This window comes from Actinoallomurus oryzae, assembly GCF_039541955.1.
In the GTDB taxonomy this organism is placed as follows: Bacteria; Actinomycetota; Actinomycetes; order Streptosporangiales; family Streptosporangiaceae; genus Actinoallomurus; species Actinoallomurus oryzae.
This window is the reverse complement of the sequence record NZ_BAABHF010000009.1, coordinates 168,715-339,174: the sequence shown is the minus strand read 5'-3', so window position 1 is coordinate 339,174 and position 170,460 is coordinate 168,715. Positions and strand designations below refer to the sequence as shown.

Here is a 170,460-nt window from a genome sequence, read left to right as displayed (position 1 = left end):
TTGCCGAGCCGGAGAAGTCCATTTGGGCAGCGTATGCCGCATCGGAGAAGCGGCCGCGGCGTGTCGGCGCTCTGGACGTCGAGCACACCCACGCCCTGAGACGCGTGATCGCGGTGCCCCCGATCGTCGCCCCGGTCCGGGAGAGCCGTGACGCGTACGTGCGGCGCGCCGAGGACGTGACCTACGTCTGCCCCTGGGAGACGCGGCTGCGCTCGTGGCTGGCCTTCGACCGGTTCCGCGCCGGGATGTCGGAGCAGCTCGCCGAGATGTTCGTGCCGCGGCGCGTGGCGGAGCAGGCCGAGGGGGCGTTCGACCGCTGGAAGCGGCAGGCCGGCACGCTCAGCCCGCACATCCTGTCGAGCACCTGGCAGGTACCGCTCGCCTGGTTCGTCCCTTTTGTCGCGAAGGAGCGCTGGCTCGTGCTCGGCGCGCACGACGACAACCTCGGCGGCGGCCCGACGACCGCCACGCCCGTGCGCACGCTGATCTACGTCACGCCGATGGCCCAGGCGCGCCGCCGCGTCGCCCGCGCGCTGGTCGCCGTACGGCGCCACGCCGGTGAGCACCTCGACGTCGGCGAGGTCGAGTCGGTGGGCCGCTGGCTGGAGGAGTTCCACCCGCACTCGCTGGTCGAACTCGACTACGGAGGGCTCGTGCACCTCCTCGACGACGCCGCTCTGCGCGCCGATGAGTCCGTGGCCGAGGTGGCCGCGGCGATCACGGGTATGGAGACCGGGCAGACCGAACTGGCGGTCGCGATGCACAAGCGTGTCGTCGCCCGCTGGCGCGTCGTACGAGCTCTTGAATCCGCGAACTGAGGACAATTACCTGAATCAGCGCGCGATGCGACGATACGTGTCGCTAGAATCACGCAGCGTGACTCAGCCACCAAAAATCGCAGAGTTGCTATCAGGGACTTGCCTGTTGCGCTGAGTGGTGGCATGGTTACGTCTTGTGATGTCAAAGTGGTTCATCCAGACCATAAGAGACATCAGTGGCACGCGCGAGGATCAAACGCTGGATCGCTGTCATCGGTCCACGGAGGAGAGGCCGCACAAATGTCAGCTCGTACGCCAGAGGCCGAGCCCCTGCTGACGCCGGCAGAGGTGGCGACGATGTTCCGCGTCGACCCCAAGACCGTCACCCGCTGGGCGAAGGCTGGGAAGTTGACGTCAATCCGGACGCTGGGAGGGCATCGGCGCTACCGCGAGGCCGAGGTCCGCGCTCTGCTGGGGGGGATCCCGCAGCAGCGGTCGGAGTAACCCGGAGACACCCCGATCCGTGATCGGCGAGCCAAGTGAGCGCCGGTCGCCGTCGCCACGGCGACGCATCCGGTCGGCCGCGTCTCTCCGTGGCCGGTCGCACTGCGTGAACCGCGATGTGGCGGAGCCACCGTCGCGTGCGGACGGTCGGGGGGCTTCCACGAGAAGTTCAATCGGCCCCGTCCCGAACGGGGCCGCGTAGGGGGGTTCTACGGACTCCGCGAGGGTCGTCTCCGGCCTGGAGGGGCCATCGTTCCCGAGAGGATCGACGGCCGCTTCGGACTGGAGACGACTCACGCTGAAGGTGCGGTCGTCCCGCCCAACAGCGGGCGGGACGGTCGTGCCGCCGCAAAGCCGCCCGGAACACCTGCGCAACGCAGGCCGGACGGCGGGACACGCGCAAAACCGCCGGGACACGCCCAAAGGGCTGAGACACGCCCGATTGATCGAAGGATCCCAACCGGACTGACGGCCGGCCCGCTCTCGTCCGCGCGAAAGGCGCGCGACGCGACCCGGCCCTCGGGGGGTGCCGGAGGGCCTTCGCAGGGGGAGATGGGCCGCAACCCCGCAGGCGATGAGAGGCGCCGTACGGCGTCCGCGTGCGGGAGGGCGGTCCATGATGGGCGTGCCCGCGTCGTGGACGATGGTGGCCCGTCTCAGGGCCGTCTGGGCGGGATGCTCGTGGGTCGGCTGCGGTCGATTGTGGGTGCTCGGGTGAGCGCCTCCGCCTCAGGAGCACCGATGACCCGTGGTTCGGGTCAGGCGGGTGTGTCGTCGGCGAGGCGTTCGAGCAGTGCGGCCACCTCGGGGTCGTGGCGGGCGGCGACGTCCAGGAGCACGACGTGGTGGTCGACGAGGAGGCGTTCGAGGTCGGCACGCGGCAGGTCGCGGTGTTCGAGCCAGTCGAGGCCCGCCGTCTCCACCGACGCCATCCACGAGCGCAGCGTGATGCGCAGCACCGGGCCCGGGTCCTTGACGCCGATCGCGGCGGTGATGTGGTGCATCACCAGGCTGCGGATGTTGTCCAGAACCTCGCCGACCTCGCCCGAGCGGTACGCCGGGCCGCCGCGCAGCAGGGCCACGAAGCCCGCCGCGTGATCTTCCACGTAGTCGAAGTAGCGGTGCAACGAGACCGCCAGGCGTTCGAGTGGCTTGCCCTCGGCCGGGGGTTCGAGCAGGTCGCTCAGCTGCTTGGCGGCGCTGTGCAGCGCGGCGAGGTAGAGCTCCTGCTTGCCGCCGAAGTAGTGATAGACGAGGGCTCGTGACGCGCCGGCGGTGTCGGCCACGTCGTCGATCGAGATGTCCTCCGGCTGCCGGTCGCTGAACAGCTCGAGGGCAGCGGCGATGAGCTCGTCGCGGCGCTCGTCGACGCTGAGCCGCCGCCTGCTCGGACGGCTGCCGGAGCCCACGACACGATCACCCACGCCTGGCAGCGTATCCGAGCCCGCGTCCAATAGACGGCCATCCGTGGCAGGTCAGCGCCGACACGACCCCCCAAACACCGTCTATCGACCATGACCGAAAGTCCTCTCCTGACCGCCCGTTACGCACTGTTACAGCAGTCAAGGGTCGTGTCGGGGCATCATGGCATCTCCTCCCTTGCGGCGGTCCGTCTGTTTCTGCCCGGATTCAGGTGGGGCGTCGGAGACACAGGAGACCGAAGTGGCAGCAGAGGATGAACGCCGGGAGAGGGTCGTGGCGGCGAAGCCCACCATCCGGAACGTCGCCGAACGAGCAGGCGTGTCCAAATCACTGGTCTCGCTCGTCATGCGCGGGTCGCCACACGTCAGCGAGCACCGCCGGCAGGCCGTGCTCAAGGCGGCGCGCGAGCTGGGATACCGGCCGAACGCGGTCGCGCGCAGCCTCGTCGAGGGCCGTACGCGCCTGATCGGAGCGCTGGTCGCCGACCTGCACAACCCCTTCTTCGCCGAGTTCCTCGACGGGTTGCAGGAGAGCCTGCACGGCGCGGGCCTGCGCATGCTCGTCGGCAGCGGCCGGTGGGACCCGCACTTCGAGGCCGAGGCGGTCGAGGCGTTCTTGGAGATGCGGGTCGACGGCCTCGTCCTGCTCAGCGTGGTGCCCGACTCGCTGAAGGAGGCCGCCAAGAGCGTCCCGGTCGTGGTCGTGGGCGAGCGCGACGTGGAGGGCGTCGACATCGTCGTCGACGACGACGAACTCGGCGCACGGCTGGCCGTCGACCACCTCGTCGGGCTCGGGCACGACCGGATCGCGCACATCGAGGGTGCGCCGTCGACGACCGCGCACTACCGCAGGGTCGGGTACGAATCGGCGATGAGAAGCCACCGGCTCGATGACCGGATCATCGTGGAGCCGGGCGACTTCACCGAGGACGGCGGCTACCGCGCGGCACGCAAGCTGCTGTCCCACGACCCGCGGCCGACCGCGATCTTCGCGCCGAACGACCTGGTCGCTACCGGTGTCCTGTCCGCCGCCGACGAACTCGGCCTGCACGTGCCCGAGGACATCTCGATCGTCGGGTACGACAACACGCATCTGGCCGCGATCCGGCACGTCTCCCTGACGAGCGTCGACCAGCCGCGCCGCGACATGGGGCGCGTCGCCGCCGAGCGCCTCTGCGCCCGCATCAACGACCCGCTGCGCGACACCCTGCAGACGCTCGTCGTGCCGCACCTGGTCATCCGGTCCACGACCGGCCGCGCCCCCGGCCACTGATCCCCCCGCGGCGCCGGGTACCCCGCGCGGGTCTTGTCACGGTAAGCGGCCGGTCAAGTCTGGCCGAAGCCGCCTGCCGTACGGCCGGGGCGCGGCCTTAATGGGTGAGCACACCAGCCGCTCGGCGGGCCGAGGGGGTGGCGTCGCCAGGCCCATCGGGGGATCGGCCGGCACGCCACCGCGGGACCCCGGGCGGCGGCCAGAGTGGATCATGTGGACCCGGGGGTAATCATGCGTGATCCGGAGTTGGTCTCCTGCGCCCAGCGCGCCGCGAGCGAACTGGAGCGCGCGTGGTCCCAGTGGCGGCGCGCGCGAGGCCTGATCGAAGAGGTCTCGGAGTCGGTCGCGAGCTACGTGGCCCATTCGATCGACCATCCCTGGGGCCGCCCGCGCGTGGTCCTGGGACTGGACGCGGATGAGGCCCGCGCTCTCGCGGCGCTGCTCGGCAAGGAGCACGCCTGCCTGTAGCCCGGTGACCCACCTGGCCGGACACCGGGCTGGAACCGTGCCCGGAACCGTCTAGGGCAGCCTCTCGGACGGTCGCCGGAAGCCCAGGCGTGACCGCCGTCGCCGCGAACTCAGCGCGGAGAGGGCGACGGCGGTCACTCAGCCCGGACGCCAGGGGTCGCCGGGGCGACGGCGTGCTGCTGAGAACCTGGATGCGCAGGTCAACGGGCGGATGACGGTTACCCGGCCCGCGGTTGGGCAGGGCTTTACCGTTAACCGGCCAAAGCTCTGCCCCGTCTTTGGCACACTGAGTCATGATGTCTGAGCTCATGACTCGTTCCGGACGTAAGGCCTTCGGCGCCCTGGCGATCGCGGCCGTGGCCGGGCTGGTCAGCGCCTGCGGTTCCGGCGGCGACTCCACCGCCTCGGCCGCGCCGCCGTCCGCCGCGCCCACCTCCGCCGCGGCGTCTTCGGCCGCGCCCACGCCGCAGGCGCCGCTCGCCGGAAAGACCATCGTGATCGACCCGGGCCACAACGGCGGCAACGCCTCCCACCCGGAGATCATCAACAAGAAGGTCAACGTCATCAACGCGACGAAGCCGTGCAACACCACCGGCACCGCGACGAACGACGACTACCCCGAGCACGCCTTCACCTGGGACGTCTCCCTCCGCCTGGCCAAGATCCTGCGCGCCAAGGGTGCCAAGGTCATCCTCACCCGCAAGAACGACAAGGGCGTCGGCCCCTGCGTCGACGAGCGGGCGAAGATCGCCAACCGGGCCCACGCCGACGCCAGCCTCGCCATCCACGGTGACGGCGCCCCGGCGAGCGGCCACGGGTTCCACATCATCGAGCCGGCGGTGCTCAAGGGGCACAACGACAAGGTCGTGCCCGAGTCCAAACGGCTCGGCATGGATCTGCGCAACGCCTTCCACCAGGGCACCGGCATCCCGTACTCCACCTACCTCGGCAAGCACGGCATCGACGTCCGCAGCGACCTGGGCGGGCTCAACGTCGCCACCGTCCCGGCCGTGTTCATCGAGGCGGGCAACATGCGCAACGCCGGCGACGCCGCCAAGATGAAGAGCCCCGCCGGACGGCAGAAGATGGCCGAGGCGCTGGCCCAGGGGTTCGTGAAGTTCCTGACCTGACGCCGCGACCAGGAGAATGGGGGCATGCCCCCGACCACAGCGGCCGAACGCGTACGTGACCTGTTCCACCAGGCCGGATACACCGTCGACGGCGTACGCGACCTGCTCGGGCCGGTCGCGGGTGCGGCCCTGGCCCGCGGCGAGATCGTTCCCCCGCTGCGCGCCTCGCGCGGAGGCACGCCCGTCGAGGCACTGCTCCGGCTCTTCTGGCTCCAGGTGCCGATACCCGCACGAGCCCTGCCCGCCGACGACCTGATCGCGCTCGGCCTGGCCGAACACGCCGACCGCGACACCGTACGGGCGCGCCTGCACGTCGAACCGGTCGAGGGCGATGCGCGTCACCTCGGCTACGTCGTCTCCGATCTGGTCGTACGGCCCGGTGCCGGCCGGCTCCGGCCCGACCACGTCGTCGGCCAGGGCGGCGCCTCGGCGAACCTGGCCCAGCTCGTTGTCCACAGGCCTGTGGACAACGTTCTCGATCTGGGGACGGGCTCCGGCGTCCAGGCCGTTCACCTGGCCCAACGTGCCCGGCGCATCACGGCCACCGACCTCGACCCGCGTGCCCTCGACCTGGCCGCGCTGAGCTTCGCCCTGTCCGGGGTGGAGGCCGAGCTCCTCGCCGGTGACCTGTTCGCGCCGGTCGAGGGCCGCACGTTCGACCTCATCGTGTCCAACCCGCCGTTCGTGATCTCGCCGGAGCGGCGGTTCGGCTACCGCGAGTCCGGCCTGCCCGGCGACGAGGTCTGCCGGCGGCTCGTACACGAGGCGCCGCGTCACCTCGCCGACGACGGCTGGTGCCACCTGCTCGCCAACTGGCTGCACGTCGAGGGCGAGGACTGGCACGATCGCGTCGCCGGCTGGATCGAGGGTGTGGACGGCTGGGTCGTGCAGCGCGACGTCCAGGACCCGGCGGAGTACGCCGAGCTGTGGCTGCGCGACTCCTGCGAGGCCGGCACGCCGGAGTACCGCGACCGGTACGACGCCTGGCTGGAGTCGTTCGAGAGCCGGAAGGTCACCGGCATCGGCTTCGGCTGGATCAGCCTGCACAGGAGCGGTGGCGAGGACGTCCGTGTCGAGGAGCTCCGGCACGCCGTCGACCAGCCGGTGGGCGCCTACGTGGACCGCGTCGTACGCGGCCGGCCGGCGATCACCGACGCGACGACGCTGCGTACCGCCGAGGGCGTCGTCCAGGAGCAGATCGGCCGGCCCGGCGCGGAGGATCCCGAGCGCATCGTGCTCCGCCAGACCCACGGCCTGCGCCGTGCCGCTCAGGTCGGCACGGTCGAGGCGGCGCTGGCGGGCGCCTGCGACGGCGACCTCCCGCTCGGTCCGCTGCTCGACGCGATCGCCCAGATCACCGAGACCGACCCCGGCGACGTACGCGCGGCGGCCCAGGACGTGATCCCGGATCTGGTCGCCGACGGATTCTTTGAGATCATCGACTGATGGTCCCGATCCGTACGCTCACACTCGGCGTGGCCGAGCCGCACCCGCTGACCGGTGACGTCATCGCCAAGTCCGCCGAGGCGCTGCGCCGCGCCGAGGCCGCCTGCCGCGCCGACGGCTACGAGGTGCAGACCCTGCGCCTGTCCGCCCGCCCCGTCTTCGGCGACCTGACCCCGACCGCCGCGTACGCCCGCGAACTGCAGGCGATGCTGGACGACGCGGGGCTCGTCTACCTCTCGCTCGGTCCCGTGACCGACGGCGTCGAGCTCGTCCCCGACCTGCTGATCGGCAATGACGCGCTCAACTGCACGGTACGGCTCGACGGCAACACCGCCGCCGCGCGCCCGGCCGCCGAGGCCATGCTCCGGCTCGCGAACGAGACCGAGGAGGGCTTCGGCAACTTCCGCTTCGCCGCGCTCGCGTGCGTGCCGCCGAACGGCCCGTTCTTCCCCGCCGCGTACCACGACGGCCCGGCCGACCTGACCGTCGGCCTGCAGGGCGCGAGCATCGCCGTGAAGGCGGCCGAGGGCGGCCTCGACGGGCTCACCGAGCGCGCCGCCGAGGCGTTCACCGCCGCGGCGAGCCCGGTCGTGCGGCTCGTGGAACGGATCGCCGGTGAGCTGGGCGTACGCTTCGGCGGCATCGACCTGTCCCCGGCGCCGAACGGCACCGACAGCGTCGGCGCCGCGTTCGAGGCCACGGTCGGCGCGTTCGGTGCGCCGGGCACCCTCGCCACCGCCGCCGCGCTGACCGCGGCGTTGCGCGGCACGAGCCTGCCGACGTGCGGATACAACGGGCTCATGCTGCCCGTGATGGAGGACGTCGTCCTGGCGCGCGCCTGGGAGGAGGGCCGGATCGGCCTGCACGACCTGCTGGCCTACTCCTCGGTCTGCGGTACGGGCCTGGACACCGTCCCGCTGCCGGGCGACAGCTCGCCCGACGACCTGGCGCGGCTGCTGCTGGACGTCACCGCGCTGGCCGTGAAGCTTCAAAAGCCGCTGTCGGCGCGGCTGTTCCCGGTGCCGGGCACGCGGTCCGGCGACCGCACCGCCTTCACCTCCGAGTACCTGACGAACACGATCGTCAGGTGGTGACCCGGGCGATCGCCTCCAGGCTCGCGGCGACGTAGGTCTCCGGGGCGGCGAGGAAGACGTCGTGGTCCTCCTCGATGGTGATCACCTCGGCGCCGAGAGCATCGGCCATCGCGCGCTGGTCGCGCGGCGGCACAGCGGAGTCCTTGGCCGTGACCATGACGACGGTCGGCACGTCCTTAAGCGAGGCGGTGTGCGGGCGGAAGTCGAAGTCGTACTCGGCCAGCATGACGTCCACCATCGTGCGCGGATGGCACAGCATGAGTTCGCGGCGCAGCCACTGCCACAGCAGCTTGGTCTCCGTGCTGCGGTTGCGGGTGTCGCCGAAGAACCGCAGCGACGCCGTACGCCCGAGCCCGAGTGCCGTGAGCGGCCGTACCGCGCGCAGGAGCGGCTTGGTCAGCTTGTCCATCCAGCTGTCGAACCGCAGCGCGGTGGCCTGGAGGACCAGCCCGGCGACACGGTCGGGATACCGGCGGGCGAGGTCGAGCCCGACCGGGCCGCCGAGCGAGTAGCCGAGCACGATCGCCTTGTCGATGCCGAGCGCGTCGAGCAGTGCGATCTGGTCGTCGGCGGCGCCCTCGATGGTGAACCGCTCCGCACGGGTCGGACCCCGGCCGTGCCCGTGGTGGTCCATCGCCACCAGGCCGCCGGGCAGGCGTGGCATGAGGTGGCAGAAGTTCACGTCGGCGGTGAGGGTCCAGCCGTGCAGGAGCAGAGCGGGGGTGTCCCCGTCGACGACCCGGACGGTGACCCGGCCACGGCCGGGCAGGTCGATCGCCCGGGCGGGCGGAAGGTCCGGCTCGATCACACTGGGGCCGACCCGGCCGAGCGGACGCATGAACCCCAGCCCCCGGCGAAGATCGGCCTGCGCACCCATGCCCAGAGCTTCGCACGACAAGCGAATCCAGCATATGAGACGGTTCTCACACCGATCTGGGGATTATCCGCAGGTACGGCGTGTGGCCTGGAGCAGCCGGTCGAGCCGGTCGGGAGCGTCCGTGGTCAGCACGGGGGTGTAGATCACCAGATGCAGGTCGGGCTGGTCCGAAGGCGCCAGGCGGTGGTGTTCCAGGTGGAGGTCGCCGACGACCGGGTGGTGGAACACCCGCTCGCGCGAGGCGAAGCCTTCGATGTCATGGCTCTTCCAGCCGGCGCGGAACTCATCGCTGGCATCGAGCAGGCGCTCGATCAGCTGCGCGTACGACGGGTCGCCCAGGCGGGGACCGGCCTCGGCCCGGAACTCGGCGAGGAACCGGCGGCTGGTGATCTCCCAGTCGGGCAGCAGCTCGCGTACGTACGGATCGGTGAACACCAGCCACAGCAGGTTGCGGTCCTCGGGCGGGACCGTGGCGACGTTCGGGTACAGCGCGGCGTACGCGGTGTTCCAGCCGGAGATGAACCAGTCCGGGGCGATCGCGTACGAGGGGAAGCCCTCGATCGCGTCGAGTAGCCGCTGTACGTGGGCGGGCGCGGTCCGTGGGATCGGCCGGACGTTCGGCTCCGGCGGGGAGTACCCGACCAGCGTCAGGAGGTAGGTGTGTTCGGCGACCGACAGCCGGAGCGTGCGCGCGATCGCGTCCAGCACCTGCCGTGACGGATGGATGTCGCGTCCCTGTTCGAGCCAGGTGTACCAGGTGACGCTGACGCCGGACAGGTACGCCACCTCCTCGCGCCGGAGCCCGGAGGTGCGTTTCCCGCCGATCGGCGGAAGCCCGAGGTCGGCGCGTACGAGCTGGTTGCGGCGTGCCCGGAGGAAGGCGCCGAGCTCGCCGCGCCGCTCGCGCTCGATGGTCACGGTTCGAATACTAGTAGTGCCACTACTAGAAGCCGCGCCGTCTTCAGCCGGGCCGGTCCGGCGGGGATCGTTGGGCGCATGCCAGAGCTGAGATCACGGACCGTAACGCACGGACGGAACATGGCCGGCGCCCGCGCCCTCCTGCGGGCCGCCGGAGTCGACCGGGAGGACTTCGGCAAGCCGATCGTCGCCGTCGCGAACAGCTTCACCGAGTTCGTCCCCGGTCACACGCACCTTCAGCCGGTCGGGCGGATCGTCTCCGCCGCGATCAAGGAGGCCGGCGGCGTCCCCCGGGAGTTCAACACCATCGCGGTCGACGACGGCATCGCCATGGGGCACGGCGGCATGCTCTACTCCCTGCCCTCGCGCGACCTCATCGCCGACTCCGTGGAGTACATGGTCAACGCGCACTGCGCCGACGCCCTGGTGTGCGTCTCCAACTGCGACAAGATCACCCCGGGCATGCTCATGGCCGCGCTGCGGCTCGACATCCCCACCGTCTTCGTCTCCGGCGGTCCCATGGAGGGCGGCGCCGCCACCCTGGCCGACGGCACGGTCCGCGACGGCCTGCACCTGGTCTCGGCCATGTCCGGCGCGGTCTCCGACGCCGTCACCGATGAGGACATCGCCCGTATCGAGGAGGCGGCGTGTCCCACCTGCGGCTCCTGCTCGGGGATGTACACGGCGAACTCGATGAACTGCCTGACCGAGGCGCTCGGCCTCGCCCTGCCCGGCAACGGCTCGACTCTGGCCACCCACACGGCGCGCCGGGCACTGTACGAGGACGCCGGACGTACGGTCGTCGACCTCGCCCACCGGTACTACGAGCAGGACGACGCGAGCGTGCTGCCGCGTGCCGTCGCCTCGCGCACCGCCTTCGACAACGCGATGTCGCTGGACATCGCCATGGGCGGCTCGACCAACACGATCCTGCATCTCCTGGCCGCCGCGCGGGAGGCCGAACTCGACTTCACCCTGCGCGACATCGAGGAGCGCTCCCGCGCCGTGCCCTGTCTCTGCAAGGTGGCCCCGAACGGCAGGTACCTGATGGAGGACGTCCACCGCGCCGGGGGCGTTCCCGCGATCATGGGCGAGCTGCATCGCGCCGGGCTCCTCCACGAGGAGGTGCACGCCGTCCACGCCGACTCGTTGGGCGAATGGCTGAAGACCTGGGACGTCCGCGGTGGATCACCGTCGCCGGAGGCCCTGGAGCTGTTCCACGCCGCTCCGGGGCGCGTCCGCTCCTCCGCCGCGTTCTCCCAGTCGGAGCGCTGGCGGGATCTGGACCTCGACGCCGCGAACGGCTGCGTCCGCGACGTCGGTCACGCCTACTCCTCCGACGGCGGGCTGGCGGTGCTGCGCGGCAACCTGTCCGAGGACGGGTGCGTGGTGAAGACCGCCGGTGTGGACGAGTCCATCCTGACCTTCACCGGCCCCGCCGTGGTGGTCGAGTCGCAGGAGGAGGCCGCCGAGGCGATCCTCGACGGGCGCGTCGAGGCGGGCGACGTCGTCGTGGTCCGCTATGAGGGCCCACGCGGCGGGCCGGGCATGCAGGAGATGCTGTACCCGACCGCGTACCTGAAGGGCCGTGGCCTCGGCAAGACCTGTGCCCTCGTCACCGACGGCCGCTTCTCCGGCGGCACCTCCGGCCTGTCGATCGGCCACGTCTCGCCGGAAGCGGCGGCCGGCGGCACCATCGCTCTCGTCGAGGACGGCGACACCATCGTCATCGACATCCCGAACCGCTCGATCCGGCTGGACGTCCCGGACCACGCGCTGGCCGAGCGCCGCGCCCGCCTGGAGGCGGCCGGCGGCTACCGGCCCCGGCACCGTGACCGGGCCGTGTCGACCGCGTTGCGCGCCTACGCCTCCATGGCCCTGTCCGCCGACAAGGGGGCCGTCCGCGAGGTGGACTGACCTACTGTGGAGCCTGATGGAGCGGATCCTGGTCAGTGCCTGCCTGCTGGGCCAGCCGGTGCGCTTCGACGGCACCGGCAGGCGCAGCGATGACGCGCTGTTCGAACGCTGGCGGCGGGAAGGGCGGCTCGTGCCGTTCTGCCCCGAGGTGCGCGGTGGGTTGCCGGTGCCGCGTCCGCCGGCCGAGATCAGCGGTGGGTCCGGTGCGGACGTCCTCGACGGCCGTGCCGCGATCCTCACGCCGGACGGCACCGACGTCACCCGGCACTTCGTCCTCGGCGCCCGGCAGGCGCTCGAACGCGCGCGGTCGTACGGGATCCGGCTCGCGATCCTCAAGGAGGGCAGTCCCTCCTGCGGCAGCGCCCGCATCCACGACGGGTCGTTCGCCGGGCGCAAGATCCCCGGCGAGGGCGTCACGACCGCCCTGCTCGAACGGCACGGTATCGCCGTCTTCGCCGAGGACGCCCTGGGAGACGCCGCCGCCCGGCTGGCCGAGCTCGAACAAGGCTGACCTCGTACGCTCTCGGGCAGTTGACCTCGACCAAGGTTGAGGTTGAACACTGCTTCCCACGTCAACGAGGGGCAGTGGTGATCATGCGAGTGATTCAGGTGGAGCGTTTCGGCGGGCCCGAGGTGCTGGTGCCGGCCGACGTGCCGGACCCGGTGGCCGGGCCGGGGCAGGCGGTGGTCCGGGTGGCCGCGGCGGACGTCGGGTTCGTCGAGACGCAGATCAGGTCGGGGGCCATGGGCGAGTACTTCAGCGTCGTCCTGCCGTACGTCCCCGGCCACGGCGTGACGGGCGAGGTCGCCGGCGTCGGCGACGGCGTGGACCGGGGCTGGGTCGGCCGGCGGGTGGCCGCCTACACGGGCGAGCGGGGCGGGCGCGGCGGGTACGCCGAGCGGGCGGTGGTCGAGGCCGCCGCGCTGGTTCCGGTGCCCGACGGGCTGGAGCTGCGCGACGCGGCGGCGCTGCTGCACGACGGCGTCACCGCGCTGCACCTCCTGGACGTGGTCGGCGTACGGGCCGGTGAGTGGGCGCTGGTCACGGCGGCGGGCGGCGGCATGGGCCTGCTGCTGGTCCAGCTCGCGCACGCGGCCGGCGCGCGTGTCATCGGAGCCGCTCGCGGCAGGCGGAAGCTCGACCTGGTCGACGATCAGGGTGCGGACGTCGTGGTGGACTACTCCGAGCCGGGCTGGACGGACCGGGTGCGCGAGGCGACCGGCGGCGCGGGAGCCGACGTGGTTTTCGACGGTGCGGGCGGCGCGATCGGACGGGCGGCGTTCGAGGTGACCGCGCGCGGTGGCCGGTTCTCGGCCCACGGGGCGCCTTCCGGCGGGTTCGCCGTGCTCGACCCCGCGGAGGCGGAGAAACGCGACGTCACCGTGAGCGGCATCGGCGACCTCCAGCTCTCCCCGGAGGAGATGCGGCAGGTGCTCGCCCGGGCGCTGGCCGGGGCGGCGGAGGGCCGGATGCGTCCGGTCATCGGCCAGACCTTCGCGCTGGAACGCGCCGCCGACGCCCACGCCGCGATCGAGACCCGCGACGTCGTCGGACGGACGCTACTGCTGCCCTGACCAGGGGGCCCGAGTCGGCGGTGCGAACCGGCGGCGCGGGCGGTGGCACGAGCCAGTGGCGCAGACCGGTGCGTCGGCGGGGGCTGTCGGCGGGGGCTGAACCTGCGCGTACGAGTTGGCGTCGCGGTTCGTGGCCCGAGTCGGTCACGGCTCGCGATATGTCTTGACCGTCGCCGTGAACGCGATATATCTTCTCTGCGAACGAGACATTCTGCCCTGCTCCCGGCCGAACGTCGTGTCTGCCTACGAACGGCGTTCTTTACACGATCGTAGTTCAACGACGCGCAGTTCAACGACGGAGCATTGTTCGTTACATCGGAGGAGACCCATGGCCACGTCGACCGAGCCCCTGGCGGGGCCCGAAGCGGCGCGCAAGCCGTACCCCGCGCGCTGGATCGCGTTGTTCGTCCTGCTGGCCGCCGAGGTCATGGACCTGCTCGACGCGCTGATCACGAATATCGCGGCTCCGTCCATCCGGGCCGACATCGGCGGTGGCGCGAGCACGATCCAGTGGCTCGGCGCCGCGTACACGCTGGCCATGGCGGTGGGCCTGATCACCGGCGGTCGGCTGGGCGACATCGTCGGCCGCCGGCGGATGTTCCTGATCGGCGCCCTCGGCTTCACCGCGGGTTCGCTCCTCTGCGCGGTGTCGCAGTCGCCCGAGATGCTGATCACGTGCCGAGGAATTCAGGGGCTCTTCGGCGCCGTGATGCTTCCCCAGGGCCTGGGACTGATCAAGGAGATGTTCTCCGAGCAGGAGATGGGAACGGCGTTCGGCATGTTCGGGCCGGTCATGGGCCTGTCCTCGGTCGGCGGTCCGGTGCTGGCCGGCTGGCTGATCGACGCCGACTACTTCGGCACGGGCTGGCGCATGATCTTTCTGATCAACCTGCCGCTCGGGCTGCTCGCGCTGCTCGGCGGCCTGCGGTTCCTGCCGGAGTCTCGGGCGGCGCGACCGCCGCGACTGGACCTGGTCGGCGTGGTGCTGGCCGGATTCGCCTCACTTCTGATCGTCTACCCGCTGGTCCAGGGACGCGAGCTCGGCTGGCCCGCGTGGACCTTCGTCTCGATGGCCGTCGCGGTCGCCCTCTTCGGATTCTTCGGCTGGTACGAGGCGCGCAAGCGCCGTATGGGCGGTGACCCGCTGGTCGAGCCCGGTCTGTTCCGCAAGCGCGGCTTCACCGGTGGCCTCATCGTCGGCATCGTGTTCTTCGCTGGAATGTCCGGGTTCTCGCTGGCCTTCAGCCTCTTCGCCCAGCTCGGCCTCGGCTACTCACCGCTCAAGGCGGGCCTCGCCGGCGTGCCGCTCTCGGTCGGCATGATCGGCGGGTTCGGCGTCGCCCAGGCCGTCCAGAAGTTCGGCCGTACGGTCATCCACGCCGGCATCGTCGTCATGGTCGTCGGAGTCGGGACCGTCATCGTCACGCTGCACCTGGCCGGCATCGACGTGACGCCCTGGCAGCTGATCCCCTCGCTCGCGCTGACCGGCCTGGGCATGGGCGTGCTGATGGCGCCCTTCTTCGACATCGTCCTCGCCGGGGTGGAGACGCACGAGACCGGCTCGGCCTCCGGCACGCTCACCGCCGTACAGCAACTCGGCAGCGCGCTGGGCGTCGCGGTGCTCGGCACGCTGTTCTTCGGCTTCCTCGGCGGTCACGTCGCGAGCGCCACCGACAAGGTCGCGCCGCGTGCCCTCGCCGCGGCCGGCGTCCAGGGACCGGCACGCGACCACCTGGTCACCGAGTTGCGCACCTGCGGTCACGACCGGGCCACCGCCAAGGACCAGGAGGAGGTGCCGCCCTCGTGCGTACGGTTGGAGGGCGACCTGCGCACCGCCGAGGCACCCGTACGGCTGGCGGCGGTGCGCGCCGCCGAGCAGTCGGCCAAGCACGGCTTCAGCGAGGCGATGAACCTCACGCTGTGGATCGAGGCCGGCCTGCTGGCACTGACGTTCGGCACGGCGTTCCTCCTGCCCCTGCGCGCCCGACCGGAGGAGTGACCAGCCGCAGAGGGACGGCTCTCTCGACTTGTGAGAGGGGGCCGTCTCACTTTTCGAGTCGCCGGCGCTCTTCCTGTTTCTGCTGCTTGCGTTCGAGCTTGCGGCGTTTGAGTTCGGCGTCCGTCGCCTTGCGTTCGACGCTGACGCCGCCCCAGAAGGCTACGCCGGTGACGACGATCCTTGGCGCGCCCGGTGCGCCGGGGCCGGTCGCACGTGTGTCGAAGCCGCCCATGATGCCGAGGCCGCCGACGTGCACCTCGGCGTCCTCCGGCACGAGGATCTGCACACCGCCCATCACGGCGTATGCGCGGACCGTGATCTGCGGACCGGAGAAGCGCGCCTCGCGCAGGTCTACCACCCCACCGCCGCAGAATGCCACGGCGTTGAACGTCTCGGGCGCCACCCATCCGCCCTTGCGCTCGAAGCCGCCGAGGATGGCGATGCCCATCGTCGACGTCGGTGTGCCGCCGAACCGGTCACGGGCCGGGACCCGCGGGGCGGAAGCGGGATGCGACTCCGACGGCAGGTCACGAGTGATGGGCTCGAGGTCACCATACGTCTTCGCGGCGTACACTGCGCTGAGTCGTTCGTCGAGTTCTTCCAGGTCAAGGCGGCCTTCCCCGGCGGCCTCGCGGAGGATCGCGGCGACGTCGTCCCGATCGGCGTCGGAGATGCGCATCTCGCGCCGCTCAGGAAGATTCGTCATGCAGACAGACTAAAGCGCCGGATCGCGAGTGCGTACCCCCGTTCGCAACGGCGCGCGTTTTGGAGGAGCGGTGAACTACAGGACGCTGGCGTCGCTCGCGCTGGCCGGGGGCACCGCGCTGGCGGCGCTCACGGCTCTGGGCCCCCCGGCCGCCGCCGCGCCGTTCGACCCGTGCTCGGCGATCTCCCAGGGCAAGCTGCGGTACCCCACCGGCAGCGCCCAGCACCTGGTCCTGGCGGTCTCGTCGGGTTACGCCTCGAATTACGTCGTCGTCACCGAATGCGCCAAGAAGGGGCGTTCGTGGACGAAGCTCACCGAGACGGAGGGGCGCGCGGGCGCGAACGGCTTCGCCCGGCCCGGCCAGAAGCGCGAGGGCGACGGTAAGAGCCCGACCGGCTCCTTCACGTTCACCGAGGCGTTCGGCAGGGGCAACCCCGGCACCCGGCTGCCGTACCGCACGCTGCGCGAGTCGGGCGACTGCTGGGGCGCCACGCCCGGAGAGAGCCACTACAACGACTACTACTCGGGCACCTGTCACCCGGCGGACGAGAACCTGTCCGCCATCATGCAGCTCGGGTCGTACCGACAGGCGGCCGTCATCGACTACAACCGGCCCAAGCCGGTCCCCGGGCGCGGTTCGGCCATCTTCTTCCACGTCGGCGGCAAGGCCCCGACCGCGGGCTGCATCGCGATCGACGAGTCCCGCCTGCGCGGCATCATGCGCACCCTCGCGCCCGGCGACCGGATCATCATGGGCCCGCGGTCGGAGCTGTTCCGCGGTTAGGTCTAGTGCCGTGTCAGTCAACGTTTGCCTCGTGGGTGAGGTGGAGTTGGCTGATCCTCGCGTGTTGGGCGAGCGACGTCCCCACGTCCGGTGGGGCGGGCCACGGCCGGCCGATGGACCCCTTTGACGGCGCCGTGATGGGGGCGTCGCCTGGGGTCACGCCGTGCTGGTCCGGCACCGGGGAGGTGCCATCCGGCTCGACGGTGCGTGATCACCACCGGAAACGGATTACTGGTGGTCGACCCGGCGCTCGACCGCCCACTCCACGACGGTCTTGGCGGCCTCATGCTGCGCCTGACGGACCCGCCGCTTGTGCCGGTTATCAAGCCTGCGTTGCCGGGCCCGGTACTTACGCCACCGCCGCGACCCGACCTGCCCCAGCTTGGGTGCGTGACGCGCCATCATCCGGCGCCGATGTTTGGTGTCCTTGAGGTGCAGATGGGACTCAGCACGAATCGCCCGCCCCGACACCACCAACCCTTCCCCGTCCGGGCCCGCCACCGCGAACGGATGGATCACCCCCGGATCCACCCCCGCGACTCGTTTTGGATCCGGCTCCCGGCCCGGCGGATGGGTCGCGACCGGTACCTCGGCGGTCACATCGACGAACAACCGGCCCCCATCACTGACCAGCGTCACCGACCGTACCTGCTCCAGCCACCAGCAGCCCGAAACACCGGCGCCGCTGCCCCGCAGTCAACCGCAGACCGACCCGGGCGGTCCGCATCACCACCCGACACCTACCATGCCGACGTTCAGCCACCAGACGATTACACTACGCACCTACGACAAAAACGCACCCCCACATGACGATCCCTGCCGCAGGCGAACATTGCTTGACGCGGCACTAGGACTTACGTCCGATGGCGCTCTCGTCCTTCGATGTGGGGAGATGGCGTTATGACCGACTCCTGGGTGGACGCCTACCTCGACCGGATCGGGGCTGAGCGCCCGGCCCGGCCCGATGGCGAGGCGCTGCGTGACCTGCACGTCCGGCATCTGCGCGCGGTGCCCTTCGAGAACCTGAGCATCCATCTCGGCGAGGACATCGTCCTGGAGCCCGAGGCACTCGTCGCCAAGGTCGTCGACCGACGGCGCGGGGGCTTCTGCTACGAGCTGGGAGGAGCGTTCGCGACGCTGCTCGCCGCGCTCGGCTTCGAGGTCGAGCTTCTCGCGGCCCGCGTGTTCGGCGGCGACCGGCTCGGCATGCCGTACGACCACCTGGCCCTGCGGGTCGGGCCGTGGCTCGCCGACGTCGGCTTCGGCGACCACGCGCACCACCCGCTGCGGCTGGACACGCGTGGCGACCAGCACGACCCCGGCGGCGTCTTCCGGATCGCCGAGACGCCCGAGGGCGACCTCGACGTCATCAAAGACGGCCGGCCGGAGTACCGCCTGGAGACCCGGCCGCGCGCGCTGGGTGACTTCGAGGTCGGCTGCTGGTGGCACCGCACCTCGCCAAAGTCGCACTTCACCCGCTCGCTCGTCTGCTCGATGCTCACCGAGTCAGGCCGCGTGACCCTGAGCGGACGCACCCTCATCCGTACGGGCGGCGGCGAGCGCGACGAACGGAAGCTCACCGGCGACGACGAGGTGCTCGCCGCCTACCGATCCTGCTTCGGCGTCGAACTGGACCGCGTCCCGGAAGTCGCCTGAGCGGCCGCCCGGTTCCTCACGCCCGGCTTCTCACCGGCCGGAGCGGCGGCGCAGGAGCACCTTGAGTCCGTTCGTCGTGCGCACCAGCCAGATCACCGCGACCACTCCGAAGATCGCGAAGAAGATCGTTTGCCGGGTGCCGGTGTCGTGGTCGAGCAGGCTCATGACGCTCCAGCCCAGACAGGCCAGCGAGGCGAACAGGCTCAGGTAACCGGTGGCGAGGTTCCTCGGCGTGAACCGGTACCACGGGTCGTCGGCGGGCCAGGGCTCCCTCTCCTGGGACATCATCGAAACCACCTTCTCTGTCTGCGTTCCCGTCCGGTCCCTTCGAATGCTGCCGGGGGACCGCCGCGGCCCGCCTCGGTCGCGGGTTCGGTCTTGGCACCGTCTCCTCCGACTTTCGGCCGACCCGGTTCGAACCCGCGGTCGATCCGGGTACCGGGGAGAGACGGCATCCTCGATGGCATGACCGGTGCGCGATCTGAGGGCGGCTCACCGCCGCGAACGGGCGGGACCGTCATCCGCCGTGGCCCGCTGGTCGCCGAGGTCGCCGCCTTGGTGCTGTGCGTGGTGGCCGACAGCGTGGCGGCCATCGCCGATGCCCCCGGGTCAGGCGGTCTCGCGGCCGGGCTGGCCACCGCGACGGCGACCGGGTTCGGGCCGGTGGCGGCCGTGCTGGCGGTGCTGCGCCGTCGCTTCACCGACTGGATCGGGCCGCTCGCCGGCGGTGTCGTCGCCGTCAGCCTGCTGGACACCGCGATCGCCGTCCTGGCGCACCCCTCCGCGACGGCGCCGGGTGTCACCGAGACGCTCGCGGTCGCCCTGCTCATCGGTGCCGGGTGCAGGCGGATCGGCCGCCGGGCGGCCGCGGGCCTCGCCGTCTGCGGCGGCGTCGCGATGACCGCGGCCCCGGTGCTGCGGTACGGCGTCGGCTCGCCCACAGCGCTGATCGCCGTACCCGCCGCGCTGCTGTGGGGCGGCTCGCTGGCCGTCGGCCTGATCCTGCGCGACGCCGACGACCGCCGCCGGGCCGCCCTCGCCGAGGCGCGTACGGCCGAACGGCTGCGCATGGCCCGCGAGTTGCACGACTTCGTCGCGTACCACGTCACCGGCATCGTCGTACGGGCCCAGGCCGCGCGCGTGCTCGCCGGCCGGTCGGCCGAGCCGGACGACGACGTCTTCCGCGAGATCGAGGAGGCCGGGTCGAACGCCCTGACCGCGATGCGGCGGCTCGTCGGCATGCTCCGGGAGGACACCGCGCCCGAGCCCGCTCCGCCCGCCTCCGGCATCCGCGCGGCCGTGCTCGACGCCGCCGCCGGTCACGACGGGGTCGCCACGGAGCTGCCCGGCGACCTGGACCGGCTCGACCCCGCGCCCGCACTGATCACGACGGTCCACCGGGTGGTGCTCGAGGCGCTGACCAACGTCCGCCGGCACGCGCCCGACGCGACGGACGTACGCGTGGCCGCGCGGGTGCAGCACGACCCGGTCGCCGACGTGCTCCACCTGGAGATCGTCAACGACGGCGCCGGCGAACCGTCCGGCGGGGGATCCGGCTACGGGCTGGTGGGCATGCGCGAACGGGTCACCGCCCTCGGCGGTACACTCCGCGCCGGTGCGGAGTCCGGGCGACGATGGCGGATCACCGTACGCCTCCCCCTCGACCGCGAGGAGCCTCGTTCATGACGATCCGCGTACTCGTCGCCGACGACCAGGCGATGGTCCGCACCGGGTTCCGGCTGATCCTCGACGCCGAACCCGACATCGACGTGGTCGGCGAGGCGCCCGACGGCGAGGCGGCGGTGAGCCTGGCCCGCGAGCTGCGTCCCGACGTGACGCTCATGGACATCCGGATGCCGCGCATCGACGGCATCCAGGCCACACGCCTGCTGGCCGGCCCGGAGGTGCCCGACCCGATGCGCGTCGTGGTCGTCACCACCTACGACGAGGACGAGAACGTCTACTCGGCGCTGCGCGCGGGCGCGTGCGGGTTCCTGCTCAAGGACGCCGGGCCACGGCTCCTCGTCGAGGCCGTGCGCGCGGCGTCGGAGGGAGAGTCGATGGTCTCCCCCTCGATCACGACGCGTCTGCTGGCGCGGTTCGCCCGGCCGGCCTCCGGCGCCGCCCGGCCCGCCGAACCCCTGACCGCCCGCGAACTGGAGGTCGTACGGGCCGTCGCCCGCGGCATGACCAACGCCGAGATCAGCGACGCGCTCGTCATCTCGCTGTCGACGGTCAAGACGCACCTGAACGGCGTCCAGCGCAAGCTCGGAGTCCGTAACCGTACCGAGGTCGCCATCTGGGCCTGGGAGAGCCGCCTGGTCGAATGACTCGTGCTCAGCCGCGGCGTACGACGAGAGTGCGCGCCACCATGTCGCCGAACCGCTGGTGACGCGGGCTGAACGCGATGGCGAGTGCCCCCACCAGGCCGAAGAAGTAGCCGTCCACGATCACCATGGCCCAGCGGATCAGGTACGCGCGCAGGCCGGGCGTCTCTCCGCGCTCGGTCACGACCCGCAGCCCGAGGAAGCGCATGCCCGGAGTGCCGCCGAGCCAGCGGTACGGCACCCACACCTCGATGAACCAGTTGCCGACCAGGACGACGAGGAGGAAGCCGGCCATCGTGAGGTACGCGGGTGTCATCCGGTCATCGCCCCGGGGGAGGTGCAGCGTCCAGCGCAGGCCGAGCACCAGCACGACGAGCGCCGGCACCGTCGTGACCAGCCGGTCGAGGACGAACTGGGCGTACCTGCGCAGGATCACTCCCGCCGGATCGGACACGCGCGTCATCATGCCATGCCGGTTCAGTGCCTCCACCGCGTGCGCGCGGCGATCTCCTCCGGCGACAGGCCGTCGAACAGCGCGATCTCGCCCCGGCGTACGACCGCGACGGTGTCGATCACCGCCTCGCCCAGTGACTCCCGCAGCGTGGCATCGGCCTCGAACGCCTCGACCGCGGCGCCCAGTGACGACGGCAGCGGCGGAACGCCGTCGAGGGACACCGGGTCGACCTCGACCGGCTCGGGGAGCGTGCCGCCCTCCGCCCGTCCCGTACGGCCCGCGGCCAGGAGCGCCGCCATGACGAGGTACGGGTTGGCGGCCGCGTCGAAGCACTTCACCTCCAGGTTGGCCGCGTGGGACCGGTCACCGGCCGCGCCGGTGACGAACCGCAGCGCCGCCTCCCGGTTCTCCAGCCCCCAGCAGGCGTACGCCCCGGCCCAGTGGGAGGGCACGAGCCGCAGGTAGCTGGCGACCGACGGCGCGCCGATCGCCAGCAGGGCCGGCAGCCGCGACAGGATGCCCGCCGCGAAGGCCTCGCCGTCACGCGTCAGCCCGAACCGGCCGTCGCCGCCGGCCATGAGGTTGACGCCCTCGCGCCACAGGCTCAGGTGAACGTGCGCGCCGTTGCCGACGCCGTCGGCGAGCACCTTGGGGGAGAACGTCGCGCGCAGGTCGTGGGCCAGGCTGACCGCCCGGATCGTCTCGCGGACCAGGACGAACGTGTCGGCCGCGGCGACCGGGTCAGCGGGCGCCACCGACACCTCGTACTGTCCCGCGGCGTACTCGGGGTGGATCTGCTCCACGGCGACCCCGGACGCCGACAGCGACTCGACCACGTCGCGCAGGTAGTCCGACTGCTCGGTCAGCCGGGTCATGCCGTACGCGGGACCGGCGCAGGCGGGGGTGAAGTCGTCGCCGTCGCCGAGCGAGACGGCCCACTCGACCTCGAACGCGGCCTTGACCGCCATGCCCTCGGCGGCCAGGCGCTCGGCCTCGCGCCGGGCCACGACGCGCGCGTCGAGCGGATGCGGCTCGCCCTCCTGGTCGTACCGGTCCGCGGGCGCCCACGCCCAGCCGGGCAGGGCGGCGAGCGCGGTGAGCCGGTTCAGGTCGGGGTGCAGCCGCAGGTCGCCGACCGGGCCGCCCGCGAACCGGCCGCTCGCGATCGAGTCGTCGATCAGGAACGCGTCGAACACGGGCGACATGCCGATCCCCCAGGCCGCCGCGTGCTCCAGACGCGAGAGCGGCACCGCCTTGACCCGCGTGACGCCGGTGGTGTCCACCCACGTGACCGCGATGCCGGTGACGTCTCTCGCGGCCAGGTCACCCGCCGCCTGCCGCGCGACCGCCGCCCGCCGCGCACGCTCCTGCTGGTCCATGACGCTCCCTCTCCCGTCCGCTGGGGGCTGCCCGGCACGTACCACCTTCTACGGCGTCATGGCCCTCCCGGCAAGGCCGCGAGGGCCCGTGAGCGAATGAACCGGAAGACACGCGGGTCTGGTCACTCACTCCCCCGACGTGAGGGAGAGCACGCCGTATCCGGCCGAAAGGCGGGTAACTGACGGGCAGTGATCCGTTCGAGGGAAGGGAGGAGTGACCGAGTGCCCTCGCCGTTGCCCTGTGTGGAGAGCCTCCGTCTCGTCGACCACCACTGCCACGGCGTGGCAGGCCGCGACCTCGACCGGAGCGCGTTCGAGTCCCTGCTCACCGAGGCGGAGGCCCCCGGCGGCCCGCTCGGTGGCACGCTCTTCGACTCCCAGATCGGGTTCGCCGTACGCCGCTGGTGCGCGCCGGTGCTCGACCTGCCGCCGCACGCGCCCGCCGACGACTACCTCGCGCGCCGCGCCGACCTGGGATTCGCCGAGGTGAACCGGCGCTTTCTGCGCGAGGCGCGGCTGGACGCCCTCTGCGTCGACACCGGATACCCGATGGACACGCTTCTCACGCCCGGCGAACTGGGCGCCCTCGCGGGAGCGACGGCACACGAGATCGTCCGGCTGGAACAGGTGGCCGAGGAGGTCGCGGCGGCCGGGCCGGGCGCGGAGGGCTTCGCCGACGCGTTCCGCGAACGGCTGGCCGGGCGCGCCGCCTCGGCGGCCGGGCTGAAGTCCATCGCGGCGTACCGGATCGGCCTCGACCTGCCCGCCGAACGCCCCGGGGACGCCGAGGTCGCGGCGGCGGCCGGACGCTGGCTCGCCGCGATCGAGGCCGGGGCGCCGGTACGGCTCGCCGACCCGACGCTCCAGGCGTTCCTGATCTGGTGCGGTGTGGACCTGCGGCTGCCGATCCAGTTCCACGTCGGGTACGGCGACGCGGACCTCGACCTGCACCGCTGCGACCCGCTGCTGCTCACCGGCCTGCTGCGCGCGATCGAGCCCACCGGCACACCGATCATGCTGCTGCACAACTATCCGTTCCACCGGCACGCCGGGTACCTCGCGCAGGTGTTCCCGAACGTCTTCGTCGACGTCGGGCTCGCCACGCACGGCGTGGGGCACCGGGCGCCGGCGTTGATCGCCGAGCTGCTGGAGCTCGCCCCGTTCGGCAAGTTCCTGTTCTCCTCCGATGCCTACGGCCTGCCCGAGCTGTACCACCTCGGCTCCCTGCTGTTCCGCCGGGGACTCTCGGACTTCCTGAGATCCGGGCTGGACGACGGGGTGTGGACGGAGGAGGACGCGGAGCGGATCGCGCGGCTGGCCGGCGGCGAGAACGCCCGCCGCGTGTACGGGCTGGAGGAGCGGCGCTGATGGACGAGCTGAACGAACTTCATCTCAAGCTGCGCGCGGCCGTCGCCGACGAGCTGCCGGCCGCGGTCGCGCTGCGCCACCGCCTGCACGCCGACCCGCGGCTCTCCGGCGACGAGGCCGACACGGCCGCCGAGGTCGTACGCGCGCTCGGCGCCGGACCCGGACGGCGCGTCGCCGGCACCGGGCGCACCGTACGGATCGGGGGCCGGGGCCCGGCGGTCGCCCTGCGGGCGGAGCTGGACGCCCTGCCGGTCACCGAACGCACCGGCGTGTCCTGGGCGTCGGCGAACGACGCCATGCACGCCTGCGGTCACGACGTCCACCTCGCCGCGCTGGTCGCGATCTGCCGCGCCGCCGAGCGCATCGGCGTGGACGTGCCGGTCCTCGCGGTCCTGCAACCGCGCGAGGAGACCTCGCCCTCGGGCGCCGAGGACATCGTCGGCTCCGGCGTCCTGACCGACCACGACGTACGCGCGATGGTGGCGGCCCACGTGCAGCCGCGCCTGGCCGACGGAGTCGTCGCGGTCACCCCGGGGCCGGTCAACGCCGCCACCGACGAGTTCGAGGTGACGGTCACCGGGCTCGGCGGCCACGCCGGGTACCCGCACGTCGCCCGTGACCCGGTGCTCGCCCTCTGCCAGATCGTCGTCAGCCTCCAGCACCTGGCCAGCCGGCGGTTCGACCCGGTCCTGGGCGCGGTCTGCTCGGTCGGCCGGATCGGCGGCGGCACGGCCGCCAACGTCGTGCCCGAGACCGCGTCGGCGCGCGGCACCGTACGCGTGATGCGCGACTCCGACCGCGCCGTCGCGGCGTCCCTGATCACCGAGATCGTCACCCACACGGCCGCCGCGCACGGCTGCGAGGGCCACGCGCGCTTCTTTCCCGGAGAGCCGGTGCTGGTCAACGACCCGGCCCTGGCCTCCGACGCCGCCGGCCGCCTCACCGACGACGGCGTGACCGTCGACGCGGGCTTCCGCTCGTACGGCGCGGACGACTTCTCTCACTACTGCGACGTGACGCGGGGCCTGATGATGTTCATCGGCACGGCGCCGCCGGACGCCACCGACGCGCCCGGCCTGCACACCGAGCGCTTCCTGCCGGGCGACCACATGGTCGGCCGCACCGCCGACGCATTGCTGGCGGGCTACCTCGCCGCGATCCGGACGGCCGTCGTTTGAGGAGTCGCCGTTCTGCGGCGCGTCGGGGCGCGTGTGGCGTTCAGGCGTCGCGCCGCCGGAGCAGGAGCCCGGCGATGAGGAGCGCCGCGGCCGCCCATGCGGCGAGGACGCCGAGGCCGGTCCAGGGGCCGATGGGCAGGGAGCGGAGGTCGGTGGTGGCTTGGCCGGCCATTCCGGCGGTCATGGGGGCGAGTTGTTGGAGGTGTCGTCGCAGCGGGTCGGCGACGGTCTGGGCGAGGATCGGGGGCAGGTAGAGCAGCGCGAGCACTGCTCCGACCGAGACGGCGGTGTCGCGGATGGCGGTGGCGACGCCGAGTGCGAGCAGGGCGATGAGAACGAGGTAGAGGACGCCGCCGGCGGCGGCGCGCAAGGTCGGGCCGTGGCTGATCGAGACGAGCGCGTAGCCGTGGGCGGGGTCGAGGCCGGCGCCGGGGAGCATCAGCCGCCCGACGAGCAGGCAGCCGGCGACGGTGAGCAAGCCGGCGAGGAGGGCCAGGCCGGCCAGGTTGACGGCCTTTGCGGCCAGGACGACCAGGCGGCGGGGCGTGGCGGTGAGGGTGAGGCGGATCATGCCGGTGCCGTACTCCTCGGCGATGACCAGCACGGCGAGGACCGCGATGACCGCCTGGCCGAGAGTGATGCCGGTCAGGGCGAGTTTTGTGGGGTCCTGGCCGCGGTCGGAGGATACGTGGGTGGCCGCGGCGACGCCGGCGCTGACCGCGACGGTCAGGGCGACGGTGCCGATGAGCAGCCAGACGGTGCCGGCCGAGGTGCGGAGTTTGGTCCATTCGGCTCGCAGCGCATCGGTCATGCATCCCTCCTGCGCAGCACGACGGTGGCGCCGCCGAGTGCGAGAGCAGCGTAGGCGCACAGCACCGCGAGGCCGGCCCACCAGGAGAGCGGGTAGTAGCCGTTCGCCATGGTGTAGGGGTAGGTGACCTGCGCGGACCTGGGGAGGGCGCCCAGGACGGAGAAGCCGGCGGCCGGTGTAAGGCGGAACAGCCATTCCTCGGCGCCGCCGGACATCGACGAGCCGACGATGTACGGCAGGACGAACACGACGATGCTCGCCGCGATGGCACCCGCGCTCTTCCTGACGATGGTGGCGACGGCGAGCACCGCGACGGCGGTGACGGCGACCAGCGCGCCGGCGCCCGCGACGATGCGCGTCATCGTGAGGGCGCCGGCCGGGAAGACGTAGGCGCCGTTCGCCTTGAGCAGGTGCTCGCCCAGCGGGACGGCGACCGCGGCGGCGAGTGTTCCGATCCCGAAGGCGACGGCGCCGATGACGACGGCCTTGGCCGCGAGCACGCGATGCCGGCGGGGCGTGGCGGTGAAGGTGGTGCGGATCAGGCCGCGGCGGTACTCGACGGTGATGAACATCGAGGCGATCACGATGATCGCGATCAGGCCGACGATGAGCCCGAACAGGATGGTGCTGGAGGGGGTGTTGGTGCCGAGGAGCCCTTGCACGACGGCGGGGGCGATGTCACCGGAGCCGCGCAGGACGAAGGAGCCGCCGGCGCGGTGGTAGCCGGCGCCCGGCAGCTTCGGGTAGAAGTCCTGAGCGCCGATGGTCTGCGCGCGCCAGGCGCCGCGGGTGTCGGGGCCGTCGACGGTGACGTGGTCGAAGGTGGCGGTGGCCTGGGTGGGGAATCCGGTACCGGAACGGTCGAACGACGCCGGTGAGGTGACGAACAGCCCGACGTGCACGGTGGAGGGAAGCCCGGCCAGGTGCGCGGTGCCGATCCTGGTCCAGGTCGTGCCGTCGGTGGACTCGTAGCCGGTGACGGTCTCACCGGCGCGGGCCAGCCGCAGCCAGCGTGGCGAGCTGCCGGAGACCGGCCGGCCGGCGTGGTCGTGCGTGTAGTCGTCCTGGAAGCGGACGCCGTGGGCGCCGGTGGCCATGACCGCGGCATAGGGCGAGCCCTGCTCGGTGCTCGGCCGCAGGAGGATCCCGGCCTTGGCCCAGCCCGCCAGGCCGGGGCGGGTATGGGCGAGTGAGGGGGCGGCGTCGACCGGGATCGTCGAGGTCAGCCCGGTGAGTGAGCCGACCTGAGCGGTGATCGTGCCGTTGCCGGTGAGCGGCCGTTCGACGAACTGGTAGCCGTCGGCGACCGCTTCGCCGTCCGGTCCGGTCGGCACGTAGGGATGGCCGGACCGGCAGGTCGAGCCGGTGCCGGTGCAGATGCCCGCGTGGGTGCCGTTGGCGACGAGGAAGGTGAACGTCACGCACAGCACGACGGTGACGCCCAAGGTGATCAGTCGGCCCCGGACCGTGCGGAACTTGGTCCACTCCGCCCGAAGCACCGGCCGCAGGCCTCTGGTGGCCGGGCGGTGCGACGTGGTGGTGGTCATCGTCGGGCCTCCCGGTTCGAAGCGGCCTGATACTCGGTCTCGCCGCTGGTGAGCTGGAGGTAGACGTCCTCGAGCGTTGCCCGGTGCGCGGTGACCTCGGAGAAGGGCACGCCCGCTCCGTTCAGGATCTCCACGACGCCTTGCGCTGCGACCCCGAGCACGGTGACGGTGTGGGCGTCGGTGACGGTCGCCGTGGCCGCGGCCCGGCCCAGCGCCGTGGCCGCGTCGGCCGGTGCCGATGTGCGCAGCCGGACCTGGTCGCGCGAGGCGCGGGTCACCAGCTCATCGACGCCGGCGTCGGCGAGTACCCGGCCGCGGCCGACCACCACGACACGGTCGGCGATGTCCTGCAACTCGCCCATCAGGTGGCTGGAGACGAGGACGGCGCGTCCCTCCGCGGCGAGGGAGCGCAGCAGCCCGCGCAACCAGATGATCCCTTCGGGGTCCATGCCGTTGAACGGCTCGTCCATGATGATCACCGGGGGATCGCCGAGCATGGCCGCGGCGATGCCGAGGCGTTGGCGCATGCCCAGCGAGTAGCCGCCGGCCTTACGCCGCGCCGCGCCGGCGAGGCCGACGCGCCCGATCGCGGCATCGACGCGCCCGGCGGCCATGCCCTGGGAGTGCGCCAGCCACAGCAGATGGTTCCGCCCGGTGCGGCCGGGCTGCAGGGCGGCGGCGTCGACCAGCGCACCGACGTGGCGCAGCGGGTGCGACAGCTGCCCGTACGGCTTGCCGCCGACCAGGGCGTGGCCCTCGTCGGGGGCGTCCAGGCCGAGTATCACCCGGATGGTGGTTGATTTGCCCGCACCGTTCGGGCCGACGAAGCCGGTCACCGTGCCGGGCGCGACCGTGAAGGTCATTCCGTCGAGGGCGACGGTCGGCCCGAACCGTTTACGCAGGCCGCTGACTTCGATCGTTGCGTCGTTCACGCGCTCGTCCGTCCTTGGTCGTGGGGATGGTCTCGGCCACCGGTTGTACGGCACGGCAGGTGTCAGCCCGGTGTCGGCGGCTGACACCTCGCTGACACCTTCGGCCTGCCATCGTGAAAGGCGGCGACGGTCTCTGCCCCCGAAGCGGACCTCGCCGCCGCCGGTAGGAAGCCGAATGGAGAACCGTCGTGAGAGTGCTCGTCGTCGAGGACTTCGAGGTGCTGGCGCGCTCGATCGGAACCGGCCTGCGCCGCGAGGGCATGGCGGTCGACGTCGTCCTCGACGGCGGCGACGCGCTCGACCATCTGGCCGTCACCCGGTACGACGTCGTGGTCCTCGACCGGGACCTGCCCGGCGTCCACGGCGACGACGTGTGCCGGCACATCGTCGCGGAACGCTCGGGCAGCCGCGTACTGATGCTCACCGCCGCCGGCACCGTCAAGGACCGCGTCGACGGCCTGGGGTTCGGCGCCGACGACTACCTGCCCAAGCCGTTCGACTTCTCCGAACTGGTGGCCCGCGTCCGCGCTCTCGGGCGGCGATCCGCGTCGGCGACACCACCGATACTCCGCGTCGGTGACGTCACGCTCGACTCCGGTCGCCGGGTCGCGTTCCGTGCCGGGCGGCGCCTGGAGCTGAGCCCGAAGGAGTTCGCGGTCCTCGAATGCCTCCTCGCCGTGGGCGACCGGGTGATCTCCACCGAAGAGATCCTCGAACGGGTCTGGGACGAGGCGGCCGACCCCTTCACCACCGCGGTCAAGACGACCATCCGGCGGCTGCGGGTCAAGCTCGGCGACCCGCCCTTCATCCACACCGTCCGCGAGGCCGGCTACCGGATCGGAGACCGGTGATGCGCCCACCCAGGAACGTCGTGTCCCTCCTGCGCCGCCGGCCCATCTTGCGGGTGCAGCTCACACTGCTCTACTCCGGCCTGGCTCTCGGCCTGCTGGCAGCGGTGCTGCTGGCCACCGACCTCCTCTACGGCCACACCGAGCAGAGAGCCCCGGCCGGCACCCCCACCGTCCCCGCGACCGGCGGCCACTCGTTCGACGTCGCCCCCGCCGTCATCGGCCTGAGCGCCGTGGCCATCGCCGTGGCCGGGGCCTGGTGGCTCGCCGGCAGGTTCCTCCGCCCCCTGCGCGCCATCACCACCACCGCCCAGGAGATCTCCGCAACCAACCTGGACCGACGGCTCGACCTCACCGGCCCGGCCGACGAGCTGTCCGACCTCACCAAGACCCTCAACGATCTCTTCGGACGGCTCCAGGCCTCCTTCGAAGCCCAGCACCACTTCGTGGCCAACGCCTCCCACGAACTGCGTACACCCCTCGCCGGCCAGCGCACGCTCCTCCAGATCGCTCTCACCGACCCCGACGCCGATACCGAGAGCCTGCGGGCCGCCTGCGAAGAGGCCCTGCAACTCGGAGACCAGCAAGAACGACTCATCGAGGCACTCCTCACCCTCGCGACCAGCGAGCGGGGAGTCGAACGCTGGGAGCCGATCGACCTCGCCGAGATCACCGAGGACGTCCTCTCGGTCCGCCGCCACGCGGCGGACCGCCGTGGCATCCACATCGACGCCGGCCTCGACCCGGCACCGGCGGTCGGTGACCCCCGGCTGGTCACCAGCCTGGTCGCGAACCTCGTCGACAACGCCGTCCGCCACAACCTGGCCGGAGGGCACGTCACCGTTTCGACCACGTCATCGGCGGAACAAGCGACCCTCACGATCAGCAACACCGGTCCGTCGGTTGACCACCAGGACATCGAACGCCTCTTCCAGCCCTTCCAAGCCGGCACGGAGCGGGTGCACCACGACGGACACGGCCTCGGCCTCGCCATCGTGCGGGCCATCGCCGAAGCACACGGCGCCGGACTCTCGCCGCGCCCCGGTACGGACGGAGGACTCACGGTCGAAGTGGGCTTCCGGCGACAGCCGAAGTCGCACTGAGGCCGACCCGCCGCCCTCGCCCCGGCCCCGCCGCCCTCGCCCCGGCCCCGCCGTCCTGCCGTCCGGCGACTGCGTGTCATGTCCTAACCTGCCGCCATGTACGTACGGGGCGCGGCAGACGGTGACCTGCGGGCGATCGCGAAGATCGCTCTGGCCAACGACGACGGCGACGGGGCCGATCCGCGTTACGTCGCCCACCTGCGCGCGCACGGGCGGTTCCTCGTCGCGGCGACGGACGGGACGGTGGAGGGATACGGCGCGGTCCGGCACCTCGGCGGGCTCACGCTGCTGTGCGACCTGTTCGTGGACCCGGCACGGCACGGCGGCGGCACCGGACGGCGCCTGCTGGACGCGGCGTTCGACGCCGACGGGGAGCGGTCGACGTTCGCCTCACGGGATCCACGGGCCATGTCGCTCTATGTCCGGTACGGCATGGTGCCGCGCTGGCCACTGCTCTACCTGGAGGGCCCGCCGTCCTTCGACGGCCCCGCGGGCGGAGGCGGGCAGGCCGAGGCCGTACCGGCCGCCGTGGCGGCCGCGGCCGAGCGGGAGCTGAACGGGCGCGACCGGTCGGCCGACTACGCCTTCTGGGCGGCGACGCCGGGCTCCACCGGGCTGCTCGTCCGGGACGGGCACGCGGTCGCCGCCGCCGGGATCGCCGGGTCGGACCGCCTGTTCCACCTGGTCACCGCCGACGGAGCCGACCCGGTGGCCACGCTCCGCGCCGCGCTCGCCACCTTCACCGCCGCACGTGTCCGTCTCTGCCTGCCCGGCCCGCACCCCGCCCTGCCGTCGCTCCTGGACGCCCGCTGGCGGATCGAGGACGCCGACCAGCACATGTCCAGCCGACCGGACCTGCTCAGGCCCACCGACGTGCTGTCGTCCTCTCTCGCCTGACCGGAGGTGTCGATGAGTGCGCTGCACGAGTTCTTCGCCGCCGAGGACGACCGGGCCGCGGCCGGGATCCTCACCGCCGCTTGGCCGCCGCCCGTCTTCCGCGACGAGGGGATTCCCCCGGACGCGCTCGCCGCCGCGCGCCCGTCGCACGGCACGCGGTGCGGAACGGGCACCGGATGTACTGCCTCTGGACGGTCTAGACCTACTCGCCGAGCGGCGTGGTGTCGTCGCCGTTGAAGAAGCGGTCGAGCCAGTCGAGCGAGCGGGTGCGCAGCACCTCGTCGGCCAGCTTCTTGCCGGACGGCGTCTGGAGCGCGGCGAGCGAGCTGTCGATCCAGAGCTGGATGTTCTGGTTGCCCTGTTCCCGGTACTCGATCGCCTGGATTAGGCACTCCAGCTTGTCCGCGTCCCGCGCGCAGCGCGCCTCCAGGCTCGTCTTGTCCTCGTACTCCGCGACGCTGCCGCAGATCATGTCGGCCACCGCGGGCGGCAGGCCGCGCGTCTGCTCGGCCGTGACCTGCTCGTTCGGCGCGCGCTTGACGTACGCCTTCGCGAGATAGGGGATGTCGGTCAGCCGCGTCTCCTGGCTGTCGTGGAACAGGCTGAGCAGCGCGGCGCGTTCCGGGTCGGCCCCCTCCAGTACGGCGACGATCGAGGCGAGGGCCGCGGCACGGAAGGAATGGTCCGCGATGCTCTCGGGGTCGCTGACTCCCGCGACGAGCCAGCCGGTGCGCTTGTAGCGCTTCAGCAGACCGATCTCGTACACGAAGCCCGTCAACTGTGCCAGCTCGTCATGCATGCCTGCCCCCTTCGACCGAGCGGCCGGGCGGCGTTAACCCGGCCGTAGAGGACTCCTTACCCGGCATCGGCGGTAACCACCGGCCGGACGTCAGTTGTGGACAACGGCGGTGGTCAGGTGCGGAGCCGCGCTGATCTCCGCTTCGGTGAAGCGTTCGGTGACCCACCGGCTGCTGAGACTGGAGCCGTCGTCCACCTCGGGATACCGTCTGTCGGCGCCGAGCGGGCCGGAGGGGCCGACGCGGTCGAAGCAGCCTTCCCGTCGGTGCAGCCGGGGATCGGGACCGAGGCGTAGCGCTGAGCGTCGGCCGGGCTGAGGGCCAGGGAGATGTGGCTGTTCTGTTTGCTCTTGAAGTGGTGACGTTCTCGATTCGGTGAGGCTCGAGTGATACGCGTGTGCTCCTGAGCTCGCGCGTTGGCGTCAGGAACGAAGGGTGCGCAGGCCGGTGCGGATTTCGCTGACCAGGATCTCGGGCTGTTCCAAGGCCGCGAAGTGCCCGCCCTTCTCGGCCTCGCCGTAGTGGATCAGATTGCTGTAGGTGTCTTCGATCCAGCTTCGTGGCAGGTGTGGGATGTCCCTCGGGAAGACGGTCACCGCGACCGGAAGCGTCAGCTTCGGGCCGGCGAAAGTGGCCGATTTGTTCTCCCAGTAGATGCGGCCGGACGACGCTGCGCTGTTGGTGAACCAGTAGAGGGATATCGCGTCGAGCATGTCGTCGATGCTGAGGGCGTCCTCGGCGAGCCCGTGGTTGTCGGTCTTGGACTGGAACTTTTCGTAGATCCAGGCTGCCTGACCAGCGGGAGAGTCCGCCAGGGCGAATCCGACAGTCTCCGGCTTCGTGCCCTGAAGGTGGTTCGACCCACCGAGTTCGCCGGTGTACAGGGCGAGGGTCTCCACGGCGTAGCGCTGTTCGGGCGACAAGGTGTCGGGTACTTGTGCGGGAAAGGCGTACTGGGTGTTCAGATGAATTCCGAGAAGCCCCTCAGGTCGCATGGCCCCGAGGGCGGTGGTGACGACGGCACCCCAGTCGCCGCCTTGCGCGGCCCATCTGGTGTAGCCGAGACGCTTCATCAGCTCCACCCACGTGCTTGCGATGCGCGATACGGTCCACCCGGTCTCCGTGGGCTTCTGGGAGAACCCGAACCCGGGGAGCGACGGGACGACGACGTCGAATGAATCGGCGGCGTCTCCTCCGAACGAAACCGGATCGGTCAGCGGGCCGATCAGCTTCAGGAACTCGACGATCGAGCCCGGCCATCCGTGGGTGAGTATCAGCGGCATCGCGTTGGGATTCTCGGACCTGACGTGGATGAAGTGGATGTCCAACCCATCAATCTCGGTCTGGAATTGGGGGAAGCGATTGAGCTCGGACTCCAAGCGCCGCCAGTCATAGCCGCGCTCCCAGTAGTCGACCAGCGATCTGGCGTTCTCTACGCGAACCCCTTGCGACCAGTCGCCCACCGTTTCCGGATCCGGCCACCGAGTTCTGGCCAGTCGCTGCTTCACGTCGTCGATCTCCGAATCCGAGATCGAGACGGTGAACGGGCGGACGAGGGCCGAGGTCAGCGGCGTCCATGCGGTCATTGCCTTCTTCTCCTGAGCTTCGAAGCACAGCACAACTCTCCGTTGCACACTGGTGTGCAGTCTAATTCGTTGCACACTGGTGTGCAGTGTGATTCATTGCACACTGGTGTGCAACAATGATGTCGTGCCCACCGAGTCCTCCCGTGTGCGCTCGATGAACGAGACACGCGATCGCATCCTCGACGTCGCCCTCGAGGTGCTGGGAGAGAATCCCGACGCTGGAATGGGCGACATCGCCTCCGCTGCCGGCGTCGTCCGTCGCACCGTCTATGGCCATTTCCCCTCGCGCCTCGACCTGATTCGGACACTCACGGAACGGGCCGTCACCGAGGTGACGGCCGTGCTCACCGAAGTCAACGCCTCCGACGCGGAAGCGGACGCGACGTGGGTCGAATTCATCGCCCGCGTCTGGCCGGTGGCGCACCGGTACCGAGTGCTGTTGGCGCTCCGCCGTGGCGAGTACGGCGAGGCGATCCACGGCCTGCTCGGGCCAGTCGATGAGCTCCTCGCCGACCTCGTGAAACGGGGCCAGGACAGCGACGTGTTCGCACAGCACCTGCCGGCAGGCATTCTGAGCCAGGTTGCCTACGGCGCGGTGTTCGCCATCGCGGACAGCGACCGGCCGAACGGGACCCTCGGCGCCCGAGCAGCGACGATCACGAGCCTGCTGATGCTGGGAGTTCCCGAGACGCGCGCGATCGCTCTCGTGGGCGACCAGCCCTGACCCGCAGCACTAGAGCGGAGCCGCAGATCGTCCTGCTCCGGACGCGAAATCGTCACCGCACCCCGCCAAGAATCCGGCCGCCGGCCGGTGCCAGCGGCCGGCGAGTCCCGCGTTACCGCGCCAGGGCGTCGTCGCTCAGACGGTCTCCGCCAGTACGGTGGCGGCATGGAGGTTCTCGCGAGCCGCGTGCTGCTGCGGCCGACCGACCTGGACCGCAGCCGCGCCTTCTACCGCGACACACTGAAACTGCCGATCTTCCGTGAGTTCGCGACGCCGGGCGGCATGGGCACCGTCTTCTTCATCGGCGGCGGATACCTGGAGGTCTCCGGGCACGCCGACGCGCCGTCCGCCGAGGGCATCGAGCTGTGGCTCCAGGTCCGCGACCTCGCGGCCACCCGGCGCGAGCTGGAGGGCGTGCGGGTGCTGCGCGAGCCGCGACGCGAACCGTGGGGCCTGATCGAGATGTGGATCGCCGACCCCGACGGCGTACGGATCTGCGTCGTCGAGGTGCCCGACGACCACCCGATGCGCCGCCGTGACTGAGCGCGTACGCGTGCCCGTGACAGACCCGGCGCGGATGGCGCAGGCGTTCGACGAACTGGCCGAGAGCTATGACGACGATCATCATGACGAGATCGCTCGTGCCCTCCTCGCGCTGGTCGGCACGCCTGCGGACGAGGACGAGATCGCCGACGTCGCCTGCGGGAGCGGCGCGGCGGCCCTGGCGATCGCCCGGACACGCTCCTCCGGGGCCACGCCGGTTCTGGCCGTGGATCTCTCGGCGGGAATGATCGCGGCCGGCCGGGCCCGCGCCGTACGGCTCGGCTGCGAACACGCGATCGACTGGCGGATCGGCCCGGCGGTCCCGCTGCCCGTGGCCGACGCCGCTCTCGACCTGGTCGTGTGCGCCTCGTCGCTCCACTTCCTGGGCCGGCCGGCCCTGTCCGACTGGCGACGTGCGCTCCGGCCCGGCGGGCGTGCGGGCTTCACCTTGCCGGTGGCGTCTCAGTTCCGTCCTTCCGGACCGTTCGCCGCCCTCGTCGCCGCCGACCTACCGCTGCCGCGTACGGCGGAAGAAGCGCTCGCGCTCGCGACGGCCGCCGGCTTCGTCGACGTCGACACGCGCCTCATCGCGGTCGGATCCCGGTCCGTCGTCCTCACCGTGGCGACGAATCCAGCGCCGTTGGGCTAGCGGTCGTACGGAACGCCCGGCGGTAGGCGCCCGGTGTCGTACCCAGGGTGTTGAGAAAACGTCTGCGCAGGTTGGTGGCCGACGACAGGCCGACGCGGCGGGCGATGGCGTCCACGGGGAGATCGGAGGACTCCAGCAGGTCCTGGGCCGTGGCGATGCGCTGGGCGAGCAGCCACTGCCCGGGGCTGGTGCCGAGCTGCTCGGCGAACCGCCGGGCGAGGGTACGCGCTGAGACGCCCGCGTGCGCGGCCATGCTCTCGATGGTCACCGGTTCGCCGAGTCTCCCGGTGACCCACTCCAGCAACGGCGCGAGCGTGCCGTCGATCTGCACGGGGTGCGGCGGCGCCGAGTACTGCAGCTGCCCGCCCTCGCGGTGGGGCGGCATGACCATGGTGCGGGCGATGTGCGCGGCGTACCGGGCGCCCTGGTCGGCGCGGACCAGGTGCATGCACAGGTCGATGCCGGCCCCGGCGCCGGCGCTGGTGGCCAGGTCGCCGTGGTCCACGTAGAGCACGTCCGGATCGACCTCGACGGCCGGGAAACGCGCGGCGAACTCGTTCACCAGCGCCCAGTGCGTGGTCGCCCGTCGGCCGTCCAGCAGGCCGGCGTACGCCAGCGCGAAGGCGCCGGAGCAGATGCTGACGATCCGCGCTCCGCGGCCGTGCGCGCGGTGCAGCGCCCGGACGACCGCGGGTGAGGGTGGCTTCTCGGTGGGCAGCCAGCCTGGGACGACCACGGTGTCCGCCCGGTCGAGCGCGTCCAGCCCGTCGGCCACGAGCATGTCGTACCCGGCGCGCGTCGCGACCGGGCCGGGACGCTCCGCGCACACGCCGAAGGCGTACCGCGTCGGGAGTTCCGGCCGCTCGATCCCGAACACCTGGGCCGCGCAGGCGAGCTCGAAGGTCGACTGCGGTGGTCGGACGAGCGCCACTACGCGATGCATGGCAGAAAAGTACCGGATAATGTCTTTCCTGACACTCGGCGGGGGCGGCGCTCGGCCGACAGGCTTGCCCCATGACGACAGGGTCTGACTACGTGTGGTCCGCCGCCCAGGACGCTCCGGCTCGCGAGCTCTTCCCCGGCATCCGGGCGCGGATGCTGTGGAGCGGAGAGAACGGCGCGAAGGCCGCTGTGCTGGAGATGGACGCGAACACCTGCTGGGAGGGGATCGACGTCCACGAACCGGGCCCGGAGGAGGTGTTCGTGGTCTCCGGCGTCTTCAACGACGGCGTCCGGGACTATCCGGCCGGCTCGTTCATCCACGCCGCCGCGGGCACCTCGCACGTCCCGCAGACGACGACGGGCTGCACGCTGTTCCTCTTCTATCCGGAAGGTTAGGGCCGCGTCAGTTCGGCAGCGCCAGGCCGCCCGTCGCCGGCTCGGTCGGGGCGGTGGCCGGGGCCTCGTGGGCGACCGCGATCAGCACGTCCGACAGGGCCCGTACGACCGGAACCGGCAGGAGGCCGTACGTGATGAGGTCCTCTACGGAGGCGAAGCCGCCCGTCACGCGGCGGCGGGCGACGATCTGCTGCGCCTGCGGCACGGTGACCCCGGGCAGCGCGGCGAGGACGTGTTCGGGCACGCCGTTGATGTCGACCAGGCCGCCGTCGTTGAACACCCGTGACAGGTCCGGCCGTCCGATCCGCAGCTCACGGGCGATCGGCGGGTAGTGGTCGAGCAGCGTGAGCGCCTGCTCGCGGCGGATCCGCAGCTCCAGCGACCGCAGCGTGTCGAGGTCGGGCGGAGCGTTCCGGAGGCGTGCGGACGTGCCGGTCACCAGTACTGCGACGTGCACCGCGCCGCCGACCGTCGCGAGCAGGAGCGCCAGCATCGCGACGTTGTCCCACGGTGACTCGCCGCTGTCGCTCATCGTGAAGACGAACACCCCCACGAGCAGGAAGTATCCGGCCGAGGCCAGCCCCAGTGCCCAGCTGCGGCGCCGCGCCGCGAAGAAGGCCAGCGCCGCCCAGCTCAGGGAGCCGAAGCTGAGCAGCGGCACGGCGATCGCCAGCGCCCGGAGCACCGGCGGCGGACGCCACACGGACGGCACGACGGCCATCGCGGCCGGAGCGGCCGGGACGAACGGCGGCGGTGGTGGTGCGTGCACAACCGGAGTGGCGGGGGCCGGCGCCGGCGGTGGTTCGCGGTACGGCGCGAGTGTGCGGTCGGAGCGCAGGATCGCCAGGTGCAACTGCCGCAGCCGCTCGCCCGGCTCGACCCCGAACTCTTCGGCGAGGAACTCCCGCGCGTTCTGGTACGCCGCCAGCGCCTCCGCCTGCCGGCCGCACCGGTAGAGCGCGAGGATCTGCAGGTAGCGCAGCTCCTCGCGTACGGGGAACTCCGCCACGAGCCGGCTCAGCTCCGGCACCAGGCGCGCGTGCTCGCCCAGGTCCAGCTCGATCCGTGCGCGTTCCTCGACCGCCGCCGCCCGGTCCTCGGCGAGCCGTTCGCGTGCCGCGTCGAAGTAGGGGCCGCGCAGCCCGGCCAGCGGCTCACCTTGCCACAGGGCGAGCGCGGCCCGCAGGTGCCCGGCGGCGTCGGCGGTGCGGCCCGCCGTCCGGGCGCGCGTGACGTGGTCGGTGAACACCTCGGCGTCGAGGCGGCCCGGCGGCACGACGAGCGTGTACCCGGCCTCGGTCAGCGTCAGGAGCTGCCCGGGGGAGCGGGGCGACCGGCCGGGTTCGAGGATGCGCCGCAGCCCTGCGACGTACTTCTGGACGACGTTGACACCGTTCTCGGGTGGTTCGTCCCCCCAGACGGCGTCGACGATCCGCGCCGTCGGCGTGGGCCGGTTCGCGTTGAGCAGGAGTACGGCGAGGACGGCGCGCTGTTTGCCCGGCCCGAGATCCAACTCGGTGTCCTCACGCCAGGCGCGCAGCGGGCCGAGGATCTCGAAGCGGACCGATGGGGTCTGTTCCGGCACGGTCACGAGGCCTCCTTCGCCGTGACCACGGTGCTGCGCCTGTCGTCTCCCCCGCCTCGCCCGGTCACAGTGTTCCTTTCCGCGCGGGCCGGAGTAACCCCCTGAGCTGGCCCGATACCGCGCGGCAGTCAGAGCGCCCGAGGGGCGGCAGTGAGAGCGCAGTGCGCTACAGCATAACGACAGAGATTCGGCACAGCGACGGCGAAAGCTGGCCGCAGCAGGTCCTCACCACTCAGGAAGGAACACGCAATGTCATTCCAAGCCCCCGCCACCGAGCCGGGCTGGTACGGCGCCGGCCCCGACGGCGGGGCTGGCCGCGACCACCGTCGCTCCACCAACGGCCTGGCCATCGCCTCGCTCATCCTCGGCATCGTCGGCTTCCTCGTGATCACCATTCCGGTGAACCTGATCGTCGGCCTCGTGGCGCTCGCGCGTACGCGCCGCCGGGGCGACAAGGGCACCGGGCTGGCCGTTTTCGGCCTCATCCTGTCGCTGCTGTGGGCCGCGGGAATCGGCGTCGGCGCGTACGCGCTGAGCAAGTGGCACGAGCCGAAGCGCGACGCGAACGGACAGATCAACTCCAAGCAGAAGGCCGCCCCGGACACACTGCGAGTCGGTGACTGCGTGAAGCCGGAGACCGGCGAGGTCACCGCCGTCCAGGCCCAGCCGTGCAGCACACCGGGCAGCAACAAGGTCTTCTCGATCTACTCGCTGCCTCAGGGCGCGTGGCCCGGTGAGACGAGCTCCAGCGCCGCCGCCGAGCGCGGCTGCACCAAGCGGTACGAGGCTTCGCACCGGACCGCGAAGAAGCAGATGTCGCTGTACTACTTCGCACCCACCAAGACGGAATGGTCACTGGGCGACCGCAAGGTCATCTGCCTCGTCGGCCCCGTCGCGTAGAACAGACGCCCATCCGGCCGGGCCCCTCCCCGGCCGGAGTACGTTCACCGGGCGCGAGGTCGCCAGACCCACCAGGCCCGCAGCGACCGTGGCAGCGCGGAGATGGCGCCGGCCGCGACCGGCGGGTTCACTGGAACAGGACGCTGATGCTCTCGCGGCGGTGGATGCGGCCGATGGCCTCGGCGAACAGCGGGGCGACCGACACCGTCTCCACCTTGGCCGACAGTTTGACCGGCTGGTTCTCCACGGTGTCGGTGACGTAGAGGCGTGAGATGGGGCTGTCGTCCAGGCGCTCCATCGACTTGCCGGTGAACACCCCGTGCGTGACCGCCGCGCGTACACTCCGGGCGCCGCGGACGATCAGGCACTCGGCGACCTCCGCGAGCGTGCCGGCGGTGATGGTGAAGTCGTCCACGATGACCGCGTCGCGGCCCTCCACGTCGCCGATGAGGTCGATCACGCGGGCCGCCTCGCTATGGTCGACGCGCTCTTTGTCGGCGATGGCGAGCGGTGCGCCGAGGCGCTTGGCGTACTTGCGTGCCTGCTTGGCGAAGCCCACGTCCGGGGAGACGACGACGAGGTCCTCGCCCGTGCCGATGGCCTCGGCGAGCAGGGGGAGGGCGTACAGGTCGTCGACGGGCAGGGTGAAGAAGCCCTGGATCTGCGGCGCGTGCAGGTCCATCGTGACCACCCGCGCCGCGCCCGCCGCCTCGATCGCCTGGGCGCACACCCGGGCGCGGATCGAGACGCGCGGCTCGTCCTTCTTGTCGGCCTTCCCGTACGAGAAGTACGGCATGAGCACGGTGACCGACGCGGCGCTCGCGCGCTTGAACGCGTCGATCCAGAACAGCAGCTCCATGAAGTTGTCGTTGGCCGGGAACACCGTCGACTGCACGATGTAGACGTGCCGGCCGCGGACGTTCTGGTTGGCCTTGACGAACAGGTTGCCGTCGGAGAACCGGATGACCTCGCCGTCGCCGGGCTCGACCCCCAGGTGCCGGCAGATCGCCGCGGTGAGGCGGCGACTGCCCGAGCCGCCGAAGACCAGAAGCTCTTCCATGATCACTCCAGCCGAGTACGACGCACGAGGCCCGGTGCAAGCATCGTGCCTGTGACCCTCAGCTGACAACGTCCTTGTTACGGAATCGGCGTACGGCCAGCGCGAGAAATATCACCGCGTACGACGCCGACAACACCATGCCCTTGACCATGCCGGTCCACACCAGGTCCGGCTGCAACGCGTCGGTCCAGGCGAACTGCCAGTGCGTGGGCAGGAACTCCCGCCAGTGCCCGAGCGCGGTTACCGCGTCGATGATGTTGCTCACGATCACCAGCCCCACCGCGCCGCCGACCGCGCCGAGCGGAGAGTCGGTGGTGACCGACAGCAGGAACGCCAGCGCCGCCACGACCAGCTCGGAGACGAGGATGTACCCGACGATGATGAGCAATCGGGTGAGTGCGGTGCCGTTCGGCAGGGCCGTATCGGTCGCGGGCAGCCGCAGGCGCGCCCAGCCGAAGACGTAGATGCCGGTGATCATGGCCATGACCGGCAGGCTGAGCACCGCGAGCGCCGACAGGGACAGGGCGACGATGAGCTTCTGCCGCAGCAGGCGCACGCGGGGCACGGGGGCGGCGAGCAGGTAGCGCAGGGACGCCCAGCCGGCCTCGCTGGCCACCGTGTCGCCGCAGAACAGTGCCACCGCGACGACGAGCAGGAAGCCCACCGACGCGAACAGGGTGAACGCGGTGAAGTTCAGCGCGCCGGTCGTGGCGACGGTGACGAGGCCGGGCGTGTTCGGGTTGTCGCCGGACGGCGAGCCACCGATCTTGAACGCGGCGGCCAGCACCCACGGCAGCAGGAGCAGCACCGCGAACGCGATCCACGTACGCCGCCGGCGCAGCTGCCGTGCGGCCTCCACACGCAGCGGCAGCGTACGGCGCGGGCGGTAGGTCGGATCGGCGCCCCGTCGCCCCGTCTCGTCACGCAGCGCCGTGTCACTCATGAGTCCTCCCCGATCAGGGCCAGGAACGCGTCCTCGAGACGGCGGTGTGGCGCGACGCGCTCGACCGCGACACCACCACCGACGAGAGCGGCGACGACGGCGGACGGCTGCGAGCCGTTGATCCGTACGAGCACGCCCGGTTCGTACGGCTCGGCGTTCTCGATGCCCTCCAGCGAGGTCAGCACGCTCAGGGCGCGGTCGACGTCCGGCGTGCCGATCACGACCGAGCCGTCGTTCCCGGTGATCTCGGCGACCGGACCGGCCGCGACGAGCCGGCCCTTGTGCATGACGACGACGTCGGTGCAGGTCTGTTCGACCTCGGCCAGCAGGTGGCTGGAGATGATGACCGTACGGCCCTCGGCGACGTACCGGACCAGCACCTCGCGCATCTCCGCGATCTGCGGCGGGTCCAGCCCGTTGGTCGGCTCGTCGAGGACGAGCAGGTCCGGCAGGCCCAGCATCGCCTGCGCGATGGCCAGCCGCTGCCGCATGCCCTGCGAGTAGGTGCGCACCGGACGGCGTACGGCGTCGCCCAGGCCGGCGATCTCCAGGGCGCGTTCCATGTGGGACTCGCCGCGCCCGGCGGCCTTCCAGTACAGCTCGAGGTTGTCGCGTCCGGACAGGTGCGGCAGGAAGCCGGGGCCCTCGACGAACGAGCCCAGCCGGGACAGCACGGGCGCGCCCGGCCGTACCGGCTCGCCGAAGATGCGGATCTCGCCGCCGTCGGGGTGGATCAGGCCCATGAGCATGCGCAGGGTCGTGGTCTTGCCGGCACCGTTCGGGCCGAGCAGCCCGCAGACCTGGCCGCGCTCGACGCGGAAGGACAGGTCGTCCACGGCGAGATAACCGTTCTTGTACCGCTTGGTCAGGCCGCTGATCTCCAGCGGCGTTCCGTCGTCCGCCTCGCCGGTCGTACGCGGGCGCCGCCGTCGCGACGTCGCCGCGATGACGACCCCGGCCACCACGGCGATGACCGGGAAGCCCCAGACCCACCACGGCAGCGGCGTGGGCGGTGTGCGCAGCGCCGGATCGACCGGCACGCTCAGCGGCGACTCGACCGAGACCTGGTAGGCGGCCGGGCGGGCCGGGGAGACGAAGCCCATGTCGGTGGTGCTGAACACCAGCCGGATCCGGTGACCCGCCGCGAACCGGTAGTCCATCGCCGGCAGCGTCACCTGCGCGGTGCCGTCGAGATGCAGCGGCGCGGCGATGCGGCGCGCCGGTGACGCCTGGCCGTCGGGGCCGACGTCGTACACCTTGGCGAACAGCGTCGGCGGCTCCGACGAGGGCTTCACCGCCTTCACGCGCAGGCGCACCTGGGCGGCGCCGGTCAGTTGCAGGGGCGCGTCGAGCGGCTCGGAGTCGAACGTCGCGGACTGGCCCGGGAGGTCGACGCCGAGCCCGCCCGTGGCCGGGGTGCTGGGCACGGCGCCGAGCAGGCCGAGGCCGGGCATCGAGGAGATCGAGGAGGGCGAGCCGCCGGCCGGGTTCTGCACCGTGAGCCGGTCGCCGCCGAGCGGGACGGACTGCCGCGTCGCCCCCGACAGCCCGGGGTAGCGGGGCGCCGAGGCCGCGCTGATCGTCACGCGCTGGGTGGAGGAGTCGATGCCGCCCGTACGGGTGACGATGAACCCGCCGTCGTCCGGCAGCGGGCCGCCCCTGAGGTAGTGGTCGAACCAGCCCGTGACCAGGCCGTTGATCCGCGAGGTCTCCGGGTCGCCGCCGTCGTGCCCGCCCTGGTACCAGACGGTCCGCACCGGCGCGCCGGTGATGGCGCGCGCGTTGCGGTCGGACTGGTCGAGGGGGAACAGCGAGTCGGTCTGGCCCTGCACGAGCAGGGTCGGCACGTGGATGCGGCCGGCCACCGAGGCGGGACTGTCGCGGCGGAGCGTCGCGATCGCCTCCGGCGTGGGCCGCCCGGTCTCGGCCACCTTCTGGTACATCGAGCACAGCGACGGCAGGAATCGTCCACAGGCTGTGGACGACGCGCCGCTCGTGAAGAAGATGCCGGCCCAGGCCTTCTTGAACACCCCGTTCGCCGGCCCCTTGCCGGTCGCGTCTGGGAACAGCGCGTCGGCCAGGTCGTACCAGGTGATCTGGGGTGCGATCGCGTCGATCCGCGAGTCGTAGGCGGCCGCCAGCAGCGAGATCGCGCCGCCGTAGGACTGACCGGCGACACCGACCCGCGGATCGCCGGGCTTGTCGAGGCGCACCTCGGGACGGCGCGCCAGCCAGTCGACGAGCTGCCGGACGTCCTTCACGTCGTAGTCCGGCGAGTCGAGCGTGATCTGGCCGCCGGACCCCCCGAAGCCGCGCGCCGACCAGGTGAGCACGGCGTACCCGTGCCGCGCGAGGTCCTCGGCCTGGGACCGCGTGTCGTCCTTGCTCCCCCCGAACCCGTGCGCGAGGAGCACGGCCGGGGCGCGCCCGCCGCGTACGGGCGCGAAGAAAGTCGTGTCGAGGGTGATGTGCTGGTCGTCTTTCGGGCCGTCGACGACCGTGATGCGCTGGTCCGTCGACTTCAACCGCGGCTCGTCGCCAACGGCCGCCCAGGTGAGAGCCCCGGCGAGCACGACCGCCACACCGGCGACCGCCGCCGCCCTTCCCCGTCTCATGGCAAGACTTTATTCGTCCCCGTTCGGCCGCGAAGCCGCCTCCGGCCGCCCGGCTCTCGTACGGCTCCTGGAACGCACGCGCCCGTGGTGCGATGATCCCAATGATGATCGCCACGTAACACGGCTCCGGCCGGATTCCCCTGTGACACGCGGCTCTTTCGGCTGAGCGGGTCAACCCGGACCGGACCGCAATCGTCCTCTTTGAGGACGGCAGAACGGAGGCCACGATGCGAGCCGCGCGGCGCCCCCACGCACGGCCTGGACTGATCGCGGTAGTGATCGCGCTCTGGGTGGTGATCGCGGCGATCGCCCTCACCGGGACGCTGATCGCCGCCTTCTCCCAGGAACACCCCGTGCGCTTCTCGGCGCCGCTGAAGATCTATCCGGTGACCCAGGAGATCCCCGGCGCGCAGTGCCCGCCGGGCGTACAGGGCGCGATCGGGCAGGGCACCACCGGCCCGATCTGCTACCAGCTCGCCGTCGGCATCACCATCAAGCGCGTCAACGACCTCCATGTGGAGCGGATGAAGGTCGGCGGATACGCCGTGTCACTCAGCCTCATCCCGGCCGACAGCCGCGCCCTGACCCGGCTGACCCGCGGCAACACGGGCCGCCCGTTCGCGCTGACCGTACGGGACCAGGTCGTGGCCGCGCCCCGGGTGGACGCGCCGATCACCAAGGGCCGCATCCTCATCAGCGGCAACCTCACCCGCGGCGACGCCAGCACCATCGTCAACCGCCTGAAGGGCCGCGCCGCCCAGGCGACCTGAGCCGGGGGTCAGATCGCGCGGAGCGCGGGCGCACCGGCCCGTGCCTCACGGGCCACGGTGTCCAGAGCCTCCTGCGACACGGGGTCGGCGGCGCGGTAGACGACCATCCGCAGGCTCTCGTCGCCCAGCGGGGTCAGCACGTCGAACTCGATGGACAGCGGACCGATGCGCGGATGCACCAGCGCCTTGGTCCCGTGCGCGTTCACCTTGACGTCGCGGCGTTCCCACAGCCGGGCGAACTCCTCGCTCTCGGAACGGAGCCGCTCGATCAGGTCCGCGAGTGCCGTGTCGTCGGGGTGCGCGGCCCAGGCCGCGCGCAGGTCGGCGATGCCCTCGCGGATGATGTCCTCCCGGTCGCGGTAGAAATCCGCGAACGCCGGATGCAGCACGCAGAGGTACATCGTGTTGCGCTGGTCGTCCGGCAGCTCGGGGAAGTCGAGCATCAGCCAGGCCATCTCCGGGTTCCACGCGACGATGTCGAAGCGGTGATCGACCACCATGGCCGGCAGCGGCGAAAGGGCACCCACCAGCGAGGACAGCCATCCCGCGTCGTCGCCGGACGTCCTGCGGCCCGCCGACCAGTGCCGCGTCAGGTCGAACAGGTACGCGCGTTCGTCGTCGCTCAGCCGCAGGGCGCCCGCGAGCGCGTCGAGGACCTCCGGTGAGGGCCGCAGCCCACGGCCCTGCTCCAGCCGGATGACGTAGTCGACGCTCACCGCGGCCAGTTCCGCGACCTCTTCCCGGCGCAGACCGGGGGTACGGCGCGTGCGCCGGCGCTGCGGCAGGCCGACGTCGTCGGGCGTGAGCCGCTCGCGCCGCGTCCGCAGGAAGACCCCCAGCTCATGTGCCACGTCGACCGTCTCGCTCATGAGTCCGAACTTACCTGGGAGCGCCGATCCCATGATGCCTCTTCCCTTACGTCCGCTTTCGCGTCCGGCGCAGGCTGTACGCGACGGCTCGGCCGACGGCCGGGCGAACGGACTTTCACGAAGGGGACACACCGTGTCTGGATCATTGGACACCTACCGCCTGCTCGGCCGTTCGGGCCTGCGGGTCTCACCGCTGGCACTGGGCACGATGACGTTCGGCTCCGACTGGGGCTGGGGCGCCGCGAAGGACGAGGCACGCCGCATCTTCGACACGTACGTCGACCGGGGCGGCAACTTCGTCGACACCGCGAACCAGTACACGAGCGGCACCGCCGAGCGGCTGGTCGGGGAGTTCGCCGAAGACCGCCGCGACAGCCTGGTGATCGCGACCAAGTACACCCTGACGTCGCGGCCCGGCGACCCGAACTCCGGCGGCAACCACCGGAAGAGCATGGTCCGCTCGGTGGAGGACAGCCTGCGCCGGCTGCGGACCGACTACATCGACCTGCTCTACCTGCACGCGTGGGACTTCACGACGCCGGTGGAGGAGATCCTGCGGGCCATGGACGACCTCGTACGGTCGGGCAAGGTCCTGTACGTCGGCATCTCCGACACACCGGCCTGGCAGGTCTCGCGCATGCAGACCATCGCCGACCTGCGCGGCTGGTCGCCGCTGATCGCGCTGCAGATCGAGTACAGCCTGATCGAGCGGACCGTCGAACGCGACCTGATCCCCATGGCCGGTGAGATGGGGCTCGGCGTCATCCCCTGGTCGCCGCTGGGCAGCGGCGTGCTGACCGGCAAGTACACCCGGGACGACCTGGACCACGGCGGCGGCTCGGCCTCCGCCGTGGGGACCCGCAAGAACGTCGCCGCCGCCAACGGCTCGCTGACCGAACGCGGGCTGGCCATCGCGGACGTGGCCGGGAAGGTGGCGAGCGATCTCGGGGTGACGGCCTCACAGGTCGCCCTCGCCTGGACCCTGCGCGACCGGCGGGTGACGGCGCCCATCATCGGCGCGCGGACGCTCGGCCAGCTGGAGGACAACCTCGGCGCGCTCGACGTGGACCTTCCCGGCACCGCCCTGGCCGAGCTGGACGAGGCCAGCGCGATCGAACTCGGCTTCCCGCACGAATTCCTCAACCGCCCGATGACCCGCAATGTCACCTTCGGCGACCTGAAGGTCGAGACGGCCGCACACCGATGACCTGCGGAGCGGCGGCAGCGTCGACGGCTCCCCGGGCCCGGGGAGCCGTGACGGTCGTCAGTCGATGCGCCAGGTGTCGCCGCTGCCGAGCAGGGCGGCGAGGTCGCCGGGGCCCTGCTGGGCGACCGCCTCGTCGAGCTGCTCGCGCATGAGCTGGTCGTACGTCGGGCGCTCGACCTGGCGGAAGATGCCGATCGGGGTGTGCTCGAACGCCGGCGAGTCGAGCCGGGACAGCGAGAACGCCAGCGACGGGTCCTCGGCCTTCGCGTCGTGCACGAGGATGTCCGGCGCGTCGGCGGAGACGACCTCGATCGCGCCCGATGGCGTGCGGCGCAGGGCCTTGTCGCGCTCGGCGCCGAACACGATCGGCTCGCCGTGCTCCAGCCGCACCGTCACGTCGTCGCGCCGCGACGGGTCCTTCAGCGGCAGGAAGGCGTCGTCGTTGAAGATGTTGCAGTTCTGGTAGATCTCCACCAGCGCCGTGCCGTTGTGCTGGGCCGCCGCGCGCAGCACCGACTGCAGGTGCTTGCGGTCGGAGTCGATCGTGCGGGCCACGAACGAGGCCTCGGCGCCGATCGCCAGCGAGATCGGGTTGAACGGGGCGTCCAGCGACCCCATCGGCGTCGACTTGGTGATCTTGCCGACCTCCGAGGTCGGGGAGTACTGGCCCTTGGTCAGCCCGTAGATCCGGTTGTTGAACAGCAGGATCTTGAGGTTGACGTTGCGGCGCAGCGCGTGGATCAGGTGGTTGCCGCCGATGGACAGCGAGTCGCCGTCACCGGTCACCACCCACACCGACAGGTCGGGCCGCGAGGAGGCGAGCCCGGTCGCGATCGCCGGCGCGCGGCCGTGGATCGAGTGGATCCCGTAGGTGTTCATGTAGTACGGGAACCGCGAGGAGCAGCCGATGCCGGAGACGAACACGACGTTCTCCCGGCGGAGCCCCAGCTCGGGCAGGAAGCCCTGGACGGCGGCGAGGATCGCGTAGTCACCGCACCCCGGGCACCAGCGGACCTCCTGGTCGGTCTTGAAGTCCTTGGCGGTCTGCCGCTCGGGGTCCTTGGGAACGAGGGCGAGGGGATCAATCATGAGTCGATCACATCCTGCAACGCTGTCTGGAGCTCTTCGGCCTTGAAGGGCAGGCCGCGTACGCGGTTGTAGCCGATCACATCGACGAGGTAGCGGCCGCGCAGCAGCAGTGCCAGCTGGCCGAGGTTGATCTCCGGGACCACGACCTTGTCGTAGGAGCGGAGCACTTCTTCGATGTTGGCCGGGAACGGGTTGAGGTGCCGCAGGTGGGCCTGGGCGATCCGGCCGCCGGCGGAGCGGACGCGGCGCACCGCCGCGGTGATCGCGCCGTACGTGCTGCCCCAGCCGAGCACCAGCACCCGCGCGTCGCCCGACGGGTCGTCGACGGCCAGCGGCGGGATGTCGCGGGCGATGCCGTCGACCTTCGCCTGGCGCAGCCGGACCATGAGGTCGTGGTTGGCCGGGTCGTAGGAGATGTTGCCGCTGCCGTCGGCCTTCTCGATGCCGCCGATGCGGTGTTCGAGGCCGGCGGTGCCGGGGATCGCCCACGGCCGGGCGAGCGTGTCGGGGTCGCGCTTGAAGGGCTGGAAGTCCTCGTCCTCCGCGGCCTCGGCGAAACCGGGCGTGATCTCGGGCAGGGAGTCGACGTCGGGGATCTGCCACGGCTCGGAGCCGTTCGCCAGGTAGCCGTCGGACAGCACGATGACCGGCGTGCGGTACTTCACCGCGATGCGCGCGGCCTCCAGCCCGATCGCGAAGCAGTCCGACGGCGTGCACGGCGCCACGACCGGCACCGGCGCCTCGCCGTTGCGGCCGTGCAGCGCCTGGAGCAGGTCGGCCTGCTCGGTCTTGGTCGGCATGCCGGTGGACGGGCCGGCCCGCTGCACGTCGATCACGATCAGCGGCAGCTCGGTGGCGACCGCCAGGCCGACCGTCTCGCTCTTGAGCGAGATGCCGGGCCCGGACGTGGTCGTGACGCCCAGTGACCCGCCGAAGGACGCGCCGAGCGCGGCGCCGACGGCCGCGATCTCGTCTTCGGCCTGGAACGTCCGGACGCCGAACCGCTTGTGCTTGGACAGCTCGTGCAGGATGTCGGACGCCGGCGTGATCGGGTACGAGCCGAGGAACAGCGGCAGCCCCGACCGGGCACCGGCGGCGACCAGGCCGTAGGCCAGCGCCATGTTGCCGGAGATGTTGCGGTAGAGCCCCGGCGGCAGCGTCGCCGGCTTGACCTCGTACGACACCGAGAAGGACTCGGTGGTCTCGCCGTAGCTCCAGCCCGCCTGGAAGGCCGCGATGTTGGCCTTCATGATCTCGGGCTTCTTGGCGAACTTCAGCTCCAGGAAGCGCACGGTCGCGTCCGTCGGCCGGTGGTAGAGCCAGGACAGCAGCCCGAGGGCGAACATGTTCTTGGCCCGCTCGGCGTCCTTCTTGGAGATGTCGAAGTCTTCGAGCGCCTTGACGGTCATCGACGTCAGCGGCAGCGAGTGCACGCGGTATTCGTCCAGCGACCCGTCTTCGAGCGGGCTCTCGGCGTACCCGACCTTGGTCAGCGCCCGCTTGGTGAACTCGTCGGTGTTGACGATGACGTCCGCGCCGCGCGGCAGGTCGGCGATGTTCGCCTTGAGAGCGGCCGGGTTCATCGCGACGAGCACGTTGGGCGCGTCGCCGGGGGTGACGATGTCGTGGTCGGCGAAGTGCAGCTGGAAGCTGGAGACACCGGGCAGGGTGCCGGCCGGCGCACGGATCTCGGCGGGGAAGTTGGGGAGCGTCGACAGGTCGTTGCCGAAGGCCGCCGTTTCCTGGGTGAACCGGTCGCCGGTCAGCTGCATTCCGTCGCCGGAGTCACCCGCGAAGCGGATGATGACGCGATCGAGTTGTTGGACCTGCTTGGTCACGGAGCAAGACCTCCTCGACGAGCAGCGCCTCTCCGGTGGGAGGGGTCCGTCTCCGAAGCGCTACTTAGGCTTACCTTCATGCTACGTCCCGGGTGCGATGGTCGGTCCCGTCTGCGCGGGCTGCCGGGCGCGGGCCAGGAGAGATCGTGCCCACCCTCGTAACTCCCGCCCCTTGCCCATCGAGTCGGTTCCCCGCCGCGGCGGGGCGCAAGCATGCCGGGCGCGGTTCTGGGGGATCCGAGGCGCGGAACAGGGGTCACGTGCGGAACTGTCACGTGCGGAACTATAGGTCGCGGCGCTGAAGTATCGCTTGAGCGGGCGCGGCCGGACGCGGGCCCATGCCCGTGCCCGGCCGCGAGCGGTCAGCCGCCCTGCTGCTCCTGCTGCAGCTTGGTGAGCAGCTCATTCACGTCGCTGCTGGAGTTCACCGTGGCGTCGAAGGTCGAGCTGGCGTGGATGGTGAACCGTCCGTTGTGTGACCGGTACCACGACGTCCACTTGCTGCCACTGGTGCGGCAGGTGATCGTCGTCTCGTGGCTCGGCTTCGTCGTGCCCGTGCCCTTGCACGTCGAGACGGTCGCGCCGGTGCCCCAGAACCTGGCGTTCATCGTGACGTGCACCGAGGCGTCGGAGGTGCCGGTCGAGGAGGGCATCACGCTGCCGTGCACGGTGCAGCCGGACTCGCCGCAGCTACCGAACTGGATCTTGCCCATCGGCAGCATGGTGATGGAGGGGTCGTAGACGTCCTTGAGGTTCTGGACGTCGCTGCGGAGCGCGGAGAAGACCGGCGACATCGCGGCCGAGCCCTCCAGCGGCTTGACGTCCAGGGTGTAGGCGTCGCTGCCCGCGGTGCCCTGGATGCGCAGCAGGCGGTGCGGGCTCTTCTTGGAGATGTAGTAGGTCGTCTCACCGACCGTCATCTTGATCGCCGGGGTGCTGCCGGCCGGGGTGTTGACGGCGTTCGGATCGTTCCCGGCCTGCTGGAGGACCTGCGACAGCTTGGCCGGCGAGAAGTCGGCCAGCTTCAGGTCCTCCGCGGAGTCGGGGGCCTTGGCCCACTTGCCGTCCGCCTTGTCGGCCTCGGACGAGGACTGGCCCTCGGCGCTCCAGAAGCTGGAGTCGGACTTGATGTAGGTCGTGTCGCCGATGTCGACGCGGGAGACCGGCGAGCCGTGGCTGTTGTAGCTGCCCCGGGCGCTGCCGGCCTTGGTCACCGAGAACGTCGCCTGGTTGCCGCCGTACGTGCCGGTGTAGGTCGCGCCGCCCGCCGAGCCGAGGGCGCGTCCGGCCTCCGCCGCCGCCTTGCCGGAGGTCTTCTTCGGGTCGTCGCCGGACCCGCCGCTGACGGCGACCACGACGACCACGATGACGATGAGGGCCAGCACGCCGGCGCCGATCGCCAGGAACACCCCGGCGCCGCCCTTCTTGGCCGGCGCGGGCGGCGGGCCGAAGCCGTACGGCTGCGCCGGGCCGCCCCACGGAGGCGGGCCGCCCGGGCCACCCGGGCCAGGTCCGACGGGACCGCCAGGGCCGCCAGGACCCACGGGGCCGCCAGGGTACGCGGGGCCGGCCGGGCCACCGGGGTAACCGCCGGGCATGCCGGGACCGCCCGGTCCGGGCGGGCCACCCGGGAAGCCGGGCCCCGAAGGACCGCCCGAACCACCGGGCCCGCTCGACGGCCAGCCGGGCGCTGGTGAGGAGTCGGGCTGCCACTCCTGCGTCTCCGGCGGCGGCCACGAGTCCGGCTGCCCGGGCTGTGCTCCCTGGCCGCCCTCTGGACCGTTGCTCATGGCTCCCCCTATATCAACGCCACTTGTCGCCGTGACCTTACGGTTTGCAGCTATGTCCGACAAGTGATGTCGCTGTTTCTGTTACCTGGCGGAGACCGCCCCGCAAAGGGGGACATCATAGGCGCCGCGCGCATTACGCTGATCGTATGCACGGCTACTTCGAGACGTACCTCAGCGTCGTCGTGTTGTTCCTGCTCGGCGGTCTGATCGTCGGAGGCGGGCTGCTGGCCAACCGGTCGCTACGCCCGCATCGGCCGACTCCGGAGAAGCTCACGACCTACGAGTGCGGCGTCGACCCGGTCGGCGAGGGGTGGGCGCAGTCCTACGTCCGCTACTACGTCTTCGCCTACCTCTACGTGATCTTCGCGGTCGACGCCGTGTTCCTGTTCCCGTGGTCGACCGTCTTCTCCGCCCGGGGCTACGGTTCGGTCACCCTGGGGGAGATGTTCGTCTTCCTCGCCTTCATCGCGGCGGGGCTCGCCTACGCGTGGAAGAAGGGCGTGCTCGGCTGGGTCTGAAAGAATGACCGATATGGGTGTCGTCGATCTGCCGGAGCCCCGCATCGGGGCCGCGAGCAAGCTCGCCCCGAAGCCGATCAAGTTCGTGCTGAACTGGGGGCGGCGATACTCCCTGTGGGTCTTCAACTTCGGCCTGGCCTGCTGCGCGATCGAGTTCATCGCGACCTCGATGTCGCGGCACGACTTCATCCGGCTCGGCGTCATCCCCTTCGCACCGGGGCCGCGGCAGGCCGACCTCATGGTCGTCTCGGGCACGGTGAGCGACAAGATGGCGCCGGCCGTCAAGCGCCTGTACGAGCAGATGCCCGAGCCCAAGTACGTCATCTCCTTCGGCGCCTGCTCCAACTGCGGCGGCCCGTACTGGGACTCCTACTGCGTGACCAAGGGCGTCGACCAGATCATCCCGGTCGACGTGTACGTCCCGGGCTGCCCGCCGCGGCCCGAGGCGCTGCTGCACGGCATCATCCGGCTCCAGGAGAAGATCGCCGCCGAGTCGCTGGGCAGCCGCTACGGCGGGCCGGGCGAGCCCGTCGCCCCGCCGCCGGAGGTCGCGCGCAAGCCGCCCACGCCCGCGGTCCTGCGCCGCCCGCTCGTGCTGCCGCCGATGCCCGAGCCGGAGGAGATCGAGGCGGCCGAGGAGCCGACGCAGAGCCTCGACCTGCCCGTGGCGGAGTGGGACGCTCTACAGACACAGGACCTGACGTCGCCCGGAGGGGAGTCGCAGGTGAACAAGCCCCCCGCCAAGGAGCTCCCGGCCGAGGAGCCCCCGGACGAGACGGCGTCCGCCGAGACCCAGCGGCTGTCCCCCGTTGAGGAGGTTCCGGAGGAGACCGCCTCCGCCGAGACGCAGCAGTTGCCCCCCGTCGAGGAGGCTCCGGACGAGACCGCATCGGCGAAGACCCAGCAGCTGCCTCCGGTGGAGGAGGCTCCGTCGGAGACGACCGAGCGGCTCCCGTCCGTCGAGGAACCCGGGCCCACGGCCGAAGCCGCGCCCGAGCCGGAGAGCGGCGGCACCGATCGGCTGCCTCCCGCCGAAGAGGTACGCCGCGAGGCGGCGGCCTTCGAGGAGACCCAGGAGTTCCTGCCCGGACAGGAATCGACGCGCCAGGACCCCCTGCCCGCGGTCGAACCCGAGGGCGGGGCCGCGTCGGCACCGGCGTCGGCCGAGGAGACGCGCCGGGACCTGCCGCCCGCCGAAGAGGTGCGCAAGGCCGCCGAGGTCAGACAGCGTGCCCGCTGGCGGGGCAGAAGGCTGCGGAAGTTCGCCGAACCCCCGCCGGTCGACGCCGTCGACGACCCCGACATCATCCCGGGACTGAGCGATGACGATTGAGCTGTCCGTGGCGTGGTCGCGGCGGTTCGGCGACGAGGTGCACAGCGAGGAGGCCTTCGGGCTGCTCACCGTGGACGTTCCGCCGGTGCTGTGGGCCGAGTCGCTGACCTTCGCCCGCGACGACCTGGGCTGCGCGTACTTCGACTGGCTGACCGCCGTGGACGAGCTGGAGGACGGGTTCGCGATCGTGGCGCACGTGTACTCCCTCGAGGAGGGCCACCACCTGCTCGTACGCACCCGGGTGCCGCGTGAGGACCCCCGCCTGGCCACCGCGACCGAGGTCTACCGCGGCGCGAACTGGCACGAGCGGGAGACCCACGAGATGTTCGGCGTGCTCTTCGACGGGCATCCGGGCCTGACGCCGCTGCTGCTGCCCGACGGCTTCGAGGGCCATCCGCTGCGCAAGGAGTTCGTGCTGGCCGCCCGGGTCGCCAAGCCGTGGCCGGGCGCCAAGGAGCCGGGCGAGTCCGGGCACGGCGCGCCGAGCCGCCGCCGCATGATGCCCCCGGGCGTCCCGGCCGACTGGGGCCCGAACGCCACCCCGGAGCGCGCGCCCACGAAACGCACGCCCAGAGAACGTCCGCCCAGAGAGCGCCCGGCCAAGGAGCCCTCGACTACCGAGAGCGCGGCCACCGAGGCCCCGGCCACCGAGAGCGCGGCCGCCGAGGCCCCGAGCACCGAGACCCCGACTGCTGAGGCTCCGTCCACCGAGAGCCCATCCACCGAGCGCGCGGCTGAGGAGCGTCCGCCGCGTCGGCGGCGCGAGCGCGGCATCGAGGGCGGCGACGATGTCTGACCTGGCGATCATCGCGATCAAGCTCGTGCTGGTCGTGGTGGCGTTCCTCGTGCTGCCGCTGGTCGTCGGGCAGGTCGAGCACAAGGCGATGGCCCACATGCAGGGCCGCCTCGGCCCGATGTACGCCGGGGGCTTCCACGGGTGGGCCCAGCTGGTCGCGGACGGCGTGAAGTTCGCCCAGAAGGAGGACGTCGTCCCGGCCGCGGCCGACCGCCGGATCTTCAGCCTCGCCCCGGCCGTGGCGCTCATCCCGTACCTGGTCGTGCTCATCGTGATCCCGGTCGGGCCGCACGGTCAGGTGGGCGTTTCCCTCGACCCGGGCCTGTTCTTCGCCCTGGCCATGATCGGCGTGGCGGTGCTCGGCGCGCTGATGGCGGGCTGGTCGAGCGCGAACAAGTACAGCCTCCTCGGCGGCATGCGGGTGGCCGCCCAGCTGCTGTCGTACGAGCTGCCGATGGTGCTGGCCGCCTCGTCGGTGGCGATGGCCGCGGGCACGCTGAACCTCTCGCGGATCGTCGACCACTGGGAGTGGTGGTGGCTGCCCTGGCAGGCGATCGGCGCGGTGGTGTTCTTCGTCGCCGGCCTCGCCGAGCTGCGCCGCCCGCCGTTCGACATGCCGGTGGCCGACAGCGAGATCATCTTCGGCCCGTACACCGAGTACACCGGCCTGCGTTTCGCGTTCTTCCTGCTGGCCGAGTACGCCGGGATCGTGGTGCTGTCGGCGCTGACGACCGTGCTGTTCCTCGGCGGCTGGAAGGGCCCGGTGATGAACACCGAGCTCGGCTGGCTGTGGACGCTGATCAAGGTGATGATCCTGGCGTTCGTCGTCATCTGGCTGCGCGTCAGCTACCCGCGCATGCGCGAGGACCAGCTGCAGAAGCTCGCCTGGGCCGGCCTGGTGCCGCTCGCCCTGGTGCAACTCGCCCTCACGGGCGTCATCAAGGTCGCGATCTCCTAGATCTTCAGATAGTGCAGGACGGCGAGGACCCGGCGGTGGTCGTCGCCGGACGGCGGCAGGTCGAGCTTGAGGAAGATGTTGGCGATGTGCTTCTCCACCGCGCGGTCGGAGACGACGAGGGTCTTGGCGATCGCCGCGTTGGTGCGGCCCTCGGCCATCAAGCCCAGCACCTCGCGTTCGCGCGGGGTCAGTGACCGTACGCCGCCGCGGCCGGCGTTCAGCAGGTGCCCGACCACCTCCGGGTCCAGGGCGGTGCCGCCGGAGGCCACGCGGTGCAGCGCGTCCACGAAGTCGTCGATGTCGCCGACCCGCTCCTTCAGCAGGTAGCCGACCCCGGCCGGCGACTCGGCGATCAGGTCGGCGGCGAACCGGGTCTCGATGTACTGGGAGAACAGCAGGATGCCCAGGTCCGGATGGTCGCGGCGCAGCGCGATCGCGGCGCGCAGGCCCTCGTCGGTGTGCGTGGGCGGCATGCGGATGTCGATGACCGCGGCGTCCGGGCCGTGCTCGGCGACCGCCGCGCGCAGCGCGTCGGCGTCGCCGACGCACGCGACGACCTCGTGGCCGCGTGCGGTCAGCAGGTGCGCCAGGCCGTCCCGGAGGATGGCGGCGTCGTCGGCGATCACAATGCGCATGGCGCCCTTCAGGCGTGCGAGGGGAGTTCGACGGTGACCACCGTAGGACCACCGGGCGGGCTCGAGACGTCGAGCCGCCCGTCCACCGTACGGACCCGGTCGAGCAGACCGGACAGCCCGGAGCCGCCGCCCGGGGAGCCGCCGAGGTCCGCCCCGCCGCGGCCGTCGTCGTGGACGCGCAGGCACAGCCGGTCGCCGTCCTGGGTGAGGGAGAGCCGGATCCGGCTCGCGCCGCTGTGCTTGGCGGCATTGGCGAGCAGTTCGGCGGCGCAGAAGTAGGCGATCGACTCGATCGCGGCGGTGGGCCGCACCGGCAGGGCGATCTCCGTCTCGACCGGCACCCCGGAACGCGCGGCCAGGGTGGTGAGGGCGGTGTCCAGGCCGTGGTCGAGCGCCGGCGGGTGGATGCCGCGGACGAGTTCGCGCAGCTCCTCGACGGCCTCCTTGGCGGTGGCCCGCGCGGTGTCCACGAGCGCGCGTGCGGCGTCGTCGGTGACCGCGTCGCGCACCATCGTGAGCTGCATGGTCAGCGCGATCAGCCGTACCTGGGCGCCGTCGTGCAGGTCGCGTTCGATCCGGCGCAGCATGGCCGCGGCGTCGTCGACGGCGCGGGCGCGCGTCTCCTCCAGGTCCCGTACGCGCTCCTCCAGGCCGCGCCGACCGAGCAGCCACCGCGCCAGCATCCGGTCGGGCACCGTGGCCACGTGCACGGCCCACGGCGCCAGGAACAGCAGCGCCACCCCGCCGACGCACATGAGCGCGCCGTTGTCGAACAGGGTGTGCGAGCCGGGAGCCTCCTGGTTGAGACCGAGGGCGTTCTGCAGGGGACGGGTGGCCGCGACCACGCCCCAGACCCAGGTGAGCGCGAGGACGTACACCTGGAGGGCGATGACGGGGAGTTTCAGCAGCAGGTAGGCCACGGTGCGCCAGCCGGCCGGGTCGCTGAGCCGCGTCTGCATCCGGCCGAGCGGCCCCGGCGTGGCCACCGGCCGTGCGGGCGCCTCGATCCGCTCGCCGAGGAACCGTCCGGCCAGCCGCCGGTGCAGGCCGCCGATCCGCCGCGCCCCCACCAGCCCGGCCGCCAGCAGCGGAAAGCCCGCAGCGGTGACGGACAGACCAGCGCCGAGCACCAGCATCACCACCACGTACGCGAAGCCGAGAGCGGCCAGCGGCGTGCTGACCAGCACGTACGCGAGTTCGACCCACGCCCGGCGGCTGACCGGCGCTCGCAGGACCAGCCGAAGAGTAGGAGTCATGGGCCGAGCAGGCGGACCCGCGCGTGGTTGAGGCCGCGCAGGATCCAGGGGGTCAGGTACAGGAAGGTCAGCCCGCCGAACACCGCGTGGAAGGCCCAGACGCCCGCGAAGGTCGGCCCGCCCCACGCGTCGTGGTACGAACCGCCCATGCCGATCAGCCAGCGGGCCGGATAGGCGACGTTGAGCGCCACGATCGACCACGCGTATCCGACGATCACCAATGCCGGCAGGTCGAGCGGCAGGGCGAGCAGGCCCCGCAGCCGCCTCATCAGGATGTCGGTGGTGGTGGTTAGCGGCAACTGACTGAGGCCAGGAAGGAGTTCGCGTGGCTGGCGGCGGGCTCCCAGACGGTGCAGCAACAGGCGTTGCGTGACTTCGCCCAAGCCATGGCGAATTTCTTCGCCGGGACGCATCGGCGGCCGACATGGCGTAAGGCAGGGGTGCATGAGGGGTTCCGGATCGTCGGGCGGCTCGGCAACCACTGGGACGTGCGCCGTCTGTCCCGCAAGGTGGGCGAAGTCAGGGTCCCCAAGGTCGGTTGGGTGCGGTTCCGCTGGTCCCGCGAGATCCCCGGCGAGGCGAAATCCTTCCGAGTGAAGCGGGACCGGGCAGGGCGCTGGCACGTGGCGTTCGCGGTACTTCCGCCACCGATCGAGGGTCCCGGTACGGGTGAGGTCGTCGGTGTCGACCGTGGCGTGATCGTGTCGGCCGCGCTGTCGACCGGAGAGCTGTTGTCGGCGCCTGGCCTGCGCGAGACCGAAGCCAAGCGTGTGTTGCGGCTGCGGCGCAGGCTGGCGCGGGCGAAGCCGGGGTCGAACCGACGGAAGCGGATCAAGACGGCGATCGGCCGGTTGAAGGGCCGTGAAACCGACCGGCGCAGGGATTGGGTGGAGAAGACCTCCACCCGGCTGGCCCGCCGCTTCGATCTCATACGCGTTGAAGATCTGCAGATTAAGGATATGGTCCGTTCCGCGCGTGGCACCCTCGCTGCGCCGGGGAGGCACGTGCGGGCCAAAGCCGGGCTCAACCGGGCCATCCACGCGGCCGGTTGGGGCCACTTGGTGACCCGCCTGGAGCAGAAGGCGCCGGGCCGGGTGAAGAAGACCGTTCCTGCGTACACATCCCAGATCTGTCATGCCTGTGGGCACTGTGCTGCGAAGAACCGCGAGAGCCAAGCGGTCTTTCGTTGTCGCGCCTGTGGGCATGTCGATCATGCGGATGTGAACGCGGCCAAGAACATCGCGGCAGGGCGTGCCGTGACTGCGCGGGGAGCCCTCCAGCCATTGGGCGGGGCTACGAACCGCGAACTTCAACCTGCGCTCTCCTCTGGGTAGGGACCTGGTTGGAATCCCCCGCCATCAGGCGAGGGAGGACGTCAAGTCCCCAATGCTCGCGAGTGGGCGCTCACCAGGTCGATCGTGCCAGTACGGGGAAACGGGGGTGGGGTCAGCCCCACCCTGCGGTCAGCGGATGAACAGGGCGTACTCGGCGATGTCGGATACGACGGACGGCGGCAGGTCGCATCGCACGGCGACCTCTTCGGCGGAGATGAACCCGCCGCCCTGGCTGCGGGACTGCATGATCCGGTCGACCATCTCGTACGTCAGGCCGGGCAGCCGGCTCAGCACCTCCGGCGGCACGTGGTTGACGTCGATCAGGCCGCCGTCGTCGAACTGCCGCAGCATCAGGTCGGGCCGGCCGATGCGCAGCTCACGCGCGAGGACGGGGTCCTCGGCGACGATCTTGCGTGCGGCCTCCCGCAGCGAACGCCGCTGCCGCGCCATGGCGACGACCTGCTCGTTCATCTGCCCGCGCACGTCGGGCCGCGGGTAGACCCGCGGGCGGGCGGACAGCGCGTGGGCCGCGCTGACCCACCAGGTGACGACGAACAGGAGCAGCCCCAGCAGGACGCCGGCGGCACTCCCGGAGCCGAACCCCAGGATCGTGCCGATCACTCCGGCGCCGTACCCGGCCGCCGCGACACCCAGGGTGGGCGACCGGCGGCGGACCGCGGCGTAGAGGAACGACACGGGAGAGCCGAAGCCGATCGTGACCAGTGGAATCAACGCCCACCCCAGCCCCTCTGTCGGCTGGGGGGCACGGGGCCCCACCGGCGGCCGCATCGGAGGCCGGGGCGACGGAGAAGGCCAGGCCATACTTCGATCGTACGGCGGGACCGGCCGGAAGTGACTCACACCCATTCTGACGGACGTAATGGACCTGAGGTTTCCACGGTCCGCGTGTGACGCGTCGCGCCCCGGAAACTCCCGTGGGGCCGAAGGAGCGCATGAGATGGGCTCCGGTTTGCCAATGGGCACGGATAAGCAATCATGGTGACTCGTGGCACGCCTTCCCGGATCCGGTCTGGCAAAGGGCCTCGCGGTCACGCTGCGTACGATGACGCGTCGTTCCGTCACGCGGCAGTACCCCGAGGTTCAGCCTGACCTGCCGCCACGCAGCCGCGGCGTCATCGCCCTCCTCGAGGAGAACTGCACCGTCTGCATGCTGTGCGCCCGGGAGTGCCCCGACTGGTGCATCTACATCGACTCCCACAAGGAGACGCTGCCCGCGCCCGAAGGCGGCCGGCCGCGGGCACGCAACGTCCTCGACCGGTTCGCCATCGACTTCGCGCTCTGCATGTACTGCGGCATCTGCATCGAGGCCTGCCCCTTCGACGCGCTGTTCTGGTCGCCGGAGTTCGAGTACGCCGAGTACGACATCACCGAGCTGACCCACGAACGCGAGCGGCTGCGCGAATGGATGTGGACGGTGCCTCCGCCGCCCGCCCACGACAAGGGCGCCGAACCACCCCGCGAGCTGCCCAAGGGGCCCAGGAGTCCCGCGGGCCCGGGCGGGGGCAGGGCCCGGTGACCGCCGCCGACATCGTCATCCTGGCGCTCGGCGTGGTCGCGATCGGCTCCGGCGTCATGGTCGTGAGCACCCGCCAGCTCGTGCACGCCGCGCTCTGGCTCGTCGTCTCCTTCGGCGCGCTGGCGGCCTCGTACGTCGTCCTCGCCGCGGAGTTCGTCGCCTGGGTGCAGGTACTGATCTACGTCGGCGCGGTCGTGGTGCTGCTGCTGTTCGGCATCATGCTGACCCGGGCGCCGATCGGCCGTTCGGAGGACCTCGACTCCGGCAACCGCGTCGTCGCGATCATCACCGCCGGCGCGACCGCCGTCGTCCTCGTCACCACCCTCGTACGGGGCTTCCGCGACGCCTACTTCCCGCTCAAGGCGAGGGTCGGCAGCGGCAGCTCCGGCGCCATCGGCGCCGCCCTCTTCCGCACCTGGGTGCTGCCCTTCGAGGCCCTGTCGGTGCTCCTACTCGCCGCGCTCATCGGTGCGATCGTGCTCTCCCGCTCCGACATCGGCCCCCAGCAGGCCGAACCCGAGCCCGAGCCGCCCCAGCGCCCCCGCCCCCGCACCCCCGGCCCGCTCGCACGCAGGAAGCCGCGGGGAGCCGACGACGAGGACACGATCGTGCTCGCCCGGATCGACGAGGAGGCCTGAGATGCACCTCGTCTATCCGGTGGTCATCGCGGCGGTGCTGTTCTCGGTGGGCGTGTACGGCGTGCTCGCCCGCCGCAACGCGATCCTCGTGCTCATGTCCGTCGAGCTCATGCTCAACGCGGTCAACCTCAACCTCGTCGTGTTCGACATGCGCTGGGCCGACCGGCTGCACGGCGGGCAGGTGCTCACGCTGTTCGTCATCGTGCTGGCCGCCGCCGAGGTCGGTCTCGGCCTCGCGCTCGTCCTGCTGATCTACCGCAACCGCCAGACGGTCGACGTCGACCGCCTGCGCACGCTCCACGAGGACAGAGAAGAAGGAGCACGCCAGTGATCGTCCTGGCGGCCGTCGCGGTTCTGCTGCCGTTCGCCGCCGCGTTCATCGGCATGATCTTCGGGCCGACCATCTCCCATCTGCTGACCCCGTTCGCCCGCCGCGTCCGCCGCGGCGTGTCGCCGGGTACGGAGCCGGGACGGGCGCGGATCCTCGCCCGGCGGCTGCCCGCCAACGGCCCGGCCCTGGTCGCGGTGCTGCCGGTCGCGGCCTCCACGGTCCTGACCGCGGTGGTCGCCGCCGTCCAGTGGCAGCACCCGCGGACCCGTACGGGCACGCTCGCCACCGTACGGACCGGCGGCATCCCGTTCGGCGTCTCCCTCGACGTCGACGGCACGGCGGCGGTCGTCGCCCTGCTGGTCTGCTGCGTCGCGCTGGCCGTGCAGATCTACTCGGTCGCCTACATGCGCGACGACCCGCGCTACTCCTCCTACGCCGCGTTCATCAGCCTGTTCACCGCCGCGATGCTCCTCGTCGTGCTGTCGGGCGACCTGCTGGCGCTGTACGTCGGCTGGGAGGTCATGGGCATCTGCTCCTACTTCCTGATCGGCCACTACTGGCACGACCGGGCGACCTCCCGGGCGGCGGTCAAGGCCTTCCTGGTGACCCGCCTCGGCGACGTCGGCTTCCTGTTCGGCATCTTCGTCCTCGGCCTGGCGGCGCACTCCTTCGAGATCCGTACGGTGCTGAGCCGTGTGCCCTCGATGTCGCACACCGCGCTCGTCGCGGGGACACTCCTGCTGCTCTGCGGCCTGGCGGGCAAGAGCGCCCAGTTCCCGCTGCACACCTGGCTGCCGGACGCCATGGCCGGTCCCACGCCGGTCAGCGCGCTGATCCACGCCGCCACGATGGTCGCCGCCGGGATCTACGTCGTCGCCCGCCTCTACCCGGCGTTCCTGTTCGCCCCGGCGTCGCTGGCCGTCCTCGGGGTCATCGCCGCGATCTCGATGCTCGGCGCCGCGCTGGCCGCCCTCGCCCAGGACGACCTGAAACGCGTCCTGGCCTACTCCACGATCAGCCAGCTCGCGTACATGGGCGGCGGCCTGGCCGTCGGCACCCGCGACGGCGCACTGTTCCACCTGCTGGCGCACGGAGCGTTCAAGGCGCTGCTGTTCCTGGGTGCCGGCTGCATCATCGTCGCGGTCGGCTCGAACATGCTGAGCGCCATGGGCGGCCTGCGGCACGCCATGCCCGTGACGTTCTGGTCGATGACGGTCGGCTTCGCCGCGCTGGCCGGCGTCCCGCCCGCCAGCGGCTTCTTCAGCAAGGACACCATCCTGTCCCAGGCCTGGCACGCGGCGCGGCAGCCCGGACCAAAGAGCGACTTCGGGTGGTTCGCCTACGCCCCGCTGAGAGCGGGCGACCATGCCGGTCCGGCCGTTCCGTCCTGGACCGGCTGGCTGGTCCTGGTCGCCGGGCTGCTCACCGTCGCCGTCACCGCCGCGTACGCCACCCGCACCTGGCTGGTCGCGTTCTTCGGCGAACGCCGGTCCCCCGGAGGCGCGCGTGAGGCGAGCGGGCTGATGCGCTGGCCCGTGGCGGTGCTCGCCGTCCCGGCGCTGATCCTCGGGTTCTTCGGGCTCGGCAGCGACAGGCTACGGCCCGAGCTGGGCATGTCGCTCGTGTCGCTGCTGTTCGTGGCCGCGGGCGCCGGCGCGGTCTTCCTGGTCTGGAACCGCGACCCGGCGCTCGACCCGGTGCGCCTGCTGGGCCCGGCCCGCCCGCTGCTGCGCGACGGGTTCCGCCTCGACGCCGTCTACGGCGTCCTGGTCGTACGGCCGGTCCTGGCACTCGCGGAGATGGTCGTGCACACCGACGAGCGGGCGGTGGACGCCGCCGTCGTGGGCACGGGCCGGGGCGCGCGGCGGCTCGGCGGCCTGCTGCGCCGGACCGAGAACGGCAACCCGCAGGCGTACGTTTCGGGGGTCATGGCGGGCGTGGTGCTCATCGTTCTCGCGGTGGTGGTGCTCACATGATCCTCACGGCGATGCTGGTCGTGCCGTTCGCAGGCGCCCTCCTGACGCTGTTCGCGCCCGGCGGGAGCCAGCCCCGGCTCACCCGGCTGGCCCGGCTGCACGGCCTGTTCTTCTCGGCGGTGACGCTGGTGCTGGCCGTCGTCGCGGCGGCGGTGTTCGACTACGGACGGCGCGGCCCGCAGCTCGGCTTCGACCACACGTGGGCGGCCTCCATCGGCCTGCGCTTCCACCTCGGCGTCGACGGCATCTCGCTGCCGCTCGTCGTGCTCACCGCGGCGCTGACCTTCCTGTGCATGGTCTACACCGCGCGGGTGCTGCCCGCGGCCGACGAGGGCACCGGCCCGGCGCGTGCGCTGATCGGGCTGATCCTGCTGCTCGAGGTCGGCATGCTCGGCACGTTCGTCTCCCTCGACCTCGTGCTGTTCTTCGTCTTCTTCGAGGTCGTCCTGATCCCGATGTACTTCGTCATCGCGCACTGGGGCGGATCGCCCGGGGCGCGCGAGCGGGCGCGGGCGGCGGCGAACAAGTTCATCCTCTACACCCTGCTCGGCTCCGGCTTCCTGCTCGTCGGCATCCTGCTGATCGCGGTGAACGCCCACACGCTCGACATGACGACGCTCGCCGCGCGCCACGGCGCGGGCCTGTCGCACAACGTGCAGCTCGCCGCGTTCGGCCTGGTCGCCATCGGGTTCGCGGTCAAGACGCCGATGTGGCCGCTGCACACCTGGCTGCCGGACGCGCACACCGAGGCGCCGACCGTCGGCTCGGTCCTGCTCGCCGGCGTCCTGCTGAAGATGGGCACGTACGGCTTCGTCCGCATCGCGGTGCCGGAGGTCCCCGAGGGCGCGCGGGTGCTGGCCCCGTGGCTCGGCCTCCTCGCGGTCATCGGGATCATCTACGGCGCGCTCGCGTGCCTGGCCCAGCGCGAGCTCAAGCGCATGATCGCCTACTCCTCGATCGGCCACATGGGCTTCGTGCTGCTCGGCATCGCGACGCTCACGCCGGTCGGCGTCAACGCCGCGCTGTTCGGCAACATCGCGCACGGGCTCATCACCGGCCTGCTGTTCTTCGTCGCGGGCGCGGTCAAGGAGCGGTACCGCACCGGCGACCTCGACACCCTCGGCGGCGGCATGCTCGCCAAGGCGCCCTACCTCGCCTCGATCCTCACGTTCGCGGCGGTGGCGAGCCTCGGGCTGCCGGGCCTGGCCGGGTTCTGGGGCGAGATGCTCGCGCTGCTCGGCGCGTACCAGCCGCACGCCGGGCTGCCGCGCGCGACGTACGTGACGTTCATGGCCCTGGGCGGTCTCGGCGCGGTCCTCACCGCCGCGTACTTCCTGCGCCTGCTCGCGCGGATCACCCACGGGCCGGTCGCCGAGCGCTGGGTCCGCACGCGGTTCGCCGACGTCCGCGCGCACGAGCTGCTCGCCTGGACCCCGCTCATCACGGCCACAGTGTTCATCGGCCTGTGGCCCAAGACGCTCCTCGACCTCACCGACGGCGCCGTACGCGTGCTCCTGGGCGGCCAATGATGATCCAGTCCATCGACTACCTCGCGATCCTGCCGACGCTGATCGTCGCGGTCGGCTCCGTCGTGGTGCTCATGGCCGACGCGTTCGGCACGCCCCGGCGCGTCACCGGCCTGCTGACGGTCCTCGCCCTCGCCGCCGCGGCCGTCGCGCTCGTGCCCGGCCACGGCCGTACGACGTTCTGCACCGGCCGGTCCTGCTCCTACGTCGCCGACGACTTCGCCACGCTCTTCCAGGTGATCGTGCTGCTGACGGCGCTCGTGGTCGTCCTGCTGTCGCACGGCGAGATCGGCCGCTCGGCGCTCCCGGCCGGGGAGTACCACTTCCTGCTGCTCGCGGCCGTCACCGGAGCGCTGCTGCTGGCCTCGGGCCGTGACCTGATCACGCTCGTCGTCGCGCTGGAGACGCTGTCGCTGCCGGTGTTCGCGCTGGTGGCCCTGCGCCGCTACGACGGGGTGGCGAGCGAGGCGGCGCTCAAGCTCTTCCTCGTGTCGGTCGTGTCGTCGGCGGTGACGCTGTTCGGCATCAGCCTGGTGTACGGCGTGACCGGCGCGATGCACCTCGACCGGGTCGCCGCCGGGCTGGCCCACGTGCCGGCGGACCTCAAGCCGGTCGCGGCGGTCGGCGTCGTCGCGGTGATCGCCGGGTTCGGCTTCAAGGTCGCGGCGGTCCCCTTCCACTTCTGGGCCCCGGACGTCTACCAGGGCGCGCCGCTGCCGGTCGCGGCGTTCCTGTCGGTCGTGTCGAAGGCGGGCGGGTTCGCCGGCCTGACGCTGGTCCTCACCGCCGGGTTCTGGCCGCTCGGCGGCACCTGGGGGCCGCTGCTCGGCGTGCTGTCGGCGGCCACGATGACGCTCGGCAACCTGCTCGCCCTGCGCCAGCGCGACGCCGTGCGCCTGCTCGCCTGGTCGTCGGTGGCCCAGTCGGGCTTCATGCTGGCGCCGCTGGCCGGCGGCACCCGCGTCCGGCCGCACGAGTCGATGACGGCGACGGCCGCGTACGTCGCCATGTACGCGATCATGAACATCGGCGCCTTCGCGGTGGTCACCGTCGTCGCCCGGCGCGGCCGGCGTGACCTCGGCGACTACCGCGGCCTGGCCCGCGCCAACCCGGGCGTCGCGATCGCCCTGGCGTTCTTCCTCGTCTGCCTGGCCGGCCTGCCGCCGGGCGTGATGGGCCTGTTCGCCAAGGTGGTCGTCTTCCGGGCGGCGATCGGCGGCGCCGCGACCTGGCTCGCGGTGATCATGGCCGTGAACACCGTGCTCGGGCTGTACTACTACCTGGGCTGGGCGGCGCGTCTCTTCGCCCCCGCCGAGCGGCCCGAGACGGTGCGCGTCGGCCGCACGGGCGGCATCGCCATCGCGGTCTCCCTGGCCGGCGCGCTCGTCGTGTCCGCGGCCCCTGAGCTGGTGCTCCACGCGGCGGCGCTGGCCGTCCCGTAACGGGGAACATTTCTCCTGGTCAGACCGTTTTACAAACGGGAGCCTGGGGAGGTTTTCAAGGTGCGGTTCAACGGCGTCCGTACGGCGGTCCTGCTCGGCGCGCTGTCGGCACTGATCGTGGTCGTCGGAGGCGCGCTCGGCGGACGCAACGGCCTTGCCATCGCGGTCGTGATCGCGCTGCTCACCAATGGTGTCGCCTATTTCGCGAGCGCCCGCATCGCGCTCTCGGCCATGCGCGCCCGGCAGGTCAGCGAGGTCGAACAGCCCGCGATGTACCGCATCGTCCGCGAGCTGTCCACGGCCGCCCGCGCGCCGATGCCCCGGCTCTACGTCTCACCGACCGTGGCGCCCAACGCCTTCGCGACGGGCCGCAATCCGCGCAACGCGGCGGTCTGCTGCACCCTGGGCATCCTGGAGATCCTCGACGAGCGTGAGCTGCGGGCCGTGCTCGCCCACGAGCTGTCGCACGTCTACAACCGCGACATCCTGATCTCCTCGGTCGCCGGCGCACTCGCCGCGGTCGTCACCTGGATCGCCAACCTCGCCTGGTTCCTGCCGCTCGGCGGCTCCGATGACGACGACGGCGGCGGCATCCTCGGCGCGCTGCTGCTGATGTTCCTCGGCCCGATCGCCGCGACCATCGTGCAGCTGGCCATCAGCCGCACCCGCGAGTACCAGGCCGACTCCTCCGGCGCCCGGCTCTGCGGCGACCCGCTGGCCCTCGCCTCGGCCCTGCGAAAGATCGAGCACGGCACGCGCCGACTCCCGCTGCCCGAGGACGGCCGCCTGGCCTCGGTCAGCCACCTGATGATCGCCAACCCGTTCCGCGGCGAGGGCATCGTCCGCCTGTTCTCCACCCACCCGCCGACGGCCGAGCGCATCGCCCGCCTGGAACAGATGGCCGGCTACCGCCGCTAGTTCCGATCGCGGCGATCAACGAGTGGGGATGACAGGGCCGGTGTGATCGCCAGGCCGCGCCAGCAGCTCGACCAGGTCGTGCGGACGTACGGCGACCGGGTGAGCCCCGACACGGACCCCGGCGCGTGCGCCCCATCCGGCGTGCACACCCTGTGCCCCCGCCGCGTCGGCGCAGCCGAGGTCGACTTCGGCGTCGCCCACGTATGCGGTCGCCTCGGCCGGAACTCCGAGCCGCCGCTCCGCCATCAACAGCCCGTCCGGCGCCGGCTTGGGCCGCTCCACCTCATCGCCGGCGACGACCACCTCGAACCGCATGTCGATTCCGGCGGCGGCGAGCATGCTCGTGGCCACTCGCCGTGTGGCCGCCGTGAATACGCCGAGCCGCAGGCCCGCGTCGGTGAGGTCGTCGAGCAGGGCCGGGATGCCGGGGAACGGGCGCAGCTCGGCGACGGCCGGGTCCAGGTGCGCGTGAAAGCGTTCGACCTCGGCGGGGCCGCACGCGCGGCCGAGAAAGTGTGCCAGAACCAGCTCCGTGTGGCCGACATGCCAGCCGGCGACCACCTCATCCGGCGTGACCGGCGGGCCGCCGAGCGATTGGATCGCGTCGGCGTATGCCCGGGACACCGTGGGGACACTGTCCAAGAGCGTCCCGTCCATATCGAAGACGACCGCGCGCATGGCTCAAGATCTTGACCGCCTGGTCCCGCTCGGCGCCAGGGCCACTTCGCGAAACTGGCTACGTCCGACTGGGTCGCCTCGCGGGTGGGACCATCCCACCGAACCGTCTCGGTGTTGTCTTGTGAGCGTCTCGAAAGCGGTCAGGAACCGACCTGATCGGTTTCTAGCGTGGCCACATGAGCATCACGCCCTTCCGCATCGACATCCCCCAAGCCGACCTGGACGACCTGAACGACCGGCTGGCGCGCACCCGCCTGCCCCGGTCGATGCCGCCCGGAGACGGATGGAGCCGCGGCGTTCCGGCCGACGTCCTCGCGGAGCTGGCCGACCACTGGCGTACCAGGTACGACTGGCGGAGACACGAGGCCGAGCTGAACCGGTTCCCGCAGTACACCACCGAGATCGACGGCCAGGACATCCACTTCCTCCACGTCCGTTCACCGGAGCCGGACGCCCTTCCACTGCTCCTCACCCACGGCTGGCCGAACTCGATCGTGGAGTTCGCCCGGCTCATCGGCCCGCTCACCGACCCGCGTGCCCACGGCCGTGACCAGGCGTTCCATGTGGTGGCGCCGTCGGTGCCGGGGTTCGGGTTCTCCGCTCCGCCGCGCGAGACGGGCTGGGATCCGTCGCGCGTGGCGCGGACCTGGGTGGAGCTGATGCGCCGCCTCGGCTATGACAGGTACGGCGCCGAGGGCGGCGACCTGGGCGCGTACGTCGCCCCGGAGGTCGCCAGGGCCGCTCCGGAGCACGTGGTCGGCGTCTACGTCATCAGCGGGCTCGGCTTCCCGGCCGAGGCCGACGTACCCGAGATGAACGACGAGGAGCGGGCCGCGTACGCGCGGATGATGGAGCAGGACTGGGTCAACGGCGTGGACCATCACGCGCTTCTGCGCGCCGCGCCGCAGACCTTCGCCTACGGGTGGCACGACTCACCGGTCGGGGCCCTGGCCTGGATGCTGCAGAAGTTCCATGAGTTCAACGCCGGCGCCGGGCCGCTCGAGGAGGCCATCGACCGCGACCTGTTCCTGACCAACCTGACCCTCTACTGGCTCACCGGGACGTTCGGAACCTCCGCGTGGCCCTACTACGACAGCGCCTCCTCGGCGTGGCCGGAGGGCCAGAAGCCGGTACCCACCGGGGTGTACAGCGGGCCTCCCGGGATCCGCCGGCTCGCCGAACGCGGCAACACCATCGTCCACTGGCCGGAGGACAACCCCGGCGGCCACCACTTCATCGCCATGGACCGCCCGGACGACCTCGCCGCCGACATCGGGAGGTTCTTCGCCAAGCTAGATTATCTACGTTGCCGGCGATCAGCGCGGCCAGCGCCAGCACCGCGGCGACCGCGGTGAGCCCGCGCAGCACGGAGAACCGCTGACCGAGGAACCCGATCAACGGCGGCCCGCCGAGAAAGGCGAAGTAGCCGATCGAGGCGATCACGCTGACGCGTGCGGGCGCCCGGGCCGGGTCGTCGGCCCCGGCGCTCATTCCGACCGGAAAGCCCAGCGAGGTGCCCGCACCCCAGAGGAGCGCTCCGGCGAAGGCGACCGGCGTGGACGGCCCGAAGACGAAGAGCAGCAGCCCGGCGACGGCCAGCGATGAGAGCGCCCGGATCACCACGACCCGCCCGTACCGGTCGAGCAGGCCGGGCCCGACCCACCGGCCGAGGGTCATCGCGGCGAGGAACGCCGCGAACCCCAGCGTGCCGAGGGTGGCGTCCGCGTGGTGGCCGTCGATGAGGGCGACGCTGATCCAGTCGTTCCCGGTGCCCTCGGCGAAGGCGAACGCGAGGACGAACAGCCCGATCAGCAGCGTACGGGGCTCGGCCCAGGCGTTACGGGAGCGGCCGGGCTCTTCGGCGGCGTCGTCGTCCTGGTCGGGCACGAACCGCTGGACCGCGAGCGGCACCACCGCCGCCACGGCGACCGCCACTCCCAGCAGGTGGGCGGTGACGGGCACGTGCAGCGCGACCATCCCGGCGCCGATGACCGCCCCGGCGACCGTACCCAGGCTGAACCCGGCGTGGAACCGGGACATGATCGAGCGGTTCAGGAGACGCTCGACGCGTGCGCCCTGGACGTTCATGGCGACGTCCCACGCGCCGTTGCCCAAGCCGATCAGGAACAGCCCGCAGACGACCGGCAGCACGCCGGCCAGGTAGCCGAAGGAGACGATCACCAGCCCGACCGAGAGGAGCAGGGCCATCGCGGCGACCATCCGGCGCGACCCGAGGCGGGCGAGCACCGGCCCGGACAGCGGCAGCGACAGGACCGAACCCGCCGCGAGGGCGAGCAGCACGAGCCCGAGCTCGGACGGCTGCAGGTGCAGCCGGTCCCGGACCTGGGGAATGCGCGCGGCCCAGCTGGCGAACGCGAGACCGGTTCCGATGAAGGCGACGTACGTGGCGCGGGTGGCGGCCCGTACCCGCGCAGGCGAAAGGGCGGTTTCGGACAGGATCAAAGCGCGTCCTCGAAGTGGGGGAAACGCCCTGGCAGGGGCGGAACTCACGGTACGCCCAACACCGTTCTGGCCGAGCCGGGAGGATCACCAGAACGGGTCCGGGTGAGCGCGCGTGCGGTTCCGTACGCGGTCGTAGATCGCGCGCAGCCACGGCTCGCGGACCTCACACGGCCGTCATTCCCACTTCGCCGACGCTGGGTCGACGCCATGAGCCTCGGCATTGGCGAAGATCGCGTCGCGCAGCCAGGCGGCCAGCCCCGGCGCGAGGGCGTCGTAGTGCGCGGCGAACCCGGGATCGGCGACGTACTTCCGCCCCAGGCACACGTGCATCGAGTGCGTGCAGTCGAAGTACGTCGCGATCGACGCGCGGTGCCGCTCCGCGAGGGCGTTCGCCTCGTCCGAGCCGGGCGCGACGCCGGCGCGCCTGGCGGAGGCGAGGTCGGCGTGCAGGGCCTCGGTCGCCGCCGCGACGTGCCGCCAGTCGTCCGCCGTCATCCAGGCCACGCGCTCGGCGTACTGCGTCCACTGCGCGGTGTCGCCCCAGCGGTCCTCGGCGTCCTCGACCCATGCGGGCTGCCAGTCGTCGCCGAAGATCTCACGCTGCTCCTCGGGAGACAGCCGTATGCCGGTGTTCAACGCCTCCATCATGTGATCGACGGCGTCGACCATCTTCTGCAGGCCGGAGATGCGCTCCACGAGCAGTGACCGCTGCCGGCTCAGGTGGTCGCGCGCGTCGGCGTCCGGGTCGTCGAGGACCCGGCCGATCTCGGCGAGGGGGAACCCGAGCTTCCGGTAGACCAGGACCCGGTGGATCCGGGCGACGTCGTCGCCGGAGTACAACCGGTACCCGGCCCAGGAACGCCCGCTCGGACGCACGAGACCGACCGTGTCCCAGTGGTGCAAGGTCTTCACGCTGACCCCGACCAGCGCGGCCGTCCGGCCGACGGTGAGACCGTCGGGACCGCCCGGTTCGGCGTTCTCTCCGGTGAAGATCGGCTCGTGTCCGCGGGCGTCACTGGGCATCCACCCAGTGTCGCCCACCTCGCCGACGGCGGATCTCCAGAGGCGGAGATCACCGGAGGTGGGCACGTCAGGCTTTCGGAGTCTCAGGTTCGGGGATCTTCAGGCCCACCGCCCGCAGAGCCTCCGCCCGCGCGCTCCGTGGATCGAGCGGCTGAGCGGCGGTCATGACGACCCGCGCGTTCTCCGGTGTGGTGACCGTCAACTCGATGGAGTTCCACGGCATCTCCCGCGGCCCGCTGGTGCATCCCGGCGCGAGTTCCTCGCAGCGGGCGGCGACCTCGTCGATCTGGCGGAGAACGCAGGCGAAGCTGATGCTCATCGCCGCGGCCTCGCCGACCCGTTCCCCGGGCACGAGGAGGACGTCCTGGAAGGCCCAGCGCCGCAGGTGGGTCACGCGATCCGGAATGGAGAACAGGTCGATGAACCCGAGCCCGCGGATCCAGAAGTCCTTCGAGGCCGCGAAGTCGTGGGTGGGAACGTTGACGAACATCGGCATGCCGTAGATCTCCCGATAGACCTCGGGCGCGGTCGCGTCGAATGCCGGCACGGGAACGGGACTGGTGTATTCGCTCACGGGACCTCCTTCGTCGGGAGAGAGACCGGGCGCGCGTGTTCATCGATTCGCTCGCTCCGCTCGCTCATGGGCCGATCGTGGAGCCTCCGGTCGCGTCAGGGTCAAGGCCGGGTCGTGAGGCCGCGGCGCGAAGAGCGCCGCGTACGGCCTCGTGCGAATCGCATGACTTGGGCGCCTGCCGGTACCGGTTCCGGCCATCACCGCCACTGGTCGGTAAGGATCTCTTACTATCGTCCGTCATGCGACGATCAACCGGATTGGCCCTGTTGCTCGCAGGAGGGGTGGTCGCCGGCTCCGGCGTCGCCGTTCCGGCCCAGGCCGCCGTCGGCTCAACCTCGACACGTGCGGTCGCTCCCGGCGATCTGAAGACCGACATCGACCAGATCCTGTCCGACAGCCGCCTGAGCGGCGCGACCGCCGGCGTGACCGTACGGAACGCCCGTACCGGCGCGGTCCTGTACTCCCACGACGCCGACACGCGCGTCGTTCCCGCCTCCAACAACAAGATCGAGACGTCCGCCGCGGCGTTCGGGATCCTCGGCACCGGCTACCGGTTCCGTACGAGCGTCTACACGCGCGGCGGCACCCTCTATCTCAAGGGCACCGGCGACCCCACGCTGGGCGCCGCCGCGTACGACCGGCTCGCCGCGGAGGTCGCGGCCGGCGGCGTCAAGACGGTCAAGGGCGACCTGGTCGCCGACGACAGCTGGTTCGAGGGCCCGCGGCTCGGGCCCGACTGGGACCCGACCGACTTCCCCTACTACTACGCCGCCGAGATCTCCGCGCTGACCGTCTCCCCGGACGACGTCTTCGACGTCGGCACGGTCGACGTGGTCGTCACGCCGACCACCCCTGGGCAGCCGCCGAAGGTCTCCCTCAGCCCCGAGACGGGCGTCGTCACGATCCAGAACAAGGCGACCACGGGCGCCGCCGGTTCGGCCTCGACGGTCTCGGTGGACCGTACGGTCGGCACCAACACGATCGTCATCAGCGGCTCCATCCCCGCGGACGCCACGTTCGACGACCTGGCCACCGTCCAGGACCCCGCGCTGTACGCCGCGGACGTCTTCCGGCGGGCGCTGAAGGCCCACGGCGTGACGGTCGAGGGCGACACGACGCACGGCACGACGCCGAAGGGCGCCCGGGTGGTCACGACCCGGCGGTCGATCCCCCTGTCCCGGATCGCGACGCCGTACCTGAAGCTGAGCAACAACATGATCGCCGAGACTCTCGTCAAGGAGATCGGCCGCAAGGTCACCGGGCACGGGAGCTGGACCGCCGGCCTGCCGGTGGTCGCGAAGTACCTCAAGACGCTCGGCGTGGACACCTCGCAGGTCAAGCAGACCGACGGCTCGGGGCTCGGCCACACGAACTACACGACGGCCACGCAGATCAGCAACGTGCTGCGGGCCGCGCAGCGCAAGAGCTGGTTCCCGGTCTTCTACAACGCGATCCCGATCGCCGGCCAGCCCGACCAGCTCGTGGGCGGCACGCTCCGCTCGCGCATGGTCGGCACCCCGGCGGCCGGCAACGTCCACGCCAAGACCGGCACGCTGACCGGCGTCAGCGCGCTGTCGGGGTACGTGAAGGACCCGGACGGCCAGCCGCTGATCTTCTCCATCATCTTCAACGGCTACAAGGGCGGCGCTCCGACCGACCTCCAGGACAAGATCGCCGTCCGGCTGGCCGGCGGCCCGTCCGCGGCGACCTCCGCCGTACGGTCCACCGCGCGCTCGTCGGCGCAGAACCTCGAGTGCTCCTGGACGCACTCCTGCTGACGCGGTATCCGAGAACCGCCCCGTCTCGTGCGGGGCGGTTTCTCATGATGTGAGCGTGTCGTATTCACCGCGTGAGGACCTCTGGACCGTCGGCGGTGATCGCGACGGTGTGCTCGAAGTGGGCGGCGCGGCTGCCGTCGGCGGTGGCCACCGACCAGCCGTCGGCGAGCGTACGGCCCTCGTCGCCGCCGCTCTCGATGAGCATCGGCTCGATCGCGATGACCAGGCCCTCGCGGAGCTTCATGCCGCGCCCGGGCCGGCCGGTGTTGGGGACGTCCGGGGCCTCGTGCATGGCGGTGCCGATGCCGTGGCCGCCGCAGCCTTCGAGCAGGCCGTACGGCCGGGCGGTGCTCTCCACCGCGTACGAGACGTCGCCGAGCCGCCCGCCGGGCACGGCCGCCGCGATCGCCGCCGTCAGGGCCTCGCGGGTGACCTTCATCAGGCGTTCGGCCGCATCGTCCACCTGGCCGACGGGCACGGTCACCGCGGCGTCGCCGTGGTAGCCGCGGACGATCGCGCCACAGTCGATCGACAGGATGTCGCCGTCCTTCAACCTCCGCTTGTCGGGGATACCGTGCACGATAACGTCGTTGACCGACAGGCAGAGCGTCGCCGGGTAGGGGGTGTCGGCCCACCGGGGGCGGTAGCCGAGGAATGAGGGCTCGGCACCGTGCTCCTTGATGCAGGCGGCGCCGATGGCTTCGAGCTCGGCCAGGCTGACGCCCGGCTCGGCCGCCTCGGCCACGCGCCGCAGGGTCGTGCCCACGACGTGCCCCGCCGCGCGCATCTGGTCCAGCTCCGTCTGGTTCTTCAGAGTCACCATGAGGGTAGATTTTAATACCAGCCTTATAATCTTTGTCCATGGTGCGCACCCCACTGACCGAAGACCAACGCGACCGCGGCCGTGCCCTGGGCCAGATCCTGCGCGCGGCCCGCGGCCCGCGCAGCGCGGCCTCCGTCGCCGCCGATGCCGGCATCTCGCTCGACACCCTGCGCAAGATCGAACGCGGCGCGATCGCCGTGCCGGCCTTCTTCACGGTCTCGGCGCTCGCCGCCACGCTCGGCCTCGACCTGACGGAGCTGGCCCGGCGGCTGGAGGTCACCGAGGGCTCCCGCCTGGCCGGCTGATGACCGACTCGCGGGAGGTGCTGACGCGGCCGGCGCCGCCTCCGGACCTGACACTGCGATACGGCCCGCTCCCGGACCACGTCATCGACGTCCGCCTGCCGTCTTCCGGAGCTGGGGCGCCGCTCGTGGTCGTCTTGCACGGGGGCTTCTGGCGGTCCGCGTACGACCGTACGCACACGGGTCCGATGGCCGGCGCCCTGGCCGCGGCCGGGTACGTGGTCGCGATTCCGGAGTACCGCCGTACGGGCCGGGAGGGCGGCTGGCCGGGCACGTTCGAGGACGTCGCCACGGCCCTGGACGCCGTACCGTCGCTGCTGGAGCCGTACGCGACGACGCCGCCGGTGGTGCTGGGCCATTCGGCGGGCGGCCACCTGGCGGTGTGGGCCGCGACCCGGCCGTCGGCGCGAATGCGGGCGGTGGTGTCACTGGCGGGCTGCCTCGACCTGGCGATGTGCGCCGACCTGCGCCTGGATGACGGCGCGACGGACCTGCTGCTGGGCGGCTCGCCCACCGAGGTGCCGGACCGGTACGCCGCCGCCGACCCCGCCCGGCTGCCCCTGCCCACGGCCCCGGTGAAGCTGTTGCACGGCACGTCCGACGACCGCGTCCCGATCGAGGTGAGCCGCTCCTACGCCGCGCGCCTGGGCGTACCGCTGCGGGAACTCCCCGGGGTCGGCCACTTCGCCTTGATCGATCCGCTGTCCCGCGCCTGGCCGGCCGTACTGGAGGCGCTGCCGCGCTGATGCGTTGCCGTGGGGGCGCCGGTAAGGGGCGGACCCCCGAGGCGAAAAGCCCAGGTCAAGCCTTCGTGTGGGCGTTTTCTGGTGATTTGCGTGGGGCAGACTGCGCGGTAGGTGACCATGTGCCGCCAGGGCACTGCGAGTCCCGGTCGTGCTCTTGGATTCTCCTCGCCGGCCCTCGGCTCCATCTCATGAGGAGGTAACCCGTGAGTATCAGGAAGCGCATGACGCTTACCGCGGCAGGGCTGGTCTTCGCGGCCGGCACCACACTCGTAGGAGGTCAGGCCGGCGCGACCACCTCAGCCGGCGCGACATCCGTGTCCCGGGGAGTGACCGGTGGTGAGTCGGCGACCACCGCCGCCGACAGCCTTCGACGTCCGAGATGTCGCCGGTACGTACGGGGCCATTTCGTGAGAAGGCGCGTGCGCGGAAGGCTCCGTCGGATCTGGATAGCGGGCCACTGGCTGCCCAGAGGCTGCAGGCGCCGGTAGCCCCGGCCGGGCGAGGGGGCGTCACGCCCCCTCCCTGCCTGCCCGCCATGGAGGACGGCGTCTGTCCGGACCGGCGAAGCGTTGCGTGATCGCTGATGACGGAGCCGCTTACGCGGCACATCGAGTCGTACTCACGGCAGAACCGACGAGCAGGCCCGTCGCATGCCTTCTTCATGGCTCAACGAGCTTCATGGCTCAACGAGCCCGACCCGATGCACCGCGCAGCCTTTGAGGCCGACGCCGGAGCCCGTTGCGGCTCTCGGGTGCGCTCCGTACAGATGGTGCCGTCCGTGTGGTGCCGTCCGTGCCGGCAGGCGAGTGCGTTAGCGGTAGTTCGTGAACTGCAGGGCGACGTCGAGGTCCTTCTCCTTGAGCAGGGCGATCACCGACTGGAGCTCGTCCTTCTTCTTGGAGCTGACCCGAAGCTCGTCCCCCTGAATCTGCGCCCGGACCCCCTTGGGCCCCTCATCCCGGATGATCTTGCCGATCTTCTTGGCGTCCTCCTGGGAGATCCCCTCCTTGAGGCCGACCGTGAGCTTGTAGAGCTTCCCGGACGCCTTGGGCTCCCCAGCGTCGATGGACTTGAGCGAAATCTTCCGCTTGACAAGCTTGTCCTTGAACACGTCGAGCGCGGCGTTCGCCCGCTCCTCACTGTTGGCCTGGACCTCGATGGTCTCCCCGGCCCACCGGATCCCCGCATCCACGTTCCGGAAGTCGAACCGCGTCGCGATCTCCTTGGCCGCCTGGTTCAGAGCGTTGTCCACCTCCTGCCGATCGATCTTGGACACGATGTCGAAAGAGCTGTCTGCCACTTTGCGTCCTCACAGAGAATGACGATCTCACCGACAGAGTAGTGAGACCGCGCCCCACAGGCCCCTCCGACGCCGCCACCACACCGGCCAGGAATCCGATGTCACCTTAGGGTTCAGAGTCCGCTATCCTTCAGAGCGTCGTTACGGACGACGTGACGGCGGGTTGCCCGAGTGGCCAATGGGAGCGGACTGTAAATCCGTCGGCTTAGCCTACCCAGGTTCGAATCCTGGACCCGCCACAGCAGCGCAAACAGCCCCCCACCTGCGATGACAGCGGTGAGGGGCTGCTTCGTTCCTGTCCGGCTACATCCAGCTCGCGGTGGCTGATTACGGCTGCCTGGGTTGAATACGGGTTGAGACTCCAAGGCGGCAGCGCTGACGGTGATCGGTAGGCGCTGGCGGACTAGTGAGGGGTCTGTCTGGTTTCCGACCTCTCGCCATGCTCTCTGTCGTCTCGGGTGCCCTCTTCTGCCCATGACGACTGGCGGGGCGATCGCCGACTCCGGATAGACGAGTTGCTGGCTGCACACTCGGCCGTAGGGGGAAGCGGTCGTGGTAGAAGATGGCGAACGTCGCAACTGAACTGGGCCTTGGTGCTCCGGCTTGCCGGCGAGTTCCAGGGGTTCGCGCGCCTTGGCCTCCTCCTCTTGGCCAGAGACGCACTTCGCGTAGACGCGGAGCAGAACATCGACGCTGTGGCCCGCCCATGCTGCGACTTGCGCGGGTGGGACTCCGGTACTGAGCAAGGTGGAGACGGCGGCGCGGCGGAGCGCGTACGGCGTCTCGGCGAGGGGCGAGGCAGCCTTCTCAGCGGTCAGAGCTTCGGCTGGGTACAGGGCGTGTCTCGCCGGGCGTGCGGTGCTTGAGGGGTTGTCGGTCTCGTGGCTTCCCGCTGTTGGTCCAGCGCGAGCCGCTGCGAGGTTCGGCGTGGGTGAGTCGCTCTCTCCCCATCCCTCCTCTGGTAGAGAGACGAGGTGTTCCGTTCAGAGGTCCACGGCTTCCTCGGGCCGTAGGGCGGCGTAGTACATGACGGCGAAGAACGCCACGATGCGCGGGCCTGGCTCGCCCTAGTGGCCAACTGCGGTCAGCAGCCGTGCGGCCTGCTCCGGGTTGACGACGACTCGCACGTCGAGCGCCTGAACGATACGGGGCTTGGTCCACCTGATGCGCTTGAGCGGATTGCCGGACAGGATTCGACGCTCACACGCATACTCCATCGCGTTGTTCAAGGTCATGCGCTTGCGGTTCGCCGTGCTCCCAGCGGCTGGCGTACCGTCCTGCTTCTTGCTCAGGCGGTCGAGCGCGGCACGCGCCAAGGTGGCTCCGTTCCGTTCGGGTCAAGCTCCGACATATCGGTGGTGTTGCGCTCCAACCAGCGCACGACCGGGATGAGACTCTCACCTGTAGCCGACGGTGGCTCGTGCTCGATAGTGTGCAACCAGGAGCAATACTCATTTCGAATAACTAACCACAAATTCGCCAATTCAAAGCAAGCGACAAGCCGCTAAAATATTGCGAGGACATGTTGGGTGATATCGACGAGAGCGGCCAGACGCCTGGCAAGAAATCGAAAGAGACCGAGTCGCTCTACGCATACACCTCAAATTATTTCTCTGATGCATATGCTCTCGTTCCCGAGATTGGTGAAGGTCAACGATGGTACGACTCTCCATATCGCATACTTGATAAAGTTGCACGCTCCCGTGCCCGCAGTTTAATCCCAGGTCCGGGGCGTAGAGTTCTTAGCAGGGCAATCAATCGGCTGGAATGTTACAATGAGTTCGACCGATACTTGGCCTGGAGTCGCGACGACACTTTTCATAACGTCAAAGTTCCAAACAGTGAACACGTAAAAATCCCAGCGTTGTGGGCCGTCGAGTTGTTCCCGCCTAGCCAGTTCGATCGCCTGCTCAAAGCGATAAATGAAAACTCGTGGGATCATAAACGCGCCCTATATGGACTTGGCGATGAGAGCCGTGAAATGCTCGAACGTTCACGAGCGGGTAATGGGTGGGCGTGGTGGCGCTTGGGTGATGTAGTCAATAGAGATTCAAAGCGTCATCTGCCCGACAGTCAGCGACAGAAGCTATCGTATTTCTTTGAATCCATTGAGCTAATTGCCATGCGGATAGGACCTGGCCTAACGGCGGTTTTGGCCTACTTTCAGCTCACCAAAATCGCGTCAGATCTGCTCGACGATTCTTGGCACGCTGATCACGGCCCTAGCCTCATTCATCAGCATGGAGTCCTTCGAGTAGAAGATCGCATGTGGTCTAAGTGCAGAAAGACCCAAGAGGCTCGGCTGTCTCTTCATATGGCCGCTCGCGAATGGCTATCGAATACCTGTCCGGGGGCCTTCTCTGAAGCTGGAAAACAGCAGCCTGTTATAGATCTCCTTCTACTCGAAGAACACGATCCCACATTGGGCGAACGCACTGACCGCGAACTCGGAGATGCACTGCGTGCAATAGGATTGACCGAATCTGCTACGGTGCATCGATCTTCCGAATACCTCCCGGGCCTGTTGTTGGAACCAGTAGACGAACGAATGTGCCCTGCGCTAGCAGGACGTCCCACATGGGCCCTGTGGGGACAGCGGACGAAGGTTGCAGTAAGCGCAATTCGAGACATTAGCGTTTACGGGCTAGAACAGGTTAACGCAATATCGTATATGGTTAATCAGATAGCTCGCAATTTTTTTGTTTCACTCGCGATCTCGGAATTGCTGAGGCTTTCAGAGGAGAGATACGCCGCGTTGCGCGATAGCGCGAAGACGCAACACGGACACTTCAAGGGTCGACATCTCGCACGCCTACGCGAAACCTTCCTTACACTCAGCCTCGACCTGACCAGCACCTACCGTGATATACAACACTTTAATACTTCCTCTAACGGCGAATACGACATTACTTTCACGATGACCGAGGCGCCTTGGATCACCAAAGAACGTGAGGCTGCCGGTGACACGGATCGTCGAGAAATTGACCTAGTGAAGAATATGAAGGAGAAGCAGATTGAGTCCGCCGAAAAGCTGGTTTCATCCGATAATGACTATCGAGATATCATGTCGACGGTTGCGTCACTCTGGGCTTCAAGTGATACTTTTAAGATTGGGCGACTAGCTCTATGGGTCTCCCTCACTTCTCTCTTGGTGGCATTGCTTGTCGCGGACTATAGTGGCGATCTGATCGTTGTGCATATTTGGAAGTGGCTAGTGCACATCTCGAGCCATCACCACGTTAAATAAGGACGCAAATTCTATAGAATCGGCATGCTATCGAACCAGCGAGACAATCCCCGCCCTTTGCCTAAATTGCTTAGTGCACCACAATTGGCTTCGGCGTCAGCCCATATTGGTAAGCATAAGGTGGTTACAGACTGTCGAATTCGTGGAGTACTGGGCAGAGGTCGAGACGCCGACCGCTCCGGGTCGGCTGGAGAGGCCGCATGTCCGGCCGGATGATGGCCAGCCGCTGAGGCCGCGCGTAGCGGGACACGTAAGAGGAAGGCAAATTGTCACCGGCCGACGCGGCTAGAGATTCACGTGTTGGATGGCAAGAAGCGCGATGAGCGCGGGGTCTGCTGGGCGTATGCGCTGGTCGGAGGCGTGGAACACGAGACTCGTTGACACGGGGCCGTGGCCGCGAGAAAGTCCCGTCAATGGAGATCCCCGACCTAACACGTTTTGAGCGCAAAGTATGGGATGCGTTCTCCTACGGCCGCGATGTCGAATTCTCCAGTCCCAGCGACGAAAAGACCGGGCAAGGCCACTCGTGGGGTCTCGGGCGCTTCGTGCGGGCCGAGGCCATCCGCAAGCTCCTCGTCAGGGGTCAGCCCCCCGATGGGGCATCACACGGCCATGTGCCATACGCCGTAGAGTAGCTATTCAGCCTGGGTGGGTGATCTGGTTCAGGCGGCTTGTGGTGGGAAGAGTGCGGGTGGGAGCCAGGGGCCGGTGCTGAACAACTGGCGGAGGGCGTCGAGTTTGTCGATGCTTCATTTGGTGGCGGTGGACAGGTAGGAGTGCACCAACGCGAACTCGGCCAGACCCTGCAGTGTCCGCCAGCAACCGCCTGAGCTGCGTATTTGTACTTTGACCGGGCGGATCGATCTCTCGGCTTGGTTGTTGGTGAACTCGACGGTGCCGGGGTTGGTGACGAACCGCAGGATCATGTCCTCGAAGTCGCGGAACCGGCGTGACAGGCGGACCGCGTCGGCGGCGGTGGGTGTCCGCCGATAGTAGTTGCCGGTGAATCCTTCGCCGGCCAGCGCCCGGTAGCGGGCGAGTAGGCCGACCAGAACGTCCTCACCCAGCACGGTCTGGCCGTCGGCGCGGGCGGCCTGGGCCTGCCGGTTGGCCTCGCACAACAGGCCCGCCATGTCGGCGGCCCATTGCTGGTGGGCGGGCTCGAACTCATACAGGTCCTTCAGCTCGCGCAGCAGGTGAGCCCCGCACCAGGCATGGGCGGCGTCGGACAGGTGGGAGTACCCGGCGTACCCGTCGCGGACGATGACACCGGTGTATCCGGGCAGGACACCGTCGGCGTCGATATCAGCCGCGGACCGCCCGCCGGTGTGCATGAGCGTCAGGTAGCGGGTGCAGGCCACGTGCACGTAGGCGAGTTTCCCGGCGGCGCGGGCCGGGGTCTCATCGGCGTGCACCGCCGGCGCCGAGCGCAGCAACTCCCGCACCCTGGCCACGAACCCACCCGCCTCCAACAGCACGGCCGCCTTGCCGCGCACCGACGCCGTCCACCCACTCGAGGCGTTCACGCCGGTCATCTGCATCAACCAACACCGTCGAGCGTTTCACCGGGACATGGTGACCGACCCGCAGATTCGCCGCCAGCGCGTGGGTATCGGGCCCGAACTGTGCGCGCCCGGTGACATGGCCGGCGCCACGCCGACGCTGGTGGTTCCGCACTGCCCGCACCGTTTGGCCTGTTCGGCGATCTCGGTCCGACCCTCTATACCTTGGTCGCTTCCGTGATCCGGCGCTTCGCCTCATCCTCTTGGCCAGCGACGCATTTGGCGTAGACGCGGAGCAGAACGTCGACACTGTGTCCGGCCCAGGCGGCGACCTGGGCAGGTGGGACTCCGGCGCTGAGCCAGGTGGAGACGGCGGCGTGGCGGAGCGCGTACGGTGTCTCGGCGAGAGGCGAGGCAGCCTCTTCGGCGGTGAGGGCCTCGGCCCGAGCCTTATGCCAGATGCCCAGGTACGTGCGATCGGTCATGATCCCGCCGCGCGGGCCGACGAAGAGCCGGGCGCCAGGTCGGATCTTGAACTGCTCGATGTGGTTGCGCAGGATCCGCACGAGTTCGGGATGTATGGGCACAGGGCGTGTCTCCCCAGGCGCGCGGTGCTTAAGGGGTTGCCGGTCTCGTGGCTTCCCGCTGTTGGTCCAGCGCGAGCCGCTGCGGGGCTCGGCGTGCGTGAGTCGCATCTCTCCCCATCCCTCGTCCGGCAGGGAGACGAGGTGTTCCGTTCGGAGGTCTACGGCTTCCTCGGGCCGTAGGGCGGCGTAGTACATGACGGCGAAGAACGCCACCATGCGTGGGCCTCGCTCGCCCTGGTGGCTGACCGCGGTCAGCAGCCGTGTGGCCTGTTCAGGGTTGACGACCACGCGCATGTCGAGTGCCTGGACGGTGCGAGGCTTGGTCCACTTGATGCGCTTGAGGGGGTTGCCGGACAGGATCCGACGTTCGCACGCGTACTCCATAGCGTTGTTGAACGTCATGCGCTTGCGGTTCGCGGTGCTCCCCGCAGCCGGCCGACCGTCCTGCTTCGTGCTCAGGCGATCGAGTACAGCGCGCGCCAGGGCGGGCCCGTTTCCTTCGGGATCAAGCTCGGACATGTCGATGGTGTTGCGCTCCAACCAGCGCACGACCGGGGCGAGGTCCTCGGGCGCCTGATCACCTCTCTGAAGGCGTCCGCTGTAGGCCCAACCGCGTAGGGCGGCGCGAAGTTGCTCCCTGGGCGGGGCGCCGTTCCTACTCATCAACATCACCTCAGTCGCGTCGGTGAGTGCCTCAGCGATGCCGCGTCGGTGATTCGGAGAGGCGTAGGGCCACTTGGCTGCGGCATAGTCGAGCGAGAAGGCGTACCAACTGATCGCGTTCTCTTCGCGTTGCCATGCGGCAGGTCGGCCCGTCTTCTGGCTGAACGCCTCACCGTTCTTCGCGGCCGTGATCAGCGCAGCGCGGAAGCTCTCCGACTGTGCCTTGTTGCGGAAGGGCGCGGACCAGCGTTTGGGACCGACCTTCCACCGCACGGTGTAGGTCGTGACCCTGGTGCCCTTGCGGACGTGCGTCTCGTGTACGCGGACGTCGTAGGTGGTGTCTTGCATCACACGGCGTCCTCTCGTGCGTCGAGCCAGCGGTCGAGTTCGGTTCGGCGGATGCGGAGGCTGCCGTTGGGCAGGGTGATGCAGCGTGGTGCCTTCTGCTTGGCGCGCCAGTCGTAGAAGGTCGAACGGGAGATGCCGAGTTCGGCGCAGACCTCGGCGAGGGTGAGCTTGTCGCGGGTGCGTTCGGCGGTCTTCACGGAGTGGTGTCCTCCAGCGTCGTGATCGGTTGGGATCGCGTGGCCGGCGGCGTGCTTGGTGGCTGTCCGCTGGTCACGGCTGGTTTCTCGCGGTGGGCGACGGAGGTGGGCGAGGGGGCTGAAGCAGGTAAGCGGAAATCAGCAGAATCGTTTGTGCTGCTTTTCGCTTACGCGCTTCAGGGCGTCGGGACGGCGTGGCCGGCTGGTGGCTCGGAGCCTGTGCGGTGGTCATCGGTTGGCCTCCAGCGCGGCGGGATGGACCTCGTACGTGGGTGCGGCTGGGCGTCCGCGTCCGGTCCTGGGTGGGGTGGGTAGGCGGCGTATCCAGCCGTGGGTTTCCAGGACGCGCAACGCGGGATCAAGGTCGGTGATCTTCTTGAAGCGGGCGCGGAGTGGGGGTTGGGCGTCGCGGGCGGCGAAGCGGGTCCGGCCGGTGTTGCGCGCCCAGTCCAGGAGGGCTTTGGCGTCGGCGGTTGCGGGGTCGGCGCCGATGGCGTCGTAGGCGGCCTTGGCGTGGGTGGTGAAGTACTCGCCGATGTCGGCCGCGTCGGCGAAGGTGTCGGCGGTGATGGGCTGGTTCCAGCCGTCGCGGAGGTGTTTGGCGAGGTGGAGGAGTCCGGCGATGCGGACGGTGGCGCCGACGAGTTTGCCGCCCCAGTCGGTCATGTGGGCCAGGTCGCCGTCTGGTCGGAACCGGGGTTCGGTGTCGGCGAGAAGTTGCGTGATCGCGTCGTGTGCGTCGGGTGTGAAGGTGAGTGTCGTCGGCTCGGCGAGGCGGGCGAGGGACAGTACGAGGGCTTTCATGCTGGTCCGGTAGGTCGCTTCCTGGTCGGCGGGCATGGGGTCGGGGCGGTTTTGCGGTGGCCGAGTAGGGAGTCGGGGAGGGCGTAGAGCAGGCGTCCGAGGAGTCCTTGGTCGCGGAACTGGGGTGTGTCGCCGAGTTCGGCTAGGACGCCGGGTTGGGTGCAGATGCCGAGGGTGACGGTGGCGGCGTCGATGTGTTCGGAGTCTCGTCCCATGCGGTCGACGCGCATCTCTTCGCCGGCGTGGCCTTTCTTCAGGACGGCGAAGTTGGGGGCGCCGGAGTAGCGGCCGGCGGCAATGGAGAAGATCTCGCCCTCGGGCGAGAGCACGGCCATCCGGCCGCCCTGTTCGCATAGCAGGGACGTCAGGACTTCCACGGTCGCGTCGTCGGAGTACAGCCTTGGCCGCGCTGGGACCGTGGCGGCGTCGAGGGCGAGTTTGGCTTCGGTGGCCTCGGTGAGCGCGAGCGCCCGTTGGGTGGGGTCGAGTGCGGCGGGGTTCTCGGCGGTTTTCGCCGTCTTGTCGGCGTACGCCTCGGCGACGCGGCGGGCGATGACGGCTTCGGCGATGGCGGGTTCGGCTTCGGTGATCAGGGTCTGTTCAGCGGCCTTGATCGGGGCGCACATCGCCCGGTAGACCTCGGACTTGCGGTTGCCGGGCGGCAGGATCACGACGACGAACAGGTTCGCCGGTTCCCGCCAAGCCGGCGCCTGGATCCACACCTTCCCTCCGGCCGCCACGGCGAGCACGGCCAGGGCCAGGCACCCGGCGAGGTCCGGTGGGGTCTGGGTGACCTCAGCGAGCGAAGCCGCGTACTCCCCGAGCCAATCCGGGAACGTCCACAGCGGGAAGCTCGGCAGGCCGGTCGTGGTCGATGTGAGCGGCGTGGGTTCGGACCAGCCCCTCGCGTCGGCTGAGGCTATGGCGGCGAACTCGGTGGCTACCGCGCCGCGCAGGTTGGTGGCGTCGTTGCCGGTGGCGGAGTAGCCGAGTTCGGTGAGGCGGTCGCCGGCGTCGATGACCTTCCGGGCGTAGGCGAGGTCGCGGACCATGCAGGCGTAGTAACCGGCGTTGGTGGTGGCCGGGACTTGGGCGATGAGGTTGTGCAGGTAGAGCGCGCCGCCGGTGGTGGCCAGGTCGCGTCCGAGTTCGGCGCCGACAGCGAGCGGGTCGAACGGGGCGCCACGGTCGGCCAGAGCGGTGATCGCTTCCCAGATCCGTAGGTGCGCCGGGCGGTAGAACTCGCTGCCGTCGAGGAGTTCGCGGACTTCGGTCAGCGCGGCGGGTGAGAGCATCGCCGCGCCGAGCACGACTTGTTCGGCGCCGACGTTGTGCGGCGACGTGCGGTCAAGGTCGGCCTCGGGCGTCTCGCCGCCGATGATGCGGAGCGGGTTTGGCTTGGCCACGGGTGCGGGTCCCTCTTTCGGGTTCGGCCGGTGCCCCGCCGCGCTGGGGCGGCGGGGCGTGAGCGGTCGTTTAGGCGGCGGGTCGGTCGGCGGTGACTTGGTCGGCGAGGGCGCGGGCGTTGCTGTGCGCCATGTGCAGGCGTTTGGCGATGGTGTTCGGCGTCCCGCCAACGGCGAGGATGAGCGCAGCCGCAATACGTCGCTCGCGTGGCGTGAGCGCGACGGGCCGGACTCCTCGGGCGGCCAGGTCGATCGCAACGGGATCGATGACGCCGTCTTCGGGTAGCAGCCAGGCCGTACGCCGCTGGGCCTTGTGGTGGCCGGTATCGCCGAGCTGGGTCATGATGGAGGTGCCTCCTTCGGTTACGTGATCGGTTGGGGGCGGCGGTCCGGCGTCGTGCTTGGTGGCTGTGCGCCGGACCGCTTTTGATGACCTTTACGGTTGTCCTAAAAAAACCGGTTCTTGACACGCGGACCAGGGTCGGGCAGCGTTCTTTTAGCCCATCCCACCTGTTCCAACAAATGGAGAGGTGTGGAAGGGTGCCGTTTCTGGTTGTGTCGTCTGACGGTCAGTGGGCTCGGACCGTCGAAATTTTGGTGCGCGGCTTCGTGCAGATGCTCGTCTTGTTGGTCGTCATCACCGCCTTCGTGCCGCTCGTGGCTGCGCTGTTGTTCTGGCCACTAATTGGTCGAGAGCGAGTGCGTGAGCTCCTTGAGCTGTTTCGGGGCTGGACGCTAGGCGTTCTCCAGACGAATGACGCAGACCAACAAACCAATCCACCGGAAACGATGGATTCTTCAGTACTCCGAACGGTTGACTCTGACGCGGGCTGACCTACGCTCAATGTGGCCTCCGAGTGGTGCGGCCGCGGTCGTGGGTGTGCTTGAGGTGGTTGTAGATGCGGCGGCCGAGGCGGAGCTTGGCGCCCGTGCCCGCGCAGTGCGGGCAGTGCCGCCAGGCGCGGCCGGTGGGTGAGAGGAGGCGGCCGGTGCCGCCGCAGTGGCGGCAGGCACAGAACGGCCAGATGACGCAGGCAGCGAGGTAGCCGGCGCCGAGCACGACAGCGAACACGAGCGCCGATGCGGTTGATGAGCCGGTCGCGGTTGCGGTAGCGGCGATGAGGGTCATGGGCGGCCTTTCGGAGCTGTTTTTGGGCGTGCGAGGTGGAAGCCGCTACCCGCGACCTGGGCTTATTGCCGCAGGTCGCGCGGGTTGCGGGCCGGGTAGCGTGCGCGCTACCGGTCGCGGGGCTGCCGCTACCGGTCGGCGCGGCGTTGGATGGCGGTGTTGATCGCGTCGGCTCGTGCGCCCTTGAGCGTTACGCCGTGGCGTTTCACATCGACGGACGGGACGCCGAACGCGCGTACCTGTGCCGAGATCGCATCAGCGGTCAGGTCGGCGTAGTGCTCGGGGTGAGCGTCGGCGAGCCGTGCGGCGATCTGCTGCCAGTGCAGGCCGCGCTCACCGGGCTTGTAGATCCCTCGTACGTCGGCGAGCACGTCGCGGACCTCGCGGGTCACCTCCTCGCCGGCGGCCATGCCGGTCAGGGTTCGGGCGCGTTGGCGGTAGGCGCGTGCGGCGGTCAGGATCTTCTCGGCGTCCTGGGCGTCGGCCAGGTGGGTTCGTACGGTCGGCGTGGCGTCGGAGGCGCCGCGCAGGATGCCGACGCCCTTGTAGTCCGGCAGGAGCGTTGAGGAGTCATAGCCCTCGGAGTAGGCGCCCGAGCCGAGCACGAGGTCAGAGACCTGCCAGGATCCGGTACGCAGTGAGAACCGGATCTGGTGGTTGTCACGGAAGGCGTTGAACTGCTGGGCGACCTGCCCGCTGCCGATGCCGCTCGGTTTCTGGGTGGCACCGAGCACGATGACCCCGGCCGCGGGTGCGACCTTGACCAGGAACACCAGGAGCGCGGCGACCTCCTTGGTCGCGTCGGGGTCGGGCAGGTCGAAGTACTCCTGGAACTCATCGATCACGACAAGCCGGACCGGCATCCGGTAGCGCGGGTCACGGGCGATCTCCCGCGTCAGCTTCCCTTCCGGGCACACATCGACGGGGAGCTCGGACAGCCGCTGGTAACGGTCCTGCACGTCGGCCTTGATCTCCCTGAGGGAGTCGATGAACAGCTCGACCGGATCGCCGTCGCGCGTCATGGCCAGACCGAACGCGCACCGGTCGGCGACCAGCCGGAACTTGCGCCAGTCCGGGGAGCCTTTCCCGTCGAAGACTGACAGCTTCACGTACGGATCGAGCGCCGCGTACAGCGCCAGGGCGCGGGCCGAGAACGTCTTGCCCTGCCGAGGCTGGGCGCCGACGAGGATGGAGTTCCACATCATCTCGACGGCGACGCGGTTGCCGCGCTCGTCGAGGCCGAACGGTGCCGGGGCCCAGATGTCGGTGGGCTTGCAGGCCAGCAGCGGCGTACGGCCGGCCGGGATGGCGAGCGGGTCACGGTCGGCGACCCACAGCACATGTCGGCGGTGCGAGGTCGGATCGCGGGTGATGAACACCTGCGACAGGGACACGTCCAGCCCCGAGGCGATCGCGGGCTTGGCCTTGATCGCATCGTCCAGGCCCTTGCCGTGCGGCAGATCGATCAGCACGCGCGAGCCGTTGCCATCGCGCGACATGGTCGAACCGAAGTGGACCTGTTGGCCGGGCTTGTCCGGGTCGCCGAGCTTGGCGGCGTAGTAGGCGCGCAACACGATGTCCGGGTTGAGCTTGCGGAACCTCGGCGTCACGACCGCCGGCGAGATGATGCGGCGATCACTCGGCCTCCCGACACGGGCCAGCGCGGGAGTGATCCCCGCCAGAACAGCGACCGTCAACCACGCCGGACCGGCGGCGACCTCTCCCGTGGCCACGGCAACGCCGAAGGCTTCGCCGAGGAGCACCAGGCCGCGCCACGCGCGGGTGGCCTTGACCTCCCGGTGGAGCTTCATCCACATCTCCGGGTCGTGACGGTCGGCGGCGCTCTGCCGTAGGCCGTACTGCTCGGTCACCCACCACCAGCGCAGGTGCCGCCCGATCAGCCGGAACACACCCACGCCCGCCCAGAAGCAGCCGAGCAGCGCGTAGCGGGGCGCGCGTACGGCGTGATAGCCGGTCTGGTGCGCCCACCGGCCCGCGGTGTGCTGGGTGGTCGCCTTGATGGTCGACCAGCCGCGCAGCTCGGCCGGGATGATCGGGTGCCGCTCGCCCACGGGCTCGGGCGCCTGGACGAGTACGGCGTCCGGCGCCGCTTCCTCATCGAGCGTGACCTCATAGTGGGTGTCCTGCTCGGGCTCAGTCCGCGCCGGACGGAGCGGGATTAGGTCCCCCATGGTGTCGCCGTCCTCAGCGGGTACGGCCTGGCGTGGGTTGGTCACTGGTCACCTTCCATCGGTGCCGTGGTGTCGTTCTCGTGCTTGAGGCGTGCCAGCAGGGCACCGACGCGTTCGTTGCCGGCGGTGGTGCCCTGCTGGCGGAGCCCGATGGCGAGTCGATCGCGGGTGAGCGGCTCGCTGCGTTCGTCCGCTTCGGCGGCGATGCGCCGTCCAGCGGGCATGAGGTCATCGACGTTCGGGACGGTCCGGCGCCTCGTCCTGGACCGCGTTCGCTTGCGCCGGGTGGACCGTCCGCGCGGTGGCGTGGTCGTGGTCCGGCTGGACGGCTCGGGCTCTCGTACGGGCTCGGGCATGTCGGCGGCGGGTGTCAGCTCACCGAGCTTGTACAGCGTCTTGATCCGGCGAGGCGCCTTCCAACGCCACGCGATCGGCCCGTACGTGTCCTTCAGATCGGTCAGCGCGAGGAGCCGATCACGTTCACGGACGAGCGCGGCGGGGTACGAACGCATCTCCCACAGCACCATCCGGCGCCACAGCCGTACGGTCTCAGAGGGCGCGAGGAGCCACCGGGACAACCGGATCGAATCTATGTGGGTACCGGCGGCCAGACCGGCGCGCGTACGGACGACATGCGCGGCCACCTCAACGGCGGCGACCCACAGCGCGGGCAAGGTCGCGTGCGCGACGATTCCGAACACCGACCTCTCACCGGCGACGTTCAGATAGACCGTGGCGCCGGTCAGCGACCACGGGATCAGCCGCAGCCACCGGAGCCGCATGTCGAGCCGGGCGAGCACGATGTCGAGCGCGGAGAACACCCCGATCCCGACATCGATGCCGACGGGCACCGTGAACGCCAGCTGCCCGAATGACGCGTGCGCAGCGGCGGCGACGCGGGCGAAGCTGTTGACGAACCCGAGCAGGCCCAGCGCGGCGACCAGGCCGCCGACTACCGCGATGGCGGTCTGCTCATGTTCGGTCAGCGTTCGCACCTCTGCGGGCGCGGGGCCGCGTACAGGCGCCAGATAGGGAGCGGTGTACGGCTCAGCCATGTCAGTGCCCCTCCTTCGGCTGCGTGATCGCGTCCGGCCTCGCGCACGGTGGCTGTAGGCCGGGGAGGGACGTGTTCGGGGTGCCGTTGGCGTGCATGACGGCCTCGGCGACGAGTTGGATGTTGCGGGAGTCCAGACCGCCGAGCATCGCTCGCAGGTTGACCGGTACTCCGGCCAGGCCGGCGGCGATGCGGAGTACGGCCGCCTCCCCGCGGGAGCAGGGCAGGCCTCCCGCGTCCAGGACACGTACCGCGTTACTCCAGTCGATGAGGGCCGCGACCTGATCGCCTTGTACGAAGGCGTCGGTTTCGACGGTGACGCACGTACGCGCGAAGTCGCTGCGGTGTAGCCAGGTGCCATGCTCGACCAGCAGGCCGACGGCGGCTTCATCGGAGTGGCAGCCCTTGGCACCGATGCGCAGTAGCGCGGCCAGTTCCGTGGCGGTGTAGGCCATGCTCACGCCACCTCCTCGAAGGCGATGTCGAACTGTTTGCGCTCGACGCGCAATGCGTGGAGCTGAGCGATCTCGTCGGCGGTAAGACCGGCCCAGACTCCGCTGGTCGGCTTGGTCCGGATCGCGTACTCAAGGCACGCGACCTGCACCGGACAGGTCGCGCAGATGTCCTTGGCGACGTCCTCGCGTGCGGCGCGGGCGTCCGGGTGCTCGAACCGGTCCTCAGGGTCCGGACCGTCGTGCAACTCGGCGTCGAAGAGGCACTCGGCCCCGTCGAGACACTCGTCTCGCAGGTCCGGTGTGCTGAGCCTGCTCGGGTGGTCGTTCATGTGGAACCTCCAGGTGAGCGGTGATCGGCTGGGAACGGCGGGTCCGGTGTGTGCTTGGTGGCTGTGCACCGGATCAGCCGACGTGCAGCGCGGAGGCGAACCGTGAGAGCGCCGTGGCGCCCTGCGAGATGAGTCCGCCGAGGTGGTTGACGAGCTGGGCGGCAGCGGCCGGGTTCTTGAACACGAAGACGACGACGATCGCGCCGACCACGTACCGGGGCCACTTCTTCGGCTGCGGGAACATCAGCGGCCCTCCTCCACTCGTTCGCTAGACAGGTAGCACATGTATAGGTAACGGCTCGGGGCGATCACCTGTCAAGTCCCTTCTCTCGGTGGTGTGTCGGCGTCCTCGGCCCGACACCCACCAGGTTGCTCGCCCCGCCGACCCGGCAGTAGATGACACGAGATGACAGAGGGTGACTGTCATCCCTTGGTCATGTCACCAGTAAGCGGCAGAATGGCAAGCCGGTAAACATGTGCGACCTGTTCGGTGAGGAGTGCCGGTGACCCCGTTGCGAGCCGCGCGGGAACGCCAAGGGTGGACCAAGACCCAACTCGACGTCCGCCTACGCCGCGCCGCCCAGGCGCGCCGCGAGGTGCTCCCAGGGCCCGAAAGTCTCTCCCGCCAAATCGCCCGATGGGAGAACGGACACGTCCCCGTCAAAAGCCCCCTCTACCAGGAACTCTTCTGCGAGGTATACGGCTGCTCACCGGTCGAGCTCGGCTTCGTAGAAGCACCCGTACCGCCCGAACAGGAGTCGTTAGAAGACCTCGCCGCCGAGCTGACCCGCGCCTCAGCGGTCGACGCCGAGGTCGCCAAGCTCCTCCAAGCCCAAACAGACGCCATCCGCCAGCTCGACGCCCTCCAAGGCGCCCAGCTCATCCGCGACCAGATGCGCACCCACATCGCCCACATCGAAGAGCTGAACCGCCACGCCGTACGCCCCGGCGTCCGACGCATGCTCGCCAAAGTCCTCGCCGACGCCTCAGCACTCGCCGGCTGGCAAGCCCTCGACGTCGGCACACCACGCGAATCATGGGAACACTTCGAACGCGCCAAATCCGCAGCCCGCGAAGCCGAAGACGCCTCCCTGCTGGCCTTCTCGACCGCGGAACAGGCCTACGTCCTACTCGACCTCGGAGACACCACACAAGCCAGCGAACTGGTGCAGTACGCACGATGCCAGGCCACAGGCGCTGTTCCCGCGCTCATGGAATCTTGGCTCGCGGCAGCACAAGCCGAAATGGCTACCGCCAGCAGAGATCCGGCTCCCGCGCGCGCAGCGCTTGATGAAGCAGCCGACCTCCTGCCCGCCGAACCAGACGGCTCTCTGCCGTACCTGGTGCTCACCGAACCCCATCTGGCACGTTGGCGCGGCAACTGCTTCGCACGTTTGGGCGACGAGAACGCCATCGGTGAGCTGACCAGAGGGCTCGCCGTAGTCACCGGCAAATATGCACGCGCGGAGGCTGGCGTCCGAATCGATCTCGCCACCGCGCTACTCGTCCACGGCGAACGCAGCTTGGCGGAGGAACACCTACGCGCCGCTCACATCCTCACCGGACGCACGGGATCACTACGGCAAAGGCGCCGGATAAAAACCCTTGCTGGGCAGATTCGAGCGGGAACCTCTGAATATCCGGAGTGAGAGAAATTTGATATTAGGTTCGTATCAGACCCATCAGCGCACCCGGGCAAGCGTCCTTCATGCCGGTTTTGCCGGTGTGGCATTTATCGCCAGTGCGGCTTGTGATCGATGAGTAATCCAGAATGGCTAGCCAGCCTTAGGAATGAGGTTTCTGATTCCGCGGGCAACGTGGTTCAGGCCCGCGACATTCGCGGTGACGTCCACATGCATCACGATTCGGGCAGAACGTTACCGATACCTCGGCAGTTGCCCGCCCACCCAGCGTCTTTCGTCGGTAGAGAGGCCGATATCGCCGCGCTGGACGCTCTTCTAGCCCAGAGCGGCGAAGCTCAAGCAGTGGTCATCTCGGCGATCGCGGGGAGTGGAGGCGTGGGAAAGACGACACTCGCGGTTCACTGGGCACACCAGGTCCGTGAGCGTTTCCCTGACGGAGACCTGTTCGTAAATTTGCGCGGCTACGATCCTGGGCAGCCAGTGACCCCCGAGCAGGCTCTTGATGGATTCTTGCGAGCGTTGGACGTGCCCGCTGAGAAAATTCCTTCCGAACTTGACGCGCAGGCCGCGCTGTTTCGCAGTTTGCTGGACGCCCGCCGGATGCTAGTGGTCTTGGACAATGCCGCCAGTGTGCAGCAAGTCCGGCCTTTGCTCCCCGGCGCAGCAGGCTGCCTAACCCTGATCACCAGCCGAAGCCAGTTGTCTGGTCTAGCCACCCGCGAAGGAGTGGGCCGTGTATCCATCGACGTTTTGTCTCCCGGACAAGCTCTGCGGTTGTTGCGCCAGGTCATCGGTAGCTCCCGTGTCGACGCAGAGCCGAGCAGGGCGGCCGAACTGGCCCGCTACTGCGGTTACCTACCCCTCGCGCTACGGATAGCTGCTGACAGGGCAGTCACTCACCCATATCTGACGCTGGCCGATCTTGTAGAGGAACTAATTGACGAGCACGACCGCCTCGACATGCTCGCCAGCGATGACGACGCAGCCACAGCCGTCCGTGCCGTCTTTTCATGGTCTTACAACAGACTGTCGCCGGACGCTGCGCGGGTTTTTCGACTTCTGGGCCTGAACACTGGCTCTGACCTGTCCGCCGAGGCCGCTGTAGCCCTCACCGGATTGACAAAGCGCCGAGCCTGCCGACTGCTAGACACACTCGCCGGCCAGCACCTTCTGCAACAGACTGGTCGAAGCCGCTACGGCTTCCATGACCTGCTGCGTGTCTATGCAGCCGAACGCGCAATGTCGGAAGAGTCCGAAGGCGAACGTTCCGTCGCCGTCGGCCGGATGCTCAACTGGTACCTGCACACGACTCTTGCGGCGCGGCGCATCGTCCATCCCATTGCCCACGAGACGCCAATCGACCCGCCGAACCCCGCGTACCCGCCGCTAACTTTCGCAAGTCATGATAGGGCGCTGGATTGGTGTGAGCAGGAGCGGGTAAATCTGGTAGCAGCAATTCAACAGGCTGCTGAAGATGGCCATGAAGCTATCGCCTGGAAGCTCGCCGATAACCTCGCATCTTTCTTCGCGTTGGCCTGGTATCCGGACGACTGGATAACCATCCTCCGGATCGGCCTAACCGCAGCCCGACATCTCGCCGATCAGAACGCACAAGCAATAATGCTGATGAGCATGGCCGACTTCTTCTATGAACTAAAGCGTTACGATGAAGCAATAGATAACTATCAACAGGCACTACTTTTGAGCCGAGAAACGGGTACGCGATGGATCGAGGGGTTTTGCCTAAACGGTCTCGGTATCTCCCGTGTAGGACTTCGTCAATTTGATGAAGCTGCCCACTACATCCAGCAGGCCCTAGCGATATTTCGTGAAACTGGCATGCGGCATCGTGAGGCTATCGCTTTAAATAGCCTCGGAAGCGCCTATCATGGTCTAGGGCGACCCAACGATGCGATCTCTTGCCATCTGCAAGCGATACCGACGTTCGAACAGTTCGGAGCTGACCGGCGGCAAGCGTACGCGCTGGGGAAGATTGGGGACACTTACTATGATCTTCGGCAGTTCCGCGATGCTGTTTATTATCACCGCAAGGCGCTACAGATTTTTCGCAAGAAGAAAGATCGCCGCTCTATCGCATTTGAGCTTTTCGATATCGGTAAGGCTTTGCACGCCGACCGCCAGACGGATGCCGCGCGCCGTTCCTGGGAGGAGGCGCTCGCCATCTTTAGCGACCTTGGCGACCCGCTAGCGGGAGAAATTCGAAGCTTCCTGGCGGACCTTGCCGACGACTCGGACGAACCCTAACATTTTCGATTCCCATACGTGGTGCTCACGGAAGCATTTGGCAAGGAGGCGGGGCAACTGCCTCGCATGCACTCGCGTGGCCCTGAAGAGGTTTCAGTCCACCGTTTTACCGAAACCGCTAAACCGGTGATGAACTTTCGGAAGCTTGACTGTCGGATCCGTACCAAGTTCGACGGCGTCCATAGCCGTCCCGGCTCGCATTCCTGACCCGCTGTGTCGTTCATGTCCGTCCGAGGTCGTTGTAGCGAGTCCGTTAGCAAGGCTTGTGGCACGCCCTTAAAGCGTGCGGCGCTGAGTTCGGGCGGCTCATGGCGCGAAGGCCTGTTCTGGTCGTGGTGTCAACATCTGGGCGGTGGTACGCGTCTTCTCCTTGCCTCGGTGTTCGGGGCGTTACGGGGCTGGGAGATGAGTCTGATGGGGTACCTGTACAACCCTCCGCCGAATTGGCCGCCTCCGCCCCCAGGGTGGTCGCCTCCGCCGGGATGGGTCCCGGATCCGTCGTGGCCGCCGCCTCCGGTCGGTTGGCAGCTGTGGGTTGCCGATCACGCTCTTGGAGCCGGGCCGTCTGGCCGCGGCAACGGCAGTGCACCTACCTATGCGTCTGCGCCTCCACCGCCATCCGTGGCCCCGCCTCCACCATCCATTCCGACGCATGGGCGCGAGCATAAGGCGGCCGTGAAGTCGGGCGAGGCGACCCGTCGCCATGGCGGGCTGTTCGGGAGCAAGAAGCAGGTCGAGGAGCTGGAATCCCAGAACGCTGTGCTGCTCGAGATGGTTCAGATGCTGAAGGGCATGGATGCGCTGGAGCTGTCGGCGCGGATCACCGAGTTGCGCGCACAGGCCGATGACCTGAAGCACGAGGTGGATGACAAGCAGCGGGAGCTGGCCGACCTACGGCTCCAGATCGTGAAGACCGAAGAAGTCGCGCTGCTTCAAGAGGCCGGCGTGTACGAGTACCAGCACCCGCTGTCCGATGCGATCGCCTACAAGGCTCAGCTCAGCCAGCTGAAGGACACGGTCAAGACGATGACCCGCGCCGGCAGCGCCGTATCGACCACAACGAGTTGCACGGTGAACGGGTCCGCGGCCGAAGGCCGCCGGATGGTCCGCGACTTCTCCAAGCTGCTGCTGCGGGCCTACAACGCCGAGGCCGACAACCTTGTGCGTACGATGCGCCCCTACAAGCTCGCCTCGGCGATCGAACGTCTGGGCAAGACCGCAGGCACGATCGCCCGCCTGGGCAAGACGATGGACATACGCATCAGCGCGCCGTACCACCAAGAACGAGTCCGCGAGCTCGAACTTACCGCCGACTACCTGGCCAAGGTCGAAGAGGAAAAGGAACGCGTACGCGCTGAGCGAGAACGTCAGCGTGAGGAAGACAAGGCCCGCAAGGAGTTCGAACGCGAGAAGGCCCGGCTGGTGAAGGAGCAAACCCACTACCAGACCGCCTTGGCCAAACTCGAAGATCGGCAAGATGAGGCCGCGGCCGCTACGATTCGCGTCAAGCTGGACGAGATCAGTACGGCCATCACCGGTGTGGAGGAACGTGCCGCCAACACGCGCGCCGGCTACGTGTATGTCATCTCCAACATCGGAGCCTTTGGCGAGCGCATGGTCAAGATCGGCATGACCCGTCGGCTCGACCCCTTGGACCGCGTCCGTGAACTCGGCGACGCCTCAGTCCCCTTCCGCTTCGACGTCCACGCCCTGATCTTCAGCGAAGACGCCGTCGGTCTCGAAGCCCGACTCCACAACGACCTCGCCGACCGGCGCGTCAACCGCGTCAACCTCCGACGCGAGTTCTTCTACGCCACCCCGACCGACGTGCGCCAACTCCTCGAACGCCTTACCGACCAACACATCCTCGAGTATCACGAGAACCCAGAAGCAACCGAATGGCGGGCAAGCATGGACGTCGGGAGCAAGGGCCCGGCCAACGAAACCCTTATCTCATGACCACCAAAGTGGCTGTTACGGCAGCTGCGGTTGGAGTTCGCCGTCACGGTGAGCTGCACTGTCCCAGCCCACAGGAGCTACGTGTGGTGAGCAACCTGGTCCTGGCTCTTTTCTGGTTGGCGGCCTTGCGCGATGATCCGTACTTCGATATTCACCTACGTCGCTTCTTAGGTGGTCACCGCCTCCATCCGATGGCGGCGGCACGAGCCCCGGGAGGATCTTGGTTTAGGAACTCAAGATCCTTTCGAGGCATACTCTTGCGACCATCACGCGAAGTTGGCAAGATGAGAAGTTCCAGATAGTTAGTGGGGGCAAAAGTATGGCGCAAAAGAATAACGATCAACGTCTACTTGACCGCATCCTGGAAGATAAGCGCTCCCGTCTCGCGCCTAGCCAGAGTCTCGAAGAGTTCTTCAATTACTTCGCCGCGAGCATCGCACTGCAAGACCTAGATTTGGACATCGACGAACTGCGAGACGGTATAGTTGACGGCTCGCACGATTGCGGAATCGACGGCATATGGGTACTAGTCGATGATCGCTATGTGTCTGCAGATGTTGAGCGTCATACTACGCTGCGAGCAAAGAAGATCGAGCTAGTAATTCTTCAGGCGAAGACGTCCACTGGCTATCAAGAAACCGCCTTCGAGAAGTTGCACTATCACCTGCCAATCCTGCTCAATATGGGTCGTGACGTTAACGAATTGGCAGCATCAACTAATGCGAAGCTGCTCGAACGAACAGGCAGATTTCTCCACATACTGGAGGCGCTTGCATCCTCATTTCCAGAGGTTCTTATCCGAGTCATTTATGCAACTCGTGCAGCGGATTCGCCGCATCCTAACGTGCGCGCGAAGGGGAATCGCCTTGCGCGCGAGCTAGCCAAAGTATCGTCTGGAACTAAGTGCGTGATCGAATACCTCGGCGCTGCCGAGCTCCGTGAGTTGTCTGCCCGCGGAGCGACGATAGTTGCTGAGCTAGTTTTTATGGACACTCCGATGAGCACATCTCTCGGAGAGGGCTATGTGTGTCTGTCGCGCCTGGACGAGTACTACAAATTCATTACTACGCCGAACGAAGCGCTTAGACTCGAATTGTTCGAGTCTAACGTAAGAGATTACGCCGGTAGAACGTCGGTCAATAGTGCGATCGCAGAAACTCTACAATCTAGTAAACGAGATGACTTCTGGTGGTTCAATAACGGGGTAACGATCGTAGCGGAAGAGGTTCGCATCGCGGGCAAGAAGATTGTGATGAAGGATCCGCAGATCGTTAACGGTCTCCAAACCAGCCATGAGATATACAGCTACTTCCGAGATTCCGGGCAACACCACGACCGTTCTCTTCTTGTAAGAATAATGGTCCCTCCGGCCTCCGGAAGATCGCGCGACGGCATAATCCGAGCAACAAATAGCCAAACGCAGTTGCCACCTGGCGCCCTCCGGGCCACCGAACAGATCCAGAAGGATCTTGAGGAGTCCCTGCAACGGGATGGATATTATTATGAAAGGCGTGCAAACTACTACAGTAACCTTGGCTTCCCGCTCGATCAGGTTGTAAGCATGTCGCGGCTCGCTCGAGAGTTTACCGCCTTCGTACTAGGTGAGCCTCATTCCGCCCTCATGTGTTCGGATAGCCGTCTGTTGGACGACAATCATTACTATAAGATTTTCTCCCGAGATCACGACCTTGACTTGTATCGACTAGTCCTAGACATCCATATCAGAATCAGTGAGTTTTTGGGTTCGTATATGGAGGATACTCCACTCCTTGGCGATACCACAGAGAATTGGCGTTACCATCTCGCCTATATTTCGTCGTTTACGCTCACGCGCCTACGTAAGCCAACCCACAAGGATCTACTGAACATCAACATTGGCCATCTTTCCGATAATTTGCTCGATGGCATGGTAAAGGTGCTCGACAAGGAATACCGTGCATCCATTCGAGGAAGTAGGGCTGAGGGAATCGACAGGATAGCCCGGAGCTCGTCTTTCACTAGCAAGATTCGCCAGGCTGTCATTGCGGTGCGTCGATTCAATATTGTTCGTTAGTGGCTAAGTCCACACGATCCACGTAGGGATCTCGATCGGTGACAGTCCCCTGCCGGCTCAAGGTGCGCTCAGGCTTTGTGGACTGGCTCAAACCTCTCTCGCGCGCTCAAGGACGACCCGTCCTTTGCCGTGGACTACTTCGATGAGGCCTCGGCCGTCGAGTTCGCCGAGTGCCGAGCGGATCGTGTTGCGTGATGCTTGGAACTGGTCGGCGAGTTGCGCCTCGCCGGGTAGTTGCGAGCCTGGCGGGTATTCGCCAGCTTCGATCGCTGCGATGAGTTGGGCGGCGATGCGCCGGTAGCGAGGGGTCTTGTCCGCCTGTTCCGTGGTACGTACGACTCTGCCGACGCCGGGCAGCGTGTCCACCAGACCGTCAGCCTCTAGCTGCTTGAGTGCCTCGCGGGCGGTGCCACGGGCGACGCCGAACTCTGCGGAGACGTTCGCTTCGGAGGGAAACTTGTCACCTGGTGCGAGGTCGCCAGCGCGGATGCGGTCGCGTAGGACAGCGGCGATCTTCAGGTAGACGGCGTCGCTGCTCTTGGGCCTGGCCACGAGTTTCCCTTCGGCGGTGTGAAGAACAGGGTAGAGGGCGGCATGCCCGACCGAGGTGGTGCTGGGCGCCTGTGATGAGATCGGCCCGCGGGCCAGATGCGTAAGCCCGCATCGGTTAACACCCGTGTGTTAACCACCAGGGCGAATCGGCCCTCCTGAGTGATGCTGAACCCGTGAGTTGGGAAGACGACGACACCTCCGAGATGACACCGCTCCGCCGGACGCGTGCCGAGTTCGGGTGGAAGGTGCCTCGCCTCATCGCAGCCCTCCGACGATGCGCTGCGCAGGTCGGCATGGGGCTCGGCAGCGACAAGAGCCTCAAGACCACGATCTCCCGGCACGAGAACGGGCACGTCATCCCGGGTGAGGATTGGCGAAGGCTCTACCGCCTCGCCTACGGCCGCACCGACGAAGAACTCGGTTTCCTCGACGAGGCCCCCACGGGATCGAGCCCGGCTGATGACCTCCGGCAGCACATCGCGACCGCGCGGAGAGTCGACATCGGGCTCGTACGGCAGATGCGGCAACAGGTCCACCACATTCGGCTACTCGACCGGCGCCTCGGCGCTCCATCGCTGCTCGAACAGACCCGTACGGTCATCTCGACACTCACTGATCTGGTGACCTACAGTCTCCAGCCGTCCGTACGAGCGGCGTTGTCGGCGGTCCTATCCGATGCCGGCGCTCTCGCCGCATGGCAGGCGCTCGACGTCGGCGCCGTGCAGCAGGCGTGGGGACACTGCGAGATCGCGAAGGCTGCCGCACGCGAAGCGGACTCGCCGGTACTGCTCGCGCACGCCATGGGCGAGCAGGTTTACGCTCTTCACGATCTCGGGCGGCTCACCGATGCTCTCACCCTCGTACGTGCAGCGAGGGCCCTGGTCGGCCGGGTCGGCCCGCGGCTGTTGCTGTGCTGGCTCGATGCCGTCGAGGCCGAGACACAGGCCGCCCTCGCTGACGAGCAGTGCCGCAGGACGCTTGACCGCTCGGCGGCCCTCCTGCCGGTGGACGCTCATGATCCCGCCCTGCCGTTCATCGCGCTGGACGAGGTCCATCATGCGCGCTGGCGCGGGAACTGCCTCGCCCAGATCGGTGATACCGACGCGATCGACTACCTGGCCGGCGCGCTTGAGCAGATGGACACCACGTTCGTACGGGCTACCGCCGGCCTCCGGTGCGACCTGGCCCAAGCGTTCGCCACCCGGGGCGAGCTGGAGGAGGCAAGGAAACACCTGACCAGCGCGCGTCTACTGGCTAATCAGGTGGGGTCGGTACGGCAGCGGCGGCGTATCGCGAGCATCGGGCTCGCAGCCTAAGCACCAGCCTTTTGGCCGCGCTGGGCGAGCAGGTACAGCAGGCCCACCAGCGAGCCCGAGCCGAGTACCTCACCCTTGCTAATGAGGTCGAAGACCCTGCTCATCGGTACCCACTCGATGCGCGCGGCCTCTTCCAGGTCGGTCGGCTCGCCGACCAGCTCTGCGCCTCGGCCGGTGTAGATCTCGTGGGGGGTGTCGACCATGCCGACCATGGGCTGGAAGCTGAGCACGTGGTCGAGTGGCGCCGGCTGCCAGCCGGTCTCCTCCCGAACCTCACGAGCGGCGGTCGCGGCGCCGTCTTCGCCCTTGTCGATGATCCCGCCGGGCAGTTCCCAGCCCCAGGAGTCGTCTACGAAGCGGTGGCGCCACATCATGAGCACCTCGTCCGCCTCGTTCAGGACGAGGGCGATGGCGACGCGCTGAAGCCGTACGACGTGGTACTCGAACCGGTTGCCGTCCGGCGGTTCGATGTCGACCAGGGTCAGCCGGACCCACGGGTTGTCGTAGATCGTGCGCTCGCCGAAGACCTTGGTCCGCAGCTCTTCCGGGCGCTCGTCAGTGCTCACTCTTGGACCGTACCGGGCTTGTGCTACATGTCCACCGTTGACCCGTCACGGCGTTCGTAGTACCGCCCCGTGTCGCGCCACTTGGCCAGGATCAGCGGGACCTCGGCCGTGCCGCGTGTTTCCTCCTGCTGGAAGCACTCCACCTTCAGCGAGCTGATCTGGTCCTCGGCGGCCGGCTCGGTGCCGACCAGGTCGCACAGCGCCTCATACCGGGCGCGGCTCAGGCCGCGGAAGCCGGGCATCGCCTTCAAGTCGCGTTCGAACTCCTTGCGCTGACGACGCTCCTCCGCCCGGATCGCCGCACCACGTTCGTCGGCCAGCCTCGTGGTGACGATCGTTTCCGCGTCGTAGTCGGGCGCCTGAAAACTCCTGTACTCCAGGCTCAGACACACGTTATCCGGCAGCCGGAGAACACCCACCTCGGCGCACGCCCGCTCGTACCGCTCCCGGGTGAACCCGGCTGGCCCGCGCGTGTCCGCTTCACGCACGCTGTCTCGGGCGCGGTCCATCGCGGCGCGGACGTTGAGGGTCGTCAAGCACGCCGTACGGGCCAGCTCGGGTGTCGGCTGGGCCCAGCCGAACCGCTCGGCCGGCTCGGTGGGGCGCTTGGCCTTGAAGCGGCCCTGGGCGTTCTCAACGATTTCGATGTCGTCCGGGAGTTCTCGATACGGCAGATCCACGAGTATGAAGCGTAGAAGCCTCAGACCTCGGCAAGGCGGGTTTCGTGGGCCCAGATTTCGGCGATCTCAGATCGGAGGTCGCGGTGCCCGTGGTCTGAGAACGGTCCGCCTGAGCAGGATCCTCCGCATCGCGCCGTAACTGCAGTCGAACTTCTCAGCGACTTGGCGGATGCTCCACCCCTGGGCGTACAGGCGGGCGGCGTCGATCTCAAGTTGTTCCCGCTCCGGGTCATGGACGGTCTTCCTGGTCATGGCGTCTCGGACGTCGGCCCAGCGGAAGCGGCGATGCCCACCAGGCGTCTTCACTGCGGTCGGCAGCTTTCCCTCACGAGCCCACGCCGCGAGCTGCGTGACTGAAACGCCGAGCAGGCGTGCCACTTCGTAGGGCTTAAGCAGACGGTCATCAGGGAGGTCGGAAGGGGAGAGAGGCATAGCGCCAACCTGTTCAGCGAAGAGGGGGAATACGACGAGGGGGTTCGTGAGGGGACGCCGCTCACCGGTGAGTCTTCGGCGTCCCCTCACCAGGAGCGCCCACGGGGGGAAGTCCGGGCGATCTCCTGCGCCGCCGCGGTCGCGGTCAGAGGCCGGGGGCGACCGGGCGGACGTTCAAACGATCTGCAACCGAATGAGTGCTTCGCGCTCCTCATCGGTCAGCTTCTCGCCGGTACGGGTGATCACGGCGTGCGCGGTCTTGCCGTGCTCTGAGGGGACGAACCACAGCAGACCCAGTTGGCCGACAATCGGCACACCACGGCCCGACAGCGACAGGTCATCGTCTCCGGGCTGTGTGGTCTGCGGGACGGTGGAGTCTGGGTCGGTGACGTACAGGTGTGTCCACCTCGGACGTACGACCAGCCGGACCGACAGCCGCCCCTCGCCGACCGCGTGGCAGATGGCGTTGGTGACGAGTTCTGAAACGGCCAGCACCACATCGTCAACGTGATCGGCGTCGATCCTGGCGACCTCGACGAGCACACTCTCCGCGTAACTGCGGGCTACCTTGACCGGGTTCGCCGACTCGGCCGGCAACGGCTGCCGGGCGGGGTCCTCCACCGAGCCGAGGACGAGTTTGCCGTCCTGCTCCGCTGCCTGGCCGACGTCCAAGCCGGTACGCGTCTCCGTCACGACGCTCACCCGAGGCAAAGGACCACAGCACGCGCGAGACGCCGCGGTCCTCGTTCGTAGGGGACGGTGACGGGCGAGTCTGATCCCATGGCGTACCTGCTCCCTGTGCCGATTCAGTGGACATGTGGTGCCGCGTTGGAGATAGAACCGGTTGGAAGACAGCGCGCGTAAGCCCGCATGGGTTAACACGCTCGAGTTGACTGATCGGACAAATCGGAGCCCCAGATAGCCCAGGGCCTGCTCGGTGCACCACAACGCTCGTTGACATGAGCGTCATCAGTCTCTCGGAGCAGCACGACGACGAAAGCACACGGGGCTATTCCGAGTCGCACAGCATGACCGGCCGTCCGCTGCACTCCCGCGCCGGATAGCCGCCTCGGCCGTAATCCGAGGCTCACCCAGCTTCCCTTATGAGGCGATCTACGAGATCCCTGATGTTGTTGAGCCAGGCGATGCGGTCGTCGTAGAGAGAAACCATCCCTACGCAGACACGATCAAGCGCAGAACTTATCCGGTAACCCTGCTCGGTAAGGTAATCTTGATTACCTGTTACGAGGGCGACGGCAAGGCGCTCTTTGGTCGGCCACTTCGGGGACGGGAAGCCGTGGTTGTGCTCCCTCGCCCAGCGGACATAGGCGGCCAAGCCGTGTGCGAAATCGACCTCAGTGCCGGTCACATGGACGATACTCATTGTCTCCTCCTAACCTGCTGCTGAGATATGACCGGCTGACAGGGACTCTGCATAAGCTCGCACCGGTTAACGCACCGATGTTGACCCATGGGAAGAGACCGGGCCCGGCCTATGCGGCTGACCGCGCGTGACGTGGGAAGACGCTTAATCGTTACCCATTCGTGTCACTGATCGTCGATGCACACCGATAGGGCAATGGTTTCCAGAAGTCTGGATCGGGCTTCGACCGGCCCGTGGACAGCCATAGTGCGGTGAGAAGCCTCTGCGCATGCTTCAAGGCGGCCCGACAAGCGGGCCGCACGGGCGGCCGAACAGGGGGCGGCCCAAGGGCCGCAGGCATTGGGATCGACGCGGCCTCGCCTGGCAGCCGGCCGCGCGACCCAGCCCGCCCGAAGCTCGCCCCCGCGGGCTCGCCCGGCAGCGGAAGATCGGGCCGCACGAAGATCACAGAATTGGCACAGGTCGGGGCCGCCGACCGGTTCCGATTTGCACGGGCCCTCTCGCGGGGCCTCGCGATGGGCCATCGCGGGCAGGCAGATGCCAGCCCGTCAGCCGACAAGGCTACGAGGCCCCCGCGCAAGTCCGGAACCGTCCAGCCCGCACGAAAGGTGCCGTCGGTTGTCGAGCCAGGAATCGCGGGGGAGCTGGAGGCAGGCCGGCCTAGCTCGACTCTCCCTCCGGGCCGCGCAACCCGAGGTGAATTTCGGCGGCCTCGCGCCGGTCCCCCTCGCTGAGCAGCCGAAGCTGTTCACCTATGCGCTTGAGCTCTTCGCTCATGTGCTTCGCGGCTTGCTCCTTGACCTTCTCGACTACAACCCGCCCCATGGCGTACTCGGGAGTCTCCCTAGGCTCCTTCTCGCCGCGCAGATAGCTAGCCAGACACTCGATGGCAAAGCCAATCGCGATGGTGTCAAGCGCTGTCAACGCCTCGGGATAGCCCAATTCCTCGAACATAGTCCGCACTGCGGGCTCGGTCATGATGTCGACAGTCAGGGCGACACGTGCTCGAAGATGCCGGTCGAGCAGCTGCTTTTGAAGGGCAGCGATCTCGCTGAGCTGGATCGTTTGCGTTGGCTTAAGCTCACTCAACGACTCGGCGTTCATGTCCGGCCCTCTGTACGCGATGAAGCCCGGTGGCGTTCGCGCCAGCTCGCTATCGTGTGTGAGTTGAAGAAGTTTCTCGATCAACTTCTCTGCCGCAGCCCGCGAATGTTTGCGCAGCTCATCCACACTCGTCCTGCGCTTGGTCAGGAAGTGCTGGAAGAACGCGCCGATGATGACTCCGGCGAACCCAGCGCAGGCACTGATCAGGGCAGTTTCCATGACACACCGTTCCTCCAGTGCTCTCGGCTATCGGCCAGCGCCAGATCAACCGCCAGACATAGACTGTGGAGTTACCCAGAGTAACAGACGGTCTTGGGCAGGGTGAGGGCAGAAGGTAGGCGACCAAGCCATTTCCGCTGGCCATAGGGATGCAGGGAAACCCGTTCCTAAAGCGTGTGCCGCAGGTTCGAATCCTACTCGCAGAAATACGCTGAGGGTGATGTCTGCGCAGTTCGGTGGCACGGCGGCCGGCCGGAGCGGCATCGCCGCAGTATTCCGCGGAATCACCGCGCAATCCCCACACGCGTAGCGCCTCTTGGCTGGTGGGTTCGTGGGCACGTCGATCGACGCGTGCAGGATTATCTGGCCGAAGTCAGCAATTCTCCGCTAGCCAGGTCTTCAGGTCGCTCAGCTTCGAGCACACCAAGGTATCGTAGCGCTCCCCGAGGCCTGCCGTTTTGGCCAGGTGGACCCATTGCTTTTCTGTCACTACGACGTCGCAGTAGGGAATGGCCACGGAGAGGGCCATGATGTCAGCGAAGTCGTGCTGAGTCCAGCGATGCTGTTGGTTCCGGTGGCGTAGACGCTTGAAATGATAGACGCAGGCGCGTGTAGGTATGTGCTCAATAAAAGCTTTCGTTGCCGCACGCCCCTTGGTAATCGGTAGGTTGTGAGGATCTAGATTGAATCGCTTACATACGATGTTGATGTCGTCTAGGAGGTCGATAATTTCCCCAGTGGCCACGATGTCGTCTAGATCGGCCCGGCTGGCGGGATGAGTTAGAGAGTCCATAACAGCCTGCTGATCCTCTGCCCACCGCTGTCCACGCCGATGCTGCGTGATGACGTCCAATCCATCCATGCGCATGGACTCTTCGAATCCCGCGAGGGACCACCATTGGTACGTCTTGTCTGGGATCAGTGCAAGGTCATCAAAGAAGGCTCGCGGCACATCCGCCGGCGGCCCATCCGGCGATGAGTCGGTCGCAACCGTCTCAACGAAACGTAGACGTCCAGTTGGGGAAGCGAAGGCGTGATTGACTCCGTAGCCAATTGCGCAGATGTCAGCAAACGGCCTACGTGGCATCGAGGTCAAATGTTCGAGGACAGCGGCCTCCACTTCGAGCCGCTGTAGCGTGTGAATTGGTGCGATCGCAGCGTAGCCGCTCAGGTCACGCATCAGTCCTGCGAGTCGGTGTCGAGATTCCCAGTCCGATCGATGCCACGTTTCGAGGTAGTGACTCGCTGAAAGCGGGCAGACGATCACCTCCCGCGAGATTGATTCGCTCAGAAGGCTAAGGGTTTCCCGTGCGGGGCTATCTCCCTTGGCACGCAAAAGCTCAATCCACTTGTTTTGATCCAGGTAGACGCGAAGCTTCCGGCGCATCCGCCCATCATGCTCGCCAGTAGCGGTGGAGCGCTACCGAAATTTCCTGGGGGCGGCGGTCGGCTCGCGCTGCGGCTGGACTGCCGATGGATCAGGCCCCAGTAAGCAACGTATCCGCAGGTCAGCAGCGTAGTAGTCGCAGTGGACGGCAAGGCCGCAGTATTCTGCATAGTCGCCGCGGAATCTCAAGGTCCCTCAAGCGGATGCGCCCGAGGTGGCGCCGAGACCGCCGTAATACTGCGGCGGTTCTGCGGAGTATTACGGATGATGGTCACGGACAGCCGGGTTACGCCGGTGATCTGCACAGACATCGCGGGCGCTGGGATTTGGCGGATTCTGCGGCGGTTCAAGCGGCCGGACCGAGCGTGACACGCAGGGCACCGGCGAGCGCAGCTACGTTGTCGGGGGATGTCACGTCTCCGACCTTGCCGGATGCACGGCTATGCGCTGTCTGAGCGTGGCACACACCCGACACGTTGAGACCCTGAGGGGGCTAACAGGCGGATAAACGCGGGTTGACCTGGTCCTCTAGGCCGTCTCCTCGAGGCTTTACGTGACTCTGAGCGCTTCGCGCTGCGGCGTGGCGCAACCGTGGGTAGCGCCGGGGTACGCCAGCTGTCCGAGCACAGGAGTCAGCAGGTCAGTGGCATGACGGCCCTTGCGTTCCCAAACCGTGTGCTGTGGGAGTGCAATACGATGTCGGCCGTCCATGAGCCAGTCGGCCAGGTCGTCGCTGAAATGAAAAAGGCGCGCGATCGCCGCACGAGCTGACTCGGCTCTGGACTCGGTATCGGCGTTGAGGCGTTCCAGAGCACGTCGTAGGTCGCCAAGATCCTGGGAGATCTGGAGCGCCCCGGGTTGGGTGGAGGCCACCACGCATTTGCTCGGTTTGATCCCATGAGGTATCAATCTGCGATGGGTATCGATCGAGCACTCCAAGCTGCGGTCACCGGCGTCGATCGGTGCGCTTCCCGTACCCGGCCGGGAAATGCCTGGGACGACCCCGAGCTTGCGGCGAGTCTGAGAAAGGTGCGGAAGGGCCGCTTCACGATGGCCTTGCGCCTGCTCGCCGAGGCCCGCACCGACTTCGAACGGCGGGCGCTTCGGGCGGAGACACTCGCCGCAGCGGCGGCATCGCACGTGGAGGCCCTGGCCGCCCAGACGGACTACGACAACCCAGACGCATGCCTACTGCTGGGTGCAGCCCGAATCAGCAACGCCTGGAAGATCCGAGGAGGCTCTTACGCCAGATATGTCGGATCTGACCGATTCCAACGATTCTGGGCGGAGCTGGAGTTGGCTCGTGAGCCGCTGCAACGCGCCGCGGTGCTGTTTCCCGAGGACCCGGTGCCTTGGAACCATCTGCAGTGGTATGGCCTCGGCATCCAGGTGGGCCGTCAGGAACTGGACCGTATGTGGGCTGAATTGCAGCAACGCGATCCCACCCTGTTTGCTGGACACCAAACCCGAATTCAGGTCATCGCTGGCAAATGGAAGGGATCTCCCCGAGAGGTTGCCGACTTCGCCGCCGAAATCATCGCCCAGGGCGTCACCGGCAACCCTTTGGTGGCGTTAGCAGCCACGGCGCATTTCGAGAACGTCTTCACGGGCAGCGACGAGGCCGGCACCGATGAACAGGCGCGCCAAGCGTTCTGCGTGCCAGAGGTGGCCGAGCAGATCCACCAGGCCGACAAACTGTGGGCCGACCATCCACGCCCTCACCCGTACGACCCGGAGGCACACCACCTGCTCGGCGCGGCGTTCTACTACATCGGGGACTATGCCAGAGCCCGCGATCACCTGGCACACACCGACCGGCGGATCCCGCGCATCCATCCGTGGATGGCGACGTCGGTCTTCCCCGGACTGACCTACCTGCGCGTCCGTAAGAAGGTCGCGCTGTAGACCGTCAGCAGGCTGGGCGCGTGCGGCTACGTCGGCGGCTCCAAACGCGCGTACAGCTACGACCCGTCCTGGGCACGTCAAGGACCATAAGAGCCGCTCTGAATGGCGCTGGAAATGCGCGGACTTGCCAAGGGCAGGGCGCCTGGGGCAGGTATCGATCAGATCTCTACCATCGCGGACATAGCAGTGTCGGCGATTACGGAATTCCCCCAGTGGGGAGGCATACGAGGGAACCTGCACAAACCGTAGCGGAATCGGTCCGCGCGGCTCTCTCCTCCACCCGTGCAGCTGGCCAAGCAAGCCGCTAAACCCCAGCCGGGTCGAATACGGGTCGAAATCGAGGGTGATGGCGACGAACACGCAGGTCAGGTGAGTCGCGCGGCGGTTCTGTAAATCCGTCGGCTTAGCCTACCCAGGTTCGAATCCTGGACCCGCCACCCACCTTGAACCGGCCCCCGACCTGCGACTATGCGGTCTGGGGCCGTTCTGTTTCTTGATCGCTAACAGGCAGCCAGAGGCCGCCGGATGCAGGCGTTTGTCACTGGTCCCGGAATATACGCGGAATACGTTCGGGCGCGTCTTCGCAGGTAGGCACGCGAAAAGCCGAAGGGCCCCGGCGTGAACCGGAGCCCTGACAGGGTATGTGCGATCACTCGCAGAGTGCGTCATCAATCCGCCTGTTCGCGCCGTCTTGTTGGCCCTCGATGCACTTGGCGTAGATCTGGAGCAGGACCTTGACGCTGTGCCCCGCACGCTCGGCGACCTCGGTTGCCGGAACACCGGAGTTCAGCCACAGCGAGACCCCCGCGTGACGCAGGTCGTACGGGCGGCGTGCCAGCGGCGAGGCGACCTGTCCGGGCGTGAGGGCCAGGGCGCGGGTCTGTGCCCACACGTCGCCGTAGGCGGTCGAGCCGACGATGCCGCCTCGTTCGGTCTGGAAGATCCGCCCGTCCTGTGCGGTGCCGAACTCCGTGAGGTGCTCGCGAAGGATCGTCACCAGGACCGGCGGGATGGGGACCGTCCTCACCTCGGTTACGGGTCGGAGCTTGAGGCCGCGTTTCGCGTGGGTGGTCCCCTCGTCGGTGAACCGCGATCCGGACTCGGGCAGGGAGCGTGAGAGCACGAGCTTTCCCCAGCCTGTGGATGGAAGCGTGCAGTCGTCCTTGTGGAGGGCCACCGCCTCAGCGGGACGAAGCGCGGCGTAGTACATGCAGGCGTACAGCGCTCGTAGTCGCCGGCCTCGGCCCCGTATGCCGACGTAGGTGACGGCGGTCAGGCATTCGCGCATCTGCCGCGGGCTGATCACGACCCGCCAGTCCACCTGTTCGGCCAGCTTGGGTGGTGTCCACTTCACCTTGCCGATCGGGTTGCGGTCGAACTCCTCCAGTTCGACGGCGTACTCGAAGGCGTTGTGCAGCACGGCGCGTTTGCGTGCCACGGTGGCGGCTGCCGCTGGCTTGCCGTCCAGACGCTGAGTGAGAGCGTTGAGGGCGGCTCGTACGTTGGCGGGCTTGGCGACGTCCGGCATCTCCAGCGAGGCTTTCTCCAGCCACGTGAGCGCCTCAGCGATGCGGAGAGGCCGCGGACGCTCACGGTCCTGGGGAGCCAGGTAGTACGCCCGCAGCGCTTCACGGAGTGTTTTCGCGTCAGGGGCGTCGGGAGCGTCATCCCGGACGAGCACAGGGGAAACCGTCGCGATGGTTTCTGTGAGGCCGTCGCGGCTGGTGGGTGCGGCATGCGGCCACTTCATGTCGATGTAGGCGACACCGAACTCCAGCCAGGTGCGGACTGGATTTTCCTCCGCCTCCGTCGGGAGCATCGATCGCGGCAGGCCGGAGTCGGTGTCGAACTCTTCGCCGTTCTTGGCCGCTTGTCGCAGGTCGGACAGGAAGTTGTTCGCCTGGGCCGAGCGCTGGAAGGTCTGCGACTTCTCACGCCCGCCGACCGTCCAGCGCACCGTGTAGGAGATGACCTTGGCCGGCTTTCCCGGCTTGGGCTTGGACTTGTTCGGGCGGATCTCCCAGAACTTCACCTTGTACGAGGTGTTCACGCCGCCTCCCGCAGGGTGCCGAGCCAGCGCATCAGCTCACTGCGCCAGATGCGAAGTTCGTTGTTGGGCAGCCGGATCGCTGCGGGAGCCTTCCCGATTTCACGCCACCGGTAGAACGTCCGCTCAGAGACCCCGCCGAGCTCTTCGAGGACCTGGGCGACGGTGAGGAGTTCATCGCGCCTGGTACTCATGCCGCCTCCTGAGTTGCCGAAAGATCCGCGGTCGCTGTGGCTTGGTCGAGTTGGCGGCGCATCTCCAGTCGTTCGGCGATGGCCGCCATGAGTCGTTGTTCGACGGGTGGCACGTCCGGGTGGTCGGGTGGTGCGAGTTCCCAGGCGTAGCGGCCGGGTTCGGTGGGGTGGCCGGTTGCCGAAACACCGGCCTCGGCCAGCCGCGCCAGCACCCAGTTCTTGCGGTCGGCCTTGTGGTCGGCCATGGTCTTGCCCGACCACTTGCGGGAGACGAGGACGCGTCGGCCGGCGTAGCCGAGGTGTTCGCGTCGGTGGGCTTTGCTCTTGCAGTAGCCCGGCGTCAGCCCCGGCTTCGGGTTCTTGGGCTGGATGCCGTAGCGGAGCCAGTTCGCGCAGGTGGGCGAGCACGGCTCATAGCGCAGCGCTTCCAGCAACCGGTCGGCGTGATCGGCCTGCGCGGCAGTCTCCGTCTCGTGGCATTCGGCGATGTCTTTCACCAGGTATTTGGTGATGTAGCCGATGCACCGGTCCGAGTCAGGAGAACCGGCCATGACGCCTTTAGCGTCGATCTGACGGCCGAACCGGCCCACGTGGAGAGGTTCGGCCTCTTCGTCGTCCAGCGCCCTCACTGCGGTCTCCCAGGATGTGAGGGGCTGGTTGGTGTCCGGATCGAGGTAGGCCCGCTGGTGGGGGTCCCAGTACGGCACCCGTGTCCCGTCGTAGACCACCGTGTCCGTCGAGGGCCACCACACCTGTGTGTAGGTGGCAGCCGCGACCTGCCGTAGTTCCGCGCGGGAGATGGTTCCACGTATCGCCATATGCAGGTGCGGGGCCAGGCGGCGTTGTGGTTCGACGGCGGCGAAGTACTGGACGTCATAGCCGACGAACCGCCGCAGGTTCTGTACGAACCGATCCACGAGCTTGGAGAAGTGCAGGGCATCCCGTGCGGCCCGCCGGTAGTCGTAGGTGGCCGGGTCGACCGGAGTGCCGTCCGATTTCACGCGCCCGTAGGAGTCGAGGGTGAGGGTGAGGAACAGGGACGGGCGGAAGGTCTTGCCGTCCGGTGCGGTGTAGACCTTGCCCACCGTCCGGGACGAGACCGGGCGGCGCGGCAGGTCCGGCACGTCCTGACGCCGCTTGGTCGACCGCTTCGGACGGTCCGGTTTCTCAGTGGGGATCTTGCCTACAACGCCGGTCCGGGTGAGTTCAGCGTTGATCTCCCCCAGCAGTTCCCGAAGCTGGGAGGCGTCGTCTTTCTCAGTGGGGATCTTGCCTACAACGCCGGTCCGGGTGAGTTCAGCGTTGATCTCCCCCAGCAGTTCCCGAAGCTGGGAGGCGTCGTCGCCCGCGGCTTCGGTCTGTTCGGCCTGGTGCTGGACCTCGGCGCGCTTTTCCATCCAAAAGCGCTGTTCTTCGTCCGGGTGGGCGCGGACGATGACGGGCTCTTCCTCCAGGTGCCAGCCCTCCCGGCATTGGGTCGCCCGAAGCTTGCGCTTCCGTTCCGCGCACGGCGGGCACACCGACGCCAGGGTGTGCCCGCACGGCATGTTGATGATCTGGCTCTCACCGGTCGTCAGGTCCGTGCGGCGCATCGCGACGGGGCGGATACAAACCCCGTGGTCGATGGCGACGGCTTTGACGAGGTCCCGCGCGAGTGGCGGACGGACCTTGCCCGGCGCGGACGAGGACCAGGACGATGCGGACGGGTTGGTCTGGTCGGTCACATGTCCTCCACAGAGTCGGTGACGAGGGCTCGTGTGGCGTCGCCGCATTCGGCGCAGACGGTGCCGACACCGTCGAAGGCCAGCAGCGCGTCGGACGTCTTACAGGCCGGGCAGGTCAGGCGTGTCACCCACGGCGCGGGCAGCACCGCCGGCCATGCAGCAGCGGGAGTCGGTGTGTGATCGGTCATCAGGCCGCCTCGGACAAGTAGGCGGCCATGGCGGCGATGTCGGCATCGGAGACCCAGCCCGCGCGGACCCGGACGGGATCCGGGGAGTCCTCCAGCCGGATGTAGCCCACCCCCGCGCCGACTTCGGGGAGGGGTGAGATCTGGTCGGCCAGCGCACCTCGGTCGTAGGCCCCGTCGCCGAGGACCATGTCGACCTGTTCGGACTCATCCAGGCGCAGCGCGATCCGGGTCGGGAACAGGTTCCGGATGTTGATGACGTCCTTACGCGGATCCTGCAACGCGCCGACGACGCAGACGCCGACCGACCGGCCCTGACTGGTCAGGGTCGACAGTGCTGCCAAGGCCCGGCGTTTTAGGTCCCGGTCGGGTGAGTAGGCGGTGAGGAAGGCCAGTTCATCGACCATGACGACGATGAACGGGTCCGCCACGGTGGGGATGAACGTCCGGGTGACCCCGCCGAAGCGTGCGGCGCGTTTGGACATCTCATCAACGGCGTCTTCGAGCAGGTCGACCATGCCGCCGCTCGTGTCGTCGCTGTAGCGGTTGAAGATGCCCCGCCCGAACGCCAGTTCCATGCGCTTGGGGTCGATCCCCCACACCTGCACGAGGCCCGCGCGGATGGCGGGAAGCATCGCCCGGACCAGGCTCCACAGCACCGATCCCTTGCCGGCCCCCGTCGCCCCTGCGATCAGCAGATGGGTACCGAGGAGGCGCACCAGCCACGGGGAGGAGTCCTCACGCCGCCCGACCGGCAACCGAGACAGATCCACCTGACTGGCAGGAAGCGCCGTGACCGACACCGGCTTGCTGAGTGCGTCGTCGCGGACGAGCTCCAGCCAGATGTGTCCGGGCCAGTCCTGCCCCGCACGGCCACGACCCCGCCAACGACGCGCAGGCCGCTTAGCGGTCCGGATCCGGCAGATGGCGGCCTCGAAGCCATGGGCGAGGTTCTCGACGTGGTCATGCCAGATCGACGGTGGTTGGCCGGACAGCATCTTGACCAGGACCCGGTCGGTGGTCTTGGTGACCTCCACCCGCACGATCGTGGGCAGGTACTCCCGCGCGTTGCGGTAGAAGGCCAGGCCGGACATGACCATGACGGGTCGCCAGTTCCGCCGGTACACGGTCAGGTACCGCCAGCGGGCACGAGCCGGCCGCAGCACCAGGGACAGGAACGTGGGCCAGCCGAACCACGCCCAGCACCCCAGCCCAAGGGACACCCAGCCCGCCAGCAGCGTCAGGAGCTGCCAGCCGCCAAGGTAGGTCAGCCAGCCCAACCCGGCGACCGTGAGCGTGGTGGGCCAATGACGCACCAGGACCAGGACCAGGCCGACGAGACCGCGCACCAGGTTGACCAGCAGGACCAGGACCGGAGGCATGTGCCAGACCGGCGGAGCCCACTTAGGCGACTCAAACGGATCCGAAGTCGCCGGAACCATCACGTTGTCCGACGGAGCCGAGCGACGAAACTCCCACCCCATCAGCGACCACCCCCACGGGGACGGGCCAGCCGCAGAGCCAGCCGCTTGGGGAACAGCACGGTTTGGGCCTGGCAGGCGCCAGGGCATTTGTCGCGGGTCGAGGTGTCGGGGAGGGTTGCGCGGCAGACCGTGCAGCGGCGCCGCGTCTTTCGGGTAGACATGGGTGAGGTCTCCTCAGGTAGTGCATGCATGGGGGTAGGCCGATAAGGGGCGGCCGGGAAGGTGAGAGCTTCCGGCCGCCCCGCTTGCCGTTACACGTCTTGGTCGGTTTGATCGGCCTGCTCGGCGTAGAGGCGGTCGAGTTCCCTGATGTAGGCGCTGACCGCCGCCATCAAACGACTGGCCGCCGCAATGTCACACCAGTCGACCGCGCAGGGAATATCGGGGTGGAGACGGATCTTGACGCGGCCGACCCGCATGATGAGCGCCGGTCCTCCGCTCACCTCGGCGACCTCGAACGCGGTTTCCTCATCGGGCCACATCGCGACCTCGACGTATGGGTCGCCACCAGAGAAGGTGACCGATACCGACGATTCCACGCTGGTCATGCCGCCCTCCCCCCAACACCGCTGTCGTGGTACAGCCGGGTGATCTCGGCGAGGTAGGTGTTCGCCGCCTCGGCCAGGTCCCGGGCGAAGCTCAGATCCGCCTCACCGATCACCGACCGTTCGGGCGGACTCACGGTGACCGAGACGTCGGCGTGACTGACCGTCAGAATCGGAGGGTGATCGGCGTAGGCCGAGCAGTAGACATGCGCGTCGTCGTCCGGGTGAACCGACACCGACACATCGCGCTGCCTACCGGACTGCATGTAGACCGTGACCTGCGTCGGTACCCTCACGCCGCCCTCCCCACCGAACCGCCGTTGCGGTAGAGCCGCTCGACCTCCACGGCGTAGGCCGCCGCCTGTTCGGCCAGGGACCGGGCGAACTCCACGTGCTCGGCCCGCAGCCGCTCCGGCAGCGTGAGCGAGACCAGCACCCGACCGGCGTTGAGCGTGAACACCGGAGTACGACGGGTGTAAGCCCGGAACTCCGCACCCGATCGCGACTCGATCGGCAGGGACAGCGCCGACATCCGACCGCCGGCCATCACGCAGCCGCCTTACCGGACGAGCCGCCCTGACCAGCAGGCGCAGCCTGAGCCTTGCCGCCCTTGGGGGCGACGATCGCCGTCGCCCGGAACGAGTAGGCCATCCGGCCCTTGTCGTTCGCGTACGGGGTCACCATCAGGTCTTCGAACTCCACCGGCGCGAACATGTCCCCCGACGGGGGAACCGGCTGAACGTCGGCGAGGATCTTGACCGCGACCTCACGAGAGCGGCCCTCCAGCTCCGGGTCAAGATCGATGACCCGGCAGGACCACACCCGCTGACCGGTGACCTTGTCCTTGGCCGGAGACCGCCGCCCCGTCCGCTCGTCGTAATCCTGAGCCTCGGTGATCGACCCCGGCACCAGCGCACAGCCGGCCGGGAACACCTCACCCATCGAGACCTTGAACCGCGTGCCGCCCGAAAGCGCCATGTGACACCACCTCCATCGAGTTGATCTGACTACTCAACAACTTGACTTGTCGAGCTACATCGAAAGTATGCCCGTCATCGACGACTTGACAAGTCGAGTTGTGATGGAAGTGCTGTGACCTAGGTCACATCAGAGGACGTAGCTGTCCGTCAGCTCGTGAAGGTCACCGGGAAGGACCAGCTCAGCCACCAACACCGCACGGTTGGCCGTGTCGAACACGGTCGAGATCACCCCGAGAACCGGCGCAGACTCGGTAATGCCCAGTTGCTTCGCCTCTTCGGCCGTGGGCCGGCGGGCAGTGAGGCGTTCGGAGACGTGCCCGAACCGGCGGCCGGTCGCGGACTGCACGAGCTGACGGACACTCGCGGTCAACGGCGCGTCCTGGTCCAGCCCCGCCGCCTCGGCCAGCTCGACGGGCAGCCACAAGGACACCAGCTCATACGGCGCATCGTCAGCGATCGTCAGCCGTCGCCGCAGCACCAGAGGCGCCGCCTCGGCCAGGCCCAACAGACCCGCGATAGCCGCAGGAGCTGCACAGCGCTCGACCGTGGTGGTCCAGCCGATCTCGTCAGCCTCGGCGCGATCCAGCACCGACCGCACCGGCCGTGGGGCATCCTCGGGCTGGGCCGGGGTGGCTTTGACGAAGGAACCGCGGCCGTGTTCGCGATCGATCTCCCCACGCAGCTTCAGCGCCTCCAGCGCCCGCACCACCGTAGGGCGGGAGACCCCGAACTCCTTGACCAGCTTCGATTCCGAGGGCAGCAGTGAACCGGGCGGGTAGGTGCCATCGGCGATACGCCGGCGGATGGCCGCAACGATCTGCGCGTACTTCGGCGGCTCGAACCCCGCACCATCATCGACCATGACGACCACCCAACAACTCGACAGGTCAACCAGCGTCGCACGAGCACTGCAGTCCTGTCACGACAACCCCCCACATCAGCACTCGGCCTCATCGCTCGCGGCGGCTGCGGTCCCTCAGCGCTGTCTGCTTCAGCAAGATTCGGCGCATCTGGCCGTAGCTGACACCGAACTCTTCCGCGACCCGACGGATCGACCAGCCCTGGTCGTACAGCCGGGCCGCGTCCTGCTCGAACTGCCGCCGCTCGGTGGTGTTGGCGGTCCGCAGGGCCAGGACCTCACCACGGCGGTAACGGCGATGACCACCGGGGGTGTGAACGGCAGGCTTGATCAGCCCATCCCGCGCCCAATGAGCAAGCGTGGAGGTCCGTACGCCCAGCAACACCGCCGCCTCCCGCGGCGTGAGCAGATCATCGAAGTCAGAACCGGGAGATGACATAGGGGAGCCAATCCAGCAGGACGTCAGAGGTGCGGAAGTAAGGGCGGCGGGTTGTTAGAAGCGCCGACCGTGGGTGCGAGTGCTGTAGTGCAGTTCGGCTTGGCGCATGCGGGTGATCAGCGCGTCGGGGGTTGGTTCGTCCAGCACGAGGGGAACCGGCGCGAAGTAACTGAAGGCCGTGAACGTCCGATGCCAGGTCGACCACATCACCAGCCACCCGCGGTGGACCGCCTGAATCCGCCGCGCCTGAGCGGAACGGGCGTGGTCAGCCGGACCACAGTGGAGCGGTACCGCCGGAGCCGGATGCGAACGCCGGACCGAGGCCACTGGCGCGGACCGGCTGCGCAGACGTCCCAGCGCCATTACGCCTCATCACGCGCAGCACCCAGCCGCGCCTTGACGTCTTCGGCAAGCTGGGCAGCCGCGCCCGCCGGGTCTTCGATCGGGTGCCGGTCTTCCGGCTTCCCCCACTCGAAGAACTCACCCGCGACATCGAGCGTGACGTACAGCGAGGACATGCCCTTGACCCAGATGACCACCGCCGGCCGCGCATCGCTCAGCCCGATGTTCAGCCCCAGCTTCGCCAGCTCCCGGCACAACAACGCAACTGCCTGATACTCCTCGTCACGGTCGAACACGACGCCACAACTCCAATCGCTCCTCGGAATTGGAAGCGGGACCGACGACGGAGATAGGGGATTCCGCAGGGGGTCAAACGGAGGCCATCGCCGGTCCCGCAGCTTTGATCAGGCCGCAGACCGATTCAGGCCCGAGCCCGCACAGAACGAGCAGGTTTCGCGGGTACGCGTCTGGGCCACCGGCTCACCAGGCCGCGCGAGGACCAGACCGCGACGAGGTGTTACGTACTTCCAGCGACGCCCATTGCAGGAGACACACGCATCGCCGCAAGGGATCTCTCGCTGATCCATAAAGGCCCGACTCCTCTGCCCGAGACTGAACGTGTCAGAGGACGTTAGAAGCAGATCGGGCCGACAACCCGAACTCTCAGTTCGGGTGACCTACAGGCTCGGGTTACTAAGCAGCGACAACGCCGATGCGCTTAGCCAAGGCGCGTACCTGCGGAGCTAGAGACGGACGAGCGCGCTTCAGCAGGCCACGGACGAGATCACGAGCGAGAAGGTTGTACCGCATGTCTTCCGGCCCACTGCCTTCTGCGCTCATGAGGTGAAGCAACACCGCGGCGTCGTCCCGACGCTGGTCATTCAGGCGAGCCAACTCCAGGTAGAACGTCGTCTGACGTTCGAGCGACGGGGAACGGGTCACGTCGATCCGGTCCGCGATACTCAGCCCCTCGCCCGTCTCGCCCGACTCCATCTCGACGCTCATCGCGTGAAGGTGCACGTTGGTCGGCCCGAAGACGGTCCACATCACGTTGCCCTCACCGGCAGCATTCGCAGCCGGCAACGCATGTTCACGAAGCCGGTCCCGTGCAGTCCATCCATCGCCCTGCCGCACCGATGCGACGACCGCGACGAGCCACAAGGCCCCGTACATCGCGACCCAGTCGCCACCCTCATCAAGCCGCGGCTTGAGGTCCTCGGCCGCGCGGATGGCAGTGTCCTCGGCCGCCTCCGCCTCATCTTGCGCCAGGAGGATGTGACCGAGGTTCCAGTGAGCCGCGGCCAGCCGTAGCGGGTCATCTGCTTCATGGGCAGCAGCGATGCCACGATCGGCAGCGAGCAACGACAGGTCCGTACGACCGATGCGCTTAGCGAACGTGCGCAGAAGGAAGTACATATCCGTCCCGAGCCGCGCAGCCTCCCGGCGCTCCGCAGCCTCTCCAGGAGCGCGAAAGGCTCGGGTCGCCTGCTGTATGTCGGTGATCAGGTCCGGCAGGACCGCCGCTCCCTCTGTGTAGCGGTTCGGCGAGCACTGCCAAATGTCCCAAGCCGCATCAACCCGTCCCCGCAGCTCCTCGAGATCGACAGGCGCGCCCGAAGCGCCGTACGACATCATCGCGCGATGCACCTCGGACGCGACCGGATGCACCGTCCCGTCCTGCTCGAACTCCGGTTCCCCCAGCAAGTCCGAGACCCGCACGCGGAGGATGCGCGCGAACTGGTGCAGCAGCGTGATCGTCGGAGTCTTCAACCCACGCTCGATCTGGGACAGGTAGTCCTCAGTCACACCAGCAAGACCAGCGACGGCAGCCTGAGTCTTGCCACGACCCTGCCGGTAGAAGCGCAGCCTCTCACCGATCCGAATCTCATCCGATGCGCTCACGCATGCTCCCTAGGAGAACGGGAATCAGGGCGGTCAGCCTCAGCGTAAGCAGTCAGCGAACCGTATGACAGCCTGACTCAGAGTGCCGGACGAGGTGGAGGGGCGTCCCAGTGACGACGAACAAGCTCATCTTGTGGGACATCGACCACACGCTGATCGAAACCGGCGGAGTCGGCAGCGAAGTCTTCCGCGACGCGTTCGAGCAGGTGACCGGTCGCAAGATCGAGAAGCTGGCCGACGTCACCGGCCGAACGGAACCGATCATCTTCCGCGAAACACTGGCGATGTATCGCATCGAGGACCCCGGCGACTACTTCCCCAAATTCATCCAGGCCCAGGCCGAGGGATACCGAAGCCGAGCAGAGGAGATGCGACGTCGCGGTCGAGTCCTGCCAGGAGCCCGCGAAGCACTCGAAAGCCTCGCAGCGATCCCCGATATCCACCAGACGATCTTGACCGGCAATCCGCGCGCCTCTGCGGAGGCAAAACTAAGCATCTTCGACTTGGCCACGTGGTTGAACGGCGACACTGGCGCGTACGGCGATGACGACGCAGTACGCGCCAACCTCATAGGCATCGCCAGGCAGCGAGCGCGTGAGCAGACGGGGATCACATTCACCGAAAAGACAACCGTCATCATTGGCGACAGCCCGAGCGACGTCGAAGCCGCCCTGAAAGGCGGCGCACAAGTAATCGCCGTTGCCTCCGGCAGCACGACCGTAAAAGAACTCAAGTCCGCCGGAGCGGCCACCGTTGTAGACGATCTTGCCGATACTGCTGCAATCAGGAGAGTGGTGGTCGATTTCTAACATCCACGGGTGTCGCCGCTTGACAGATAAAAGCGCTTCGTGACTATCAAGACCGCTAATGTTATGCGCGTCATTGGCTGTCGATCGGCATTCTGGTCGTACGCAAGACTCTCCGGTTGCGCTTATCGGTCCATTGTAGATGCCAGTTTCCGTTCAACAACGGAACGGACACGGTAAGAGAGATGGCCGCGTAGGGTAGACAGAATATCGATCACGTCTGGACCAGGCTGCGGTACCTGTTCGATTGTCGCCGCAATACTGGCCGGAACAAGTGTTCCGGGATCCTGAAGGCAGGAGCGGAGGCCCGCCGCAGCCGCAGCCCCACCTTTACCTGTTGCAACTGCGTGGGCGAGATGCGCGGCGGCCGTGGATCGGACGGTTACATCCGGGTCGAAACAAAAAGAGAGTAGCAGTCCGATGTCTTCGGGATTTCCGCGCAATCCGGCGATCCGCACGGCCCATCTACGCCGACCAATGTCTCCAGCCAGAGATCGAAGGATGTTTTCGGTAACGCTATCGTCGTTCAAGACCCCAAGTTTCAAAGCCAGTTCCACGGCTGGCTCTGCTGCGTCTACGGCGATCCCTTTGTACTTCGACGTTGGGGACCATTTTTCAGACACGGTTATTGCGATCGTTCCGAGGCGGCGTCTGATGCCTGTGCTGATGTTATCTACGCAACTAGCTAGGAGCTGGAACGCATGACGTTTGAGTTCGCCTATAACGGCAGCATCCTCCAGCAGCTGGAAAAGCGTTTCCCAATCCGCGACCGCTGGATGCCACACGTTCAGGAGGGCAAGTGTACGACCATGATCCTCGCCGCCATGGCCAAATTGCCCGCGGTGTGCATCAAGTATTTCTTGTCTAACGCGTTCCGCGTATACTCCAATGGTTTCGGCTGCGGCTGTTTCTGGCAGCTCTCGCACGTCATCGAGCGCTGCCAGAGCACTTGCCGATCCGTTGCGGGCCTCACTGATGAGCTGATCCCGAACCGTTAGATCGGACTTAGCCGCCAGGCGGAGGAGCGGGTAACGTAGTGCCCAATGATGCGTTGGAGCGAGTCGCGCAATGTGTCTAGCAGCGTCTTGGTCGAATTCTTGATCAGGTAGCGCCTCAACAATGCGGGCCCAGGATGTCGCCCTCGCTTGATCTTCTTGGGGATCAAGCGAGGAGATGCGATCGACGATCGCTCGCCTTGCCGCGATCGAAGCGGACGGTGCGACCTTGGCGATCGTGTCGAGCAGTCTTAGATCCACCACATAGGACGGGCTGGTTCTCGTGATGAATTCCTCGGAGGCGGCAAGAGTGGAAAGTAGCCAGCTGAGCGATCTATTTGCAGTTTGCTCGTCCAGGACATCGCCACCGTATTGAAGTAGCGTCAGATTCGTCCGCGCTGTCGTTTGTGTAGACGTGGCAAGATCCACCTCTTTAGCTATCCGAGTAACGACGACTGCTGGACCGTCATCTGTTACGCGTTTCACGGAAAGTTTCAGTTCATTCTCCGCGCCGGCAAGCCTGAGGGCGTCCAATCGGCTCGCTACCGAGTCAGGTTCGGAATCCCGGCCGAGAGTCATAAGGTCGACTTGCCCAAGAAGCGTAGAGAGGTTCCGCCACGCGCCGTGGTCGCCAAGATGATTCGCGGCAAGTGAAGCAGCGACTAGCTGGTTGTGTGAGGTCTCACCGCGGCCGAACGAGACAGATGTGTCTCGTGCCCAGGTCTTGAGAGTGCGGTCGACTAGTGCAGTGAGGCCGCGCGACACTGTCTGTGTGCGCCACCAGGCCACCGCATTATCAATGCCGGTAATTAGCTCGGCAAGATTCTCATCCCTCCAGGCTGCCGTTTCGAACAGCAGTGCCGCTGCAACGCCTGCGATAGCCGTTGCGGTAACGTCTTCTGAATGAGTCGCGCGAATCTGCTGGACATCGAACGCAATGCGTCGAGCCTCGTCCACGCGCCCTACCTCGGTAAGGGCGCGGGCGAGGTGGACCTTAAGCCAAGCGTCATCTACTGGCGTGGCTTCGTCCCGCGATGCCGCCTCCATAAGGCAGCGTAGTGCATCGTCTGCCTTTGCTTCTTGTAGAAGTCCAGCCGCATAAACTACGGTCGCTGCGACGCGGCCCTGAGTAGTAGGCGCTTCCTCAATCATGGGAAGCATTCCAACTATCTCGCCGCTGGTGACCCGGTGAGCAAACGCCGCTACAAACCTCCACTCCCATGTCGAGGACTCGGCCGCCTCTGATAGGGGGGGCACTTCTGCAAACGCCTTGGCAAAGCGTTCGAGCTCCAGAATTCTAGCTTGCGCCAACAGTGCTACAGCCTGTTCGGGAGTCAAGGGTCTCACCCGACCGGCGTTAGGGTGAGGGGCAACGAGTCTCGGAGCTATCAATGCATGACGCAAAAGATCGCGAGGCAAGACTGAAGCTGCGCCAGTCCATGCACTGCCTTCCCAGTCTGTTTTGGGTCGAAGGGCAGCCGCCACCTCCAGTAAGCTATTCCGATGTGCCTCATCAAGCGTATTGGCGGCGGGAATTAGTATCTTGGCGCCTTTGCCAGTAGACACCACGACGTCGTTAGTGACATGCTGCCAATAGGTTAGCCGCGTAGACAAGTCATGTAGGACGATCAAGTGTGGCAGGCCGTGGCGCAGCCAAGCGTCAATGTGTTCTCGGTTGTGGTCGCGAAACCACCAACCAATCAGCCCATCATTCGAATCGTGCTCGGGCTCACTGAACCAGCTTTCTCCGGCCTTTACCTGAACGCCTACGACCAGCCCCAAGTCAAAGAGCCTCTCATCTCGGGCCATCGCGAATAGGTCGGTTCCGAGATCGCTATCAGGGTTGGTGGCGACGCCCCAACCGAGTTCCTCGAACGCCCCCTTGACATAGCTCTCGCCAGCGTTGCCAGTCTGTTGCCGTCTTGCTCCCCGCATATCGACAGTTAAGCAGTGTTGATAGGAGATGACTATCTACGGGGGCAACAATCAACTCACAATCAGTACGTCTTCAGGTCGGCTGTCTTCGGCGCTCCGCACGCGCAGTGTGAGGGCGGACGGGCCGTAGCTTGACCACGGTGTGCTTCGGCGTTCGCGACCGTCGGCCACGGATCTGGATGCTCGTGATCTCGCCGCGGAGAGATGAGACGCTGCCGAATTATGCTCTATTGGATCAAGGCGGCGGCGCTGCGCGCCGCCGCGGGCCGCCCGCTCCGGCACGCCCTACGGGCGTGCGGCGTGGGCGCCGGTCCCTCCGGCCGCGCCGATCGGGCGGCCCCGCCGTACTAGGACTTCCGCAGAGGTTGTCAGCGCGGCGTTAGCTGCCCTCTTCGTCGGCGAGACCGACGGCGTACGCAAACGTCCCCAGGTACTCCCGATCAGAGGGATCGGTCTCAAGCGCCGCCAGCGACGCTAGTTCATCGATCAGGCGTTGCCTATCCGCGTCACTTAGCTGATTGAGCAGATAGCTGGCGTACTCCGTCTGCTTGATCGCAGTGTCGTCATCCAGCACGCCGTCATCGCAGGTATCGAAGAACCGGGTGTAGGCGACAACCGCCTTGAGAAGCTGCCTCACCACTTCTGGAGAATCGCTCATCGGGGCATTGTGCCCCGGTACGCCTCCGGCGGGGGCCTCAGGCTCCGGGATGACCGCGCCGACGGGGCCTGAGCTGGGTGGGTGGTTGAGGTGGAAGCCTGGTCATCCCGCCCGCCTCCGTCCCAGGACAAGCCGAGCAGACCAGGCCCCAGGGGCGCAAGGTCGTTCTTCCGCGGGGAGCTCCACCTTGCACCCCTGGGGCTTGGCCCGCTCCCCGGTGGGTGGGACGAAGGCGGACGGGATGACCAGGCCGGCGGGGACTGTGCGCGAAGCGCAGGCGCGGCGCTGGTCACTCCTCATCCGGGTAGCGCCACTCTTCGACGACCCACGGGTCCGACAGGGATGATCGCCAGGCCGCGTGGCCGGGTGGGAGGGATGCCGTGGTCCCGACGGTCTCGTCCCGGCGAGCGGTGGTGTCGCGGACGCAGGTCCGAAAACTGCCATACTTCGGCCGTGGTCCACGAACAGCACGAAGTCTTCCGCACCGTCCCGTTCCCATTCGCTGACGGCCGGTTCCCGCACAACCTCGGTGCGGTGATACAGCGGACCGTCGCCGAAGGCACCATGCCAGCGTTGACGGTCGTGCACGATAAGGACGGAGGCTGGATGGTGGGGGACGGCATCAACGATCCGAATCTCCCCGGAGCTTGCGGCGTGTACTGCATCGCCCACGTCGCCGAGGACGATCCGACCGTCCAAGAGACCGCTACGTTGCCGCCCGGCTATGCCGCCTACCGCGACGCTCCGGGGCAGTCCTGGTCCGTCGAACCGTTCACCTACGAGGACGAAGACACTCCAAGCGACTAAATCTGCCACCGCCGCTGACCAGGACCCCGCGGGATGCGGAGCAGGTGCATCAGCCAATGACAGCAACCGTGACAGCAACACGGGCAGACGCCGCCGGATGATCACGACTGCGCGCGGACAGCAGTCTGTCGCACACGCGGACAAGCGACCCGGAGCGGTAAGTGATGATGGCTCCCGGGAGCCACGGTGGGAGCCACCCGGACGAACGATCTTGGTCACAGACGTACGGATCCGGACGGCTTAAACGACGTTGGCCGAGCGTGCGAACTGATCCGAACGGCTCCGGAAGGCGTTTGGGTATCTACGGATTAGAAGGTCTTGCTGGCCGGCTGCGGCCTCGGCTCTCGGGCCATTAGCGGGCCATTAGGCAGGGTGATCAAGGGTCAGCAGCGGTCACTCGCGGGCACAGCCCGTGCAGGTGAGGGCCTGTATCGGCTGTGATCAGCATGATTTGCAAGCAGGAAGTCAGGAGTCTACGTAGCTCCTTCAAAAGCATCAGCCCGACGCCGGAGGCCCGCGGCGATGTCGTCCCAGTCGGGACCGTGCAGATAAAGACTGTCCGCCGCCTCACGCATCAGGGCCGGCTCGTCAGGCCGCTGCAGGAGGACGAGCCGGTAGGCCAGGTTGCGGATCCAGACCGGAAGGTGACCGTCGACCAGATGCGGAGACAGTTCACGGAGCATGGCCAGAATGGAGTCCGCGTCGGCGAAGGTTAGCTCCTGGACGAAGTAGTCCTCGCGGTGCTCAAGGTCGCACTTGGGCGTGGGCCGGTACTCATCGCCGTAGAGGCACCGAGCGTGCTCGGTGAGTGTGGCGTGCATGATCAGGAGCCTAGGACGCTCAGACCGCGTGTTTCCGAGAGCCACTGGACGATCTTGCGTGCCCCGGGTGGGAACCGAACGGCCAGAACTGGCAGCTGACCGGGTCCAGGCGTCTGTTTCAAGATCCGGAAAATACGCGGAATGCGGCGACGGCGTCGAGGGCGCCGACCGGGAGTCCGCCCAGGTCAGCGGGGAAGTGATGCCAGGATCCATGGCGCACTGTAAATCTGTCGGCTTAGCCTACCCATGTTCCGTCTCAGGACCCGCCACCACCTGATCAAAGGGCCCTAGCCTGGGGAGACACGTGTGGGCGGCCTTGCCGAACTCTTAGGTGTTGTGACCAGCCGGATCCGCCCCGCTGTGTTAGCGCTTACAGCTGTCGGACGCGCTCCAGATATCCGCGCTGCTCGTCGACCCAGCCGTCTGGCAGATTTACCGGTACGGCCATCGCTGTATGGGAGCCGCAGACATCTTCCACGGTGATCAAGGGGACCGAGAATTGGGTATTGAACTCGATGTTGATCTCAGGATTGCGCAGATCAGTCATCCAGCAGATGCTGTGCCCGGCGGCAAGGCTGTCCAATGCCTTCGACCAGTCATCAAGATCTTTTGACGGCAGGCAGAGTTCGAGCCGGCCATTACAGAACGAACTTGCTATGACTACCTCGGCATCCAGTCCCGCAAGCCCTCGAGCAGACCAAGCCTCAGGGGTGGACCGAAGGCAGACGGGATGACCAGGGCTGCGTGCGCATCGTGCGATGCCTTGGCAGTGGGCAAAGCGCCCCGCGGGCCGATCTTGCCGGGTTTTCAGGTGTTGTGACCATGCTGGCTACATAGCGCACCGTCCTGGCGTAAGGAGTTCGATGGCTACGGCGCTTATCGGTCTTGCCGGTGCCCTGTTGGGTGCCGTGACGGCACTGGTCGGCGCTGCTCTTTCTGACCGGCGGCAGCTCAACAACGAAGAGATGCGATGGCGTCGAGATCAGATGGGCACCGCGTACGAGACGACGCTTCGCTACCTCTTACGTGCTGCGAACCGGCGATCCGAACTTGACCCGGAGCTGGGCAGAGGCGTGCTGAGCAAGGAACACTAGAGGGAGTGGTACGACGATCTGGTCGAGGGACACTCCTGGCTACTCATCTTGATCAGCCGGTGCGGCACCGGCCAAGCACCGCCTCTACGGGACGCTTTCGATCTGCTCGACCGCCAGATCCAAGCACTAGGCGCATTAACGGGCCATTAGACCCGGTGATCAAGGGTCAACAGCGGTCACTCGCGAGCACGCCGGCTCCCGATTGTGTCACCTAGTCCCACCAGAAGTCCCAGGTGGGAGCGTCGATAAGTTCTGCTGCGTAGTCGTCAAGGTGGTCGCGGGCGACATTGTCGTTGTAGGCGAGGTGTTCGGCCGCCAGTAGGCGGGCGGTTTCCAAGGATCTGGGCGGCCACGCTACGGAGAGCGTCAGGGTGTCGATTCGCAGCGCGCACAGCCGTACGCCGAAACGCTGCTGCCAAGATCGCAGCAGGGCCGCGTCTTCGTGGATCTGGCCCCGCCGCGAGATCCAGCCGCTGAGCGCCAGTGCTGCCGCGCTGTTGGGGGCGGGGACCAACCCGAGGAAGGCATCGTCGCCCTTCAATAGGCTGGTGGACTCGATTTGGGCGGCGAACTGAGCGGGATCTGGACCGGCGGGTTCGGCCGGGGCGAGGCCACGCCAGCCTTGGCGTCCGAACTTTTGCCGCCACCACCGCTTTAGGAGAGTGGCGGGGTCCACTTGGTCGATCAGGGAGGGGTCGGTCGGCTCCTCCAGCTCACCGGAGTGCCAGGGCCGTCCGAGGTTCCGCTTGAGCCACTCCGGTGGGACGTTGATGTTCTGCCGGACGGTGGCCGGGGGCTGAAACCCCCGAAGCAGCAGCGGCTCCAGTGCCGGGTCGCCGAGGAAGGATCTCCATCGGGTGTAGACGTCCGGCAGGCATTCCCGTGAGACCCAGAGGCTGCCGGCCAACCTGCCCGGGGGAAGTCCTTCGGGCAATTCCCACTCATTCATCCAGCCTCCTGGCCTCCGAATCGCCGGCCAAACCTACTGCAGACCAGCGTTCATTCATGATCACGACGCCAAGCAAGTCGGCCCACGACGGCAAGATCTTTACGTTCCTTCGGCTCACGGCGCGCACTGTCATTCCGAGCATGGCTCCGGGAGCCACGGTGGGAGCCACCCAGGCGAACGAACTTGATCTCCGCCGTACGCATTCGGACGACCGAGACGACGACGGCCGAGCGTGCGAACTGATCCGAACGGCTCCGGAGAACACTTGGGTGCCTACGGATTAGAAGGTTCGGCTGGCCCGGTCCGCCCCTACCGGCCGCAAGCGGCAGTGCGGGCGCGCGGGATATACGCGGGATGAAGCTGCTGCGCATGGACCAGCTGGAGGATCGCCGACCCTCTGTAAATTCGTCGGCTTAGCCTACCCCGGTTCGAATCCTGGACCCGCCACCCTCAACGAACCGGCCCCCGACCTGCGACTACGCGGTCCGGGGCCGTTCTGTTTCTTGATCGTCAACAGGCGGCCAGAGGCCGCCGGATGCAGGCGTTTGTCACTGGTCCCGGAATATACGCGGAATACGTCCGGGCGCGTCTTTGCAGGTCGGCCTGCGAAAAACGGAAGGTCCCGGCGTGAACCGGGGCCCTGACAGGGTATGGGTGATCACTCGCCGAGTGCGTCATCGATCCGCCTGTTCGCGCCGTCTTGTTGGCTCTCGATGCACTTGGTGTAGATCTGGAGCAGGACCTTGCACGCTGTGCCCGGCACGTTCGGCGACCTCGGTTGCCGGCACGGCGGAGTTCAGCCACAGCGAGACCCCGCGTGGCGCAGGTCGTACGGGCGGTGTGCCAGCGGTGATGCGACCTGTCCGGGTGTGAGGGCCAGGGCGCGGGTCTGTGCCTGTGCCCCTACGTCGCCGTAGGCGGTCAAGGTGGCGGCGCAAGCGCCGCTGCAGCCCGCCCGCTCCGGCACGCCCCTGCGGGCGTGCGGCGTGGGCGCCGGTCCCTCCGGCCGCGCCGATCAGGCGGTCCCTCGACGTGTACGTCGACCCGACTACAGTCACGGCGGCGGTGTCGCCGCGTACCAAACGCCATACGTCGTTGGCGTAACCATCACGAGGCCCTCGCCGGCCAGCGCCTCCAACGCAGCAGAGAGCTCCAGCTCGGTGACAGGCTCCTCGCCGATGGACTCGGCGAATCGCCGGACTCGCCAGGCGTCGAAAATCAGCATCCGCGGTTCGGGGCCAAGGTCGACGTCCACCAAGGTTCCGTTCCGGTCCGTGATGCGGCAGCCGATCCCGTGCACGTCGTAGCGCAGGCCCCCGGGAAGCTCAGCACCACGGGGAACGAGTCGCCGGTTCACCGCCCTGACCAGCGCACCGATGCCACCACCATCGATGTCGTGGGCCGTCGCAGCGCTCACCGCGCCGGTCAAGCGCTCCATATCGCGGACGAACCTCAACACCACCTCGCGAGCGTCCATCCGCACATGCTGTCCGCCACCGACGTCCAGGCCAAGGCATTTCGCCTCTGGCGGGGGCCTCAGGCTCCGGGATGGCCGCGCCGCCGGGGTCGAGCTGGGTGGGTGGTTGAGGTGGAAGCCTGGTCATCCCGCCCGCCTTCGCCCCTGGGCAAGCCGAGCAGACCAGGCCACGGTGGCGAAGGTCGTTCCCTAAGGTCGGTTCTTGTCCGGGGGTGCCTCGGATGCCCGGGACGGCGGGGTGTGGCTGAAGGTCGTTTGCTGCCTGTTGCTTTGACTGAATGGCCGCCCCGTCGTCTCCCGGACGCCTCGGCCACTCATTGAGATCTGCGTGATCGTCGCTGGTTAGGGAACCGTTGGCGGGCCGTCCACGGGCTCAGAGTCGACGAAGGCAGGTGAGCCGGTGGCCGTGGACGGTGGCGTGTGGGTTGGCATCGATGCTGGCAAGTTCACGCATCATGCCGCCGCGGTCGATTCGCAGGGCCGGACCCTGTGGTCGGTGAAGGTGCATAACACCCAGGAGGCCGCCGAGCAGCTGGTGGGCCGGGCGGCGAAGTCCGGCGCTGTTGTTCGTTGGGCGGTGGACTTGACCTCCCCGGCGGCATCGTTGCTGCTGGCCGTACTGATCAGCGGCGGGCAGCAGGTGGTCTATGTGCCGGGCCGGGTGGTCAACCGGATGAGCGGGGCTTTTGCCGGTGAGGGCAAGACCGATGCCAAGGACGCGCGGGTCATCGCCGAGACCGCGCGGCTGCGGCGGGACCTGGCCGTGGTCAAGAACCCGGACGAGCTGATCGTGGAACTGTCACGGCTGGTTGCCCACCGTGCGGACCTGATGGCTGATTGGGTGCGGGGCATCAACCGGCTGCGTGACCTGCTCACGTCGGTCTTCCCTGGCCTGGAGCGAGCCTTTGACTACTCCAAACGCAGCCCGTTGATCCTGGTCGCTCGCTTTTGCACGCCGCACGACATCCGGGAGGCCGGCCGCGATGGGCTGAGCGCCTACCTGCGTGATCACAAAGCACACCGGCCTTCCATTCCCGCCATGGTGAGCAAGGCACTGGACGCCGCGGCCGGCCAGACTCTCCAGCTGCCTGGCCAGGCCACCACGGCGATGCTCATCACCACCCAAGCACGCAAACTGCTGGACCTGGACCGGGAGATCAAGGACCTGGACAAGCTCATCACCAGCAGATTCCGCACCCACACCCAAGCCGACATCATCGAGAGCCTCCCCGGCATGGGACCGATCCTCGGAGCTGAATTCCTCGCCGCGACCGCGGGTGACCTGGCCGCGTTCGCCAACTCAGGCCGGTTGGCCGCCTACGCGGGCCTGGTACCCGTCCCCGCCGACTCCGGACGGCGCACCGGGATCATGCACAGACCCAAGCGCTACCACCGGGGCCTACGACGCGTGTTCTACATGGCAGCCATGGCCAACCTCCGCATCGACGGCCCATCTCGCACCTACTACCAGCGCAAACGCACCGAACGAAAAGGCCACAACCAGGCCCTCATCGCCCTGGCCCGCCGCCTCGTCGACGTCCTATGGGCCCTACTCCGCGACAACAGGCCATTCGAGCTCACACCACCCAATGCCCTCGCCGCTTGACACGGTCATTGAGATTCAGTCGTGGAGTGCTCCACCTTCACCACGGTGGCCTGGCCCGCTTCCCCTACGGGTGGACGAAGGCAGACGGGATGACCAGGCAGGCGAGGGCTGCGCGCAGGTGCGCGTCAGTGCAATCGGCGAGAGGCTAGGTGGATGGGCGAGCCATCGAAGTGGTGGGAGCGACGGTGTGAGTGCGGGGAGCGCTATCCCGCTGCCCGCCGTGGCCAGGGCGGGTCATTCCATTTTCGGGTCATGCGAGTCACTCCGATGCCTTACGGGAAGGCCGCGTTGATGGGGCATTGGCGCTCGGGAGACTGGAACCCCGGCGAGCGGCTTGAGCTCCGCCGGCGAGACGGGCAGATACACCCGATCGGGGATGCGGAAATGATGTCGGCCGTCAACGAGGCGAGCGAGATCAGAGGACAACGGATTCTCCTCGTAGCCAATCACCCATCGCTCCAGCCTGAGAGCTGTATCTGGGCGCTCCTGTCAAGCGACGCGAGTGAATGACTCACCGCTGTGCGCGACGGACCGTCCGTGCCATTAGCCCCGGTGATAAAGGGTCAACACTCACGAGCACACTGACGCCCAGGTCAGCGGCCATGACGGCCGAGATCCCTATGCTTCCCAAGCTGGTTGTGCGGGATCGATTCTCGTCACTCGCTCAGTGTCTGCCGAGGGGCGACCTGCTCCGGTGTCAGACGCCGGTTTGTTGGAGGCCGGCCCGGTACCAGTCGGGCATGTACGCGTCGGCGCGTGGAAAGCGCCGCTGCTCGCGCTCGAAGTCCTCGGTAGTCGGCGGGCGCCGGAAGGGAGGTTCTCCCTGCCGTTCGTAGGAGATCGTGTAGGTCCCGGGAAGGACGACCGCGTACCGGCAGGAGAACCAGGTGCCCTCGCCGTCAACGTACATCCCGCTACGAAGAGAGGCCAGACGCTTCAGCGCCTCCGTGGGGACCTTCCAGCTCTCTCGGCTGCCGTCCGCTCTGGTCAGCCTGGTCGAGCACTGGTTGTGCCGACCGAGCATGTCGAGCAGCAGGACCAATTCCTGCCAGTCTTCCGGCATTGCCTCCACGAGGAGCTTGGTGACCTCCGCAAGAATGTCGGCCTGTTCGAGGGGGGTGAGCGGCGAGCGTGACATTGCGACATATTCCCATGGGTGATCAAGCGTCCGTGCCATAAGCGTGCCATGAGTCCCGGTAATCAGGGGTCGGCGACGGTCGTTCGCGACCAGACCACCGACGTGGTCAGCGCCCATGACGGCCGAGATCCGTATGCTTCCCGAGCTGGTAGTGCGGGATCGATTCCCGTAGCCGCTTCGAACGACGAAACCCCAGGCCAGAGCATGAGGGCGGGGTGCCGATTAAGAGTCTCGGTGACGCAGCGTGAGGATTTCGAGGTCCTTGGCGGAGGTACCCACTGGCGATGTTGGAAAATGTGCGAATTATGTGTGACTTATTCCTGTATTGACGGTTTGTGTTCATTTGTGCCTTAATGACGATCATTGCGCCGTGTGCCTCCGGGAGCCAGGCATGACCAGGGAGTTGGTGTCATGAGAACGGACCCTGAAACGGGCTCGGTACGGTCCGGCGCCACACCGGTCGTGCTCTCCCGGCGGGAGATACGAGCCGGTGACACACCGCGATTCGGCCCTGCCCCATCCGGCGGGCAGGTCATTCGCTTGGACTGCCGCTGACCGCCTATGTCCCCGCTCGGCGTGCGCGGTAGGCCCGTGTGCGTCAAGCGTCGAAGGCGCACCACTGCCGCACGGCACGGCGAGGCTACCGCGCTGCCGGGTTGTCTCCGGCGCTGAGCCGCACAGCCGGGGAGCACAGGGCCCGTCGCCGGCCGGCATGACTTCCACACGCCCGCGGACGCAAGAGAGCGGCTGATCAGAGGTCTTCCTCGCCCACTTCCGAGCCTGCCCGTTGCACCTGCTTCATGAGCAGCTGACTCACCTGCCGGTCGCCGCCGCAACTGACCGGCTGCGAGGGAATCCGACAAACACAGGAGGAACCGTCTTGACCCGACCCCCTCACCTGCTCTACCGACGATGGGCCGCTGTCCTGGCCGCCGTTCTGGCCCTCAGCACCTCGGCCGTGGCCGTGGCCACCGTGCCGGCGACGGCCGACACCGCCCCGGCCACCACCGCGATCGTCGACGTCGCTGGAGCCTCCAAGACGCCGCAAGATGTCTTCCAGGGCCTCGGCGCACTATCGGCCGGAGCGACCTCGCGGCTGCTCCAGGACTACCCTGCGAAACAGCGCAACCAGGTCCTCGACTACCTGTTCACCCCCCAGTACGGAGCCTCCCTCGACGTGCTCAAGGTCGAAATGGGCGGTGACACCGATTCGACCTCTGGCAGCGAGCCCAGCCACGAACGGGTCGAGGGGCAGGTCGACTGCAACCGCGGCTACGAGTGGTCGCTGATGGAGCAGGCGAAGAAGCGTAACCCTGACATCAAGCTCTGGGGACTCCAGTGGGGCGCCCCGTCCTGGGTCGGCACAACCGGCTACACCTCTAAGGACGTCGACTACCAGCTCAGCTGGCTGCGCTGCGCGCGCCGGCACCATCTGAACATCGACCTCGTCGGTGGCACCAACGAACGCTCGGCGGCCGAGCCCGTGCGGGCGGCGTACTACGAGGAACTGCGTCGGCGGATGGACGCCGCGGGGTTCGGCTCCACCGGCATTCTGATCGGTGACGAGGACGGCAACGGCAGCTGGACCTCGGCGACCGACGTGACGAACGACCCGCAGCTGCGCGCCTCCGTCAGCGCGCTCGGTGGGCACTACCCGTGCCGGGGCAACCCGAAGGGGACCACCTGCGCCAGCGGCCAGAACGCCGACTCCTCCGGCCCGGCGCGCTCCCTCGGGCTGCCGCTGTGGGCCAGCGAGATGGGTTCGGACAACTACGCCACGGGAGCTGCCGGGCTGGCCCGCGCCTACAACCGGCAGTACGTCGAGGGCGGGCTGACCGGGGCGATCAACTGGTCGCTCGCGGCGTGCTGGTACTCCGACGTCACCGCGTACGCCGGCGATGGGCTGCTCGACTGCGAGAGCCCGTGGAGCGGGCACTACGCCGTGGACAAGCAGCTGTGGGCGACCGCGCACACGACCCAGTTCACCCGGCCGGGCTGGGAGTACGACCGGGCCGCGAGCGGGGAGTCCCCGCTGCAGGGCGGCAGCTACGTGACGCTCAAGTCGCCCGACGGGAAGCAGTTCACGACCATTGCGGAGACCACGCTGTCCACAGCACCGCAGACGATGGAGCTGACCGGGCTGCAGGGACGCGCGGTGCACGCCTGGGACACCGACCTCACGTCCACGGACCCGAGCGCGTGGTTCCAGCAGCAGGCGAGCCCGGCGGTCTCCGGTGACAGCGTGACGCTGACCCTCCAGCCGGGACACCTCTACACCTTCACCAGCGAGGCCGATGGCAACCATGATGACGCGCAGTCCCCGGTGGACACCGGGATGAAGCTGCCCTACACCGAGAACTTCAACGGGTATGCGGAGGGCGGCACGCCGGCGTACCTCTCCGACCAGGAGGGCACGTGGGAGACCGCCAAGTGCCTCGACGGCGGCGACCCCGGCGCCAGGCGCGCAGGCAAATGCCTCGAGCAGACGATCACGAGTAAGCCGGTGCGCTGGAGGCCCGAGACGCTCTATCCGCTCACCGTGGTCGGGGATCCGCGCTGGGGCGGCGACTACACCGTCGGGGTGGATGCCCTGCTGGACCGGCCTGGCGCGGACGCCGAGCTGACCGGGCGGGCGACCGGTTTCGACCTGCTCGGCACCGGGCTGGCCGGCTACCACCTGCGGCTGGACCAGGACGGGACCTGGTCGCTGTTCCGGGAGACCACCGGCAACAAGTCCGGCAACCACGTCGACACCCCGCTCGCCTCGGGCACCGTCGACCTCGGCGGCCGGAGGTGGCACCGGATCGCGATCGCCTTCGACGGTGATCGGATCACCCCGATGGTCGACGGCCACGCGGTCTCCACTCCGGTCGTGGACGACACCTACGACCACGGCCAGGTCGGGCTACAGATCGGCGGCTACTACCGGGCACAGTTCGACGACCTGACGGTCACCCCGAACTGAACGCGGGCTGTGACCCCGGTCTTCGGACCGGGGTCGCAGCCGTGCGGCAGCGTCGGTGGACCGGCCACGCCCAGGCTCGATGGCGAACACCTTCATTTCAAACCCGTAACCCGATAACCGTCATTCGGCGGCGAATTTCGAGAGTTCCGTTCATGGTGCAATTCGGATTACGGGATGAAGCGTCCAACCCTAAGTGCGGCGGGGGACAGATCTACCGCCTTGGCCCAAGCCCAGTTCGGTGGACGACTTGGATTATCGTCGCCCGCCCAGATGGATATGGGGCGTCCTGCCAGTGATGACGTTTCCACGGATGACAGCGGAGCGCTCGGCGCGATCATCTTCGGGCCGCCTGTGCTGCTCCTCATCATTGTTCTGCTCGGGCTGGGCGTCGCAAGGGGAGCCACGCTGCGCGCGCATGCGACTGACCGTGCCGAGTGAACGAATCGCCGGTGGCCCTGGTCATGACTCCCGCCACCCCTGCGTGGCGCAGGTCGTACAGACGTCTCGCCAGTGGTGAGGCGACCTGTCCGGGCGTGAGCGCCAGGGCGCGGGTCTGGGCCCACACGTCGCCGCCCAACGGGTGGCTCGACCGCCAGCCGCTGTGTCGCTGTTTGAAACCATCCCGTTTGGAGGTGATGAGGTCGGCGCCGCCATCGTAGGGGTGATGAAGCCGTCGTAATTTCGTCGAGCGCTTTCCTGACTCTCTGCGAAGATGTGGCCGGTGGGATGGGAGGCACTCGAGCAGTGGGGTGACGACGTCGTTCGCATCGAGCCGCTCACTGGCGGAGTTGGCGTCAACGAGGTGTGGAGCGTGCGCGTCAACGGGCACCTCGCGGTCGGTCGTCTCGGCCAACGCAGCGACGCTGATCTCGCGTGGGAGACCGACCTGTTGCGGCACCTCGACCGTGAAGGGATGTCGGTGCCGGTGCCGATCCCGACCACGGACGGCCGGCACTTCGCCGACGGCCTGGTGGTGATGACCTACGTGGAGGGCAGATCGCCCGAGACCGAAGCCGACTGGCGTCGCGTCGCCGACACACTCCGCCAGCTGCATCGGTTCACGCACGGCTGGCCCCAACGCCCGGGCTGGCGATCGTCGACCGACCTTCTGCACGCCGAGACCGGGACGAAGGTCGACCTAGGCGCGATGCCGCCTGAGGGTGTCGTTCGATGCCGAGCAGCGTGGGCGCGACTCGCCGGTCGCACGACGTCCGTCGTCCACGGTGACCCCAACCCGGGCAACATCCGCATGACCGCGGATCGCGTCGCGATGATCGACTGGGACGAGTCGCACGTCGACGTCCCCGACCTCGACCTGGCACTGCCGCACAACGCCGCCGATCTCGACGACGACGCGTACGACATCGCCGCGCAAGCGCGGGCCGCATGGGAAGCCGCCGTCTGCTGGGACCCCAGCGGGACCGACCGGTTCGCGGTCAAGCGACTCGCCGAGGTTCGAGCGGTCTTGAGCAGCAGCGAATCGACAGAGCACGCCTAACGCTGCACGATCGCGCACGTTGATCTCTATCCCGCACTGCATGACGTTGATCAACGTCATGCGTTTGCGAGTCGCGGCGCTTGCCGCGGTGTCAACCGGGGCCCTGACGGGGGTATGTGATCCACTCGCCGAGTGCGTCATCGATCCGCCTTGCCGGATCAGCAACTCCGGGATGGCGGCGCCCTCGGCCGAGCCGGGTGGGTGGTTGAGGTGGAAGCCTGGTCATCCCGTCTGCCTCCGTCCCAGGACAAGCCGCTCCCCGCAGGGTGGGACGAAGGCAGACGGGATGGCCGGCCGGGGGCCTGTCGCTTGCGCGAATCGCTGCGAGGATTCGGTGCGTGTCCGACAGCGATCTCATTGCAAAACTCCGTCGACGTGCCTATGACCCGGCCAGGCGAGAGGACAAGGTGTACGTGCCATGTGAGTGGATCAGACAGCGGTACGGCGACGGGGCAGAACACGCGCTTTTCGTCTGGCGGGGGCACAACGTAGAGCTAGAAGCCGGGGCGCCTGAAGCGGTCGAGTATTTCAAGGACACTCCCCACGAGCCGCCCTATCCGCCCGTGACCGTTCCAGAACTACTCGCAGCAGAGCGGCGAATGGGTCGCCGACTGCCCGACTTGCTCCGACGCCTCTACACCGAGGTGGCCAACGGAGGCTTCGGGCCGACGTACGGGATCTTGGGGATCGTACGCAGCGGGCAGCATGATGAACGCGACATCATCGCCGTTGAGGAGTACGTGGCGCGTCCGGAGTTCAACGACCCGTTGGGTTTCCCGCTGGTCCAAGGCGGGTGCAGCGTGTGGTGGTACGTGTCGCTGACGCAGCCCGGGAATCCCGTCTATCTGTTCGATGGGGATGGCTGGGATTGGCCCGAGCAGGACCCGCCAACGGTTGCTGTGGAACAGACCTGGCCCAGCTTGGCCGAGTGGCTGGGGCAGTGGGCAGACGGATACGACGTGTGGGGTTCAGAACCCGTTCATCGCCGCTCCGTTGAGGGCGGCTGATCAACACGGCTAAGGGGCCGACAGGCCCACACGCTGCCCGGCCGGCGGACTTCGGGGTGGCAGCGACGTGCGCGATCCTGATCACGGTCTCGCGTGCCCGTTGCGTGCCCGTTGCGTGCCCGTCAGGGCGGACGATCACGGTCGCGTACGGTCACTCACGAGCAGATCGCGGAGAACGGGCGGGCCAGGGAAACCGCAGGTGGCCACGGTGGGCGGAAGCGACCTCCCAAGCTGGTAGTGCGGGTTCGACTCCCGTCGCGCTATCCACACGCTAAGCCCAGGTCAGGGCGGGAGTCCCAGGTTGGTTCTTACCGCGTGTGTTCGGTTTCGGCTTGCCCCTGACTGTGTATCGCCTCCATCAACGCCGACGGTAGGTGCCGTTGGGCGCCGAGGATTTCCAGGCCAAGAACGTGAGCGTCGCGATCAACGTCGAGATTGAACATGCCCTCGCGGGGGTCGAACGGCACGATCCGTTCCGAGGCACCGGACGTGACGGGATGTTCAAGGTAGATGTACGCCGCATCGGCATCGCTGTCGTAGGTAATCACCAGCGGAATGCGCGCTTCCCTATACATCTCATCAGATTGGCACAGCGCCGAAGCCGTCCGAGACCCGCGCTGCCGCACCCGGTGTGACGGATCGGCTGAGCACGCCCGAGCAGCGGAATATTCGCGGAACGACACCCACGTAGCAGGTTCACTGCAGTCCTCAACATCGCAGGTCAGGACCACAATTGCCGCGGAGCTCGCTGCCAGCATCCGGAGCCGGATGCGTGCCCACCAGGGTGTGTGTACTCATGCGTTGACAACGAGGTCGCTCGGGGGATTCCTAAAGCCACCGTTCGGTGCCCCGATGCCGACCGAGTCCCACGACGTCAAACTCGTCCTAACCGATGCGAGCACCCGTGACGCCCAAGCGCTGCAATGCCATCGAGATCGGACCACTGCCAGGCCGCCCCTCTTGCGCGAACACCAGGGCACCGTCCTGCCATATCCGCGCCGTCTGATCGCCTACCCCAGCGTGCATGTCACTAGTGGCATGGACGATCGGGCCGCGGGCCGACCGATCCTTGAACATCCCATCGAGACGGCGCTGGCATTCCCGCCAATACATCGGCGTGTCAGATCCGTCGCCTCGGATCAGTATTTCGATATTTTCCCTAGTCAGCGGTATCAATGCGAAGCCCTGGCCGAGCGGAGCGGCCTGGGCGGCGCGTACCGTGTGGGTCGTGATTGCGGACCGGCATCCTCGCTTGGCGGATGTCTTCCCCGACCTGGTGTCCGACATCGCCCAGGCGCTGAGCGTTGAAGGGCCGGACTCCTTTGTGGAGACCTTCAAGGATCTGCTGTTCTACGGCCCCTGCTCCGACCACGGGTCGCCCTGTCTCATGACCGCACCGCCCGGTACTCCATGCCCTGCCATTACCTATGTGGAAGTTGACGATGAACCGATCGCCATGCTTCGCCTCGACGTGGACGACGATTCAGGGGTAGCGACAGCGATTACCCACGTGGAGGTCCTCGACGGCCGTGACCTTGGCGACCGGCCCGACCCGGCGAACTGAGTAAAGACCAAGATCCGGAACATACGCGGAATGAGTCGACGGTGGCTGGAGAGCCCGTCAACCGCGCGGGTGCCTAGCGTCGTCGCTTGCCGTGCTGGGTGTGACCACTCGTAGAACAATGGTTCAGCCATCCAGGGCTCCTCTGACATGGTTCCTACGCTCTCCCCATGCTGGTCCGCGGCGAAGCTACGCCTGGCTCCCTCGCTAGCGCCTGTGATTCCGCGTTTTTCCGGATCTTGGGCTCCTGCTGGCCAAGCCGTCCAGCGTCGACCCTGCAATCGCGTCTCCTGAGACGATGGGTCGGTGTCCTACGACCTGTACTTCTGGAGATCTGCGGCAGGCGAACCTGACGAAATCTGCGATCGGCTGGCCGACGAGGATGTCGATGGAGTGGACCCAAGTCCAGAGGTCGAGCGCTTCAGGTCGGGGCTGCTAGGCCGTTGGCCAGACCTCGCGGATCGGATCGCTCCTTGGGCGCCCGATCTGGGTTGGCGCGAGCCATGGGGCCGCGATGATCTCGCCGCCTACTTCGTGACGCTGACCTTGTCCTACAGCACCGAACCGAGTGTCCTACGTGACATCGCGGCTTTGGCTCACGAGCACAGTTTGGTGACCCACGATCCTCAAACCGGCGAGACGCTCCGATGATCCAACCCGCGCTGTTCGGCCGATAGCGGGTCGGTCCCCGGCAGCATCCGCCTGGTCGTCTTCAGGATCTATGCCCGGCTGACGGGCACTAAGCACTCACCAGGATGACCTGGCTTCCACCTCAACCACTCTCCCAGCTCGGCCTGGTGGTGCGGCCATCCCGGAGACTGCCTCAGGGGTGGCCGTGATCGCCCTCGTGCAGTGCTAGGGAGGCGGCACGACCAAGGCCGACACCGCAATGGCGAGGTTGCCAGCAGGCCGTCGCCGTTTGCCACCCACGACGTAGACGCTGCCCGCGCCGGCGTGGCGATCCGGGACCCGAGTGTGTCAACGGAGGCCTTCCCGTCGGTGACGACGGCGATGTTGTCGAGCCGCGAACACAGCTTGACGGTGGCGCGGTCGGCCAGTTCCGCCCGCTCAGACAGGCGCGTCCCTCACTCCTCGGGACGGTGCGCCACCACGAGGAGGTAGCCGAGCTCCCAAACCTCGCTGAGGGCGCCAAGATCCAGCTGAAAGGCCGGGTCGTCCTTGTGCAGCGCCTCGATCTCCGCCGAGACCAGCTCCTTATGTCGCGCCGCCTCCTGCATGCTCCTCTTCATCACGTTCCCGCTGATATCGATGATCTCGTCGACCATCAGGCCCGCGTTCCGGATCAGCCCTGGGTAGTCGTCGATCGTGACGGTGGGGCCGAGCAGGGTCTCGCGGTAGTAGGCCTCCACGGGTTCCCTCTTGTGCTCCGGAATGGGAGCCCGTTCGAAGATGTCGGTCAGCAGCACCCGACCGCCCGGCCGGACGACACGCGCCATCTCGCTCAGGACCCGGGCGCGGTCCGGCACGTGGATGATGGATTCCAGCGCCCACGCGGCGTCGAAGGAGTCCGCCTCATAGGGCAGTTGCATGGCGTCCGCGCACTCGAAGCGCACGCGCTCGGCGAGGCCCGATTCCGCGGCCAGCTGATTGGCCAGCTTCACCTGCTCCTGGCTGACCGTCACGCCGGTGACGCGAGCCCCGGTGGCCTGGGCCAGACGTACGCCGGGGCCGCCGAGGCCGCAGCCCACGTCCAGCAGGTGCTCTCCCGCGCTGACCCGCGCCTTGCTGATCATCATCTCTGTCATTTGCACGGCCGCCTGACGCAATGTGGCGTCGTCGTCCGGCGAGTCCCAGTACCCGAAATGCATGTTGGCATTGGCCTCGGGGCCGGCCGTCACCGCCAGCTGCGCGAACCGGTCGTAGAAGAGACCGACGTCGGCCGGCTCTGGCACCTTGATCCCTCGCATTGCTGATGCTCCCTGACTCACGTGTGGCAACCTTCCTCGCCCTCCTCTGCTCGATACCGAGGCGGACGGCACGGTGATCGTGCTGGTCGAGCCGGCCGAAGCTCTTCCACCAAGCCATCCACGAGACCGGGCAGAGCCGCTTCCTCGCCCAGCCGGTTCAGCTCGGCGGGTGGGTCGATCGTCCACAGGCTGTGGACGTGGCCGCCGGTTTTCGTGGGGGAGGTCTGCGTCATCTGAGGGCTCTCTGATCAGCCGGATGCAACTCTCGGGCACAAGCGAACAGAACCAGGAGGCGTACGGACGGAGCAGTGGCCGTGACCCGTGTCGCTCCTCGATTAACGCGGCGGCCGGCCAAAAACAGAGTGGCACCAAGGAGTCAGGGCTCTCAACTCCTGGATTGCACACACTCTCTCCATAGGAGATCCATTTCCAGAAGCGACGCCGAAGTCTGAAAGTGGTCGGCGTAACCGGCCCGGGAGCTGCGGTTCCGGCCGACCGCGCGGTCCCTGCTGCGGTAAATACGTTGCGAGGTTCCTGGTACGGCGGGCACCCTGGGATGACCGAGCGGCGGCGAGCGCTGCCTGGACCTAAGGAGGGCTGACGGATGGCCATCACTGTGCTGCGGCATGTCCGCGTCAGTCCCACCTCACCGTTCAGGAGCACTTCCGTTGTCTTCCGAGTACGAACGTTCTGACACCTATTCCGACCTCGACAACCGCTGGGCCGATTTCACCAGCGACGAGTCCCAACCAGATCCGGCCGACGCGTACGTCTTCCAGTTCCACTCGATCGATGAGGAGCTGGGCCCGGATCAGCGGTGGTCCACCTGGCTGGACGTCGAGCGTGGCTGTCGCGGCCCGGAGCCGCGCCCCTCGTGGGTTGTGACGGAACAGGCCGCGATCGATACCGAGCTCGGCGTCCTCAAAACCGGTAAGGAAGCGGACGTCTTCCTGCTCGAACGGGCCGTCGAAGCCATCGGCGACAACCCGGCGAAGTCCTCGCTGCTGGCCGCGAAGCGGTACCGCACCGAGGAACACCGGTCTTTCCACCGCAGTACGGCGTACGCCGAAGGCCGCCGTACCCGCAACAGCCGGGACAGCCGGGCGATGGCGAAGAAGACCGCGCACGGGCGCAGTGTCGCGGCCGGCCAGTGGGCGTACGCCGAATGGGATGCCCTCAACCGGCTCTGGAAGGCCGGCGTTCCGGTGCCGTACCCCGTGCAGGTGGACGGGACCGAGCTGCTGATGGAGTTCATCGACGACGGCGAGGGCGGTGCCGCGCCACGGCTCGCCCAGGTCCGGCCGTCGAAGGAACTGCTCTGTGAGTACTTCGAGCAGCTCCGCGGCGGGATGCGTGAGCTGGCCCGCGCCGGGCTGGCGCACGGCGACCTGTCGCCGTACAACGTCCTCGCCCAGGGGGAGCGGATCGTGATGATCGATCTCCCGCAGGTGGTCGACATCGTCGGCAACCCCAAGGGTATGGACTTCCTGATGCGCGACTGCCACAACATGGCCACCTGGTTCACCAACCGCGGCCTGGAGGTCGATGAGCAGGAACTGTTCGCCGATCTGCTCTCGATGGTGTTCTAGCCGACCTGGGTGGCGTCAGCGATGCGCCATCTTGGCCTGAGATGCATTTGGCGTGAACGCGGAGGAGAACAGCGATGCTGTATCCCCGCCCAGGTAATGACCTGGGTCAATTCGTGTGGGAAAACTGGCGCGTCCGCCACTGTGATCCAGCGGCGAGTATACGTGTCGCGCAGGACGTATCACGCCAAATAGGTCATTGGGTCAGCATGGCTGGTCGTCGTTGACGGACGATGCGTTCCTCGGCGCGGGGCTCTGGCCGCGCCCCGGCCGTCGGGACGTTGTGCATTCAGCGGCAAGAAAGGCACTTTGCGGCCTGGACAAGTGCAAGCGCGGCGGGCAATCTTATGGCGTCATCTCGCGCATTCGCCACCGAAGGAGCCTCACGTGACGTTGGGCCGATCTGTTCTCACCCTCGCCGCTTTGGCGGGCCTGGCCGTGCCCGCGGCGCTGACCGCACCGGCCGCCGCTGCGGTTCCGGCCGCTTCGGCGGCACCGGCCGCTGCCGCCGCCTACCCGTCCAAAACGGTCGTGGTCAAGGATGGCTCCGGTAGCTGGATCGGGGGCACCCTAACCTTTTACGGCCGGTCGGTCGGATTCGACGGGAACATGCGGGCCGTCGGCTGCAGAAGAGCATGGCTCAGCGCTTACGATGCTGCCGGCGGAGAGCTCGGCCCCAGGAGTAGCAGTACTCACTGCGACTCGATCGTCGAGGTTCCGACCACACTTCCCGCGGACGTTGTCGGCGGCGCCACATACGTCTGGGTCTGCCTTGACGACGCGACCGCCGTCCACACCGCCTGCGAGCGCCGCTACGCCAACTAGCCGATCGGGAGATGTCGTCCTCGTCTGGACGCGTTATCTCTTTGCTCGTCGTGGTGTACTTGCCGGATGGTGTCAAAGAGCCGAGGCGCGTCCCCCGTCGCGACGGTGCGAGCCGTAGGCAACCTCCTCCTGTCGGTATCCGCGGTTTTGCTGTTGTTGGACATGCTCTCCCGTGAGGGGCAAATCGAGATCGCCTCGATCATCTTCGTCATCGCCGGGGTGGGTCTGCGGATCGAGGCCGCGATCAGGGACCGTACCCCCGAGGACTGAATCCTTCCGATTGCTCGGCATAGAGCGCGCATCGATCCTGGTGTCTGCCTGGGTACCGCTGGTCTCTGCCGCCCGACCGATCTACCTTGCGATTATGTGATGGTTTCTTGTTCGGCATGGCCGGGCTGGCAGCCTGCTCAGCGGGTTTGGTCACCTTTAACACTCGCTTTTCTTCTGACTTCGAGGTGGGTCCAGACCACATCCCTGGGCACCGTCGCGGGGATCGGCAAGGGCCTGCCGATCCCCGCGGGCGGTCAGGTGAGGGTGTCCAGGAAGTTCTTGACGGCGGCGGCGAAGCCGTCCGGGTCGGTGGTGTGGGCGAAGTGGTCGCCGTCAAGTTCGGCGAGTCGGGTGTTGGCGCGGCGGGCGACGATCTGTCGGCCTTCCTCCGGCGTGATGACCTGGCTGTTGCGGGCCAGCACGAACAGGGCGGGGCACTCGGTGGAGGTCCAGTCGGCCCAGTGGTCGCCGTGCGTTCCCTCCTCCGAGGTGATGGTGTCTTGCGGGTGGAACGGCAGACGCCAGCCGCCGTCGGCGGTGGGGCGTAGCTTGTCGCCGAGCATCGGGGCCAGCGGGCCGATGGCGTCCAGGAGCGCCTGTCGGTCCGAGGCGGTGTAGGGCATCGACTGGACGAACGACAGTGCGCTCGGGCCGTCGTCGAGATCGCAGACCGGGCCCTCGACGTTCACGATGGCCGACACGCGCTCGGGGTGCCGGGCGGCGATCTGGAAGGCGGTGATGCCGCCGCCGGAGTGGCCGAGCGTCACGGCCTGCCCGATGCCGAGGTGGTCCAGGAGGGCGATCGCGTCGGCGACGTAGTCGTCGCGGGTGTACGAGGCGGCCCGGTCGGAGTCGCCGTGCCCGCGCTGGTCGGGTGCGATGACCCGCCACTGCGGCGCCAGTGCCTCGGCCAGCTGTGCCCAGGTCCGGCCCTCGTACAGGTGGCCGTGCAGGGCCAGCAGCGGCCGGCCCTGTCCACCGAAGTCCAGGTAGGACAGCCGGCGGCCGTCGATGTGGAGCTCGCAGCGGGTCGCGGTGACGCTGGTGCCGTTCATGATCGAACCTCCGTCAGGTGTCTGTCTCGATGACCAGCACTCTGTCCGCGCCCGCTGACCATGGACGCACCAGCGGCTGACGGTCCGCTGGCCGTCAGCACACGACGGCAGGACGTGTATATATGACCCAGCCGGTGCCCGGATGCTGCGCTCCACCCTCACCTTCGGCCCGCATCGGCTCCGCTCCCTACAGAAAGGCGCCGTTCGATCGCCCTGCCAGCGACGAGTTCTGGCGCTCCAACCGGTCTGCACTCTGGACGACCACCACGACCAAGGAGGAGCTTCATGGGCAAGGTCATCTACTGGATGAATACCTCGATCGACGGCTACATCGAGGATCCCGACGGCGGCATGGACTTCATGGACCCGGGCGAGGACTTTCAGCAGGCGGCGAACGACCATGTTCGCCGGACTTCGGCGTTCCTGTTCGGGCGGCGGCTGTATGAGGCGATGGAAAAGCCCTGGACGCAGGACCTCGGCAAGGAAGGCGCCCCGGCCGTCGAGCGGGAGTTCGCCCAGCTCTACAAGGAGACGCCGCGGTACGCCTTCTCCGACACCCTTCAGACCGTCCCCGAAGGGGTCACGATCGTCCGTCGCGAGGACGCCGTGTCCGTGGTGACGCGGCTCAAGCGGGAGATCGACGGCGTCCTCCAGCTCGGCGGCCCCGAGCTGGCCACCTCCCTGCTGGACCTGATCGACGAGTTCTGGGTGTACGCGTTCCCCGTGATCGTCGGGGGCGGCAAGCCGTACCTGCCCGTGGGGAAGAAACTGCGGCTGCGCCTGGTCGAGCACCGTTCCTTCGCCTCGGGAATCATGTTCCGGCGCTACGTACGGTCCTGACCGGCCAGAAGCGGACCCCGTGCGGGCGGGGCGTCAGAAATTCTCGGCGCTGAAGCCAGGGCCATCTTGTACGGTCACTCGGGTGGCTGAAACATTGACATTGAAGACCGAACGACTGGTGCTCCGGCGTTGGCGAGACGGCGATCGGGAGCCCTTCGCCGCCATGAACGCCGATCCCGAGGTCATGGAACACTTTCCGGCCACGCTCACGCGGCATGAGAGCGACGCGTTGATCGACCGGATCGAGACCCGTTTCGACGAGTACGGGTTCGGGCTCTGGGCTCTGGAGGTCGCCGAGACCGGGCAGTTCATCGGGTTCACCGGCCTGTCGGTGCCGGGGTTCAACGCGCACTTCACCCCGGCGGTGGAGGTCGGCTGGCGGCTGAGCCGGTCCAGTTGGGGCCACGGCTATGCCACCGAGGCTGCCCGCCGGGCGCTCACCTTCGCCTTCGACGACGTCGAACTCGCCGAGGTCGTCTCATTCACGAGCCACACCAACCTGCGCTCCCAGATGGTGATGAAGCGCATCGGCATGACCAACGACCCCGCGGACAACTTCGACCACCCGTTGCTGGATGAAGATCACCCGCTGCGGCCCCACGTCCTGTGGCGAATGACGGCTGAGCGCTGGCGCAATGGCACCCGATAACCGACCAGGCGGCGCGGCGTAGGTCGTACGGGCGGCCGCCCGGCCGGTGCCTGATCTCAGACGCCGTTGACGAATGCCACGATCTTGTCGAGGCCGGGGGAATAGCCGTCCGTCGTGTCGACCTCGATCCAGGGGGCGTCCACCGAGACTCGATCGAACGCGTCGTGACGCTTCGCCCGTACCGCCGGGTCCTCGGGGCGGGTGTTCTCGTGTGCCCGGCGCAGCGGGTCCTCCTCCCAGCGCCGTAGCCGACGCGACAGTGCGACGTCCGCGTCGACCAGGCAGTGCACGATGCGGATGCGTGCGAGGCCGCTGAGCGGTTCGAGCCCCGGCCGCCACAATCGGTCCTGGAACGCCGCTTCCGCCACCACCGTCACACCGGCGCTCAACAGCAGATTCAACACCCCGAAGAACGTCGGCAGGGTGCGCCTGCTCAGCTCGTCGCCCGGACCCGCCACGAACCCAGGGGTGGCATGCACCATGCCTTCCTTGATCTCGTCCCGGCAGATCGCCGGGCACCCTACGGCCCGCGCGATCGCGTGGGCGAGAGTGGTCTTGCCCGCCCCGGGAGGGCCGCTGACGACGACAAGAGTGGGAAGACGGGGCACCTCACCGTTATAGCCGGGATCACGACGCGATGATGCCGCGCGTCAACGTCGCCGTGTCTTCGAGGCTCGTGAGCACGATGGGCGCTCCGGCATCGCGCAACTCCTGGGCGGTCGCCCTCCCGGACGCGACCGCGATGATGCGGGCGCCACCCGTCAGTGCCGCCTCGACGTCACGCGTCGTGTCGCCGATCACGATGGTCGTCGCCCTGCCGAACCGCCGGCCATGACGTCTGCCGGCTCGCCGCTGGGCGATCGCGACCAGGTTGGAGCGGACGGGGTCGTCTGTTCCGTACGCCCCGCTCTCCAGGTCCAGACGACCGGCGAGCTGGAAGGCCTCCAGCTTCGTTTCGGCCGAGGAACGAGGGTTCCCGGTGAGAACCGTTTGGACGACTCCATCGAGGCCCGCGAGTGATTCGAGTGCTTCTCGCGCACCGGGGAGCGTGCGGCCGCGACGGCGCATCTCCTGCACCCGGTCGCGGTATCCCTCGGCCTGAGCCTGAACGAATCGGGGAAAGAGGTCGCCCGGATCGTCGAGGTCGTACAAGGCGAGAGTCTCCCGGAAGATGACCGGCTCGGTTCGGCCGGCGGCGTCGGCCATTCTGTCGATCGTACGGCCGGTGACCTTGGCGAACGCATCGCGGAAGACCTCGCCGCCGACTCCACCAGAGTCGAGCAGCGTCCGATCGATGTCCCACAGGACGAGTGTGCTCGTCACTGGACTTCCTTCAGCCCGGCACACCGTCAGGGCCGGATGGCGGTGCCGAGGATCTGCGGTGTGCTGGGGAACGGTATCCGGGTGTCGGCGGTGGTGAGCCGCTCGATGCGGCCGATGACGAACCCGGCGCGTTCGATCGCCGTACGGGTGTCGCGGCCGCAGTGGCAGCCGCCGCCGAACCAGGGCCAGATGGTGGCGTCGAGGGTCCTCTGCAGGACGCGCCGTGTGGATGTTGCCGCGCGGACGTGCTCGAAGAACCGCAGCTCGCCCCCGGGCCTGAGGACGCGGCGGATCTCGGCGAGCGCGATGTCCTGGTCGGGGACGGTGCACAGGACGAGGCAGGCGATCGCGGCGTCGCATGAGCCGTCGGCGGCGGGGAGATGGTCGGCCAGGCCGTCGACGATCGTGACCGGGACGGTGCCCTGGCCGGCCGAGGTCTCGGCGATGGAACGCAGGTGCGGCTCGGGTTCGACGGCGACGACCTCGGTGACCGCGTCGGGGTAGTGGCGGAAGTTGAGGCCGTTGCCGGCGCCCACTTCGATCACCCTGCCGGACAGCCCGTTCAGGAGCGCCGCGCGGTGCGCTGCGACGCCGCGTTCCAGCGCGAGGCTGGCGCGGGCGTAGTAGCGAGCGAACATGGGGTGCCGGTGTTTCATCGCGTCCTCCCGATGCTCGGGCCGCCGTCTGATTCGGAGGGTACGACGCCCGGGAGGCGGCGGCGTCGTATCGCCATCCGGCCGAGCGGCTCCACCGTGTCCGGGCCCGAGTCCGGGCATAGAGGGCATAGAGTCGTCCGCCGTGATCGAATCATCTGCCTACCTGAGTGCGACCGCAGAGGCCTACGACGCCAACGTGGTGCGCTACGCCGAGTTCGTCCGAGAGGCGCTGAACGACCTGCCGCTGGACCGCTCAATTCTCGCCGCGTTCGCTGCGTTCGTGCAGGCCGACGGCGGTGGGTCCGTCGCCGAACTCGGCTGTGGGCCCGGCCAGACGACGGCGCACCTGCGGGACCTGGGCCTGGACGCCTTCGGCGTCGACCTGTCGCCGAAGATGATCGACTACGCCCGCGCCGCCTACCCCGAGCTGCGCTTCGAGGTCGGCTCGATGGACGCCCTCGGCCAGGCCGACGGCGAGCTGAGCGGCATTCTGTCCTGGTACTCGATCATCCACACCCCTCCGGCGGAGGTGCCGTCGTACTTCGCCGAGTTCCGCCGGGTGCTGGCTCCAGGCGGTCATCTCCTGCTCGGCTTCTTCGAGTCCGAGGGCGAGCCGGTGACGATGTTCGATCACAAGGTGACGCCGGCCTACCGGTGGCCGATCGACGACCTCGCCGCGCTGGCGCGCGAGGCGGATTTCGTGGAGGTCGGCCGGATGCTGCGCGAGCCCGGCGAGGACGAGAGGTTCCGCCGAGGCCACTTGCTCATGCGCAGACGGTAGACCTGGCGAACGACGCGTTCAGGAAGGGTGACTCCGGCCGGCCCTCGGCGCTCCCCGAAGGCCGGCCTTGCTCACAGGCACATCCAGCAGTACAGCCGGTCACCCGCCTGGCGAGCACGACGGGCCAGAGCGACCAGGCTTTCAACGAATCGCAGGGCCGATGTCGGGTCCGGGTGATCACCGAACTCCTCGATCCGGGACCATTCGCCGGCGATCGAGGGCAGCGCGCCGTCGTCGACCTCGGCGAGCGCGTCGCGGATCCGATCGGGGAGTTCGTCCAGCGAAGGGCCGTCCTTCCACGGAGAGTCCTCGGGCAGCCGTTCCCACTCTTCCTGAGATCTGGGCCTGGTCTCCTCCGGAGGCCACACGCCGACGGTCTCGACCAGGCCGACGCTCCACGGCACGCCGAGGATCAGCCCGACCAGTTTGCCGAGGATGACGTACGGATCGATGCCCTTCGCGTCCAGGGCATCCACGCCCGCACCGATGGTCGCCGGGCCTCTCGGTACGCCGTCACCCTCGTCGAGCAGCCGAAGTGCCGTCTCACCGTCGGGTGCCCGGAAATAATCGAACAACACGCCCACGCCATCCGCTCCTGTCAACGTCTCACGACCACGGCCCTGAGCGGGCGCGTGGCTGGTTCACTGAGGTCTGTGACCTCATCGGCATTCGAAACCACCAAGCCGGACAACGTCTCCTACCTCGACCGGCTCGCCAGGACCGATCTGGGCCGCTCCTACAAACGGCGCATGCTCGAGGAACTCGACGTCCGCGCCGGGCAGACGGTGCTGGACGTCGGCTGCGGTCCGGGCACCGACCTCGAATCTCTCGCCGAGAGGGTCACCCCGGCCGGAGCGGTGATCGGCGTCGACCGCGACGAGAGGATGGTCGACGCCGCGCGGGAGCGTACCGCCGACTTTGCCGCCGTCGACGTCCGGCTCGGCGACGTCCATGACCTGCCGCTGGCGGCCGGCACCGTCGACCGGGCCCGTACCGACCGGGTGTTGCAACACGTGGACGATCCCCTCCAGGCGCTGATCCAGATACACCGGGTGCTGCGGCCGGGCGGGCGGCTGGTCATGGGCGAACCCGACTGGGACACCCTGGCCATCGATCACCCCGACAGCCGGCTTTCGAGCGCCTACACCCGCCACGTCACCGACAAGGTGATCCGGAACGCGAGGATCGGCCGGCAGCTCGCCCGGCTGGCGACCGAGGCCGGGTTCTTCGTGCCCACGGTCATCCCGGTGACCCCGGTGTTCCGGGACGTCCAGGCCGCCGACAAGGTGCTCGGCCTGGAGCGCACCACCCAGCGGGCCGTGGCCGCCGACTACCTCACAGCCGAGGAGGCACGACGCTGGCTCGACCACCTCGCCCGCGGGCCGTTCCTCGCGGCCGTGACCTTCTACATCATCGTCGCCGAGTCGTAGCTCCGCCTCACGCCGGCACCGACGCGGTCGGAGGAACATGACCGGGACACTAGGCGGTGGCACTGACGGTTTCAGCGAACCGGAGCGGGCCGCCGAGGGTGATCCGAGCGGCCGTACGGCGGTCACTCCCGGGGGGAGCGCGAGCGCGCGAAGGCCTCCAGTTTCGCCGGGTTCAACACCCACATGAGCGTACGGATGCCCTCGGACAGAGCCTCGATGCTCAGCAGAGCGACGTCGGTGCCGTCGCGGGAGACCAGGATGCCGGGGTTTCCGTTGGCCTCCACCCATTCCAGGTGCGCGCCGGGCCAGAAGCGCGGCCCGAAGGCGACGATGAACTTCGCCACGCGGGTGTGGCCGACGACCGGGAACTTCGCGGCCCCTCTCATGCCGTTGCCGTCGGTGTAGCTGACGACGTCCGCGGCGAACAGCTCCTCGAGGGCGGCGACGTCGCCCGCCCGGGCCGCGGCGAGGAACACCTCCAGGAGCCGCCGGTGCTCGGCCGAGTCGACGGGCTCGCGTCGCTCGGCGGACAGGCGCTTGCGGGCACGGCTGACGATCTGACGGGTGTTGACGGCGCTGACCTGCAGGATGTCGGCGATCTCGCCGTACGGGTAGTCGAAGGCCTCACGGAGGACGTAGGCCGCGCGCTCGGTGGGGTTCAGCTTCTCCAGCAGGAGCAGGACGGCGAGTTCGACCGCCTCTCCGCGTTCGGCTCCGACCGCGGGGTCGGCGCTCGTGTCGATGGGTTCGGGCAGCCAGGGGCCGACATAGGTCTCGCGGCGTACTCTGGCGGACTGCGCCACGTTGATGGCCAGGCGGGTGGTCGTGCGCGCCAGGAACGCCGACGGGTCGATCACCGCGCTACGGTCGGTCTTCTGCCAGCGCAGCCAGACCTCCTGGAGGATGTCCTCGGCCTCCGCCACGCTGCCGAGCATGCGGTAGGCGATGCCGAAGAGGCGCGGGCGCACCTCCAAGAACGTCGAGGCCGCTTCGTCAAGACCGCCGCCGTTTCCTGGCTGTTCTGTGCGCATGCACCGCCCGCCCGACTACCGTCCGTTTACCGCTCGTCGCTTGTCCTCCAGCCTACCGAGGGCGGTCGGGCGGAACGGAGACAGGCCACGGCAGCGCACCACGGGTGCGGGCACCTGGCGGGCCGCGGCGGGAGGCCGGGAGGTAGGCACCGCGGCCCGCCAGGGATGGCGCGCACGGAGGGACGGTGGGGCGTGCGCGCCTGGCAGGTCGGCGCTTCCGCCGTGACCTGCCGGGGGTGGCGTGCACCGCAGGACGCACGCCTGGCTTCTGGACGTCCGAGCCGATCGACGGCCCGATCTGCCAGTAATGACCAGACGATGAGCTCATCTGTGACAGGTACGACCGGCTTGGGAGCCGGCCCGTCCGGCCGATGGGCTGTCACAGCTCCTGGAACTGCCCTGTCTTACCTGGTGACCGGGGGGAATCCCTCCGCCCCGGGGCAGGACTCGACGAGCAACGAACAAAGGCAAGTGCGTGACTGTCCAGTTTCATGAAGACTTCAGCGGCAAGGTCGTCATCGTCACCGGCGCCGGATCGGGCATCGGCCGTGCCACCGCCCGTGCCTTCGCCCGCGCCGGCGCCCTCGTACTCGGGGTCGGGCGCCGCAAGGGCGCCTTGGCCGAAACCGCCGCCGGACACCCCGGCATCGTCGTGCACCCGGCCGATGTGTGCGCCCCGGACGCGCCCGCCGAGGTGATCGACACCGCCACCGGTCGCTGGGGACGCCTGGACGTGCTGGTCAACAGCGCCGGCGCCACCAAGCTGATGCCGCTGGCCGAGACCACGGCCGACGGTGTCGCCGGCCTGTTCGACCTCAACGTCACCGCGCCGAGCATGTTCGCCCGCGCCGCCCTGCCCCACCTGCGCCGGACCAAGGGGTCGATCGTCAACGTCTCCAGCACGTACGGCCACCGGCCCCTCCCCGGAGCCGCCCACTACGCCGCGTCAAAGGCCGCCCTGGAGCAGCTCACCCGCAGCTGGGCGCTGGAGTTGGCCGCCGACGGTGTCCGCGTCAACGCCCTGGCTCCCGGGCCGACCGAGAGCGAGGCCCTGGCCGCCGCCGGCCTGTCCGAGACGACCGTCGAAGAGGTCAAACAGGACGAGGCCCGCCGTATCCCGCTCGGCCGCCGCGGCGAACCCGGTGAGGTCGCCGCGTGGATCGTACGTCTGGCCGACCCGGCCACGACCTGGCTCACCGGTCAGATCCTCACCATCGACGGGGGCCTGGACCTCACCTGAGGCGTCGCTTGCCGCCAAGGGGTGAGCCGATCAGTCCGGCTCGGCGTCCGTACGGGCGGCCAGGCGCTGGTGCCGCTGGCGGGCCGCCTGGGCCGAGCCCAACCCCATGGAGAAGGCGATCTGCTGCCAGGTCATGCCTCGTCCCCGCGCCATCTCCAGTAGCCCGATCTCCAGGTCGTCCACCTCTGCTCGCGCCGAGTGGACCAGGGTCAGGGCCGCGGCGATGTCGTCGACGTCCGCGCCGGGCTCGCCCTCCCGAAGCGCCAGCCCACCTCCCGCGACGTCGACGACCTGGCGCAAGGCGTCCAGCGGGCCCATGGGCATCTGGGACTGCTCCCAGCGCTGTCTGAGGTCACCGCGCGCGTGCCGCGCGGTGATCCTCGTCAGCGCCAGGTACCTGCGCTCGGCGCGGGCGTCGGCCGGATCGGGAGCCACGAACGGATCATCGGTCATGCGCTCACGCTAGGAAGTAAACGGCCCGTTGTCAACGAGTTGTTCACCTGCCCGGGATTCCGGCGAGCTCGGCCGGGGGCGGCCCCGGGTGCAGGACGCCGAGGCGCTGGGTCGCCCGGGTGAGGGCCACGTACAGGTCGTTCCGGCCGCGCGGCGAGTCGGTCAGGATCGCCGCGGGGTCGGCGATCAGGACCGAGTCGAACTCCAGCCCCTTCGCCTGCCGGACGCTCAGCACGACGACCGGGCGTTCCAGGTCGGGGTCGGCGCCGTACGCAGCGCCGGGGACCTCGGCGGCGACGGCAGCGGACAGTTCCGCCAGCCGGCTCTCCGGGACGATCACGGCCAGGCGGCCCTCCTCCAGGCGCGCCGCCTCCCGCGCGGCGTGCTCGGCCAGGGTCCGCGGAAGGCCGCCGGGGGTGGTGGCGAGCCGCCAGGGCGGCACGCCCGTCTCCCGTACGGACCGGGGCGGCTCCAGGGCGGGGTCGAGGGCGGCGAGCACGTCCGCGGCGGCGGCCATGATCTCGGCCGGGGTCCGGTAGTTGACGGTCAGCCGGGCGAGGCGCCACCGGTCGCCCGCGTGGGGGCGCAGGACCCGTTCCCACGAGGAGGTGCCGGCCGCGTCGCCGGTCTGCGCCACGTCACCCACGATCGTCATCGAGCGGCTCGGGCAGCGCCGCATGAGCAGCCGCCAGGCCATCGCGGACAGCTCCTGCGCCTCGTCCACGATCACATGCCCGAACGCCCAGGTACGGTCGGCGGCGGCCCGCTCGGCGATGGTGCGGTGGGTCACCGTCTCCTGCCGCTCGGCCAGTTCTTCGGCGCCCAGCAGGTCGGCGGCGGTGAGGATCTCCGGATCCTCGCCCTCCTCCAGATCGCTGGACCGCGAGCCGACCGTGATGTCCAGCACGCCCTGCGCGTATGCGATCTGCTCGCGGCGCTCGGCCGCCGCCCGCGCCCGGGAAGCCGCCTGCGCCCGTGCCTCCCGGTCGTCCGCGCCGAGCCACTCGGCCGCCTCGTCCAGCAGCGGAACGTCCGCGGGGGTCCAGCCGCCGCCCGGCGCGCGCCGCAGCAGCCCGCGCTCCGCGTCGCTGAGACCGGGCGCGGCCGAGGCGAGCCGCGCCGGGTCGGCGAACAGATCGGACAGCAGCCGCTGCGGCGTCAGGCCGGGCCACAGCTCGTCGAGCGCGGCCCGTACGCCCGGGGCGGAGGCGAGTTCGCCGCGCAGCTGCGCCAGGTCGTCCTCGTCCAGGAGCGGCCGTCCGTCGTCCTCGGCGACGGGATCGGCGTCGAGGAGCTCCTGGGGGTACCCGGCCGCGAGCAGGGCCCGTACGTCCGCCCGGCTGAGCGCGTCGTGCCCGTCGCCCCCGTCGAGCGGACGACCGTCGTCGTCGAGCGTGAGGGCCTCAAGGCGCTCGGCGACCTGCCGGGTGAGCAGGTCGAGCATCCGCCGTACGAAGATCCGCCGGGCCTGGTTGTGAGGCACCGGACCGTTCAGCGCCGCCCGCGCGGCGCGCCGGTAGTCCTCCTCCTCGATCCGCAGCGTCTCGTCGCCGTACGGGATCTCGACGGGGCCGCGGGGCGGGGCCTGCCGATCCCGTACGGCCGCGGCCACCACGTCGGCCATGATCGCCCTGCCCTTGATCTCGGCGGTCGCGGGTGGTTCGGCGCGGTCGGCCGTGACCCCGGGGAACAGCCCGCCGACCGTCGACAGCAGCACGCTGGTCTCGCCGAGGCCGGGCAGCACCTGGCCGATGTACCGCAGGAAGGTGGCGTTCGGCCCCACGACGAGCACGCCGCGCTCCGCCAGGCGCCGGTGGGTGTAGAGGAGGTACGCGGCGCGGTGCAGCGCGACGGCCGTCTTCCCGGTGCCCGGCCCGCCCTGCACGACCAGCACTCCGTGTGGGCCGGATCGGATGATCTCATCCTGCTCGGCCTGCAGAGTCTCCACGATGTCCCGCATCCGGCCGGTACGCCCGGCGTTGACCGCCGCCAGCAGCGCGGCCTCCCCGATCAGTCCCTGCTCGCCGTCGGCGTCGCCGTCCAGGACCTCGTCGTCCAGGCCCACCACCCGGCGGTTCCGCGTGGTGATGTGGCGCCGGCGCCGTACACCGTCCGGCGCGGCGGCCGTGGCCACGTAGAACGGGCGCGCGGCCGGGGCGCGCCAGTCGATCAGCAGCGGCTCGCCCTGGTCGTCGAGGACTCCGATCCGCCCGATGTAGAACCGCTCGTCGCGCCGATCGAGCCGGCCGAAACACAGTCCCTTCTCGGCCGCGTCGAACTTCGCCACCCGCTCGGCGTACCGCGCGACCGCGGATTCCCGTTCGACCAGCGCCTGCCTGGTGCCGCCGGTCTCCCGCAGCACGCCGGCCAGCCGCTCCGTCATCCGTTCTCGCAGCTCGTCGACGCGCCGATAAAGCATCGCGACGTAATCCTGTTCGCGCTCGATCTCGCGAGTGGACAATTGTGGCCCCTTCTTGCTATAATGTAAAAGGAGATTTCTGTGATCGTCGATTCACAATAGAGTCGATAGCCATCGTAATTCTTTTTGTGGCCATGTTGGGGCCACGATCACCCGTCATGTCGACGAGATTCTCCGCGGCATCGATTCTCACCGCGTGCACGGCCTTTCCTTCCTGGACGCCCTGCGGCCGGCCACGCCCGGCCGTCGCGCGAACGCGACGGCCCCCACCGGCGGACGGGCGCGGTGGGGGCCGATCTGCTCGGCGGCGTCAGTCGCGTGGGCCGCGGTAGCCGAGGCGGCCACGGGTGACGATGAGGAGGGCGACCGCGACGGTGCCGTAGCCGATGACGCCGGCGGTGAGCATCCACGACTCGTGCGTATCGGCGAACAGCTCCGGCAGGACCAGGCTGGCGACCGCGTTGTTGCTCGCGTGCAGCAGCAGCGCGACCGGCAGACTCTCGCGGGTGTGGTTGAACACCCAGGTGATCAGGTAGCTGATCGCGACGGCCATGAGGAAGAACGTGCCGACCGTGATCCACCAGTGGGCGGTCTCGGGCCGCTTGCCGGCGAGCGACCAGCTCGTGAAGAACAGCGGCAGGTGCCAGCCGGCCCAGACCACGCCGAGGATCAGGGTGCCGAGGGCGGCGCCGTGTCGACGCTGGATCAGCGGGAGGGCGAAGTCGCGCCAGCCGGGCTCCTCGGCCAGGCCGGTGGTCAGCACCTGGACGGCGAGCATGGGCAGGTACGCGGCGACGACGGCGAGGGAGGGGACGCGGAGGCTCTCCGCGGCGCCGGGCAGCGCCACCGTGCCGCCCACGAGCAGCACCGGGACGCCGATCAGCACGATCGGGTACCAGTACCAGCCGCCGACCCGCATCCGGAACAGCCGCTGCCGCCAGCGGCGCAGCCCCTCCCGCCCGCCGGCGATCGCCGACACCACGAGGGCGGAGCCGAGCGGCCCGAGGTACGCCCCCGGCAGGACGCCGGGGATCTGGCTGTCACCGAGCACCTTGGGGAAGCGGAAGTTCAGCACGCCGAGTCCGTCGCCGGACAGGACGTACGGCAGCCAGGCCAGCCAGCTCGCCGCGTAGGCCAGGACGAAGAACGCGACCAGCGGGTGCCGCCGGACCGCTCCGACGGGACCGCGGGAAGCGGCCGCGGGGCTGCGAGGCTCGGCACGGTGGGCGGTTGGGGACGGCATCGTGGGCGTGCTCATCGGTCGGACCCTTCGGGGACGGCGGGTTGGTGGGCGAGAACATCGCACCATCGCGGCGGGGCCCGAGTCGCTCCCGCGACCTGCACAAACGCGCTCCAGCGGCCTGTATCCCCGCAGTAGTGCAGGCTGGAGTACGCGGCGCCGGCCGGCGGGACATCGGAAATCGAACAACGTCACCGGGGAACCCGGATAACAGCGGCCGCGTCGGATCCTTCGTCGTCGATCAGGTGCATGACGCGACGGTCGGCGGCATTTGTTTCAGACAAACATGAAGTGTGGCCGGGTGGCCGCGGGGTTTCCCTACGATGACTGCCGACCATCCAGTGAAATGGCAGGGAAAAACGAGGTGAGAATGTTCAGCCGTCCCGTCGCGACCGTTGTCGTCATCGCGGCTGCGGGAATGACACTGGCAGCCTGTGGATCGTCGACGCACCAGTCCGCCGGGACTCGCGCCGCCGCGAAGCCGGCCGGAGTCGAGAACTCTCCCCAGTCGCCGTCCACGCAGGAAAGCAGCGCCGGCAAGGCCGCCCGGCCGACCGCGCCGAACGCCGCGAAGCCCGCCGACAAAGCGCCGTCGGCTCAGGCCAAGACCGCGGCGAAGTCCTTGTACAAGATCAACGAATTCCGTACCGCCGGCGACAAGGGCTACTTCTACACGCTCAGTGCGAACGAGGCGAACAGCGCCGCGTCGCGGTACAAGTTCACCCGGGTCAGCCACAGTCTGGGCTATCTGTCGAGCAAGCCGTTCAAGGGCTCGATAACGCTTTACCGGTTGCGGTACAAGCCCTTCTCCTCCTACCTGATCACCATCTCAGCCTCCGAGCGGAACAAGCTCGTCTCCTCCGGCAACTTCGTCAACGAAGGCATCATGGGCTACGCCTCCAAGAGCAAGACCGGCAAGACGCTGCTGTGGCGCGTGGCCGACAACAGCCGCTGGCGGGTCGTCCGTCACAGCGAGGTCGCCTCGCTCGTGAAGCAGGGCTGGCACTCGGACGGTCCCATCGGCTACGCCTGGAAGTCGGCGTAGCGAGAACCGGGACCCGCGTTACGTGAGGCCGGGGCACGGCCTCGCGGAACGACGCGTCATCGGCGGGAAGCACGGGCACGCGGCCGGTCACCCGAGGGTGTACGGCCAAGTGTCATCCCGGGACGGACGCCGGGGCACAGGCCTCCACGTAGCGTGTTGGTACAACCTGAGACCACCACGGAGGCCTGACGCGTCGCCTGTGAATTCGGGGGGATTCATGGGGGAGGCGATGCGAGGGCCGGTTTCCCGGGCCCTGGATCTGTACCCGTCCAAAGCCCAGGAAAGCGAATGTTCGCGGGTGGGCCCTCTTTGGGGGAAGGGGACCCACCCGCGAACGTCGCATGTACGCCGTGACCAGGGCGCCGCCGGTTCACCCGGCGGCGCCTTCTTCTTGGCCCGTGCTTCTTGGCCCGTGCTTCTTGGCCCGTGCTTCTTGGCCCGTGCTTCTTGGCACGGGCGTCGTCCGTCAGGTGCCGGTCAGCGGCTCGCCCGACGGCGGGGGCACCTCGAACAGGCGGGCGGCGTTGTCGTGGCACACCGCGCGCAGCCAGTCGTCGCCCAGGTCCAGCCGCATGAGAGCGGCCAGCTGCTCCGCGTACGCGTACGGGATGTTCGGGAAGTCCGTGCCCAGCAGGATGCGGTCGCCCAGGTCGGTCAGGCGCGGCGTCAGCGACGACGGCCACGGCCGTAGCCGCTCCGTGAAGCCGGTGAACGCCATCGTCGTGTCCAGGTGGACCCCGGGGAAGCGTTCCGCCAGCGACAGGAACTCCTCATACTCCGGCATCCCCATGTGCGCGATGATCGGCACCAGCCGCGGATGCCGGGCGAGGACCTCGCCGAAGATCGCCGGTCCGGTGTGGCCGCCCGGCTCCGGCCCCGACCCGCAGTGCACGACGACCGGCACGCCCGCCTCCGCCAGCTGCCCCCACACCGGCTCCAGCAGCGGATCGCGCGGGTCGTACCCGCCCACCTGGACGTGCGCCTTGAACACCCGTGTGCCCGAGGCGAGCGCCTCCTTCACGTAGCGCGCCGCGGACGGCTCGGCGTGGAACGTCGCCGTACGCAGAGCGTCGGGCGTACGGTCGGCGAACTCGGCGCCCCAGCCGTTGAGCCACTCCGCCATGCCGGGGCGGTGCGGGTACAGCAGCGCCGTGAACCGCCGTACGCCGAAGGAGCGCAGCAGGCGGAGCCGGTCGGCCTCATCCGACCGGTACCGCGCCGACCACGACAGCCCCGCCTCGGTGAAGCGGTCGAAGTACGCCCGTACCTTCCGTAGCACGTTCTCGGGCATGAAGTGCGTGTGCACGTCGATCAGGCCGGGGAGCCCCAGTGACCGCCAGAAGGCGGGAATGTCGGAGTCGTCCGAGGGGGCGGTGATCAGGGGAGGCATGCCCGCATCATCGCAAAGCGGCGCGAGCGGCCGGCCCGACCTCCCGCCCCGCGAGCCGCCTGCTCTGGTCTCGGTGCGGCCGGGTCAGGCGCGCGCAGCCGTGGTCTCCAGGTCGAGGCGGGCCAGCTGCCGGCGGGACGAGACGCCCAGCTTGGGATAGGCCTTGTAGAGGTGGTACTCGACCGTGCGCGGGCTGAGGAACAGCTGCGCGGCGATCTCACGGCTGCTGTTCCCCTCCGCGGCGAGCCGTACGACCTGGAGCTCCTGCGGCGTGAGCCGGTCGAGGGGATCGGCCGCCGTGGCCTGCTGATGCGACGGGACGGCGGAGCCGGTCTCGCCGGTGGCGCGCAGCTCCGAGCGTGCCCGTTCGGCCCAGGGTGCGGCCTTCAGGCGGTCGAAGAGCCGCGCGGCCGAACGCAGGGGGCCGCGGGCGTCACTCCGGCGCCGTACGCGGCGCAGCCACTCGCCGTGGAGCAGCTCGGTGCGCGCCCGCTCGAACGGCCGCCCGCCGTCCTCCTCGTGCAACCGTACGGCCGACGCGAACGCCGACTCGGCGTCCGCGTCGGTGTCGTGCAGGAGGGCCCGGCTGCGGAGTGCGACGGCGCGCGCCCACAGCGGCCCACCGGCGTCCGCCCATGCGTCCAGCCGCCGGAACGCCTCGCGCGCCTGATCCGGTCTTCCGGCCCGCACCGCCGCCTCGACCTGGTCCGCGGCGGCGGCCATCCCGACCGCGGAGTGCCGCCAGGGCCCCTGTGCGACCTCGTCCAGCCGCTGCAGCGCCGCCTCGTACCGGCCCAGTCCCAGGTCGAGCAGGGCCAGCGCGATGTCCGCGGGCCCGCCGGCGGACGGCGCCGCATCCCCGATCAGCGTCCACAGGCGCTCCTCGTCGCCCTCGATCGCCGCGATCCGCGCCCGCACCGTGCCGATCCGGCTCTCGCGCCCCTCCATGCCGATGTCGCGGGCGATCGTGATCGCCTCCTGCGCGGTGGCCTCGGCGTCGCGGTGCGCCCCGGCCGCGACCTGCGCCTGCGCGAGCGCCTCCAGCACGTTCGGCAGCCCGCCGAGGAGCCCCTCGCGGCGGCGGTGCGCGACCTCGGCGGTGGCCAGTTCGAGCGCGGCGGTGTCGTCGCCGAGGACCAGGCTCCACCGGACCGCCTGGACCCGGTCGTCCGTGGTGGCCGGCGCCGTCGCGCGGCCGTCCCGTACGGCCTGGGCCAGGAGAGGCAGCCCGGCCGCGTAGTCGCCGTCGGCGAGGCGGTCCAGGCCCCGTACGGCGGCGTCGTCGCGACCCGACGCGCCCAGCAGGCCGGCCGCGCGGCCGATCGTCGCGGCGTCGCCCGCGGTCCACGCGTACGTGGCGCCCGTACGCAACATGGCGACGGCGTCCGCGGGCGTCGCGTGCGCGGCGTACTCGACGAGCAGCCGGGCCGCCGCCCCGTGATCGCCGCGCTCGGACTCCACGGCCGCGCGGATCCGGGCGAGCCGGGCCCGCTCGTCCGGGGCGTCGGTGAGCTTCTCCGCCTGCGCCGCGAGTTCGTCGGCGGCGGCGGGACGGCCCGCCCGGAACACCGCGTCCGCCGCCGCGCCGAGGCGCCGCGCCCGGACGGCGCGGTCCGGGGAGAGGTCCGCCGCCTGGCGGTAGAGCGTGGCCGCGGGGCCGAACCCGGCGCGGCGCTGCGCGCGTTCGGCCGCGTCCTGCAACTCGGCGGCGACGTCCTCGTCCGGCGACAACGTCACCGTGGCGAGGTGCCGCACGCGGCAGTCGGGGTCCTCGGACGCGTCGGCGAGCGCCCGGTGCACGGTCATCCGCTGGGCGGCCACGGCGCCGTGGTAGGTCGCGGACCGGATCAGCGGATGCCGGAACCGGATCGAGGCGCCCGTGACCTCGACCAGCCGGGCACGTTCGGCCTCCTCCAGGTCGGTGAGGCCGACGCCGAACGTGGCCGCGGCGGCGAGCAGCGTGGGCATGTGCCCGCGCCCCTCGGCCGCCGCGAGGAGCAGCATGAGCCGGCTCTTCTCGGGGAGGCCGGCGATGCGCGCGCGGAACGCGGCGGCGACCCGTTCGGCCAGCGGCAGCGGCGTCAGGATCGCGGGCGTGCGCCGCGCGGAGCCGAACTCCAGCAGCGCCAGCGGATTGCCCTCGGACTCGCGGACGACCCGCGTACGCAGGTCCGGGGGCAGGCCGTCCCGCTGCTCGGCCAGCAGGCGCTCGGCGTCGGCGTCGGTCAGCCGGGACAGCGGCGTCTCGGGCAGACCCGGGCCGGCGAAGCCGTCCTCACGCGCGGCGAACAGCATCACCACACCTTCGGCGGCGAGCCGGCGGGCGGCGAACAGCAACGCCTCCGCGGTCGCCGCGTCGAGCCACTGGGCGTCGTCGACCAGGCACAGCACGGGCCCGTCCTCGGCGAGCTCGGCCAGGAGCGTCAGCACGGCCAGCCCACAGGCGAAGCGGTTCTGCTCCACGCCACCCGTACCGGCCGGGACGTCGTCCGCGGGCCGGTCGTTCGCGCCGAGGGCGCCGCGTAGGGCGGCGGCCTGCGCGTGCGGCAGACCGTCGATCCGGTCGCGGACCGGCCACAGCAACTGCAGGAGGCCGGCGAACGCGATGTCGCGCTCGGCCTCGAAGCCGGTGACCCGCAGCACCCGCATGTCGCCGCCCGCCTCCGGCGGGGCGTGCGTCGCCTCTTCCGCGGCCCATTCGAGCAGCGCCGACTTGCCGATGCCCGCCTCGCCGCGCAGCACCGCCGCGCCGCTGCGCCCGTCGACGCGGGCCTCGGTGATCAGCTGAGAGAGCCACGCCAGCTCGATGTCACGCCCGTGAAGCACGGCATCCAAATTACGGGCCCGAATCCCGAAACCTTACGGATTCGGCCCGTACCCGGCCGTCCGTACGTTCGTGACCAGCCAGAACGACTGGGACATCAAGCGTGAGGAAGCCATGAACGAGCTGTTCGAGCCGGTGAAGATCGGCAAGCTGGACCTGCGGAACCGCCTGGTGATGTCTCCGATGACCCGCAGCCGCGTCGTCGACGCGGGCAGGGTGAACGACCTGACCGTGGAGTACTACGCGCAGCGCGCCGACGCCGGACTGATCATCACCGAGGGCATCCAGCCGAGCGTGATCGGCCAGGGCTACATCTGGACCCCGGGACTGCACGACGCGGCCCAGACGGAGGCGTGGCGGGCGGTGACCGAGGCCGTGCACGCCCGGGGCGGCCGGATCTTCGCCCAGATCATGCACGGCGGGCGGGTCGGGCACCCGTACCTCTATCCCGACGACGCGCTGCCGGTCGGGCCGTCGCCGATCCCCTCGGGCGAGAAGCTGTTCACCCCGGACGGCCTGCTCGACCACCCGACGCCGCGGGAGCTGACCCTCGAGGACATCGCCCGTACGGTCGAGGACTTCGCGACCGCGGCGCGCAACGCCGTCGAGGCCGGGTTCGACGGGGTGGAACTGCACGGCGCCAACGGCTACCTGATCCAGCAGTTCCTCGCCGACGGGAGCAACCGGCGTACCGACGCGTACGGGGGCTCGATCCCCAACCGGATCCGCTTCGCGGTCGAGGTCGTGCGGGCGGTCGCCGACGCGGTCGGGCCCGAGCGCGTCGGCCTGCGCGTCTCGCCCGGCGGTACGGCCAACGGCGTCAGCGAGAGCGACTCCGAGGAGCTCTACCGCGCCCTGCTGCGCGAACTGGCCCCCCTGGGCCTGGCGTACCTGCACGTCATGGAGCTCGGCGACCGCGCGCTCACGCGGACGCTGCGCGCCGAGTGGCCGGGCGCGCTGATCCTCAACCCGCACCCGACGCCGGAGGCGCTGTCCTCGCCGGCCCGGCCCGAACACGGCGTGGAGGCCCTGCGCGAGGGCGTCGCCGACGCGATCGCGTTCGCCCAGCTCTGGCTGGCCAACCCGGACCTGCCCGCGCGCATCAGGGCCGGCGGACCGTACAACGAGGCCGACCGGGCGACCTTCTACGGCGGCGATCACCGTGGCTACACCGACTACCCGACGATGGAGAGCGGTGTACGGGAGTAGGTCAGCGGCCGGCGAGCCACTGCTGGAGTTCGATCAGGTTGCCCTCCGGGTCGCGCAGGTACGCGACCCGGAGCCGTTCCCACATCACCGACGGCTCCGCGAGCAGCGTGACCCCGCGCTCGGCGAGCGAGGCGGCGTACCGGTCGACGTCGTCGACCTTCAGCACGACGAGCGCCCGGTCCCCGGCGGCCGCCGCGAGGCCGGGCACCGCCTCCGCCAGCGAGGCCCGGTCGTGCAGCGCGATCGCGGCCGGGCCCTCGTCCGGGCTGAACTTCGCGTACGGCCCCGAGTCGTCGTCGAACTGCGGCTTCAGCCCCAGAACGTCCCGGTAGAAGCGAAAGCAGGCCTTGAAGTCGGACACGATCAGTCGTACCTGGGTGAGCTCCATGACCGCCCATTGTTCCGGCCCCTGCGCGACGAAGGGACGACTGGGTAGAGTCCAGACATAATTTCGGAATCCGATTCGGTCAGCCGGAGGCCTCATGGACGCCCAGGACTTCGCGGATGTGCTCGACGCGGTCCGTTCCTTCGTGCGCGAGAAGGTGGTTCCGCGCGAGGAGGAGATCGAGGAGACCGACCGGATCCCGGACGACATCCGCCAGGCCTCGGCCGACATGGGCCTGTTCGGCTACGCGCTCCCGGAGGCGTACGGGGGGCTGGGCCTGTCGATGAGCGAGGAGGTACGGCTCGCGTTCGAACTCGGCTACACCGGCCCGGCCTTCCGGTCGATGTTCGGCACGAGCAACGGCATCGCCGGGCAGGTGATCGTCAAGGCCGGGACCGACGAGCAGAAGGAACGGTGGCTCCCGCGGCTCGCGGCCGGTACGGCGATCGGCGCGTTCGCGCTGACCGAGGCCGAGGCCGGCTCCGACCCCAGCACGCTGACCACGACGGCCCGCAGGGACGGCGACCACTACGTCATCGACGGCAGCAAGCGGTTCATCACGAACGCGCCCGAAGCCGACGTGTTCATGGTGTTCGCCCGCACCGGGGGCGAGGGAGGCCACGGCATCTCCACCTTCATCGTCGAGGCGGGCGCCGAGGGCCTCACCGTGGGCCGGCCGGACCAGAAGATGGGGCAGCGCGGCGCCCACACCGCCGAGGTCTTCTTCGACGGCGTACGCGTCCCGGCGTCGGCCATGGTCGGCGAGGAGGGCACCGGGTTCCGTACGGCGATGACCTCGCTCTCCCACGGACGCCTGCACATCGCCGCCGTCTGTGTCGGGCTGAGCCGGCGGCTCCTCGACGAGACCGTCGCGTACGCCAAGGAGCGGAAGCAGGGCGGGCGGCGGATCGCCGACCACCAGCTCATCCAGGGCCTGCTCGCCGACTCCCAGACCGAGCTGTACGCGGGCCGCGCGATGGTCCTTCAGGCCGCCGAGGCGTACGACTCGGGCGAGGACCGCCGGATGGGCCCCTCGTGCGCGAAGTACTTCTGCTCGGAGATGGCCGGGCGGATCGCCGACCGTGCCGTGCAGGTCTTCGGCGGGATGGGCTACATGCGCGGCGTGGCCGTCGAGCGTCTCTACCGCGACGTCCGCCTCTTCCGCATCTATGAGGGCACCAGCCAGATCCAGCAGATCGTCATCGCCCGTGCCCTGGTCCGCTGAGGCACGGGTTATCGATTTCGTGTCGCCGACGTGGACCGTGTATGGTTACGGAGCGCGGAAGGCCGCACGCCCCCTTAGCTCAGTCGGCAGAGCGTCTCCATGGTAAGGAGAAGGTCTACGGTTCGATTCCGTAAGGGGGCTCCACCAGCCGATATTCACTCCAAGAGTGTGATGTCGGCTGTTCCGGGTGCGGGCGGGGAATCCTGTATTCTGTCCCCGGTCCTCCCGGATTTGTTCGTGGCGGAGTAGCTCAGTCAGGCAGAGCAAGCGGCTCATAATCGCTGTGTCGCCGGTTCAAGTCCGGCCTCCGCTACTACCTCACCGATCGCCCGCACCTGTGAGCGGTCCGGTGAGGGTTGTCAGTCATTGTCCCTTGGAAGGAAGGCACTCCCTCGTGGCTGCCACCGACGTACGGCCAAAGATCACGCTGGCCTGCCAGGAGTGCAAGCACCGCAACTACATCACGCGGAAGAACCGGCGCAACGACCCGGACCGCATGGAGCTGAAGAAGTACTGCCCGAACTGCCGCAAGCACCAGGCGCACCGCGAGACCCGCTGAGTAGCGCCTTCGGGCACCACCGAAACTCACCCGGCCCGTCCCGGCGATCTGCCGGGGCGGGCTGAACCGCGTTCTGTTACGGTCGCCCCATCGGCACCGGCCGGGACCGGTGGCGGTGCGCACTCGGCTCGAAGGGATGTACTGCATGGCGCTGAACCGCGACTTCATCGGGCGCGCGTTCCCGAAGTCGGAGCCGTACGAGGTCTCCCGCGTGAAGATCAGGGAGTTCGCCGACGCGATCGGCGACCCGAACCCGATCTACCGTGACCGCGACGCCGCCAAGGCCGCGGGCCACCCCGACGTGATCGCGCCGCCCACCTTCCCGATCGTGATCACGCTCGGCACCGACGCGCTGCTCGACCCCGAGCTGGGCCTGAACTTCGCGATGGTGGTCCACGGCGAGCAGCGCTTCGAGTACCAGCGCCCGCTGCGGGCCGGCGACGTGGTGGTGACCGAGTCGACGATCTCCGGCATCCGCTCGATCGGCCGCAACGAGCGCCTCGAGGTCCAGACCGTCGTCATGACGGTCGAGGGCGAGCCCATCTGCACGTCGCACAACGTCCTGATCGAGCGGGGGGCCTGATGACCGCCACGGTGAAGTACGACGAGGTCGAGGTCGGCCAGGAGATCCCGGAGCGCACCTACCCGGTCAAGCGGCTCGACCTGGTCAGGTACGCCGGCGCGTCCGGCGACTTCAACCCCATCCACTGGAACGAGAAGTTCGCCAAGTCCGTCGGCCTGCCCGACGTCATCGCGCACGGCATGTACACCATGGCCGAGGGCGGCCGGTTCGTCACCGACTGGGCCGGCGACCCGGGCGCGGTGATCGACTACGGCGTCCGGTTCTCCTCGATGGTCGTCGTCCCCGACGACGAGGGCGCCGAGATCGTGATCTCCGGCAAGATCGAGGAGAAGCGCGACGACAACACCGTCGTGGTCGCGCTGACCGCCCGTTCGGCCGGTGAGAAGGTCCTCACCCGCGCCAAAGCAACGGTGCGCCTGGCCTGATGGCCGTCCTCTGCGAGCGGGTGAACCTCTCCGGCTACACCACGCTACGCCTCGGCGGCCCGGCGCACCGCTTCGTCGAGGCCACGACCGACGATGAGCTGATCGGCGCCGTCCGCGACGCCGACGAGGCCGGTGAGCCCCTCCTCGTCCTCGGCGGCGGCAGCAACCTCGTCGTCGCCGACGAGGGCTTCCCCGGCACGGTCGTCCACGTCGCCACCCGCGGTGTGACGATCGACCCGTCCCCGCGCGGCGGCGTGCTGGTCCGCGCGCAGGCGGGCGAGGAGTGGGAGCCGTTCGTCGCCCGTTGCGTGGACGAGGGGCTCGCCGGGGTCGAGTGCCTGTCCGGCATCCCGGGCCGCCTCGGCGCGACGCCCATCCAGAACGTCGGCGCGTACGGCCAGGACGTCAGCGAGACGATCGTCTCCGTCCGCGCGTACGACCGCGAGCGCGGCGGGGTCGTCACCCTCGACCGGGAGGCCTGCGGGTTCGGCTACCGCACCAGCGCCTTCAAGCGCTCCCGCCGTCACGTCGTGCTGGAGGTGACGTTCGCGTTGGAGCCGGCTGACCTGTCCACGCCGATCCGCTACGCCGAACTGGCCCGCCGCCTGGACGTGTCCGCCGGTGACCGGGTACCCCTCAAGGACGCCCGCGAGGCCGTGCTGGCGCTGCGCCGCGGCAAGGGCATGGTCCTGGACGCCACCGACCCCGACACGCGCAGCGCCGGGTCGTTCTTCACCAACCCGATCCTCGATCCCGAGCAGGTGGCCGCGCTGGAGAGGCGGGTCGCCGACCGGCTCGGCCCGGACGCGATGTTCCCGCGCTACCCGGAGGCCGACGGGCACGTGAAGACCTCGGCCGCCTGGCTCATCGACAAGGCCGGTTTCGGCAAGGGGCACGCCCGCGGCCCGGTGCGCATCTCGACCAAGCACACTCTGGCCCTGACCAACCCGGACGGCGCCCGTACGGCGGACCTGCTGGCCCTCGCCCGCGAGGTCCGCGACGGGGTACACGCGGTGTTCGGCGTGACCCTGGTCAACGAGCCGGTCTTCGTGGGCGTCGAGCTCTGACGGCCAAGGTTGTTGAACCCTCAAATACCTGCCCGGAGACGGGAATCGCGCCGGTGAACCCGACGTTCCAGTGGTCATGCCGATCCGGGGTTTGAACCACGCCGTCCTGTATGTACGCGACGCGCAGCGCAGCGCCGCGTTCTACCGTGAGGTGCTGGGCTTCCGAGAGATCGTGAGCCTGCCGAACGCCGTCTTCCTGCGGGCGCCGGACTCCGACAACGACCACGACCTGGGCCTGTTCGGCGTCGGCGAGGCCGCCGTACCGTCACCCGCCGGCCGCTCGGCCGTCGGCCTGTACCACCTGGCCTGGGAGGTCCCGACACTCGCCGACCTGCGCGAGCACCGCGACCGCCTCGCCGAGGCGGGCGCCCTGGTCGGAGCCAGCGACCACGGGTCGACGAAGGCGCTGTACGCCAAGGACCCGGACGGCCTGGAGTTCGAAGTCTCCTGGCTGGTGCCGCACGAGCTCCTGGGCGACGACACGGAGATGCGCACGCTCCCGCTCGACCTGGACGCCGAGATCGAGCACTACGGCCCCGACCGCACCGGCGCCCTCAGCCGGGTGCCGGGAACAGCCGGTACCTGACCGCCGGCCGGCGCCAGGGACAACTGTGTCCCTCCGCGCCATACGCGCTGGACGGAGAGCGTGTCGCCGATGGTGACGGTCGGGTCACCGGCGACAAGCGTGAGGTCGGCTCGTAGGCCGGGCTTGATTCGGCCACGGTCAGCAAGGCCGAACCTGCGCGCGGGAACGGAGGTCGCCGCCCGCAGGGCCTCCATCGGCGTGAAGCCTCCCAGCACCAGGAGCCGCAGTTCGTCGTGGAGGCTGGCGCCGTGGGCCATTCCCGGTGCGCCGAGATGCGCGGCATCCGTGCCCGCGAGAATGTCGACGCCGGCTCGCCGCAGCGCTGCGAGCGCCTCGAGCGCGTAACCGAAGTTCTCGTGTGGGCTTGTCGCCATCGCGCCGGACAGGTTGTCGAGCCATGCCGGCGTCAGCTTCGGGGCGACCCGCGGATCCCTGGCGAGCGAGTCACCGGCGGGCTCGCCGGTGATCGACGCGATCACCGTCAGTGTGGGAACGACGAAGGTGCCGGCGGCGGCGATCTTCTCGATCAGCTCGTCGGTATGCGGTCGATCGAAGAAGAGATGAGTGAATCCGTCGACGCCGGCGTCGAGGACCTGATCGGCCGTCTCGATGGTCATCGCGTGCGCGAGAACCATCCTGTCGCGGTCGTGGCCCTCACGAACGGTCGCCGCGACCAGCTCGGGAGCGAGGGCGGGCAGGGACGAGCCGAACACGTGGCCGTCCTCCACCAGCACCTTGAGGTAGTCGGCGCCCTCGGCGATCCTGGCCTCAACGAACGCCGGGATCTCGTCCACGCGCGTGGCCGTCGGCCACGGTGGGTCCCCTTCCCCCTTCCGGAGCTGATGGGGGTGCCCGTCCGCAGGAGTGAGCCCGATGGACGGGGAGCGCACGTCGGCGAGGTCACTCGACTCGGCGACCTGGCGGCGCAGCGGGATCATTCGCTCCGGCATCGAGAGCATGTCGAGCTCGGTGGTGATCCCGAACGTCAGGGCCTGGCGGAGTGACTCCGCGTCGGTATGCGTGTGAGCGTCGAACAGGCCGGGCAACAACGTGGCACCAGTGCCGTCGATCAGCTCGACTCCGTCGGGACGCCTGCCCGCGACGCTCACGATCTTGCCGTCTGCGACTTCGACGTCAACGACCCCAAGAAGGTCCTCGCCATCGAAGACGCGTGCGCCTGTGATCACGAAGTGATTCACGGCTGACTCGCGCAGCATAAGCCTCTCCACCTGGTTACTTTTGGTGACCACAGAACCGTAAGTGACCGTGATTGAGCTGCCAAGGAGGCACTTTCCCGACAGGTGGTGAGGTCCAGGTGACCAGGCGCGAGCTGTCCCCGGAGGTCCCGCTGTCCGTGGTGCGCGAGTGGCGGGGACGCCGATGATCCGTCAGCTCGATCCCGGGGGTGTGCGCAGCCACGTGTCCACGTCGTCGAGAAGGCGCTTCTGGACGTCGGACGGCGCGGCCGAGCCTCGGATCGAGCAGCGTGCCAGTTCGGCCAGCTCCGTGTCCGTGAAGCCGTGCACCTCGCGCGCCAGCTCGTACTGCCGCGTCAGGCGCGACCCGAACAGCAGCGGGTCGTCCGCGCCCAGGGCGATCGGCACTCCCGCCTCGAAGATCTTCCGCACCGGGACGTCCGGCGGCGTGGCGAACACCCCCAGCCCGACGTTGGACGACGGGCACACCTCCAGGGTCACGCCGCGCTCCGCCAGCGCGGCGAGCAGCGACGGATCGTCGGCCGAGCGGACCCCGTGGCCGATCCGGTCGGCCCCCAGGGCGTCCAGGCACGCCCGTACGCTCGACGGGCCCAGCAGCTCCCCGCCGTGCGGCGCCGACAGCAGACCGCCCCGCTTGGCGATGCGGAACGCCGCGTCGAAGTCGTACGCCCGGCCGCGCCGCTCGTCGTTGGACAGCCCGAACCCGACGACGCCGCGCCCGGCGTACTGGACCGCGAGGCGCGCCAGCGTCCGCGCGTCGAGGGGATGGCGCGTACGGTTCGCCGCGATGATCACCCCGATGCCCACGCCGGTGGCCGAGGAGGCCACCCGTACGGCGTCCAGGACCAGCTCGGTGAAGGCCGTGAGCCCGTCGAACCGCGCGGCGTACCCGCTCGGATCCACCTGGATCTCCAGCCAGCCCGAGCCTTCCGCCGCCTCGTCCTCGGCCGTCTCGCGCACCAGCCGGCGTACGTCCTCCTCGTCGCGGAGCACCGAACGGGCGATGTCGTAGAGCCGCTGGAACCGGAACCAGCCGCGTTCGTCCGTCGCGTGCAGGCGGGGAGGCCACTCCTCCACCAGGGCGTCGGGCAGGTGCACGTTGTGCCGGCGGGCGAGATCCACGAGCGTGGTGTGCCGCATCGAGCCGGTGAAGTGCACGTGTAGGTGGGTCTTCGGCAGCGCGGCGATCGGACGGGCCTCCATGCGGAGATATAACCGCATGGCCCTCCCCGCGCATGCCACCTCCCCCAAGAACCGCCCGTCCGGGCCATGCCGAGGATCGCCTGAAAAAAGTTTTGGAGAGGCGTGCAACCCCCCGTGGGACTCACGCGTATATGAGGGGCGCGAGAGCAACACAGGCTGAACCAACACAGGCTGAAAGGGCATGACTCAATGAAGACGCTCAAGGTAGCTCTGCTGGTGACCACGACGGCCGGCGCCGTCGCTGCGGGCGGTGTCACGTGGGCGACCGTCGGGAACAGCAGCCCCGCCCCGAGCGCCCCGGCGGCCGTCAAGGACATCGCCAAGCACGCCCCCGAGGTGAAGACGCCCACCACTCCGTCCGTGCCCTCGGTGCCCACCTGCGTGCCGAACCTCCCGAAGGGCAGCAAGGCCCTCGCCGCCGCCAAGGCGAAGGTCGAGCAGCAGATCGAGGCCCTGGCCGCCAAGGCGCCCAAGACCCCGGTGACCCTGCCCGCGGTGCCGGGCAAGGCCCCGAAGGTGCTCCCGGCCGAGGAGCTCGCCAAGCTGCCGGTGAGCAAGCTGCCCACCTGCGACGCTGCCGGCGAGCAGAAGGCCAAGACCGCGACCCCGCCGAAGGTGCCGGCCGCCCCGTCGCTGCCGGACGCCGTCTCCTGCGACAAGGTCCCGGCGGTGATCAAGAACGAGCAGGCCAAGGCCAAGCAGTTCACGCTGCCGAACGGCGCGAAGTTCGGCGTCGTCCACGCGCACAGCATCACCATCCAGAGCCGCGCGGCGTGCGTCTGGACCCAGCAGCTCGTCGGCTCGCTGCCCGGCTCCATCACGGTGGACCGCATCAAGACCCCGCCGCAGGTCACCCTGGCCGAGCTGGCGCAGGAGCTGAAGATGCCCGGTCAGTTCGTCTCGGTGAGTGGCGGGGAGGCATGGCAGACGCCGACCCACGAGGGCATGCTGTGGCTTGACGGCAACGGCTACGCGGTCCGGCTCACCGGCACCAACCCGGCCACGGCCGCGCTGCTGCCGGGCATCGCCTCCCAGCTTCACGCGGAGTGAGCATGGCGCGGG

General features: G+C 68.8%; 165 protein-coding genes, 3 tRNA genes and 2 pseudogenes. 81 read left to right on the top strand and 89 right to left on the bottom strand.

Features of this window, described 5'->3' with window-relative positions; all coding sequences use genetic code 11:
* The coding region (locus ABEA10_RS03330) for a DUF8083 family protein (protein WP_345457189.1) at positions 1-818 on the top strand (818 nt) is incomplete at its 5' end.
* Between the two features lie 240 nt (positions 819-1,058).
* Positions 1,059-1,262: a developmental transcriptional regulator BldC gene (bldC, locus tag ABEA10_RS03325; protein WP_141956617.1), complete on the top strand. Its 204-nt coding sequence runs from the start codon at positions 1,059-1,061 to the stop codon at positions 1,260-1,262.
* A gap of 758 nt (positions 1,263-2,020) precedes the next feature.
* On the opposite strand, the gene ABEA10_RS03320 is transcribed toward bldC, so the two are convergent.
* Positions 2,021-2,686 (bottom strand): TetR/AcrR family transcriptional regulator, encoded by a 666-nt coding sequence (locus ABEA10_RS03320; protein WP_329250180.1) that lies wholly within the window; start codon positions 2,684-2,686, stop codon positions 2,021-2,023.
* Between the two features lie 238 nt (positions 2,687-2,924).
* Between ABEA10_RS03320 and ABEA10_RS03315 the strand changes: the two genes are divergently transcribed.
* The 5 genes from ABEA10_RS03315 to ABEA10_RS03295 all read left to right on the top strand — a co-directional run bounded on the left by ABEA10_RS03315 (position 2,925) and on the right by ABEA10_RS03295 (position 8,094).
* Positions 2,925-3,956 (top strand): LacI family DNA-binding transcriptional regulator, encoded by a 1,032-nt coding sequence (locus ABEA10_RS03315; RefSeq protein WP_329250183.1) that lies wholly within the window; start codon positions 2,925-2,927, stop codon positions 3,954-3,956.
* 231 nt (positions 3,957-4,187) lie between these two features.
* Positions 4,188-4,424, top strand: coding sequence for a hypothetical protein (locus ABEA10_RS03310; RefSeq protein WP_329250187.1), 237 nt, complete (start codon positions 4,188-4,190; stop codon positions 4,422-4,424).
* Positions 4,425-4,732: 308 nt separating this feature from the next.
* Complete coding sequence (locus ABEA10_RS03305; protein WP_345457184.1) at positions 4,733-5,554, top strand: N-acetylmuramoyl-L-alanine amidase; 822 nt, start codon at positions 4,733-4,735, stop codon at positions 5,552-5,554.
* Positions 5,555-5,578: 24 nt separating this feature from the next.
* On the top strand, positions 5,579-7,000 hold the full coding sequence (locus tag ABEA10_RS03300) for a DUF7059 domain-containing protein (RefSeq protein ID WP_345457181.1): 1,422 nt from the start codon (positions 5,579-5,581) through the stop codon (positions 6,998-7,000).
* Complete coding sequence (locus ABEA10_RS03295) at positions 7,000-8,094, top strand: DUF711 family protein (RefSeq protein WP_345457178.1); 1,095 nt, start codon at positions 7,000-7,002, stop codon at positions 8,092-8,094. Before ABEA10_RS03300 ends, ABEA10_RS03295 begins: the two co-directional genes overlap by 1 nt.
* On the opposite strand, the gene ABEA10_RS03290 is transcribed toward ABEA10_RS03295, so the two are convergent.
* A complete protein-coding gene (locus ABEA10_RS03290) occupies positions 8,084-8,992 on the bottom strand; it encodes an alpha/beta fold hydrolase (RefSeq protein ID WP_345457175.1) in 909 nt (302 codons plus the stop codon). The two genes, ABEA10_RS03295 and ABEA10_RS03290, sit on opposite strands and share 11 nt — an antisense overlap.
* 42 nt (positions 8,993-9,034) lie before the next feature.
* Positions 9,035-9,889, bottom strand: coding sequence for a helix-turn-helix transcriptional regulator (locus tag ABEA10_RS03285; protein ID WP_345457172.1), 855 nt, complete (start codon positions 9,887-9,889; stop codon positions 9,035-9,037).
* Between the two features lie 78 nt (positions 9,890-9,967).
* Here ABEA10_RS03285 and ilvD point away from each other — a divergent pair, with 78 nt between their 5' ends.
* From ilvD to ABEA10_RS03265, 4 genes are all read left to right on the top strand, one after another.
* Entirely contained in the window at positions 9,968-11,806 is a 1,839-nt protein-coding gene (gene ilvD, locus ABEA10_RS03280) for a dihydroxy-acid dehydratase (RefSeq protein WP_345457169.1), read from the top strand.
* Between the two features lie 16 nt (positions 11,807-11,822).
* Positions 11,823-12,317, top strand: a complete 495-nt coding sequence (locus tag ABEA10_RS03275; protein WP_329250207.1) for a 2-thiouracil desulfurase family protein — start codon at positions 11,823-11,825, stop codon at positions 12,315-12,317.
* A gap of 83 nt (positions 12,318-12,400) precedes the next feature.
* Entirely contained in the window at positions 12,401-13,381 is a 981-nt protein-coding gene (locus ABEA10_RS03270) for a zinc-binding dehydrogenase (RefSeq protein WP_345457165.1), read from the top strand.
* Between the two features lie 328 nt (positions 13,382-13,709).
* Positions 13,710-15,380 carry an MFS transporter gene (locus tag ABEA10_RS03265; RefSeq protein ID WP_345457162.1) on the top strand — a complete coding sequence of 557 codons (1,671 nt, stop codon included), beginning with the start codon at positions 13,710-13,712 and terminating at the stop codon, positions 15,378-15,380.
* A 46-nt stretch (positions 15,381-15,426) separates the two neighbouring features.
* Here ABEA10_RS03265 and ABEA10_RS03260 read toward each other — a convergent pair whose 3' ends face one another.
* Positions 15,427-16,086, bottom strand: coding sequence for a DUF1707 SHOCT-like domain-containing protein (locus ABEA10_RS03260; protein ID WP_345457159.1), 660 nt, complete (start codon positions 16,084-16,086; stop codon positions 15,427-15,429).
* A 70-nt stretch (positions 16,087-16,156) separates the two neighbouring features.
* On the opposite strand from ABEA10_RS03260, the gene ABEA10_RS03255 reads away from it, so the two are divergent.
* A complete protein-coding gene (locus ABEA10_RS03255; RefSeq protein ID WP_345457156.1) occupies positions 16,157-16,870 on the top strand; it encodes a L,D-transpeptidase family protein in 714 nt (237 codons plus the stop codon).
* Positions 16,871-17,098: 228 nt separating this feature from the next.
* Here ABEA10_RS03255 and ABEA10_RS03250 read toward each other — a convergent pair whose 3' ends face one another.
* Positions 17,099-17,509, bottom strand: coding sequence for a transposase (locus ABEA10_RS03250; RefSeq protein WP_345457153.1), 411 nt, complete (start codon positions 17,507-17,509; stop codon positions 17,099-17,101).
* A 261-nt stretch (positions 17,510-17,770) separates the two neighbouring features.
* Here ABEA10_RS03250 and ABEA10_RS03245 point away from each other — a divergent pair, with 261 nt between their 5' ends.
* Entirely contained in the window at positions 17,771-18,526 is a 756-nt protein-coding gene (locus tag ABEA10_RS03245) for an arylamine N-acetyltransferase family protein (RefSeq protein ID WP_345457150.1), read from the top strand.
* Positions 18,527-18,556: 30 nt separating this feature from the next.
* Here the strand turns inward: ABEA10_RS03245 and ABEA10_RS03240 are convergent, their stop codons facing one another.
* Positions 18,557-18,814 (bottom strand): hypothetical protein, encoded by a 258-nt coding sequence (locus tag ABEA10_RS03240; RefSeq protein WP_329250225.1) that lies wholly within the window; start codon positions 18,812-18,814, stop codon positions 18,557-18,559.
* Positions 18,815-18,991: 177 nt separating this feature from the next.
* On the opposite strand from ABEA10_RS03240, the gene ABEA10_RS03235 reads away from it, so the two are divergent.
* Positions 18,992-20,212: a sensor histidine kinase gene (locus ABEA10_RS03235; RefSeq protein ID WP_345457145.1), complete on the top strand. Its 1,221-nt coding sequence runs from the start codon at positions 18,992-18,994 to the stop codon at positions 20,210-20,212.
* Positions 20,209-20,856 carry a response regulator gene (locus ABEA10_RS03230; RefSeq protein WP_345457142.1) on the top strand — a complete coding sequence of 216 codons (648 nt, stop codon included), beginning with the start codon at positions 20,209-20,211 and terminating at the stop codon, positions 20,854-20,856. Before ABEA10_RS03235 ends, ABEA10_RS03230 begins: the two co-directional genes overlap by 4 nt.
* Positions 20,857-20,863: 7 nt before the next feature.
* Here ABEA10_RS03230 and ABEA10_RS03225 read toward each other — a convergent pair whose 3' ends face one another.
* The gene (locus ABEA10_RS03225; RefSeq protein WP_345457139.1) at positions 20,864-21,307 is read right to left on the bottom strand and encodes an RDD family protein; all 444 of its coding nucleotides are present in this window, start codon (positions 21,305-21,307) and stop codon (positions 20,864-20,866) included.
* A gap of 23 nt (positions 21,308-21,330) precedes the next feature.
* Entirely contained in the window at positions 21,331-22,686 is a 1,356-nt protein-coding gene (locus tag ABEA10_RS03220; protein ID WP_345457136.1) for a type I glutamate--ammonia ligase, read from the bottom strand.
* Positions 22,687-22,908: 222 nt separating this feature from the next.
* On the opposite strand from ABEA10_RS03220, the gene ABEA10_RS03215 reads away from it, so the two are divergent.
* Together ABEA10_RS03215 and ABEA10_RS03210 are read left to right on the top strand one after the other, a co-directional pair.
* Entirely contained in the window at positions 22,909-24,054 is a 1,146-nt protein-coding gene (locus ABEA10_RS03215) for an amidohydrolase family protein (protein ID WP_345457134.1), read from the top strand.
* Positions 24,054-25,232, top strand: coding sequence for a M20 metallopeptidase family protein (locus ABEA10_RS03210; RefSeq protein WP_345457132.1), 1,179 nt, complete (start codon positions 24,054-24,056; stop codon positions 25,230-25,232). The genes ABEA10_RS03215 and ABEA10_RS03210 overlap by 1 nt, the downstream gene beginning before the upstream one ends.
* A gap of 40 nt (positions 25,233-25,272) precedes the next feature.
* On the opposite strand, the gene ABEA10_RS03205 is transcribed toward ABEA10_RS03210, so the two are convergent.
* Genes ABEA10_RS03205 through ABEA10_RS03195 form a run of 3 tightly spaced genes read right to left on the bottom strand, consistent with a single transcriptional unit; the run spans position 25,273 to position 28,522 of the window.
* Complete coding sequence (locus ABEA10_RS03205; RefSeq protein ID WP_345457129.1) at positions 25,273-26,043, bottom strand: ABC transporter permease; 771 nt, start codon at positions 26,041-26,043, stop codon at positions 25,273-25,275.
* Entirely contained in the window at positions 26,040-27,590 is a 1,551-nt protein-coding gene (locus tag ABEA10_RS03200; RefSeq protein ID WP_345457126.1) for an ABC transporter permease subunit, read from the bottom strand. Before ABEA10_RS03200 ends, ABEA10_RS03205 begins: the two co-directional genes overlap by 4 nt.
* On the bottom strand, positions 27,587-28,522 hold the full coding sequence (locus ABEA10_RS03195) for an ABC transporter ATP-binding protein (RefSeq protein WP_345457123.1): 936 nt from the start codon (positions 28,520-28,522) through the stop codon (positions 27,587-27,589). The genes ABEA10_RS03200 and ABEA10_RS03195 overlap by 4 nt, the downstream gene beginning before the upstream one ends.
* Before the next feature lie 188 nt (positions 28,523-28,710).
* Here ABEA10_RS03195 and ABEA10_RS03190 point away from each other — a divergent pair, with 188 nt between their 5' ends.
* The 3 genes from ABEA10_RS03190 to ABEA10_RS03180 all read left to right on the top strand — a co-directional run bounded on the left by ABEA10_RS03190 (position 28,711) and on the right by ABEA10_RS03180 (position 31,370).
* Positions 28,711-29,373 (top strand): response regulator transcription factor, encoded by a 663-nt coding sequence (locus ABEA10_RS03190; protein WP_345457120.1) that lies wholly within the window; start codon positions 28,711-28,713, stop codon positions 29,371-29,373.
* Entirely contained in the window at positions 29,373-30,473 is a 1,101-nt protein-coding gene (locus ABEA10_RS03185; RefSeq protein WP_345457117.1) for a sensor histidine kinase, read from the top strand. The genes ABEA10_RS03190 and ABEA10_RS03185 overlap by 1 nt, the downstream gene beginning before the upstream one ends.
* 96 nt (positions 30,474-30,569) lie before the next feature.
* Complete coding sequence (locus ABEA10_RS03180; RefSeq protein ID WP_345457114.1) at positions 30,570-31,370, top strand: GNAT family N-acetyltransferase; 801 nt, start codon at positions 30,570-30,572, stop codon at positions 31,368-31,370.
* A 202-nt stretch (positions 31,371-31,572) separates the two neighbouring features.
* Here the strand turns inward: ABEA10_RS03180 and ABEA10_RS03175 are convergent, their stop codons facing one another.
* Both ABEA10_RS03175 and ABEA10_RS03170 read right to left on the bottom strand, forming a co-directional pair.
* Positions 31,573-32,169, bottom strand: coding sequence for an HD domain-containing protein (locus ABEA10_RS03175; protein ID WP_345457112.1), 597 nt, complete (start codon positions 32,167-32,169; stop codon positions 31,573-31,575).
* Between the two features lie 420 nt (positions 32,170-32,589).
* Complete coding sequence (locus ABEA10_RS03170) at positions 32,590-33,753, bottom strand: epoxide hydrolase family protein (RefSeq protein WP_345457109.1); 1,164 nt, start codon at positions 33,751-33,753, stop codon at positions 32,590-32,592.
* A gap of 124 nt (positions 33,754-33,877) precedes the next feature.
* Here ABEA10_RS03170 and ABEA10_RS03165 point away from each other — a divergent pair, with 124 nt between their 5' ends.
* The 3 genes from ABEA10_RS03165 to ABEA10_RS03155 all read left to right on the top strand — a co-directional run bounded on the left by ABEA10_RS03165 (position 33,878) and on the right by ABEA10_RS03155 (position 35,669).
* Positions 33,878-34,477, top strand: a complete 600-nt coding sequence (locus ABEA10_RS03165; RefSeq protein WP_345457107.1) for a TetR/AcrR family transcriptional regulator — start codon at positions 33,878-33,880, stop codon at positions 34,475-34,477.
* Between the two features lie 165 nt (positions 34,478-34,642).
* Positions 34,643-35,020, top strand: coding sequence for a VOC family protein (locus ABEA10_RS03160; RefSeq protein WP_345457104.1), 378 nt, complete (start codon positions 34,643-34,645; stop codon positions 35,018-35,020).
* 10 nt (positions 35,021-35,030) lie between these two features.
* Positions 35,031-35,669: a class I SAM-dependent methyltransferase gene (locus ABEA10_RS03155; protein WP_345457102.1), complete on the top strand. Its 639-nt coding sequence runs from the start codon at positions 35,031-35,033 to the stop codon at positions 35,667-35,669.
* Here the strand turns inward: ABEA10_RS03155 and ABEA10_RS03150 are convergent.
* Positions 35,635-36,612, bottom strand: a complete 978-nt coding sequence (locus tag ABEA10_RS03150; RefSeq protein WP_345457100.1) for a helix-turn-helix domain-containing protein — start codon at positions 36,610-36,612, stop codon at positions 35,635-35,637. The two genes, ABEA10_RS03155 and ABEA10_RS03150, sit on opposite strands and share 35 nt — an antisense overlap.
* Positions 36,613-36,683: 71 nt before the next feature.
* On the opposite strand from ABEA10_RS03150, the gene ABEA10_RS03145 reads away from it, so the two are divergent.
* Positions 36,684-37,007 carry a cupin domain-containing protein gene (locus ABEA10_RS03145; protein WP_345457098.1) on the top strand — a complete coding sequence of 108 codons (324 nt, stop codon included), beginning with the start codon at positions 36,684-36,686 and terminating at the stop codon, positions 37,005-37,007.
* A 7-nt stretch (positions 37,008-37,014) separates the two neighbouring features.
* Here the strand turns inward: ABEA10_RS03145 and ABEA10_RS03140 are convergent, their stop codons facing one another.
* On the bottom strand, positions 37,015-38,598 hold the full coding sequence (locus ABEA10_RS03140; RefSeq protein WP_345457095.1) for an AfsR/SARP family transcriptional regulator: 1,584 nt from the start codon (positions 38,596-38,598) through the stop codon (positions 37,015-37,017).
* A 243-nt stretch (positions 38,599-38,841) separates the two neighbouring features.
* Here ABEA10_RS03140 and ABEA10_RS03135 point away from each other — a divergent pair, with 243 nt between their 5' ends.
* On the top strand, positions 38,842-39,492 hold the full coding sequence (locus ABEA10_RS03135) for a DUF4190 domain-containing protein (protein WP_345457092.1): 651 nt from the start codon (positions 38,842-38,844) through the stop codon (positions 39,490-39,492).
* A 127-nt stretch (positions 39,493-39,619) separates the two neighbouring features.
* Here ABEA10_RS03135 and ABEA10_RS03130 read toward each other — a convergent pair whose 3' ends face one another.
* Genes ABEA10_RS03130 through ABEA10_RS03120 form a run of 3 tightly spaced genes read right to left on the bottom strand, consistent with a single transcriptional unit; the run spans position 39,620 to position 44,110 of the window.
* Positions 39,620-40,552 carry a ribose-phosphate diphosphokinase gene (locus tag ABEA10_RS03130; RefSeq protein ID WP_345457089.1) on the bottom strand — a complete coding sequence of 311 codons (933 nt, stop codon included), beginning with the start codon at positions 40,550-40,552 and terminating at the stop codon, positions 39,620-39,622.
* A 58-nt stretch (positions 40,553-40,610) separates the two neighbouring features.
* The gene (locus ABEA10_RS03125) at positions 40,611-41,495 is read right to left on the bottom strand and encodes an ABC transporter permease (RefSeq protein WP_345457086.1); all 885 of its coding nucleotides are present in this window, start codon (positions 41,493-41,495) and stop codon (positions 40,611-40,613) included.
* The gene (locus ABEA10_RS03120) at positions 41,492-44,110 is read right to left on the bottom strand and encodes an alpha/beta fold hydrolase (RefSeq protein WP_345457083.1); all 2,619 of its coding nucleotides are present in this window, start codon (positions 44,108-44,110) and stop codon (positions 41,492-41,494) included. Before ABEA10_RS03120 ends, ABEA10_RS03125 begins: the two co-directional genes overlap by 4 nt.
* A 227-nt stretch (positions 44,111-44,337) precedes the next feature.
* Between ABEA10_RS03120 and ABEA10_RS03115 the strand changes: the two genes are divergently transcribed.
* Positions 44,338-44,880 carry a SecDF P1 head subdomain-containing protein gene (locus tag ABEA10_RS03115; RefSeq protein ID WP_345457081.1) on the top strand — a complete coding sequence of 181 codons (543 nt, stop codon included), beginning with the start codon at positions 44,338-44,340 and terminating at the stop codon, positions 44,878-44,880.
* Between the two features lie 8 nt (positions 44,881-44,888).
* Here ABEA10_RS03115 and ABEA10_RS03110 read toward each other — a convergent pair whose 3' ends face one another.
* Positions 44,889-45,749 carry a helix-turn-helix transcriptional regulator gene (locus ABEA10_RS03110; protein WP_329250304.1) on the bottom strand — a complete coding sequence of 287 codons (861 nt, stop codon included), beginning with the start codon at positions 45,747-45,749 and terminating at the stop codon, positions 44,889-44,891.
* A gap of 133 nt (positions 45,750-45,882) precedes the next feature.
* On the opposite strand from ABEA10_RS03110, the gene ABEA10_RS03105 reads away from it, so the two are divergent.
* Positions 45,883-46,956 (top strand): aldo/keto reductase, encoded by a 1,074-nt coding sequence (locus ABEA10_RS03105; RefSeq protein WP_345457078.1) that lies wholly within the window; start codon positions 45,883-45,885, stop codon positions 46,954-46,956.
* A gap of 57 nt (positions 46,957-47,013) precedes the next feature.
* Here ABEA10_RS03105 and ABEA10_RS03100 read toward each other — a convergent pair whose 3' ends face one another.
* The 3 genes from ABEA10_RS03100 to ABEA10_RS03090 form a co-directional block, all read right to left on the bottom strand.
* Complete coding sequence (locus ABEA10_RS03100; protein WP_345457075.1) at positions 47,014-48,045, bottom strand: 2-oxoacid:ferredoxin oxidoreductase subunit beta; 1,032 nt, start codon at positions 48,043-48,045, stop codon at positions 47,014-47,016.
* On the bottom strand, positions 48,042-49,883 hold the full coding sequence (locus ABEA10_RS03095) for a 2-oxoacid:acceptor oxidoreductase subunit alpha (RefSeq protein ID WP_345457072.1): 1,842 nt from the start codon (positions 49,881-49,883) through the stop codon (positions 48,042-48,044). Before ABEA10_RS03095 ends, ABEA10_RS03100 begins: the two co-directional genes overlap by 4 nt.
* 362 nt (positions 49,884-50,245) lie before the next feature.
* Positions 50,246-51,427 (bottom strand): hypothetical protein, encoded by a 1,182-nt coding sequence (locus ABEA10_RS03090; RefSeq protein ID WP_345457069.1) that lies wholly within the window; start codon positions 51,425-51,427, stop codon positions 50,246-50,248.
* Between the two features lie 392 nt (positions 51,428-51,819).
* Between ABEA10_RS03090 and ABEA10_RS03085 the strand changes: the two genes are divergently transcribed.
* Genes ABEA10_RS03085 through nuoH form a run of 4 tightly spaced genes read left to right on the top strand, consistent with a single transcriptional unit; the run spans position 51,820 to position 55,278 of the window.
* Positions 51,820-52,191 carry an NADH-quinone oxidoreductase subunit A gene (locus ABEA10_RS03085; RefSeq protein ID WP_329250318.1) on the top strand — a complete coding sequence of 124 codons (372 nt, stop codon included), beginning with the start codon at positions 51,820-51,822 and terminating at the stop codon, positions 52,189-52,191.
* A 13-nt stretch (positions 52,192-52,204) separates the two neighbouring features.
* A complete protein-coding gene (locus tag ABEA10_RS50980; RefSeq protein ID WP_425550856.1) occupies positions 52,205-53,524 on the top strand; it encodes an NADH-quinone oxidoreductase subunit B in 1,320 nt (439 codons plus the stop codon).
* Entirely contained in the window at positions 53,514-54,320 is an 807-nt protein-coding gene (locus tag ABEA10_RS03075) for an NADH-quinone oxidoreductase subunit C (RefSeq protein WP_345457062.1), read from the top strand. The genes ABEA10_RS50980 and ABEA10_RS03075 overlap by 11 nt, the downstream gene beginning before the upstream one ends.
* On the top strand, positions 54,313-55,278 hold the full coding sequence (nuoH, locus tag ABEA10_RS03070; RefSeq protein ID WP_345457059.1) for an NADH-quinone oxidoreductase subunit NuoH: 966 nt from the start codon (positions 54,313-54,315) through the stop codon (positions 55,276-55,278). Before ABEA10_RS03075 ends, nuoH begins: the two co-directional genes overlap by 8 nt.
* Here nuoH and ABEA10_RS03065 read toward each other — a convergent pair.
* Genes ABEA10_RS03065 through ABEA10_RS03055 form a run of 3 tightly spaced genes read right to left on the bottom strand, consistent with a single transcriptional unit; the run spans position 55,275 to position 57,468 of the window.
* The gene (locus ABEA10_RS03065; RefSeq protein WP_345457057.1) at positions 55,275-55,913 is read right to left on the bottom strand and encodes a LuxR C-terminal-related transcriptional regulator; all 639 of its coding nucleotides are present in this window, start codon (positions 55,911-55,913) and stop codon (positions 55,275-55,277) included. The two genes, nuoH and ABEA10_RS03065, sit on opposite strands and share 4 nt — an antisense overlap.
* A gap of 8 nt (positions 55,914-55,921) precedes the next feature.
* Entirely contained in the window at positions 55,922-57,169 is a 1,248-nt protein-coding gene (locus ABEA10_RS03060) for a sensor histidine kinase (RefSeq protein WP_345457055.1), read from the bottom strand.
* Positions 57,166-57,468: a hypothetical protein gene (locus ABEA10_RS03055; protein ID WP_345457053.1), complete on the bottom strand. Its 303-nt coding sequence runs from the start codon at positions 57,466-57,468 to the stop codon at positions 57,166-57,168. Before ABEA10_RS03055 ends, ABEA10_RS03060 begins: the two co-directional genes overlap by 4 nt.
* Here ABEA10_RS03055 and ABEA10_RS03050 point away from each other — a divergent pair, their 5' ends adjacent.
* Positions 57,469-58,503 carry an RNA-guided endonuclease InsQ/TnpB family protein gene (locus ABEA10_RS03050; RefSeq protein WP_345458057.1) on the top strand — a complete coding sequence of 345 codons (1,035 nt, stop codon included), beginning with the start codon at positions 57,469-57,471 and terminating at the stop codon, positions 58,501-58,503.
* A 129-nt stretch (positions 58,504-58,632) separates the two neighbouring features.
* Here the strand turns inward: ABEA10_RS03050 and ABEA10_RS03045 are convergent, their stop codons facing one another.
* On the bottom strand, positions 58,633-59,235 hold the full coding sequence (locus tag ABEA10_RS03045) for a ComEA family DNA-binding protein (RefSeq protein ID WP_345457050.1): 603 nt from the start codon (positions 59,233-59,235) through the stop codon (positions 58,633-58,635).
* 331 nt (positions 59,236-59,566) lie between these two features.
* Here ABEA10_RS03045 and ABEA10_RS03040 point away from each other — a divergent pair, with 331 nt between their 5' ends.
* Genes ABEA10_RS03040 through htpX form a run of 7 tightly spaced genes read left to right on the top strand, consistent with a single transcriptional unit; the run spans position 59,567 to position 66,871 of the window.
* Positions 59,567-60,040, top strand: coding sequence for a 4Fe-4S binding protein (locus ABEA10_RS03040; RefSeq protein ID WP_345457047.1), 474 nt, complete (start codon positions 59,567-59,569; stop codon positions 60,038-60,040).
* Positions 60,037-60,678, top strand: a complete 642-nt coding sequence (locus ABEA10_RS03035) for an NADH-quinone oxidoreductase subunit J family protein (protein ID WP_345457044.1) — start codon at positions 60,037-60,039, stop codon at positions 60,676-60,678. Before ABEA10_RS03040 ends, ABEA10_RS03035 begins: the two co-directional genes overlap by 4 nt.
* Before the next feature lies 1 nt (position 60,679).
* Positions 60,680-61,009 carry an NADH-quinone oxidoreductase subunit NuoK gene (gene nuoK / locus ABEA10_RS03030; protein WP_285582414.1) on the top strand — a complete coding sequence of 110 codons (330 nt, stop codon included), beginning with the start codon at positions 60,680-60,682 and terminating at the stop codon, positions 61,007-61,009.
* The gene (locus tag ABEA10_RS03025) at positions 61,006-62,985 is read left to right on the top strand and encodes an NADH-quinone oxidoreductase subunit 5 family protein (protein ID WP_345457038.1); all 1,980 of its coding nucleotides are present in this window, start codon (positions 61,006-61,008) and stop codon (positions 62,983-62,985) included. Before nuoK ends, ABEA10_RS03025 begins: the two co-directional genes overlap by 4 nt.
* Complete coding sequence (locus ABEA10_RS03020; RefSeq protein WP_345457035.1) at positions 62,982-64,514, top strand: complex I subunit 4 family protein; 1,533 nt, start codon at positions 62,982-62,984, stop codon at positions 64,512-64,514. The genes ABEA10_RS03025 and ABEA10_RS03020 overlap by 4 nt, the downstream gene beginning before the upstream one ends.
* Positions 64,514-65,953 carry an NADH-quinone oxidoreductase subunit N gene (locus ABEA10_RS03015; protein ID WP_345457032.1) on the top strand — a complete coding sequence of 480 codons (1,440 nt, stop codon included), beginning with the start codon at positions 64,514-64,516 and terminating at the stop codon, positions 65,951-65,953. The genes ABEA10_RS03020 and ABEA10_RS03015 overlap by 1 nt, the downstream gene beginning before the upstream one ends.
* A gap of 60 nt (positions 65,954-66,013) precedes the next feature.
* Positions 66,014-66,871, top strand: a complete 858-nt coding sequence (gene htpX / locus ABEA10_RS03010; protein ID WP_345457029.1) for a zinc metalloprotease HtpX — start codon at positions 66,014-66,016, stop codon at positions 66,869-66,871.
* 15 nt (positions 66,872-66,886) lie between these two features.
* On the opposite strand, the gene ABEA10_RS03005 is transcribed toward htpX, so the two are convergent.
* Positions 66,887-67,549: an HAD family hydrolase gene (locus tag ABEA10_RS03005; protein ID WP_345457026.1), complete on the bottom strand. Its 663-nt coding sequence runs from the start codon at positions 67,547-67,549 to the stop codon at positions 66,887-66,889.
* Between the two features lie 176 nt (positions 67,550-67,725).
* Between ABEA10_RS03005 and ABEA10_RS03000 the strand changes: the two genes are divergently transcribed.
* Entirely contained in the window at positions 67,726-68,904 is a 1,179-nt protein-coding gene (locus ABEA10_RS03000; protein WP_345457023.1) for an epoxide hydrolase family protein, read from the top strand.
* 91 nt (positions 68,905-68,995) lie between these two features.
* Here ABEA10_RS03000 and ABEA10_RS02995 read toward each other — a convergent pair.
* The 3 genes and pseudogenes from ABEA10_RS02995 to ABEA10_RS02985 all read right to left on the bottom strand — a co-directional run.
* Positions 68,996-70,060 (bottom strand): annotated as a pseudogene (locus tag ABEA10_RS02995) (MFS transporter); the annotation flags it as partial.
* Between the two features lie 126 nt (positions 70,061-70,186).
* Positions 70,187-71,035, bottom strand: a complete 849-nt coding sequence (locus ABEA10_RS02990) for a MerR family transcriptional regulator (protein WP_345457020.1) — start codon at positions 71,033-71,035, stop codon at positions 70,187-70,189.
* A gap of 67 nt (positions 71,036-71,102) precedes the next feature.
* A complete protein-coding gene (locus ABEA10_RS02985) occupies positions 71,103-71,609 on the bottom strand; it encodes a VOC family protein (protein ID WP_345457017.1) in 507 nt (168 codons plus the stop codon).
* A gap of 239 nt (positions 71,610-71,848) precedes the next feature.
* Between ABEA10_RS02985 and dacB the strand changes: the two genes are divergently transcribed.
* The gene (gene dacB, locus ABEA10_RS02980) at positions 71,849-73,387 is read left to right on the top strand and encodes a D-alanyl-D-alanine carboxypeptidase/D-alanyl-D-alanine endopeptidase (RefSeq protein WP_345457015.1); all 1,539 of its coding nucleotides are present in this window, start codon (positions 71,849-71,851) and stop codon (positions 73,385-73,387) included.
* A 64-nt stretch (positions 73,388-73,451) separates the two neighbouring features.
* On the opposite strand, the gene map is transcribed toward dacB, so the two are convergent.
* Positions 73,452-74,210, bottom strand: a complete 759-nt coding sequence (map, locus tag ABEA10_RS02975; protein ID WP_345457013.1) for a type I methionyl aminopeptidase — start codon at positions 74,208-74,210, stop codon at positions 73,452-73,454.
* 38 nt (positions 74,211-74,248) lie between these two features.
* On the opposite strand from map, the gene ABEA10_RS02970 reads away from it, so the two are divergent.
* A complete protein-coding gene (locus ABEA10_RS02970) occupies positions 74,249-74,515 on the top strand; it encodes a helix-turn-helix domain-containing protein (protein ID WP_345457010.1) in 267 nt (88 codons plus the stop codon).
* Positions 74,515-75,258, top strand: a complete 744-nt coding sequence (locus ABEA10_RS02965; RefSeq protein WP_345457007.1) for an alpha/beta hydrolase family protein — start codon at positions 74,515-74,517, stop codon at positions 75,256-75,258. Before ABEA10_RS02970 ends, ABEA10_RS02965 begins: the two co-directional genes overlap by 1 nt.
* Before the next feature lie 811 nt (positions 75,259-76,069).
* Here ABEA10_RS02965 and ABEA10_RS02960 read toward each other — a convergent pair.
* Complete coding sequence (locus tag ABEA10_RS02960) at positions 76,070-76,558, bottom strand: YajQ family cyclic di-GMP-binding protein (protein WP_329250377.1); 489 nt, start codon at positions 76,556-76,558, stop codon at positions 76,070-76,072.
* A gap of 157 nt (positions 76,559-76,715) precedes the next feature.
* Between ABEA10_RS02960 and ABEA10_RS02955 the strand changes: the two genes are divergently transcribed.
* Positions 76,716-76,797 (top strand) — tRNA-Tyr (locus ABEA10_RS02955).
* Positions 76,798-77,625: 828 nt separating this feature from the next.
* On the opposite strand, the gene ABEA10_RS02950 is transcribed toward ABEA10_RS02955, so the two are convergent.
* Positions 77,626-77,874, bottom strand: coding sequence for a hypothetical protein (locus tag ABEA10_RS02950; RefSeq protein ID WP_345456999.1), 249 nt, complete (start codon positions 77,872-77,874; stop codon positions 77,626-77,628).
* 206 nt (positions 77,875-78,080) lie between these two features.
* Between ABEA10_RS02950 and ABEA10_RS02945 the strand changes: the two genes are divergently transcribed.
* Positions 78,081-79,805, top strand: a complete 1,725-nt coding sequence (locus ABEA10_RS02945; RefSeq protein WP_345456996.1) for a hypothetical protein — start codon at positions 78,081-78,083, stop codon at positions 79,803-79,805.
* Positions 79,806-80,554: 749 nt separating this feature from the next.
* Here ABEA10_RS02945 and ABEA10_RS02940 read toward each other — a convergent pair.
* The 5 genes and pseudogenes from ABEA10_RS02940 to ABEA10_RS02920 form a co-directional block, all read right to left on the bottom strand.
* Positions 80,555-81,346, bottom strand: coding sequence for an IS66 family transposase (locus tag ABEA10_RS02940; RefSeq protein WP_345456993.1), 792 nt, complete (start codon positions 81,344-81,346; stop codon positions 80,555-80,557).
* A 179-nt stretch (positions 81,347-81,525) separates the two neighbouring features.
* On the bottom strand, positions 81,526-82,905 hold the full coding sequence (locus ABEA10_RS02935) for a tyrosine-type recombinase/integrase (RefSeq protein ID WP_345456990.1): 1,380 nt from the start codon (positions 82,903-82,905) through the stop codon (positions 81,526-81,528).
* A complete protein-coding gene (locus ABEA10_RS02930; RefSeq protein ID WP_345456987.1) occupies positions 82,905-83,102 on the bottom strand; it encodes a helix-turn-helix transcriptional regulator in 198 nt (65 codons plus the stop codon). The genes ABEA10_RS02935 and ABEA10_RS02930 overlap by 1 nt, the downstream gene beginning before the upstream one ends.
* 228 nt (positions 83,103-83,330) lie before the next feature.
* Positions 83,331-85,312 (bottom strand): annotated as a pseudogene (locus ABEA10_RS02925) (YfjI family protein).
* Between the two features lie 70 nt (positions 85,313-85,382).
* The gene (locus ABEA10_RS02920; RefSeq protein WP_345456984.1) at positions 85,383-85,655 is read right to left on the bottom strand and encodes a hypothetical protein; all 273 of its coding nucleotides are present in this window, start codon (positions 85,653-85,655) and stop codon (positions 85,383-85,385) included.
* A gap of 197 nt (positions 85,656-85,852) precedes the next feature.
* Here ABEA10_RS02920 and ABEA10_RS02915 point away from each other — a divergent pair, with 197 nt between their 5' ends.
* Positions 85,853-86,146: a hypothetical protein gene (locus ABEA10_RS02915; protein ID WP_345456981.1), complete on the top strand. Its 294-nt coding sequence runs from the start codon at positions 85,853-85,855 to the stop codon at positions 86,144-86,146.
* 7 nt (positions 86,147-86,153) lie between these two features.
* Here ABEA10_RS02915 and ABEA10_RS02910 read toward each other — a convergent pair whose 3' ends face one another.
* The 6 genes from ABEA10_RS02910 to ABEA10_RS02885 form a co-directional block, all read right to left on the bottom strand.
* A complete protein-coding gene (locus ABEA10_RS02910) occupies positions 86,154-86,384 on the bottom strand; it encodes a hypothetical protein (protein WP_345456978.1) in 231 nt (76 codons plus the stop codon).
* A 185-nt stretch (positions 86,385-86,569) separates the two neighbouring features.
* Complete coding sequence (locus tag ABEA10_RS02905) at positions 86,570-88,678, bottom strand: hypothetical protein (RefSeq protein ID WP_345456975.1); 2,109 nt, start codon at positions 88,676-88,678, stop codon at positions 86,570-86,572.
* A complete protein-coding gene (locus tag ABEA10_RS02900) occupies positions 88,675-89,688 on the bottom strand; it encodes a DUF2637 domain-containing protein (protein ID WP_345456972.1) in 1,014 nt (337 codons plus the stop codon). Before ABEA10_RS02900 ends, ABEA10_RS02905 begins: the two co-directional genes overlap by 4 nt.
* Position 89,689: 1 nt before the next feature.
* Complete coding sequence (locus ABEA10_RS02895) at positions 89,690-90,148, bottom strand: hypothetical protein (protein ID WP_345456969.1); 459 nt, start codon at positions 90,146-90,148, stop codon at positions 89,690-89,692.
* Positions 90,145-90,471, bottom strand: coding sequence for a WhiB family transcriptional regulator (locus ABEA10_RS02890; protein ID WP_345456966.1), 327 nt, complete (start codon positions 90,469-90,471; stop codon positions 90,145-90,147). The genes ABEA10_RS02895 and ABEA10_RS02890 overlap by 4 nt, the downstream gene beginning before the upstream one ends.
* A 73-nt stretch (positions 90,472-90,544) precedes the next feature.
* Entirely contained in the window at positions 90,545-90,715 is a 171-nt protein-coding gene (locus tag ABEA10_RS02885) for a hypothetical protein (protein WP_329250405.1), read from the bottom strand.
* Between the two features lie 259 nt (positions 90,716-90,974).
* Between ABEA10_RS02885 and ABEA10_RS02880 the strand changes: the two genes are divergently transcribed.
* The 4 genes from ABEA10_RS02880 to ABEA10_RS02865 all read left to right on the top strand — a co-directional run bounded on the left by ABEA10_RS02880 (position 90,975) and on the right by ABEA10_RS02865 (position 98,391).
* Positions 90,975-92,120, top strand: coding sequence for an NsdA family TPR-like regulatory protein (locus tag ABEA10_RS02880; RefSeq protein WP_345456961.1), 1,146 nt, complete (start codon positions 90,975-90,977; stop codon positions 92,118-92,120).
* Positions 92,121-92,228: 108 nt separating this feature from the next.
* Positions 92,229-94,379 carry an ATP-binding protein gene (locus tag ABEA10_RS02875; RefSeq protein ID WP_345456958.1) on the top strand — a complete coding sequence of 717 codons (2,151 nt, stop codon included), beginning with the start codon at positions 92,229-92,231 and terminating at the stop codon, positions 94,377-94,379.
* Between the two features lie 675 nt (positions 94,380-95,054).
* Positions 95,055-96,338: an SNIPE associated domain-containing protein gene (locus ABEA10_RS02870; RefSeq protein WP_345456955.1), complete on the top strand. Its 1,284-nt coding sequence runs from the start codon at positions 95,055-95,057 to the stop codon at positions 96,336-96,338.
* Positions 96,339-96,657: 319 nt separating this feature from the next.
* Entirely contained in the window at positions 96,658-98,391 is a 1,734-nt protein-coding gene (locus ABEA10_RS02865) for an AIPR family protein (RefSeq protein WP_345456952.1), read from the top strand.
* Between the two features lie 87 nt (positions 98,392-98,478).
* On the opposite strand, the gene ABEA10_RS02860 is transcribed toward ABEA10_RS02865, so the two are convergent.
* Entirely contained in the window at positions 98,479-98,943 is a 465-nt protein-coding gene (locus tag ABEA10_RS02860; protein WP_345456949.1) for a GntR family transcriptional regulator, read from the bottom strand.
* Positions 98,944-99,116: 173 nt separating this feature from the next.
* On the opposite strand from ABEA10_RS02860, the gene ABEA10_RS02855 reads away from it, so the two are divergent.
* On the top strand, positions 99,117-100,259 hold the full coding sequence (locus ABEA10_RS02855) for an NsdA family TPR-like regulatory protein (RefSeq protein ID WP_345456946.1): 1,143 nt from the start codon (positions 99,117-99,119) through the stop codon (positions 100,257-100,259).
* Here ABEA10_RS02855 and ABEA10_RS02850 read toward each other — a convergent pair.
* The 7 genes from ABEA10_RS02850 to ABEA10_RS02825 all read right to left on the bottom strand — a co-directional run bounded on the left by ABEA10_RS02850 (position 100,256) and on the right by ABEA10_RS02825 (position 106,031).
* Complete coding sequence (locus ABEA10_RS02850; RefSeq protein WP_345456943.1) at positions 100,256-100,825, bottom strand: NUDIX hydrolase; 570 nt, start codon at positions 100,823-100,825, stop codon at positions 100,256-100,258. The genes ABEA10_RS02855 and ABEA10_RS02850 overlap by 4 nt on opposite strands.
* 23 nt (positions 100,826-100,848) lie before the next feature.
* On the bottom strand, positions 100,849-101,505 hold the full coding sequence (locus ABEA10_RS02845) for a hypothetical protein (RefSeq protein ID WP_345456940.1): 657 nt from the start codon (positions 101,503-101,505) through the stop codon (positions 100,849-100,851).
* Positions 101,506-101,571: 66 nt separating this feature from the next.
* Complete coding sequence (locus ABEA10_RS50975) at positions 101,572-101,937, bottom strand: MerR family DNA-binding transcriptional regulator (RefSeq protein ID WP_425550855.1); 366 nt, start codon at positions 101,935-101,937, stop codon at positions 101,572-101,574.
* Positions 101,938-102,111: 174 nt separating this feature from the next.
* Positions 102,112-102,609 (bottom strand): ATP-binding protein, encoded by a 498-nt coding sequence (locus tag ABEA10_RS02840; protein WP_345456937.1) that lies wholly within the window; start codon positions 102,607-102,609, stop codon positions 102,112-102,114.
* A gap of 415 nt (positions 102,610-103,024) precedes the next feature.
* A complete protein-coding gene (locus tag ABEA10_RS02835; protein WP_345456934.1) occupies positions 103,025-103,321 on the bottom strand; it encodes a hypothetical protein in 297 nt (98 codons plus the stop codon).
* Positions 103,322-103,981: 660 nt separating this feature from the next.
* Entirely contained in the window at positions 103,982-104,644 is a 663-nt protein-coding gene (locus tag ABEA10_RS02830; protein WP_345456931.1) for a hypothetical protein, read from the bottom strand.
* Positions 104,645-105,017: 373 nt separating this feature from the next.
* The gene (locus ABEA10_RS02825) at positions 105,018-106,031 is read right to left on the bottom strand and encodes a hypothetical protein (protein ID WP_345456928.1); all 1,014 of its coding nucleotides are present in this window, start codon (positions 106,029-106,031) and stop codon (positions 105,018-105,020) included.
* A gap of 915 nt (positions 106,032-106,946) precedes the next feature.
* Here ABEA10_RS02825 and ABEA10_RS02820 point away from each other — a divergent pair.
* The gene (locus tag ABEA10_RS02820; protein ID WP_345456925.1) at positions 106,947-107,936 is read left to right on the top strand and encodes a hypothetical protein; all 990 of its coding nucleotides are present in this window, start codon (positions 106,947-106,949) and stop codon (positions 107,934-107,936) included.
* Between the two features lie 649 nt (positions 107,937-108,585).
* Here ABEA10_RS02820 and ABEA10_RS02815 read toward each other — a convergent pair.
* The 14 genes from ABEA10_RS02815 to ABEA10_RS02750 form a co-directional block, all read right to left on the bottom strand.
* Positions 108,586-109,986, bottom strand: coding sequence for a tyrosine-type recombinase/integrase (locus ABEA10_RS02815; RefSeq protein ID WP_345456922.1), 1,401 nt, complete (start codon positions 109,984-109,986; stop codon positions 108,586-108,588).
* On the bottom strand, positions 109,983-110,177 hold the full coding sequence (locus tag ABEA10_RS02810; RefSeq protein ID WP_345456919.1) for a helix-turn-helix transcriptional regulator: 195 nt from the start codon (positions 110,175-110,177) through the stop codon (positions 109,983-109,985). Before ABEA10_RS02810 ends, ABEA10_RS02815 begins: the two co-directional genes overlap by 4 nt.
* On the bottom strand, positions 110,174-111,901 hold the full coding sequence (locus ABEA10_RS02805) for a replication initiator (protein WP_345456916.1): 1,728 nt from the start codon (positions 111,899-111,901) through the stop codon (positions 110,174-110,176). The genes ABEA10_RS02810 and ABEA10_RS02805 overlap by 4 nt, the downstream gene beginning before the upstream one ends.
* Entirely contained in the window at positions 111,898-112,089 is a 192-nt protein-coding gene (locus ABEA10_RS02800; protein WP_345456913.1) for a hypothetical protein, read from the bottom strand. Before ABEA10_RS02800 ends, ABEA10_RS02805 begins: the two co-directional genes overlap by 4 nt.
* Positions 112,089-113,468 carry an FtsK/SpoIIIE domain-containing protein gene (locus ABEA10_RS02795; RefSeq protein ID WP_345456910.1) on the bottom strand — a complete coding sequence of 460 codons (1,380 nt, stop codon included), beginning with the start codon at positions 113,466-113,468 and terminating at the stop codon, positions 112,089-112,091. Before ABEA10_RS02795 ends, ABEA10_RS02800 begins: the two co-directional genes overlap by 1 nt.
* A gap of 353 nt (positions 113,469-113,821) precedes the next feature.
* Entirely contained in the window at positions 113,822-114,118 is a 297-nt protein-coding gene (locus ABEA10_RS02790; protein ID WP_345456907.1) for a hypothetical protein, read from the bottom strand.
* Positions 114,115-114,411, bottom strand: a complete 297-nt coding sequence (locus ABEA10_RS02785; RefSeq protein WP_345456904.1) for a hypothetical protein — start codon at positions 114,409-114,411, stop codon at positions 114,115-114,117. The genes ABEA10_RS02790 and ABEA10_RS02785 overlap by 4 nt, the downstream gene beginning before the upstream one ends.
* On the bottom strand, positions 114,408-114,665 hold the full coding sequence (locus ABEA10_RS02780) for a hypothetical protein (protein ID WP_345456901.1): 258 nt from the start codon (positions 114,663-114,665) through the stop codon (positions 114,408-114,410). The genes ABEA10_RS02785 and ABEA10_RS02780 overlap by 4 nt, the downstream gene beginning before the upstream one ends.
* Positions 114,662-115,093 (bottom strand): plasmid replication, integration and excision activator, encoded by a 432-nt coding sequence (locus ABEA10_RS02775; RefSeq protein WP_345456898.1) that lies wholly within the window; start codon positions 115,091-115,093, stop codon positions 114,662-114,664. The genes ABEA10_RS02780 and ABEA10_RS02775 overlap by 4 nt, the downstream gene beginning before the upstream one ends.
* 129 nt (positions 115,094-115,222) lie before the next feature.
* Positions 115,223-115,957 (bottom strand): GntR family transcriptional regulator, encoded by a 735-nt coding sequence (locus tag ABEA10_RS02770; RefSeq protein WP_345458054.1) that lies wholly within the window; start codon positions 115,955-115,957, stop codon positions 115,223-115,225.
* 88 nt (positions 115,958-116,045) lie between these two features.
* Positions 116,046-116,393 (bottom strand): MerR family DNA-binding transcriptional regulator, encoded by a 348-nt coding sequence (locus tag ABEA10_RS02765; RefSeq protein WP_345456895.1) that lies wholly within the window; start codon positions 116,391-116,393, stop codon positions 116,046-116,048.
* A 54-nt stretch (positions 116,394-116,447) separates the two neighbouring features.
* Entirely contained in the window at positions 116,448-116,600 is a 153-nt protein-coding gene (locus ABEA10_RS02760; RefSeq protein ID WP_345456892.1) for a hypothetical protein, read from the bottom strand.
* A gap of 155 nt (positions 116,601-116,755) precedes the next feature.
* Positions 116,756-117,031, bottom strand: a complete 276-nt coding sequence (locus ABEA10_RS02755) for a hypothetical protein (protein WP_345456889.1) — start codon at positions 117,029-117,031, stop codon at positions 116,756-116,758.
* A 397-nt stretch (positions 117,032-117,428) separates the two neighbouring features.
* Positions 117,429-118,637 carry a helix-turn-helix domain-containing protein gene (locus ABEA10_RS02750; protein WP_345456886.1) on the bottom strand — a complete coding sequence of 403 codons (1,209 nt, stop codon included), beginning with the start codon at positions 118,635-118,637 and terminating at the stop codon, positions 117,429-117,431.
* 110 nt (positions 118,638-118,747) lie between these two features.
* Between ABEA10_RS02750 and ABEA10_RS02745 the strand changes: the two genes are divergently transcribed.
* On the top strand, positions 118,748-119,446 hold the full coding sequence (locus ABEA10_RS02745; RefSeq protein WP_345456883.1) for an HAD family hydrolase: 699 nt from the start codon (positions 118,748-118,750) through the stop codon (positions 119,444-119,446).
* 122 nt (positions 119,447-119,568) lie between these two features.
* Here the strand turns inward: ABEA10_RS02745 and ABEA10_RS02740 are convergent, their stop codons facing one another.
* Complete coding sequence (locus ABEA10_RS02740; RefSeq protein WP_345456879.1) at positions 119,569-122,373, bottom strand: DUF4365 domain-containing protein; 2,805 nt, start codon at positions 122,371-122,373, stop codon at positions 119,569-119,571.
* 222 nt (positions 122,374-122,595) lie between these two features.
* Here ABEA10_RS02740 and ABEA10_RS02735 point away from each other — a divergent pair, with 222 nt between their 5' ends.
* The gene (locus ABEA10_RS02735) at positions 122,596-122,724 is read left to right on the top strand and encodes a hypothetical protein (RefSeq protein ID WP_345456876.1); all 129 of its coding nucleotides are present in this window, start codon (positions 122,596-122,598) and stop codon (positions 122,722-122,724) included.
* A 28-nt stretch (positions 122,725-122,752) separates the two neighbouring features.
* On the opposite strand, the gene ABEA10_RS02730 is transcribed toward ABEA10_RS02735, so the two are convergent.
* Positions 122,753-123,031 (bottom strand): hypothetical protein, encoded by a 279-nt coding sequence (locus ABEA10_RS02730; protein WP_345456873.1) that lies wholly within the window; start codon positions 123,029-123,031, stop codon positions 122,753-122,755.
* A 453-nt stretch (positions 123,032-123,484) separates the two neighbouring features.
* On the opposite strand from ABEA10_RS02730, the gene ABEA10_RS02725 reads away from it, so the two are divergent.
* Complete coding sequence (locus ABEA10_RS02725) at positions 123,485-123,838, top strand: hypothetical protein (RefSeq protein WP_345456870.1); 354 nt, start codon at positions 123,485-123,487, stop codon at positions 123,836-123,838.
* 473 nt (positions 123,839-124,311) lie between these two features.
* On the opposite strand, the gene ABEA10_RS02720 is transcribed toward ABEA10_RS02725, so the two are convergent.
* Both ABEA10_RS02720 and ABEA10_RS02715 read right to left on the bottom strand, forming a co-directional pair.
* Positions 124,312-124,659, bottom strand: coding sequence for a hypothetical protein (locus ABEA10_RS02720; protein WP_345456867.1), 348 nt, complete (start codon positions 124,657-124,659; stop codon positions 124,312-124,314).
* Positions 124,660-125,029: 370 nt separating this feature from the next.
* A complete protein-coding gene (locus tag ABEA10_RS02715) occupies positions 125,030-125,335 on the bottom strand; it encodes a DUF5959 family protein (RefSeq protein WP_345458051.1) in 306 nt (101 codons plus the stop codon).
* 187 nt (positions 125,336-125,522) lie between these two features.
* Here ABEA10_RS02715 and ABEA10_RS02710 point away from each other — a divergent pair, with 187 nt between their 5' ends.
* A complete protein-coding gene (locus ABEA10_RS02710; protein WP_345456865.1) occupies positions 125,523-125,753 on the top strand; it encodes a hypothetical protein in 231 nt (76 codons plus the stop codon).
* A 211-nt stretch (positions 125,754-125,964) separates the two neighbouring features.
* Here ABEA10_RS02710 and ABEA10_RS02705 read toward each other — a convergent pair whose 3' ends face one another.
* Positions 125,965-126,702: a DUF4253 domain-containing protein gene (locus tag ABEA10_RS02705; protein ID WP_345456862.1), complete on the bottom strand. Its 738-nt coding sequence runs from the start codon at positions 126,700-126,702 to the stop codon at positions 125,965-125,967.
* A gap of 1,054 nt (positions 126,703-127,756) precedes the next feature.
* On the bottom strand, positions 127,757-128,179 hold the full coding sequence (locus tag ABEA10_RS02700) for a DUF6896 domain-containing protein (RefSeq protein WP_345456859.1): 423 nt from the start codon (positions 128,177-128,179) through the stop codon (positions 127,757-127,759).
* Between the two features lie 400 nt (positions 128,180-128,579).
* On the opposite strand from ABEA10_RS02700, the gene ABEA10_RS02695 reads away from it, so the two are divergent.
* A complete protein-coding gene (locus tag ABEA10_RS02695) occupies positions 128,580-129,785 on the top strand; it encodes an IS110 family RNA-guided transposase (RefSeq protein ID WP_345456856.1) in 1,206 nt (401 codons plus the stop codon).
* A gap of 697 nt (positions 129,786-130,482) precedes the next feature.
* Here the strand turns inward: ABEA10_RS02695 and ABEA10_RS02690 are convergent.
* Positions 130,483-130,923: a hypothetical protein gene (locus ABEA10_RS02690; RefSeq protein ID WP_345456853.1), complete on the bottom strand. Its 441-nt coding sequence runs from the start codon at positions 130,921-130,923 to the stop codon at positions 130,483-130,485.
* An 880-nt stretch (positions 130,924-131,803) separates the two neighbouring features.
* Here ABEA10_RS02690 and ABEA10_RS02685 point away from each other — a divergent pair.
* The 4 genes from ABEA10_RS02685 to ABEA10_RS02670 all read left to right on the top strand — a co-directional run bounded on the left by ABEA10_RS02685 (position 131,804) and on the right by ABEA10_RS02670 (position 136,393).
* The gene (locus tag ABEA10_RS02685) at positions 131,804-133,888 is read left to right on the top strand and encodes a hypothetical protein (protein WP_345456850.1); all 2,085 of its coding nucleotides are present in this window, start codon (positions 131,804-131,806) and stop codon (positions 133,886-133,888) included.
* A 174-nt stretch (positions 133,889-134,062) separates the two neighbouring features.
* Complete coding sequence (locus ABEA10_RS02680) at positions 134,063-134,326, top strand: hypothetical protein (protein ID WP_345456847.1); 264 nt, start codon at positions 134,063-134,065, stop codon at positions 134,324-134,326.
* Between the two features lie 283 nt (positions 134,327-134,609).
* Complete coding sequence (locus ABEA10_RS02675; RefSeq protein ID WP_345456844.1) at positions 134,610-135,386, top strand: phosphotransferase enzyme family protein; 777 nt, start codon at positions 134,610-134,612, stop codon at positions 135,384-135,386.
* A 338-nt stretch (positions 135,387-135,724) separates the two neighbouring features.
* Entirely contained in the window at positions 135,725-136,393 is a 669-nt protein-coding gene (locus ABEA10_RS02670; protein WP_345456841.1) for an SMI1/KNR4 family protein, read from the top strand.
* Between the two features lie 308 nt (positions 136,394-136,701).
* Here the strand turns inward: ABEA10_RS02670 and ABEA10_RS02665 are convergent, their stop codons facing one another.
* Entirely contained in the window at positions 136,702-136,941 is a 240-nt protein-coding gene (locus tag ABEA10_RS02665) for a DUF2283 domain-containing protein (RefSeq protein WP_345456838.1), read from the bottom strand.
* 680 nt (positions 136,942-137,621) lie between these two features.
* Here ABEA10_RS02665 and ABEA10_RS02660 point away from each other — a divergent pair.
* A complete protein-coding gene (locus ABEA10_RS02660; RefSeq protein WP_345456835.1) occupies positions 137,622-137,957 on the top strand; it encodes a hypothetical protein in 336 nt (111 codons plus the stop codon).
* A 303-nt stretch (positions 137,958-138,260) separates the two neighbouring features.
* Complete coding sequence (locus ABEA10_RS02655) at positions 138,261-138,605, top strand: hypothetical protein (RefSeq protein WP_345456832.1); 345 nt, start codon at positions 138,261-138,263, stop codon at positions 138,603-138,605.
* Between the two features lie 434 nt (positions 138,606-139,039).
* Here the strand turns inward: ABEA10_RS02655 and ABEA10_RS02650 are convergent, their stop codons facing one another.
* Entirely contained in the window at positions 139,040-139,867 is an 828-nt protein-coding gene (locus tag ABEA10_RS02650) for an SAM-dependent methyltransferase (protein WP_345456829.1), read from the bottom strand.
* A gap of 683 nt (positions 139,868-140,550) precedes the next feature.
* On the opposite strand from ABEA10_RS02650, the gene ABEA10_RS02645 reads away from it, so the two are divergent.
* Together ABEA10_RS02645 and ABEA10_RS02640 are read left to right on the top strand one after the other, a co-directional pair.
* Positions 140,551-141,471, top strand: a complete 921-nt coding sequence (locus tag ABEA10_RS02645) for a serine protein kinase RIO (RefSeq protein ID WP_345456826.1) — start codon at positions 140,551-140,553, stop codon at positions 141,469-141,471.
* A gap of 384 nt (positions 141,472-141,855) precedes the next feature.
* Entirely contained in the window at positions 141,856-142,293 is a 438-nt protein-coding gene (locus tag ABEA10_RS02640; protein WP_345456823.1) for a hypothetical protein, read from the top strand.
* Between the two features lie 524 nt (positions 142,294-142,817).
* On the opposite strand, the gene ABEA10_RS02635 is transcribed toward ABEA10_RS02640, so the two are convergent.
* A complete protein-coding gene (locus tag ABEA10_RS02635) occupies positions 142,818-143,618 on the bottom strand; it encodes an alpha/beta fold hydrolase (protein WP_345456820.1) in 801 nt (266 codons plus the stop codon).
* A gap of 285 nt (positions 143,619-143,903) precedes the next feature.
* On the opposite strand from ABEA10_RS02635, the gene ABEA10_RS02630 reads away from it, so the two are divergent.
* Positions 143,904-144,458 carry a dihydrofolate reductase family protein gene (locus tag ABEA10_RS02630; protein ID WP_345456817.1) on the top strand — a complete coding sequence of 185 codons (555 nt, stop codon included), beginning with the start codon at positions 143,904-143,906 and terminating at the stop codon, positions 144,456-144,458.
* Positions 144,459-144,540: 82 nt separating this feature from the next.
* A complete protein-coding gene (locus ABEA10_RS02625) occupies positions 144,541-145,107 on the top strand; it encodes a GNAT family N-acetyltransferase (protein ID WP_345456814.1) in 567 nt (188 codons plus the stop codon).
* A 56-nt stretch (positions 145,108-145,163) separates the two neighbouring features.
* Here ABEA10_RS02625 and ABEA10_RS02620 read toward each other — a convergent pair whose 3' ends face one another.
* From ABEA10_RS02620 to ABEA10_RS02610, 3 genes are read right to left on the bottom strand one after another with little or no spacing between them, the layout of a single operon-like run.
* A complete protein-coding gene (locus tag ABEA10_RS02620; protein WP_345456811.1) occupies positions 145,164-145,715 on the bottom strand; it encodes a P-loop nucleotide/nucleoside kinase family protein in 552 nt (183 codons plus the stop codon).
* A gap of 19 nt (positions 145,716-145,734) precedes the next feature.
* Complete coding sequence (locus ABEA10_RS02615; protein WP_345456808.1) at positions 145,735-146,430, bottom strand: HAD family hydrolase; 696 nt, start codon at positions 146,428-146,430, stop codon at positions 145,735-145,737.
* 26 nt (positions 146,431-146,456) lie between these two features.
* The gene (locus tag ABEA10_RS02610; RefSeq protein ID WP_345456805.1) at positions 146,457-147,086 is read right to left on the bottom strand and encodes a class I SAM-dependent methyltransferase; all 630 of its coding nucleotides are present in this window, start codon (positions 147,084-147,086) and stop codon (positions 146,457-146,459) included.
* 145 nt (positions 147,087-147,231) lie between these two features.
* Here ABEA10_RS02610 and ABEA10_RS02605 point away from each other — a divergent pair, with 145 nt between their 5' ends.
* Complete coding sequence (locus ABEA10_RS02605) at positions 147,232-147,867, top strand: class I SAM-dependent methyltransferase (RefSeq protein ID WP_345458048.1); 636 nt, start codon at positions 147,232-147,234, stop codon at positions 147,865-147,867.
* Positions 147,868-147,938: 71 nt separating this feature from the next.
* On the opposite strand, the gene ABEA10_RS02600 is transcribed toward ABEA10_RS02605, so the two are convergent.
* Complete coding sequence (locus tag ABEA10_RS02600; RefSeq protein ID WP_345456803.1) at positions 147,939-148,451, bottom strand: hypothetical protein; 513 nt, start codon at positions 148,449-148,451, stop codon at positions 147,939-147,941.
* A gap of 69 nt (positions 148,452-148,520) precedes the next feature.
* Between ABEA10_RS02600 and ABEA10_RS02595 the strand changes: the two genes are divergently transcribed.
* Entirely contained in the window at positions 148,521-149,297 is a 777-nt protein-coding gene (locus ABEA10_RS02595) for a methyltransferase domain-containing protein (RefSeq protein WP_345456800.1), read from the top strand.
* A gap of 122 nt (positions 149,298-149,419) precedes the next feature.
* Here ABEA10_RS02595 and ABEA10_RS02590 read toward each other — a convergent pair whose 3' ends face one another.
* The gene (locus tag ABEA10_RS02590; protein ID WP_345456797.1) at positions 149,420-150,328 is read right to left on the bottom strand and encodes an RNA polymerase sigma-70 factor; all 909 of its coding nucleotides are present in this window, start codon (positions 150,326-150,328) and stop codon (positions 149,420-149,422) included.
* Between the two features lie 475 nt (positions 150,329-150,803).
* Between ABEA10_RS02590 and ABEA10_RS02585 the strand changes: the two genes are divergently transcribed.
* Positions 150,804-151,568, top strand: a complete 765-nt coding sequence (locus ABEA10_RS02585; protein ID WP_345456794.1) for an SDR family NAD(P)-dependent oxidoreductase — start codon at positions 150,804-150,806, stop codon at positions 151,566-151,568.
* Between the two features lie 30 nt (positions 151,569-151,598).
* Here the strand turns inward: ABEA10_RS02585 and ABEA10_RS02580 are convergent, their stop codons facing one another.
* The 3 genes from ABEA10_RS02580 to ABEA10_RS02570 form a co-directional block, all read right to left on the bottom strand.
* Complete coding sequence (locus ABEA10_RS02580) at positions 151,599-152,021, bottom strand: DNA-binding protein (RefSeq protein WP_345456791.1); 423 nt, start codon at positions 152,019-152,021, stop codon at positions 151,599-151,601.
* A 43-nt stretch (positions 152,022-152,064) separates the two neighbouring features.
* A complete protein-coding gene (locus ABEA10_RS02575; RefSeq protein WP_345456788.1) occupies positions 152,065-154,482 on the bottom strand; it encodes a HelD family protein in 2,418 nt (805 codons plus the stop codon).
* A 268-nt stretch (positions 154,483-154,750) separates the two neighbouring features.
* Complete coding sequence (locus tag ABEA10_RS02570; protein WP_345456785.1) at positions 154,751-155,698, bottom strand: CPBP family intramembrane glutamic endopeptidase; 948 nt, start codon at positions 155,696-155,698, stop codon at positions 154,751-154,753.
* Positions 155,699-156,050: 352 nt separating this feature from the next.
* Between ABEA10_RS02570 and ABEA10_RS02565 the strand changes: the two genes are divergently transcribed.
* On the top strand, positions 156,051-156,725 hold the full coding sequence (locus tag ABEA10_RS02565; protein ID WP_345456783.1) for a hypothetical protein: 675 nt from the start codon (positions 156,051-156,053) through the stop codon (positions 156,723-156,725).
* A gap of 466 nt (positions 156,726-157,191) precedes the next feature.
* Here the strand turns inward: ABEA10_RS02565 and ABEA10_RS02560 are convergent, their stop codons facing one another.
* Both ABEA10_RS02560 and ABEA10_RS02555 read right to left on the bottom strand, forming a co-directional pair.
* Positions 157,192-158,115, bottom strand: a complete 924-nt coding sequence (locus tag ABEA10_RS02560) for an amidohydrolase family protein (protein ID WP_345456781.1) — start codon at positions 158,113-158,115, stop codon at positions 157,192-157,194.
* 84 nt (positions 158,116-158,199) lie between these two features.
* Complete coding sequence (locus ABEA10_RS02555) at positions 158,200-160,941, bottom strand: ATP-binding protein (RefSeq protein WP_345456779.1); 2,742 nt, start codon at positions 160,939-160,941, stop codon at positions 158,200-158,202.
* A 112-nt stretch (positions 160,942-161,053) separates the two neighbouring features.
* Here ABEA10_RS02555 and ABEA10_RS02550 point away from each other — a divergent pair, with 112 nt between their 5' ends.
* Positions 161,054-162,148: an alkene reductase gene (locus ABEA10_RS02550; protein ID WP_345458045.1), complete on the top strand. Its 1,095-nt coding sequence runs from the start codon at positions 161,054-161,056 to the stop codon at positions 162,146-162,148.
* A 1-nt stretch (position 162,149) separates the two neighbouring features.
* Here the strand turns inward: ABEA10_RS02550 and ABEA10_RS02545 are convergent, their stop codons facing one another.
* Positions 162,150-162,536, bottom strand: coding sequence for a VOC family protein (locus ABEA10_RS02545; RefSeq protein WP_345456777.1), 387 nt, complete (start codon positions 162,534-162,536; stop codon positions 162,150-162,152).
* 94 nt (positions 162,537-162,630) lie between these two features.
* Here ABEA10_RS02545 and ABEA10_RS02540 point away from each other — a divergent pair, with 94 nt between their 5' ends.
* The 8 genes from ABEA10_RS02540 (at position 162,631) to ABEA10_RS02505 (ending at position 166,978) form a co-directional block, all read left to right on the top strand.
* On the top strand, positions 162,631-163,758 hold the full coding sequence (locus ABEA10_RS02540) for an acyl-CoA dehydrogenase family protein (protein ID WP_345456774.1): 1,128 nt from the start codon (positions 162,631-162,633) through the stop codon (positions 163,756-163,758).
* Positions 163,759-163,826: 68 nt separating this feature from the next.
* A tRNA-Thr gene (locus ABEA10_RS02535) sits at positions 163,827-163,902 on the top strand.
* 95 nt (positions 163,903-163,997) lie between these two features.
* Positions 163,998-164,071 (top strand) — tRNA-Met (locus tag ABEA10_RS02530).
* Positions 164,072-164,152: 81 nt separating this feature from the next.
* Complete coding sequence (gene rpmG, locus ABEA10_RS02525) at positions 164,153-164,317, top strand: 50S ribosomal protein L33 (RefSeq protein WP_285582773.1); 165 nt, start codon at positions 164,153-164,155, stop codon at positions 164,315-164,317.
* 145 nt (positions 164,318-164,462) lie between these two features.
* Positions 164,463-164,900: a MaoC family dehydratase N-terminal domain-containing protein gene (locus ABEA10_RS02520; RefSeq protein ID WP_345456767.1), complete on the top strand. Its 438-nt coding sequence runs from the start codon at positions 164,463-164,465 to the stop codon at positions 164,898-164,900.
* Positions 164,900-165,325, top strand: coding sequence for a MaoC/PaaZ C-terminal domain-containing protein (locus ABEA10_RS02515; protein WP_345456764.1), 426 nt, complete (start codon positions 164,900-164,902; stop codon positions 165,323-165,325). Before ABEA10_RS02520 ends, ABEA10_RS02515 begins: the two co-directional genes overlap by 1 nt.
* Positions 165,322-166,392 carry a UDP-N-acetylmuramate dehydrogenase gene (locus ABEA10_RS02510; protein ID WP_425550862.1) on the top strand — a complete coding sequence of 357 codons (1,071 nt, stop codon included), beginning with the start codon at positions 165,322-165,324 and terminating at the stop codon, positions 166,390-166,392. The genes ABEA10_RS02515 and ABEA10_RS02510 overlap by 4 nt, the downstream gene beginning before the upstream one ends.
* 76 nt (positions 166,393-166,468) lie before the next feature.
* Positions 166,469-166,978, top strand: coding sequence for a VOC family protein (locus ABEA10_RS02505; protein WP_345456758.1), 510 nt, complete (start codon positions 166,469-166,471; stop codon positions 166,976-166,978).
* Here the strand turns inward: ABEA10_RS02505 and ABEA10_RS02500 are convergent.
* Complete coding sequence (locus ABEA10_RS02500; RefSeq protein ID WP_345456755.1) at positions 166,921-168,165, bottom strand: amidohydrolase family protein; 1,245 nt, start codon at positions 168,163-168,165, stop codon at positions 166,921-166,923. The genes ABEA10_RS02505 and ABEA10_RS02500 overlap by 58 nt on opposite strands.
* 201 nt (positions 168,166-168,366) lie before the next feature.
* A complete protein-coding gene (locus tag ABEA10_RS02495; RefSeq protein WP_345456752.1) occupies positions 168,367-169,398 on the bottom strand; it encodes an adenosine deaminase in 1,032 nt (343 codons plus the stop codon).
* 189 nt (positions 169,399-169,587) lie between these two features.
* Here ABEA10_RS02495 and ABEA10_RS02490 point away from each other — a divergent pair, with 189 nt between their 5' ends.
* Positions 169,588-170,448: a hypothetical protein gene (locus ABEA10_RS02490; protein WP_345456749.1), complete on the top strand. Its 861-nt coding sequence runs from the start codon at positions 169,588-169,590 to the stop codon at positions 170,446-170,448.
* Positions 170,449-170,460 lie beyond the last annotated feature (12 nt).

Bases quoted from the DNA above. Each gene is read 5' to 3' on its own strand.
- ABEA10_RS02900 (WP_345456972.1), bottom strand. From the start codon at position 89,688: ATGGCTGAGCCGTACACCGCTCCCTATCTGGCGCCTGTACGCGGCCCC.
- ABEA10_RS02810 (WP_345456919.1), bottom strand. From the start codon at position 110,177: ATGAGTACCAGGCGCGATGAACTCCTCACCGTCGCCCAGGTCCTCGAA.
- ABEA10_RS03115 (WP_345457081.1), top strand. From the start codon at position 44,338: ATGCGAGCCGCGCGGCGCCCCCACGCACGGCCTGGACTGATCGCGGTA.
- ABEA10_RS02865 (WP_345456952.1), top strand. From the start codon at position 96,658: ATGGCGCAAAAGAATAACGATCAACGTCTACTTGACCGCATCCTGGAA.
- ABEA10_RS02520 (WP_345456767.1), top strand. From the start codon at position 164,463: ATGGCGCTGAACCGCGACTTCATCGGGCGCGCGTTCCCGAAGTCGGAG.
- ABEA10_RS03305 (WP_345457184.1), top strand. From the start codon at position 4,733: ATGACTCGTTCCGGACGTAAGGCCTTCGGCGCCCTGGCGATCGCGGCC.
- ABEA10_RS02680 (WP_345456847.1), top strand. From the start codon at position 134,063: ATGAAGCGTCCAACCCTAAGTGCGGCGGGGGACAGATCTACCGCCTTG.
- ABEA10_RS02875 (WP_345456958.1), top strand. From the start codon at position 92,229: ATGAGTAATCCAGAATGGCTAGCCAGCCTTAGGAATGAGGTTTCTGAT.
- ABEA10_RS50980 (WP_425550856.1), top strand. From the start codon at position 52,205: ATGGGTGTCGTCGATCTGCCGGAGCCCCGCATCGGGGCCGCGAGCAAG.
- ABEA10_RS02710 (WP_345456865.1), top strand. From the start codon at position 125,523: ATGGCTACGGCGCTTATCGGTCTTGCCGGTGCCCTGTTGGGTGCCGTG.
- ABEA10_RS02760 (WP_345456892.1), bottom strand. From the start codon at position 116,600: ATGTGGTCGACCTGGCATCGGACGTTCACGGCCTTCAGTTACTTCGCG.
- ABEA10_RS03000 (WP_345457023.1), top strand. From the start codon at position 67,726: ATGAGCATCACGCCCTTCCGCATCGACATCCCCCAAGCCGACCTGGAC.
- ABEA10_RS02775 (WP_345456898.1), bottom strand. From the start codon at position 115,093: ATGGCGCTTTCGGGCGGCACGCGGTTCAAGGTCTCGATGGGTGAGGTG.
- ABEA10_RS02990 (WP_345457020.1), bottom strand. From the start codon at position 71,035: ATGCCCAGTGACGCCCGCGGACACGAGCCGATCTTCACCGGAGAGAAC.
- ABEA10_RS03150 (WP_345457100.1), bottom strand. From the start codon at position 36,612: ATGCATCGCGTAGTGGCGCTCGTCCGACCACCGCAGTCGACCTTCGAG.
- ABEA10_RS02735 (WP_345456876.1), top strand. From the start codon at position 122,596: ATGCTCTATTGGATCAAGGCGGCGGCGCTGCGCGCCGCCGCGGGCCGC.
- ABEA10_RS02885 (WP_329250405.1), bottom strand. From the start codon at position 90,715: ATGTTCCCGCAGCCGAAGAAGTGGCCCCGGTACGTGGTCGGCGCGATC.
- ABEA10_RS02580 (WP_345456791.1), bottom strand. From the start codon at position 152,021: ATGACCGATGATCCGTTCGTGGCTCCCGATCCGGCCGACGCCCGCGCC.
- ABEA10_RS02730 (WP_345456873.1), bottom strand. From the start codon at position 123,031: ATGAGCGATTCTCCAGAAGTGGTGAGGCAGCTTCTCAAGGCGGTTGTC.
- ABEA10_RS02705 (WP_345456862.1), bottom strand. From the start codon at position 126,702: ATGAATGAGTGGGAATTGCCCGAAGGACTTCCCCCGGGCAGGTTGGCC.
- ABEA10_RS02770 (WP_345458054.1), bottom strand. From the start codon at position 115,957: ATGGTCGATGATGGTGCGGGGTTCGAGCCGCCGAAGTACGCGCAGATC.
- ABEA10_RS03085 (WP_329250318.1), top strand. From the start codon at position 51,820: ATGCACGGCTACTTCGAGACGTACCTCAGCGTCGTCGTGTTGTTCCTG.
- ABEA10_RS02490 (WP_345456749.1), top strand. From the start codon at position 169,588: ATGAAGACGCTCAAGGTAGCTCTGCTGGTGACCACGACGGCCGGCGCC.
- ABEA10_RS03130 (WP_345457089.1), bottom strand. From the start codon at position 40,552: ATGGAAGAGCTTCTGGTCTTCGGCGGCTCGGGCAGTCGCCGCCTCACC.
- ABEA10_RS03125 (WP_345457086.1), bottom strand. From the start codon at position 41,495: ATGAGTGACACGGCGCTGCGTGACGAGACGGGGCGACGGGGCGCCGAT.
- ABEA10_RS03020 (WP_345457035.1), top strand. From the start codon at position 62,982: ATGATCCTCACGGCGATGCTGGTCGTGCCGTTCGCAGGCGCCCTCCTG.
- ABEA10_RS02590 (WP_345456797.1), bottom strand. From the start codon at position 150,328: ATGCGCACAGAACAGCCAGGAAACGGCGGCGGTCTTGACGAAGCGGCC.
- ABEA10_RS02610 (WP_345456805.1), bottom strand. From the start codon at position 147,086: ATGAAACACCGGCACCCCATGTTCGCTCGCTACTACGCCCGCGCCAGC.
- ABEA10_RS03265 (WP_345457162.1), top strand. From the start codon at position 13,710: ATGGCCACGTCGACCGAGCCCCTGGCGGGGCCCGAAGCGGCGCGCAAG.
- ABEA10_RS02920 (WP_345456984.1), bottom strand. From the start codon at position 85,655: ATGACCCAGCTCGGCGATACCGGCCACCACAAGGCCCAGCGGCGTACG.
- ABEA10_RS02505 (WP_345456758.1), top strand. From the start codon at position 166,469: ATGCCGATCCGGGGTTTGAACCACGCCGTCCTGTATGTACGCGACGCG.
- ABEA10_RS03185 (WP_345457117.1), top strand. From the start codon at position 29,373: ATGCGCCCACCCAGGAACGTCGTGTCCCTCCTGCGCCGCCGGCCCATC.
- ABEA10_RS03300 (WP_345457181.1), top strand. From the start codon at position 5,579: ATGCCCCCGACCACAGCGGCCGAACGCGTACGTGACCTGTTCCACCAG.
- ABEA10_RS03110 (WP_329250304.1), bottom strand. From the start codon at position 45,749: ATGAGCGAGACGGTCGACGTGGCACATGAGCTGGGGGTCTTCCTGCGG.
- ABEA10_RS03135 (WP_345457092.1), top strand. From the start codon at position 38,842: ATGTCATTCCAAGCCCCCGCCACCGAGCCGGGCTGGTACGGCGCCGGC.
- ABEA10_RS02965 (WP_345457007.1), top strand. From the start codon at position 74,515: ATGACCGACTCGCGGGAGGTGCTGACGCGGCCGGCGCCGCCTCCGGAC.
- ABEA10_RS03160 (WP_345457104.1), top strand. From the start codon at position 34,643: ATGGAGGTTCTCGCGAGCCGCGTGCTGCTGCGGCCGACCGACCTGGAC.
- map (WP_345457013.1), bottom strand. From the start codon at position 74,210: ATGGTGACTCTGAAGAACCAGACGGAGCTGGACCAGATGCGCGCGGCG.
- ABEA10_RS02565 (WP_345456783.1), top strand. From the start codon at position 156,051: ATGTTCAGCCGTCCCGTCGCGACCGTTGTCGTCATCGCGGCTGCGGGA.
- ABEA10_RS02765 (WP_345456895.1), bottom strand. From the start codon at position 116,393: ATGTCATCTCCCGGTTCTGACTTCGATGATCTGCTCACGCCGCGGGAG.
- ABEA10_RS02740 (WP_345456879.1), bottom strand. From the start codon at position 122,373: ATGCGGGGAGCAAGACGGCAACAGACTGGCAACGCTGGCGAGAGCTAT.
- ABEA10_RS03310 (WP_329250187.1), top strand. From the start codon at position 4,188: ATGCGTGATCCGGAGTTGGTCTCCTGCGCCCAGCGCGCCGCGAGCGAA.
- ilvD (WP_345457169.1), top strand. From the start codon at position 9,968: ATGCCAGAGCTGAGATCACGGACCGTAACGCACGGACGGAACATGGCC.
- ABEA10_RS02800 (WP_345456913.1), bottom strand. From the start codon at position 112,089: ATGACCGATCACACACCGACTCCCGCTGCTGCATGGCCGGCGGTGCTG.
- ABEA10_RS03205 (WP_345457129.1), bottom strand. From the start codon at position 26,043: ATGACCGATGCGCTGCGAGCCGAATGGACCAAACTCCGCACCTCGGCC.
- ABEA10_RS02720 (WP_345456867.1), bottom strand. From the start codon at position 124,659: ATGCACGCCACACTCACCGAGCACGCTCGGTGCCTCTACGGCGATGAG.
- ABEA10_RS03235 (WP_345457145.1), top strand. From the start codon at position 18,992: ATGACCGGTGCGCGATCTGAGGGCGGCTCACCGCCGCGAACGGGCGGG.
- ABEA10_RS02540 (WP_345456774.1), top strand. From the start codon at position 162,631: ATGGACGCCCAGGACTTCGCGGATGTGCTCGACGCGGTCCGTTCCTTC.
- ABEA10_RS03040 (WP_345457047.1), top strand. From the start codon at position 59,567: ATGACGCGTCGTTCCGTCACGCGGCAGTACCCCGAGGTTCAGCCTGAC.
- ABEA10_RS02690 (WP_345456853.1), bottom strand. From the start codon at position 130,923: ATGTCACGCTCGCCGCTCACCCCCCTCGAACAGGCCGACATTCTTGCG.
- ABEA10_RS03075 (WP_345457062.1), top strand. From the start codon at position 53,514: ATGACGATTGAGCTGTCCGTGGCGTGGTCGCGGCGGTTCGGCGACGAG.
- ABEA10_RS02790 (WP_345456907.1), bottom strand. From the start codon at position 114,118: ATGACCAGCGTGGAATCGTCGGTATCGGTCACCTTCTCTGGTGGCGAC.
- ABEA10_RS03060 (WP_345457055.1), bottom strand. From the start codon at position 57,169: ATGACTCCTACTCTTCGGCTGGTCCTGCGAGCGCCGGTCAGCCGCCGG.
- ABEA10_RS02700 (WP_345456859.1), bottom strand. From the start codon at position 128,179: ATGGACGCTCGCGAGGTGGTGTTGAGGTTCGTCCGCGATATGGAGCGC.
- ABEA10_RS02835 (WP_345456934.1), bottom strand. From the start codon at position 103,321: ATGAGTATCGTCCATGTGACCGGCACTGAGGTCGATTTCGCACACGGC.
- dacB (WP_345457015.1), top strand. From the start codon at position 71,849: ATGCGACGATCAACCGGATTGGCCCTGTTGCTCGCAGGAGGGGTGGTC.
- ABEA10_RS02635 (WP_345456820.1), bottom strand. From the start codon at position 143,618: ATGAACGGCACCAGCGTCACCGCGACCCGCTGCGAGCTCCACATCGAC.
- ABEA10_RS03005 (WP_345457026.1), bottom strand. From the start codon at position 67,549: ATGCGCGCGGTCGTCTTCGATATGGACGGGACGCTCTTGGACAGTGTC.
- ABEA10_RS02515 (WP_345456764.1), top strand. From the start codon at position 164,900: ATGACCGCCACGGTGAAGTACGACGAGGTCGAGGTCGGCCAGGAGATC.
- ABEA10_RS03260 (WP_345457159.1), bottom strand. From the start codon at position 16,086: ATGACGAATCTTCCTGAGCGGCGCGAGATGCGCATCTCCGACGCCGAT.
- ABEA10_RS02830 (WP_345456931.1), bottom strand. From the start codon at position 104,644: ATGGAAACTGCCCTGATCAGTGCCTGCGCTGGGTTCGCCGGAGTCATC.
- ABEA10_RS03210 (WP_345457132.1), top strand. From the start codon at position 24,054: ATGGACGAGCTGAACGAACTTCATCTCAAGCTGCGCGCGGCCGTCGCC.
- nuoH (WP_345457059.1), top strand. From the start codon at position 54,313: ATGTCTGACCTGGCGATCATCGCGATCAAGCTCGTGCTGGTCGTGGTG.
- ABEA10_RS03245 (WP_345457150.1), top strand. From the start codon at position 17,771: ATGACCGACTCCTGGGTGGACGCCTACCTCGACCGGATCGGGGCTGAG.
- ABEA10_RS02545 (WP_345456777.1), bottom strand. From the start codon at position 162,536: ATGGAGCTCACCCAGGTACGACTGATCGTGTCCGACTTCAAGGCCTGC.
- ABEA10_RS02825 (WP_345456928.1), bottom strand. From the start codon at position 106,031: ATGCGCCGGAAGCTTCGCGTCTACCTGGATCAAAACAAGTGGATTGAG.
- ABEA10_RS03230 (WP_345457142.1), top strand. From the start codon at position 20,209: ATGACGATCCGCGTACTCGTCGCCGACGACCAGGCGATGGTCCGCACC.
- ABEA10_RS03275 (WP_329250207.1), top strand. From the start codon at position 11,823: ATGGAGCGGATCCTGGTCAGTGCCTGCCTGCTGGGCCAGCCGGTGCGC.
- ABEA10_RS02630 (WP_345456817.1), top strand. From the start codon at position 143,904: ATGGGCAAGGTCATCTACTGGATGAATACCTCGATCGACGGCTACATC.
- ABEA10_RS03240 (WP_329250225.1), bottom strand. From the start codon at position 18,814: ATGATGTCCCAGGAGAGGGAGCCCTGGCCCGCCGACGACCCGTGGTAC.
- ABEA10_RS02970 (WP_345457010.1), top strand. From the start codon at position 74,249: ATGGTGCGCACCCCACTGACCGAAGACCAACGCGACCGCGGCCGTGCC.
- ABEA10_RS02945 (WP_345456996.1), top strand. From the start codon at position 78,081: ATGTTGGGTGATATCGACGAGAGCGGCCAGACGCCTGGCAAGAAATCG.
- ABEA10_RS02560 (WP_345456781.1), bottom strand. From the start codon at position 158,115: ATGCCTCCCCTGATCACCGCCCCCTCGGACGACTCCGACATTCCCGCC.
- ABEA10_RS02940 (WP_345456993.1), bottom strand. From the start codon at position 81,346: ATGCAGATGACCGGCGTGAACGCCTCGAGTGGGTGGACGGCGTCGGTG.
- ABEA10_RS03065 (WP_345457057.1), bottom strand. From the start codon at position 55,913: ATGCGCATTGTGATCGCCGACGACGCCGCCATCCTCCGGGACGGCCTG.
- ABEA10_RS02820 (WP_345456925.1), top strand. From the start codon at position 106,947: ATGGGTATCGATCGAGCACTCCAAGCTGCGGTCACCGGCGTCGATCGG.
- ABEA10_RS03100 (WP_345457075.1), bottom strand. From the start codon at position 48,045: ATGATTGATCCCCTCGCCCTCGTTCCCAAGGACCCCGAGCGGCAGACC.
- ABEA10_RS03200 (WP_345457126.1), bottom strand. From the start codon at position 27,590: ATGACCACCACCACGTCGCACCGCCCGGCCACCAGAGGCCTGCGGCCG.
- bldC (WP_141956617.1), top strand. From the start codon at position 1,059: ATGTCAGCTCGTACGCCAGAGGCCGAGCCCCTGCTGACGCCGGCAGAG.
- ABEA10_RS02935 (WP_345456990.1), bottom strand. From the start codon at position 82,905: ATGCAAGACACCACCTACGACGTCCGCGTACACGAGACGCACGTCCGC.
- ABEA10_RS02890 (WP_345456966.1), bottom strand. From the start codon at position 90,471: ATGAACGACCACCCGAGCAGGCTCAGCACACCGGACCTGCGAGACGAG.
- ABEA10_RS03120 (WP_345457083.1), bottom strand. From the start codon at position 44,110: ATGAGACGGGGAAGGGCGGCGGCGGTCGCCGGTGTGGCGGTCGTGCTC.
- ABEA10_RS02495 (WP_345456752.1), bottom strand. From the start codon at position 169,398: ATGGAGGCCCGTCCGATCGCCGCGCTGCCGAAGACCCACCTACACGTG.
- ABEA10_RS03270 (WP_345457165.1), top strand. From the start codon at position 12,401: ATGCGAGTGATTCAGGTGGAGCGTTTCGGCGGGCCCGAGGTGCTGGTG.
- ABEA10_RS03015 (WP_345457032.1), top strand. From the start codon at position 64,514: ATGATCCAGTCCATCGACTACCTCGCGATCCTGCCGACGCTGATCGTC.
- ABEA10_RS50975 (WP_425550855.1), bottom strand. From the start codon at position 101,937: ATGCCTCTCTCCCCTTCCGACCTCCCTGATGACCGTCTGCTTAAGCCC.
- ABEA10_RS02795 (WP_345456910.1), bottom strand. From the start codon at position 113,468: ATGCCTCCGGTCCTGGTCCTGCTGGTCAACCTGGTGCGCGGTCTCGTC.
- ABEA10_RS03145 (WP_345457098.1), top strand. From the start codon at position 36,684: ATGACGACAGGGTCTGACTACGTGTGGTCCGCCGCCCAGGACGCTCCG.
- ABEA10_RS03220 (WP_345457136.1), bottom strand. From the start codon at position 22,686: ATGGACCAGCAGGAGCGTGCGCGGCGGGCGGCGGTCGCGCGGCAGGCG.
- ABEA10_RS03180 (WP_345457114.1), top strand. From the start codon at position 30,570: ATGTACGTACGGGGCGCGGCAGACGGTGACCTGCGGGCGATCGCGAAG.
- ABEA10_RS03295 (WP_345457178.1), top strand. From the start codon at position 7,000: ATGGTCCCGATCCGTACGCTCACACTCGGCGTGGCCGAGCCGCACCCG.
- ABEA10_RS03170 (WP_345457109.1), bottom strand. From the start codon at position 33,753: ATGACCGCATGGACGCCGCTGACCTCGGCCCTCGTCCGCCCGTTCACC.
- ABEA10_RS02570 (WP_345456785.1), bottom strand. From the start codon at position 155,698: ATGAGCACGCCCACGATGCCGTCCCCAACCGCCCACCGTGCCGAGCCT.
- nuoK (WP_285582414.1), top strand. From the start codon at position 60,680: ATGCACCTCGTCTATCCGGTGGTCATCGCGGCGGTGCTGTTCTCGGTG.
- ABEA10_RS03175 (WP_345457112.1), bottom strand. From the start codon at position 32,169: ATGCATGACGAGCTGGCACAGTTGACGGGCTTCGTGTACGAGATCGGT.
- ABEA10_RS02550 (WP_345458045.1), top strand. From the start codon at position 161,054: ATGAACGAGCTGTTCGAGCCGGTGAAGATCGGCAAGCTGGACCTGCGG.